The sequence below is a fragment of the Stenotrophomonas sp. FBCC-B152 genome, assembly GCF_059134105.1.
Window position 1 is genome coordinate 4,027,025 of the sequence record NZ_CP101442.1, and the last position, 230,172, is coordinate 4,257,196.

205 protein-coding genes and 2 pseudogenes (2 of these 207 only partly in view) are annotated in these 230,172 nt (G+C 66.0%); 133 read left to right on the plus strand and 74 right to left on the minus strand.

Annotated features, from left to right (window positions below):
- The 20 genes from gyrB to NMB40_RS18355 form a co-directional block, all read left to right on the plus strand.
- Positions 1-2,194, plus strand: partial view of a DNA topoisomerase (ATP-hydrolyzing) subunit B gene (gene gyrB / locus NMB40_RS18260; protein WP_282244018.1) — the 3' portion only. It extends 266 nt beyond the left edge of the window; only the last 2,194 of its 2,460 coding nucleotides appear in the window; its start codon lies beyond the left edge, outside the window; the stop codon is at positions 2,192-2,194.
- A 73-nt stretch (positions 2,195-2,267) separates the two neighbouring features.
- Complete coding sequence (locus tag NMB40_RS18265; protein WP_494359348.1) at positions 2,268-3,107, plus strand: CPBP family intramembrane glutamic endopeptidase; 840 nt, start codon at positions 2,268-2,270, stop codon at positions 3,105-3,107.
- Between the two features lie 68 nt (positions 3,108-3,175).
- Positions 3,176-3,982 carry a M48 family metallopeptidase gene (locus NMB40_RS18270; RefSeq protein ID WP_093535447.1) on the plus strand — a complete coding sequence of 269 codons (807 nt, stop codon included), beginning with the start codon at positions 3,176-3,178 and terminating at the stop codon, positions 3,980-3,982.
- A 132-nt stretch (positions 3,983-4,114) separates the two neighbouring features.
- Positions 4,115-5,320: a tetratricopeptide repeat protein gene (locus tag NMB40_RS18275; RefSeq protein ID WP_282244026.1), complete on the plus strand. Its 1,206-nt coding sequence runs from the start codon at positions 4,115-4,117 to the stop codon at positions 5,318-5,320.
- 145 nt (positions 5,321-5,465) lie between these two features.
- Positions 5,466-6,134 (plus strand): energy transducer TonB, encoded by a 669-nt coding sequence (locus NMB40_RS18280; RefSeq protein WP_448143948.1) that lies wholly within the window; start codon positions 5,466-5,468, stop codon positions 6,132-6,134.
- Between the two features lie 84 nt (positions 6,135-6,218).
- Positions 6,219-6,980 (plus strand): TonB-system energizer ExbB, encoded by a 762-nt coding sequence (gene exbB / locus NMB40_RS18285; protein WP_068848033.1) that lies wholly within the window; start codon positions 6,219-6,221, stop codon positions 6,978-6,980.
- Positions 6,981-7,037: 57 nt separating this feature from the next.
- Positions 7,038-7,463 (plus strand): ExbD/TolR family protein, encoded by a 426-nt coding sequence (locus NMB40_RS18290; RefSeq protein WP_282244029.1) that lies wholly within the window; start codon positions 7,038-7,040, stop codon positions 7,461-7,463.
- A 3-nt stretch (positions 7,464-7,466) separates the two neighbouring features.
- Positions 7,467-7,883, plus strand: coding sequence for an ExbD/TolR family protein (locus tag NMB40_RS18295; protein ID WP_068848037.1), 417 nt, complete (start codon positions 7,467-7,469; stop codon positions 7,881-7,883).
- Between the two features lie 78 nt (positions 7,884-7,961).
- Positions 7,962-9,431: a cardiolipin synthase gene (gene cls / locus NMB40_RS18300; RefSeq protein WP_494359349.1), complete on the plus strand. Its 1,470-nt coding sequence runs from the start codon at positions 7,962-7,964 to the stop codon at positions 9,429-9,431.
- A gap of 63 nt (positions 9,432-9,494) precedes the next feature.
- On the plus strand, positions 9,495-9,779 hold the full coding sequence (locus NMB40_RS18305) for a hypothetical protein (protein WP_320458474.1): 285 nt from the start codon (positions 9,495-9,497) through the stop codon (positions 9,777-9,779).
- Entirely contained in the window at positions 9,776-10,519 is a 744-nt protein-coding gene (locus NMB40_RS18310; RefSeq protein ID WP_494359350.1) for a pyridoxine 5'-phosphate synthase, read from the plus strand. The genes NMB40_RS18305 and NMB40_RS18310 overlap by 4 nt, the downstream gene beginning before the upstream one ends.
- Positions 10,520-10,778: 259 nt before the next feature.
- Positions 10,779-11,870 (plus strand): PA0069 family radical SAM protein, encoded by a 1,092-nt coding sequence (locus NMB40_RS18315; protein ID WP_494359351.1) that lies wholly within the window; start codon positions 10,779-10,781, stop codon positions 11,868-11,870.
- Positions 11,871-12,356: 486 nt separating this feature from the next.
- Positions 12,357-12,728: a DUF6531 domain-containing protein gene (locus NMB40_RS18320; RefSeq protein WP_494359352.1), complete on the plus strand. Its 372-nt coding sequence runs from the start codon at positions 12,357-12,359 to the stop codon at positions 12,726-12,728.
- The gene (locus NMB40_RS18325; RefSeq protein ID WP_494359353.1) at positions 12,725-13,093 is read left to right on the plus strand and encodes a hypothetical protein; all 369 of its coding nucleotides are present in this window, start codon (positions 12,725-12,727) and stop codon (positions 13,091-13,093) included. The genes NMB40_RS18320 and NMB40_RS18325 overlap by 4 nt, the downstream gene beginning before the upstream one ends.
- A 253-nt stretch (positions 13,094-13,346) precedes the next feature.
- Positions 13,347-13,637, plus strand: a complete 291-nt coding sequence (locus tag NMB40_RS18330) for a hypothetical protein (protein WP_494359354.1) — start codon at positions 13,347-13,349, stop codon at positions 13,635-13,637.
- 347 nt (positions 13,638-13,984) lie between these two features.
- Positions 13,985-14,212: a hypothetical protein gene (locus NMB40_RS18335; protein ID WP_494359355.1), complete on the plus strand. Its 228-nt coding sequence runs from the start codon at positions 13,985-13,987 to the stop codon at positions 14,210-14,212.
- 1,579 nt (positions 14,213-15,791) lie between these two features.
- A complete protein-coding gene (locus tag NMB40_RS18340; protein ID WP_494359356.1) occupies positions 15,792-16,076 on the plus strand; it encodes a hypothetical protein in 285 nt (94 codons plus the stop codon).
- A complete protein-coding gene (locus NMB40_RS18345; RefSeq protein ID WP_494359357.1) occupies positions 16,076-16,402 on the plus strand; it encodes a hypothetical protein in 327 nt (108 codons plus the stop codon). The genes NMB40_RS18340 and NMB40_RS18345 overlap by 1 nt, the downstream gene beginning before the upstream one ends.
- A gap of 129 nt (positions 16,403-16,531) precedes the next feature.
- The gene (locus NMB40_RS18350; RefSeq protein ID WP_494359358.1) at positions 16,532-17,587 is read left to right on the plus strand and encodes a hypothetical protein; all 1,056 of its coding nucleotides are present in this window, start codon (positions 16,532-16,534) and stop codon (positions 17,585-17,587) included.
- Positions 17,588-17,790: 203 nt separating this feature from the next.
- Positions 17,791-18,282 (plus strand): hypothetical protein, encoded by a 492-nt coding sequence (locus tag NMB40_RS18355; RefSeq protein ID WP_494359359.1) that lies wholly within the window; start codon positions 17,791-17,793, stop codon positions 18,280-18,282.
- A gap of 184 nt (positions 18,283-18,466) precedes the next feature.
- On the opposite strand, the gene NMB40_RS18360 is transcribed toward NMB40_RS18355, so the two are convergent.
- Complete coding sequence (locus NMB40_RS18360; RefSeq protein ID WP_494359360.1) at positions 18,467-19,474, minus strand: polysaccharide deacetylase family protein; 1,008 nt, start codon at positions 19,472-19,474, stop codon at positions 18,467-18,469.
- Between the two features lie 98 nt (positions 19,475-19,572).
- Here NMB40_RS18360 and NMB40_RS18365 point away from each other — a divergent pair, with 98 nt between their 5' ends.
- A complete protein-coding gene (locus NMB40_RS18365; protein ID WP_494359361.1) occupies positions 19,573-19,977 on the plus strand; it encodes a hypothetical protein in 405 nt (134 codons plus the stop codon).
- 92 nt (positions 19,978-20,069) lie between these two features.
- Positions 20,070-20,336: a hypothetical protein gene (locus NMB40_RS18370; protein ID WP_494359362.1), complete on the plus strand. Its 267-nt coding sequence runs from the start codon at positions 20,070-20,072 to the stop codon at positions 20,334-20,336.
- 1 nt (position 20,337) lies between these two features.
- On the opposite strand, the gene NMB40_RS18375 is transcribed toward NMB40_RS18370, so the two are convergent.
- The 8 genes from NMB40_RS18375 to NMB40_RS18410 all read right to left on the minus strand — a co-directional run bounded on the left by NMB40_RS18375 (position 20,338) and on the right by NMB40_RS18410 (position 29,548).
- Complete coding sequence (locus tag NMB40_RS18375; protein ID WP_494359363.1) at positions 20,338-20,574, minus strand: hypothetical protein; 237 nt, start codon at positions 20,572-20,574, stop codon at positions 20,338-20,340.
- Between the two features lie 65 nt (positions 20,575-20,639).
- Positions 20,640-24,068 (minus strand): response regulator, encoded by a 3,429-nt coding sequence (locus tag NMB40_RS18380; protein ID WP_494359364.1) that lies wholly within the window; start codon positions 24,066-24,068, stop codon positions 20,640-20,642.
- 76 nt (positions 24,069-24,144) lie between these two features.
- Positions 24,145-24,546 (minus strand): GFA family protein, encoded by a 402-nt coding sequence (locus tag NMB40_RS18385; RefSeq protein ID WP_494359365.1) that lies wholly within the window; start codon positions 24,544-24,546, stop codon positions 24,145-24,147.
- Positions 24,547-25,255: 709 nt separating this feature from the next.
- Entirely contained in the window at positions 25,256-25,636 is a 381-nt protein-coding gene (locus NMB40_RS18390; RefSeq protein WP_494359366.1) for a tautomerase family protein, read from the minus strand.
- A 100-nt stretch (positions 25,637-25,736) separates the two neighbouring features.
- The gene (locus tag NMB40_RS18395; RefSeq protein ID WP_494359367.1) at positions 25,737-26,057 is read right to left on the minus strand and encodes a SymE family type I addiction module toxin; all 321 of its coding nucleotides are present in this window, start codon (positions 26,055-26,057) and stop codon (positions 25,737-25,739) included.
- A 320-nt stretch (positions 26,058-26,377) separates the two neighbouring features.
- Complete coding sequence (locus NMB40_RS18400; RefSeq protein WP_494359368.1) at positions 26,378-27,088, minus strand: 2OG-Fe(II) oxygenase; 711 nt, start codon at positions 27,086-27,088, stop codon at positions 26,378-26,380.
- 89 nt (positions 27,089-27,177) lie between these two features.
- Positions 27,178-28,191 carry a class 1 fructose-bisphosphatase gene (locus tag NMB40_RS18405; protein WP_448141537.1) on the minus strand — a complete coding sequence of 338 codons (1,014 nt, stop codon included), beginning with the start codon at positions 28,189-28,191 and terminating at the stop codon, positions 27,178-27,180.
- A gap of 154 nt (positions 28,192-28,345) precedes the next feature.
- A complete protein-coding gene (locus NMB40_RS18410) occupies positions 28,346-29,548 on the minus strand; it encodes an amino acid aminotransferase (RefSeq protein ID WP_494359369.1) in 1,203 nt (400 codons plus the stop codon).
- 144 nt (positions 29,549-29,692) lie between these two features.
- Between NMB40_RS18410 and NMB40_RS18415 the strand changes: the two genes are divergently transcribed.
- On the plus strand, positions 29,693-31,834 hold the full coding sequence (locus NMB40_RS18415) for a TonB-dependent receptor family protein (protein ID WP_494361100.1): 2,142 nt from the start codon (positions 29,693-29,695) through the stop codon (positions 31,832-31,834).
- Between the two features lie 98 nt (positions 31,835-31,932).
- Here NMB40_RS18415 and NMB40_RS18420 read toward each other — a convergent pair whose 3' ends face one another.
- Entirely contained in the window at positions 31,933-32,274 is a 342-nt protein-coding gene (locus NMB40_RS18420) for a hypothetical protein (RefSeq protein WP_494359370.1), read from the minus strand.
- A 154-nt stretch (positions 32,275-32,428) separates the two neighbouring features.
- Here NMB40_RS18420 and NMB40_RS18425 point away from each other — a divergent pair, with 154 nt between their 5' ends.
- The 3 genes from NMB40_RS18425 (at position 32,429) to ligD (ending at position 36,445) form a co-directional block, all read left to right on the plus strand.
- Positions 32,429-32,827 carry a hypothetical protein gene (locus NMB40_RS18425; protein ID WP_068848077.1) on the plus strand — a complete coding sequence of 133 codons (399 nt, stop codon included), beginning with the start codon at positions 32,429-32,431 and terminating at the stop codon, positions 32,825-32,827.
- 99 nt (positions 32,828-32,926) lie between these two features.
- Entirely contained in the window at positions 32,927-33,892 is a 966-nt protein-coding gene (gene ku / locus NMB40_RS18430) for a non-homologous end joining protein Ku (protein ID WP_494359371.1), read from the plus strand.
- A 6-nt stretch (positions 33,893-33,898) separates the two neighbouring features.
- Positions 33,899-36,445 (plus strand): DNA ligase D, encoded by a 2,547-nt coding sequence (ligD, locus tag NMB40_RS18435; RefSeq protein ID WP_494359372.1) that lies wholly within the window; start codon positions 33,899-33,901, stop codon positions 36,443-36,445.
- Between the two features lie 27 nt (positions 36,446-36,472).
- Here ligD and NMB40_RS18440 read toward each other — a convergent pair whose 3' ends face one another.
- The 3 genes from NMB40_RS18440 to NMB40_RS18450 are packed head-to-tail and all read right to left on the minus strand — an operon-like array spanning position 36,473 to position 38,503.
- The gene (locus NMB40_RS18440) at positions 36,473-36,856 is read right to left on the minus strand and encodes a hypothetical protein (protein WP_494359373.1); all 384 of its coding nucleotides are present in this window, start codon (positions 36,854-36,856) and stop codon (positions 36,473-36,475) included.
- Between the two features lie 5 nt (positions 36,857-36,861).
- Complete coding sequence (eda, locus tag NMB40_RS18445) at positions 36,862-37,500, minus strand: bifunctional 4-hydroxy-2-oxoglutarate aldolase/2-dehydro-3-deoxy-phosphogluconate aldolase (protein WP_494359374.1); 639 nt, start codon at positions 37,498-37,500, stop codon at positions 36,862-36,864.
- Entirely contained in the window at positions 37,487-38,503 is a 1,017-nt protein-coding gene (locus NMB40_RS18450; protein WP_494359375.1) for a sugar kinase, read from the minus strand. Before NMB40_RS18450 ends, eda begins: the two co-directional genes overlap by 14 nt.
- A 274-nt stretch (positions 38,504-38,777) precedes the next feature.
- On the opposite strand from NMB40_RS18450, the gene NMB40_RS18455 reads away from it, so the two are divergent.
- Positions 38,778-41,537 (plus strand): TonB-dependent receptor, encoded by a 2,760-nt coding sequence (locus NMB40_RS18455; protein ID WP_494359376.1) that lies wholly within the window; start codon positions 38,778-38,780, stop codon positions 41,535-41,537.
- 218 nt (positions 41,538-41,755) lie between these two features.
- The gene (locus NMB40_RS18460) at positions 41,756-45,505 is read left to right on the plus strand and encodes a LamG-like jellyroll fold domain-containing protein (protein WP_494361101.1); all 3,750 of its coding nucleotides are present in this window, start codon (positions 41,756-41,758) and stop codon (positions 45,503-45,505) included.
- A gap of 4 nt (positions 45,506-45,509) precedes the next feature.
- Here the strand turns inward: NMB40_RS18460 and NMB40_RS18465 are convergent, their stop codons facing one another.
- Complete coding sequence (locus tag NMB40_RS18465) at positions 45,510-46,349, minus strand: PhzF family phenazine biosynthesis protein (protein ID WP_494359377.1); 840 nt, start codon at positions 46,347-46,349, stop codon at positions 45,510-45,512.
- 165 nt (positions 46,350-46,514) lie between these two features.
- Between NMB40_RS18465 and NMB40_RS18470 the strand changes: the two genes are divergently transcribed.
- Positions 46,515-46,877, plus strand: a complete 363-nt coding sequence (locus tag NMB40_RS18470; protein ID WP_494359378.1) for a hypothetical protein — start codon at positions 46,515-46,517, stop codon at positions 46,875-46,877.
- 37 nt (positions 46,878-46,914) lie between these two features.
- Here NMB40_RS18470 and NMB40_RS18475 read toward each other — a convergent pair whose 3' ends face one another.
- The 3 genes from NMB40_RS18475 to NMB40_RS18485 form a co-directional block, all read right to left on the minus strand.
- A complete protein-coding gene (locus tag NMB40_RS18475; protein ID WP_282244103.1) occupies positions 46,915-47,505 on the minus strand; it encodes a cysteine dioxygenase family protein in 591 nt (196 codons plus the stop codon).
- A gap of 161 nt (positions 47,506-47,666) precedes the next feature.
- Positions 47,667-49,289, minus strand: a complete 1,623-nt coding sequence (locus tag NMB40_RS18480; protein WP_494359379.1) for a carboxylesterase/lipase family protein — start codon at positions 49,287-49,289, stop codon at positions 47,667-47,669.
- A complete protein-coding gene (locus tag NMB40_RS18485; RefSeq protein ID WP_494359380.1) occupies positions 49,286-50,263 on the minus strand; it encodes an alpha/beta hydrolase in 978 nt (325 codons plus the stop codon). Before NMB40_RS18485 ends, NMB40_RS18480 begins: the two co-directional genes overlap by 4 nt.
- A 170-nt stretch (positions 50,264-50,433) precedes the next feature.
- Here NMB40_RS18485 and NMB40_RS18490 point away from each other — a divergent pair, with 170 nt between their 5' ends.
- The 10 genes from NMB40_RS18490 (at position 50,434) to NMB40_RS18535 (ending at position 61,282) form a co-directional block, all read left to right on the plus strand.
- Positions 50,434-51,255, plus strand: a complete 822-nt coding sequence (locus NMB40_RS18490) for a 2-keto-4-pentenoate hydratase (protein WP_494359381.1) — start codon at positions 50,434-50,436, stop codon at positions 51,253-51,255.
- 37 nt (positions 51,256-51,292) lie between these two features.
- Positions 51,293-52,297, plus strand: coding sequence for a TRAP transporter substrate-binding protein (locus NMB40_RS18495; protein ID WP_494359382.1), 1,005 nt, complete (start codon positions 51,293-51,295; stop codon positions 52,295-52,297).
- A gap of 11 nt (positions 52,298-52,308) precedes the next feature.
- On the plus strand, positions 52,309-52,842 hold the full coding sequence (locus NMB40_RS18500) for a TRAP transporter small permease (RefSeq protein WP_494359383.1): 534 nt from the start codon (positions 52,309-52,311) through the stop codon (positions 52,840-52,842).
- Between the two features lie 3 nt (positions 52,843-52,845).
- The gene (locus NMB40_RS18505; RefSeq protein WP_494359384.1) at positions 52,846-54,129 is read left to right on the plus strand and encodes a TRAP transporter large permease; all 1,284 of its coding nucleotides are present in this window, start codon (positions 52,846-52,848) and stop codon (positions 54,127-54,129) included.
- A gap of 52 nt (positions 54,130-54,181) precedes the next feature.
- The gene (locus tag NMB40_RS18510; RefSeq protein ID WP_494359385.1) at positions 54,182-55,765 is read left to right on the plus strand and encodes a family 43 glycosylhydrolase; all 1,584 of its coding nucleotides are present in this window, start codon (positions 54,182-54,184) and stop codon (positions 55,763-55,765) included.
- A 41-nt stretch (positions 55,766-55,806) separates the two neighbouring features.
- A complete protein-coding gene (locus NMB40_RS18515) occupies positions 55,807-56,865 on the plus strand; it encodes a LacI family DNA-binding transcriptional regulator (protein WP_093535383.1) in 1,059 nt (352 codons plus the stop codon).
- 215 nt (positions 56,866-57,080) lie between these two features.
- Positions 57,081-57,929, plus strand: a complete 849-nt coding sequence (kduI, locus tag NMB40_RS18520; RefSeq protein ID WP_494359386.1) for a 5-dehydro-4-deoxy-D-glucuronate isomerase — start codon at positions 57,081-57,083, stop codon at positions 57,927-57,929.
- A 33-nt stretch (positions 57,930-57,962) separates the two neighbouring features.
- Positions 57,963-58,718 carry a 2-dehydro-3-deoxy-D-gluconate 5-dehydrogenase KduD gene (gene kduD, locus NMB40_RS18525; RefSeq protein ID WP_282248443.1) on the plus strand — a complete coding sequence of 252 codons (756 nt, stop codon included), beginning with the start codon at positions 57,963-57,965 and terminating at the stop codon, positions 58,716-58,718.
- Positions 58,719-58,804: 86 nt separating this feature from the next.
- Positions 58,805-59,911, plus strand: a complete 1,107-nt coding sequence (locus NMB40_RS18530) for a GDSL-type esterase/lipase family protein (protein WP_494359387.1) — start codon at positions 58,805-58,807, stop codon at positions 59,909-59,911.
- Between the two features lie 168 nt (positions 59,912-60,079).
- Entirely contained in the window at positions 60,080-61,282 is a 1,203-nt protein-coding gene (locus tag NMB40_RS18535; RefSeq protein WP_494359388.1) for a Fic family protein, read from the plus strand.
- A gap of 29 nt (positions 61,283-61,311) precedes the next feature.
- On the opposite strand, the gene phhA is transcribed toward NMB40_RS18535, so the two are convergent.
- Complete coding sequence (gene phhA, locus NMB40_RS18540) at positions 61,312-62,208, minus strand: phenylalanine 4-monooxygenase (RefSeq protein ID WP_494359389.1); 897 nt, start codon at positions 62,206-62,208, stop codon at positions 61,312-61,314.
- Between the two features lie 127 nt (positions 62,209-62,335).
- Between phhA and NMB40_RS18545 the strand changes: the two genes are divergently transcribed.
- Positions 62,336-62,818 (plus strand): Lrp/AsnC family transcriptional regulator, encoded by a 483-nt coding sequence (locus tag NMB40_RS18545; RefSeq protein WP_068848115.1) that lies wholly within the window; start codon positions 62,336-62,338, stop codon positions 62,816-62,818.
- 27 nt (positions 62,819-62,845) lie between these two features.
- On the opposite strand, the gene NMB40_RS18550 is transcribed toward NMB40_RS18545, so the two are convergent.
- Positions 62,846-63,841: a patatin-like phospholipase family protein gene (locus NMB40_RS18550; RefSeq protein ID WP_494359390.1), complete on the minus strand. Its 996-nt coding sequence runs from the start codon at positions 63,839-63,841 to the stop codon at positions 62,846-62,848.
- Between the two features lie 230 nt (positions 63,842-64,071).
- On the minus strand, positions 64,072-65,097 hold the full coding sequence (locus NMB40_RS18555; RefSeq protein ID WP_448141559.1) for a TIGR00266 family protein: 1,026 nt from the start codon (positions 65,095-65,097) through the stop codon (positions 64,072-64,074).
- 241 nt (positions 65,098-65,338) lie between these two features.
- Here NMB40_RS18555 and NMB40_RS18560 point away from each other — a divergent pair, with 241 nt between their 5' ends.
- Positions 65,339-67,606: a TonB-dependent receptor gene (locus NMB40_RS18560; RefSeq protein ID WP_494359391.1), complete on the plus strand. Its 2,268-nt coding sequence runs from the start codon at positions 65,339-65,341 to the stop codon at positions 67,604-67,606.
- Between the two features lie 82 nt (positions 67,607-67,688).
- On the opposite strand, the gene NMB40_RS18565 is transcribed toward NMB40_RS18560, so the two are convergent.
- Positions 67,689-68,534, minus strand: coding sequence for an acid phosphatase (locus NMB40_RS18565; protein ID WP_494359392.1), 846 nt, complete (start codon positions 68,532-68,534; stop codon positions 67,689-67,691).
- Between the two features lie 243 nt (positions 68,535-68,777).
- Here NMB40_RS18565 and NMB40_RS18570 point away from each other — a divergent pair, with 243 nt between their 5' ends.
- Together NMB40_RS18570 and NMB40_RS18575 are read left to right on the plus strand one after the other, a co-directional pair.
- A complete protein-coding gene (locus NMB40_RS18570; protein ID WP_282245808.1) occupies positions 68,778-69,659 on the plus strand; it encodes a lipase family protein in 882 nt (293 codons plus the stop codon).
- Between the two features lie 10 nt (positions 69,660-69,669).
- Positions 69,670-70,878 (plus strand): DUF4785 domain-containing protein, encoded by a 1,209-nt coding sequence (locus NMB40_RS18575; RefSeq protein ID WP_494359393.1) that lies wholly within the window; start codon positions 69,670-69,672, stop codon positions 70,876-70,878.
- A gap of 34 nt (positions 70,879-70,912) precedes the next feature.
- Here the strand turns inward: NMB40_RS18575 and NMB40_RS18580 are convergent, their stop codons facing one another.
- A complete protein-coding gene (locus NMB40_RS18580; protein WP_494359394.1) occupies positions 70,913-71,743 on the minus strand; it encodes an ABC transporter ATP-binding protein in 831 nt (276 codons plus the stop codon).
- Between the two features lie 149 nt (positions 71,744-71,892).
- Here NMB40_RS18580 and NMB40_RS18585 point away from each other — a divergent pair, with 149 nt between their 5' ends.
- The 6 genes from NMB40_RS18585 (at position 71,893) to NMB40_RS18610 (ending at position 79,430) form a co-directional block, all read left to right on the plus strand.
- Positions 71,893-73,095: a DesA family fatty acid desaturase gene (locus NMB40_RS18585; protein WP_282245802.1), complete on the plus strand. Its 1,203-nt coding sequence runs from the start codon at positions 71,893-71,895 to the stop codon at positions 73,093-73,095.
- 3 nt (positions 73,096-73,098) lie between these two features.
- Positions 73,099-73,428, plus strand: coding sequence for an EF-hand domain-containing protein (locus tag NMB40_RS18590; RefSeq protein WP_494359395.1), 330 nt, complete (start codon positions 73,099-73,101; stop codon positions 73,426-73,428).
- A gap of 5 nt (positions 73,429-73,433) precedes the next feature.
- Positions 73,434-74,246 carry a bifunctional DNA-formamidopyrimidine glycosylase/DNA-(apurinic or apyrimidinic site) lyase gene (gene mutM / locus NMB40_RS18595; RefSeq protein ID WP_494359396.1) on the plus strand — a complete coding sequence of 271 codons (813 nt, stop codon included), beginning with the start codon at positions 73,434-73,436 and terminating at the stop codon, positions 74,244-74,246.
- A 65-nt stretch (positions 74,247-74,311) separates the two neighbouring features.
- Positions 74,312-74,878, plus strand: coding sequence for an ECF-type sigma factor (locus tag NMB40_RS18600; protein ID WP_145480584.1), 567 nt, complete (start codon positions 74,312-74,314; stop codon positions 74,876-74,878).
- A 27-nt stretch (positions 74,879-74,905) separates the two neighbouring features.
- Positions 74,906-77,779 carry a protein kinase domain-containing protein gene (locus NMB40_RS18605; protein ID WP_494359397.1) on the plus strand — a complete coding sequence of 958 codons (2,874 nt, stop codon included), beginning with the start codon at positions 74,906-74,908 and terminating at the stop codon, positions 77,777-77,779.
- 49 nt (positions 77,780-77,828) lie between these two features.
- Positions 77,829-79,430 (plus strand): OpgD/OpgG family glucan biosynthesis protein, encoded by a 1,602-nt coding sequence (locus tag NMB40_RS18610; RefSeq protein WP_494361102.1) that lies wholly within the window; start codon positions 77,829-77,831, stop codon positions 79,428-79,430.
- Here the strand turns inward: NMB40_RS18610 and NMB40_RS18615 are convergent, their stop codons facing one another.
- Together NMB40_RS18615 and NMB40_RS18620 are read right to left on the minus strand one after the other, a co-directional pair.
- The gene (locus tag NMB40_RS18615) at positions 79,431-80,051 is read right to left on the minus strand and encodes a thymidine kinase (protein WP_448141567.1); all 621 of its coding nucleotides are present in this window, start codon (positions 80,049-80,051) and stop codon (positions 79,431-79,433) included. It lies immediately after the preceding gene.
- A gap of 21 nt (positions 80,052-80,072) precedes the next feature.
- Entirely contained in the window at positions 80,073-80,822 is a 750-nt protein-coding gene (locus tag NMB40_RS18620; protein WP_494359398.1) for a sel1 repeat family protein, read from the minus strand.
- Between the two features lie 107 nt (positions 80,823-80,929).
- On the opposite strand from NMB40_RS18620, the gene NMB40_RS18625 reads away from it, so the two are divergent.
- The gene (locus NMB40_RS18625; protein WP_494359399.1) at positions 80,930-82,906 is read left to right on the plus strand and encodes a UvrD-helicase domain-containing protein; all 1,977 of its coding nucleotides are present in this window, start codon (positions 80,930-80,932) and stop codon (positions 82,904-82,906) included.
- 47 nt (positions 82,907-82,953) lie between these two features.
- A complete protein-coding gene (locus NMB40_RS18630; protein WP_494359400.1) occupies positions 82,954-83,496 on the plus strand; it encodes a GNAT family N-acetyltransferase in 543 nt (180 codons plus the stop codon).
- Positions 83,497-83,535: 39 nt separating this feature from the next.
- Here NMB40_RS18630 and NMB40_RS18635 read toward each other — a convergent pair whose 3' ends face one another.
- The gene (locus tag NMB40_RS18635) at positions 83,536-84,195 is read right to left on the minus strand and encodes a YceH family protein (protein WP_494359401.1); all 660 of its coding nucleotides are present in this window, start codon (positions 84,193-84,195) and stop codon (positions 83,536-83,538) included.
- Positions 84,196-84,304: 109 nt separating this feature from the next.
- Here NMB40_RS18635 and NMB40_RS18640 point away from each other — a divergent pair, with 109 nt between their 5' ends.
- From NMB40_RS18640 to plsB, 5 genes are all read left to right on the plus strand, one after another.
- Positions 84,305-85,228, plus strand: coding sequence for a 5'-nucleotidase, lipoprotein e(P4) family (locus tag NMB40_RS18640; RefSeq protein ID WP_184126310.1), 924 nt, complete (start codon positions 84,305-84,307; stop codon positions 85,226-85,228).
- The gene (pyrF, locus tag NMB40_RS18645; RefSeq protein ID WP_282245780.1) at positions 85,225-85,944 is read left to right on the plus strand and encodes an orotidine-5'-phosphate decarboxylase; all 720 of its coding nucleotides are present in this window, start codon (positions 85,225-85,227) and stop codon (positions 85,942-85,944) included. Before NMB40_RS18640 ends, pyrF begins: the two co-directional genes overlap by 4 nt.
- Positions 85,945-86,149: 205 nt before the next feature.
- Complete coding sequence (locus tag NMB40_RS18650) at positions 86,150-86,971, plus strand: S1 family peptidase (protein WP_494359402.1); 822 nt, start codon at positions 86,150-86,152, stop codon at positions 86,969-86,971.
- 114 nt (positions 86,972-87,085) lie between these two features.
- Positions 87,086-88,072 carry a hypothetical protein gene (locus tag NMB40_RS18655; RefSeq protein ID WP_494359403.1) on the plus strand — a complete coding sequence of 329 codons (987 nt, stop codon included), beginning with the start codon at positions 87,086-87,088 and terminating at the stop codon, positions 88,070-88,072.
- Positions 88,072-90,747: a glycerol-3-phosphate 1-O-acyltransferase PlsB gene (gene plsB, locus NMB40_RS18660; protein WP_494359404.1), complete on the plus strand. Its 2,676-nt coding sequence runs from the start codon at positions 88,072-88,074 to the stop codon at positions 90,745-90,747. The genes NMB40_RS18655 and plsB overlap by 1 nt, the downstream gene beginning before the upstream one ends.
- A 45-nt stretch (positions 90,748-90,792) precedes the next feature.
- On the opposite strand, the gene NMB40_RS18665 is transcribed toward plsB, so the two are convergent.
- On the minus strand, positions 90,793-90,996 hold the full coding sequence (locus tag NMB40_RS18665; protein ID WP_282245774.1) for a YdcH family protein: 204 nt from the start codon (positions 90,994-90,996) through the stop codon (positions 90,793-90,795).
- A gap of 88 nt (positions 90,997-91,084) precedes the next feature.
- On the opposite strand from NMB40_RS18665, the gene ttcA reads away from it, so the two are divergent.
- From ttcA to NMB40_RS18685, 4 genes are all read left to right on the plus strand, one after another.
- Positions 91,085-91,966, plus strand: a complete 882-nt coding sequence (gene ttcA, locus NMB40_RS18670) for a tRNA 2-thiocytidine(32) synthetase TtcA (protein WP_494359405.1) — start codon at positions 91,085-91,087, stop codon at positions 91,964-91,966.
- Between the two features lie 33 nt (positions 91,967-91,999).
- Complete coding sequence (locus tag NMB40_RS18675; RefSeq protein ID WP_494359406.1) at positions 92,000-92,905, plus strand: recombination-associated protein RdgC; 906 nt, start codon at positions 92,000-92,002, stop codon at positions 92,903-92,905.
- Between the two features lie 81 nt (positions 92,906-92,986).
- Entirely contained in the window at positions 92,987-93,766 is a 780-nt protein-coding gene (locus NMB40_RS18680; RefSeq protein WP_494359407.1) for a M48 family metallopeptidase, read from the plus strand.
- A gap of 148 nt (positions 93,767-93,914) precedes the next feature.
- On the plus strand, positions 93,915-94,517 hold the full coding sequence (locus tag NMB40_RS18685; RefSeq protein WP_494359408.1) for a hypothetical protein: 603 nt from the start codon (positions 93,915-93,917) through the stop codon (positions 94,515-94,517).
- On the opposite strand, the gene NMB40_RS18690 is transcribed toward NMB40_RS18685, so the two are convergent.
- On the minus strand, positions 94,436-95,314 hold the full coding sequence (locus tag NMB40_RS18690; RefSeq protein WP_494359409.1) for a methylglyoxal synthase: 879 nt from the start codon (positions 95,312-95,314) through the stop codon (positions 94,436-94,438). The genes NMB40_RS18685 and NMB40_RS18690 overlap by 82 nt on opposite strands.
- A gap of 134 nt (positions 95,315-95,448) precedes the next feature.
- Between NMB40_RS18690 and NMB40_RS18695 the strand changes: the two genes are divergently transcribed.
- Positions 95,449-95,721: a hypothetical protein gene (locus tag NMB40_RS18695; RefSeq protein ID WP_494359410.1), complete on the plus strand. Its 273-nt coding sequence runs from the start codon at positions 95,449-95,451 to the stop codon at positions 95,719-95,721.
- A gap of 10 nt (positions 95,722-95,731) precedes the next feature.
- Here the strand turns inward: NMB40_RS18695 and NMB40_RS18700 are convergent, their stop codons facing one another.
- The 3 genes from NMB40_RS18700 to NMB40_RS18710 form a co-directional block, all read right to left on the minus strand.
- Positions 95,732-97,177 carry an FAD-dependent oxidoreductase gene (locus NMB40_RS18700; RefSeq protein ID WP_494359411.1) on the minus strand — a complete coding sequence of 482 codons (1,446 nt, stop codon included), beginning with the start codon at positions 97,175-97,177 and terminating at the stop codon, positions 95,732-95,734.
- Between the two features lie 18 nt (positions 97,178-97,195).
- The gene (gene gltB, locus NMB40_RS18705) at positions 97,196-101,650 is read right to left on the minus strand and encodes a glutamate synthase large subunit (RefSeq protein ID WP_494359412.1); all 4,455 of its coding nucleotides are present in this window, start codon (positions 101,648-101,650) and stop codon (positions 97,196-97,198) included.
- A 165-nt stretch (positions 101,651-101,815) separates the two neighbouring features.
- Positions 101,816-102,232, minus strand: a complete 417-nt coding sequence (locus NMB40_RS18710; protein ID WP_448141579.1) for an I78 family peptidase inhibitor — start codon at positions 102,230-102,232, stop codon at positions 101,816-101,818.
- A gap of 134 nt (positions 102,233-102,366) precedes the next feature.
- Here NMB40_RS18710 and NMB40_RS18715 point away from each other — a divergent pair, with 134 nt between their 5' ends.
- Complete coding sequence (locus NMB40_RS18715) at positions 102,367-103,428, plus strand: DNA topoisomerase IB (RefSeq protein WP_494359413.1); 1,062 nt, start codon at positions 102,367-102,369, stop codon at positions 103,426-103,428.
- A 21-nt stretch (positions 103,429-103,449) separates the two neighbouring features.
- Here the strand turns inward: NMB40_RS18715 and NMB40_RS18720 are convergent, their stop codons facing one another.
- Positions 103,450-103,791 (minus strand): hypothetical protein, encoded by a 342-nt coding sequence (locus NMB40_RS18720; RefSeq protein ID WP_193069423.1) that lies wholly within the window; start codon positions 103,789-103,791, stop codon positions 103,450-103,452.
- Positions 103,792-103,966: 175 nt separating this feature from the next.
- Here NMB40_RS18720 and NMB40_RS18725 point away from each other — a divergent pair, with 175 nt between their 5' ends.
- From NMB40_RS18725 to NMB40_RS18735, 3 genes are all read left to right on the plus strand, one after another.
- Positions 103,967-105,073 (plus strand): SDR family oxidoreductase, encoded by a 1,107-nt coding sequence (locus NMB40_RS18725; protein WP_494359414.1) that lies wholly within the window; start codon positions 103,967-103,969, stop codon positions 105,071-105,073.
- A gap of 171 nt (positions 105,074-105,244) precedes the next feature.
- A complete protein-coding gene (locus NMB40_RS18730; RefSeq protein WP_494359415.1) occupies positions 105,245-105,631 on the plus strand; it encodes a BlaI/MecI/CopY family transcriptional regulator in 387 nt (128 codons plus the stop codon).
- A gap of 3 nt (positions 105,632-105,634) precedes the next feature.
- Complete coding sequence (locus NMB40_RS18735) at positions 105,635-107,488, plus strand: M56 family metallopeptidase (RefSeq protein ID WP_494359416.1); 1,854 nt, start codon at positions 105,635-105,637, stop codon at positions 107,486-107,488.
- A 40-nt stretch (positions 107,489-107,528) separates the two neighbouring features.
- Here NMB40_RS18735 and NMB40_RS18740 read toward each other — a convergent pair whose 3' ends face one another.
- The 3 genes from NMB40_RS18740 to NMB40_RS18750 all read right to left on the minus strand — a co-directional run bounded on the left by NMB40_RS18740 (position 107,529) and on the right by NMB40_RS18750 (position 111,447).
- Positions 107,529-107,855, minus strand: a complete 327-nt coding sequence (locus NMB40_RS18740; RefSeq protein WP_494359417.1) for an I78 family peptidase inhibitor — start codon at positions 107,853-107,855, stop codon at positions 107,529-107,531.
- 71 nt (positions 107,856-107,926) lie between these two features.
- A complete protein-coding gene (locus NMB40_RS18745; RefSeq protein WP_494359418.1) occupies positions 107,927-108,970 on the minus strand; it encodes a ribonuclease H-like domain-containing protein in 1,044 nt (347 codons plus the stop codon).
- Positions 108,967-111,447, minus strand: a complete 2,481-nt coding sequence (locus tag NMB40_RS18750) for a DEAD/DEAH box helicase (protein WP_494359419.1) — start codon at positions 111,445-111,447, stop codon at positions 108,967-108,969. The genes NMB40_RS18745 and NMB40_RS18750 overlap by 4 nt, the downstream gene beginning before the upstream one ends.
- Positions 111,448-111,640: 193 nt before the next feature.
- On the opposite strand from NMB40_RS18750, the gene NMB40_RS18755 reads away from it, so the two are divergent.
- The 3 genes from NMB40_RS18755 to NMB40_RS18765 all read left to right on the plus strand — a co-directional run bounded on the left by NMB40_RS18755 (position 111,641) and on the right by NMB40_RS18765 (position 112,918).
- Entirely contained in the window at positions 111,641-112,081 is a 441-nt protein-coding gene (locus NMB40_RS18755; RefSeq protein WP_494359420.1) for a hypothetical protein, read from the plus strand.
- 67 nt (positions 112,082-112,148) lie between these two features.
- Positions 112,149-112,616 carry a ParC-related protein gene (locus NMB40_RS18760; RefSeq protein ID WP_494359421.1) on the plus strand — a complete coding sequence of 156 codons (468 nt, stop codon included), beginning with the start codon at positions 112,149-112,151 and terminating at the stop codon, positions 112,614-112,616.
- On the plus strand, positions 112,613-112,918 hold the full coding sequence (locus tag NMB40_RS18765; protein WP_494359422.1) for a plasmid stabilization protein: 306 nt from the start codon (positions 112,613-112,615) through the stop codon (positions 112,916-112,918). Before NMB40_RS18760 ends, NMB40_RS18765 begins: the two co-directional genes overlap by 4 nt.
- Here NMB40_RS18765 and NMB40_RS18770 read toward each other — a convergent pair.
- The 9 genes from NMB40_RS18770 to NMB40_RS18810 all read right to left on the minus strand — a co-directional run bounded on the left by NMB40_RS18770 (position 112,910) and on the right by NMB40_RS18810 (position 125,360).
- Entirely contained in the window at positions 112,910-114,736 is a 1,827-nt protein-coding gene (locus NMB40_RS18770; RefSeq protein ID WP_494359423.1) for a hypothetical protein, read from the minus strand. The two genes, NMB40_RS18765 and NMB40_RS18770, sit on opposite strands and share 9 nt — an antisense overlap.
- Positions 114,733-116,889 (minus strand): hypothetical protein, encoded by a 2,157-nt coding sequence (locus NMB40_RS18775; protein WP_494359424.1) that lies wholly within the window; start codon positions 116,887-116,889, stop codon positions 114,733-114,735. Before NMB40_RS18775 ends, NMB40_RS18770 begins: the two co-directional genes overlap by 4 nt.
- On the minus strand, positions 116,886-118,007 hold the full coding sequence (locus tag NMB40_RS18780) for a BatA domain-containing protein (RefSeq protein ID WP_494359425.1): 1,122 nt from the start codon (positions 118,005-118,007) through the stop codon (positions 116,886-116,888). The genes NMB40_RS18775 and NMB40_RS18780 overlap by 4 nt, the downstream gene beginning before the upstream one ends.
- Positions 118,004-118,894 (minus strand): DUF58 domain-containing protein, encoded by an 891-nt coding sequence (locus tag NMB40_RS18785; protein ID WP_494359426.1) that lies wholly within the window; start codon positions 118,892-118,894, stop codon positions 118,004-118,006. Before NMB40_RS18785 ends, NMB40_RS18780 begins: the two co-directional genes overlap by 4 nt.
- A gap of 7 nt (positions 118,895-118,901) precedes the next feature.
- Complete coding sequence (locus NMB40_RS18790) at positions 118,902-119,894, minus strand: AAA family ATPase (RefSeq protein ID WP_494359427.1); 993 nt, start codon at positions 119,892-119,894, stop codon at positions 118,902-118,904.
- A 4-nt stretch (positions 119,895-119,898) separates the two neighbouring features.
- Positions 119,899-120,600, minus strand: coding sequence for a DUF4159 domain-containing protein (locus NMB40_RS18795; protein WP_494359428.1), 702 nt, complete (start codon positions 120,598-120,600; stop codon positions 119,899-119,901).
- Between the two features lie 16 nt (positions 120,601-120,616).
- Entirely contained in the window at positions 120,617-121,951 is a 1,335-nt protein-coding gene (locus tag NMB40_RS18800) for a TldD/PmbA family protein (protein WP_494359429.1), read from the minus strand.
- Positions 121,952-121,972: 21 nt separating this feature from the next.
- Positions 121,973-123,607, minus strand: a complete 1,635-nt coding sequence (locus NMB40_RS18805; RefSeq protein WP_494359430.1) for a TldD/PmbA family protein — start codon at positions 123,605-123,607, stop codon at positions 121,973-121,975.
- A gap of 124 nt (positions 123,608-123,731) precedes the next feature.
- On the minus strand, positions 123,732-125,360 hold the full coding sequence (locus tag NMB40_RS18810) for a TldD/PmbA family protein (protein ID WP_494359431.1): 1,629 nt from the start codon (positions 125,358-125,360) through the stop codon (positions 123,732-123,734).
- A gap of 114 nt (positions 125,361-125,474) precedes the next feature.
- Here NMB40_RS18810 and NMB40_RS18815 point away from each other — a divergent pair, with 114 nt between their 5' ends.
- On the plus strand, positions 125,475-126,092 hold the full coding sequence (locus NMB40_RS18815) for a DUF938 domain-containing protein (RefSeq protein WP_494359432.1): 618 nt from the start codon (positions 125,475-125,477) through the stop codon (positions 126,090-126,092).
- Between the two features lie 48 nt (positions 126,093-126,140).
- Here NMB40_RS18815 and NMB40_RS18820 read toward each other — a convergent pair whose 3' ends face one another.
- The 3 genes from NMB40_RS18820 to NMB40_RS18830 form a co-directional block, all read right to left on the minus strand.
- A complete protein-coding gene (locus NMB40_RS18820; RefSeq protein WP_494359433.1) occupies positions 126,141-127,772 on the minus strand; it encodes a phospholipase effector Tle1 domain-containing protein in 1,632 nt (543 codons plus the stop codon).
- A gap of 17 nt (positions 127,773-127,789) precedes the next feature.
- Positions 127,790-128,707: a hypothetical protein gene (locus NMB40_RS18825; protein ID WP_494359434.1), complete on the minus strand. Its 918-nt coding sequence runs from the start codon at positions 128,705-128,707 to the stop codon at positions 127,790-127,792.
- A 96-nt stretch (positions 128,708-128,803) separates the two neighbouring features.
- Positions 128,804-132,502 carry an indolepyruvate ferredoxin oxidoreductase family protein gene (locus tag NMB40_RS18830; protein ID WP_494359435.1) on the minus strand — a complete coding sequence of 1,233 codons (3,699 nt, stop codon included), beginning with the start codon at positions 132,500-132,502 and terminating at the stop codon, positions 128,804-128,806.
- A gap of 160 nt (positions 132,503-132,662) precedes the next feature.
- On the opposite strand from NMB40_RS18830, the gene NMB40_RS18835 reads away from it, so the two are divergent.
- Together NMB40_RS18835 and NMB40_RS18840 are read left to right on the plus strand one after the other, a co-directional pair.
- Positions 132,663-133,301, plus strand: a complete 639-nt coding sequence (locus NMB40_RS18835; RefSeq protein WP_193069425.1) for a tetratricopeptide repeat protein — start codon at positions 132,663-132,665, stop codon at positions 133,299-133,301.
- A gap of 71 nt (positions 133,302-133,372) precedes the next feature.
- Positions 133,373-134,281, plus strand: a complete 909-nt coding sequence (locus tag NMB40_RS18840; RefSeq protein WP_494359436.1) for an AEC family transporter — start codon at positions 133,373-133,375, stop codon at positions 134,279-134,281.
- Here NMB40_RS18840 and NMB40_RS18845 read toward each other — a convergent pair whose 3' ends face one another.
- Complete coding sequence (locus tag NMB40_RS18845) at positions 134,282-135,766, minus strand: AAA family ATPase (protein ID WP_448141604.1); 1,485 nt, start codon at positions 135,764-135,766, stop codon at positions 134,282-134,284.
- A 131-nt stretch (positions 135,767-135,897) separates the two neighbouring features.
- Between NMB40_RS18845 and NMB40_RS18850 the strand changes: the two genes are divergently transcribed.
- From NMB40_RS18850 to NMB40_RS18890, 9 genes are all read left to right on the plus strand, one after another.
- The gene (locus tag NMB40_RS18850) at positions 135,898-136,527 is read left to right on the plus strand and encodes a ParA family protein (protein WP_217538716.1); all 630 of its coding nucleotides are present in this window, start codon (positions 135,898-135,900) and stop codon (positions 136,525-136,527) included.
- 16 nt (positions 136,528-136,543) lie between these two features.
- On the plus strand, positions 136,544-137,014 hold the full coding sequence (locus NMB40_RS18855; RefSeq protein ID WP_494359437.1) for a SixA phosphatase family protein: 471 nt from the start codon (positions 136,544-136,546) through the stop codon (positions 137,012-137,014).
- A 117-nt stretch (positions 137,015-137,131) separates the two neighbouring features.
- Positions 137,132-137,629 (plus strand): YceI family protein, encoded by a 498-nt coding sequence (locus tag NMB40_RS18860; RefSeq protein ID WP_282245754.1) that lies wholly within the window; start codon positions 137,132-137,134, stop codon positions 137,627-137,629.
- The gene (locus tag NMB40_RS18865; protein ID WP_494359438.1) at positions 137,626-139,725 is read left to right on the plus strand and encodes a phospholipase D family protein; all 2,100 of its coding nucleotides are present in this window, start codon (positions 137,626-137,628) and stop codon (positions 139,723-139,725) included. Before NMB40_RS18860 ends, NMB40_RS18865 begins: the two co-directional genes overlap by 4 nt.
- Before the next feature lie 27 nt (positions 139,726-139,752).
- Positions 139,753-140,190 (plus strand): hotdog fold thioesterase, encoded by a 438-nt coding sequence (locus NMB40_RS18870; RefSeq protein WP_494359439.1) that lies wholly within the window; start codon positions 139,753-139,755, stop codon positions 140,188-140,190.
- A 73-nt stretch (positions 140,191-140,263) separates the two neighbouring features.
- A complete protein-coding gene (locus NMB40_RS18875; RefSeq protein ID WP_494359440.1) occupies positions 140,264-141,055 on the plus strand; it encodes a lysophospholipid acyltransferase family protein in 792 nt (263 codons plus the stop codon).
- A gap of 4 nt (positions 141,056-141,059) precedes the next feature.
- On the plus strand, positions 141,060-142,052 hold the full coding sequence (locus tag NMB40_RS18880) for a YheT family hydrolase (protein WP_494359441.1): 993 nt from the start codon (positions 141,060-141,062) through the stop codon (positions 142,050-142,052).
- Positions 142,053-142,116: 64 nt separating this feature from the next.
- Positions 142,117-144,186 (plus strand): tetratricopeptide repeat protein, encoded by a 2,070-nt coding sequence (locus NMB40_RS18885; RefSeq protein WP_494359442.1) that lies wholly within the window; start codon positions 142,117-142,119, stop codon positions 144,184-144,186.
- A 13-nt stretch (positions 144,187-144,199) separates the two neighbouring features.
- Positions 144,200-144,811 carry a YbhB/YbcL family Raf kinase inhibitor-like protein gene (locus tag NMB40_RS18890; RefSeq protein WP_494359443.1) on the plus strand — a complete coding sequence of 204 codons (612 nt, stop codon included), beginning with the start codon at positions 144,200-144,202 and terminating at the stop codon, positions 144,809-144,811.
- Positions 144,812-144,889: 78 nt separating this feature from the next.
- On the opposite strand, the gene NMB40_RS18895 is transcribed toward NMB40_RS18890, so the two are convergent.
- Positions 144,890-145,723 (minus strand): META domain-containing protein, encoded by an 834-nt coding sequence (locus NMB40_RS18895; RefSeq protein WP_494359444.1) that lies wholly within the window; start codon positions 145,721-145,723, stop codon positions 144,890-144,892.
- Between the two features lie 71 nt (positions 145,724-145,794).
- Positions 145,795-146,589, minus strand: coding sequence for an undecaprenyl-diphosphate phosphatase (locus NMB40_RS18900; RefSeq protein ID WP_282247836.1), 795 nt, complete (start codon positions 146,587-146,589; stop codon positions 145,795-145,797).
- A gap of 272 nt (positions 146,590-146,861) precedes the next feature.
- Between NMB40_RS18900 and glnA the strand changes: the two genes are divergently transcribed.
- From glnA to NMB40_RS19040, 28 genes are all read left to right on the plus strand, one after another.
- Positions 146,862-148,271 (plus strand): type I glutamate--ammonia ligase, encoded by a 1,410-nt coding sequence (glnA, locus tag NMB40_RS18905; RefSeq protein WP_068848239.1) that lies wholly within the window; start codon positions 146,862-146,864, stop codon positions 148,269-148,271.
- A 279-nt stretch (positions 148,272-148,550) separates the two neighbouring features.
- Positions 148,551-148,889 carry a P-II family nitrogen regulator gene (locus NMB40_RS18910; protein ID WP_282247837.1) on the plus strand — a complete coding sequence of 113 codons (339 nt, stop codon included), beginning with the start codon at positions 148,551-148,553 and terminating at the stop codon, positions 148,887-148,889.
- Positions 148,890-148,907: 18 nt separating this feature from the next.
- Positions 148,908-150,344: an ammonium transporter gene (locus NMB40_RS18915; RefSeq protein WP_494359445.1), complete on the plus strand. Its 1,437-nt coding sequence runs from the start codon at positions 148,908-148,910 to the stop codon at positions 150,342-150,344.
- Between the two features lie 270 nt (positions 150,345-150,614).
- Complete coding sequence (locus NMB40_RS18920) at positions 150,615-152,339, plus strand: ShlB/FhaC/HecB family hemolysin secretion/activation protein (protein ID WP_494359446.1); 1,725 nt, start codon at positions 150,615-150,617, stop codon at positions 152,337-152,339.
- Positions 152,340-152,409: 70 nt separating this feature from the next.
- Positions 152,410-169,227 carry a hemagglutinin repeat-containing protein gene (locus tag NMB40_RS18925; protein ID WP_494359447.1) on the plus strand — a complete coding sequence of 5,606 codons (16,818 nt, stop codon included), beginning with the start codon at positions 152,410-152,412 and terminating at the stop codon, positions 169,225-169,227.
- A gap of 5 nt (positions 169,228-169,232) precedes the next feature.
- Positions 169,233-169,655 (plus strand): hypothetical protein, encoded by a 423-nt coding sequence (locus tag NMB40_RS18930; RefSeq protein WP_494359448.1) that lies wholly within the window; start codon positions 169,233-169,235, stop codon positions 169,653-169,655.
- A gap of 553 nt (positions 169,656-170,208) precedes the next feature.
- Positions 170,209-170,421 carry a hypothetical protein gene (locus NMB40_RS18935; protein WP_494359449.1) on the plus strand — a complete coding sequence of 71 codons (213 nt, stop codon included), beginning with the start codon at positions 170,209-170,211 and terminating at the stop codon, positions 170,419-170,421.
- A gap of 137 nt (positions 170,422-170,558) precedes the next feature.
- Entirely contained in the window at positions 170,559-170,930 is a 372-nt protein-coding gene (locus tag NMB40_RS18940) for a hypothetical protein (protein WP_494359450.1), read from the plus strand.
- The gene (locus NMB40_RS18945; protein WP_494359451.1) at positions 170,927-171,289 is read left to right on the plus strand and encodes a DUF596 domain-containing protein; all 363 of its coding nucleotides are present in this window, start codon (positions 170,927-170,929) and stop codon (positions 171,287-171,289) included. The genes NMB40_RS18940 and NMB40_RS18945 overlap by 4 nt, the downstream gene beginning before the upstream one ends.
- Positions 171,290-171,480: 191 nt before the next feature.
- The gene (locus NMB40_RS18950; RefSeq protein ID WP_494359452.1) at positions 171,481-171,735 is read left to right on the plus strand and encodes a MafI family immunity protein; all 255 of its coding nucleotides are present in this window, start codon (positions 171,481-171,483) and stop codon (positions 171,733-171,735) included.
- Between the two features lie 281 nt (positions 171,736-172,016).
- Positions 172,017-172,364 (plus strand): immunity 8 family protein, encoded by a 348-nt coding sequence (locus NMB40_RS18955; RefSeq protein ID WP_494359453.1) that lies wholly within the window; start codon positions 172,017-172,019, stop codon positions 172,362-172,364.
- Between the two features lie 122 nt (positions 172,365-172,486).
- Complete coding sequence (locus tag NMB40_RS18960; protein WP_494359454.1) at positions 172,487-172,873, plus strand: hypothetical protein; 387 nt, start codon at positions 172,487-172,489, stop codon at positions 172,871-172,873.
- Between the two features lie 665 nt (positions 172,874-173,538).
- On the plus strand, positions 173,539-173,952 hold the full coding sequence (locus tag NMB40_RS18965; protein ID WP_494359455.1) for a hypothetical protein: 414 nt from the start codon (positions 173,539-173,541) through the stop codon (positions 173,950-173,952).
- A gap of 92 nt (positions 173,953-174,044) precedes the next feature.
- Entirely contained in the window at positions 174,045-174,503 is a 459-nt protein-coding gene (locus tag NMB40_RS18970) for a DUF6911 family protein (RefSeq protein WP_494359456.1), read from the plus strand.
- A 54-nt stretch (positions 174,504-174,557) separates the two neighbouring features.
- Complete coding sequence (locus NMB40_RS18975) at positions 174,558-176,132, plus strand: hemagglutinin repeat-containing protein (protein WP_494359457.1); 1,575 nt, start codon at positions 174,558-174,560, stop codon at positions 176,130-176,132.
- Positions 176,081-176,605 carry a VENN motif pre-toxin domain-containing protein gene (locus NMB40_RS18980; RefSeq protein ID WP_494359458.1) on the plus strand — a complete coding sequence of 175 codons (525 nt, stop codon included), beginning with the start codon at positions 176,081-176,083 and terminating at the stop codon, positions 176,603-176,605. Before NMB40_RS18975 ends, NMB40_RS18980 begins: the two co-directional genes overlap by 52 nt.
- Before the next feature lie 105 nt (positions 176,606-176,710).
- Positions 176,711-177,181 (plus strand): hypothetical protein, encoded by a 471-nt coding sequence (locus tag NMB40_RS18985; RefSeq protein ID WP_494359459.1) that lies wholly within the window; start codon positions 176,711-176,713, stop codon positions 177,179-177,181.
- Positions 177,178-177,627 carry a hypothetical protein gene (locus NMB40_RS18990; RefSeq protein ID WP_494359460.1) on the plus strand — a complete coding sequence of 150 codons (450 nt, stop codon included), beginning with the start codon at positions 177,178-177,180 and terminating at the stop codon, positions 177,625-177,627. Before NMB40_RS18985 ends, NMB40_RS18990 begins: the two co-directional genes overlap by 4 nt.
- Before the next feature lie 273 nt (positions 177,628-177,900).
- Entirely contained in the window at positions 177,901-178,473 is a 573-nt protein-coding gene (locus NMB40_RS18995) for a hypothetical protein (protein ID WP_494359461.1), read from the plus strand.
- Between the two features lie 98 nt (positions 178,474-178,571).
- On the plus strand, positions 178,572-179,018 hold the full coding sequence (locus tag NMB40_RS19000; RefSeq protein ID WP_494359462.1) for a hypothetical protein: 447 nt from the start codon (positions 178,572-178,574) through the stop codon (positions 179,016-179,018).
- 100 nt (positions 179,019-179,118) lie between these two features.
- A complete protein-coding gene (locus NMB40_RS19005) occupies positions 179,119-179,505 on the plus strand; it encodes a hypothetical protein (protein ID WP_494359463.1) in 387 nt (128 codons plus the stop codon).
- A 308-nt stretch (positions 179,506-179,813) separates the two neighbouring features.
- Positions 179,814-180,452 carry a hypothetical protein gene (locus tag NMB40_RS19010; protein ID WP_494359464.1) on the plus strand — a complete coding sequence of 213 codons (639 nt, stop codon included), beginning with the start codon at positions 179,814-179,816 and terminating at the stop codon, positions 180,450-180,452.
- A 30-nt stretch (positions 180,453-180,482) separates the two neighbouring features.
- Positions 180,483-181,259: a hypothetical protein gene (locus tag NMB40_RS19015; protein WP_494359465.1), complete on the plus strand. Its 777-nt coding sequence runs from the start codon at positions 180,483-180,485 to the stop codon at positions 181,257-181,259.
- A gap of 143 nt (positions 181,260-181,402) precedes the next feature.
- Positions 181,403-181,750, plus strand: a complete 348-nt coding sequence (locus NMB40_RS19020) for a hemagglutinin repeat-containing protein (protein WP_494359466.1) — start codon at positions 181,403-181,405, stop codon at positions 181,748-181,750.
- A 694-nt stretch (positions 181,751-182,444) separates the two neighbouring features.
- On the plus strand, positions 182,445-183,200 hold the full coding sequence (locus tag NMB40_RS19025; protein WP_494359467.1) for an N-acetylmuramoyl-L-alanine amidase: 756 nt from the start codon (positions 182,445-182,447) through the stop codon (positions 183,198-183,200).
- Positions 183,201-183,221: 21 nt separating this feature from the next.
- Positions 183,222-184,397, plus strand: coding sequence for a murein transglycosylase A (mltA, locus tag NMB40_RS19030; protein ID WP_494359468.1), 1,176 nt, complete (start codon positions 183,222-183,224; stop codon positions 184,395-184,397).
- 179 nt (positions 184,398-184,576) lie between these two features.
- Complete coding sequence (locus NMB40_RS19035) at positions 184,577-185,512, plus strand: HAD family hydrolase (protein ID WP_494359469.1); 936 nt, start codon at positions 184,577-184,579, stop codon at positions 185,510-185,512.
- Between the two features lie 60 nt (positions 185,513-185,572).
- Entirely contained in the window at positions 185,573-186,586 is a 1,014-nt protein-coding gene (locus tag NMB40_RS19040; protein WP_494359470.1) for a tetratricopeptide repeat protein, read from the plus strand.
- 114 nt (positions 186,587-186,700) lie between these two features.
- On the opposite strand, the gene NMB40_RS19045 is transcribed toward NMB40_RS19040, so the two are convergent.
- Positions 186,701-187,264 carry a fasciclin domain-containing protein gene (locus NMB40_RS19045; protein ID WP_494359471.1) on the minus strand — a complete coding sequence of 188 codons (564 nt, stop codon included), beginning with the start codon at positions 187,262-187,264 and terminating at the stop codon, positions 186,701-186,703.
- A gap of 124 nt (positions 187,265-187,388) precedes the next feature.
- Between NMB40_RS19045 and NMB40_RS19050 the strand changes: the two genes are divergently transcribed.
- From NMB40_RS19050 to NMB40_RS19065, 4 genes are all read left to right on the plus strand, one after another.
- Positions 187,389-188,450, plus strand: a complete 1,062-nt coding sequence (locus NMB40_RS19050) for a two-component system sensor histidine kinase NtrB (protein ID WP_494359472.1) — start codon at positions 187,389-187,391, stop codon at positions 188,448-188,450.
- Positions 188,440-189,888: a nitrogen regulation protein NR(I) gene (gene ntrC, locus NMB40_RS19055; protein WP_494359473.1), complete on the plus strand. Its 1,449-nt coding sequence runs from the start codon at positions 188,440-188,442 to the stop codon at positions 189,886-189,888. Before NMB40_RS19050 ends, ntrC begins: the two co-directional genes overlap by 11 nt.
- Positions 189,889-189,979: 91 nt before the next feature.
- The gene (locus NMB40_RS19060; protein WP_494359474.1) at positions 189,980-190,549 is read left to right on the plus strand and encodes a superoxide dismutase family protein; all 570 of its coding nucleotides are present in this window, start codon (positions 189,980-189,982) and stop codon (positions 190,547-190,549) included.
- Positions 190,550-190,602: 53 nt separating this feature from the next.
- Entirely contained in the window at positions 190,603-191,229 is a 627-nt protein-coding gene (locus NMB40_RS19065; protein WP_282246768.1) for a superoxide dismutase family protein, read from the plus strand.
- Positions 191,230-191,308: 79 nt separating this feature from the next.
- Here NMB40_RS19065 and NMB40_RS19070 read toward each other — a convergent pair whose 3' ends face one another.
- Positions 191,309-192,196: a hypothetical protein gene (locus NMB40_RS19070; protein ID WP_494359475.1), complete on the minus strand. Its 888-nt coding sequence runs from the start codon at positions 192,194-192,196 to the stop codon at positions 191,309-191,311.
- A gap of 92 nt (positions 192,197-192,288) precedes the next feature.
- On the opposite strand from NMB40_RS19070, the gene NMB40_RS19075 reads away from it, so the two are divergent.
- Positions 192,289-193,584: an acetyl-CoA C-acetyltransferase gene (locus tag NMB40_RS19075; protein WP_494359476.1), complete on the plus strand. Its 1,296-nt coding sequence runs from the start codon at positions 192,289-192,291 to the stop codon at positions 193,582-193,584.
- Between the two features lie 63 nt (positions 193,585-193,647).
- On the opposite strand, the gene NMB40_RS19080 is transcribed toward NMB40_RS19075, so the two are convergent.
- The 3 genes from NMB40_RS19080 to NMB40_RS19090 all read right to left on the minus strand — a co-directional run bounded on the left by NMB40_RS19080 (position 193,648) and on the right by NMB40_RS19090 (position 196,800).
- The gene (locus NMB40_RS19080) at positions 193,648-194,940 is read right to left on the minus strand and encodes a heme biosynthesis protein HemY (protein ID WP_494359477.1); all 1,293 of its coding nucleotides are present in this window, start codon (positions 194,938-194,940) and stop codon (positions 193,648-193,650) included.
- A gap of 3 nt (positions 194,941-194,943) precedes the next feature.
- Positions 194,944-195,915 carry a uroporphyrinogen-III C-methyltransferase gene (locus NMB40_RS19085; protein ID WP_494359478.1) on the minus strand — a complete coding sequence of 324 codons (972 nt, stop codon included), beginning with the start codon at positions 195,913-195,915 and terminating at the stop codon, positions 194,944-194,946.
- A gap of 108 nt (positions 195,916-196,023) precedes the next feature.
- Positions 196,024-196,800 carry a uroporphyrinogen-III synthase gene (locus NMB40_RS19090; RefSeq protein ID WP_494359479.1) on the minus strand — a complete coding sequence of 259 codons (777 nt, stop codon included), beginning with the start codon at positions 196,798-196,800 and terminating at the stop codon, positions 196,024-196,026.
- Between the two features lie 43 nt (positions 196,801-196,843).
- Here NMB40_RS19090 and NMB40_RS19095 point away from each other — a divergent pair, with 43 nt between their 5' ends.
- The 5 genes from NMB40_RS19095 to NMB40_RS19115 all read left to right on the plus strand — a co-directional run bounded on the left by NMB40_RS19095 (position 196,844) and on the right by NMB40_RS19115 (position 199,950).
- Positions 196,844-197,314, plus strand: a complete 471-nt coding sequence (locus NMB40_RS19095) for a YiiD C-terminal domain-containing protein (RefSeq protein WP_282246762.1) — start codon at positions 196,844-196,846, stop codon at positions 197,312-197,314.
- Positions 197,315-197,344: 30 nt separating this feature from the next.
- Positions 197,345-197,779: a hypothetical protein gene (locus tag NMB40_RS19100; RefSeq protein WP_494359480.1), complete on the plus strand. Its 435-nt coding sequence runs from the start codon at positions 197,345-197,347 to the stop codon at positions 197,777-197,779.
- Between the two features lie 73 nt (positions 197,780-197,852).
- On the plus strand, positions 197,853-198,290 hold the full coding sequence (locus tag NMB40_RS19105; protein ID WP_282246760.1) for a rhodanese-like domain-containing protein: 438 nt from the start codon (positions 197,853-197,855) through the stop codon (positions 198,288-198,290).
- 104 nt (positions 198,291-198,394) lie between these two features.
- Complete coding sequence (secB, locus tag NMB40_RS19110) at positions 198,395-198,910, plus strand: protein-export chaperone SecB (protein ID WP_282246759.1); 516 nt, start codon at positions 198,395-198,397, stop codon at positions 198,908-198,910.
- 14 nt (positions 198,911-198,924) lie between these two features.
- Positions 198,925-199,950 (plus strand): NAD(P)H-dependent glycerol-3-phosphate dehydrogenase, encoded by a 1,026-nt coding sequence (locus NMB40_RS19115; RefSeq protein WP_282246758.1) that lies wholly within the window; start codon positions 198,925-198,927, stop codon positions 199,948-199,950.
- 189 nt (positions 199,951-200,139) lie between these two features.
- Here the strand turns inward: NMB40_RS19115 and NMB40_RS19120 are convergent, their stop codons facing one another.
- Positions 200,140-200,712: an OmpO family porin gene (locus tag NMB40_RS19120; RefSeq protein ID WP_494359481.1), complete on the minus strand. Its 573-nt coding sequence runs from the start codon at positions 200,710-200,712 to the stop codon at positions 200,140-200,142.
- A gap of 603 nt (positions 200,713-201,315) precedes the next feature.
- Here NMB40_RS19120 and NMB40_RS19125 point away from each other — a divergent pair.
- Together NMB40_RS19125 and NMB40_RS19130 are read left to right on the plus strand one after the other, a co-directional pair.
- Positions 201,316-201,675 carry a hypothetical protein gene (locus NMB40_RS19125; protein WP_494359482.1) on the plus strand — a complete coding sequence of 120 codons (360 nt, stop codon included), beginning with the start codon at positions 201,316-201,318 and terminating at the stop codon, positions 201,673-201,675.
- Between the two features lie 233 nt (positions 201,676-201,908).
- Entirely contained in the window at positions 201,909-202,289 is a 381-nt protein-coding gene (locus NMB40_RS19130; RefSeq protein ID WP_494359483.1) for a hypothetical protein, read from the plus strand.
- Positions 202,290-202,375: 86 nt separating this feature from the next.
- On the opposite strand, the gene NMB40_RS19135 is transcribed toward NMB40_RS19130, so the two are convergent.
- Both NMB40_RS19135 and dmeF read right to left on the minus strand, forming a co-directional pair.
- Complete coding sequence (locus NMB40_RS19135; protein WP_494359484.1) at positions 202,376-202,561, minus strand: DUF1289 domain-containing protein; 186 nt, start codon at positions 202,559-202,561, stop codon at positions 202,376-202,378.
- Positions 202,558-203,532 carry a CDF family Co(II)/Ni(II) efflux transporter DmeF gene (gene dmeF, locus NMB40_RS19140; RefSeq protein WP_494359485.1) on the minus strand — a complete coding sequence of 325 codons (975 nt, stop codon included), beginning with the start codon at positions 203,530-203,532 and terminating at the stop codon, positions 202,558-202,560. Before dmeF ends, NMB40_RS19135 begins: the two co-directional genes overlap by 4 nt.
- A 49-nt stretch (positions 203,533-203,581) precedes the next feature.
- Between dmeF and NMB40_RS19145 the strand changes: the two genes are divergently transcribed.
- The 5 genes and pseudogenes from NMB40_RS19145 to NMB40_RS19165 all read left to right on the plus strand — a co-directional run bounded on the left by NMB40_RS19145 (position 203,582) and on the right by NMB40_RS19165 (position 209,589).
- Complete coding sequence (locus NMB40_RS19145; RefSeq protein ID WP_336442976.1) at positions 203,582-203,854, plus strand: metal/formaldehyde-sensitive transcriptional repressor; 273 nt, start codon at positions 203,582-203,584, stop codon at positions 203,852-203,854.
- A 229-nt stretch (positions 203,855-204,083) separates the two neighbouring features.
- Positions 204,084-205,244 (plus strand): annotated as a pseudogene (locus tag NMB40_RS19150) (IS30 family transposase).
- Between the two features lie 154 nt (positions 205,245-205,398).
- Positions 205,399-206,724, plus strand: a complete 1,326-nt coding sequence (locus NMB40_RS19155) for a chloride channel protein (RefSeq protein WP_494359486.1) — start codon at positions 205,399-205,401, stop codon at positions 206,722-206,724.
- 745 nt (positions 206,725-207,469) lie between these two features.
- Positions 207,470-208,948, plus strand: a complete 1,479-nt coding sequence (locus tag NMB40_RS19160) for a SulP family inorganic anion transporter (protein ID WP_494359487.1) — start codon at positions 207,470-207,472, stop codon at positions 208,946-208,948.
- Between the two features lie 107 nt (positions 208,949-209,055).
- Positions 209,056-209,589: an arsenate reductase ArsC gene (locus tag NMB40_RS19165; protein ID WP_494359488.1), complete on the plus strand. Its 534-nt coding sequence runs from the start codon at positions 209,056-209,058 to the stop codon at positions 209,587-209,589.
- Here NMB40_RS19165 and NMB40_RS19170 read toward each other — a convergent pair.
- From NMB40_RS19170 to NMB40_RS19190, 5 genes are read right to left on the minus strand one after another with little or no spacing between them, the layout of a single operon-like run.
- Positions 209,550-210,635 (minus strand): ArsO family NAD(P)H-dependent flavin-containing monooxygenase, encoded by a 1,086-nt coding sequence (locus NMB40_RS19170; protein WP_494359489.1) that lies wholly within the window; start codon positions 210,633-210,635, stop codon positions 209,550-209,552. The genes NMB40_RS19165 and NMB40_RS19170 overlap by 40 nt on opposite strands.
- Positions 210,636-210,659: 24 nt before the next feature.
- Positions 210,660-211,646, minus strand: coding sequence for a thioredoxin-disulfide reductase (gene trxB, locus NMB40_RS19175; protein ID WP_494359490.1), 987 nt, complete (start codon positions 211,644-211,646; stop codon positions 210,660-210,662).
- Positions 211,647-211,649: 3 nt separating this feature from the next.
- Positions 211,650-212,708 carry an ACR3 family arsenite efflux transporter gene (arsB, locus tag NMB40_RS19180; protein WP_494359491.1) on the minus strand — a complete coding sequence of 353 codons (1,059 nt, stop codon included), beginning with the start codon at positions 212,706-212,708 and terminating at the stop codon, positions 211,650-211,652.
- A 20-nt stretch (positions 212,709-212,728) separates the two neighbouring features.
- The gene (locus tag NMB40_RS19185; RefSeq protein ID WP_494359492.1) at positions 212,729-213,220 is read right to left on the minus strand and encodes an arsenate reductase ArsC; all 492 of its coding nucleotides are present in this window, start codon (positions 213,218-213,220) and stop codon (positions 212,729-212,731) included.
- A 24-nt stretch (positions 213,221-213,244) separates the two neighbouring features.
- Entirely contained in the window at positions 213,245-213,559 is a 315-nt protein-coding gene (locus NMB40_RS19190; RefSeq protein WP_494359493.1) for an ArsR/SmtB family transcription factor, read from the minus strand.
- A gap of 39 nt (positions 213,560-213,598) precedes the next feature.
- Between NMB40_RS19190 and arsH the strand changes: the two genes are divergently transcribed.
- The 3 genes and pseudogenes from arsH (at position 213,599) to chrA (ending at position 216,011) form a co-directional block, all read left to right on the plus strand.
- The gene (gene arsH, locus NMB40_RS19195; RefSeq protein WP_494359494.1) at positions 213,599-214,339 is read left to right on the plus strand and encodes an arsenical resistance protein ArsH; all 741 of its coding nucleotides are present in this window, start codon (positions 213,599-213,601) and stop codon (positions 214,337-214,339) included.
- Positions 214,336-214,754 (plus strand): annotated as a pseudogene (arsC, locus tag NMB40_RS19200) (arsenate reductase (glutaredoxin)). Before arsH ends, arsC begins: the two are co-directional and overlap by 4 nt.
- Positions 214,755-214,808: 54 nt before the next feature.
- Positions 214,809-216,011 carry a chromate efflux transporter gene (gene chrA / locus NMB40_RS19205; protein ID WP_494359495.1) on the plus strand — a complete coding sequence of 401 codons (1,203 nt, stop codon included), beginning with the start codon at positions 214,809-214,811 and terminating at the stop codon, positions 216,009-216,011.
- Here chrA and NMB40_RS19210 read toward each other — a convergent pair whose 3' ends face one another.
- From NMB40_RS19210 to NMB40_RS19230, 5 genes are read right to left on the minus strand one after another with little or no spacing between them, the layout of a single operon-like run.
- Entirely contained in the window at positions 216,012-216,773 is a 762-nt protein-coding gene (locus tag NMB40_RS19210) for a sulfite exporter TauE/SafE family protein (RefSeq protein ID WP_494361103.1), read from the minus strand.
- A gap of 27 nt (positions 216,774-216,800) precedes the next feature.
- The gene (locus NMB40_RS19215; RefSeq protein WP_494359496.1) at positions 216,801-217,238 is read right to left on the minus strand and encodes a protein tyrosine phosphatase family protein; all 438 of its coding nucleotides are present in this window, start codon (positions 217,236-217,238) and stop codon (positions 216,801-216,803) included.
- Positions 217,235-217,666 carry a DUF6691 family protein gene (locus NMB40_RS19220; RefSeq protein WP_494359497.1) on the minus strand — a complete coding sequence of 144 codons (432 nt, stop codon included), beginning with the start codon at positions 217,664-217,666 and terminating at the stop codon, positions 217,235-217,237. Before NMB40_RS19220 ends, NMB40_RS19215 begins: the two co-directional genes overlap by 4 nt.
- Positions 217,663-218,103, minus strand: coding sequence for a YeeE/YedE family protein (locus tag NMB40_RS19225; RefSeq protein WP_494359498.1), 441 nt, complete (start codon positions 218,101-218,103; stop codon positions 217,663-217,665). The genes NMB40_RS19220 and NMB40_RS19225 overlap by 4 nt, the downstream gene beginning before the upstream one ends.
- On the minus strand, positions 218,100-219,011 hold the full coding sequence (locus NMB40_RS19230; RefSeq protein WP_218842083.1) for an MBL fold metallo-hydrolase: 912 nt from the start codon (positions 219,009-219,011) through the stop codon (positions 218,100-218,102). The genes NMB40_RS19225 and NMB40_RS19230 overlap by 4 nt, the downstream gene beginning before the upstream one ends.
- Before the next feature lie 207 nt (positions 219,012-219,218).
- Between NMB40_RS19230 and NMB40_RS19235 the strand changes: the two genes are divergently transcribed.
- On the plus strand, positions 219,219-219,518 hold the full coding sequence (locus NMB40_RS19235) for an ArsR/SmtB family transcription factor (protein ID WP_032967187.1): 300 nt from the start codon (positions 219,219-219,221) through the stop codon (positions 219,516-219,518).
- On the opposite strand, the gene NMB40_RS19240 is transcribed toward NMB40_RS19235, so the two are convergent.
- The 4 genes from NMB40_RS19240 to NMB40_RS19255 form a co-directional block, all read right to left on the minus strand.
- Positions 219,497-220,207, minus strand: coding sequence for a DUF2238 domain-containing protein (locus NMB40_RS19240; protein WP_494359499.1), 711 nt, complete (start codon positions 220,205-220,207; stop codon positions 219,497-219,499). The genes NMB40_RS19235 and NMB40_RS19240 overlap by 22 nt on opposite strands.
- A complete protein-coding gene (locus NMB40_RS19245) occupies positions 220,197-221,036 on the minus strand; it encodes a universal stress protein (protein ID WP_494359500.1) in 840 nt (279 codons plus the stop codon). The genes NMB40_RS19240 and NMB40_RS19245 overlap by 11 nt, the downstream gene beginning before the upstream one ends.
- Positions 221,037-221,056: 20 nt before the next feature.
- Positions 221,057-221,827: a hypothetical protein gene (locus NMB40_RS19250; protein ID WP_494359501.1), complete on the minus strand. Its 771-nt coding sequence runs from the start codon at positions 221,825-221,827 to the stop codon at positions 221,057-221,059.
- 88 nt (positions 221,828-221,915) lie between these two features.
- The gene (locus tag NMB40_RS19255; RefSeq protein WP_494359502.1) at positions 221,916-223,295 is read right to left on the minus strand and encodes an MgtC/SapB family protein; all 1,380 of its coding nucleotides are present in this window, start codon (positions 223,293-223,295) and stop codon (positions 221,916-221,918) included.
- A gap of 51 nt (positions 223,296-223,346) precedes the next feature.
- Between NMB40_RS19255 and NMB40_RS19260 the strand changes: the two genes are divergently transcribed.
- The 3 genes from NMB40_RS19260 (at position 223,347) to NMB40_RS19270 (ending at position 226,477) form a co-directional block, all read left to right on the plus strand.
- Positions 223,347-224,174 carry a universal stress protein gene (locus tag NMB40_RS19260; protein WP_494359503.1) on the plus strand — a complete coding sequence of 276 codons (828 nt, stop codon included), beginning with the start codon at positions 223,347-223,349 and terminating at the stop codon, positions 224,172-224,174.
- Positions 224,175-224,291: 117 nt separating this feature from the next.
- Complete coding sequence (locus NMB40_RS19265; protein WP_494359504.1) at positions 224,292-225,686, plus strand: MBL fold metallo-hydrolase RNA specificity domain-containing protein; 1,395 nt, start codon at positions 224,292-224,294, stop codon at positions 225,684-225,686.
- A 92-nt stretch (positions 225,687-225,778) separates the two neighbouring features.
- A complete protein-coding gene (locus tag NMB40_RS19270; RefSeq protein WP_494359505.1) occupies positions 225,779-226,477 on the plus strand; it encodes a hypothetical protein in 699 nt (232 codons plus the stop codon).
- Between the two features lie 47 nt (positions 226,478-226,524).
- Here the strand turns inward: NMB40_RS19270 and NMB40_RS19275 are convergent, their stop codons facing one another.
- Together NMB40_RS19275 and NMB40_RS19280 are read right to left on the minus strand one after the other, a co-directional pair.
- Positions 226,525-227,118, minus strand: coding sequence for a GNAT family N-acetyltransferase (locus NMB40_RS19275; protein ID WP_494359506.1), 594 nt, complete (start codon positions 227,116-227,118; stop codon positions 226,525-226,527).
- Between the two features lie 63 nt (positions 227,119-227,181).
- On the minus strand, positions 227,182-227,955 hold the full coding sequence (locus tag NMB40_RS19280; RefSeq protein WP_494359507.1) for an SDR family NAD(P)-dependent oxidoreductase: 774 nt from the start codon (positions 227,953-227,955) through the stop codon (positions 227,182-227,184).
- Between the two features lie 200 nt (positions 227,956-228,155).
- On the opposite strand from NMB40_RS19280, the gene NMB40_RS19285 reads away from it, so the two are divergent.
- Positions 228,156-228,875, plus strand: a complete 720-nt coding sequence (locus NMB40_RS19285) for a helix-turn-helix domain-containing protein (protein WP_494359508.1) — start codon at positions 228,156-228,158, stop codon at positions 228,873-228,875.
- A 37-nt stretch (positions 228,876-228,912) separates the two neighbouring features.
- Here NMB40_RS19285 and NMB40_RS19290 read toward each other — a convergent pair whose 3' ends face one another.
- A protein-coding gene (locus NMB40_RS19290) for a PAS domain S-box protein (protein WP_494359509.1) crosses the window boundary here: on the minus strand, positions 228,913-230,172 show its 3' portion. Its footprint extends 720 nt past the window's final position; 1,260 of the gene's 1,980 nt are visible here — the last part of the coding sequence; its start codon lies beyond the right edge, outside the window; the stop codon is at positions 228,913-228,915.

The window sequence follows — 230,172 nt, forward strand, 5'->3', positions numbered from 1 at the left end:
CGGCAAGCACGGGCAGATGAGCCAGAAGCTCGGCCGCGAAGTGTCTGCTGCCGAAGTGGTCATGACCGTGCTGCACGCCGGCGGCAAGTTCGACGACAACAGCTACAAGGTTTCCGGCGGCCTGCACGGCGTCGGCGTCAGCGTGGTCAACGCGCTGTCGCAGAAGCTCACCCTGGACATCTTCCAGAGCGGCTTCCACTTCCACCAGGAATACGCCGATGGCGCGGCCGTCAGCCCGCTGGCCCAGGTGGAAGCCAGCACCAAGCGCGGTACCACCCTGCGCTTCTGGCCGTCGGTGGTCGCGTTCCACGACAACGTCGAGTTCCACTACGAGATCCTGGCGCGCCGCCTGCGCGAACTCTCGTTCCTGAACTCCGGGGTCAAGATCGTCCTGGTGGATGAGCGTGGCGATGGCCGCCGCGACGACTTCCACTACGAAGGCGGCATCCGCAGCTTCGTGGAGCATCTGGCGCAGCTGAAGACCCCGCTGCACCCGAACGTCATCTCGGTCACCGGCGAGTCCAACGGCATCACCGTGGACGTGGCGCTGCAGTGGACCGATTCCTACCAGGAAACGATGTACTGCTTCACCAACAACATCCCGCAGAAGGACGGCGGTACCCACCTTGCCGGCTTCCGCGGCGCGCTGACCCGTGTGCTCAACAACTACATCGAGCAGAACGGCATCGCCAAGCAGGCCAAGATCAACCTGACCGGCGATGACATGCGCGAAGGCATGATCGCCGTGCTCTCGGTGAAGGTGCCCGACCCCAGCTTCTCCAGCCAGACCAAGGAAAAGCTGGTCAGCTCGGATGTGCGCCCGGCCGTGGAAAGCGCGTTCGGCCAGCGCCTGGAAGAGTTCCTGCAGGAAAACCCGAACGAAGCCAAGGCCATCGCCGGCAAGATCGTCGACGCTGCCCGTGCCCGCGAAGCCGCGCGCAAGGCGCGTGACCTGACCCGCCGCAAGGGTGCGCTGGATATCGCCGGCCTGCCCGGCAAGCTGGCCGACTGCCAGGAAAAAGACCCGGCGTTGTCCGAACTGTTCATCGTCGAGGGTGACTCCGCAGGTGGTTCGGCCAAGCAGGGCCGCAACCGCAAGAACCAGGCCGTGCTGCCGCTGCGCGGCAAGATCCTCAACGTGGAACGCGCCCGCTTCGACCGCATGCTCGCCTCCGACCAGGTCGGTACGCTGATCACCGCGCTGGGCACCGGCATCGGCCGCGACGAGTACAACCCGGACAAGCTGCGCTACCACCGCATCATCATCATGACCGACGCCGACGTCGACGGCGCGCACATCCGCACCCTGCTGCTCACCTTCTTCTACCGGCAGATGCCGGAGCTGATCGAGCGTGGCCACGTCTACATCGGCCTGCCGCCGCTGTACAAGATCAAGCAGGGCAAGCAGGAGCTGTACCTGAAGGACGACCCCGCGCTGGATGCCTACCTGGCCAGCAATGCGGTGGAAAATGCCTCGCTGATTCCGGCCGAGAACGAGCCGGCCATCGAAGGCGTCGCCCTGGAAAAGCTGCTGCTGGCCTACGCCTCGGCGCAGGAAGCGATCGGCCGTAATGCCCATCGCTACGACCGCCAGGTGCTTGAAGCCCTGGTCGATTTCACGCCGATGGACCTGGAGCACCTGCGCAAGGCCGGCGCCGACGAAGGCCTGGCCGCACTGGCCAAGCGCCTCAACCAGGGCAGCCTGGGGTCGCCGCGTTTCAGCCTGGAACTGCAGGAGCCCACCGAAGAGCGTCCCGCAGCGCTGCTGGTCACCCGTCGCCACATGGGCGAACAGCTGATCCAGGTGCTGCCGCTGTCGGCCTTCGAAACCGGTGAGCTGCGTGCCCTGCACCAGTCCTCGCTGCTGCTGCACGGGCTGGTGCGTGAGGGTGCCAGGATCGTCCGCGGTGCCAAGTCGTCGGAGATCGGCGGTTTTGCCGATGCCCGCAACTGGCTGCTGGACGAAGCCAAGAAGGGCCGCCAGATCCAGCGCTTCAAGGGCCTGGGCGAAATGAATCCCGAACAGCTGTGGGACACCACCGTGAACCCCGATACGCGCCGGCTGCTGCAGGTGCGCATCGAGGACGCCGTGGCGGCCGACCAGATCTTCAGCACCCTGATGGGTGACGTGGTGGAACCGCGCCGCGATTTCATCGAAGACAACGCGCTGCGGGTCGCAAACCTGGATATCTGACACAATCGGCTCAGGGCCGGCCGGTTGCGACCTGCAACCGGCCTGGCCACCGCCTATTGCTGCCAGGAACCCGATGTCCGCTACCGCTCCGGCGTCCACCACGCCTCCGCTGCCGCCCGCCCTGCCCAAGGCGCCCCAACGGAAACCAGGCTCGCCCGTTGCGGGATTCCTGATCGACCTGGGTATCGGCACCCTGGCCCTGCTCGGCCTCAGCCTGGCCAGCGGCCTGCTCTGGGGCCTCTATCGCGCGGTGGTCGTGGTCCGCGACACCGGCGCACAAGCGGCCGAAGCGCTCGCCCAGCAGGTGGGCCAACCCGGCGCGCTCGCGCAGATCCTGATGGCCGTGTTCGCCACCGGCGGTGCTGCCGTATTCCTGTACTTCCTTCGCCGCCGTGCGGACGCCAACGAGCGCCGCGCCTCGTTCGAGGCTGCCCGCCGCCCATCCACCTGGGGCTGGACCGCGCTGGTTGCCGTGGGCGTGATCATCGGCAGCAACGGCATTGCCTGGCTGGCCCGGCAGGCCGGTATTGAACCGGTACCCACCAACCTGGCCCTGATGGAACAGGCGCTGGCCCGCTTCCCGTGGTTCCTGGCCGTGTTCGCCATCGTGCTGGCCCCGGCCTACGAAGAACTGCTGTTCCGCCGCGTGCTGTTCGGCCGCCTGTGGCAGGCCGGCCGCCCGTGGCTGGGCATGCTGCTCAGCAGCCTGGCATTTGCCCTGGTCCATGAAGTCCCCGGCACCAGCGCGAACGGCCCGTGGGAAATCGCCCAACTGTGGCTGGTCTACGGCGGCATGGGCGCCGCGTTCGCCTGGCTGTACCAGCGCACCGGAACCTTGTGGGCACCGATCGTGGCGCATGCGTTGAACAACGCCATCGCCCTGGCCGCCTTGGTGTTCCTGGGCTTGCACTGACCCGACGGTTTGACAAAACCTTACATTCCGCACGCCACACTGCAGACATGAACACGGGAGTCCCCGCCTTGAAACCCTTGCTGCTCGGACTTGTCATCACCTTGGCGCTCAGCGCCTGCGCCACCACCACCTCGCCCACCGGGCGCAAGCAGATGGTGGGCGGCGTATCGCAGGCCGAGCTGGACCAGCTCGGCGCGCAGGCTTTCGCCGAAACCAAACAGAAGCAGAAGATCAGCAGCGACGGCCGCCAGAACGGCTACGTGCAGTGCGTGGTCAATGCGCTGGTCGCCCAGCTGCCGCCTCAGTACCGTGGCGTACGGTGGGAGACCGCGGTGTTCGTCGATGCCGAGCCGAACGCCTTCGCCCTGCCCGGCGGCAAGGTCGGCGTGAACACCGGCATCTTCACCGTGGCCAAGAACCAGGACCAGCTCGCCGCCGTGATCGGGCATGAGATCGGCCATGTCATCTCGCGCCACCACGAAGAGCGCCTCACCCGCCAGATGGGCGCGCAGACCGGCCTGGCCGTGCTCGGCGCGCTGGCTGGTGCAGCGTATGGCGACGGTGCGGCCAGCACGGTCAACCAGCTTGGCGGCGCCGGCGCCCAGGCGGCGTTCCTGCTGCCCGGTTCGCGCACCCAGGAAAGCGAAGCCGACGTGGTCGGCCAGCGGCTGATGGCCGAGGCGGGTTTCGACCCGGCCCAGGCCGTGAACCTGTGGCAGAACATGATGGCCGCCAGCGGCGGGCGTTCCCCGCAATGGCTGTCCACCCACCCGGACCCGGCCAACCGGATCCGGGAGCTGCAACGGGATGCCCCCGCCCTGACCGGTGTTTTCCAGCAGGCCCAGGCCGCTGGACGGCGCCCGAAGTGCGGGTGATTCGACTAAAGGATGCTGTATTGCAGCATCGGAAACGATTTCTCACGCCATCAGTTTCTGATACGTTTGGCGGCTCAGATTTTTCTGACAGTCCGTTTTGATGCCGCCGCGGCGGTTCGATCGAGGTGAAAGATGATTTTCCGCAACCACAAGCAAGCCGTGCTTTCCGTCCTCATCGCGACCGCCATTGGTGGCGTTGTGGTCACTGACGCCGTCGCCCAGACCCGCACCACTGATCGCAGTGCCGATCGCCGTGGTGGCAAGAAGGACCAGGCCAAGGCCGAAGCGCTGTACCCGCAGGCCACCCGTGCCGAGCCGGACATCAAGGCGTCGCCGAAGCTGGGCAAGCAGCTGCAGAAGATGATCGACAGCTACAACGATCAGAAGTTCCCCGAGACGCTGGCCGCGGCCAATGAAATCCTGGGCAACAGCGCCGCCAATGCGTACGACAAGTCGCTGGCCGCGCAGCTGGCCTCGCAGGCCGCCTACAACACCGACGACAACGCCGCTGCCAAGAAGTACCTGCTGCAGGTGCTGGAATTCAACGGCCTGGACAACAACGGCCACTTCCAGTCGATGCTGATGCTGGGCCAGCTGCAGATCCAGGACGACCAGCTTGCCGAAGGCCTGGCCACCCTGGACAAGTACTTCGCTGAAACCAAGTCGACCAAGCCGGAAGAGCTGATCATCAAGGGCCAGGCCCTGTACCAGCTCGAGCGCTACCAGGAAGCGGTGCCGGTCATCCAGCAGGCCATCGCCGGTGCCACCGAGCCGAAGGACAACTGGAACCAGCTGCTGATGGCGGCCCTGTCCGAGTCCGGCCAGACCGGTGAAGCGGTGAAGCAGGCCGAAGCCCTTGCCGCCAAGAACCCGGCCGACAAGAAGGCCCAGATGAACCTGGCCAGCATGTACCTGCAGGCCGACCAGATGGACAAGGCCGGCGCGGTCATGGACAAGCTCTTCAAGGGCGGCCAGCTGACCGAGGAGCGCGAGTACAAGCAGGCGTACTCGATCTACGCCAACTCGGACAAGAAGGAAGCCGAGGTCATTGCGGTGATCAACGATGGCCTGCAGAAGGGCATCCTGAAGCCGGATTACCAGGTGTACCTGGCCCAGGCCCAGGCGTACTACTACTCGGATCCGCCGCAGGTCGAAAAGGCGATCGAAGCGTGGCAGAAGGCCGCCCCGCTTTCCAAGGACGGTGAAACCTACTTGAACCTGGCACGTGTCTTGCATTCGGAAGGTCGCATTCCGGAGGCCAAGACGGCCGCCCAGCAGGCGCTGGCGAAGGGTGTGAAGAACCAGGCCGATGCCAAGAAAATCATCAACCTGAAGTAAGTAGGAATAACGCCTGAACGCCTGCGTGAGTGATGCGCAGGCGCTCAGGATTGGTATAAGCTTGGAGGTTCCTGCGGTGTCATGCACCGCTGATCATGGGCTATCTGTCCCCAGGTACCCGGCCCCACTAATGAGCTCTTGGCGCATGACGGAACAACTAGTCGTTCACAGGTACGAACAACGCGATGACACCGGCCTCAGCTGGCCGCGCATCGTGGGTATCGCCTTTGTAATCGCATTGCATCTCGCCGCCCTGATGCTGCTCCTTATTCCCGCCGTGGCCCCCAAGGCCATCACGGAGAAGGAACGCAACATCATGGTGACCCTGGTCGACGCTCCGCCGCCGCCCCCACCGCCGCCGCCGCCGCCGCCGCCGACTGAAACGCCGCCGCCGCCGGTCAAGAACCTGTCGCCGCCCAAGCCCTCGCCGGTGCCGCCGCCGCCGCAGGCGCCGGTGATCGACGTGCCGGAACCGCGTCCGAACGACATCGTCACGCCGCCGAGTCCGCCGAGCCCGCCGCAGCCGCCGAGTTCCATCGAGGCCAGCGTCGATATCTCGTCCAAGGCCATGAATCCCCCGCGTTACCCGCCGGCTGCATTCCGCGCAGGTATCCAGGGTGAAGTGATCCTGATCATTGATGTCGATGCCAACGGCAACGTCACCAATGTGTCGGTCGAAAAGTCCAGCCGTAACCGCGATCTGGACCGTGCCGCGATGGAAGCCGCCCGTAAATGGCGCTTCAACGCTGCCGAATCGGGCGGGAAGAAAGCTGCAGGTCGCGTCCGCGTCCCGGTCAACTTTGCGCTGAATTGATGGTCCGGGTGGCCTGCCGGCCACCCACCCGTCACTTGAACCTAGCTACAACATTCATCACCACACACAACAAAGGTAAGCGTCATGCTGCAGGAACTCTTCATCGCCGCTGCTGCCGGGGGCAACCCGTCGAATGCCCTCTCGCAGATGGGCTTCGAGCATCTGATCCACGAAATGACCTCCAAGCCGGGTGACTTCGCCGTCTCCTGGGTCGTGCTTCTGACCCTGGTGATCATGTCGGCCATGTCCTGGTACTGGACCGTCATCAACATCTTCCGTGCTACCCGCCTGAAGAGCGCTGCTGACAAGGTCGTGAGCCTGTTCTGGGATACCCCGAACGCACAGGACGCCATCCGCGCCATGGAAGAACAGCCGGCTTCCGAGCCGTTCTCCAAGATCGCCCTGGACGCAGCCCAGGCTGCTGCCCACCACCAGCGTGCCGAAGGTGGCGCCACCGGTGGCCTGGGTGAAAACCTGAGCCGTTCGGAGTTCGTCGACCGCGCCCTGCGTCAGGCCGTGACCCGCGAAAGCAACAACCTGCAGTCGGGCATGACCCTGCTGGCCACCGTCGGTGCAACCGCTCCGTTCGTCGGTCTGCTCGGCACCGTGTGGGGCATCTACGGCGCGCTGATCAAGATCGGTGCAACCGGTTCGGCCTCCATCGACGCCGTTGCCGGCCCGGTGGGTGAAGCCCTGATCATGACCGCCATCGGTCTGTTCGTGGCAATCCCGGCCGTGTTCGCCTTCAACTTCTTCAGCAAGATCAACAGCGCCACGATCAGCAAGTTCGATACGTTCGCTCACGACCTGCACGACTTCTTCGCCACCGGTTCGCGCGTCCGCTAATTGCGACGCGCTGTACCCAGCGAGAACGTAGTCAACACGATCTAGACGGAGCCCGTTATGGCTTTCAGTAGTGGTAACAGCGGCGGCCCCATGGCCGACATCAACGTTACGCCCCTCGTGGACGTGATGCTGGTGCTGCTGATCATCTTCATCATCACGGCGCCCCTGATGTCCCATAAGGTCAAGGTCGACCTGCCCGAGGCAAACCTGGTGCAGAACCCTGACGATGCGGCTGATCGTAAGGGCCCCATCACCCTGGCGGTGAAGGAAGACGGCTCGATTTACTGGAACGACGAAGAAATCGACAAGCAGACTCTCGAGTCCCGCCTGGCGACCGCCGCCCAGCAGACCCCCCAGCCCCCGCTCAATCTGCGTGGTGACCGCACCACCAAGATGCGCGTCATCAACGAGATGACGAAGATCGCGCAGGAGCAGGGCATGCTCGACGTTGGCTTCGTGGCCACCAAAGAGAAGGGGCAGTAAGCCATGGCATTCAGTTCTGGTGGTGGCAAGGGCCCAATGGCCGACATCAACGTTACGCCCCTCGTGGACGTGATGCTGGTGCTGTTGATCATCTTCATCGTTACCGCGCCGATCATGACGTACCCGATCGCCGTGGACCTGCCGCAGCGCGTGCTCAACCCACCGCCGCAGCTGGTCGAACCGCCGCCGCCGATCGAGCTGCGGATCGACGCCAGCAACCAGGTGTTCTGGAACAACAGCCCGGTTGCAACGGCTGAGCTCCAGCAGCGTATGGAACAGGAAGTGCAGCGTGACCCGACCAACCAGCCCGAGCTGCGCATCGACGCCAGCCCGGACTCCGAGTACGACGTGATGGCCAAGGTTCTGGCCGCCGCGAAGAACGCGCAGATGAAGAAGATCGGGTTCCAGCAGCAACAGTAAGACGCAACATCAAGTCATGACGCGACTGGAAAGCGCCCCTGGAAACAGGGGCGCTTTTTTTTTAGCTATGATCCGCGCATGCTTGCCACCTACCCCGCGCTTGCCGAATGGCTCCACTGGCTGGATGCCGTTCCGCACCTGCGCCCGCTGCTCATTGCCGCCTACGTGCTCTACCTGCTGTGGCTGAGCGGCTGGATCATGCTGCAGAAGCGCGAACCGGTGGCCACCCTCAGCTGGATCCTGTCGCTGGCCGCACTGCCCTACCTGGGCCTGTTCGTGTACTACCTGCTGGGCCCGCAGAAAGTGAAGCGGCAGCGCCTGCGCCGTGGCCGCGCGCGTTCCGGCATGGAGCACTACAACAGCGTGTGTCCGCCGGATGCGGACTGCACCGAACTGGCCAAGATCGCCCAGGCCACCACCGGGCTGGCGCCCAGTTCGGCCACCGAAGTGGAGTGGCTGGTGGATGGCGCGCAGACCTATGCCGCGCTGTTGAAGGCCGTGGCCCAGGCACGCGACCACCTGCACGTGGAGTACTACATCTTCAATCCCGACCATGCGGGCACCGCGCTGCGCGATGCGCTGGTCGAGCGAGCCCGCGCCGGCGTGCGCGTGCGCCTGCTGCTGGATGCGGTGGGATCCTCCAGCATCCGCAACGCCTTCCTCAAGCCATTGCGTGAAGCCGGTGCCGAAGTCGCGTGGTTCCATCCGCGCCAGCTGCTCAAGCCGTTCAAGCGGCCGTGGATGAACATGCGCACCCACCGCAAGCTGGTGGTGATCGACGGCCGCATCGCCTTTACCGGTGGCATCAACATCACCGATGAAGAAGACGAAAGCCGCCGGCGCGATGCTTACCGCGACCTGCACATGCGCCTGGCCGGGCACGTCGTGCGCAGCCTGCAGCTGGTGTTCGTCGAAGACTGGATCTACGCCACCGGCGAGCCCCGGGAACGCTTCAACATCGCCCAGCTGTGGCCCAACGACATGCCCGGCCGCCAGGACGGCACGATCAACACGCAGGTGCTGGTCTCGGGCCCGGATTCCTCGTGGGAAACCATCCACCGGCTGCAGGTCGCCGCTATCCATGAGGCGCGCAAGCGCGTGTGGCTGGTCACGCCCTACTTCGTGCCCGGCGAAGCCGCACGCATGGCCCTGACTTCCGCGGCGCTCGGCGGCCTGGACGTGCGCCTGCTGGTGCCGAAGATGAGCGACTCCTGGTTCGTCACCCAGGCCGCGCGTTCGTACTTCGACGAACTGCTGCAGGCCGGGGTCAAGATCTACGAGTACGGTCCGCGCATGCTGCACACCAAGGCGTTCATCGCCGACCACGACGTGTGCATCGCCGGCAGCGCCAACTTCGACCACCGCAGCTTCCGGCTCAATTTCGAGCTCTCCATGATGATCAGCGACGAAGCGTGCGTGGCCGAACTGGAGAAGATCCTGGTGGCCGAATTCGCCGCCGCCAGCCCGGTGCGGGACGACCGCCGCCGCTCGCTGTGGCTGCACCGCGTGCCCGAGGCGTTCGCCCGCCTGGCCTCCCCGTTGCTGTAGCGGCCACGTGGAACCGGCCCCCGCCCCGGCGCTACACTGCGCAGGTCAACGGGGAGAATGACAATGTATTGGCTGTTCCTGCTGCTGTCGCTGGGCTGTTTCACCTTCGCCATCAAGACACCGTCCACCGGCCTGATGATGCTGTGGCTGGCCGGCGCACTGGTGTTCCTGCTGGCCTGGATCCGCGGCCGCTACCTGGCCAGCTTCGGCGGCAGCCAGCGCGATACCGCCGGCCCGCACGACATCTACAACGCGATCGACCCCGCCGAGCTGCGCCGGCTGCGTGAGCAGGCCCAGGCCCGCCGCGAAGCCGACCGCGACCCGAACGACCTTCCACCGAGCCTATGACCCACCTCAGCGTCAACGTGAACAAGATCGCCGTCCTGCGCAATTCGCGCGGCGGCCAGGACCCTGATGTACTGCAGGCCGCCACCGCCTGCCTGGACGCCGGCGCCCACGGCATCACCGTGCACCCGCGCCCCGACCGCCGGCATATCCATGCCGAGGACGTGCTCGCCCTCTCGGCGCTGACCACCGCGCGCGGCGTGGAATTCAACATCGAAGGCAACCCGTTCGCCCCGCCGCGCCCGGGCTACCCCGGCCTGCTGCCGCTGTGCGCGCAGACCCGCCCGGCCCAGGCCACCCTGGTGCCCGACAGCGACGGCCAGCTCACCTCCGACCACGGCTTCGATTTCAGCCGCGACGCCGAGCGCCTGCACCCGTTGATCGCGGAACTGAAGCGCTACGGCTGCCGCGTCAGCCTGTTCGTGGACGCCGGCAACCCCGACCTGGCCCAGGCGGCCGCGATCGGTGCCGACCGCATCGAGCTCTACACCGGCCCCTACGCCGAGGCGCACGCCGCAGGCGACGCCACCGTCATGCTGGCGCTGTTCGCCGACGCCGCCCGCCGTGCCCAGGCCGCCGGCCTGGGCGTCAATGCCGGCCACGACCTTTCCCAGGGAAACCTCCGCGATTTCCTGCAAACGGTGCCTAACGTCCTCGAAGTCTCCATCGGCCATGCCCTCATCAGCGAAGCCCTGTATGCCGGGCTGGACGCAACGGTAAAGGGCTACCTCGCCCTTCTTTGAGCGCGCTGTTCCGCGCACCTGCGTAGATCCGGGCCCTGCCCGGATGCTCCTGGCGTGCAACCAAAGGTCCCATAGCACCTGTGGATAACCTTGGGGATCAAACCACAACGATTCAGCCCAAACCCAACGCGGACGCGGATTCCGCTTCCCTCCGGCCCTGTGGTTAGTAATACTACTAACCCATGCGCAACGCTCCACCCGTCCCTGCGCTCCACACAACGTCTCAACCCCTGAGACGTCCCGCCGGTAGCCTCTGAAGATGGGTATCGCAATCAAAGGCCGTGGTTCCACCACGCATCTCGCCGGGCGTTTCGAAGTAACGGTCAGCGAAGCCATGGACGACGGCTGGGAACCGGAAACCAGCGAAGAATTCGCCGCCCCGCGCCTGCGTACCGAAGTGCGCGCCGAAACCGCGCGCAGCATCATCAGCCGCAACAAATCGCCCGACGTGGGCTTCAGCCAATCGGTGAATCCCTACCGCGGCTGCGAGCACGGCTGCTCGTACTGTTTCGCGCGCCCCTCGCACGCCTTTCTCAACCTGTCCCCGGGCCTGGACTTCGAAACCAAGCTGTTCGCCAAGACCAATGCCCCGCAGCTGCTGCGCAAGGAACTGTCGCGGCCTGCCTACACCCCGCAACCGATCGCCCTGGGCATCAACACCGACGCCTACCAGCCGATCGAACGCAAACTCAAACTCACCCGCCAGCTGATCGAAGTGATGCTGGACACCCAGCACCCGTTCTCGCTCATCACCAAGAACGCCCTGGTAGAGCGCGACATCGACCTGCTCGCGCCGCTGGCGGAGAAGAACCTGGTCAGCGTGCACTTCTCGGTGACCTCGCTGGACCCGCATCTGTCGGCGCGCCTTGAGCCGCGCGCATCGGCGCCACATGCGCGCCTGCGCGCCATGCGTCGCCTGCACGACGCCGGCATTCCGGTGGGCGTGATAGTGGCCCCGGTGATTCCCTGGATCAACGATGCGGAACTGGAAGCAGTGCTCGAAGCATCACGCGATGCCGGCGCCAGTACCGCCGGCTACGTGCTGCTGCGCCTTCCGCTGGAAGTGGCGCCGCTGTTCCGCGACTGGCTCGATACGCATCACCCCGACCGCGCCGCACACGTGATGAGCACCATCAACCAGCTGCGTGGCGGCAAGGATTACAACAGCGAGTTCGGCACCCGGATGCGCGGTGAAGGCGTCTACGCCGATTTGCTTTCCAGCCGCTTCAAGCTCGCCCGCAAGCGCCTTGGCTTCGATGCGAAGAACAGCCATTGGCCGAAGCTCGATTGCACGAAGTTCGTGCGGCCGCTGCCGCCGCGCGAGGATTCGCCGCAGGGGCAGCTGTTCTGAAGCGACTGTTGGCCGACAGGCTCCGTCGTTCGGCTCATCGCGTCACACACCTGGCAGCCCTTTCGCGCAGATCTGCGCATCGCGTGTCGTGAACTGCACACTAGGAATTGTCTGATTCCGCGACAACTGCAGTGACGGTCAAATCTCGACTGCGATGCGCGTCGCTGATTGGCTGCTCGATTCTCCACGGTTCCGAATGGTGCGTTCGCGCCTCCGTTTGCAGGTGATAGGTTCCGCCAGCGCCTGATCCGAGGCGAGCCGAACCGCTCATCGCAAAGGAGTCGAGCATGAAGCTCGCGTCTGTGCAGTCGTCCGCTCTATCAGCCTCACTGGCTGCAACAGCCATGCTATGGAGCGCTGAATCCCAAGCGCTCCGGCCAGGCGGGCCCTATCACCTGGACGATCCGATACCCAGCAATCTCGACACCGTCCACGTTACCGCGACACGGCCACCGCCCCCCCGACTACGATCCGTTCTCCAATCCGGTGAACCACCGCGGTGGACGATCGCCATACGGCCGCTATGGCTCGCTCCGCAGCAACACGGCAAAAGAGCAGGAAACCGACGACCGCAACGAAGACTGCGGCGAGAACGCAGGCAATCCCGTCGTCCTCTACACCGGCAACAAAGTCGAGCATGAACTGGACTTCAGCAGCCATGGCGAGATGGGCCCGCACCTGCAGCGCACCTACAACCACCACTGGAGCGCTGCCGGCGTCTTCGGCCATCACTGGCTGAGCAACCTGGATTACTCACTGGCGTTTTCCGCCGGTGACGCAGTGGCGTGGGCGCAGCGGCCTGATGGAAATGATAAGAACGAACGCCTTCTAAACTCTAAGGTTCCAAGTCTGCGATGAAAGTGAACAAGTTCAAAGCTGCGCTGTTCATCGCAGCGCCAGTCATTGCCAGCGGTGGATGTGCCAGAAGTGACGCGCCAAAAGTTGACGAAGACTATGCAGCGCTGGAGAGGGAAGAGCGCCCGGTATGTGCGCCACCCTCGGTGCCGGAGCTGCGTGCGTGGGGAAAGACCGGCATGTCGTCTGGGTGCTACATACAGCATGGAAGATTCTTGGTCGCCGAGGGCGGAACCATTCGTTTCATCAGTGAGTACGACCGCGGAAGTAGGGCGGGGCACTGGAAATGGTTCGACAGCTCAGGGAGGGTCTACAAGGAGAAAGACTACTCTATAGAACACGACACACCGGAGAAGGAAGCGCAATGAGAAGTCATCAATACCACTTCATCAAAGCTCGTTAAGGGGCATCCGCGAGCTGCAAAGCAGTCGCCACCATTCCAGAACAAGACGCAGCTATGAAAGATGAGATCCAGCGGATTGCGACAAATCCAGGGCAGTACACTTTCACTGGAAACAACTGTGTGAACTTCGTCAGGAGAGTGCTTCGAGAGGCGGGAATAGAATCTCCATCAACCATCAAGCCAAGCGAGTTCTTGGAGCATCTAGATCGAGTGACCCCATGAGGAGCGCGGCAAAATATGCTGTCTTAGGGTTCATGGCAGGCTGCGCAGTATCTATTCTTATCGCGCTTCTGCGGCTTGCGATTCTGCCGATGCTGGGGCAGCAGGCAGGATCCGCCCTTGGAGATGAAATCACGTCGGTACTTTGGCCAAGCTCGCTATTGCTGATGGTGGCGTCGGATTGGAGTCCCGAGTCGGTCCTGATCCTGTTCTCTGCCATCGCCATCAACGGACTGATGTACTCCATTGTATTTCTGTTGATACGTGCCGTCTGCAAGCTTCTCAGATGAGCGTAAGCCTAGCAATCAAAGTCGGATGCGCATGGCACACAAGGTGAAGCGAGCTGGCGGGAAGCCACCAAGAGCGCATGTCGAACAGTTGACGACTTCGCGTATCAGGACATGACCTACCCAGGCGTATTCCGCGCTCTGTGGAAGATGATAGAGAAGCGCGACGACGCAGGAGGCAATAGACGCGAGGATCCATGCCAATAGTCAACGCAATGACTTTCTGTTGCCCTGCCTGCAGTGCCCAGGGGCAGCATTTTCTATCACTGACATGCCTCGACCAAGTCGCTAAGACCAAATGCAAGAAGTGTGGATCGTCAATAAAATCGAGAATAACGTCTGGCAAGCACATGGTACTGATCATCTACGACCAAGCATTTGTAGTCGTACTTGGCCTGCCGCTCATAGCTGCGCTGATCAGTGAAACCTGGTGTCTAGCTACAGTATGCATTGCAGCGTTCATGATTCTTGCCGTGCCGCCTGCACTGGTACTTCATGCAAGAAGCCCAGAGCTGGAAGCAGACAAGCGTATCGCTGAGAGCAGAAGAAGTTACGGGCGAAAGAATGACCATCTATAAGGGCATGCATGAATCGCCAATCGTCGCGAACCAGGGCGGCAGTGACGCTATTCGCCCGCCTGTTCTTCTACTTCTGGCAAAAACCATGCACAAACGACCATCTGGATTCAGAGGTTGGCATCAGCGGGCGTTCGCGTGCAGGTGGTTGCGACTCGTCTACTGGGGAGGGGTGATCTCCTTTGCACTCCTCCCGATCGGATTCGCAGTGGAGCTGGTTGGGAAGCTCGTGCACGGAGTGTCTCTCGGAGAGGAGGACGCCATCGGATCCGCATTCGCTCTATTCGGAATCATATCGGCAACGTACACGTATCGTGAGTTCCTAATGGAGCGCGCCAGGAGCAAGAAGTAGCGAAAAGACACGACGAGGATCGTCGCGCGTTGGGGCTATGAACGAGTGCATTGGCAAGTTGGTGCCGAGTGCATCAGCTCAATGGGCCGTCAGCCCGCTGATCGGTATCGATGATTTCCCTAATGAGCTGTCAGGGTGAAAAAAGCAATGAATACGTGGCTGAGGACATACAACTGGTTGGCTGGACTTGCATTCCTTGCCATCTCAATGCGGGTGGTGCATGTCGTAATTACCACCTTGACCAAGGGAGAGTCGCTTGATGGCTACCACTGGGCAATGTGCTTCTTCGCAGTCCTATCGTTCTATGTAAGCTACATGCATATCCGAGCAGTAATCAGAGCATCAAGGAACGGTAGTCGATAGCCCTTACAAGCGCCGCGCCTTCAGACTAGCAGGCGTGGTGCGATCTCCAGCATCGATGCGGTATGCGAATTCATGCGAGAACGATCAAAGATCATAGTTGGACATTGCACGTTCTTCGTTGTCTACATAGGTGGGCTGGTAACGTTCTGGAGCTTGCCAGGATTGATATCGGAAGCGTCGCCCGTGTTCGCCATAGTTTGGCTTTTCGCCACCTCCAAAGGATTGAAGTGGTTCTTCGTCCGAATCGGATGGACGACAAATGAGAGGGAGAAGTAGCTTTAGGACAGGCAGTGCCCACAGGAGTGGATTGAGGGAATCGACCGCCAAACAAGGTGATGCGCGAAATAAGTGAACCAGTTCTGGCGGGGGCTCACACTTACCCTTCTGGTCGTCGAATGCCTGGCCGGGCTTAAGTAGTTACATCAAGCCAGAGATTAATAATGATGTCGGAGCGTGGAAGAAGGCTTCTCGTAAACTGCGTTTTCATGCTGGTTAGCTTGGGCGGAATCACAGGCATCTGGAACCTCCCAAGCCCCCTATCGGACTTCTCAATCCTGCTAGGAATAGGGTGGGTGTACCTTACATCCAGATCCATGAGGTGGCTCGTCATCAGAACTGGATGGTCCACAAAGGAGAGAGAGGGATAGTTTCAGGAAGTGAACATCGTTGCAGCGTTGCATTGGGAAAGATGACAGTTGAAGCTGATCATCTTCGGAGCAGCTCGACCCGCGCGCTGGGCATGTTGGCCTTTGCGCTGACGGTTGCGAGAAGGGATGGCGTTCGCGGACATGATTGACGATACCTTGGCTTACACTTCGGCGATCTGCAGACGGCCATCTGGAGCTGGGAACAAGGAGTTGTCCGGCAATGAAGCACAGAACACGCCTCTGGGTCGGTTTCCTCCTCGCGTGGATCGCGCTGCCATGGGTGCTCGACCTTGGCAATGACCTGATCACGTTCGCCTTGCACCAGCTCTACTACTGGCCCTTTGCATACTGGCTGGGCGAGCCATTCTTCATGCCCGACAGTGAAGTAGGCTTCTTCGTGCAGCCTTCTGGCAGGGCAATGGTAGCGTGCATCTATCTGGTGCTTGCTGGCGCCGCCCTCATGCTGCGCCGTCGCAGGCGCAAGCGATTTCAACGGAGCGCGTGATGGACATCGAGAGCTACCTCGCACTCATGCACTTCCACCCCAGGTGGAAAGAGTACGGCCTGGTGCCAGAAGATCATCTGCGGTTGCTGATGGAGACCTACGAACCTGGCATGGAGAATGCCTCCGAACACGACCGCAACGGCGTCTTCCACTGGTGGTTGAAGCAGTCTCCATCGAAGGATGTGCTGGTGAAGCTGGTCGAGCTCACCTACCTGGATGCTGACCAGCTGATGGCCGACGACGTCAGAAGACATATCACCACGAGTGAGCGCTTTGACAGTGAGGTAGCGCGGGCCATCACCCACGGCGCCGTCAGAGAGCGTTGAGCTGATAGCTCCCTGGCGCCCGCCCGCGCATGCAGGAAGTGAAGACGCAGGTCTCACCGATTTCACCTGCCTTCGCGCAGCCTCTGGGTGCCAGCTGCACATGCAGCATCCAGACGGAGCGCAGTACCGATGAACACCCGCGTTGATTACCCCGATCGAGGCGCCCTCGGGCCCGACATCGCCGTTGTGACTGAAACTTCCGTCATCGAACCTGCGCCCGAAAGCGCGGTGTCCTGGGGCGCGATCCTGGCAGGTGCCGTCGCCGCCGCCGCGCTGTCGCTCGTCCTGCTGATCCTCGGCGTTGGCCTTGGCCTGTCCTCGGTATCGCCGTGGGCATTTGATGGCGTCTCCAAGGAAACCTTCGGCTGGGGCAGCATCGTCTGGCTAACCTTCACCGCGCTGGCCGCCTCCGGCCTCGGCGGGTACCTGGCCGGCCGCCTGCGCACCAAGTGGACCCGCCTGCACGGCGACGAAACCTACTTCCGCGATACCGCCCATGGCTTCGTCTCCTGGGCTGTCGCTACCCTCCTCACCGCAGGCCTGCTGACCTCGGCCATTGGCGGCGTGCTCGGCACGGGCGTCAAAGCTGTCGGCGCAACCGCAGGCGCTGCAGCGTCCACCGCCGGGGTTGCTGCCGCAGGCGCCGGCACCGCCGTCGCAGGTTCGGACCAGGGCGATCTGAACTACTGGGTGGACTCGCTGTTCCGCAATGGCAGCATGCCGGCACCCATGCCCGGCCAGGCGCCGGCCGATCCTGCCGCACCGGTCGATCCGTCGGCGATGGTTCCGGGCGTCGGCCCTGCCAACGCTGCGCCGCCGCGACCGCTGCCCCCGCAGGGGCCGCGCCCGGGCGGCGACCGCCGTGAAGTGCGCGCGGAGGTGAACCGCATCATCGTCACCAGCCTGCAGTCCGATGGCCTCAACCCGGCAGACAAGCAGTACCTGGCGCAGGTGATCGCCCGCGAGACCGGCATGAGTCAGGCGGAGGCAGAAGCGCGTGTCACCGAGACCCAGACCCGCATGCGTGCCGCGCTGGAAGACGCAAAGAACAAGGCCAAGGAAGTAGCCGACGACGCCCGCAAGGCCACGGCCTACGCGGCGCTGTGGCTGTTCATCACGCTGCTGATCGGTGCCTTCTTCGCCAGCCTCAGCGCCACGTGGGGCGGCCGTCGCCGCGACCTGTAACTTCCCAATCGAACAAGGAGACTTCCCATGAAGACCCTGCTGCTATGGGCACTCGGCGTACCGATCCCGCTGTTGATCCTCTACGCGATCTTCTTCTGAGCATCGCAACCCTGTAGACCATCAGGCCGCCACTGGGCGGCCTGATGCGTTGCGCAGTAAACTTGCTCTGGAAGTAGAACCCCACAGCGCAAACGGAATGCCTCATGACCATTACCCAAGGGAAGCCGCATCAGCGCGGCGCAACCACCAAGATTCTCATCACGCTGCTTGTTGGCGTCTTGTTCGCCCCAGCAGCGCAGGCGATCGACGCTACGCAATGGCAGGCCGTAGCACCCGCCATCCAGGCAGCTGTTGAATGCCGCGCCAAGCCGGATACGACCGCCGCCGCCTGGAAAGCCCTGCCTCGTGACGAATCCGGCGGCATTGAGGCCATCAAGCCACCTGCGCCTTTCACGGTGTTCGGTCTGCCGGTGCAGGAAGTGTCCATCTTCATCGACCCGGACGGCGAGCTGGGTGAGAGCTACACCGCGACCCTCGGTACCAACGCGGTTGCGGTGCGCAAAGCTGCAAAACTCAGCACGGCGGGTGGACGCACGACCACGATGGGTGAGCTCATGCTCAGCGACGGCGGAGCGCCGCAGCTGACCTGCACGGTTGCGGGCACGTACGATGAAAGCGACTATCAGGAAAACTGATCGATCAGCTGGCTTCAACTAAACAAGGAAGTTCAATGACAACCACCAAGTCAGTGAAGACGATTCTCGCGGTGCTGATAGCCCTGTTCGGAATGTTCGTCCTGGGGTATCAGGTAGGGAAGCACCTCGCCAAGGCCGAAAATGCATCCGAGTCGGCTAGGACCTCGCCGTTGAGCCAAGCCGACTACTCGCCATCCCGCCCGGCTAGCTTCATCACCCAGCCAGGCACCGTGGGTTCGCCCGCGTAGAACGCCTTCGGCATCTTCTCGGCCATCGCCCAGCGCTGGATCCAGCTCATGCCACTGCCGCCGTTGTAACCGTCGGCGTGCTGGTAGGCAGGATCCTGCGCCGCTGCTTCCAGCGAGATGAAGCGGTAGCCGCGCCGACGGGTGGCGGCTACCAGCTCGCCCACGGAATCGGCATTGAGCGCGTTGGCATGCATCAGCCAGACCTGTGCCGGCACCCGGCCGAGTAGTTCCTGCGACTTCTGTTCGTAGTAGTCCAGCTTGTTGAGCATGTACGGCACGTAGCCACGACGCAGCTGCTGCATCAGGGCGTCCCGCTTGGCGGGGTCGGTCTCGGTATCGCGCACGTGGTCGTACGCAAAGGCCCAGATCCATTCGCTGTTATCGATTGTGACCGGGGCGATCTCATAGCCGTGCTGCTTCAGGAATGCGGCAAGTTCCGCGCGCGCCTCCGGTGACTGCCCGGCATGCAGGTACGGGTGCCGGAACCAGCGTGGGACCTGCCCGGTTTCGGCCAGCAGCGGGCGCAGGGTGGCTTCACCGCGCAGGATGTCCTGCTCGTAGGCCTCCAGCGGCATCGCATGCAGGTCGACATGCCCGAAGGTGTGGTTGCCCAGCTCGAACCCGGCATCACGCCAGTCGCGCAGCATCTGCACGCGCGTGGGTTGCACCTGGCCGCCGACCTCAAGCTTGGCTTCGTTGACGAAGCCCACCACCGGGACGTTGGCCCGCTTCAGCGCGGCAAGCAATCTGGCGTGTTGGGCGGCGAGATCCGGCTCGGCACGTTCACCCAGCCGCTGCCACGGAAGATCGTCGATGGTCAGCGCGATGCGCCGATCCGGCTCAGCCGCATGGGCGATACCCGAAATGCACGCGAGCGCCAGAACGACACACCAAGCCCATCCACTTCGCACCCGCAGCTCCCATCGTAATAGCCGGGCCAGCATAGCGCCGTCTCCGGTCACCCTCAAACGCTGGGCCCAGGTAGCCACTACCTGTTGTGCCCGCGCCGGCGGTATGGTGGCGAGAACTTCCGGAGCTACCCATGAAGACTCCAGGCAAACCAACCTCCCAGACGCAGAATTCGGAATCGGGGACGCCCTCGGCGTTGTTCGTCGCATTGCGCGATCTGCTGCTGGCCCACAAGGATGCGCTGGCGGTCGTGCACGATACCGACACCCACTTCTACGCCAACTGCAGGAACGCTGACAGCAAGGGCAAGGCGCAGTTCTTCGGAGCGGTGAAAGTCTCTGCCAGAAAGCATGCCTTCCACTTCATGCCGGTCTACGACTTTCCCGAGCTGGTGCTGGGCCTCAGCCCTGCCCTGAAGAAGCACATGCAGGGGAAATCATGCTTCAACTTTGACGTCATGGATCCCAACCTGCTGCAGGAGCTCGAGCAGCTGATTGAACACGGCGTTTCCCGTTACAAGAAAGCTGGCAAGCTCTGAGGGAACGGCCAGATCCGCGCAGGCCGTCAATGGGTAGCGGGCCAAGGCGCTTGTCGCAGTATTTGAGAGGCGGAATGGTAAGACTCTCACGCATGCTCCCGCCCGACTTCCGATGGATCAAACCCGCCGCCACCGCCTACGACGAGACGGTGATCGCCCATGGCGATACCTGGGTGGTCCACATCTATCAACCCGAGCGAGGCAGGCAATGGGTGGCCATGCTTGATGCGCATCGCGAGCCGGAAGGACGGCGGCATCGCCGTTGTACCGCCTTTGCGAGCGGGAAAACCGGCGCCGAGCTATGGGTGCAGCGGGAGCAGGCGCGGCTTCGCTTGGAGGTCCAGCAGCGCCTGGGATGACTCAGCTGCCATCACCACGGGTCCGCCGTGCTTTTGCGCGGCGGAACCACAACCACCCAACAACACCTACCAAGGCGGCGGCGATCAGGTACGGGCCGAAGGTTCCAATAAACCAGCCCACGTACCAGCCCAGCTTGTAACCCGCGCTATAGCCTGCTTCGTGGGAAGCGGTATCGGCCGCTGCAGCCAATGGAGCAAATACCGAGAGCATGCTCAAACGTTGAAATGCCTTTTTCATGAAGCTCCTTTGTTGTTCACGTTGATCAGCCACAGCTTACACGGTGCTGCGCTTCCCTCTCCGGCTCACGCCATCAGCCACACCCGGATCAGCGACACCAGCTTGTCCACGTCCAGTGGCTTGGCTACGTAGTCGTTTGCACCGGCCTGGATGCATTGCTGCTGGTCATCCGGCATCGCCTTCGCGGTGAGGGCGATGATCGGCAGCTTGCCGAAGCGCCCGTCCTGGCGGATCTCGCGGGTGGCGGTGAGGCCATCCTTGATCGGCATCATGATGTCCATCAGTACCAGTTCGATGGGCGACGGGCCGTCGACGGCGGCGGTCAGCGCATCGATGGCTTCCTGGCCGTTGCGCGCGATGCTCACCTTGCAGCCGTGCGGCTCCAGCACGTTCATCAGCGCATAGATGTTGCGCACGTCATCTTCGACGATCAGCACGCGGCGGCCTTCCAGTGCCGTGTCGCGGTGCTGCGCCGTACGGATCATGCCCTGCTGTGATTCGGGCAGGTCGCTCACCACCTTGTGCAGGAACAGCGTGAGCTCATCGAGCAGGCGTTCGGGTGAGCGCGCGCCCTTGATGATGATCGAACTCGAGTACCGCCCCAGCCGCACTTCTTCGGCCGGCGACAGCACCCGGCCGGTGTAGACGATGATCGGCGGCAGCGCGTGCGGACTCTGCTCGCTGAGCAGCTCCAGAAGCTCGAAGCCGGAGGCATCGGGCAGGGTCAGGTCCAGCACCATGCAGTCGAACGTGTTCTGCGCCAACGCCTGCAGGCACTCCGACGCCGAACGCGCACCGATGGTTTCCACATCGGCCAACGCCAGCAGCTGGCGCACCGCGTCCAGCTGCACATCGTCATCTTCCACCACCAGCACCAGGCGCGGCCGCTGCGAGAGGCGGCGCTCCAGCGAAAGCAGCACGTTGCCCAGCTCCTCGCGGGTGGCCGGCTTGCCGAGATAGCCCACCGCACCCAGCGCCAGCGCCTTGCGTGAATGGTCCGTCGCCGACACCACGTGGATGGGAATGTGCCGTGTGCGGATATCGTGCTTGAGCACGTCCAGCACTGACAGGCCGGATTGGTCGGGCAGGCCGATGTCCAGCACGATGGCGTGCGGAAGCTCGGTGCGCGCGGCGGCCAGGGCCTCCGCCGCCGTCTGCGCCACCTGTGCACGGAAGCCCATCTCCACCGCCAGGTCGCTGACGATCTGGCCGAAGGCAGGGTCATCCTCGATGATCAGGATCAGGCCGCGGCCGTTGCTGCTGGCCTTGTTGCCTGGGGCGGCCACGGGGCGCGCTTCCAGCGCCATGGTCACACCACCCACTGCGAATGCCGCGCGTGCAGGCACCATGGCCGACAGCGCTTCAGGCGCTGCAGGGCGCTCGGTGGTTGCCAGTCGTGTGGCTACCACCAACCGGAAGCAGCTGCCCTTGCCAGGCTCGCTTTCCACCGTGATGTCGCCGCCCAGCAGGCGTGCAAGCTCCTGGGAAATGGACAGCCCCAGGCCGGTGCCGCCATAGCGCCGGCTGATCGAACCATCGGCCTGCTGGAAGGCATCGAAGATGCGCGCCTGCTGCTCCGGCGCAATGCCGATGCCGCTGTCGGTCACCGCAAACGCCACCTTGCCGTTGCCGGCCGACGAAACCGACACCGTCACCCCGCCCGTTTCGGTGAACTTCAACGCGTTCGACAGCAGGTTCTTCAGGATCTGCTCGATACGCTGGCGATCAGACTCGATCACCACCGGGCAATCGCCCGTCATCGACACGTCCAGCGTCAGGCCCTTCTCGCTGGCCACCGGGCCAAGCAGCGCCGAGATATCGGTCAGCAGCTTCTCCACGCCGAAGCGTTCGGCGTGCACCTCGATGTGCCCGGCTTCGATCTTGGACAGGTCCAGGATCTCGTTGATGAGGTTGAGCAGGTCGGTGCCGGAAGAGTGGATGGTGCGCGCGAACTTCACCTGCTCCGCGCTCAGGTTGCCGTCGCGGTTGTCGCCCAGCAGCTTGGAAAGAATGAGCGCAGAGTTGAGCGGCGTGCGCAGCTCGTGCGACATGTTGGCCAGGAACTCGGACTTGTACTGGCTCGCGCGCTGCACCTTGTCCGCCTCGGCCACGATGGCCGCGTTGGCCCGCGCGAGCTTGTCGCGCTCGTTCTCCAACTGCTGCGACTGGTCGAACAGCTGGTTGTTGGTCTGCTCCAGCTCGGCCTGCTGCTCTTCCAGCTCGTGCTGGGAGCCGCGCAGTGCCCGGCTCTGCTCCTCCAGTTCCTCGTTGGAGACGCGAAGTTCCTCGCTCTGCACCTGCAGCGCTTCGGTCTGCCGCTGGGTCTGTGCCAACAGCTCGGAGAGCCTGGCCCGGTAGGCTGCCGAGCGCAGCGCCACCGCCATGTCGCCGGAGGCCAGCTGGAGAAGCTCCACCACCTCGGCCGGCACCGCACCGAAGAAGCCCAGTTCGATTACCCCGCTCACCTCACCCTCGTGGATGCTGGGAGCGATCACCAAGTGGCGCGGCTGCGCCTGCCCCAGCCCGGAGCCGACCGTGAAGTAGCCCGGCGGTACATCCGACACCACCAGCACGCGCTTCTCGTCCACCGCGCGGCCGAGCAGGCTGCCGCTGTCGCGCAGCTGGTCGGTGCCGTCCGGGGCGGAAGCGGTGCCCACCGCGCCGATCTGCCGGAAGCCGTTGTCCTCCGGCACGAACAGCATGCCGGCCTGTGCGCCGGTGAAGCCCGCCAGGAAGCCCAGGCTGGCACGCGCCAGCGAACCGCTGTCCAGGTCGCCGCCGGTGGCCGTGGTGAGCTCCAGCCGGCCGCGCTGCAGCCAGGCATCGCGCTCGCGGGCGCGGGTATGGCGGCGCAGCAGGATGGCGATGAAGATCGTCAGCACGATGCCCAGCACCGCACTGGCAGCGCCCGAGCTCAGCGCGGTGTTGTAGGCCGATTCCATCTCCGCCAGGCGGCGGGCGCGCTTGTCCAGCTCGATGGCGCCCATCGAGGCCAGGCGCGCGCGAATGTCATCCATGGCCGCCTTGCCGCGGTTGGAACCGACCACCGCCAAGGTGGGCTCCAGTCCTTGGGTGCGGCGCACTTCGATGGTTTCATGCAGTTCGTCCAGCTTGTCCTGGACCCGTCGTGCCAGCAGCTTGAGACGGTCCACCTGGGCCGGGTCATCGGCCAAGGACTTCTCCACGGTCTCCAGCCGGGTGCTGGCCACACCCAAGGCCGTTCGATAGGGCTCCAGGTAGCTGTCGTCGCCAGTGAGCAGATAGCCGCGCTGGCCGGTTTCGGCATCCTGCACCGCAGAGAGCACATCGCCCAAGGCGGTCATTGTCTCCTGGGAGCGGATCACCAGGGCGTTGCCCTCGCGGATGGTGCGTATGTTCTTGCCGGCCAGGAACCCGCTGCCGAGGAAGAACAGCATGACCGCCAGCAGCGGCCAAAGCGTGCGGAAGCCGGTTCCGGCCTGGGTGGCAACGCTGGGTTTGGGCGTGGTGGGCATGGGTTGGCAGATGGGTGGGTGCAACCCATCAGATTATCACGGAGGCAGGTTGCGGGCCGGCCTGCCCCACCACCCGTCAGCTTGTACTGTCGGCCGGATGGTGAACTCCATCCTCCACGGGAACGTAGGGTATGGCGAAGGGGTTGATGCCTTCCAGACACCCGACGTTGAACCCGTACTGATGAGGATTCGAGCGGCGTTGGTGATGGGTGTAGATGCCGCAGATGCCGCAGAAGTAGTGCTTGGCCGTGTGCGTGTTGAACTCGTAGAGCTTGAGGTGTTCTTCACCCTTTACCAAACGAAGCCCGGACAGGAGCACCGAAGCCACAACTGCTCCCTTGCGACGGCAGATCGAACAGTCGCACCGCCGTGGGCTCTCGATGCCGTTGGGAAGATCAAGCTCCAGCTCCACGGCGCCGCAGTGGCACGTGGCGCGGTGCTTGGGTTGGATGGGGACGCCGCCGACTTCCTTCAGCATGTGCAGTTCTCCTTCGCTCTAACCAAATCCAATCTGGTGTGCGGACCGCATCCACGTTGCATCCACCGGGCCATTGAACCCGACCACGGCATCCACGCCGCAACACGGGCAGAGCGCAGTCTGGTCCTGATCGTCGCCATCGCACCACGCTTCGACGGCGCTGGGCGGAAACTCCGAAAAGCAGTAGTAGCAAGCGGCTACATCGCTCGCCAGCAACTGCTTGCGGTGCATGGATGACTCGCAGGTTCTTCCCACTATCCCACCCCCGGTGCCAGTCTCTAGACCAGATAGGGTTGAGCGCGCTGAGAAAGTGTCAGTGGCAATGGATCGCCGCTCTCCACGAAATCAACCATTTGGCCCACAGGCCATGCCTACTTCCGGCAGCGGTGGGGTCAAATCACTTTGCCTGTAGACCCTGTGGCTCTTGGGCCAGCTCGAACGTGCCTTGGTCAACAATTGCACGAGCCTCATCCGTCGATATGACATGAGTATACCGTTCAAGCTCCTCCCACAATGCGCCGCACGATTGGCATTGGTGCAGATGCGTGTGGAGCTCGACGCTGCATCCCAAGTACAGGAGCGACTGTCGGGACGCTGATTCCCATGCCCATCGACACGAAGGACAGCCTTGCTGCTCCCATGGCGAACTGCCAAAGCTCATGCACAGCTTCCTGAAAACAGCATCATCCCAACCTCTGGATAGCGCGCGTCACATCGCATACTGCGCCAGTCCATTCCCGAACGACCAGTTCTCACGCTTCACCTCCACCAGATTGATGAAGACGTCCTCAAGGCGAATGCCCACTGCCTCGTGCAGGCCATGGGCGATGGCGCTGTAGAAGTCCTTCTTCTGCTCCAGGGTGCGGCCTTCGTTCCAGGTGACCTGGATGCAGATGAAGTCATCGGTACGCGTAATGCCCAGGTAGCCAGGATCGTAGATGAGTCCGTCCGGTTCGTGCTCCTGGATGATCTGGAAGCGATCATCCTTCGGCACGCCGACGCTGAGCATGGCGTCGTACACCACCTGGCCAACCTGCTGCCGGTAGGCGGCGGTCTTGCCTTTGCGGAGGTCAATGCGGGCCAGGGGCATGGCGGACTCCTCACGGATCTGTGTGCCTGGCAATGGAAGCACATGGGCGGGTGCGGTGCCAGTACATGGCGCTGCGTGGGGGCCCGCCCAGCCTCGGTCCTCAGCGGTCCTTCACTTGCGCGCGCCACGTGATGGGCTTGTCTGCCGCAGTGCCTTGGCCTTTGTCCTGGCCGTCGTTCCACAGCGGCCTGACGGTGATCTGGCCGTGGACCACTTCAATCCTGATATGGACACCCACTTCAAAGCCAAACCTGCGCAGCCAGGTGCCGCGCAGCATGACAAATGGGATGGCGCCAAAGTGGTCGCGGTCCCGCTCGGAGATCTGCGGCACGGCACGTACGTTGTTGATCTGGCTGTACTGCATCCACCGCTCGCGCGGGACGCGTTGGTCTTCAGTCGGCTGGGCCGGGTCGCTCTTCATGGTTTGCCTCCAAACGGGGAATGGCCCTCGCCGGTCAGGGCGAGGGCGTCGGGAGGTCAAAAACCGTGCATAACCAGACGGCGGGCGTATTCCCCTGTGAAGGGTCTTGTATTAACCACCCTCCCGACATGGGGCATCCACTATTTTCGGTTATGCGGAGTTTTTGAGCTCCGGCACCCACCATGAAGACGTCGGCTGCGGAACACAAAACGATTGTTTCTGTTGAATTTTCGATTTCAGTAGGCTCAGCCTACTGATTGACGCGTCCAGCCCGTTGCAGCATTCCGAATGGCGCTTCCGTGTGAACCAGCCCACAGAACTCACCCACCCCCGTACAACTTCTCCGCGCTCTGGAACAGGATCCAGCTTGTCGCAATGAACTTGTCCCCCCCCTGCGGGCGGTTGCCTCGGTGGGTGTGGGTGAAGGCGGTAGGCGCGATCAACAGGCTCCCGGTACGCGGCGCCACCTTCCGGTCCTGGAACAGGAACTCGGTCTCCCCCGCCTCGAACTCGTCGTTGAGGTACAGCGTCCACAGCAGGTGCCTGTGCAGGGTTTCCCCGGCCGGGTCGCGCGGGTACAGCTCGCAGTGCCAATAGGGGTATCCACCCTCGCCTGCCGCATACCACTGCAGGTTGATGGCGCCCGGGCGCAGGCACGTACGGGCCAGTCCGGACAGCGCGTTGTCGTCCATGCCGGGAAAATCTTCGGCTTTCAGGCGGCGCGTGGTGCCATCGTTGTCTTGGACCTGCAACATGAGCGGGGAGATCAGCGCCTGTGGATAACGGCGTAGATAACTCAAAACACCGCTGAATACTGCCTGTTGCAGCTGTATTTCGACCTGGCGCCACTCCGGGCGCCCACTTATGCGCAGATCCTTGCTGTGCTTGAGTTCCGGGAACACACCGCTGCCTACTTCGCCGGGTTGGAGCTGGGCGCTGGCGCGCATTTGCGCCTGAATTGCGGCACAGGTCTCAATCGGGATGGCGTTGTGGATTACTTCAATGAAGTCGGGCGGGGTTTCGGCCTGCATGGGGTCATCCGTGGGCGTTTGAGCCCGATGTTGACCTGTGTTGGTGCAGGTGTCACCCCGTTGCCACATGCAACGGGGTGATGTGACCGTCAGCCCTGGGCGTCGTGCTCGCGGTGGTAACGGGTGGCTTCGGCTACCTCGTTGCGCGAGCCGAGGAACACCGGCACGCGCTGGTGCAGGTGGTCGGGCTGGATGTCCAGGATGCGCTCGCGGCCGGTGGTGGCGGCGCCGCCGGCCTGTTCCACCAGCAGGCCCATGGGGTTGGCTTCGTACATCAGGCGCAGCTTGCCGGCCTTGCTGGGGTCCTTCTTGTCCCACGGGTAGATGAAGATGCCGCCGCGGGTAAGGATGCGGTGCACGTCGGCCACCATGCTGGCGATCCAGCGCATGTTGAAGTTCTTGCCGCGCGCGCCTTCCTTGCCGGCCAGCAGGTCCTGCACGTAGCCCTGCATCGGGGCTTCCCAATGGCGCTGGTTGGACATGTTGATGGCAAATTCCTGGGTGTCTTCGGGAATCGTCATGCCGCGCTGGGTGAGCACGAACTCGCCGGTTTCACGGTCCAGGGTGAACGAATGGGTGCCGTGGCCGGTGGTGAGCACCATCTGCGTGCTGGGGCCGTAGATGCAGTAACCCGCCGCGATCTGGGCGGTGCCCGGCTGCAGGAAGCTCTCGTCGGTGGGCTGTTCGGTGCCCGCCGGGCTGCGCAGCACCGAGAAGATGGTGCCGACCGAGACGTTCACGTCGATGTTGGAGCTGCCATCGAGGGGATCGAACAGCAGCAGGAAGTCGCCGCGCGGGTAGGTATCCGGCACGGGCTGGCAGTGGTCCATTTCCTCGGAGGCGCAGGCGGCGAGGTGGCCGCCCCAGGCATTGGCTTCGAGCAGGATCTCGTTGCTGATCACGTCGAGCTTCTTCTGCGCTTCGCCCTGGACGTTGCCGGTGCCGGCGTCGCCGAGCACACCGCCCAGCGCGCCCTTGCTGACCGCGATGGAGATGTTGGTGCAGGCGCGGCCCACCACTGCGATGAGCTGGCGCAGGTCGGCGTTGATGCGGCCTGCGTGCTGCTCTTCAATCAGGTACCGGGTAAGCGACGTACGGGACATGGAATGGCTGCCAAAGACATTTCGGGGGCCGTATTGTGGCCCGTTCGGCAGGGCATTACGAGGCAACCGGACACGTAACCGGTTTCAACCTGCAGGCACGAAAAGAAAAACGGCCGCACGTGGCGGCCGTTGTTCATTTCATCGTTGCAGTGGCTCAGCCCTTGGCGACGGTCGACACAGCCTTGGCCACGTACTCCAGGTTGCCCTGGTTCAGCGCGGCCACGCAGATGCGGCCGGTGCCGACGGCGTAGATGCCGTACTCGTCGCGCAGGCGGTCCACCTGCGCACGGCTCAGGCCGGAGTACGAGAACATGCCGGCCTGGTCGTTGATGAAGGCGAACTCCGGTGCCCCGGCGGCCACCAGCTTGTCCACCAGGCCGTGGCGCAGGGCGTGGATGCGCTCGCGCATCTCGGTCAGCTCCTGCTCCCACAGCTGGCGCAGCTCGGGGCTGGTCAGCACGCCGGCCACCAGGGCCGCGCCGTGGGTGGAGGGGCTGGAGTAGATGGTGCGGATGATGCGCTTGACCTGCGACTGCACGGCCTTGGCGGCGTTCGCATCCGGGGCCACCACCGACAACGCGCCCACGCGCTCGCCATACAGCGAGAACGACTTGGAGTACGAGTTGGCGACCACGAAGCTGTCGATGCCGGCCTCGGCGATGATGCGCACGGCGGCGCCATCTTCGTCGATGCCCTTGTCGAAGCCCTGGTAGGCCATGTCGATGAACGGGAACAGCTGGCGTTCCTTCAGCAGCTCGGCCACCTGCTTCCACTGGGCCACGGTGAGGTCGGCGCCGGTGGGGTTGTGGCAGCAGGCGTGCAGCAGCACGACGGTGCCCGGCTGCAGCTTGTCCAGGTCAGCCAGCATGCCGGCGAAATCCACGCCGTGGGTGGTCGGGTCGAAGTAGGCGTATTCGACCACTTCAAAGCCGGCGGCGCCGAACACCGCGCGGTGGTTTTCCCAGCTCGGGTTGCTGATGGCGATGGTGGCGTGCGGCAGCAGGCGGTGCAGCAGGTCCGCGCCAACGCGCAGGGCACCGCTGCCACCGATGGTCTGCGAGGTGGCCACGCGGCCGGCGGCCAGCAGCGGCGACTCTTTGCCGAAGACCAGTTCGCGGGTGGCCTGGGTGTAGGCAGGCAGGCCGACGATCGGCAGGTAGCCGCGCGGTTTGGCTTCGGCAGCCAGCTGCTGCTCGATCTGCTTCACGGCGCGAAGCAGCGGAATGCGGCCGCTTTCGTCGTAATAGATGCCCACGCCCAGGTTGACCTTGGTGGGGCGGCTGTCGGCGTTGTACGCCTCGGTCAGGCCCAGGATCGGGTCGCCCGGGACCAGTTCCACATTTGCAAAGAAGGACACGGCGGTACTCATTCGGATGACGGATGGGGGAGGTTGGCGCGAAACTACCTCATCGTAACAAAGCCTTGGCATGGGCGCGGCGCCTCCCGTCACGACCGGCACCGTACCCTGTCGTGCGGTGCCCTTTTCTCCGGAGAACCCCCTCTGCGCACGTTCCGTTTTTCCCCGCTGGCCATCGGCTGTGCGCTGCTTTCGGCCACTGCCCTGCCGAACCCGGCACAGGCCCAGGCCGCCCCCGTTTCCCCTGCTCCGATCAAGCGGCTGCCCACCGTTCAGGTGCAGGCCGCACGCGGCCAGCAGGTGGCCGATGTGGACCTGCCGGCCTCACTCAGCACGGTGTGGCTGGATGACGACGCCAACGGCACCCTGGCCCAGATTGCTGACGCATTGAGTGGGGTGCCCGGCGTGGTCGCGCGTGACCGCCAGAACCTGGCCCAGGACACCCAGCTCAGCATCCGCGGCTTCGGCGCGCGTTCCACCTTCGGGGTGCGTGGGGTGCGGGTGCTGGTGGACGGAGTGCCGGCCACCATGCCCGACGGGCAGGGCCAGCTTTCCCACGCGAGCCTGCTCTCGGCCCAGCGCGTGGAGGTGCTGCGCGGGCCGTTCTCGGCGCTGTACGGCAACTCGTCCGGCGGGGTGGTGCAGGTCTGGAGCGCCGACGGCCAGGCCGGCGATCCCTGGCGGCTGCGGGTGGCCGGCGGCAGCGACGGCACGCTCAGTGCCGGGGCGCAGCTGCGCGGCGAGCAGGGGCCCGTGCGTTACAACGTGGCGGCCAACCACTTCCGCACCGATGGCTGGCGCGAGCACAGCGCGGCGCGCCGCGAATCGGTGAACGCGCGGCTGGGCACCGACGTGGGCGGCGGCCAGCTGGACCTGGTGCTGAACTACTTCGATTCGCCAGACGCGCAGGACCCGCTGGGCCTCACCCGCGAGCAGGTGCGGCAGGACCCGCGCCAGGCCACGGCAGTGGCTACCCAGTACAACACCCGCAAATCGGTGCGCCAGGCGCAGGCCGGGCTGGTGTTCACCCGCACCGAGGGCGCCCAGACCTGGCGCGCGATGGGCTATGCCGGGCAGCGCAGCGTGGAGCAGTTCCTGGCCATTCCGCCGGGGCCGCAGGCCAACCCGCTGCATGCCGGCGGCGTGATCGACCTGGACGGCGGCTACGGCGGGCTGGACCTGCGCTGGGCCTGGCAGGGCGACTGGGCCGGGCGGCCGCTGGAAGTGGTGATCGGCGCCAATGCCGACCAACAGCAGCAGGATCGGCGCGGTTTCGAGAATTTCGTGGGCGATACGCTGGGCGTGCGCGGCGCGCTGCGGCGCGACCAGAGCGACCGGGTGCGCAACGTGGACCAGTTCGCGCAGGCGTTCTGGCAGTGGGCGCCGCGCTGGTCGCTGCTGTTGGGGGCGCGCCACAGCGAGGTGCGGTTCCGCTCCAACGACCACTACATCACCGCGCGCAACCCGGATGACAGCGGGTCGCGCGATTACTCGGCCACCACGCCGGTGGCCGGGGTGGTGTTCCACGCCAGTGATGCCTGGCGGGTGTACGCCTCGGCGGGGCGCGGGTTTGAAACCCCTACCTTCAACGAGCTGGGTTACCGGTCCGACGGGGCGGCCGGGTTGGCGCTGAACCTGTCGGCCGCGCGCAGCCGGAACCTGGAGCTGGGCGGCAAGTGGCGTGGCGCGGGTGGCGCGGCCTTCGATGCGGCGGTGTTCCGCGCCGATACCGATGACGAGCTGGCCGTGGCCAGCAACACCAACGGGCGCAGTACCTACCGCAACATCGGCAGGACCCGCCGTCAGGGCGTGGAAGCCAGCCTGCAGGTGCCGATCACCACCGAACTGGAGGCCAGCCTGGCCTACACCTACGTGGAAGCCACGGTGCGCGAGCCGTACCTCGTGTGCGCGGGTACCGGCTGCGCCGTCCCCAACACGGTGGTGGCGGCAGGCTCACGGCTGCCGGGCGTGCCGGAGCAGCAATGGTTCGGGCGGCTGCAGTACCAGCCCGGGGCGTGGCAGTGGGCCGGGGAGGTGGTGGCTTCGAGCGATACGGTGGTGAACGACCTCGCCACCGACCAGGCGCCGGGCTATGCCCTGTTCAACCTGGAAGCGGCCCGCAAGTGGACCACCGCACAGGGCGCGTTGCGGGTGTTTGCGCGGGTGGACAACGTGCTGGACCAGCGTTACATCGGCTCGGTGATCGTCAACGACGGCAACCAGCGCTTCTTCGAGCCGGGGCCGGACCGGCGCTACAGCGTGGGCGTGCAGTGGCAGTGGCAATGATTGGGGCGGCGCACGACCAACGGTCGTGCGCTACCTGGTAGGTCACGACCGTTGGTCGTGGCGGGCGCGGTGCATGACCGCCCGCGCACCGGGCCCATTCACTTCGGAATTTTGGCCGGCACAAATGGCGATGTCGGGTCACTGGCGGGGAAGGTCTCTTCCAGCGCTTCGTCCTGGTTGTCGCTCTCGTGCGCCTTGCGCGCGGCGCGATGGTGCTCGTGCTCTTCCCCGCCCGGGTGCGGCGCGGCGGCGGGATCCTTGCGGTCGCGGGAGGGATGTACCTCGCTGGCGTGGACCGGGTCGATGCCGGTGCGCATGTGCTCGGGCGCTTCGGAGGGCGACATGCCGGCGCCCCGGTCTTCTTCGTTCTGCAGGTCGTGCTTGGCGCGCTGCTCGCCCGGCACCGGGGCGGTGGCTTCGCGCAGGGGATCGCGTTGCATGGTGGTGGTCTCCGTGGAGGGGTGGCTGGACTGTACGCACCCCCGAGGGGAGGCCGACGTGAAGCGCAGCGCGCCGATCTCAACGGATCTGTCACGGCTGGATAACGGCGCCGGGGCTATTCCTGCCAACCCCCACCCCTGCCGGAGACGTGCCATGCCCCGCCTGGATCGCCGTACCGCACCCGCGCTGTTCAATGCCTACCTGCAGCCGGACCGGAACGCGCGCCGCGGCCGTCGTCCGCGCGCCGAAGAGCCGGAGGCCGTGGCGCAGGATTACCTGCAGTACATGCGCAGCGATTACGAACGCCGCCGCAGTCAGGGAAGGCGAAGCTGGAAGGATCTGTACCCGGCGTACGCCTTCGCGCTGACCACCCACTACGCCGACTGGCCGCGTGGCAGCGACGACGACACCGACGGCGAACTGGCCGAGCACTGGGAACAGATGCGTGGCCAATCGCGGCTGGGCTGGCAGCAGGCCCGGGCCATTGTCGAAGACGCCTGGATGGCGCTGGACCACATGCCGGCCGCCGCGGTCCACGGCCAGCTGCAGTAAACCCCGCGCGCGTGCAGCCGGCCTTTACGGGCCGGACACGGGCGTTTCACGCCCTGCGCGGTACAGCTGGCCTCCCGTTTGCACTGGAGTGGCGCCGCCATGGCCCGACCGATCTGGACTGGAACCCTGTCATTCGGGCTGCTGAACGTGCCGGTGTCGCTGATGTCGGGCGAGCGCAAGACCGACCTCAGTTTCCGCATGCTCGATTCGCGCGACCGCAAGCCGATCCGCTTCGAGCGGGTCAACGCCGATACCGGCGAAGAAGTGCCGTGGAAGGACATCGTCAAGGCCTACGAGTACGACAAGGGCAGTTATGTCGTGCTGGATGAGGCCGATATCAAATCGGCCGCGCCGGAAAGCCACGAGACGGTGGAAGTGGAAAGCTTCGTCGATGCCAGCCAGATCGACCCGCGCTACTTCGAAAAGCCCTACCTGCTGGTACCGGGCAAAAAGGCCGAGAAGGGCTACGTGCTGCTGCGCGAAACCCTGCGCAGTACCGGCAAGGTGGGCATTGCGCGCGTGGTGGTACGCACGCGCGAATACCTGTGCGCGGTAATGCCGCACGAACATGCGCTGGTGCTGTTGATCCTGCGTTACCCGCAGGAGCTGGTGGACCCGGAAGAACACAAGCTGCCCACCGGCTCGCTGTCCGACTATCGGATCAGCAGCAAGGAAACGGCGATGGCCGAGCAGCTGATCGAGTCCATGTCCGGCGAGTGGAAGCCGGATGACTACCACGATGAATTCCGCGAACGCCTGCAGGCGGTGCTGACCAAGCGCATCAAGCAGAAGGGCGGCACCACCACGGTGGAAGACGAACCGGCCGCGCCGCATGACGCCACTACCAACGTGGTGGACTTCATGTCGCTGCTGCAGAAGAGCCTGGATGCGAAGAAGCGAACGCCGGCCAAGAAGACGGCGGTGTCGAAGGTGGTGAAGAAGGCTGCGCCTGCGAAGAAGGCGGCCCCGGCCAAGAAGGCGACCAAGGCAACCAAGACCGCCAGCAAAACCACCAAGGCGACGAAGAAGGCTGCCAAGAGCGCGCCGACGCGCAAGGCCGGGTGAGCGGCCATGTCGTTGCAGGAGTACCGGCGCAAGCGCCGCTTCGGTGAGACACCCGAACCCGACGACGAGCGCCGGAGCGCAGTCGCACGCCGACCCATCTTCGTGGTGCAGCTGCATCACGCCAGTGCGCGACACTACGATTTCCGGCTGGAAGCCGATGGCGTGCTGAAGAGCTGGGCGGTGCCGAAGGGACCCTCGCTGCGCGTAGGTGAGAAGCGGCTGGCGGTGGAAGTAGAGGACCACCCGCTGTCCTACGCCACGTTCGAGGGCGACATCCCCGAAGGCCACTACGGCGCCGGCCATGTGGATGTGTACGACCACGGCACCTGGGCGTGCGATGGCGACCCGCTGGAGGCGATCGCCGCCGGGAAAGTGGACTTCGTTCTGCATGGGAGCAGGCTCAAGGGCGGCTGGAAGCTGGTGCGCACCAACATGAAGGGGAAGCAGCATCAGTGGCTGCTGATCAAGCGTGATGACGAAGAAGCGTGCGATTCCGATGCGGATGCGCTGCTGGAGGAAGTCGTGCCCCCCAAGCGAACATCGACGAAGACCGTAAAGAAAACCACGTCCACCACGATCAAAAAGACCAGCTCGACCAGGACGTCCAGGACGACCAAGCGCGTGGCGCGCCGCAATGCCGACGCGCGCTGGGCAAAGCGCGCGCTGTCGCTGGAGCATGCCCGCGACAAGCCTTACCCCCACGACTTCAAACCCCAGCTCACGGACCACCGCGACAGTGCACCCGACGGCGAGGCCTGGCTGCACGAGATCAAATGGGATGGTTACCGCCTGCTTGCTGATGTCCGCGATGGCGTGGTGGCGCTGCGCTCGCGCAATGGCCTGAACTGGACCGACGACTTCCCCGAAGTCGTGCAGGCCATCGAAGCGCTGCCGGTCACCGACCTGCGCCTGGATGGCGAGCTGGTGGTGTTGGACGCGCAGGGCCGCAGCGATTTCACCGGCCTGCAGAAAGTCATCGACGGCACCGCCAAACAGCCGTTGCGCTACGTGGTGTTCGACATGCCCGGCGTGGCCGGTGTCGATATCAGCCGTGCGCCGCTGCTGGGGCGCAAGTCACTGCTGAAGGAACTGCTGGGTGATACGCCTGGCACGCTGGCATACAGCGACCACGTGCTCGATCACGGCCCGGCGGTGTTCGAAGCCAGCGGCAAGGCGGGCTTCGAAGGCATCATCAGCAAGCGGGTGCATGCGCCTTACGTCAACGCGCGCTCGCCCAGCTGGGTGAAGGTGAAGCACGAGAACACCGATGAGTTCCTGGTGGTGGGCTACACCGACCCCAAGGGCTCACGCAGCGGCTTCGGCTCGCTGCTGATGGCCACTCCGGATAAGGGAGGCCTACGTTACGTGGGTCGGGTGGGGACCGGCTTCGATGATGCCAAGCTGGCTGCGATGCACCGCCAGCTGAAGGCATTGGATACCGACAAGGCCGCCGTTGAACTGCCCCCGCACGTGCCGTTCAAGGCGAGCAGCGTGCATTGGGTCAAACCCACGCTGGTGGCGGAGGTCGCGTTCCGTGGCTGGGCCAAGGAAGGGTTGCTGCGCCAGGCCAGCTTCAAGCGCCTGCGCGGGGACAAGACGGCCAACGACCTGGGCGCGGCGGCCAGTGCGGTACCTGCCAAGGCAGCGAAGGCGACGAAGGCACCTGCAAAGGCGAAAGCGTCCGCTCAGGAAGCCGACGGCGTGAACATCTCCCACCCCGAACGCGTGGTGTTCGCCAAGGCCAGACTCACCAAGGGTGATGTCGCCGACTACTACCGCCAGATGGCGCGCTGGATCCTGCCCGAGGTCGCCCGACGGCCGCTGTCACTGCTGCGCTGCCCCGATGGCGTCGATAAACAGTGCTTCTTCCAGAAGCACCACGGCACCGGGTTGGGCGACGCGGTGGAAGCCATCCCGCTGGAGCAGAAGAGCGGCCGCGAGGACTACCTCTACATCGAAGACGCCGAAGGCCTGCTGCAGCTGGTGCAGATGAACACCCTGGAGCTGCACCCATGGGGTGCCAGCGTGGACGACCCCGAGCATCCGGACCGGCTGGTGTTCGACCTGGATCCCGGTGAGGGCGTGACCTGGGCGGCAATCAAAGCCGCAGCACGCGATGTGCGCGACCGCCTGCAGGAGATCGGGCTGGAAAGCTTCGTGCGCCTGTCCGGTGGCAAGGGCCTGCACGTGGTGGTGCCGCTGAAGCCGAAGGCGGATTGGGCGCAGGCGAAGGACTTCTGCGAGTCGTTCGCCCAGGCGATGGCCGAGCACGCACCCGACCGCTACGTCGCCACCATGAGCAAGGCCAAGCGCAACGGCGTCATCTTCATTGATTGGCTGCGCAATGCGCGCGGCGCCACAAGCGTGTGTTCGTGGTCGCTGCGTGCCAGGCCATCAGCCGGCGTGGCAGTGCCGCTGCGCTGGGAAGAGCTGGGGCGTGTAACCGCCGCCGACGCATTTTCCCTGCCCAAAGCGTTGCAGCGCGCCCAAAAGTTGAAACAGGATCCATGGGCGGGCATCGACCAGATCAAGCAGACGCTGCCAACCTCGTAGCGACACGCCATGCGTGTCAGCGGGGCCTCACCGAGGCCGATACCGCGCCCCCAACCACACCCCTGCCGCCTGCACCGGCAACGACACCAACAACGTCACCACGAACCAGAACGGGTAATCGCTGCCCAGATCCCACGCGGCATACACCGACGCGGCGGCAATCAATACCCACACCACCCCGCCATGTACGTACGGCCACATCGGCGCATAGCGAGCAGCGAACGCCGTAGCGGCAACGCCACCCATGATCGTCCAGCCCAGGTCCCACGCCAGCCGCACCTCGCCCTCGCCCAACCCCAGCCAGGGCGCGATCCATCCGCCGGCACCGCTCACCATGCCCAGCACGAACAGCGCCACGACGACGCAGAGCACCGAGAGCACGACGGTCTTGGTGGTGGACAGTGCGGACATCGAACTCACCCCACCAGCGCCGCCGAAGCCCGGGCCAGTTCCTCGATCCCCGCCCAATCACGCGCCTGCAGCAGCGCCCGAGTGGTCAACCACGAACCGCCCACGCACAGCACATTGGGCAGGTGCAGGAAATCGCGCGCGGTCTGCGCGCTGATCCCGCCGGTCGGGCAGAACCGCACATCGCCGAACGGGCCGTTCCACGCCGACAGCATCGCCGTGCCACCGGCCTGCACGGCCGGGAAGAACTTGAACGTATCCAGCCCGTGCTCCAGCCCCAGCATCAGCTCGGAAGACGTAGCCACGCCCGGCAGGAACGGCAGATCGGTATCGCGCGCGGCGGCGTACAAGCGTTCGGTTGCACCGGGTGCCACCGCGAAGCGCCCCCCCACGGCCTTCACCCGTTCCATCTGCGCGGCGGTCAGCACGGTGCCCGCACCCACCACTGCATCCGGCACGGCTTCCACCATCGCCTGGATCGCGTCCATCGCAATGGCGGTGCGCAGGGTCACCTCGATCACCGGCAGCCCGCCGTTGAACAGCGCCTGGGCGACGTGCACCGCCTCGTCCACGCTTTCAGGGGTGTACACCGGAATCACCGGGGCCAGTTTCAGGACTGCGCGTACGCGCGGATCAGCGCCGGACATCGAATCGCTCCTCGCCCGTCAGGGCCAGTACGTCAGCTTCACTGACGGGGTTGAAATCACCGGGGATGGAATGCTTCAGGCTGGCCGCGGCCAGGCCGAAACGCACGATCTGCTCCGGTTCGAAGCCCTGCATCATGCCATGCAGGATGCCGGCGGCGAATGCATCGCCGCCGCCGATGCGGTCGACGATGCCGATCATCTCGCGGATAGGCGCCACCGCGCGGGTGCCATCGCGGCCCAACAGCATCGCCCCCAGCCGGTGGTGATCCACGCTGACCGGTGCCCGCTGCGTGCAGGCCATCCACTGCAGGCGCGGGAAGGCGGCGAAGGCCTGCGCGGCGGCGGCGTCGACGCGGTCGGCCAGCTCCGGCTGCTCGAACTGCCCGCCCAGCACCACGCCGATATCGCGGTAGTCGGCGAAGGCCACGGTGGCGCAGCCGAACAGCTCGCGCAGGATGCGCGGTGCATCCCCTTCCCAGCGCGCCCACAGCGAGGGGCGGAAGTTGCCATCGAAGGAGACCTTGACCCCGCGCTCGCACGCCGCGCGCGCCGCCGCCAGGGTGGCCTCGGCCATCGCCGGGTTCAGCGCCGGGCTCACCCCGGACAGGTGCAGCCACTGCGCGCCGCGCAGCAGCGCATCCCAGTCATAGTCGGCCGCCGTGCCCTGCGCGAATGCCGAGTCCACGCGGTCGTAGACCACTTCGCTGGCGCGCTGCACTGCCCCGGTGGTGAGGAAGTACAGTCCCATGCGGCCGGGGCGGGTCTGCACAGCGGAGGTGTCCACCCCATGCTTGCGCAGTTCCCCGGCTACGAACTGGCCCAGCGGGTTGGCTGGCAGCGTGCTGACCATCTGCACCGTGTGCCCGAAGTGGGCCAGCGACACGCCCACGTTGGCCTCCGCGCCGCCAGCATGCACCGCCAGCTGCGGCGTCTGCAGCAGCAGCTCACGGCCCGGCGCGCTCATGCGCAGCAACAACTCCCCGAAACAGACAACACGACTCATGGCGATGGATCCCTTCGTGGTGGGCATGACCTGCGGGTCAGGGCCCGGACAGTAATGGCTAGCGGTGTCATTCTAGCGGTGCGGCGGCCTTCGTCCACCCGCCCGGTTTGTCGGAACCTATGTCCCGCAAGCGTCTGCGGGACATTGAAAGTCTGTTGCGGTGCAAGATGCCCGATCCCCAACGGACTGTTAACGTCCGCCCTGACCAGCGGTGTCATTGCACTGACATGTCGCCGGATAGCTGTTTCATGTAGCACCTTGGGAGAGGGAAAACATGCAATATCGAAACATCCATAAAAAGACACCGGTTACCTTGCTCGCCCTGTCCATCGGCCTGGCGCTGAGCGGTACCACCCTGGCGCAGGATCCGGCCCCGACCGCGGCCACCGACCTGGATACCGTCACCGTCACCGGCTACCGCGCCAGCGTCGAGAAGGCGCTGGACATCAAGCGCAGCGAATCGGGCGTGGTCGACGCCATCGTTGCCGAGGATATCGGCAAGTTCCCCGACCTGAACCTGGCCGAGTCGCTGCAGCGCGTGCCCGGCGTGGTCATCACCCGCGAAGCCGGCGAAGGCCGCAACATCTCGGTGCGCGGCCTGGGCCCGGATTTCACCCGCGTGCGCATCAACGGGATGGAAGCGCTGACCACGGTGGGCGCCGGCGACCAGAGCGGCGGCACCAATCGCGGCCGTGGCTTCGACTTCAACGTGTTCGCCTCGGACCTGTTCTCGCAGCTGATCGTGCGCAAGACCGCATCGGCCGACGTGGAAGAAGGTTCGCTGGGCGCCACGGTCGACCTGCGCACCGCGCGTCCGTTCGACTACGACGGCTACACCTTCGCCGCCAGCGGCCAGGCCAGCTACAACGCCATGGCCCAGAAGGCCGACCCGCGCCTGGCCGCACTGATCTCCAACACCTGGGCCGACGGCACCTTCGGCGGCCTGTTGTCGGTGGCCTACTCCGAGCGCCAGGCGCTGGAAGAAGGCTCCAACACCGGCCGCTGGGCCAACGGCCCGAGCAACGGCAACTTCAGCGCGTCTTCGCCGTTCACCGCCGCGCGTTCGGCCAACGTCTACCACCCGCGCTTTCCGCGCTACGTGCAGATGGAACACGAACAGAAGCGCCTGGGCGTGACCGGCACCCTGCAGTGGAAGCCCACCGACGCCACTGAAATCTCGCTGGACGCCCTGTATTCGAAGATCGACGCCGAGCGCGACGAGCACTACATCGAAGCCATTTCCTTCAGCCGCGGCACCAGCAGCACCCCGCGCCTGGTTGGCAAGCCGAACATGATCGTCAAGGACGGGGTGATCGAGAACAATGCGCTGGTCTACGGTGAATTCGACAACGTCGATATCCGCACCGAAAACCGCCACGACGAGTGGAGCACCGAGTTCAAGCAGATCGCCCTGAACGGCCAGCACCGTTTCGGTGATGACTTCACCTTGTCCGGCAAGGTCGGCATCTCGCGCTCCAAGCACGAGAACCCGATCCAGACCACCATCATCATGGACAAGTACGATGTCGATGGTTACAGCTACGATTACCGGGGCAACAGCCGGTTCCCCAAGCTGAACTACGGCATCGACCCGACCAACCCGGCCGGCTGGGAACTGGCGGAAATCCGCCTGCGTCCGCAGTACGTGGACAATGACTTCGACACCGGCCAGGTCGATTTCAACTGGAACATCAGCCCCGGTTTCCGCCTGAAGGGCGGCATCCTGGCCAAGAACTACACCTTCAGCACCGTGGAACTGCGCCGCGCCAGCGAACTGGCCGTGCCCAACTTCCCCAACGGCACCAAGATCGTGCCGGTGGACATGACCCAGCAGGCCGGCCTGAAGGGCATCACCGGTACGCCTGACCAGTGGGTGGTGCCGAACCTGGACGCCATTGCCGACCAGTTCGACATCTACAGCAACTCCGGCATCTTCGCCGTCGCCCCGCGCGCCAACAACGTGCGCAGCGTGGATGAAGAAGACCGCGGCGGCTACCTGATGGGCGAGTTCTCCACCGACCTGGGCAGCATTCCGTTCTCCGGCAACTTCGGCGTGCGCTATGTAAAGACCAAGCAGAGCTCCACGGGTCTTTCCACGCTGGCCACCGGTACGGTATCCACCACGGTGGACCGCAGCTACGACGACACCCTGCCCTCGTTCAACGTGGTGGCCGAAGTGGCGCCGGACTTCCTGATCCGCCTGGGTGCGGCCAAGGTGATGAGCCGCCCGGGCCTGGGCAGCCTGACCCCGGGTGCCACGGTGGCCGTGGCCGGCGGTGCACGCACCATCTCCAGCGGCAACCCGAACCTGGACCCGATCCGCGCCACCAACGTGGACCTGGGCTTCGAGTGGTACTTCAGCGAAGGTGCCATGGCCGGTATCGGCCTGTTCTACAAGGACATCGAAAGCTTCGTGCAGACCACCCGCGAAGTGGCGCCGTACAGCGCCAGCGGGCTGCCTGCGGAGCTGCTGATCGGTACCGGTGCCTCGCCGGCTGATGACTTCACCTACACCAAGCCGGTCAATACCCCCGGTGGCGAGCTGCACGGTCTGGAAGCGAACTACACCCAGCCCTTCACCTTCCTGCCGGGCAACTGGTCCAACCTGGGCATCCAGTTGAACTACACCTGGGTGGAATCGCAGATCCAGTACATCAACTCCAGCGGCCAGCCGGTGATGAAGGCCGACCTGACCGGCCTGTCCAAGTCGAGCTGGAACGCCACGCTGTTCTACGAAGGCAAGGTGTTCTCCGGCCGTGTGTCGGCCACCAACCGCGACGATTACCTGACCCAGGTGCCCGGCACCGAAGCAGGCTTCAACGTGGACGGTACCCACGGCATGACCGGCACCACTTTCATCGATGCCTCGATCCGCTACGCGATCAGCGACAAGCTGGAGCTGAGCCTGGAAGGCATGAACCTGACCAACGAAGCCAGCGACGAGTGGGTGTACTCGCCGGCCACCGGTCGCCTGCCGCTGCAGTACACCGAAACCGGCCGGCAGTTCATGCTGGGCGCGCGCTACAAGTTCTGATCCATCGCAACCGGCAGCGGCGTGGGCAACCACGCCGCTGCTGCGGCGCAAGATGCCGCACCGCGTCCCCTTTGCTAGTTTCTGACGGCCTTGCGTTGGCATTGCGGCCGTGGCGTCTCGCTGTGGAAAGGAAAGGTCACATGCTGCTTTGTGTTGAGGGTGGAATTCCGCGGGCCGGGCAACGGCCGGCGCTACCGAAGGCGATTGCGCTGGCGCTGATGTTGATGGCCGGTGCTTCGTCCGCACAGGCTGCACCGCAGCTGCTGTTCCATGTATCGGCCGACAAGGGCTTTACCGCCGACACCGCGCACGGCGATGCCATCCCGAACTTCCAGGACAAGGTCAAGCGCGTGCCCGATGGCGCGCACGGTGCGGCCATCCAGTGGGAAGACGATGGCGTGCTGTCCTGGAACGCCCCCGGCAACATCCAGGCCCAGCGCGGTACCCTCGGTTTTTACTGGCGCCCCCGTTACGCGGTGGGTGAAGCGCCGTTCGTGATCTTCCGGGTCGGCTATGCCGATCACAGCAGCTGGGACATGGCCTGGCTGCGCATCGACTGGAACGGCCACGGCTTCGATGCCTTCGTCACCGATGCCAACCTGGCGCGCACCCGCGTGTCGTTCAAGCTCGACCAGACTCCCTCGCCCCAGCAGTGGCAGCACATCGCCTTCGGCTGGGATGAGAACCACGGCGTGCGCCTGTACGTGGACGGCAAGGAGGTCGCCCGCCAGGAGACCACCGCTGACTACGATGCCGCCCTGGACCAGCTCGGCCTCGCCGGCCGTGTGATGGCGCCCTACCAGGTACAGAGCCGCTACAACTTCCTGCGCGGCAGCGATGTCGACGAGATCCGGGTGTACGACCAGCTGCTGGATCCCGCCGGCATGGCCGCCTTGGCCGCCAACAAAGCCCCGACCACTGCCGTCGCCGATACCTCCGCGATGCGCGCCTGGAACCACCGCTTCGGCTGGGACAGCGCCGCGCCGCCCGCGTTGGCCAGCCCGACCACCGGCATCCGCAAGATCGAGTTCGCCGACAGCAAAGACCACAAACAGTGGATGTGGAAGGCCACCGACGGCATCGCCGAGACCACCTGGCCCGGCGTGTACAACCGTTCGCGCCTGCCCGGCCGCAATGATTACTTCCAGCTGCCGGACTGGAACACCTACGTGGAAGGCGGCCAGCAGCTCGACCTGACCCTGCCGGCGGGCGAGACCGTCAACCGCATCGAAGTGCGCGGTGCGGCGTTCGGCTCGCTCAGCCACAGCAACGGCGACGGTGCTGCAACGACCCTGCTGCAGCGCCCGCAGGGCGTGGTGCGCAGCGTGGACGACATCCCGGCGCAGACCGGTGGCGTGCTGCACTTCCGCAACACCGCGCAGGAAACCCCCATCCAGGAGATCTGGGCTTACCAGGTCAGCGATGCGGCCGAGCCGGAAGGCACGGTCAAGCAGCGCTACCGGGTGGACAGCCAGGCGCTGCCCGATTACCTCAACATCACTACGCTGCGCGAGTACATCGATGGCCGCTACCCGGCCGCCGAGCGCAGCACGGTGATGGCGCTGCCCAAGGGCGCGGGCTCGCGCCGCCGCGGCGCGGATACGCTGCCGGCCGACCCGCTGCCGATCGTGCACGTGCTGGTACCCTCCGGCGTGGGTGATGCGCCCGCCGCGCAGCCGCTGATCCGCAGCTGGGCGCACAGCTGGGAAAACATGTACGACGGGCTGGATGGCGTGGCCATCGACCTGCCGGCGCTGAACCTGCCAGCCGCGCGCGATGGACTGATTCCGCTCAACATCCGCATCAAGGACCCGATCTGGCCGGCGCGCGACATGATCGATGTGTCGGTGTCGGTGAGGCCGAATGAGAAGCGCACGCTGTGGCTGGACCTGCGCGACCGCATCCTCACCGCCGACAGCCTGTGGATCAGCATCGCCTCGGGTGCGCCGGGCTTCAACGCGGCCTCGCTGGATGGCGCGGAGATCCGCATGGTGTACAAGGCGCGTGCGGAAGCGAAGAAAGAACACGTGGCCGACCGCTTCAACCAGGCCCGCGACAACTGGGGCTTCCTGGTCGAAGAGCACACCACCTCCAAGCGCCAGCGCCTGTATGCGCGCGTGTACGCGGATCTGACCGACCTGCTGCGCGTCGACCCGGACCACGAGCTGGGCCGGCTGTACTGGAACTACATCAGCTACAACAGCCAGGGGAAACCGCCGTTCACCCAGCCCGAAGCGCCCAAGGGCGTGCCGCTCTGGGCCTTCCGCCAGACCGAAGACCTGAAGTACGTGCGCCGCTTCGTGGACTGGTGGATCGACAACCGCCAGATCGCCTACGGCGACTTTGGCGGCGGCATTTCCGACGATACCGACCTGACCCAGCAGTGGCCGGGGCTGGCGCTGATGGGCGTGGAGCCGGACCGGCTCAACAGCTCGCTCACCGCGCTGTCCGACGCGGTGTACCGCAACGGCATGTTCTCCAACGGGCTGAGCACCATCGAAACCGATGAGCTGCACGCCTACGAGGAAGGCATCAACGCCAACAGCGCCATGCTCTACCTCAACTGGGGCGACCCGCTCACGGTGGAGCGCCTGATGGAGACGGTGAAGGCGTTCGATGAGCGCATCATCCTGCCCAACCCGCAGGGCCACCTGCTGTTCTCCAGCAACTGGTTCGGCGGCAACAAGGTCTACCGCGAGCCGAACTGGCAGTGGCAGAAGCCGTATTCGTTCCCGGCGCTGCACCCGGCGTTCCTGATGGGCCAGTACAACGCCGACCCGACCGGCCGCAAGCTGGTCACCGGGCTGGCCGACAGCTACCTGGCCCACGCCTACACCGACGACAAGGGCCGCTGGGCGCTGCCCAACGAGATCAACTGGGCCACGGGCAAGGTGCGTGGCGGCGAGCTCAACAACGGCTCGGGCGGTGGCGATGTGATGCACACGTTCTGGGCGGCATGGCGCTGGACCGGCGACGACAAGTACCTGAAGGCGCTGGACTACCGCGTGGAGCGTGGCGGCCCCGGTGCGCTGGCCAACCTGGGCGAGAACTACGTGGAGGTGCTGGGCAAGGCGGCGGCGTGGAATCCGACGCTGGTGGCCGATGCCGATGCAGGCAACACCGGCTTCTCCAGCCTGATGGCGTGGCAGGCCACCGGAGACAAGAAGTACCTGGAAGCGCTGCACGCCGATGGCATCCAGGCCAAGGCGCAGCGCGAGTACATGAACACCGAAGGCCATTGGTGGTCGGACCGGGTGGAAGCACCGAGCGAGTTCCTGCAGCGGGCGCGGCTGGGCGGGATCGCGCTCAAGCGCAACCAGAGCTGGCCGGGGCATACGGTGAGCTGGCGCTTCGCCCAGCCCGATGCGGCCGAACAGGTGGCGCTGCTGGTGCATGCGCCGTCCACGGAGCGCTTCAAGGTGATTGCGTACAACACCGGCAAGCGCGCGGTGGATGCGCAGATGAGCACGTGGAACGTCACTGCCGGGACCTGGCGGATGACCAGCGGGGTCGACCGGGACGGGGATGACCGGATCGATGGCAAGGCAGACGTACGCGAGGTAACGCTGGAGCGCAGTGCATCCGTGCCACTGCGGTTCGCGCCCGGGCAGGCGCAGGTGGTGGAGTTCGAGCTGATCCAGCCGGGCACGCCGGTGGAGCAGCGGCCGGACCTGGGAGTGGGCCGCGGCGATGTGCGCGTGGATGGCCGCCAGGTGCACGTGACCGTGCACAGCCTGGGGCATGTGGGCACGCCGTTGGGGACGGCGGTGCTCGAGGATGCGGGCGGGCGCGAGCTGGCGCGGATCGAGATTCCAGCGATGGCAGCGCCCACCGACCTGATGCCGAAGACCACCACGGTTGGATTGCCGCTGCCTGCGGGTAGCCGCAGCGGGTTGAAGGTGCGGGTGATGTTGGCCGATGGCAGCGCCGAAGTGACCCAGCTCAACAACGTGGTGGCGGTCGAGTAACCGCCTACAACGTCACCGAGCCCCCAATACACGTCACGCACGCACCCCCCATCCACAGCGCATCCCCCACCCGCTCTACCTGCACGCGTCCGGCGCGGCCCAGCACCGTGCCCTGGCTGATCACATACCGGTCCGGCGCGGCGCCCTCGCGCAACAACCACCGCGCGATCCCCGCATTGAGGCTGCCGGTCACCGGATCCTCCGGCGCGGCCTCGCCGGCAATGAACGCGCGCGATTCAAACTGCGCGTCCACCGCGTCGCCCTCACCACACGCCGCGAACACGCCCACCATCAACCCATCCAACGCGGCGTAGTCCGGCCGCACCGCCAACACGGCCGCGCGGCTGCGCAACCGCAACGCCAACCACGGCGGCCCGTTGTCCACCCACTGCGCATCCACCAGGTCACCCACGGCCACCCCCAATCCCGCGCGCACCCGCTCGCGCAACGCCGGGTCCAGCGGCCCCTCCCGCCGCAACGGCGGCGCCTCGAACGCCAACCCGGCCGCATCGCGGCGGATCCGCACCAACCCGATGCCGCACTCCTGCACGATTTCCCCGCCACGCGGCACGCCGCCAGTGGCCAGCCACGCATGGCAGCTGCCCAACGTGGGATGCCCGGCGAACGGCAGCTCGCCCAGCGTGGTGAAGATCCGCACGCGGTAATCGGCACGCGGGTCGCTCGGCTTCGATACGAACGTGGTCTCGCTCAGGTTGGTCCAGCGCGCAAAGGCGGCCATGCGTGCATCGCTCATCCCATCGGCATCAAGCACCACGGCCAGCGGATTGCCTAGAAGCGGATCGGTGCTGAAGACGTTGACCTGGAGGAAGGGGCGGGAAGTCACGGGCTGCGGTTCCTTGGCGGGATGTGGCGACATGCAGGCATCTTGGCGGTGAACCCCGCATCAAATCTAGGAGCATCTTCAACGCACCACCCCAATGGCCGCAGATAGCATCGAGTCGTCATCGCCCCGCCGATGCATAGCGCCTTACTTCTTGGGGATACACCTATGAACACCAGCCTTGCCGCCATCGAGGAGGCGGTGCGGACCGAGGCACGTCCGCGCCCACAGCCCGAGGTTTCCGGGGTATCGCACGGTTGGCGGGTGCGGGAGTACCAGGACGGCGGTGTGGACCACGTTGAAGTGCGCGATGGCACCGGGCGCGTCCAGCTGGTCATTGCGTATGCGGCCGGCGTGTTCTGGGCATTGCACGTAGGCTTTCCCACGGCGCGGGTGTCGTTGCCGAACTGGCAGTTGAAGCTTCCCGAAAACGCCAGGTCCACAACGGTCTACGCCGGCACCAGCTTCTCCTTGACCCGTTTCAGCAAAGGCGACGAGGCCGTCTGGTGCATCCAACCCAGCGGCGCCTGACAACGCCCCATCGCCCCCTGCCACGCAGGGCGTGGCGCTACGCGGCGTCGGTTTCCATTTCCTTCATGCGGCGCTCGTACCAGCCGTCGTGGCCGGGTTCGAAGATCGCGCTGCGGGTCATTTCGCCCTGGTAGACGTGCACCGAGATGGCGAGCCGTTCGTCGCTGGTGTTGCGGATGGTGTGGTATTCGTGCGGCGGAATCAGGCTGCCCGCGCTGCCGCAGTCGCCGATCACCGACGGTTCGGGCTGGAAGCGGAAGCGTTCGCCACGGCGTTCCAGAAGCCGGTACTGGGTGACTTCCAGCTGCCCCAGCCACACCCCTTCCACGCACCACAGGCCGCTGTGGTCATGCAGCGGCGTGCCCTGCCCCGGCGCCCAGCTCATCGCCACGATGCTGTAGCCGTACGCCGGGCTGCGGTACAGCTCGCGGCGGGCGTAGTGGTCGCTGATCGGGCGGTGCACGCAGGCCGGCAGCTGGATGCGGCTGTCGGCAATGGCCTCGCAGAGCGCACCGCGCAGCGTTCTGGCGATCTGCTGTGGATCGTCATGCTGCACGGCGTGATCGATGGCGGCTATCAATCGATCGCGGCCATGGAACGGCGGAAAGGGATCGCAATGGTCCTGCATGCCCCCAGTCTAGGCGATGGAGGTTAAGGACATGTTTGATCTGAATCACGGCTGATGACCGCTTTTTGGCCGAAAATCTATTGGATTTCGTTGTTTGGTTGGTGCTGCCTATCGTTGATTGGAGCGGGGCCGGCTGTGCGTGGGACACGCGTGGCGTGTCGCTACATCGTGCCTCGCTGTACGAACGGGACTTGCTGGTAGAGGCGTCGTTCGCCGCCGCGTGGGTCGTCAGCGAGCTGTGGCGGGGTGTTGAACAGCATGGTCTGGCGGCGATCAAGCCCGTAGGGCTCCCACTGGGGCAGTCCCGGGTGCTGCGGGTTGCCGGTGCGGGCGAAGGCGATCAGGGCATCGCTCATCGATGCCGCCATGCGCTGTGCGCTGTCGCTTTCACCTGTGCGCGAACCCTCCGCACGGATGTTGTCGAACACCAGCGGGATATCCAGCGTGTGGAAGGCGCCCAGCCTGCCGCCGTCCAGCGGTGAGCCCCAATCGAGCTGGTAGGCCCAGGTAGGCGCGCCCTGCCGCGCCCGTGCTTCCAGCTCCTCCACCGCCCCGCGCCAGGAGCGGCCGGCGGTGGTGGCGGCAAAGAACACATCGGAGGGCGTGTAGTGCGGATACAGGCGCCGATATTCGGCGATCACCGCCGATGGCAGCAGATCGACGAACTGCTCCTTCTCCAGCTTCGCCGGCAACGTTTCCCAGGTCAGCGCGAAGTTGGCCGGGTCGTGGCCCAGGAACGCGCGCGTTTCGTCGTGGGTGTTGCCGATCACCATCGGGATCCCCGCGGACTGCCCGGGCGCCTGCGGCCAGAACGGGTGTACCGGCAGCGCGCCGCCATCGACCACCGGCCCGACATACAGGCTGGTGTTCTCCACCCGCGACGGATCGCGCGCGCGGGTGGCCGCCAGCAGCGCTGGCACCGGCAGCGCCAGCAAGGCCTGGATATCCCGTGCGCCCACCGCCTGCATCGCGATCTGCGCGCGCTGGGTGGCCGCGCGCGGGCCGGCCGCGGTGACCTGCTGGCCGCTCATGGTCCACGCGCGCTGGAACAGGCCGCGTGCGGCGGGCATGGCCATCAGCGTGGCGATCTTGGCGCCGCCGCCGGACTGGCCGAACACGGTGATGTTGTCGGCATCGCCGCCGAACGCGTGCGCATGTTCGCGCACCCACTGCAGCGCCTGGACCAGATCGAGCTGGCCCACGTTGCCCGAATCGGCGAAGCGGGCATCGCCCAGCTGCGCCAGGTACAGGTAGCCGAACACGTTGAGCCGGTGGTTGACGGTGACCACCACCACATCGCCACGGCGGCACAGCGCGCTGCCGTCGTACTGCGGGTCGCTGCCGGAGCCGTTGTTGTAGGCGCCGCCGTGGATGTAGAACAGAATGGGGCGGCGTGCGCCATCGCGCAGTGCCGGGGTCCATACGTTGAGGAACAGGCAGTCCTCGCTGCCGGGGCCGTCGCTGCCGCCCTGCGGTGCGGACGCGCCGTAGGCGAGGGCGTCGCGCACGCCGCGCCAGGGCACTTCAGGCAGCGCCGGCTGGAAACGGCGGGGGGCGGTGTCCGCGCCATAGGGCACGCCAAGGAAACGATGCACGCCCTGCTCATACCGGCCACGCAGGCGGCCGCCGCGCACGTTGGCCAGCGAATCGGTCGGGGCGGTGCGGCTGGACGCGCTTGCCAGCGACGACACCAGCGGCAACGTTCCGGCGGCCAGCAACATCGCGTAACGCGCGCTGTCGCGCAGGAAGCGGCGGCGCTGCAGGTCGGCAGGCGTGAGGGTCATGGCGCCTTCTCCACGTTCTGTGCCTGCATCCAGCGCAGCGCCAGGTTGGGCCACTGGGTGGCCAGCGCATCGGACGGCAGGCGTACGCCGAAGCCGTGCCCGCCGTGCGCGAACAGGTGCATTTCGCTGGGCACGCCCGCCGCCAGCAGTGCCTGGTAATACAGCAGGCTGTTGTGCACGGACACCACGTCGTCGTCCTGCGCGTGGACCAGGAAGGTCGGCGGGGTCTGCGCGCTGACCTGCGCCTGCATCGAATACTGCTGCTCCAGCGCGGGCGTGGGGTGTGCGCCCAACAGCCGGGTGCGCGAGCCGCTGTGCGCGTGGCGGCCCATGTCGATTACCGGGTACAGCAGCAGGGCGAAATCCGGGCGCGCGCTGAGCGCATCGGTGGCATCGCCGATGCCCGGCAGCGCCGTGGCGTAGCCGTTGCCCAGCCGCGCGGCGACGTGGCCGCCGGCGGAAAAGCCGATCACGCCGATCCGCGTTGGATCCAGCTGCCACGCCGCCGCGTCCGCGCGGATCACACGCATCGCACGCTGTGCATCGGCCAGTGCGGCCTGGCGGTCCTCGCGCCCGGCCGGTAGCCGGTAGCGCAGGACGAACAGGGTCACCCCGCCCTGCTCCACGAAGGCCGGCACCAGCGCAGTGCCCTCTTTGTCGAGCACGATGCGCTGGTAGCCGCCCCCGGGAATGACCAGCAGGGCGGTGCCGTTGGGCTTGGCCGGACGGTAGGCGACCAAGTAGGGCGCGCTGACGTTGTCGATGTAGCGGTCCGGCAGCGCCGCGTCGGTGCTGCGCTCGATCACGTTGGGCACCGGGGCGCGCTTGGGCTCGCCCGGCACCCTGCCGGCGGGCCAGAGTTCGATGCGGGTGGGCGTGCCGGGCGCGGGTTCGGTCTGTGGCACCGGCCGTTCTCCAGCCTGGGCCGGAGGCGGGAAAACAGCGGCCAGCAGGCAGCCGGCCAGCAGGGACATCAACACAGCACAACGCATCCGCGGCAGTCCTCTCAGGGGTGGGCAAACGGTAGCGTGCCGGGCCTGTGCAGTTTCTGACGCGGTGCACATTGCCAATGACACCGGTTTACCATATACAGCTCATCCAAGTGCTGTCGATGGGCAGTGCAACAAATCACCGGGAGACCCGCTTGAGCAACGATCAAGGCAAACAGGACCTGCCAGAACAAGGGTTGGGCGACATCGCCCACGCGTTCGTCACGGCCCGCCAGCAGGGCCGTTCACTGCCGGATTTCCCCGGAACCATCCCGGAAGACCTAGTTACCGCCTACCAGGTGCAGGACCAGGCCATCGCGCTCTGGGACGACCAGGTGGTGGGCTGGAAGGTCGGCTACATCGCCGCCGAGCGCCGCGACGTTTCCGGCGACGACCGCCTGCTGGGCCCGATCTTCTCTCAGCGGCTCTGGAATGCTACCGGTGGAACAGTGGACATTCCGGTGTTCGTCGGCGGCTTCGGCGCGGTCGAAGCGGAGTACGTGATCCAGCTCCAGCAGGACGCCCCGGCCGACAAGCTGCACTGGACCGCCGAAGAGGCTGAAGCCCTGCCCGCCAAGCTGTTCATCGGCGTGGAAGTGGCCAGCAGCCCGCTGGCCACGATCAACAAGCTCGGCCCGCGCGTGGTGGTGTCGGACTTCGGCAACAACAACGGCCTGGTGCTGGGCCCGGAAATCGCGGACTGGACCCGGCTGGACGATGCCGACCTGCGCGCCGAAACCCGCATCGAAGGCGAAGTGGTGGGCACCGGTGGCGCCACCCTGCTGCCGGGCGGCCTGCGCACCGCGTATGCCTTCGCACTGGCCCGTTCGGCCCAGCGTGGGCGCCCGCTGAAGGCCGGCGATCTGATCGCCAGTGGCAATGCCACCGGTATCCATGACATCGCCGTAGGCCAACAGGCACTGATCCGTTTCGCCGGTTACGGCGACATTACCTGCAGGGCCATCGCCGCCGGGTAACCGTGCGGCCATGGCGAGTACGCTTGGGAGGGCGCAGATGATTACTCGCAGAAGTTTCCTTGCCACCAGTCTGGGCGCGCTCAGCGTGCCCGTGCTGTCGGCATGCTCGCGGTCCGGCAGCACCGGACCGGACGGTGCGCGGCTGCTGACCGCCACCGATGTGCACGTGGCCGACTACCCCACCGTGACCGCGGTGAAGTGGATCGGCCAGCAGCTGGAAGCCAAAACCGGCGGCCGACTGAAGCTGCGCCAGTACCACTCCGGCCAGCTGGGCCGTGAATCCGAAGCGATCGACATGGCCCGCTTCGGCGCCATCGACATCACCCGCGTGTACTCGGGCGCGCTCAACAACGCGTTCCCGCTGACCCAGGCGCTGTGCCTGCCCTACGTGTTCGAATCGGTGGCGCACATGCGCCGCGCGCTCGACGGCGGCGTCGCCGACACGGTGCTGCGAGGCTTTGAAAGCCGCGACCTGGTGGGCCTGGCGATCTACGATTCCGGCGCGCGCTGCTTCTACAACACCAAGCATCCGATCGTGGAACCCAAGGACCTGCACGGCCTGAAGCTGCGTGTGGCCTCGTCGGACATCTTCATCCAGCTGATGCGCCTGCTGGGCGCCAACCCGACCCCGATGTCGCTGGGCGACACGTTCTCGGGCATGGAAACGCACATGATCGACGGTGCGGAAAACAACATGCGCAGCTTCCACTCCAGCCGCCATTTCGAGGCAGCGCGCTACTGGTCGCAGAGCGACCATTCGTATGCACCGGACGTGCTGCTGATGTCGCGCCGCAGCTTTGAAACGCTCAGCCCGGAAGACCGCCAGCTGCTGCTGCAGACCGCGCGCGAATCGGTGGGTGTGATGCGCCAGCAGTGGGATGCGTCGGAGAGCACCGCCCGCAAGGCCGTGGCCGACTTTGGCATCCAGTTCAACGAGGTCGACATGCCGGCCTTCCGCAAGGCCGCCGACCCGTTGCTGCAGCAGCACCTGCAGCAGCCGGAGCTGGCCGCACTCACCCGTCGCATCCGCGACTTCGCCTGAGGCCCGCCGCGATGTCCGACACGACTTCTGAAACCCTCGTCGACCTGCGCACGCTGCCGCAACGCGCGCTGGATCGCATTGCCGACGTTGCCATCTACATCGCCGTGGTCGCCCTGCTCGGGCTGGTGGTGGTGCAGGGCTGGCAGGTGTTTGCCCGCTACGTCATCAACGATTCGCCCAGCTGGACCGAACCGGTGACGCTGCTGCTGCTGGCCACGGCGATGAGCCTGGGCGCGGCCACCGGCGTGCACACCCGCCGTCACTTCGGCTTCTTCCTGCTGGCCGCGCACATGGGCCCCACTCTGCGCCGCGCGGTGGATGTATTCGCGTCGCTGGTGGTAGCGGTGCTGGGCGTGGTTATTGCCTGGTGGGCCGCGGTGCTGCTGCTCGATGGGCTGGATATCAAGACCGCCGGCGCCAACCTGCCGCAGAGCATCAACTACCTGCCGCTCTCCATCGGCGGTGCGTTGATGGCGATCTTTGCAGTGAACCAGATGGTGCAGGCCGCGCGACCGGCGCTGACCGACGCAGAAGGAGACCGCTGAATCATGGGTATTACGATCCTCTTCACCGTGTTCGCGGTGCTGCTGTTGTTGGGGGTGCCGGTGGCCTACGCGCTGGCGGCGGCCGCGCTGGCCGCGCTGTGGTACCTGGACCTACCGACGCTGGTGCTGGTGCAGCAGATCTCGGCCGGTACCGGTTCGGCCTCGCTGATCGCCATTCCGTTGTTCATCTTCGCTGGCGAAATCATGATGCGCGGCGGCATCTCCGAACGGCTCATCGCGCTGGCCTCGTCGCTGGTGGGGCGCATGCGGGGTGGCCTGGGCCAGGTGTCGATCCTGTCCTCGCTGTTCTTCGGCGGTGTGTCCGGTTCGGCGATTGCCGACGTATCGGCGGTCGGCGGCACGATGATTCCGCAGATGGTCAAGCGCGGTTACGACCGCGATTTCGCCGTGAACGTGAGCATCACCGCCGCGCTGGTGGCGCTGCTGGTGCCGCCCTCGCACAACCTGATCCTGTTCTCGGCCGCGGCCGGTGGTGGCCTGTCCATTGCCGACCTGTTCGCGGCGGGCATCGTGCCGGCGCTGTTGATGACGCTGGCACTGATGATCACCGGCTACGTGGTGGCACGCCGCCGTGGTTACGGGGTGGAAGTGTTCCCGGGCTGGCGCGCGGTGCTGCTGCGCATGGTGTCCGCCCTGCCCGGCCTGGGCCTGGTGGCGTTGATCTTCATCGGTATCCGCGCCGGCATCTTCACTGCGGTGGAGAGCGCGGCCATTGCCGTGGTCTACGCGCTGCTGGTGACCACGGTGCTGTACCGCCAGCTCAACTGGCGAGAGTTCCTGGGCACGGTGACCCATGCCGCGCGCAGCACCGGCGTGATCCTGTTCGTGATCGCCACCGCCGCCGTGTTCGGCTGGCTGCTGGCGTTCCTGCAGGTGCCGGCTGCGGCGGTGGACTTCCTGCAGTCGTTCGCGCACAGCCAGTTCATGGTGCTGCTGATGATCGTGGTGATGTTGCTGCTGCTGGGCACCTTCATGGACCTGGCACCGATGATCCTGATCTGCACGCCGATCTTCCTGCCAGTGGCCAAAGCCTACGGGATCGATCCGATCCACTTCGGGCTGGTGCTGGTGCTGACCGGTGGCCTGGGCCTGGTGACCCCGCCGGTGGGCTCGGTGCTGTTCATCGGCACGGCGATCGGCAAGATCAGCGTGGGCGAAAGCATGCGGTCGATCTGGCCGTTCTGGTTCGCGGCGCTGGGCGTGCTGCTGATCGTGACGTTCTTCCCACAGCTGTCGCTGTGGCTGCCGGCGCTGCTGCGCGCCTGACCGCGCGGCGGCTGCGTGCCGCCGTCGCTGATGTGGACAAGGGAGACACCGCATGCACCTGAAGACCCTGCTGGCCGGGCTGGCCACCGCTGGCCTGCTGCTGGCCAGCACCCTGCACGCCGCTGATGCGGCTGCGCCCACCTGGAAGCGCGGCATCGAGAACCAGCGCCAGGCCGACCTGGGCAACGGCACCTTCCTCAACCCGGTGTTCGCCGGCGACCGCCCGGATCCGTCGGTGCTGAAGGATGGCGACGACTACTACCTCACCCTGTCCTCGTTCGATGCCTACCCCGGCCTGCCGATCTGGCACTCGCGCGACCTGGTGAACTGGCAGCCGCTGGGCCATGCGATCACGAAGAACGTGGGGGCGATCTGGGCGCCGGACATCGTCAAGCACGACGGCCGCTACTTCATCTATTTCCCGGCGCGCACCGGCGAGACCCGCAGCAACTTCGTGGTGTGGTCGGACAACATCCGCGGACCGTGGAGCGAGCCGATCGACATCGGCCTGGGTGGCTACATCGACCCGGGCCATGCGGTGGGCGAGGACGGCAAGCGCTACCTGTTCCTCAGCGGAGGTGCCTACGTGCAGCTGGCCGACGATGGCCTGAGCGTGGTCGGCAAGCCCAAGCACGTCTACGACGGCTGGAAGTATCCGGAAAGCTGGGACGTGGAGGCCTATGCGCAGGAAGGCCCGAAGATCAACTTCCACAACGGCTGGTACTACATGACCACCGCCGTGGGCGGCACCGCCGGCCCGCCGACCGGGCACATGGTGATCACCGCCCGCTCGCGCTCGATCCACGGGCCGTGGGTGAACGCACCGAACAACCCGATCACCCGCACGAAGTCCGCCAGCGAACCGTGGTGGTCGCGTGGCCATGCCACCGTGGTGGAAGGCACCGACGGGCGCTGGTGGATGATCTACCACGGTTACGAGAACGGCTATTGGACGCTGGGCCGCCAGGCACTGCTGGAGCCGATCGAGTGGACCGACGATGGCTGGTTCGTGGCCAAGGGCGGCGACCTTGGCCAGCCGCTGGCCAAACCGTCCGGCGAGTCGGTCGGCCCGCACGGCATGGCGCTGTCGGACGACTTCACCGGCAAGACCTTGGGCGCGCAGTGGTCGTTCTTCAACCCGGCCCAGGACGAATACAAGCGGCTGGGCTTCGGTGCCGACGGGCTGACCGTGCAGGGCAAGGGCGACACCCCGAAGGACAGCTCGCCGCTGACCGCCATCGCCGGCGACCAGGCCTACCAGTTCGAGGTCGAAATGGACATCGCGCCCGGCGCGGTGGGCGGTGCCCTGCTCTTCTACAGCGACCGGCTGTACGTGGGCGTGGGCAGCAATGGCGAGAAGTTCATCATGCACCGCTACGGCGAAGAGCGCCCCACCCGGCTGGCCCCCAGTGCCAAAGGCGGCAAGCTGTGGCTGCGGGTGACCAACAACCGCCACATCGTGACCATCCATTCCAGCACTGACGGCAAAACCTGGCAGAAGTACCCGGTTCAGATGGAAGTCTCCGGCTACCATCACAATGTGGCCGGGAAGTTCCTCGCCCTGAAGCCGGCCCTGTACGCTGCCGGCGACGGCAAGGTGACCTTCCGCCAGTTCCGCTACCGCGCCCTCGATTGAGGGCGCCGGTAGACTCCTTCGACCTCTCATGGTTTGAACACATGTCACTGCGCAGCAAGACCGACCCGTCACCGCACGGGTTGACCAAGGGCAAGGCCGCCACGATCAATGACATCGCGCGGCTGTCGGGTGTATCCAAGAAAACGGTTTCTCGGATCATCAACAACTCGCCACTGGTGCGCAAGGACACCCGTGAGAAGGTGGAAACGCTGATGCGCGAGGTGGGCTACACGCCCGACCCGCTGGCGCGCGGGCTGGCCTTCCGGCGCTCCTTCCTGATCGGCATGGTCTACGACAACCCCACCGCGCAGTACATCGTGGACATGCAGTACGGCGCGCTGGACGCGCTGCGTGGCTCCAGCTTCGAACTGGTGGTGCACCCGTGCGATTCGCGCAGCCCCGGTTACATCGAAGGCGTGCGCCGCTTCGTGCAGCAGCAGAAGCTGCACGGGGTGATCCTGGTGCCGCGTGCCTCCGAAGACCAGGCGCTGGTGGACATGCTCGACGAGATCGGCTGCCGCTTCACCCGCATCGCCGCGCTGCCGCTGGATGACACCTCGCAGATGGTGGTGACCCACGACCGCGACGGCGCCGCCGAAGCGGCCGATTACCTGCTGTCGCTGGGCCACCGCGATATCGCGCTGGTCACCGGCCCCAGCGCCTACCGTTCGGCGCACGAGCGCACCGCCGGTTTCATCGATGCCCTCGCCCAGCGCGGGATCGAGCTGCCGCCCGGGCGCATCGTGGAGGCCGGCTACACCTTCGAATCCGGTGTGGCTGCCGCCGAGAAGCTGCTGCTGGGCAAGCAGCGCCCGACCGCGATCTTCACCGGTAACGATGAAATGGCCGCCGGCATCTACAAGGTGGCGCTGCGCGCGGGCATCAACATTCCGCGCCAGCTGTCCATCATCGGCTACGACGACAGCCCGCTGGCCTCACGCCTGTGGCCGTCGCTGACCTCGGTGCGCCGCCACACCCGCGACACCGGCCGCACCGCCGCGGCCATGCTGGTCCAGCCCGACGGCCAGGCCGCGCTGCAGATTGCCAGCGTGCGCCCGCACCTGATCGTGCGCGATTCCTGCCAGCCGCCTGAAGATTGATCGAACGATGCCGGTCACGACCAACGGTCGTGACCTACCGGCAAGCCAGTCCACCCGGCCGGCCCATGATCTGATTTCACCCGGTAGGCCACGACCGTTGGTCGTGACTTCCCACCGATCCCGCAATGCAAAATGACACCGGTTTCCTCCTTGGCTAGAATGGGGGAAATCGCGCCGGGGCCGCCCCGTCGGCCCACCCCTGCTCTGGAGACGCCATGTACTGCAAGACCCATTACGCCACCCATCCCGACGCCATCAAGGGCGCCAGCAACGACGACCTGCGCGAGCTGTACCTGCTCGACGGCCTGTTCAATGCCGACGCGGTGACCCTGAAGTACACCCACTACGAGCGCTTCGTGCTCGGCGGTGCGGCCCCGGTGAAGGGCCCGGTGGCGCTGCCGAAGCAGACCGAACCGGCCTCGGCCGCCGGCCATGCGTTCCTCGAGCGCCGCGAGCTGGGCGTGATCAACGTCGGCGCCGGCAGCGGCACCGTCACCGTCGATGGCACCGTGTACACGCTCGGCCCGAAGGATGGCCTGTACGTGGCCATGGGCAGCGAAGAGGTGGTGTTCGCCTCCGATGACGCCGCCACCCCGGCGCAGTTCTACCTGGCCTCGACCCCGGCGCATGCGCGCTTCGAGACCAAGCAGCTGTCGATCAAGGACGCCGTGGCGCTGGAGCGCGGCGCGCTGGAAACCAGCAACGAGCGCACCATCTACCAGTACATCGTGCCGGCCACCTGCCAGTCCTCGCAGCTGCTGCTGGGCCTGACCGTGCTGAAGCCGGGCAGCGTCTGGAACACCATGCCGCCGCACCTGCACGACCGCCGCAGCGAGGTCTATTTCTACTTCGACCTGGGCCAGAACGACCGCGTGTACCACTTCATGGGCGAGCCGGACGCGCAGCGCCACATCGTGATCCAGAACAACGAAGCGGTGGTGTCCCCGCCGTGGTCGATCCACATGGGTGCCGGCACCAGCAACTACGCCTTCATCTGGGCGATGGGCGGCGAAAACCTGGATTACACCGACATGCACGTGCTGGACATCTGCCAGCTCAAGTAACCCACACCGCATTGGATAAGGACCGTAACCGCAATGGCTAATCCGTTCAGTCTGGAAGGCAAGGTCGCCCTCGTCACCGGTGGCAACACCGGCCTGGGGCAGGGCATCGCCGTGGCGCTGGCCCAGGCCGGCGCTGACGTGGCCGTGGCCGGCATCGCGCCGCCCACCGACACCATCGCCAAGATCACCTCGCTGGGCCGCCGCTGCCTGGCGGTGGAAGCAAACTTGATCAGCATCGAGCCGGTGGAGCGGGTGATCCGCGAAACCATCGAAGGGCTCGGTGGCCTGGATATCCTGGTCAACAACGCCGGCCTGATCCGCCGCGCCGATGCGGTGGACTTCAGCGAGCAGGACTGGGACGACGTAATGAATGTCAACATCAAGTCCGCGTTCTTCATCTCGCAGGCGGCCGGCCGTCATTTCATCGCGCAGGGCCGCGGCAAGATCATCAACATCGCCTCGATGCTGTCCTTCCAGGGCGGGATCCGGGTGCCGTCGTACACCGCCAGCAAGAGCGGCATCGCCGGCATCACCCGCCTGTTGGCCAATGAGTGGGCCAACAAGGGCATCAACGTCAACGCGATCGCCCCGGGGTACATGGCCACCGACAACACCGCCGCGCTGCGCGCCGACGAGGACCGCAACAAGTCCATCCTCGACCGCATCCCGGCCGGCCGCTGGGGCACTCCGGAAGACCTCGCCGGTACGGCCGTTTTCCTGGCGTCGAGCGCGTCGGATTACGTGAACGGATCGGTCATACCGGTCGACGGTGGGTGGCTGGCGAGGTGATGCATGGGTATCGACCAACGGTCGATACCTGCCGCAACTGTCAAACGGTAGCGCCGGCCGTTGGCCGGCCCTCCTGGAGCCCGAACATGCACCGCTTCCTGCTCCCGATTCTTCTGTTGTTCGCGGCCGGCGCCGCGCACGCGGCGCCGCACCGCATCTTCATCGCCGGCGATTCCACCGCCGCCGATTACGGCCCCGAACGCGCGCCGCTGATGGGCTGGGGCCAGGCCCTGCCGAGCTACCTGAACCCCGCCGTCTGGCAGGTCCGCAACCACGCCAAGGCCGGCCGCAGCGCCCGCAGCTTCATCGAGGAAAAGCGCCTCGACGCCATCGCCGCCGAGCTCCAGCCGGGCGACGTGCTGCTGATCCAGTTCGGCCACAACGATGCCAAGTTCGAAGACCCCACGCGCTACGACGACCCGGACACCGCCTACCCGCAGTACCTGATGCGCTATGTGCAGCTGGCCCGCGACAAGCGCGCCACGCCGGTGTTGATCACCCCGGTGGCGCGGCTGCTGTATGACTTCGGTTCGCTGCTGGACACGCACGGGCTATACACCCAGGCGGTGAAGCAGCTGGCCGCGCGCGAACAGGTGGCGCTCATCGACCTCAACGCCAGCTCCACCCGCTGGATCCGCGCGCTGGGCGAGCAGGGCGCCAAGCCCTACTTCATGTTCGTACCCGAACAGAACAAGGCGGACGGCACCCACTTCAGCACCGCCGGCGCCACCGCCGTGGCCTGCCTGGTGCTGCGCGACTGGGTGGCGTTGACGCCCGGGCTGAAACCGGCCTTGAAGCGCGACATCGATTGCGACGTAAGCCAGCCGGCAGGGCAGGGCAGCGACCCGGCCAGGCCCTCGCGCGTGGTCCACGAGCGCGATATCGGCATTTCCCAGCCGGGCCCGCATGGCGGCGCCGGGCCGACCACCGCCTACCCGTTCTTCGCCGACGACAAGGACCTGCCGTTCGTGCTGCGCAAGCGCGTGCTGCACAAGGGCGCGGGCATCGGCCTGCACCCGCAGCACAAGGACGAGATCTATTACATCGTCAGCGGACAGGGCAGCTACGTGCTGGATGGCAAGCAGTACGACGTGGCGGCCGGCGACGCCCTGCTGACCCGGGTGGGCAGCCTGCATGCGCTGCAGCAGCGCGGGGAGCAGGATCTGGTGGTGCTGCTGGCGTATCCGCGGTGAGAGCGCAGCCGGGCAGGGCCCGGCTCTACCGACGTTAATCTTCAAAAGCTTCTTAGTCTTTTGAAATTTAGTCAGGTAAACTTCAAAAGACACTGATGTTTTTGAAGGATGGCGCGCTAAACTTCAAAAGCGTACAGTGCTTTTGAAGTTTAGGCCTCGGAGGGTTCCATGCGACGGGAAGACATAGCGGCCCCGCTGCGCCAGTACCTGGTGCCCGTCGAAGGCCGGCCGAATCTGGTGGCCATGACAGCCCCGCCCACCCCGCGCAGGCTGCCTCCAGGGCAGTCGGGCAACCGCCAGCTGTTCGTCGACGCCAACGCGGGCCTGGCGCGGCTGGAACAGGCCATGCGGCAATGGCCGACCCCTGACCTGGTCACCCGTACCCTGGCGCGACGCGAAGCCGTGCAGAGCTCCCAGATCGAAGGGACCCAGACCGACCTGGACCAGCTGCTGGTGTACGAAGCTACCCTTGGCCTCGACGGCCTGCCCGCCGACGTGTTGGTCACCAAGCGCTACGTGCAGGCGTTGCAGGGCGGCCTGGAAGCGGTGAGGGAGCGGGGTAGATCCGCCATCGGCCTTGCGCTGGTCAACCACCTGCACGCAGTGCTCATGCAGGACACACCGGAGGACTTTCCAAAGGGCAGTTATCGGCAGGAACAGGCCGTCATCGGACCATTGGGAGGACGTCCTGAAGACGCACGCTTCGTTCCTTCGCCGCCGGATCGGATCGGCGAGGCGATGCAGGAACTGGAACGCCAGATGCTGCAGTACCAGGCGGCGGAAGACGAACAGTTCGAACTGAACATCCTTGCCCAGCTCGCCATCGCGCACGCTCAGTTCGAAACCATCCACCCTTACCAGGATGGCAATGGACGCACCGGTCGGCTGCTGATGCCGCTGATACTGGCGGGAGAAGGGTATCCACCGCTATACCTGTCCGGCGCATTACTCCGCAGCAAGGACAGCTACTACGACGCGCTCAACCAGGTGCAGATCAAAGGCAACTGGGTACCGTGGATGGACATGGTCTCCAGGGCCGTGGTGGAGTCGGCCAACGATGCGATCGCCATAGCCGAGGACATGCAATCGCTCGTAGCGGAGTGGTCGGAGAAGGTAAGCCGCTATCGCGGTGATTCCGTTGCGCGTCGACTTCCGGCGCTGCTGGTGGGCCATCCGGTGGTCACGGCGTCACAGGTTGCTTCGCTGCTGGAGGTGTCTGACCGGTCAGCGCTTACCGGCATCTATGCGCTGGAGGAAGCCGGCATCCTGTCGAAGGGCAGCGAGAAGAAGTGGGGCAGGACTTACCACGCCCACGCCGTGCTCAGGCGACTCAACCAGCCACCGTTGCGCGTGGCCCAGCGACCTCGCTGAAAGCAGCCGGGCAGGGCCCGGCGCTACGGTCAAACGTCGCCGCCTTCCGCCCAGCCTTCGCCGGTGCCCTTCTGGAACACGCGGTCGCCGTCCTGCACGTCGCCGGCCGGCAGGTGCTCCTGCGTTTCCAGCGCGGCGTAGATCGGGGTGAAGTCCGGCGCGGTCGCTTCCATCAACTGCTCGTAGCTGTCGATGACGAAGTAGGTTTTCTGGAAGGTGTCGATGCGGTAGCGGGTGCGCATGATGCGCTCCAGCTCGAACCCGATCCGGTTCGGCGCGGCCGATTCGAGCGAGTACAGGGATTCACCCTTGGACGAAACGATGCCCGCGCCGTAGATGCGCAGCCCTTCGGGCGTGTTGATCAGGCCGAATTCCACCGTGTACCAGTACAGGCGGGTGAGGTGCTGCAGCGCTTCGGGGCCGATCGCGTGCGCCTTGACCCCGCCGCGGCCGTAGGCGGCCATGTAATCGGCGAACACCGGGTTCATCAGCAGCGGCACGTGCCCGAACAGGTCATGGAACATGTCCGGTTCGGCGATGTAGTCGATCTGGTCCGGGCGCCGGATCCACCAGGTGACCGGGAAACGGCGGTTGGCCAGGTGGTCGAAGAAATCCAGTTCCGGCAGCAGGCCTTCCACGCCGACCAGGGTCCAGCCGGTGGCGGCGCCCAGCACTTCGTTGAGCTGGTCGAAGCGCGGAATCATGTGCGCGTTCATGCCCATCTCGTCCTGCGCCTGCAGGAACTCCTTGCTGGCGCGGCCCACCAGCAGCTCACGCTGGCGCTGGTACAGGGTGCTCCAGGTGGCGTGGTCGTCGGCGGTGTAGCTTTCCCACGGCTGTTCCACCACGGCGGTGGTGTACACCGGCACGTAGCCCTTGTCGGTCTGCTGGTGTTCGACGCGGCGGGGGGCGGTGGCGGTTTCCATCGAGGTGGGCTCCTGGGAAGTGACCCCTTGATGCTAGGGCAGGGCGCGCGCAAGAGGATTGCAAAGTTGCACGGATCTGCCGATCTGGCGCAATATCGTTGCGTCCAATCAATGTTGCGGAGCAGCAATGTCCGGAGATGCCCAGTTCGACCGCACGGATCTGCGTCTTCTGGCGGAGATCCAGCAACATGGTCGCGCCACCAACGCCGAACTGGCGGCGCGGGTGAACCTGTCCCCGTCAGCCTGCCTGCGGCGGGTACAGCGGCTGGAGAGCGAGGGTGTCATCGCTGGTTACGGCGCGCGGCTGGAACCGCGCCGGATCGGGCTGGGGCTGCAGGCCTTCGTGCGCGTGCAGCTGGAAAAGCACGACCAGCACGCCATCGGCGTGTTCGCCGACAGCGTGGTGGACTGGGATGAAGTGGTGGCCTGCCATGCGCTGACCGGCGACATGGATTACCTGCTGCACATCTACGTGCGCGACCTGGAGCATTTCTCCAGCTTCCTGCTGGACAAGCTGCTCAATGCCGCCGGCGTGGCCGACGTGAATTCCAGTTTCGTGCTGCGCACGGTGAAGGACTTCAGGGCGTTGCCATTGTCGCAACTCGAATAGGCGACGGCAGCCACGCAGGGCGTGGCTCTACGCGCACTTCTCTTTTCGGCCCATCAGTTTTCCCACGCGCGAGGGCTCGTCGCACTTCGGCGGCGGCGGTGGCGGGGCCAGTGCCGCGGCGCGGGCCTTCTGCAGCTGCTGGATCTTGGCGCGGATCTGCGGCATCGCGGCCATGGCGGCCTTTTCGCCTTCCAGGATGGCGTAGCCGCGCTGGCTGAAATCGGCCGCGCCGATGTCCAGCACCTTGGGGCGGATGATGATGTCCGCGCGCGCCAGCTCCTGCTCGCCCAGGCGCTGGCCCATGATCGAGATGGACTGGTTGACGATGCCCAGCATGCCGGTCGGCGATTTACCGCTGGCCTTGCTGGAAATATCCACGGCGATGACGAAGTCCGCGCCCAGCTGGCGCGCGGCATCCACCGGCACCGGGCTGACCACGCCACCGTCGACGAACAGGTTGCTGCCGATCTTCACCGGTTCGAACACGCCCGGGATGCTGCTGGAGGCACGCACGGCTTGGCCGACGTTGCCACGCACGAATACCGCGCGGTCGCCGGTATCCAGGTTGGTTGCCACAGCGGCGAACGGCTTCTTCAGCTTTTCGGCGGGCTTGTTGTTGACCTGCGCATTGACGTAATCCTGCAGCTTCTGGCCCTGCACCAAGCCGCCGGAGAACAGGCGCACGTCGCGGATGCTGGCTTCATCCAGGGCCACGGCCTTGGACTGCATCTCGAACGCATCCATGCCACTGGCATACAGCGCGCCGACCACGCTGCCGGCGCTGGTGCCGGACACCACCACAGGCTCGAAGCCATTGGCTTCCAGCATCTTGATCACGCCGATATGCGCGAAGCCCTTGGCCGCACCGCCGCCGAGCGCGATGCCGATCTTCACCGGCTTGGCCGGCACCACCGTGGCGGCTACCGGCGGCGGGGTCGGGCGAACAGCTTCACCGCCGCAGCCAGCCAGCAGGCCGAGCAGGGCAACGGACAGCGTGAGACGGGTGCGGCGGAAGGCGGTCATGGGCGTGGCGAAATGTGAATGGGCGATAGCATACCGGTAGTGCCGGCCCATGGCCGGCAGCCACGCAATGCACGGTTATGCGAGGTTGCCAGCCATGGGCCGGCGCTACCAAAAGAGAAGGCCCGCACTTGCGGGGCCCTCCCAGATGCCTTTCGGCCAACGTCTGCAGCCTACGGGCTGCCAAACGACCCCTCAATGATTGAAGCCGGCGTGGAATGTCGCTGTGGGCCTCAGAACCGGTTGTCGCCATCCAGGATCCGCCCCAGCCCACCCAGCACCGAGCCTTCGCCGCGGCTCTGCCCGCCGCCCTGCGGTGCGGCCATCCACATGCGGCCGGCCAGGCGCGAGAACGGCAGCGATTGCAGCCACACCTTGCCCGGGCCGGTCAGGGTGGCCAGGAATACGCCTTCGCCACCGAACACCATGCTCTTGATGCCAGCCACGCGGCGCACGTCCATGTCCACGCTGGCGTGGAAGGCGACCACGCACCCGGTGTCCACGTCCAGCCGTTCGCCCGCCGCCAGCTCACGTTCCACCACGCAGCCACCGGCATGCACGAAGACCCAGCCGTCGCCTTCCAGCTTCTGCATGATGAAGCCCTCGCCGCCGAACAGGCCGGTCATGATCTTCTGCTGGAAATGCACGCCGATCTGCACGCCGCGCGCGCCGGCCAGGAAGCTGTCCTTCTGGCAGATCAGGCGGCCGCCGTGCTGGTCCAGCTTCATCGGCAGCACCGTGCCGGGATAGGGCGCGGCGAAGGCGACCTTGGCCTTGCCGTGGCCGGTATGGGTGTACAGCGTGGCGAACAGGCTTTCGCCGGTCAGTACGCGCTTGCCGGCCGACATCAGCTTGTCCATGAAGCCGCCGCCCTGGCCGCTGTGCGAGCCATCGCCGAACACGGTGTCCATCTGCACCGACGCATCCTTGAACATCAGCGCGCCGGCCTCGGCGATGGCGCTTTCGCCAGGGTCCAGCTCGATTTCCACGAACTGCATCTCATGGCCGACGATGCGGAAATCGATGTCGTCGGCACGCTGGCTGCGGCCTCCCGCGCCCGGCATCGGCGGCGGGGTAGCGACAGGCGCGGTGGCGCCGGCCTGCAGTTCCGGCACGTCGGCAATGGCCATCCAGCCGCTCATGCCCTCGCACCACACCAGCGCACGCGGATTGGCGCGGGCGTACTGGCGGGCGGCGTCGTCGCCGAGGGGGCCAACGCGGTCGGCCTGGCCGGAGGAATGGAAGTACCACTGGGTCATCGCGCACCTGTGTGTGATGCCGGGCATCGGCCTGGCTGAAGGCGTTCATCCTGCCAGAAGGCAGGGTCGCCGGGCACCGGCCACCAGTACCGGATTCGTCAACCGGCGGCGGCGGGTTGCCTTCACATCTGGGGGCGCGGATCTTGGTAATGAAAGATCCGTATTTGCGACGCTGTTGTTGTACTGCAACAATTGTCTGGTAGCGCCGGTCCACCACCCTTCCCAACACAGCCTAATCGCCATGTTCCCGAACCGCACTGCCCACGGCCGTACTCCGTCCGTGCATCCCCTCGTTGTCGCTCTTGCCGCCCTGCTGCCATTGACGGCCGCAGCCCAGGACGCCCCCGCCACCAAGGATCCGGTTGCACTGGACACCCTGCAGGTCACGGCCCAGCGCCGCGTCGAAAACGCCAAGGACGTGCCGGTCTCGATCTCGGCCATCCAGGGCGAAAAGCTCGACGTGCTCGGTTCGGCCGGCGACGACATCCGCTTCCTGTCGGCCCGCGTGCCGAGCCTGAACATCGAATCGTCCTACGGCCGTGCCTTCCCGCGCTTCTACATCCGCGGCCTGGGCAACACCGATTTCGATCTCAATGCCTCGCAGCCGGTGTCGCTGGTGTATGACGATGTGGTGCAGGAGAGCCCGCTGCTGAAGGGCTTCCCGCTGTTCGACCTGGCCGGCGTGGAAGTACTGCGCGGCCCGCAGGGCACGCTGTTCGGGCGCAACACGCCGGCCGGCGTGGTGAAGTTCGATTCGGCCCGTCCGTCGCAGGATGCCGATGGTTACGTCAAGGTCTCCTACGGCACCTATGACACCTGGAACACCCAGGCCGCCTACGGTGGCCCGCTGACCGACCGCTGGTCCGCGCGCGTGTCGGCGCTGTACCAGCGCCGCGACAACTACGTGGACAACACCCGCCCGAACGCACCGGCCGAAGGCTTTGAAGGCTACGACGAAGCCGCGGGCCGCGTGCAGTTCCTGTACGAAGGCGACGAGTTCGAGGCGCTGTTCAACCTGCACAAGCGCAAGCTCAACGGCACCGCGCGCCTGTTCCGCGCCAACATCATCCAGCCGGGCAGCAATGCGCTGGTGGAAAACTTCGACCGCGACAAGGTCTCCAACGACGGCGAGAACTTCTCCGAGCTGGAAACCTGGGGCGGCAGCGCACGCCTGCAGTGGAACCTGGGCGGCGTGACGCTGCACTCGATCACCGGCTATGAAACCGCCGAATCGCTCAACCATGGCGATATCGACGGCGGCTACGGCGCCAGCTTCCTGGGCGCGGGCAACTACGGCCCGGGCTTCATTCCGTTCCCGTCCGAATCGGCCGACGGCCTGCCGCACCACCGCCAGTGGACCCAGGAATTCCGCGTGGAATCCAACGAATGGGGCCGCTTCGACTGGCAGGCGGGCGTGTTCTACTTCGATGAAGACGTCACCATCGACAGCTTCAACTACGACTCGCTGACCCCGGGCAACCCGCAGACCGGCCATGCCGTGCAGAGCCAGCGCAACAAGGCGTGGGCGGCATTCGCCTCCGGCGATTTCGACGTCACCGACAATTTCAAGCTGCGCGGCGGCGTGCGCTACACGCAGGACAAGAAGGACTTCACCGCCAGCGTGCTGCAGGCGGTGCCGGGCGGTACCCCGGTCAGTGGCCCGTACCTGGCCAACACCGATGTCGACGATGTCAGCTGGGACCTGAGCGGTGTGTACCAGGTCACCGACAACTTCAACGCGTATGCACGCGTGGCCAAGGGCTTCCGCGCCCCGTCCATCCAGGGCCGCCTGGCCTTTGGTGGCGTGTCGCAGGCCGATTCGGAGAAGGTGATTTCGTATGAGATCGGCGTCAAGGCCGACCTGTTCGACCGCCGCGCGCGCCTGGGCTTCAACATCTTCCGCTACAACGTGGATGGCCAGCAGTTGATCGCAGTGGGCGGCAGCAACAATACCGCCACCCTGCTCAACGCGGACAAGACCATCGGCCAGGGCGCGGAGCTGGACTTCGAAGCCTACCTGACCGACCACGTGCTGCTGACCCTGGGCAGCAGCTACAACGACACCGAGATCAAGGACCGCGACCTGGCGGTGGCGATCTGCGGTGGCGGCTGCACCATCACCGACCCGACCACGGTGATCAACGGTGGCACCTACGCGCTGGTCAACGGCAACCCGTTGCCGCAGGCGCCGAAGTGGATCCACAACATGACGCTGCGCGCTGGCTTCCCGATCACCGATGCCAGCGAGCTCTACGTCTACACCGACTGGGCCTACCGCAGCGCGGTGAACTTCTTCCTGTACGAGTCGCCGGAATTCCGCAGCCGCTCGTCGCTGGAAGGCGGCCTGCGCCTGGGTTACAACTGGGATTACGGCCAGTACGACGTGGCCGTGTTCGGTCGCAACCTGACCAACCAGACCCGCGTGGTGGGTGCCATCGACTTCAACAACCTGACCGGCTTCCTCAACGAGCCGCGTACGTTTGGCGTGGAGTTCACCGCGAAGTTCTGATGTCGCGGATGATGGCTTGAATCGAAAACGGCGCGGAGAGATCCGCGCCGTTTTTGTGTGTGGTGAAACCGTACCGCGAAACTCAGAGCGCGCTGGCGGGTCGGATCTTCAGCACGGTCTCTTCCGCCGCGCAGTTACGGCTGACACTCGCGCCGGTCTTTCTCGCTGCCGCGATTTCCTTGCGTGCGGCCAGCAGGTCGCGGTTGAAGGCGGCGTTGTCGTGCAGCCTGGCCACGGCTGCCGCGCCCATGAAGCGTCCTTCCAGGATGTCGCTCTGCCAGTGCACGTTGCACACCAGCCGGCTCTCGCCGTAGTTGCGGCCGCGGGCCTGGATGGCGTCGGCGCGCTCGGGGACGATCTCCGACAGGATCAGCGCCCATGCCCAGCCGATCGAGGTGTGGCCGGACGGGTAGGAGCCGTTCTTGCGCAGGCCCTCCTCATCCTCCGGCGTGCAGGTGGGTTCGCCATTGACCTTGAACGGGCGCGCGCGCTGGTAGTGGTGCTTGGCGGCCCGGGTGGCGGCGCTGGCATCGATGCGGCTGCGCTCCAGCAGGCGGTACAGCGCGGGGGTCTTCTGCGCGTCCACGTCCAGCCCGATCGCGCAGGCGAACTGGTTCGCGCCTTCCGGGAAGCCCAGCTCGGCATCGCGGTGGGCCTGGGCGAATCGCGGGGTGTCGCGCAGCGCGCGCGCCTCCCGGCTGACCTGCTCGTCCAGCGCGAAGCCGGCCGAGCCCGCCGCCGGCGGGGCCGGCACCAGCGCCAGGCTGTCCGGCACCGCGTCCGCCGCCAGGTAGCCCACCGCCTTGGTGACCACCGAGGCTTCCACCGGGGTGGTCGGCGCGGCCACCGTGGTACAGCCGGCCAGGGCCGCGATCAGGGCGGTGGCCAGCAGGGGGCGCAGGAAGGGGGCGGAAGCGGCAACGTGCATCGGCAGGTCTCAAAAGCGTGAAGCCCGCATGATCGCAGCTTCCCGGGCGCCTGCCAGCGGCCACTGGTCATGCCGCCAGACCCGGCATGGCGCAGTGCAGCGCGGCGTTGGGAGTCGTTTCAAATGATAGGAACCCTCTACTGGTTCACGGAAACCGATTCGCATGCGGAATAGCTTCTGTCGGCAATCAGGGGGATCACCGGTAGGGCGGGGCGTGCCCCGCCGAGCAAAGGGAGTCACAGGATGCAAAGCACTGCAGTGGGGAAGGGCGTGGGCCTGGCCCTGGGAATGATGCTGGCGTGTGCCAGCGCGCACGCCGCCGACGTGGTGGGCGTGGCGTTCGTACACGGCACCGGCAAGCAGACCGATGCGCGCGCCGATTACTGGCAGCCGGGCATCATCGACACCGTTCGCCAAGGCCTGCCCAACAGCGCCAATTACACCGTGGTGAACTGCGATTTCGAGCAGTACATGTGGAAGCCGGAAGCAGCCGGCTGCCTGGCTGGCCAGCTAACCACGTTCATCAACACGCGTGGCATCACCAAGCTGGTGGTGATCACCCATTCCAACGGCGGCAACGTGGTGCGCTGGATCCTGTCCAATCCCACCTACGACAGCCGCTACCCCAAGCTCATCCAGACCATCAGCAAGGTCACCGCGCTGGCGCCGTCGTCGGCCGGCACGCCGCTGGCTGATGCGGTGCTCAACGGCAACGCCTTCGAAGCCTCGGTCGGTTGGCTGCTGGGTTACCAGAACGATGCGGTGCGCATGCAGCAGGTGGGCTGGATGGCCACCTACAACGCGCAGAACCTGTACGGCACCGCCGGCCGCCCGGCGCTGCCCAGACCGTTCCGCGCGGTGGTGGGCTCGGATGTGGAATCGGCGGTGTGGGACAGCAACAGCTACTGCGGTGGCTATGCGCAGAACGTGGGGCTGGAGCTCACCCAGAACTGGCTCAACAGCTGTTCCGATGGCTTCCTGGAATGCAGCAGCCAGAAGGCGGCGGGCAGCGTGCTGTTCACCGACAAGGCGCGCACCAACGGCGCCGAACCGCTCAGCCACAACCAGAGCCGCCGCGAATGCTTCGGCCTGGGCGCGATCCTGCGCAACGACCTGACCCTCTGAGGAGCACGCCATGACGTCACGATTGATGCTTGCCATGGCCGTAGCCTCGGCGCTGTTCGCGCTGCCGCTGCACGCCGCCCAACCGCTGCAGGCCGCGCGCGGCACCGACCAGGTGGCCCCGCGCGTGGAACGCGCGCCGATGCCCGATGCCACGGTGGAACGCGCCCCCGTGCGCTTTGCCTGGGCATTGGCCCCGACCCAGCCGCTGAGCGCACCGGCCCCGTTCGTCGCACTGAGCCGCAGCTACTGGGACACCGTGGATGCGGCCACGCTGCAGCGCGGCCTTGCGCTGCCGCTGACCGCGCCGGATGCGGTGATCCAGGTCAGCCCGGTGCAGGGCGCCCGCGCGCTGGAGGTGGAGCAGCTGCAGGTTCGCGACCCCTCCGGTGCCATGGCGCTGGACAAGGTGGTGGATGCCCAGCAGCTGCGCGCTGCCGGCATGGGCGTGGGCGAGGGCAGCGCGATGGCGCGCACCGGCGCCAGCACCGCGGTGGGGACCTATCGCCTGCAGGCGCCGCAGGCCCAGGGCCGTTACGTGGTGCAGGTGCTGGAGCCCAACAGCCCGATCGCGCTGACCCTGCAGGCCGACCGCCGGCAGGTGCTGGCCGGCGGCAGCGTGGTGCTGAACGCACGCCTGCAGCACGACGGCGGCAACGCGGCGCTGGCGGCCGGGCGTTCGGTGGCGCGCACGCTGCCGGCGGGCGGCGAAGCGCTGCTGGTGGCACCGGACGGCCGCAGCTGGCCGGTGCCGCTGGTGGCCGGCAAGGACGGCCTGCGTGCGCAGGTGAACATTCCCGAGGATGTGGGGCAGGCACAGGGGCTGTGGGAACTGCAGGCCTTCGTCACCGCGCAGGGCGTGCAGCGGGATGCCAAGGTGGCGTTCGCGGTGGCCCGGCCGACGGCGCGCTTCAGTGGCCAGGTCGAGGTGGATGCCGCCCGGCGCCAGGTGCGGCTGCCGCTGCAGATCGGCGCGCCGGGTCGTTATGAGGCACGCGGCACGCTGCACGCCACCGGGCCCGACGGAAAGCTGCACCCTGTGGCACAGGCGCACAGCGCGGCGTGGTTCGATGCGGCCGGTGCCGGCGAACTGCTGCTGGCCTTCGATACCGTGGCGCTGCCGGGTGGCTACAGCGCCCCGTTCGAACTGCGTGACCTGCAGTTGCAGGACCAGGGCCGGATGGCCCCGATCGAAAGCCGCGCGGTCGCGGTGCGGTTCTGAAACACGCCGGGGGCGGCCGCGCCGCCCCCGGTTGTCACCCTGCGAACGCGGTCAGGCGACCGTCATGCTCGATTACCTGGATCGGCCCGCCGAATACCTCTGACAACGGCCCATCCCGCAGCAAATGCGCGCGCGTGCCATCGGCCGCGATCCGGCCGCCACGCAGCAGCACCACGCGTTCGATTTCCGGAATCACCTCTTCGATGTGGTGGGTCACCAGCACCAGCGTGATGCCCTGCGCGGCCAGCGTGCGCATGGTGGCGATCAGGTGCTGGCGCGCCACCAGGTCCAGCCCGGTGGAGGGCTCGTCCAGCAGCAGCGCCTGCGGCCGGTTCACCAGCGCCCTGGCAATCAGCACGCGCCGGGTTTCACCGGCGGAAAGTTCGGCATAACCCCGGTGCAGCAGCGGCAGCGCGCCGGTCAGCGCCAGCGTCTCGCGCACCCGAGCGCGCATGTCGTCGGTGACCTCGCGGAACGCGGGCACCACGAAGCTGGCGAAGAAGCCCGACAGCACCGCTTCCTCCACGGTCAGCCCGGGCATGTCGGCCAGGTTGCTGCTCAGGTCGCCGGTGACGATGCCCAGCTGCGAGCGCAGCCGGTCCACCTGCCAGCGGTTCTGCCCCAGCACGCGGACCGCGACAGTGCCGTCGGCATGCGCCAGCGGGTACAGCTCACGGGTGATGAGCTTGATGAAGGAGGATTTGCCGCAGCCGTTGGGGCCCAGCAGCGCGGTGTGCTGGCCCTGGGCGATGCGCAGGCTCAGGTCATGCAGCACGCGGACCTGCCCACGGATGACGCAGGCGCGGTCGAGTTCGATCAGGGGGGCGGCGGCGGCAACGGCCGGCGGTGGGGTGGCAACGGTCATGAATGCGGGGGCAATGCTCACGAAGGGGGAAAACAACTGAATGACTGCGCAAAAATCGCATCAGACGGATGAAGTTTGCAACGTCTGGCCCCATCATGGCCCTACCTGTACCCGTTTCCCTGCTGGCCATCACGGCCCGGAGTCCTGCGATGCTCGATACCCTCATCAACTTCCTGACCGGCGGTGTAGTCGGCCTCGGCTGGTGGGGCATGGGCCTGGTGCTGCTGGTGTTCACCCAGCTGACCATCTTTGCCGTCACGCTCTACCTGCATCGCAGCCAGGCGCACCGCGGCGTGGATTTCCACCCGGTCATCGCGCACTTCTTCCGCTTCTGGACCTGGCTCACCACCTCCATGATCACCAAGGAGTGGGTGGCCATCCACCGCAAGCATCACGCCAAGGTGGAAACCGAGGAAGACCCGCACAGCCCGGTGACCAAGGGTATCGGTACGGTGTTCTGGCGCGGCGTGGAGCTGTACCGCGAAGCCCGTGGCATGCGCGCGGACATCGAGCAGTACGGCCGTGGCGCCCCGGAAGACTGGATCGAGCGCCACCTGTACACCCCGCACGCCAACCTGGGCCCGGTGGCCCTGTTCGCGGTGAACCTGCTGCTTTTCGGCCTGCCCGGCGTTGCCCTGTGGGCGATCCAGATGGCGTGGATTCCGTTCTGGGCCGCCGGCGTGGTCAACGGCCTGGGCCACTGGTGGGGCTACCGCAACTTCGAATCGGCCGATACCTCCACCAACCTCACCCCGTGGGCGTTCTGGATCGGCGGCGAAGAGCTGCACAACAACCACCATGCCTTCCCCAGCTCGGCGCGCTTCTCGATGCGCCGCTGGGAGTTCGATATCGGCTGGGCGGCGATCCGTGGCCTGCAGGCCGTGGGCCTGGCCAAGGTGCTGCGCGTGGCGCCCAGCATGGACGTGCGCCCGAACATCGCCGTGCCCGATGCCGAAACCCTGAAGGCGCTGCTCTCGCACCGCTTCCAGGCCATGACCGATTACCAGCGCAATGTGTTCGTGCCGGCGCTGCGCGAAGAAGCCGCGTTTGCCGGCGCCAAGCTGCGCAAGCTGTTGCCGCGCCGCATGCGCCGGGGCCTGGTCAACGATGGCCGCTGGCTCAAGCCCGATTGCCGCGCCGAGCTCAGCAGCTGGGTCGAACAGCGCCCGCGCATCCGCGTGCTGGTTGAACACCGCGCGCGCCTGGCCGCCCTGCTGGAAGCCCGTGGCAACGATGCCGCCGAACGCCTGAAGCTGCTCCAGGCCTGGTGCCATGAAGCCGAGGCCAGCGGCATCGCCGCGCTGCAGAACTACGCCGCGCGCCTGAAAGGCTACGCGCTGACGGCGCACTGACCAGTGCGGCGTTTTTCCTGCGCGTCCCTGCTGCTGCTTGCCGCCTCCGCGCAGGCCCAGGTCACCGATACCGGCAGCTACCTGCAGCGCATGGATACCGACGGTGACGGCAAGGTCAGCGTCGAGGAATACGTGCAGTGGATGATGTACGCCTTCGACCGCATGGACCGCAACGCCGACGGCGTGCTCAGCGCCGATGAACTGCCCGGCGGCAAGGGCAAGCCGATCACCCGCGAACAACAGCGGCAGACGATCATCGAACGCTTCCACAAGCAGGACGCCAACGGCGACGGCTTCCTGAGCGCGAAGGAATTGTCCGCCCCACCGCGATAACCCCCATGCCCGAACTTCCCGAAGTAGAAACCACCCGCCGCGGCCTGGCCCCGCACCTGGAAGGCCGCCGCGTGCATGGCGTGATCCTGCGCCGGCCGGACCTGCGTTGGCCGATTCCCGACGAAATCAGCGCGCTGCTGCCCGGCCAGGCGATTGAAGGCGTGCGCCGCCGCGCCAAATACCTGCTGCTGGATACCGCCATCGGCAGCGCGGTACTGCACCTGGGCATGTCCGGCAGCCTCCGTGTACTACCGGGGGACACCCCGGTCCGCGCGCACGACCATGTCGATATCAGCCTGGACAACGGCCGCCTGCTGCGCTTCAACGACCCGCGCCGGTTCGGCAGCCTGCTCTGGCAGCCGGCCGGGGACACCCACCCGCTGCTGGCCGGGCTGGGCCCGGAGCCGCTGGACGATACGTTCGACGGCGACTACCTGTTCCAGCGCAGCCGTGGCCGCAGCGCCTCGGTGAAGACCTTCCTGATGGACCAGGCCATCGTGGTCGGGGTGGGCAACATCTACGCCGCTGAAAGCCTGTTCATGGCCGGCATCAATCCCCTGCGCGAGGCCGGGAAGATCTCGCGCGAACGCTACCAGCGGCTGGCCACGGCAGTGAAACAGATCCTGGGCCACGCCATCACCCGCGGCGGCACCACCCTGCGTGATTTCATCAATCCGGACGGCGCCCCGGGCTATTTCGAGCAGGACCTGCTGGTCTACGGGCGTGAAGGCGAGCCCTGCCGGCAGTGCGGCCGGGCCCTGCGCCACGCCACCATCGGCCAGCGTGCCAGCGTCTGGTGCGGTCACTGCCAGCGCTGAACTGTCCTACGCATCTGCAGGAAGCGGCGCTATAGTCGGGCAAACGTCACCGGCGGGGGTGTGCGATGGACGAAAGCCCGGATATCACCGTATGGCTCGATTCGGCCCGCGCGGGCGACCGCGCCTCGCTGGACCGGGTGCTGACCCTGCTCTACCAGGAACTGCACAGCATGGCCCGGCGCCAGCTGGCCGGGCAGCAGGGCCGCACGCTGGATGCCACTTCCCTGGTCCATGAGTCCTACCTCAAGCTGCTGGGCGCACGCGGCGCGGCGCGGTTCGAGGACCGCGCGCACTTCTTTGCCTACGCCGCCTCGGCCATGCGCAGCGTGGTGGTGGATTACGCGCGCAACCGCCTGGCGCGCAAGCGCGGCGGCGATCTGAAGCGCGTGGCGGAAATACCCGAGAACAGCAGCAGCGGCGTGCGCCTGGATGAGGACCTGCTGGCGCTGGACGTGGCGCTGGCGCGGCTGCAGGCCGTGGACAACCACCTGGCCAAGGTCGTGGAACTGCGCTACTTCGCGGGGTTGTCCGAGCAGGAAATCGCCGACCTGTGCCAGCGCTCTGAGCGCAGCATCCGGCGCGACTGGCAGAAGGCACGGATGTTCCTGCTGGCGTCGGTCCGCGAGGACTGAGCGCAGCGGTAGTCAGGGGAAAGGACGATGGACGCAGTGCGCTGGCGGCAGCTGTCCACGCTGCTGGATCAGTTGCTGGAAATGCCGCACGCCCAGCGCAGCGCGCGCCTGGCGCAGCTGCGTGCGGCCGATGCCACCCTGGCCGACGACCTGGAGCGGTTGCTGGAGCACGAGCAGGAGAGCCAGGAATTCCTGGCCCAGCCGCTGTGGACCGCCGCACCCGAAGACAGCCGCGCCGGTACCCATATCGGCCCGTACCGGTTGCTGCGGCAGCTGGGCGAAGGCGGCATGGGCGAAGTCTGGCTGGCCGAGCGCGCCGATGGGCTGTACCAGCGCCAGGTGGCGCTGAAGCTGCTGCGCAGCGGCTACGCCGACCCCGGCCTGCGCCAGCGCTTCAGCCGCGAACGCGAGATCCTGGCGCGGCTGCAGCACCCGCACCTGGCGCAGCTGCTCGATGCAGGCGTGGACCTGCAGGGCCAGCCGTACCTGGCGCTGGCGTACGTGGAAGGCGAGCCGATCACCGATTACTGCCAGCGCCTGGAACTGCCGCTGGAGCGCCGCCTGCAGCTGATGCTGCAGGTATGCGCGGTGGTCAGCCACGCACACGCGAACCTGATCGTGCACCGCGACCTGAAGCCCTCCAACATCCTGGTCACCGCCAACGGTGAGGTGAAGCTGCTCGATTTCGGCATCGCCAAACTGCTCGACGATGAGCAGGCGCGCACCAACGCCGCGCACCCGCCCACCGAAGCGCGCGCCTTCACCCTGCACTACGCCGCGCCCGAACAGGTCCGCGGCGAACCGGTGACCACGTTGACCGACGTGTATTCGCTGGGCGTGGTGCTGTTCGAGGTGATCACCGGGCGCAAGCCGTACCGCCTGCGCCGGCACAGCGATGCCGAATGGGAACGCTCGATCCTGGAAGTGGATGCCCCACGCGCCTCCAGCGTGCTGCTGCGCGGGGATATCACCGATGCAGCCGCCACCCCGGCTGCGCGGCGGCTGGCCCGGCGCCTGCGCGGTGACCTGGACACGATCCTGCTCAAGGCACTGCAGAAGGAACCGGCGCAACGCTACGCCTCGGTGGAAGCGCTGGCGCAGGACCTGCAGCGCTTCCTGGAAGGCCGGCCCATCCACGCGCGCCCGCAGCGTTCGCTGTACCGCCTGCGCAAGTACCTGGGCCGGCACCGCTGGGGCGTGGCGCTGGCTGCGGTGGCGATCCTTGCGCTGGCGATATTGGCGGCGCTGGCGGTGTGGCAGATGCAGCAGGCGCGGCGTGAGATCGCGCGCGCGCAGGCCATGCAGGATTTCACCATCGGCCTGTTCGACCGCGCCGCCAGCGTGCGCCACGGCAGCTTCGATGTGCGCCAGCTGCTGGCCACCGGGCAGCAGCGCGGCGAGGCGGAGCTGGCCGACCAGCCGCTGCCGCTGGCCGACCTGGAAGGGGTGATCGGCCGCCTGCGGATCGGCATGGGCGATTACGCGCTGGCGCTGGAAACCCTGGACCGGCAGCGCGCGCTGCTGGAGCAGGTCAAGCAGGTGCCGCCCGGGCTGCAGCTGGAAGCGGTCACCCAGCGCGGCCGCGCGCTGCGCATGCTGGGCCGCTCGCGCGAATGCGTGGCGCACATGACGCCGATGCAGGCGCTGGCCGCCGAACAACGCCAGGCATTGCCGTCGGTGGTGGCCGAGTTCCATGCCCAGCTGGGCCGCTGCCAGCAGCTGCTGGGCTACCGCGATGAGGCGCGCGAAGGGTTCGAGCGTGCGCTGGCACTGCGCCGCGACATCACCCACGACGCCACCGGCATGGCCGAAAGCCTGTCCGACCTGGCCGCGCTGGAGAATGACGATGGCAATGCGCAGGCCGCGCTGGCCGGTTACCGGCAGGCCCTGCAGCTGCTGCAGGCCCGCACCACCGACCGCCACCCGCAGCTGGTCACGCTGCGCGGCCACCTGGGCGAAATGATGGCCGCGCAGGGCGACCTGGACGGTGCCGACCGCAGCCTGCGCGCGGCATGGACCGACGCGGTCAGCCTGTACGGCAATGACCATCCCGAAACGCTGACCATCCGCCGCCTGCGCGCGACCCTGGCGCTGCAGCGCGGTGACCTCGCCGAAGCCGAGGCCGCCCTGCAGCAGGTGCACCGGCTCACCCGCCAGGCGCTGGGCGAGCAGCACCGCGACACCGGGCAGACCTGGCATGCGCTCGGCCGCTCGGCGCTGGAACGCGGCGACACCGCGGCGGCGGTGGAGGCGTTCGGCCGCGCGGTGGCCATCTGGCGCCAGCCGGACTGCATCGGGCTGCTGCCGCAGGGCCTGTACGACTACGGCAACGCGCTGGCCGAAGTGGGCCGCTGGCAGGATGCGCTGGCCGCGTTCCACGAAGGCCGCCAGTGGCAGGCCGCGCAGCGCGGCGACGACGACCCGGAGGTACAGCGTGGCGACCGCCGCATGGCCGAGATCATCGGCGAGCATGTCGACCCCTGGCAGGCTGGCGAGCGTTTGACGAAATTGATGCGGCAGTCCGCGCGCGGAGGGCCGGAGGCCCGGCTGCAGCTGCAGGCGGTGCAGCTGGCGTGGGGGCGCAACCTGATCCGCATGGACCAGCCGGTGGAGGCCCAGCGCGCGCTGCAGCCGCTGACCGAGGGCGAGGCGATGGATCCGCGCAGCATCCACCTGCGCTGGCTGGCACGGACCGCGCTGGCCCAGTTGGACTGCGCGCAGGCGCCGGCACGTGGGCGCGAGGCGCTGGTGCGGCTGCAGGCCGAAGTACGCGCGCAGCGTCCCGAGGGGGGACGCATCCCACGGCAGATCGAGCAGGCGCTGCAGGCCTGTGGCAGCAAGGCCCTGCAGGCGCGCACCGGCCAGCCTGAACGCAGGCCCGGCGCCACGGCGGCGAATTAACGTTCGCGTGCCTATGATGGCCGACCCTTTCCTGCCCATCGCTGCCTGCATGCAACGACGCGACTTCATCCGCAACGCCTCCCTGGCCTTGGCCGCCATCGGTTTTCCCGCGCTGCCGGCCTGTGCCGCGCAGGGCAGCCAGGTAGGCCTGCGCCGGCTGGGCCAGCCGCAGCCGTTCGACTTCGCCACCCTCAAGGGCCAGGCGCGTGCGCTGTCCGAGGCCGCCTACAAGAGCCACCGGCGCACCCTGCCGGGTCCGCTGGAGGCGCTGGACTGGGACCAGTACCAGTCGATCCGCTACCGCCAGGACCACGCGCTGTGGGCCGACCAGCCCGGCCGCTTCCAGGCCAAGTTCTTCCACCTGGGCCTGTACTTCCATTCGCCGGTGCGCATGTTCGACGTCGTCGACGGCAAGGCGCAGGAACTGGCCTATGACCCGGCCGCGTTCGATTACGGCAAGAGCGGCCTGAAGAACGGCCACCTGCCGGCCGACCTGGGGTTTGCCGGGTTCCGGCTCAACACCCGCGCCGACACCGACCGCGATTTCGCTGCCTTCCTGGGTGCCAGCTACTTCCGCGCGGTGGGCAAGGAAGGCCAGTACGGCCAGTCCGCCCGCGGCCTGGCGATCGATACCGGCATGGACCGCCCGGAGGAATTCCCCGATTTCATCGCCTATTTCCTGGAACAGCCGGCCGCCGACTCCAACACCCTGGTGGTGTACGCGCTGCTGGATTCCCCCAGCGTGGCCGGTGCCTACCGCTTTGCCATCACCAACGGCGATGTGCTGCTGATGGACGTGGACGTGGCGCTGTACCCGCGCAAGACCATCGAACGGCTCGGCATCGCGCCCTGCACCAGCATGTACCAGGTGGGCGAGAACGACCGCCGCATGGCCTGGGACTGGCGCCCGGAGATCCACGACACCGACGGCCTGTCGATGTGGAACGGCGCGGGCGAATGGATCTGGCGCCCGCTGTCCAACCCGCGCCAGCTGCGCTTCAACATGTTCGTGGACAACAACCCGAAGGGCTTTGGCCTGCTGCAGCGCGACCGCAGCTTCGACCATTACCAGGACGACGGCGTGTTCTACGAGAAGCGGCCGTGCCTGTGGGTGGAGCCGAAGGGGCAATGGGGAAGGGGCTCGGTGCAGCTGGTGGAAATTCCCACCGTGGACGAGACCTTCGACAACATCGTGGCGTTCTGGAACCCCGAAGCCAAGCCGCAGCCGGGCCAGGAAATGCTGCTGGGCTACCGCCTGTACTGGGGCGCCGAGCCGCCGGCACGACCGCCGCTGGCGCAGGCCGTGGCCACCCGCACCGGCCTGGGCGGGGTGATCGGCAAGAAGCGCGAGTATTTCTCGTGGCGTTTCGCCGTGGACTTCCAGGGCGGCGAACTGGCCGCGCTGATCGACAAGGGCGACGTGGAAGCGGTGGTGCAGGCCAGCCGCGGCCGCACCGAGATCGTTTCGGCGCGCCCGCTGCGCGAGATCAAGGGCTACCGCGCCATGTTCGACCTGGTGCCGCCCGATGACAGCACCGACCAGATCGACATCCGCCTGTACCTGCGCAGCGGCGGCAAAACGCTGACCGAAACCTGGTTGTATCAATACTCGCCGCCGCCGCCCGGGGCGCCGGAACGCACGCTGTATTGATCAGATCGGCAGGGTGGCCTGCATCGGCTCGATCCGGCCCTCGCCGCGCGTGATCTTCTTGAACTCCGCGCGGCTGACCGAGACGTAGCGTTCGTTGCCGCCGATCTCCACCTGCGGGCCGTCCTGCACCGCGTGGCCGTGTTCGTCCACGCGCACGGTCATGGTGGCCTTCTTGCCGCTGTGGCAGATGGTCTTGATCTCCTGCATCTCGTCGGCCCAGGCCAGCAGGTACTGGCTGCCCTCGAACAGCTCGCCGCGGAAATCGGTTCGCAGGCCGTAGCAGAGCACCGGAATGCGCAGCTGGTCGACCACTTCGCTCAGCTGCCAGACCTGGCTGCGGCTCAGGAACTGGGCCTCGTCCACCAGCACGCAGCCCAACGGCCCATGGCCGGCGATGTCGGCGCGGATCAGCTGTTCCAGGTCGGTATCCCGGTCGAAGGCGATGCCGTCGGCCTTCAGGCCGATCCGCGACGCCACCACGCCGCGCCCGGCGCGGTCGTCCAGGCGCGGGGTGAGGATGGCCACGCGCATGCCGCGCTCGCGGTAGTTGTGCGCCGACTGCAGCAGCGTGGTGGTCTTGCCGGCGTTCATCGCCGAATAATAGAAATAGAGCTTGGCCATCGGCCAATTCTAGACGGCGCGCTACTTCCCGTCGCCCTCGCCGCCATGGACGGTTTCCGGCAGCCCCACGTCGACCTGCTGCTGGCGCAGCGGGGCCATCCAGTAGGTATCGTGCAGGCACCAGTACAGCTCGGGCTTCCAGTACTCCGGGTCGTAGTAGTCCGCGCCGGACTGGACTTCGCCCGCCGTGGCGCCGGTGCGCTGTTCCACCTGCAGGCCGCTGTGCACGTGCCCGACCCGGCTGCCGGTGATCTTGGACAGCCTTCCGCGCATGGCGCTTTCCAGCCGCGGCTTGGCGACCTCGTCGCCGTACTGGGCGAACACGTCCTGCCGGCGCTGCAGTGCCCGCTCGCGCTGCCCCGCGTCCAGCTCGGCCCACCAGGCGTCGCGCAGGCGCACGAAGTCGTGATAGCCGCGCTCGGCGGCCAGGTCCATCCATGCATAGGCCAGCTCCGGGTCGGCCGCCACGCCATTGCCCTCGCGGTACATGATCGCCACCCGCAGCTGCGAGTACTTGTCGGCGTACTCGGCGGCCTTGCGGAACCGCGACAACGCGCGTGGCAGGTTGCCCTTGTCGATCTCCTTCAGCGCAAAACGGCGCCAGCGCAGATCCGGATGGCCATCCAGGAAGCCATCGGTCATCAGCGAGGCGGGAATGGTCCGGGGGGCCTGTCGCGCGCAGGCAGGGGCGCTTGCGCCAGCCACCCCGGTGGCCAGCCAGAGCGCCGCCCCGACCGCGCTGCCGGCCATCCAATGCATGAATCCATTCATGTGACTGCTCCGTTCCGATCGCTCTCTGGATATCCCACCGCCCGGCGCAGGTCAAGCCAGGTCCGGTGGGCTGCTGCCCGTTACAATGCGGCACCCACGGAGAAGGCATGCACGGTCTCAACCCCCCCCAGAGCGCGGCAGTGCTGCACTGCGAAGGTCCCCTGCTGGTACTGGCCGGTGCGGGCAGCGGCAAGACGCGGGTGATCGTGGAAAAGATCGCCCAGCTGATCAGCACCCGCCGTTACCCGGCCAAGCGCATCGCGGCGATCACCTTCACCAACAAATCCGCCAAGGAAATGCGTGAGCGCGTGGCCAAGCGCCTGCACGGCGGCGACGCCGAAGACGTCACCATCTGCACCTTCCACGCGCTGGGCCTGAAGTTCCTGCAGATCGAGCATGCCGCGGTGGGCCTCAAGCGCGGCTTCTCGATCTTCGACGCCGACGATTCCACCTCGCAGGTGAAAGACCTGATGTACGGCGCCAAGCCGGACGACATCGAGGACGTGAAGAACCTGATCTCGCGTGCGAAGAACGCCGGCCTGTCGCCCGAACAGGCGATGGCCGAAGCGCGCAGCAACCGCGAGAAGGAAGCGGCCAGCGTCTACGAGCGCTACCAGCTGCGCCTGACCGCGTTCAACGCGGTGGATTTCGACGACCTGATCCGGCTGCCGGTGCAGGTGCTGGAAGAAAACCCGGAGATCGCGCTGGCCTGGCGCGAACGCATCGGCTACCTGCTGGTCGACGAATGCCAGGACACCAACGATGCGCAGTACCGGCTGCTCAAGCAGCTGGCCGGCACCGCCGGCAACTTCACCTGCGTGGGCGACGATGACCAGTCCATCTACGCCTGGCGCGGTGCCAACCCGGAAAACCTCCAGCAGATGGCGCGCGATTACCCGGCGCTGGAAATCATCAAGCTGGAGCAGAACTACCGCTGCTCCAACCGCGTGCTGCGCGCGGCCAACGCGCTGATCGCCAACAACCCGCACGAACACCTGAAGAAGCTGTGGAGCGACCAGGCCGACGGCGAACGCATCCGCGTGTGGGAATGCCGCAACAGCGAACACGAGGCGGAGAAGGTCGCGGCCGAGATCTCCTACCTGGCCACCTCCAAGAAGATTCCGTGGAGCGATTTCTGCATCCTGTTCCGCGGCAACTTCCAGTCGCGGCCGCTGGAAAAAGCGCTGCAGCTGGTGCGCGCGCCGTACCACATCACCGGCGGCACCGCGTTCCTGGAACGCCAGGAAGTGAAGGACACGCTGTCGTGGCTGCGCCTGCTGGTGAACCCCGATGACGATACGGCGTTCATGCGCGCGGTGCAGGCGCCAAAGCGCGAAGTGGGCGCCGGCACGCTGGCCAAGCTGGCCGAGCTGGCCTCGGACAAGGAGCTGCCGATGGCGCATGCGGCCGAGGCGATCGGCGCGCTGGCGCAGCTGCCGCCGCGTGCGGCCAACGGCCTGAGCCGCTTCACCGACATCCTGCGCGACCTGCGCGCGGAAATGCCCAAGCTCAGCTCGGGCGACCTGGTGCGCAAGCTGGTCAAGGACTCCGGGCTGGTATCCGAACTGCGCGGCGCCTGCAAGGAAGAGTCGGTGTACCAGCGCCGCATCGGCAACCTCGAAGAGCTGGCACAGTGGTTCGAGGGCGGTCCGCGTGGTGCCACCACCGCCGACCTGGCCGCGCAGCTGGCGCTGCTGTCGCGCAACGACAAGGACGACGGCGGCAACCAGGTGCGCATGATGACCCTGCACGCGTCCAAGGGCCTGGAGTTCCCCTATGTGTTCATCGTCGGCTGCGAGGATGGCGTGCTGCCGCACCAGGTGAGCCTGGACGAAGGCAACCTGCAGGAAGAGCGCCGGCTGCTGTACGTGGGGATCACCCGGGCCAAGGTGCAGCTGTGGATGAGCCACAGCAAGCTCACCCGCAAGTTCGGCGAGCATGTGCGGCTCAAGCCCAGCCGCTTCTTCGACGAGATCCCGGCCGAGGAAATGCAGCGCGACGGCGCCGACCCGGTGGCCGATGCAGCGCGCAAGAAGGAACGCGCCAGCGCGGGGCTGGCGGCGATCGAAGCGTTGTTTGATTGAGGCGATCGGCCGCACAATCCGGTCATTGCCCTGTGACCGGAAGCCGCATGTCCGCCCTGATCCAGACCGACCGCCTGCACCTGCGCCTGATCGATCCCGACCATGACGCGGCCGACATGCTGGCCCTGCTCAACGAACCCGGTTTCATCCGCCACATCGCCGACCGCGGCGTGCGCACGCTGGCGCAGGCGCGCGATTACACCGCCGAACGCGTGCTGGGCAGTTACACGCTCAACGGGTTCGGCATGTACGCCATCATCCGCCGCAGCGACGGCGCGTGGCTGGGCAACGCCGGGCTGGTGCGCCGCGATGGCCTGCCCGCGCCGGATGTGGGCTACGCGCTGCGGGCGCAGTACGAGGGCCACGGCTACGCGTTCGAGGCCGCGCGCGGGGTGATGCATTACGCGCGCGACGTGCTCGGCTACCCGGACCTGTACGGCATCGTTGCCCCCGAGAACCTGCGTTCGGCCGCGCTGCTGCGCAAGCTGGGCATGGAAGACCGCGGCGATGTGCGCCTGCCGGCGCCACGCGATGAAGAAGTGCTGCTGCTGTTCGCCACGCCCGGCGCCCCAGCCGTAACCGGGGCATGACCACCTGACGTGCGTAGAGCCACGCCCTGCGTGGCTGCGTCACCCGCCCAGCTGAGCGCGCAGTTCCGCCAGTTGTTCCTGCAACGCGGCCACCGTCGTCTCCAGCTCCTGCACGCGCGCTTCCAGACCGGCATTGCTGCCGCCGGCCGAGGGCGCGGCCTTGTACTGCTCCGCCAACGCCTGCACATCCACCGGGCCGGCCAGCAGGTGCATGTACCGGTCTTCGCGCTGGCCGCCGGCGCGCGGCAGCAACACCGCCAGGCCGCGCTGGATCATGCGCTCGACGTGGTGGCGCAGCTCGTCGGCATCCTGGAACTGGAACAGGCGCTCGCTGCGGGTGAGCAGCTCGTTCACGGTCTGCGGGCCGCGCAGCAGCAGCAGGCCCAGGATGGCGAGCTGCTGGCGGGTCAGGTCCAGCGCGCTGCCGGCGCGGTGCTCGTAGCGCTCGGCACGCGAGGAGAACTGCTGGCGGGCCAGGCCCAGGGTTTCCAGCTGGCGCAGGGCATGGTGCACATCGCCGGCCGACAGCTGCAGCACCGGCTCGCGCGCGGTCTTCTGGTTGGCGGCCACCTGGGTGGCATTGACCGTGAGCGGGTAGGCGTCCGGGGTGGTCGCTTCCTTCTCGATCAGGCAGCCCAGGGCGCGGGCCTGGGCCGCGTTGAGCACGGGCAGGGCAGGGGTCTGGGTGTCGTCGGTCATCTCGCGCTCCGAGTGTTTCTGGGGCGTGCAGCATAGCCGAGCCCCGCGGACGGCATGAACCGCAGCGGCCAAGCCGGTAAACTGGCGCCACTCAGTACTGGTGATTCCCATGCGTCGTACCGCTGTTTCCCTGTCCGTGCTTGCCTGTGCCGTGATGGCGCTGGGTGCGTGCAAGCGCACCGAAACCCCCGCCGAAGCCGCTGCCCCGGCCCCTGCTGCCGCCGCTGCCGCGCCTGCCGCGAAGGGCGATGCCGCCGTGGCCGCCAACGACAACCTCAATGCCGTGCTGTGGATGCAGCGTTCGCAGGAATACCGGGCGATCACCGAGCAGACCTACCGCGCCGCCGCCGACCACCTGGACAAGGCGCTGAAGGAAGCCAACTGGGATGCGCTGGTGCCCGAAGAGCGCGGCAACGCCGCCAAGGGCCTGAAGCCGGCCGTGGTGCTGGACGTGGACGAAACCGTGCTGGACAACTCGCCCTACCAGGCCCGCCTGGTCCGCGATGGCGGCGAGTACGACGAACTGAGCTGGGACCAGTGGGTGGCCGAAAAGAAGGCCAAGGCCATTCCGGGCGTGGTCGATTTCGCCAAGGCCGCCAACGCCAAGGGCGTGACCCTGCTGTACATCTCCAACCGCGCCGTGCACCTGAAGGAGGCCACCCTGGCCAACCTGCGTGCCGAAGGCCTGCCGGTGGCCGATGACAGCGTGTTCCTGGGCCTGGGCACGGTGGTGAAGGACTGCGAGCAGGCCGGCAGCGAGAAGAACTGCCGCCGCCGCCTGGCCGGGCAGAACTACCGCGTGCTGATGCAGTTCGGCGACCAGCTGGGCGACTTCGTGGAAGTCACTGCCAACACCAACGACGGCCGTGACGCGCTGCTGCAGCAGTACCACGACTGGTTCGGCGAGCGCTGGTGGATGCTGCCCAACCCGACCTACGGCGGCTTCGAGCCGGCCCAGTTCAACAACGACTACAGCCAGTCGCGCCAGGCCCGCCACGACGCCAAGCGCGCCGCGCTGGATTACGCGCCGTGAGCCGCGCCCCGCTGCCGCTGCGCGATGACGAACGGCTGATCTTCGCGCTCGACGTGCCGGGCCGCGAGGACGCGCTGGCCTGGGTGGACCGGCTGGGCGATGCGGTGTCGTTCTACAAGATCGGCATGGAGCTGCTGGCGTCGGGCGAGTACTTCGAGGTGCTCGATGCGCTGGCTGCGCGCGACAAGCGCGTGTTCGTGGACCTGAAATTCTTCGACATCCCGGCCACCGCCGCGGCGGTGATCCGCCGGCTGTCGCAGTGGCCGGTGAGCTACGCCACCATCCACGGTTGGCACCCGGCCATGATGGAGGCCTGCGCGGCCGCCAACAGCAGCGACATGCGCCTGCTGGCGGTGACCGTGCTGACCTCGATGGGGCGCGATGACCTGCGGGGCATGGGCATCGACCGAGAGCCGGTGGACGTGGTGGTCGAGCGCGCGCTGGCCGCCCAGGCCGCCGGCATCGACGGGGTGATCGCCTCGGGCCAGGAAGCCGGCCCGATCCGCGCCGCCACCGGCGCCGGGTTCTCGATCGTGTGCCCGGGCATCCGCCCCGGCGGCCCGGTCGGCGATGACCAGAAGCGCACCGTGGGCGTGGCGCAGGCCTTCGCCGACGGCGCCGACGCCATCGTGGTCGGTCGCCCGATCCGGCTGGCGGCCGACCCGCGCGCGGCCGCGCTGGCGATCCAGGACGAGATCCGCAGCGCCCGGCGCTGAGTGATGTAAGGGTTCCACGCACCGGGATGGAACTGCATCCCGGTACCAGGTAGCGCCTGTTCGCAGAAATGGATCCATCAATCGTTGGCCCCGCTGAAACGCGACCGGCCACGCAGTTGCCCCGTCTTCTTTGCCGTCGAATCGACCTGGCACACGCCCCGGCGCTGTGCCCGTCGTTTCCACTTTTCCGCAAAGGAGTTGCTGCATGCGTACCTGTTCCCGGCCGGCCTGGATGTCCGGCCTGATCCTCGCTGCTGTTTCCGTTCCCGCGCTGGCCCAGTCCGGGCCGGACAACCTGCCCCACATCATCGGCGGGGTCGACGCCGAACCCGGCCAGTACCCGTTCATGGCCAGCCTGCAGCGGCTGGGCCGCGGCGATTCGGACCACGCCCGGCACGGCTGCGGTGCCACCCTGATCTCGCCCTCCTGGGTGCTCACCGCCGCCCACTGTGTCGACGGGCTGCTGCCGGCGCAGCTGGCGGTCGTGGTCGGCCAGACCACGCTGAAGACCACGCCGCGCCGCCGCGCCTCCAACGTCAAGGCGATCCACGTGCACCCGGCCTACGACGAAGGCAACCTGCTCAACGACGTGGCGCTGATCCAGCTCAAACGGGCGGTGCCCAAGGCCGAGCCGGCCGAGCTGCTGCTGGGCCGGGACAGCGCCTACCTGAAGCCCGGGCGCGCCTTCACGGTGATCGGCTGGGGCGTGACCGACTTCCCCGGGGAGGAGCAGCTGCCGACCACCCTGCAGACGGTGCAGACCCCGTTCGTGACCTTCGCCGCGTGCCAGCAGGCCTACCCGGACCTGCAGGCCGGCGCGGTGATCTGCGCCGGCGCCGAGGGCATCGACAGCTGCAGCGGCGACTCCGGCGGGCCGTTGATGGTCCGCCGCAAGGGGGCCTGGACGGTGCTGGGCACGGTCAGCTGGGGCGAGGGCTGTGCGCTGCCGGATCGCCCCGGGGTGTATGCGCGGTTGTCGCAGGGCTATGTGCGTGACTTCATCCAGGCCACCTGGATGCGTGACTGATATCCAGTAGAAACAGTGGGTTGCGCCCATCCTGCCGGCCCGGCGGGCAGGATGGGTTGCCGCTGCGGGGGCGCAGGCCGCAAGATGCGGACCGGTCCGGGGAAGTCCGAATTCATGTCCATGCCGTTGATGACAGGGCGCTACCGACCCTGGGTGATGTCGCTGTCGCTGTGCGGGCTGCTGCTGGTGGGGGCGTGCAAGCGCGACACGATCGACCCGGATGCACCGGCCGCCGAGCCGGTGGCCGCATTGCAGCAGATCGCCCGCCACCTGGCCGACAACGACCTGGTGGGCTACGCCCGCGCGTCGGTGCCGCCGGCCCAGTACACCCGCCTGCAGGCGGCCTGGAGCGCGGGCCACAGCCGCTGGCCGCTGACCGACCTGCCGCTGGATGGCCAGCTGCTGCCGATGCTGGCGGCGCTGTCCGCGCCGGATGCGCCCAAGCGCCTGCAGCGCTCCTTCGATACCCAGATCGCCGGCCAGGCCACCGGGGTGCGCCAGGCCGCCCATTCGATGGGGCTGTTCGGCGTGCAGTACCTGCGCAACCAGACTGACTACAGCGAGGCCGAGCGCGCCCACTACAGCCAGGTGGTGGATGTGCTGAGCCGCTGGGCCGCCGCCGCGCCACTGACCGACAAGCAGCGCGCCAGGACCACCATCACCCTGTTGACCGCCACCGCACGCAACGCGGGCCTGTCCACCGACGCCGAGCTGCAGGCGGCCGGCATGGAGGGCAGCCTGCGCCGGCTGGGGCCGTTCGCCAAGGCGCTGAAGACCGCGCTGGCCAGTTACGGGCTGTCGCTGGACGCGGCGATGACCGAGCTGCGCGGCGAACTGGTGTCGCAGGAGGGCGACGCCGCCCTGCTGCGGATCCAGTACCCGCTGGCCGGCGAACAGATTGAAGCCCAGGTACGCATGACCCGCCGCGAGGGCCACTGGTACCTGGCGCGCACCCTGGAAGAGACCGACGCACTGCTCAAGGCGGCCGACGAAGCGGCGGCCGCCGTGGCCGCGCAAGCTGAACATGACGCGCAGCTGGCCGCCGACGCAGAGGCCGCCGCGCAGGTCAAGGACGGTGCTTCTGCACCGGCTAAGCCATAATGAAGCCGATGCCGAACCAGAATCCCCTGCCTTTCCCCGGCGAAGAGCCGCCCAAGACGCCGGACGCCCCGTCCGCGTCGCCCGATACCGTGCCCGGCGCAGATGGCCCGAGCGCGGGTGCAACCGACCCGGCGGCGATCGTGCCCAGCCCGGTCAGCGCGGCAGCGCGCACTTCGTTCGGGCGCCGCCCGTGGTGGGCCCGCCTGCTGGGCCGCCTGGTCGAACCGTGGCTGTCACTGAAGATCGAACCCGAACACCCCGGCCAGTACGACGACGGCCGCCCGGTGGTCTACGTGCTGGAAGACTACGGCCTGTCCAACGCGCTGATCCTGGACAAGGCCTGCCGTGAAGCCGGCCTGCCCTCGCCGCTGGTGCCCATTGCCGGCGACCCGACCGGGCGCAGGCGGGCGTACCTGGCGCTGTCGCGGCGGAGCAGCAGCAACTCGCTGATTCCCGAACAGCGCGGCGCCAAGACCCATTCCGATTCGCTGGCCAAGGTGCTGCAGGCCCACCGCGCACGCGGCGAGCTGGACGTGAACCTGGTGCCGGTGTCGATCTTCGTCGGCCGCGCGCCGGACAAGCAGAGCGGCTGGTTCGCGGTGCTGTTCTCGGAAAACTGGGCGCTGGTGGGCCGCTTCCGCCGCCTGCTGGCGGTACTGCTCAACGGCCGCAGCACCATCGTGCGGTTCGCCCCGCCGATCTCGCTGCGCGCCACCGTGGACGAGGGGCTGGACCCCGAGCGCACGGTGCGCAAGCTGCAGCGCGTGCTGCGCACCCACTTCCGCCGCATCCGCGAATCGGTGATCGGGCCGGACCTGTCCACCCGCCGCCTGCTGGTGGACAAGGTGCTGGAGGCCGACACCGTCCGCGATGCCATCGCCTCGCAGGCCAAGCGTGACAACACCAAGCCGGCCGATGCCTGGAAGAAGGCGCACGCCTACGCCTGGGAAATCGCCGCGGACTATTCCAGCCCGGTGGTGCGTTCGGCCAGCTTCATGCTCAGCCACGTGTGGAACCGCATCTACGCCGGCGTGCTGGTGCACCACCTGGACAAGTTCAAGGCCGCCGCGCCGGGCCATGAAGTGGTCTACGTGCCCAGCCACCGCAGCCACATGGATTACCTGCTGCTGTCCTACCTGCTGTACGACCGTGGCATCGTGCCGCCGCACATCGTGGCCGGCATCAACCTGAACCTGCCGGTGGTGGGCACGCTGCTGCGCAAGGGCGGTGCGTTCTTCATCCGCCGCTCGATCCGCGGCAACGCGCTGTATTCGGCGGTGCTGAGCGAGTACGTGGCGCAGCTGGTGGCCGGTGGCTATTCGATCGAGTACTTCGTCGAAGGCGGCCGTTCGCGTACCGGGCGCCTGCTGCAGCCCAAGGGCGGCATGATCTCGATGACGCTGCGCGCGTTCCTGCGCCAGCCGCGCAAGCCGGTGCTGTTCCAGCCGGTGTACATCGGCTATGAAAAGCTGATGGAAGGCGGCAGCTACCTGGACGAACTGTCCGGGCGGCCGAAGGAAAAGGAATCGATCTGGCAGCTGCTGTGGTCGATCCCCAAGGTGCTCAAGCAGAACTATGGCCAGGTGGTGGTGAACTTCGGCGAGCCGATCGCGCTCAACGACGTGCTGGCCCGCCAGGCACCGGAGTGGGACGGCGCGCCGGTAGGCGAGGATGAGAAGCCGTCGTGGCTGTCGGGCACCGTGGACCACCTGGCCGAACGCATCCAGGTGCACATCAACGGCGCGGCCGACGTGAACCCGATCAACCTGCTGGCGCTGGCGCTGCTGTCCACGCCCAAGCATGCGATGGGCGAAGCGGACCTGATCGCGCAGATCGAGCTGTGCAAGACCCTGCTGGTGGAAATGCCGTATTCGGACCGGGTCACGGTCACCCCGCATTCGCCGGAGCGGATCATCGCGCACGCCGAGGAAATCAACGTGCTGACCCGGGTCAAGCACCCGCTGGGCGATGTGCTCAGCGTCAGTGGCGATACCGCGGTGCTGCTCAGCTACTTCCGCAACAACGTCATCCACCTGTTCACCGCCTCGTCGTGGGTGGCGTGCTGCTTCCAGAACAACCGCCGCATGAGCCGCACCGGCCTGGTGCAGCTGGGCCGCACCGTGTACCCGTTCCTGCAGGCCGAGCTGTTCCTGCCGTGGACCGAGGACGAGTTCGCCCAGCGCATCGAGCAGACCATCGCGGTGTTCGTGCGCGAGGGCCTGCTGCAGAACGTCAACGACGACGACGGCGGCATCCTGGCACGCAACACCGGGCAGACCGACGAAGTGTTCCGCCTGCGTGCGATCGGCCATTCGCTGCAGCAGGCGTTCGAGCGGTACTACATCGCCATTTCGGTGCTGGTGAAGAACGGCCCGGGCACGCTGGGCGCGGCCGAACTGGAAAGCCTGTGCCAGCAGGCCGCGCAGCGCCTGAGCCTGCTCTACGCCCCGGCCGCGCCGGAGTTCTTCGACCGCACCCTGTTCCGGGGCTTCATCCAGAAGATGCGCGAGCTGCGCCTGGTGTGGCCGGACGAGAACAGCAAGCTGCTGTTCGACGAGCGCCTGGACATGTGGGCCAAGGATGCCAAGTTCATCCTGGGCCGCGAGCTGCGCCACACCATCGAGCGGGTGAGCCCCGAAGCCGCGAAACCAGAGGAACCGGTGGCCGCGGATTGAGGTGGGTGCGGGAATGGGTAGGTGCCGACCGTTGGTCGGCACGCGTCACGCCGGCTCGTCCGGAATCAACATGTCTTCCAGCTTCGCGATGCGGTCCTTGAGCTGCAGCTTGCGCCGCTTCAGGCGCTTGGCCTCGAGCTCATCCTCGCCATTGGCGGCCATGCGCTGGATCTCTTCATCCAGCACGCGATGCTCCTGCCGGAGTTCGGCAAGCAGGTCGCTGATCTGTTCGGGCGTCAGGGTATCCACAGCGGTCGAGCATACACACCCGGGATGACGCCCGGGAGTGAACGCAGTCACTTCCGCGACCCGGTGAGGGCCGGTGCGAGCCGGTAGAATGGCCCGGATGCCTGCCGTCCTGCCCCTGCCCGATCCGCTCCCCCGCGCCCCGCGCACGGACGCGGCCGCGCAGGACAAACTGGCGCGCAGGTTGCGCCGCCAGGTGGGCCAGGCGATCGCCGACTTCGGCATGATCGAGGAGGGTGACCGCATCATGGTCTGCCTGTCCGGCGGCAAGGACAGCTACACCCTGCTGGACGTGCTGCTGCAGCTGCAGAAGAAGGCCCCGGTGAGCTTCGAACTGGTGGCGGTGAACCTGGACCAGAAACAGCCGGGCTTCCCCGAACACGTGCTTCCCGGGTACCTGGCCTCGATCGGCGTGGCCTACCAGATCATCGAACAGGACACCTATTCGGTGGTCAGCCGGGTGATTCCGGAAGGCCGCACGATGTGCTCGCTGTGTTCGCGGCTGCGTCGCGGTGCGCTGTACCGGCACGCGGCGGAGAACGGCTTCAGCAAGATCGCACTCGGCCACCACCGCGACGACAGCGTGGCCACGTTCTTCCTCAACCTGTTCCACCACGCCAAGCTCTCGGCAATGCCGCCCAAGCTGCGCAGCGATGATGGCCAGCATGTGGTGATCCGCCCGCTGGCCTATGTCAGCGAGCGCGACATCGAACAGCATGCGCAGGCACGCGGCTTCCCGATCATTCCGTGCACGCTGTGCGGCAGCCAGGACAACCTGCAGCGCCGCCAGGTGGCGCAGATGCTTCAGCAGTGGGAGGATCAACACCCCGGGCGGATCGACCAGATCGCGCGCGCGCTGGGCAACATCCACCCCTCGCAGCTGGCCGACCCCGCCCTGTTCGATTTCATGGCGTTGGGCCGCACCGCGGTCGCGCCCAGCCCGCCGTCGGCCTGGACCGATGGCACCCCCTGACCTTCCCTTTCACGCCTTCAACTTCGGATCTCCATGTTCTTTCGCAACCTGACGCTGTTCCGCTTCCCGACCGCCACTGATTTCTCCGAAGTCGACACCCTGCTGCCGCAGGTGCTGCTCAAGCCGGTGGGCCCGCTCGAAATGAATTCGCGTGGCTTCATCTCCCCGTTCGGCCGTGAGGAAAAGGCCGTGTTCTCGCACCGCGTCGGCGACGCGCTGTGGCTGACCGTGGGCGGCGAGGACAAGATCCTGCCGGGCGCGGTGGTCAACGACCTGCTGGCCCGCAAGCTGGAGGAAATCGAGGAGAAGGAAGGGCGCAAGCCGGGCGGCCGCGAGCGCAAGCGCCTGAAGGACGACCTGCTGCACGAACTGATGCCGCGTGCATTCGTGAAGAGCTCGCGCACCGACGCGCTGATCGACCTGACCCACGGCTACGTGGCGGTGGACTGCTCGAGCAGCAAGAAGGGCGAGAACATGATGTCCGACATCCGCGGCCTGCTGGGCAGCTTCCCGGCGATGCCGCTGAACGCCGAAGTGGCGCCGCGCTCGATCCTGACCGGCTGGATCGCCGGCGAGGAGCTGCCGACCGGGCTCAGCCTGGGCGAAGAGTGCGAGATGAAGGACCCGGCCGAAGGCGGCGCGGTGGTCAAGTGCCAGCACCAGGAACTGCGCTGCGACGAGATCGACAAGCACCTGGACGCCGGCAAGCAGGTGACCAAGCTGGCCCTGGTGTTCGAGGACAACCTGTCCTTCGTGCTGGGCGACGACCTGATCGTGCGCAAGCTGAAGTTCCTGGACGGCGCCCTGGACCAGCTTGAGCACGCCGACGAAGACGGTCGCCGCGCCGAGCTGGACGCCCGTTTCGTCCTGCAGAGCGGCGAAGTGCGCCGCCTGTTCCTGCTGCTGGAACAGGCCTTCAAGCTCAGCAAGGCCGACTGAGGCACCGGGCGGGGCCTTGCCCCGCCCCCCCTTTACACCCCGCAGTCATATCCCGCGCACCACGGGCGCTATGCTGTACCCATGCCCGGATTCCTCCGCCGCCTGATCTCCCCGGCCGTTGCCCCCACGTTGCAGCGCGATACCGTGCGCCTGCGCCTGGAGGATGCCGAGATCGACGTGCTGCGCGTGCGCGATCCGCGCGCGCGCCGGATCAAACTCAGCGTGGATGAGCGTGGCGTGCGGCTGACCCTGCCGCCGCGTGCCAGCCTGGTGATGGGTGAGCGCTTCCTTGAGCAGCACCGCGGTTGGCTGTCCACGCAGCTGCGCAATTACCAGGCACAGAACCTGCCGCCGCCGCTGGTGATCGGTGAGCCCGGCGTGCTGCCGCTGCGTGGCGAACTGCTGCCACTGCGGTGGGAAACCGGGCGCTACGCGCGCCTGGAGCTGGACGACGATGGCGTGTGCATGCACCTGCCGGCACGCGGTACCGATGCCACGGTGAAGCGCGCGCTGCGCGAATTCTACGAAGCACAGACCCGCGCCGATGTCGGCCAGTGGCTGCCGCGCTACCTGCCCAGCCTGCCGCGCGCGCCTGCCCGGTTGCGGCTGAAGGTGATGTCCTCGCAATGGGGCTCGCTGGCCCCGGATGGCAGCATGGCGCTGGACCTGGCGCTGGTGCTGGGGCGGCCGTCGGCGTTCGAGTACGTGCTGGTGCATGAGCTCTGCCATCTGATCCAGGCCAATCATTCGCCTGCGTTCTGGGAGGAAGTGGAACAGCGCTTCCCGGCCTGGCGTGAGGAGCGGGATTACTTCCAGCTGGAAGGGCGGCGGCTTAAAGCGATGTTGCGGCAGCTGCTTTAAACACGCTTCGGTGGGGTTTGCCACGCAGGGCGTGGCACTACGCATACGGTCGAACCGCGCCGGGCGTGTCCACATTCGACTTTGTTGCATGGGATCGCTGCCTGGCGCGCGGGAATCTGGCGGCTGCTGCCGCCACCGGGAATGCCCCATGTCGACGATGGCCTCGGTTGCCTTCGATGTGCTTACCAATGTGCTTGCTGCGGCCGTGCTGGGCACGGCGGCGATGCTGCGTGCGCGCGTGCCGGATGTGTCCGGGGTGTGGACGCTGACGCGCTATGGGCAAGGGCCCGAGCGCCGCGCCGAGGCCGTGTACCTGGTGATGCTGTCGCAGAACGGGGTGCGCGTGGAAGGCGTGGCCGAGTGCGTGCAGTGCCGCGTTGGGAACGGTCCACTACGGTCGCTGCCCGGCCGCGAACGGCCACGGGTGGAGGTCAGCGGCGGGCTGTATGGCAGCGTGTTCCACCGCAAGCGCTTCCGACTGCTGTTCCGTGAACGCGCACGGCGCCAGGGCAGCATCGCCACGCACGGAATGGACCGCCGTGAAAGCGACGACCACTGGCGCGGCAGCTACATCCTCAGTGCCGGCGGCCGCAGTGGCGACAGTGCGTGGCGACGGGGGCAGGGGGTGCATGATTTTGCCGTGGCCAACGATGCGTACCCATCAACCGATCAGGTCGATGCCCGTGCGCGCAGCGTGGCCGCCTGCGCCCAGCGTGCGGCCACGCGCGGGGCGGTGATGCACACCGCCTGATCGGTCACGGTGGTGACCGCGCGCTCCAGCAGCTGGATGTCGGCTTCGTGCTGGCGCGCCACGTGCGGGTCTTCGAAGAAGATCGCGCGCTGGCAGCGGCCTTCCAGCACCTGGTCGGCGATCTGCGCATCGCCGCCCATCGGGCCGCTCTGGTAGCGGGTCACCCATTCCTGTTCCTTGGGCCAGCCCCGGCTCCAGGCCAGCTCATTCAGGCGCTGGCCGGTGGTGCCGGTACCCACGCGGCTGCGGAAGCGCGAGAGCAGATCGAAGTGTTCGTCGGCGAAGGCCAGCATGGCCGGCTTCATCGCATCGTGCGCGATCAGCGCCAGCGTGTGCCGATCGAACGCGTGCAGGTCATCGGCGCCGGGATCGGCGGCCAGGCCGGCGTGCATGCGTTCCACTTCGATCCAGTCGCGAGCGGTCGCCACGGTGGAGATGAAGGGCTTGCCGTGGATCACGCACTGGCGCTTGAGCGCGGTGGCTTCGGGGAACACCGAGGACGGGTCGACCGGGTCCATCAGGTAGATCGCCCCGTCCAGCGTGCGCTCGGGCGTGCCCATGCCCACCACCTCGGCGACCAGCTTCATCAGGCCACCCTCGCGGCCGTTCGGGTAGCGGCGCAGGGGGGCGAAATCGGGCAGGAAGCCCAGCCGCTGGATGGCGTCATAGGTGCGGCCGACCGCATGCAGCTCCACGCCCAGCTCGCGCAGCCCGGTATCGCTGGCGCGCAGCCAGCGGAACAACGCGGCGTGCTTGTCGTGGTGGTGCAGCCGATTGGCGGCCAGGCCGATGCGCATGGGAATCATCCGGGAAAGTGGGGCATCCGCGACATTACCAGCCCTTCACGACAATTCGTAAAAGTTGCATAGCCGCCTACCGGGGCCATAACCGACATTGACCGCCATCAGCCCGTCAATCAGGACAGTCCCCCATGCCCCTCTCCGCTACCCGCACCGCACCGTCGGTGCAGACGCTGGCCCACGACCGCGGCGCCCGCATCCGTACGCTGGGCCGCCTGCTGCGCCATGCCGCCCACGGCGATGCCGATGTGCTGCTGGTCGGGCTGGCGCGCATGCTGGATGCGCATATCGAATGCGACCACGCCGACGATGCCGGCAACGCCCGCATCCGCGACCAGCTGGATGAGATCCAGCTGTTTCTGGCGCTGGAGATCGAACGCGCCGGGGTGCGGGCGGCCGCCTGACGGCCCGGCGTTACGCGGTGATCAGCTCCACGATCGCCGCCGCCGCATCGCGGCCTTCGGCCACGGCGGTCACCACCAGGTCCGCACCGCGCACCGCGTCGCCACCGGCGAACAGGCGCGGGTGGGCGGTCTGGAACGGCAGGCGGCCGTTGCCACCGGCCAGGATGCGGCCGTTGTTGCCCGCTTCCACGCCCTGCGCCGTCAGCCATTCCGGTGCGGTCGGCGAGAAGCCGAAGGCGATGATCACCACGTCCGCTTCCAGCAGCGATTCGCTGCCCTCGATCGGCACCGCGTTGCGCCGGCCCTGTGCATCGGGCTCGCCCAGGTGGGTTTCCACCACGGTCACGCCGATCGCTTCGTCATCGGCACCGGCCTCGATCGACAGCGGCTGGCGGTTGAACAGGAAGCGCACGCCTTCTTCGCGGGCGTTGGCCACTTCGCGCGCCGAGCCCGGCATGCTGGCTTCATCGCGGCGGTAGGCGCAGGTCACCCGCGCCGCCCCCAGCCGCACCGCGCTGCGCACGCAGTCCATGCCGGTATCGCCGCCGCCCAGCACCACCACGCGCTTGCCTTCCAGGTCGGGCAGGGCCAGGGTGTCTTCCCAGCCGGCAATCGGCCGGCCGTGGGCATCGCTGCCGCTGACAATGCGGCTGTTCTGCACCAGGAACGGCAGCGCCGGCAGCACGTTCTTCAGGTCCTGCCCGGGCAGCCCGCCATCGGTATAGCGGTAGGCACCGGTGCCGACGAACACCGCGTCGTAGTCGGCCAGCAGCGTGTCCAGGGTCACGTCGCGGCCGATCTCCACGCCCAGCCGGAACTGCACGCCCATGCCTTCCAGCACGTTGCGGCGGCGGCTGATCACCGACTTGTCCAGCTTGAAGCTGGGAATCCCGAACTGCAGCAGTCCGCCAATCTGTTCGTAGCGGTCGTACACCACCGCCTGCACGCCGGCATGCGCCAGCCGGTCGGCACAGGCCAGCCCGGCCGGGCCGGCGCCGATCACCGCCACCCGCTTGCCGGTGCTTTCCACCGCCGCCATGTCCGGCCGCCAGCCGGTGGCCAGCGCGGTATCGACGATGTACTTCTCCACCGCGCCGATGGTGACCGCGCCGAACTCTTCCAGCGTGCAGCTGCCTTCGCACAGGCGGTCCTGCGGGCACACCCGGCCGCACACTTCCGGCAGCGGGTTGGTGGAATGGCACAGCGTAGCCGCCTCGTGGATGCGGTTTTCCTGCACCAGCTGCAGCCACTGCGGAATGGCGTTGTGCACCGGGCACTTCCAGCTGCAGTAGGGGTTGCCGCAGTCCAGGCAGCGACCGGCCTGACACTGGGCATCTTCCTTGCCGAATTTGCCGTACAGCTCACCCCAGTCGCCGGAGGTGCGCAGCTCCACCGGAATGCGCTGCGGCATGGTCCGGGGCAGGTCGAGGAACTGGAAGGCGTGCTTGCGGCTCATGTATGGGAATCCAGGAAATCAGGCGGCGCGGCGCAGCGATTCGGTCAGCGATTCAATGCTGGCGGCCTTGGGTTTGACCAGCCAGAACTTGCCCACGTAATCGCGGAACTCGTCCAGGATCTGCTGGGCCCAGATGCTGCCGGTGAGCTCGCGGTGGCGGCTGATCAGCGTGTGCAGGTGCTGGCGGTGGTTCTCGAAGCCTTCGGCCGAAATGCGGTGGATGTCGATCAGTTCGTGGTTGTAGCGGTCCACGAAGTCGCGGTCGATATCCAGCACGTAGGCCAGGCCGCCGGTGAAGCCGGCACCGAAGTTCAGCCCCACCTTGCCCAGCACCAGCACGATGCCATCGGTCATGTATTCGCAGCAGTGGTCGCCGGCGCCTTCGATGACCGCCAGCGCGCCGGAGTTGCGCACGCCGAAGCGTTCGCCCGCGCGCCCGGCGGCGAACAGCTCACCGCCGGTGGCGCCGTACAGGCAGGTGTTGCCGATGATGGCGGTGTTGCGCGCTTCGAAGCGTGCGCCGCGCGGCGGGCGAACCACCAGGCGGCCGCCGGCCATGCCCTTGCCCACGTAATCGTTGGCTTCGCCTTCCACTTCCAGCTGCAGGCCGCCCACGTTGAACGCGCCGAAGCTCTGCCCGGCGGTGCCCCGGAAGCGCAGCGTCAGCGGCGCATCGCTCATGCCCTGGTTGCCGTGCGCGCGCGCGATGGCGCCGGACAGGCGGGTGCCGATGGAGCGGTCGGTGTTGTGGATCAGGAAGCGGTGTTCGCCGCCCAGCTTGCCGGCGATGGCCGGGGCCAGCAGGCCATCCATCTGCGTGGCCAGGCTGTCCGGCGATTCGTACAGGCGCTGCGCGGCGCAGTGGCTGCCGCCGTACTGGGCCGGGTTGAGCAGGCGCGACAGGTCGACCTTGACCCCCGGGCGCGGGGCGACCTCCAGCTGCTGCAGCAGGTCGGTGCGGCCCACGATCTCGTCCAGCGAGCGCACGCCCAGGTAGGACAGCCAACCGCGCACTTCCTCGGCCAGCAGCCGGAAGAAGTTCTCCACGCGCTCGGGCAGGCCGGTGAAGTACTGCGCGCGCAGGCGCTCGTCCTGGGTGGCCACGCCGGTGGCGCAGTTGTTGAGGTGGCAGATGCGCAGGTACTTGCAGCCCAGCACGATCATCGGCGCGGTGCCGAAGCCGAAACTGTCCGCCCCCAGCAGCGCGGCCTTGATCACGTCCAGGCCGGTCTTCAGGCCGCCGTCGGTCTGCAGCAGGGTGCGCCCGCGCAGGTCGTTGGCCACCAGCGCCTGGTGCGATTCGGCCACGCCCAGTTCCCACGGCACGCCGGCGTAGCGGATCGAGCTGACCGGGCTGGCACCGGTGCCGCCATCATGGCCGGACACGGTGATCAGGTCCGCACCGGCCTTGACCACGCCGGCGGCGATGGTGCCCACGCCGGCATGCGAGACCAGCTTCACCGACACCAGCGCATCGGGGTTGACCTGCTTGAGGTCGTAGATCAGCTGGGCCAGGTCTTCGATCGAATAGATGTCGTGGTGCGGCGGCGGCGAGATCAGGCCGATGCCCGGCTTGGCATAGCGCAGCCGCGCGATCAGTTCGTTGACCTTGTGCCCGGGCAGCTGCCCGCCTTCGCCGGGCTTGGCACCCTGGGCGACCTTGATCTGCAGCACTTCGGCATTGACCAGGTATTCGGCGGTGACGCCGAACCTGCCCGAGGCCACCTGCTTGATCTTGCTGCGCTTGTTGGTGCCGTAGCGCACCGGGTCTTCGCCACCCTCACCGGAATTGCTGCGCCCACCCAGCTTGTTCATGGCGATGGCCAGCGCTTCATGCGCTTCGGGCGACAACGCACCCAGGCTGATCGCGGCGGTGTCGAAGCGGCGGAACAGGTCTTCGGCCGGCGCCACTTCCTCCAGCGGGGTCGGCGTGGGGGCCGCCTTGAGCTGCAGCAGGTCGCGCAGCGCCGACACCGGCCGGCCATGCACGGCTTCGCAGTAGCGCTGCCAATCGGCGGCATCACCACTGCGCGCGGCGCGCTGCAGGGTCATGACCACGTCGGGGTTGTACATGTGGTATTCGCCGCCGTGCACGTACTTGAGCACGCCGCCCACTTCCGGGCGCAGCAGGTCGTTCCAGGCGCGCACGGTGAGCTCGCGGGCCTCGTCGTCCAACCGTGCGAAGCCAACGCCGGCCACGCGCGACGGCGTTTCCGGGAAGCACAGGTCGACCACTTCATCGTCCAGCCCGACGATTTCGAACAGCTGCGCGCCGCGGTAACTGGCCACGGTACAGATGCCCATCTTGGAGATGATCTTGGACAGGCCCTTGTAGATGCCCTTGCGGTAGCTGCGGCCGATCTGCGACTGCTCGCCGCCCTTCTTCAGCTGCAGGATGCCGCGCCGGCCCAGATCGAACAGGGTCTGGTAGGCCAGGTACGGGTACACCGCGGTGGCACCGAAACCGAGCAGGCAGGCCATGTGGTGCGGGTCGCGCGCGGTGCCGGTTTCCAGGATCAGGTTGACGTCGCAGCGCAGCCCGGCGTTGGACAGGTGGTGGTGCACCGCACTGGTGGCCAGCAGCGCATGCACCATCGGCCGGTCGGCCACCGGGTAGCGGTCGCTGAGCAGCAGCATCACGATGCCTTCGCGCGCGGCCGCTTCGGCTTCGGCGCAGATGCGCTCGATGCCGGCCTTCAGCCCTTCGTCCAGGCTGTAGGAGAGGTCGATGAGCCGGTTGCGGTCCACGTATTGCGGCATCTTGATCAGCTGGCGCAGCTTGCGCTGGCTGAGCACCGGCGAATTGAGGATGACGTGGTTCACCGTCTCCGCGCCGGCATGGAAGATGTTGGTTTCCTTGCCGAGCTGGGTAGTGAGCGACATCACGCAGTCTTCCCGCAACGGATCGATCGGCGGGTTGGTGACCTGCGCGAACGCCTGGCGGAAGTAATCGTAGAGCGGCCGGCTCTGCTGGCTGAGCACCGCCATCGGGGTGTCATCGCCCATCGAGCCGGTGGCTTCCTGCTCGGTCTCGGCCAGTGGGCGCAGGATCTGCTCCACTTCCTCGGTGCTGAGCTGGAACAGCTTGTGGTAGCTGCGCAGGGTGCGTTCGTCGAACGGCTCTTCCACCAGCGATGGGTCGATCAGCTCGGTCTGCAGGTAGGTCACGCCCTGCTGCAGCCACTGCTTGTACGGCGCGCGGCCGCGGTTGATGCGGTCGATGGCATCCGAATCGAGCAGGTCGCCGCGCTTGAGGTCGATGGCCATCATCTCGCCCGGGCCCAGCTTGCCCTTGCGCACCACGCGCTCGGCCGGCACTTCCCACACGCCCGCTTCGGAGGCCACCAGGAAGTGGCGGTCGGAGGTGAGCATCCAGCGCGCCGGGCGCAGCCCGTTGCGGTCCAGGGTGCAGGCGGCATAGCGGCCATCGCAGGCCACGATGCCGGCCGGGCCATCCCACGGTTCGCTGTTGAGGCCGTAGAACTCGTAGAACGCGGCCAGGTCGGCGTCCTTGAACTCCAGCGACTGGGTCGCCGGCGGCACCAGGATGCGCAGCGCCTGGATCAGCTCCATGCCGGCACTGACCATCAGCTCCAGCATGTTGTCCAGGCTCTGCGAATCCGAGCCGTGCATGGAGATCACCGGATCGAACTCGCCGATGTCGAAGCGCGGGGTCTTCCACACCTTGCTGCGCGCCTGCGCCCAGCGCCGGTTGCCTTCGATGGTGTTGATCTCGCCGTTGTGGGCGAGCATCCGGAACGGGTGCGCCAGCGGCCAGCGTGGCAGCGTATTGGTGGAAAAACGCTGGTGGAACACGATGGCGCTGGAGGCCAGGTCGTTGCGCTGCAGGTCCGGGTAGAACCGGCTCAGCTTGTCCGGCAGCACCATGCCCTTGTAGCTGATCGCGTTGGGGCTGAGCGTGGTGACGTAGTAATCGGCGTGCTCGCGCAGCTGCTGTTCGCTGCGGCGGCGGGCCAGGAACAGCGCCAGGGTGAAGGCGGCCTCGTCCTGGCCGTGGCCGGCATCGACGAACACCTGCTCGATGTGGGGCAGGGTGTCGCGGGCCAGCTGGCCGCACACGCTGGGATCGGTCGGCACCACGCGCCAGCCAAGCGGCTGGCAGCCGGCGTCGCTCAGTTGCTGTTCAAGGGTGTCGCGGCAGGCCTGGGCGGCAGCGGCGTCGTGCGGCAGGAACACCACGCCGGCCGCATGCAGCTTGCCGAGGGTGATGCCGGCTTCGGCGGCCAGCGCCTGCAGGAAGGCTTCCGGGCGGCGCAGCAACAGGCCGCAGCCGTCACCGGTGACACCGTCGGCGGCAACACCGCCGCGGTGGGTCATGCGCGACAGCGCGGCAATCGCGGTGTCGACCAGCAGCCGTGACGGCTGGTCATCCAGTTGCGCCACCATGCCGAAACCACAGGCATCGCGTTCGTCTTGTGGGTCGTAAAGCCCTTGGCGGTTGCGGGGGGCCATCTCTGCCTCAATGTCGGGTGAGCGGCGACACTCGTCCCCGCTCAATCCGTTGAGCGCATCTGGAGGCACCGGATGCTTCGACTAGATCACAGTTGCTGCAACGCCGCAATACACGGTTGCACGCGCAACCAAACCCCTCGAAAACCCGCGTCCGGTGCGCCCAATTCAGCCGCAGCGCAGGCCGCTGACCACGCCCTTTTCATCGACTTCGATGTTCAGCCGCTCGCCGACGAACTCCATCGTGGTCATGTCGTCGGGCTTGAGCACGCGCAGCTCGCGCGCGCTGGCATCCTGCTGCGCCTGCGCCCCGATGGCGTCGCTGTAGGGCTGGCCGACCAGGCTCTGTACCTGGTTGGCGTCGCAGTTGCCGACCGGCGGTGCCTCGGTGGCCTTGCCGGTGGTGTCGGCCGGGGCGGCGGCGACTTCTTCGGCGGCCTTCTGCGCGTGGGTACCCGCTGCTTCCTGTTCGTCCATCGGCGGGGCCTTGCAGGCGCCCAGCAACAGCAGGGTGGGGACCAGGGCCGCGGCCATGATCGTGGGACCAAACGGACGCCGCAGGCGGCGGAAGGACAAGGACGACATCGAGACTCCAGAGTTCCAGGCGGTAAACCATGGAGCATATCGCCAAGGGCGGGCGTGAGGTGTTTGTGTTGCGTTATTGACGCGGCGCCGTCGCCACGCCCACCACACTGCAGGCCCCCACCTTGCCTGCCGCCATGCCCGCACGCCTTGCCACCCCCGAAGCCACCGCCGCCCGCGATGCCGGCCTGCGCTATGTCAGCGATGAACAGCCGGGCCTGGCGCGGCGCCGCGCCGGCAAGGGCTTCAGCTACCGCGATGCCGACGGCCACGCCGTGCGCGATGCCGCCACCCTGGCCCGGATCCGCGCGCTGGCCATTCCACCGGCCTACACCGACGTGTGGATCTGCGCCTCGCCCAATGGCCACCTGCAGGCCACCGGTCGCGATGCGCGCCGGCGCAAGCAGTACCGCTACCACCCGGACTGGGCGCGGGTGCGTGGCGACGGCAAGTTCGACCGGGTGATCGCCTTCGGCCAGGCGCTGCCGGCGCTGCGCCGGCGGCTGCGCCGCGACCTCAAGCTGCCCGGGTTCCCGCAGGACAAGGTGCTGGCGATCGTGGTCGCGCTGCTGGCCGAAACCCTGGTGCGGGTGGGCAACCCGGAGTACGCCCGCGACAACCGCTCCTACGGCCTCACCACGCTGCGCAACCGCCACCTGGAACTGGTCAAGGGCGGGCGCGCGCGCATGCGCTTCCGCGGCAAGTCCGGCCAGCAGCAGGAAGTGGATATCGACGACAAGCGCCTGGTGGGCCTGATCAAGGGCTGCCAGCAGCTGCCCGGGCAGGCCCTGTTCCAGTACCGCGACGACGACGGCACCCTGCAGCCGGTGGACTCGGGCCAGGTCAACGCCTACCTGCGCGATGCGATGGGCGCCGATTTCAGCGCCAAGGATTTCCGCACCTGGGGCGGCACCGTGGCCGCGCTGCGCCAGTTCGCGGCTACCGCGCTGCCCGAGGCGCCAAGCGAGCGGGCGCTGGCCGCGCTGCAGAGGGAGGTGGTGTGCGAAGTGGCCACGCTGCTGGGCAACACGCCGGCGGTGTGCCGCAAGGCCTACATCGATCCCAGCGTGTTCGACGGCTGGCGCGATGGCACCCTGGCCAAGCTGGCGGGGCTGCGGGGCGAGCGCCAGTGGGAGCAGGCCACGCTGAAATTCCTGCGTTCGGCGCGGCGCGCGGTGAAAGGCAAGGCCGCGCGCTGAGGCGCGGCCACGCCGTGGCGATCAGCCGCAGTAGATGGCGGTGATGTTGTTGGTGCGGCCCTTCTCGATGGTGAGGCGGTCGCCGCCGCTTTCCGCGCCGGGGCTGGGGTTGGCCGCGCCACTGGCGGTGGCACCGCTCTCGGTGCGTTGGCCGCGCAGCACCACCACCTGCAGGCTGTCACTGTCCACGCGGGCGCGTTCCACCGTGGCCGCCGATGCGGCCAGGCCGACCGCGCCGCGCACCTTGTCCACGTGGCACTGGCCGGAAATGACGCCATCGATGGGCTGCACCTGCGCCATCGGCGTGCTGCTGCAGGCGGTAAGGGCGGTCAGTGCGGCAACGGCAAGCAGGGGACGAAACATGGGGCTACTCCAGCGGGATTCTGGTGCCCACGATGCCGCCGCACGCGTATGCGGCGGATGAAGCCCTGCACGGCACGCCCACATGGCATTCACCGTATGCGACTGCCGGCGCCGACACACTGCCCTTGCCTCGCCCTCCACCCGCATCGAGGCAAACGCAACGAAGGAGTTCAGCATGGCCACGGCCAAAAAGACCCGTAAGCGCACCCACACCGCTGCCGCACCCGCCGCCGAAGCGAAGCCTGCCCGCGCGCGCGCCCCGGTGGTCAAGACCGCCACCCGCAAGGCCGCCGCCACCGATCCGCGCGCCGCGCGCGTGGCCGCCCGCCAGCGCCGCCTGCAGGACCAGGAAAAGGCCAAGGACGCGCGTGCCGCGGCAAAGAAGAAAGCCGCCAAAAAGGCGACGAAGAAGGCGACCCAGGCCGGCACCCGCAAGCAGCCTGAAACCATGCCCGCCCAGCACATCGCCAAGCCGGGCAACGAACACGAACTGCAGCTGGCACCGCGTTTCCTGGCGCCCGACTACGTGGGCAGCGGCAAGCTGCAGGGCAGGCGCGCCATCATCACCGGCGCCGACTCCGGCATCGGCCGCGCGGTCGCGGTGCTGTTCGCGCGCGAAGGCGCCGACGTGGCGGTACTGCACCTGGACGAAGCCGACGATGCCGAGGTCACCCGCCAGCATGTGGAAGCCGAAGGTACCCGCTGCGTGGTGATCGCCGGGGACGTGCGCGATCCGAAGTTCTGCAACAAGGCCGTCAAGCAGGTGGCCAAGGCGTTCGGCGGCATCGACATCCTGGTCAACAATGCCGCCTTCCAGCTGCACTGCGAACGCCTGGAAGACCTGGAAGACGAACACCTGCAGGAAACCCTGCAGACCAACATCGGCGGCTACATCCAGATGGCACGCGCGGTACTGCCACACCTGCAGGAAGGCGACTGCATCATCAACACCGGTTCGGAAACCGGCCTGTTCGGCAGCAAGGCGCTGGTCGACTATTCGTCCACCAAGGGCGCCATCCACGCCTTTACCAAGGCGCTGGCCAGCCAGCTGCTGCCGCGTGGCATCCGCGTCAACGCCGTGGCCCCCGGCCCGGTGTGGACCCCGCTCAACCCGGCCGACAAGCAGGCGCCGGATGTAGCTGAGTTCGGCAGGGACAGCGACATGGGCCGGCCGGCCCAGCCCGAGGAACTGTCGCCGGCGTATGTGTTCCTGGCCTCGCCGGTCACCGCCAGCTACATCAGCGGCGTGATCCTGCCGGTCATGGGTGGACCGCGCGGGTAACACCAGGGGGTCACGACCAACGGTCGTGACCTACCCCGAAACACGCAGCCGGTAGGTCACGACCGTTGGTCGTGACCGCCTTCGACCGTTCGTCGGCGCGCGCCGTCCGGCACTTGACGACACTTGTAGTCACGGGCATGGTGGCGACACGTGTAGTCAACGGAGTGTGCCATGCGCGGCAAGACCATCGGGGACCAGGAGCTGGCCCTGCTGCAGTACATAGCGGAACAGGACGACGCCAGCGTCGGCGAAGTGGCGGCCGGCTTCGGCGAGGCCCGCGGGTTGGCGCGTTCGACGGTGCTGACCATGATGGAACGCCTGCGCGGCAAGGCCTACCTGCAGCGCCGACAGGTCGAGGGCGTGTACCGCTACTCGGCCACCGGCGAGCAGGACAGCGTGGTGCAGGGCGCGGTGGCCAGCTTCGTGGAGAAGACGCTGCAGGGCTCGGTGTCGCCCTTCGTGGCCTTCATGTCGCACAAGGCCGAGGTCAGCGACAGCGAACTGGCCGAACTCGAAGCGCTGGTCGCACAGCTGCAATCACGCAAGCGGGAGGGCTGAGCCATGGACACCCTGATGATGGAACTGCTGACCCGCCTTGCCTGGACCAGCGTGCAGAGCGCGCTGCTGGTGGCGCTGGTGTGGGGCGTGTGCCGGCTGCTGCCCCGGCTGCCGGCGGCCACGCGCTGCCGCCTGTGGTGGCTGGTGGCCCTGCAGGCCGTGCTGGGCCTGGTATGGAGCAGCCCGCTGGAACTGGCGGTGCTGCCGGCCCCGGGCATCGACAACACCCCATTCGTTGCCCAGACGATGATGCAGGCGCCCACGACACTGGCGCCGATGGCCGTGGATACCATGACCGCCGCTGCGACCGGTGCTTCGCTGTCGTGGCAGAGCGTGCTGTTCGCGTTGTGGGCGGCCGGCGTACTGCTGATGGGCGCACACAGCCTGCGCGCCTACCGGCAGAGCCGCGCGCTGGTGCGCAATGCGGTGCCCTGCACCGACGCCGGCCTGCAGCAGGCGCTGCAGTTGGCCGCCGAGGCGCATGGGCTTGCCCGCGCGCCGCAGCTGAAGCTGTCCGCACAGATCCGTTCGCCGCAGCTGATCGGCCCGTGGAACCCGGTGCTGCTGCTGCCCGCGCGTGAACTGCCGGCGATGGCCGCCGATGACCTGGACATGGCACTCACCCATGAGCTGGTGCACCTGCAGCGCCGCGACCTGTGGTTGGGGCTGCTGCCTGCGCTGGCGCAGCACCTGCTGTTCTTCCACCCGCTGCTGCACGTGGCCGTACGCGAATACGCGCTGGCCCGGGAAGAGGCGTGCGACAGCGCGGTGGTGGCCGGGCACGGGCATTGCCGCCACGACTACGGCCGCCTGCTGGTGCAGCTGGGCGTGGCCCCGCGGCCGGCGGTAGGCGTGGCCAGCGCCTCGCCCAACTTCCGCAGCCTCAAGCGCCGGCTGCTCACCCTGCAGCAGACCGGCAGCTTCCCGCGCGTGGCCTCGATGGCGATCACCGCCCTGTTCGTGGTGATCGGCGTGGCGCCGATGCGCCTGGTGGCCGCAGTACCGCCGCCGCCGCCGGCGCCGCCAGTGCTCACGGCGCCCGCTGCCCCCGCTGCCCCCGCCGTTCCGGCCGCACCGGCTGCACCGCCGGCCGTCGCGGCCCCGGCAGCGCCTGCGGTGCCGAAGCCTGCGTCGGCACCGCGCCCGGTCACTGCACCGCTTCCCCCGGCGGCCCCGGCCGCGCCCGCACCGCCGCCGCACCCGGATAGCGTGAGCAACAGCACCAGTACCACCACCATCACCCATGGCCGTCTGGACCTCTCGCACCAGCCGCGCCAGGCGTTCGTGCTGATGGGCGGCGGCGACAACTTCGTCGACGCCTCGATGGCCGACCTCAAGCAGGCTCAGCGTGACGTGCAGGGTCACGACCCGGCGCTGTGGGTGCGCGTCGGCAACGAGCGGTACCTGGTGCGTGACCCGGCGCTGCTGCAGTCGCTGTCCAAGGCCCAGCAGCAGGTGGCCAAACTGGGCGAGCAGCAGGGCGCGCTGGGCGAACGCATGGGCGCACTGGGCGAGCAGCAGGGTGAGCTGGGCGAGCGCATTGCCGAGGTGGCGATGCGCGCCAGCCGCGATGCGATGGAGTCGATGGACGCAGCGGAAATGGCCAACAATGCCGCGCGCACCACGAAGGGCGATGCAGCGCTGGCCGAACGCGCCGCGCAGCGCGCCAAGGCGGACGCGGCGGCGGCAGTGGACCACCGCCGTATTGCCGAGATTGCCCGGCAGCAGGCCGAGCTGGCTCGCCAGCAGTCAGGCCTGGCGCAGCAGCAGAGCATCGCCTCGGCCCAGATTGCCCGCGACGTGCGCAAGGCGTTCGACAAGGCACTGGCCGATGGCACCGTGCAGCGCCTGAGGTAACGGTAATGCCCGGGCGTATGCCCGGGCACCCCGTCGCGGGTCAGTTACAGCCGATGCGTTCGATCTTGTTGTCTGCATCCACGTTGATCGTCAACCGATCTTCGCGGAAGTCCATGGTGACGGCCATGCCCGGTTTCACCACGCGCGCGTTCTTCGCGCCGCTCTTGGCTACCGCCTGTTTGACCGTCGCTTCGTTCGCGACTTTTCCAGTGAACTGTTCTAGAACGTCGGGATTGCACTTCATGGTGCCTCCATCAGCGACATGCGGCACCGGATCGACCACGGCCGGATCGGTGCTGCTCTTGGGCGGGGTGCTGCACGCGGTCAGCGGCAGGGCACAAGCAAGCAACAGCAGGGACATACGCATGGCCAGTCTCCGTGAGCGGGTAAGTGCGGCCAGCTTGCACCGCCCCGGCTGCACGGGGTGTCAACGCCCGCTCAGCCGCGGACGGGGCCGCCTTCCAGTGCCAGTGTTTCGCGCTCGCGGCGTTCTTCGGCCACCAGCCGCAGCATCAGCAGCGACAGGGTGACCACGTCCTGGTGGTTGTGTTCGGCCACCCGGCGCAGGTTCACCGCGCTGCCACCGCGCAGGTAGTTCAGCCACGCCGCCGGCGCTTCTGAGCCGGGCAGGTCGTCTTCGCGCACGATCTGCAGCAGCTGGCGCTCGATCGTGGCCAGCCGGCAGTTCTCCCAGGTACCGCGGTAGCGGCGGCGGGTGGGGAACAGCAGGTCCACATGGTCCAGCGGGGTGATCGGGCAGCGCTGGCGGGCCAGCCGGTAGCGGGTCTTCAACAGCGGCGCGTCGTAGCAGCGGCCGTTGTAGCTGGAAAACACCGTGGAGGGCTGCACCCAGCGCGCGAACTCGGCCAGCATCGCGGTTTCGGCCGCCATGGTGGTCATCAGCAGCTGGCGGATGCGCAGGCCGTCGCCGCGCGCGGCATCGCGGTGCCAATCGGCCGCGCCGATCATGAAGGCACGGGTGCCGGTGCCGCCGGCCAGGCCGGTGGTTTCGGTGTCGAAGAACATCAGGTCCTGCGGCTGCACCTGCTCCCCGTCGCGCTTGGCGAAGGCCAGCGACAGCGGCTGGGTCGGAATGGGCTGGGCCAGGAACGATTCGATCAGGAACAACCCGGGTGCGATTTCCTCGCCGGGCACATGGCGGTCCTGCGCATTCGCGCGCGGGCGCGCCGCGGCCGTACCGCGATCACGCAGGCCCAGCAGCCGGTGCAGGCCGCCGACGTCCGGCCTGCGCAGCGGTGCCGGGGCAGGCGTCGCCGCAGTCACGCCGGTTGGCTTGTGGCGGATCTCCTGCTCCACCCAGGCGAACACCGAATCCGGCGCAGGTCGGCGTGCCTGCGCATCGTTGGCCGCCACCGGCACAGCGGGCGCGGGCGCGGCAGCGGGTTCGGCCGCCGCCGGGCGCGGCGTGGCATCACCGGCCTGGCGCCGCAGCAGGCGCAGCTTGTCCAGGCTCAGGCTCAAAACGGCACCACATCAACGTCGTGCTGTGCGTGCGCATTGGCATCCGACAGCGCCTGTTCGTCGAACAACGCCAGCACCTTCAAGGCCAGCGCCTTGGGCGTGGTGGCATCGTCTTCCTGGCCGGCCAGCACCGGGCCCACGCAGGCCGGGCAACCGGCCTTGCAGTCGCAGCGCTGCACCAGTTCCTGCGCGCGCTGCAGCAGCTCGGCCTGGCGCAGCCACAGCGGCTCGCTCAGCCCCACGCCGCCGGGGAAGTTGTCATACAGGTACACCGTGGGCACGAACTGCTGCTGCAGCTCGATGGCGCTGGCATCGAACTCGGCGCCGCGCAGCTGGCCACGGCCGCTCTGGTCGGCCACCGCGAACCACGCACCATCGCCATTGCCCACCGCCTTCTGCAGGTCGCGCGCATCGGCCATCACCGCCACCGTGGCGACGATGTGCAGCGCGTAGGCGGCGCCGAGGAAGCCGTCCAGCGCCTCCTGTTTGGACTCGAACGCGGTCAGCAGCAGCCCCTGCGGCAGCTGCCACCACACCGCCGTGGTGTGCAGCTCCTGGTCGGGCAGGTTGACCGGCCCATAGCCGATGTTTTCGTGGGTGTAGTAGCGGATCTTCTTGTACCCGGCCACGCGCCGCACCACGTGCACTTCGCCGTGGTGCGAATCGCCCTGGCCGGCCATGCAGCCGTCGAAACGGTCCAACACCTTGAGCTTGGTGAAGTCGATGCTGTCGGTGTAGTAGTCCACGTGGGTGCGGGTGACGTAGGCCTTTCGGCCTTCCCAGTCCAGCCGCTCCACCTGGTACGGGGTGGACTGCACCATGTGGATGGCGCCTTCGTACAGGGTCAGCGCGGCGGCGGAGTAATCCACCTCGGCGATGATCTGCTGCTTGCCGTCGCTGCGGTCGACCACCACGAAGTTGCCGTCGGCCACCGAACGCAGGCTCACCGCATTGGCCGGGTAGCTGTCGGCGATCCATTCCCAGCGGTCGCCCTCACGGTGCACCACCTCGGTTTCGGCCAGCGCTTCCAGGAACACCAGCGGATCGATCGGCCCGAACGGGTCGCCGGCCAGGAACGGCAGCTCGAAGGCGGCGCAGCGGATGTGGTCGAACAGGATCAGCGGCTGGTCCGGAGCGGTACGCGCGTGTTCGGGCGAGGCCTCGGCGAAGAAGTCCGGGTGCCGCACCACGTACTGGTCCAGCGGCTGCGAGCTGGCCACCAGCACGCCCAGCGCGGGCTGCTGGCGGCGGCCCGCGCGGCCGAAGCGCTGCCAGGTGGCGGCCACGCTGCCGGGGTAGCCGTTGAGCACCACTACGTCCAGGCTGCCGATATCCACGCCCAGCTCCAGCGCCGAGGTGCTGACGATGCCGTCGATGTTGCCGGCGCGCATGGCGCGTTCGGTCTCGCGGCGCTCGGTGGGCAGGTAGCCGCCGCGATAGGCGCGGATGCGTGGGGGCTTGCGCGGATCGTGGTCGAAGATGTCCTTGAGGTACTTGGTGAGCACTTCGACCATCAACCGGCTCTGCGCGAAGATCAGCGTCTTCAGCCCGGATTTGATCGCGATGCGGGCAATGCGGTTGCTCTGCGAGCGCGCCGAGGCACGCAGGCCCAGGTCGGCGTTGACCACCGGGGGGTTCCACAGCAGCACGTGCTTGGGCCCGGTTGGCGCGCCGGATTCGGTGATGGCGGTGACCGGCGCCTCGATCAGCGCTTCGGCATGCGCCTGCGGGTTGCCGATGGTGGCCGAGCACAGGATGAACTGCGGGGACACGCCGTAGAAGGCGCAGATCCGCTTGAGCCGACGCAGCACGTTGGTGACATGGCTGCCGAACACGCCGCGGTAGGTGTGCACCTCATCGATCACCACATAGCGCAGGTTCTCGAAGAACTGCGCCCACTTGGTGTGATGCGGCAGGATGGCCTGGTGCAGCATGTCCGGGTTGGACACCACGATGTCGCCATGCAGGCGGATCGCCTGGCGCGCATCGCCGGGTGTGTCGCCGTCGAAGGTGAAGGCCTTCACCCCCAGGTCGCCGGCGCGGTTGAGCTCCAGCAGCTCGGCCACCTGGTCCTGGGCCAACGCCTTGGTCGGGAACAGGTACAACGCCTTGGCCTTGCCCTGCATGGCGGCGCTGACCACCGGCAGGGTGTAGCACAGCGACTTGCCGCTGGCGGTGGGGGTGACGATGGCCACGTGCTCGCCCCGCTGGGTGGCGTCCCACGCTTCGGCCTGGTGGCTGTACAGCTGCTCGATGCCCCGCGCCTTCAGCGCGGCGGTCAGCGCGGCCGGCACATCGGCCGGGATCGGCGCGTAGCGGCCTTCGCGGCCCGGGATCGTGAAGCTGCCGGTGATGCGGTCGGCATAGCGCTGCTGCAGCCGCGCGGTGAGCAGCGCACCGTTGCGCGAGGGCAGCCCGTCGGTGGTCGCGAGGCGGCGCTCGGCGTCCTCGGTGCGCTTGGCAAGTTCGTAGGCCATGGGAAACAACGGTCTGCAAAGGACGCCATGGAAGCACAAACGCGTCTCAGCGGTTGAGACATCGCCGGCCGGGCGGGTGAATGATTCAGCGCTTGCGTGGCTGTCGCGAACGGGCAACGAAATCTGAAGGTCGTCTCCGTATGCTGCGCGCTGGACGCTGCACACAGGACCAGACGTGGCATTACGCACAGGGATGGCAACAACGACAATGATCGCCGGGCTGCTGCTGGCGAACGGGGCACGGGCCCAGCAGGAGCCCGGCGAACCCGCCGACAGCGCGGACTCCCGCGTCACCACGCTGGGCGAAGTGCGTGCGCTCAAGCCCGAAGACGACGTGCCGGTGGACCTGTACCGCTTCAAATCCCCGGTGCAGCCCGAGCCGAACGCGTTCAACCGCGCCTGGCACGAACCCCCCTCGCTGGAGGAGGTGGGCATGCGCGGCGGCTATTTGATGATGGGCATCAACTACGGCATCGCAAAGACCGCGCAGGGCCTGCATACGCTGACCCGCGCCCCGGACCCCATCCAGTCGGCCATCGCGCGCCCGCCGCCGGGGCTGGATGCGGCCCAGCAGCGCCGCGCGCTGAAATTCTGTGAGGTGGAGGCGGAGTGCGGGGCGGCGTCGGCAGACTGAGCAGCTTCAGATTATTCTCGAACAATGGTTGTACAATTCCCAAATAATCATTAAATGGGAGGCCGGCATGCTGAAGACAGTACAACTCGCCACCGCGCGTGAACTTGCCGCTGCCGGCAGCGTTTTCGACACCCTGTTGGTGGGACAGGCTGGCGGATATGCCGTCATGTTCAAGCTCGGAACTGGAGAACGTGCGCTGGCTACCAAGGCGGGGGCCACGCGTCTGTTTGCCGGACTTGATGCCGCCGTACGAGTGCTTCGCAGAGAGCTGGGCATCAATCGGTACCAGGTAGACGCGAGCGGCTTTTCCGAGCGCGAGGAACCGCGTCGGCGACCAGATCGGACTGCAGCGCTGAAGCAAAGCCATGAGGACGCAGCCTATGCCGAGTTTCTGCGCGAAGGCGCGGCAAAGGCGCTGGCTGACAGCCGGGCGCCGCTTTCAAGCGCGGAGGCGAAGGCGCACATGAACGACATCAAAGCCAGGCATCTGGCCCAGCTGGATGAAATGATGAGGCGGAAGGACCGGAAAAGGTGAGCGTACTGTGGACGCCTGCGGCACTGGAGGATCGCCAGCGACTTCTTGATGCAGCATTTGTCCGCGCGATGGAGCACGAAGATCCTGTGATCTACCGCGCCGCATTGGAAGCGGACGCCAACATGGAGCAGGAAGCTGATGCCTTGGACGGCGTGGCAACCTGGCGACAAGGGCCTCTAGAGGGGACACGCCTCTACGTATGCAGAAGCACCCGCCATCTTCTCGTATACACGCGCGAAGGAAACGACGTGCGGATCATCTCGTTGGCGCCGGCTGCTTCCGACTGGAAGCGTTCAACCTGAGGCGGGCCGTCGACGCCGCTCGAGCCACCACAGCAGGGCGGCGACAGCGATGAAGGCGAGCAGCCAGGGCCAGCGGGGGCCGGGAACCTTGCCCGGCGTTCCGCTCGTGGCCCCGTTCGTTTCAGCCAGGCGGTCGGCGGTGGCCGTACGCAGCTGCTGGCGGTACAGCGGTTGCGCGCTGGCCGGGTCGAATACGTAGAACGCCTGCACGGTGTCGCCGTGTTGGAGCTGGTGCCAACCGGGCTGCTGCGGCCAGTAGGCGGCGCACTGCTGGCTGCCACTGGCCGGATCGACCTGCAGGGCGACCGCGTGGCCTTCGGCATCGCGGACACGCGTGCCGGGCGGTACCTCGCACACGGTCATGCGCTCGCCCGACCATGGAGTGGCCGACTGCAGGCGAACGGCAGGCGCGCCCGGCAGCGCACGTGCCACCTTGGCCAGCACGCCCGACCACAGCTCTGCATAGCGGTCGTCGCGGCCGGAGAGGACCAGCCGGTAGCTGTCGGTCACCGGGAGCAGGGCAATGCGGCCGCGACCGACGCTGCGCCAGCCGCCGACAGCATTGCCCTTCGCGTCGACCAGCAACGCATCCGCACCGGTCACCCCCGCATCAAACCGCTCCAGCGCGGGCGGCGCGGCGCCGTGCGATGCAGCGTCGGCTTCGTCTGTCCATGCGGTGCTGTCGGTGGACGGCCGTTGCGGGCCGCGCCGTGCCTGCAGCAGCGCCGCTTCCGGATCGGCCGGCAGCTGCAGCGGTGTTGCACGGGTGCCGCCGCTCACCGGCATGCCCCAGTTGCGCAATGCCTGGCGGGTGGCATCGTTGAGCGGACCGCTGCTGCGTACCACCACGCCCAGGCCATCGCGCAGTGCCTGCTGCACCAGCGTGCGTTGCGCCGCGCCCAGTGCCGCCAGGCTGCGTTCGTCCAGCACCAGCACGTCGGTGGCGGCCAGGCGGGCCGTGCTCAGGGAAACCGGCGCATCGCCCAGCATGACGCCGCCACCGGCGCTGGCCTGGGCCTGCACGGCCAGGCCGGTATCGGTGGCCCAGCGGCGCAGGTACTTCAGTTCCGGGCCGGGTGCGCCGGCAAGGATCAGCACGCGCGGTGGGGTTGCCGCCACGGTCTGCAGCGGCACCGGAAGGCTGTCCACGGCGTGCTGCTGGGCATCGAGCAGGCGCAGGGTGAATTCGCTGCGGCCGGCGGCACGTGCGCTGCCGTGCAGGCGCACGTTGCCCTGCGCGTCCAGCGGCGCGCGGTCGACCACCACGCCGGCCGGGTCGAGCAGTTCGGCGCGCGCGCCGTCGACACCGCCGGCACGTGCGGCTACCTCGAACAGCGCGCCGGGCGCGGTGACCGCCGGCGGCTGAAGATCCAGCCAGCCGCGGGGCGCGGCAGGAGATTGCAGCGTTGCACGCAGCGGCAGTTCGGTATCGCGATCACGCGCGGACAGTCCATCACCGACCAGCAGCACCGCGGTGCTGCCCGGATGCTGGCGCAGCGCGGTGGCCAGGTCGGGGGCGCGCATGGCGTCTGCACTGGGCGTTGCTTCCGGCAGCGCGATGACGGTTGCGCCGGCGGGTACGGTGCCTGCGGATGCGGCGTTGGCGGTCAGCACGGTCAGTTGGCCCGCTTCCACGCTGCGCTGTGGGGGTACGAGGGTGAAGTAGAGCAACAGGGCGGACAGGGCCTGCAACGCGAGCAATGCGGTGCGTCTGGGGGAAGGCAGCCACGCAGGGCGTGGCTCTACGCGGAGGATGCGTACGCTGCCTGCGAGGGTGATCAGGGCCAAGGCAATCGCGATCCATACGGCCATGCTCATCGCGTTCCCTCCAGGGCATCCAGGTAGCGCTGCGCCATCGGGTCCGGTGCGCTGCGGCGTTCCAGCTGCGGCAACGGGCGCAGCAACGCGCGCCACAGCTGTGCGCGCAATGTGGTGCGGCAGGGTGCGCAGTCCGGCGCCAGGCGCAGTTCCTCAACCGCCGCTGCGAGGCTCAGCGGATCGGACAGCCGCGATTGATGGCGCCCCAACCACTGGCTCAGCGCGTCGAGGTCCGGTGTGCTGCGGGTGTCGGCCAACTGTTGCCAGACCGCCACGATGGCGGGATCAGGTGCGTCCACGGGGGGGATGGTGGAGGCGCGGCTGCCGAGATCGGCGCGGTCGCCGGTCATGCGGCGGCTTTCGTCGATCGGCGGCAGCTCGGGCCCGACCCGGGCGAGATAGATGCGCTCGGCCTGCTGCACCTGCTTGATGAAACCCAGCGCCTTGTACGCGAACGGCAGTGCGCGCTCGGGGCGGCCCTGGCGCAGTTCGCCTTCCGACGACCACATCTGGTCCAGTGCCGCCTTCAGGATCGCGCGGGTCTGCGGATCCAGCAGGGTCGCCGCTTCGGCATGGTCGTGGGTGTGGCCGTATTCGGAGAGCACGTCGGTGGCGGCGCCGAATACCGGGGCGCCGTCGGCTCTAGCTGCGCCGTGATCATGATCGTCGTGGCCGCCCTGCGCACTGGCGGTGTCGTGCGCGTGATCGTCATCGTGCTCTGCAGCCGGTGCATCGCTGGTGGGCAGGCTGTCGCTGGTCGGCGGTGGCTTGGCACCGCCTTCGCTTTCCTCGCCCAGGAACTGCCCATAACGCAGGCGCAGGATGCGCTGGTCCACGCCGATCGCGTCGGAACGCTTCACGAACTCGTCGGCCGGCAGCTGGCGGCGCAGTTTGATCAGTGCTTCGGCGTCGATGATGATCTGGCGCTGGCTGCGGAAGTACGCCGGCAACGTCTTCTTGACCATGCCTTCAAGGTCCGTGCCCAGCACATGTTCTTCGCTGGGCAGGCGCAGGATCAGGCTGGTGCTTTGCGCCGTCTGTGCGGTGGGGGTGCGGTTGTCGCGCACCTGCAGCTGTGCGATCACATCATTGCCCGGCCCCGCGCCGAGTGTGGCCAGGTCCAGCGTGCGCGCGAAGCGGCGCTGGGTGGCCGGGCCTGTGCCGGCCAGCGCGATGCGCTGCTCGCGGAAGGTGATGTTCTCCCCGCTGCCCTGGGCCAGGGTCAGGTGCAGTTCGGCGTTGGCCGCCACGCCGAAGTCGTCGCTGGCCTCGAACTGCAGGGTCCATTGGCGCTGGCCGGGCGTGGCCAGGACCAGGGTGCGGTCCGGCGCGATCACGCGCACGCTGGGCGGTCGGTCGGGCACCACATCCAGGCGGTACAGCCGCGGCGTGGTCAGCGCCGGCTCGGTCACGATGCGGTACAGCGTGGGCTGGGCCGCCTTCCACTGCGCCACCCACGCCTCGCCATCGCGGCGCAGCGCGATGCGGGTGCCGTCGTGCAGCTGCAGTGCGGCCAGCGTGGGCTGTGCGCTGAAGCGCAGCGACCAGTCCAGCGCGCTGCCCTGCACGACCTTGGCATCAAGCGCGGTCTGGGTGCGCAGGGCCTGGCCGGTGTAGGCCGGTGCCTGGATCTGCAGCCGGGACGACTGCAGGCTGGGCGGCTGTGCAGCGCTGGCGGCAGGCGTGGCACGGCCGGGAAGGTTCGACAGCGGCGTGCCCGGCGCTGGCCAGCCTACGGCGAGCACGGCCGCCAGCATCCCGCCACACCACGCCACGGCCAGCCAGCGCTTCGGCCAGGCCGCGCGCAGGTCCGGCGGCGCGGCCTGCAGCGCGGCGGTGATGCGCGCGTGCTGGCGTTGCTGCAGGGGATTGAGTGCGGCGGTATCGGCGAACAACAGGTCGGCGCTGTCCTGCGCGATGGCATGCGTGTCCAGCTGGCGTATCAGCCAGTGCCGGTCCAGCCGTCGCGCGCGCCAGGTGGCGGTACCCGCGACGACCAGCAGGGTTGCCAGAAGCACGATGGAGCCGAGGTTGATCCCCGCCACCCGCGCCGCGATGGCGGTGAGGGCCAGCGCCAGCGGAACCAGCAGCAATGCGGTGATCCACCACCGCCGGCGACGCGCGCGCTGCCATGCCTGGTGAACGCGGTTCATGCGCCCGCCCCGCGTCGCGGTGCCGTGGCCATCCAGCGCTCCAGGGCGAACAGCAGCACGATCAGCACCAGCAGCCATGCCGCCAGATCACGCGGCTGTGCCAGCGGCGGGCTGGCACCGGTCAGCGGCGCCTGCACGGCCGCAGGTGCCAGTTGCGGCGGCGGCAACGGATGTAGCTGCTCCAGCAGGCGGCGCGGGAAGGACGGTTCACGCAGGATCTGCAGTGCATCGGCTGACAGCGCGGCCGTGAAGCGCAGCACCTGTCCGCGACCGAGGGCATGGCGCATGACTGCCGCCTTGCCGCCGGCGTCCTGCAGCACCGTCGTACCCGTACCGGTGGCGGCCTTGGTCGACACAGCCAACACGCTGCCGCCGGCCTGCACCCAGGCCTGCCAGGCGGCCGGCAGGGGCGCATCGGCCAGCCACACGCCGACCTGACCTTGTTCGGGCACGGCATCCGTGGCGAGCGCGGCCGACAGCGGCTGCCCGCTCCACGCGCGCTGCAGGGCATCGAGCACACGCAGCGCCGACGGCTCCTGATCCGTGCCACTGACGCGCAGCTGCGGCGCGTTGTCCGGCACCGTCGCGCCCACCGGCATGGCAACCGGACGCCAGTTCACCGCACGCGACAACCGTGGCCGCTCGCCGTCCAGCCCGCGCATCGGATCGGGGACGTACACCGTTAATGCCGTGCCCTTCGGCAGGGTTTGATCCAGCTCGCGCAGCAGACTGGAAAGCGCCAGCCGGCCTGCCGGTGCCGCGTCCTGCAGCGGCGGGAACCCCGGCGCCAGCCAGCGACCCTCGCTGCCTGCAGGCAGCGTCGGCGGGCTCAGTCCTGGCGCCACCACCACCCACGGCGGTGTCTGTACCGGTGCGCCATGCAGCAGCGGCCGGGCCAACAATACGGCGAGCGCGGCAAGCAGCAGCAGGCGCACCAGCAGCAGCGGCCACTCGTCGAAACGGATTCGCTGGCGCGGGCGGGCCTTCGCGCGCAGCCAGCGCAGCGCGGCGAACTCCAGCGGCGCGTAGTGATGGCGGCGCGCGAGATGGATCAGCAAGGGCACCAGCAGCGAGGCCAGCGCCAGCAGCCCCAGCGGAAACAGCAGCGACAGGCTCATCGCGCGCTCCCGGCCAGCCGCCGCAGCGGCGCATCCAGCGGCTGGTCGGTATGGGTCACCACGTGGGCAACGCCACCGCGCAGCAGCCGCGCCTGCAGCACGCGCTGTGCCTCGGCGAAGCGGCCCAGGTACGCGTCGCGGATAGCACGGCCATCACCCAGCAGTTCTTCACCGGTTTCCGGGTCGCGGAAGCGGTGGCCGTCCTGGAACGGAAAATCGCGCTCCTCGGCGGTCAGGATCTGCAGCTGCACCACGTCGCGGCGGGCGGCGGCCAGCCGTTCCAGCAACACGGTGCCGGCCTCGTCGAAGCCATCGCCCAGCGCCACCAGCATGTCGTTGGCCTGTACCCGCTCCCAGACCGGGCGCAGGGCGTCCGCGGCGGGCCACGCGCCACGGGCACGCAGGCGGTGCAGCAGCAGGTGGATGCGGTCCCGCTGGCGCGCGCCACTACCGGCCGGCACCAGCTGCACGCCGTCGCCATTGATGGCGACCAGCCCGAAGCGGTCGCCCTGCTGCAGCGCCAGTTCCACGATGCAGGCCGCAGTGGCACAGGCATGGTCCAGCCGAGACACCGCGGGGCGTGCACGGTCGGCCTGCCCGGCCGATGCGGTGGCATCGACCAGGATCCAGATCGTGACCGGGCTTTCGCGCTCGGACTCGCGCACGAAGAAGCGGTCCGAGCGCGCGTACAGCTTCCAGTCGATCTGGCGCAGTTCGTCGCCGGGCTCGTAGGCACGGTACTGCGCGAACTCCAACCCGGCGCCGCGGCTGCGGCTGGCATGCTGGCCGATGCCCTGTGCGCCGGCCGCACGCCGCGGCAACAGCCGCAGCGCCTTGAGGCGGCTGCGGACATCGGCGGGAATGGCGATCGGGGCGTGCGGGCTCACGGAAGGCTCAGCTCGGGAAGGGCACGGCCTGCAGCAACGCGGCGATCACATCGTCGGCGCCCTTCTGCTCGGCTTCGGCGGCGAACGAGAGCAGCAGGCGGTGGCGCATCACCGGTACGATCAACGCCTGCACGTCATCGCGGGTGGCCGCGAAACGGCCCTGCAGCAACGCGCGCGCCTTGGCCGCCAGCACCAGCGACTGCCCGGCACGCGGGCCGGCGCCCCACTTGATCCAATGATTGACCGCCTCGGGTGCGCCCGCGCCGGGTCGGCTGGCACGCACCAGGCGGGTGATCCAGCTCAGCACATCATCACTGACATGCACCTGGCGCACGGCGGCCTGCAGGGCCAGTACATCCTCGGCGTGCATCACCTTGGGAACGGCGCCACTGCTGCTGCCGGTGGTCTGCACCAGGATGTCGCGCTCTTCCTTCTCGGTGGGGTAATCCACCCGCACGTGCAGCAGGAACCGGTCCAGCTGGGCTTCCGGCAGCGGGTAGGTACCGGCCTGTTCGATCGGGTTCTGCGTGGCCAGCACGAAGAACGGTGCCGGCAGCGCATAGGTGGTGCCGGCGTAGCTGACAGTACGCTCCTGCATGGCTTCCAGCAGCGCCGCCTGGGTCTTGGGCGGGGTGCGGTTGAGTTCGTCGGCCAGCAGCAGGTGGGTGAAGATCGGCCCTTGCTGGAAGCGGAAATGGCGATGGCCGGTGCCGTGGTCTTCTTCCAGCAGTTCGGTGCCCAGGATGTCGCTGGGCATCAGGTCCGGGGTGAACTGCACGCGCCGGAACTGCAGCTCCAGCGCCTGCCCCAGCGAACGCACCAGCAGGGTCTTGCCCAGCCCCGGCGCGCCTTCCAGCAGCACATGGCCACCGGCAAGCAGGCCGATCAGCAGCTGTTCCACCACATCATGCTGGCCCACCACGGCCTTGCCCAGCGCATCGCGCAGGGGCTGCAGTTTGGCCAGGAGAGAATCGATAGGGCTGTCAGTTTGCATGGTCATGCTCTCAATTATTCAACGCGTACATCACGATGTTCACCGCAAACCGGGTGTTGTCTTCGGCCAGGAACCGTTTGTTGCGCCAGTCGTAATCCCACTCGCAGCCGTAATCCTTGTTGCTGTAAAGCACGCCCAGCCGGCCATCGACCTCGATGCCCTTGAGGTAATCGTGCACAAGGTCATCGCCCCAGCCATTGAGCTCGAAGCCGGTGGCCGGCGGCCCGTCCGGGAACTTGAAGAAACTGCGATACAGCGCATGCGTGTTGGGCAGCTTCTTCAGTGCGGCCGGCCCGAACAGCTTGGCCATCTGTGCTTCGAACGACTTGGCGAACAGCCCATCGATATCGTGGTTGCAGTCATCCACGAACACGAACCCGCCGTTGCGCACATAGCGCACGAAGTTCTGCCGCTCGGCGGCATTGAACTCCACCAGCTTGTGCCCGGCCAGGTAGCAGAACGGGGCTTCCAGCATGCGCGGGTCGGACAGCGCGACCACATGTTCGGTCGGGTCCACCCGCAGCGTGGTGTAGTCGATCAGCGAGGTGATCACGTTGGACGGCATGCGCGCGTCCACGTCCCAGTCGCCGGAATCGTACTTGAGGCGGGTGAACCAGAAGTCGTAGCGCCCGGCCTGCGCGCGGGCGAACGAGGGCAGGGCCGCCAGGGCGGCCCCGCCAAGCATCAACCGCAGGAACTGCGCGCGGTTCATTGCCGCACGCGCGCCATCAGACCGCGTCGGACAGCGAGGTGAAGGTGAAATCGCGCAGCTTCATCGGCGGGATCATCATCACGAAGCTGGACTCGTCACCGGCCACGCGCACCGGCTTGCCCAGCTCTTCGATGTTGTTGAGCATGATCACCGGCGATTCGTTGAAGCGGAAGTTCTTCACCGGGTACTTGATCTGGCCGTTCTCGATGTAGAAGGTGCCGTCACGGGTCAGGCCGGTGAGCAGCACGGTCTGCGGATCAACCATGCGGATGTACCAGGTACGGGTGACCAGGATGCCCTTCTGGGTGCCACGGACCAGCTCGGCGGTGCTCTTGTCGCCGCCGCTCATCAGCAGGTTGCCCGGGGTGGCGTTGGCGGTCTTGCCCTGCTTCTGCGCCCAGAAGCGCGAGTAATCCAGGTTGGCGACCTTGCCGTTCTCGATGATGGCCAGCTTGCTGCGCGGCAGGCCCTGCTGGTCCCACGGCAGCACCGGAGCCTCGGGGTGCCACGGGTCGGCGTACATGTTCACGCGCGGGTCGTAGACCTGCTCGCCCAGCTTGTTGCCACCGCCCTTCCTGGACAGGAAGCTGCGGCCTTCATCGGCCGAGCGCGCATCGAAGAAGTTCATCATGAAGCTGATCAGGCCGGCAGCGGCGGCCGGTTCCAGGATCACGGTGTACTTGCCCGGCTCCAGCGCCTTGGCTTCGGACGATTCGGTGGCCTTGCGCATGGCGATGCGCACGTCCTGGTCGGCCTTGAAATCAGCGGCGTCCTTCAGGTTGCGGCCCACCCAGCCCGAACCGCGGCCGTCTTCGGTGCGCACGGTGCAGGTGTAGTCGAAGTTGGTGCTGCGCTGGTAACCGAAGTTCCCGTTGCTGTTGGCGGTGGCGTAGAAGCCCTGGCCGTCTTCCAGGAAGCCGGCGGCGATCAGGCCGTTGCCGCGGCAGGGCGCGATCGAATCGGCGGCGACCTTGGCGCGGAACGCCGGGTCGATGGCGGCGGTGGATTCGCTGAAGGTCGGGCTGGCGGTGTAGGCCTGCTTGCCGATGGCCGGCAGGAACTCCGGGTTCTCCGGGGCCAGGCGGGCCAGGTCTTCGGCGCGGCGGACCACGCGTTCCAGCGCGGCGTCGTCGAACTCGTTGATCGAGGCGGTGCCCACGCGCTTGCCGAAGGCAACGGTGACGGCCAGTTCGGTGTTGTCGACGATGCCGCTGGTGGAAACGTTGTTGAGCGCGAAACGGATGTTGCCGTTGATCGAGCCGGCCAGCACCGCGGTGGTCTCATCGGCCTTGGACAGCGCGATGACCTTGTCGAGGATGGCCTTGGCCTGGGCTTCGGTGAAGATACTCATGGAATAAGGGCTCCTGACCGGTCAGCCGAGGCTGCGCGCGGTGTTGATGACGTTGATGCCGTTGAAGCGCGCGGTGGACGAACCGTGCGAGACCGCCGAGACCTGGCCCGGCTGGCCCTTGCCGTCGAAGAACGAACCGCCCAGGCGGTAGTCGCGTTCGTCGGCCACGGCGCTGCAGGCGTTCCAGAACTCCGGCGTGCGGATCTGGTAGGCCACGTCTTCGAGCATGCGGGTGATCTGGCCGTTCTTGATTTCATAGAACAGCTGGCCGCCGAACTGCGCGTTGTAGCGCTGCTGGTCGATGGAGAACGAACCGTCGCCGATGATGTAGATGCCGTTCTCGACGTCCTTGACCAGGTCGCTCACGCTCAGCGGGGTCTTGCCCGGCGCCATCGACACGTTGGCCATGCGCTGGAACTGCACGCTGGACCAGGAATCGGCATAGCAGCAGCCGTCCGATTCGGTCTTGCCCAGGATGTGGGCCTGGTCGCGGATGGTCTGGTAATCCACCAGCTTGCCGTTGCTGATCAGGTCCCAGCGCTTGGTCTTGACGCCTTCATCGTCGTAGGCCACCGCACCGAGGCTGCCCGGCTGGGTCTTGTCGGCGAAGATGTTGACCAGGTCGCTGCCGTACTGGAAGTGCTGTTCGCGCTTGTCCAGGGTGGCGAAGCTGGTGCCGGCGTAGTTGGCCTCGTAGCCCAGCACGCGGTCCAGTTCCAGCGGATGGCCGACCGATTCGTGGATGGTCAGCCAGGTGTGCGAGGGGTCCAGCACCAGGTCGTACTTGCCCGGCTTGACCGACGGCGCCTTCAGCTTTTCCTGCGCCTGCTTGGCCGCCGCGATGGCGTCTTCCTTCATGTCGTAGGACGCGCCGTAGTTGACCACGCCGTTCGGCGTGAGCACCTTGCCGCTCGCGGCACCATCCAGGTACTCGTAGCCCATGCCCATCGGCGCGGACAGGCCTTCGCGGGTGCGGAACTTGCCGCTGGCCTTGTCGATGGCGGTGACCGTCATCGGCGCCCAGATGCGGTGCACGTCCTGGTCGATGTAGGAGCCATCGGTGGAGGCGAAGTACTTCTGCTCGTTGACCAGGAACAGCATCGAATTGACGAAGCTGGCGCCGGCGCCCATCGCGGCGGCGTTGACGTCCAGCAGCAGCTCGACCTTTTCCTTGATCGGCACGTCCATCGCGTTCTTGCGGATCGGCGTCTTCCAGCTCACCTCGCCCACGCCGGGCGTGGCGGCCAGCTGCACCTTGGCGGTCTGCACCCCGGCGTTGGCCTTGGCGATGGCCACCGCCTGCTGCGCGGCACGCGCCACGTCGGTCGGGTTGAGCTGGTTGGTGGCGGCGAAGCCCCACGCACCGTTGACGATCACGCGGATGCCCACACCGGTGGATTCGGTGTTCACCACGTTCTGCACCTTGTCTTCGCGGGTGATCACGAACTGGCGCAGGTAGCGGCCGATACGCACGTCGGAATAGGTGGCGCCGGCCTGGCGGGCGGCGGCCAGCGCGGCATCGGCCAGGCGCTTCTTCAGCGCCGGGTCCAGGGTGCTGTGCAGCTGCTCGGCGGCGATCACCTTGCCGAAGAACGCCGGCACGATCAGGCCGCCAGCAGTAAGCCCGGTCAGGGCGAGGAAGTCACGTCTTTGCAAGGCAGCTCTCCACGTCGGTGTGGGGGTGGCAGGAACAAGGCGGGATCACGGGTACAGCGGTGCTTCGATTCTTGCGGGCGCGGCGGTCCAACGGTAGTGACGTTTGGCACGGTGGCCGGGCGGCTCAGCCCAGGCTGCGTGCGGTGTTGATGATGTTGATGCCGTCGAAGCGCGTGGTCGCCGAGCCGTGCGACACCGCCGAAACCTGGCCGGGCTGGCCCTTGCCATCGAAGAACGACCCGCCGAAGCGGAAATCGCGCTCGTCGCAGATCGCGCTGCAGGCGTTCCAGAACTCCGGCGTGCGGATCTGGTACGCCGCGTCTTCGACCATGCCGGCGATCTGCCCGTTCTTGATCTGGTAATGCAGCTGCCCGCCGAACTGCGCGTTGAAGCGCTGCTGGTCGATGGAATACGAGCCGCGGCCGTGGATATAGATGCCGTTCTCCACGTCCTTGATCATGTCGGCCACGCTCAGCGGCGTCTTGCCCGGGGCCAGCGACACGTTGGCCATGCGCTGGAACTGCACGCTGGACCAGGAATCGGCGTAGCTGCAGCCGTGCGATTCGGTTTCGCCCAGCAGGTGCACTTCATCGCGGGTGGCCTGGTAGTTGACCAGGATGCCGTCCTTGACCAGGTCCCAGCGCTTGGTCTTGACCCCTTCGTCGTCGTAGCCCACCGCGCCCAGGCTGCCCGGGGCGGTCTTGTCGGCGAAGAAGTTGACCCGCTCGCTGCCCCAGCGGTAGCCGGCGTCGCGCTTGTCCAGCGTGGCGAAGCTGGTACCGGCGTAGTTGGCCTCGTAGCCGAGCACGCGGTCCAGCTCCAGCGGGTGGCCGACGTTCTCGTGGATGGTCAGGAACAGGTTGGAGGGGTCCAGCACCAGGTCGTACTTGCCCGGCTTGACCGAGGGTGCCTTGAGCTTCTCGCGGGCGTGGCGGGCGGCGGCGATGGCATCTTCGACCGGGTCGTAGGAGTCACGATAGGCGGTGATGCCGCCCGGCAGCTGGATCTTGCCGCTGGCCTGGCCATCGAGGAACTCGTAGCCCATGCCCATCGGCGAGGAAAGCCCGGCGCGGGTGCGGAACTTGCCGGTGCTTTTGTCGATGGCGGTGGCGGTGAACGGCAGCCAGATCCGGTGCACGTCCTGGTCGATGAAGGAGCCATCGCTGGAGGCGAAGTACTTCCGCTCATTGACCAGGAACAGAGTGGAGTTGATGAAGTCGGCGCCGGCGTTGATCGCGGCCGCATTCAGGCTGAGCAGCAGGTCGACCTTCTCCTGGATCGGCACCGCCATGGCGTTCTTGCGGATCGGCGTCTTCCAGCTCACATCGCCCACCCCGGTCACCGGGGCCAGCTGGACCGACCGGGTCTGGATGGTGGCGTTGGCGCGGGCAATGGCAGCGGCCTGCTCCACCGCAGCCAGGATTGCGGCCGGGGTCTGCTGGTGGGTGGCGGCAAAGCCCCACGCGCCGTTGACGATGACCCGGATGCCGATCCCGGAGGATTCGCTGTTGGTGACATTCTGCACCCGCGCTTCGCGGGTGATCACTGCCTGGTTGAGGTAGCGGCCGATGCGCACGTCGCAGTAGCTGGCCCCGGCCCGTTTGGCCGCGGCGAGGGCGGCTTCGGCCAGCGCCTTGTTGCGGACCACGTTGCCGGGCTCAAGCAGCTGCTCGGCGGCAATCAGGCGGGAGTGCGGCAACATCAGGCCGGCGAGGCCCATTCCAGACAGCGTCAGAAACTCACGGCGTTGCACAGCTTGCGATTCCCCGGGGTCGGTCAAGCCTTCGACTTTCGGTGGCCGCCGCCAGTGGCACAAGTGACTCCGGTCATGGTTGGATGTGCGCTGTCATCACTTTTTTGCATGGTTATGAGCAAACAACGCTGGTCCGAGGCCTGTGAGCGCAACCGCGACCCGATCCTGGCCGTGCTGCGCCACCATCTGCAGGACCGCCACCGTGTGCTGGAGATCGGCAGTGGCACCGGCCAGCATGCCGAATACTTCGCCGCCCAGCTGCCGCACCTGCAGTGGCAGGCCAGCGATCATCCGGACTACCTGCCGGGCATCGCCGAGCGCCTGGCCGAAGCAGGCCTGCCCAACGCACCGGCGCCATGGCCGCTGCAGGCGGTGCTTGCGCCGGTACCGGGCCTGGCCCCGATGCCGGAGGCGCCGCTGGGGTTCGATGCCGTGTTCAGCGCCAACACCCTGCACATCATGAGCTGGCCGCACGTGCAGGCATTCTTCGCCGGGCTGCCGGCGGTGATGGCCGACGCTGCGCTGCTGTGCGTGTATGGGCCATTCAATTACAACGGCAACTACAGCAGCGACAGCAACCGGCAGTTCGACGGGTGGCTGAAGGCGCGGGATCCGGAATCGGGGATCCGGGATGCAGAGGCGGTGGATGCGCTGGCCGCGGCCCAAGGCTTGATGTTGGTTGACGATGTGGCGATGCCGGCCAACAACCGCTTACGCATCTGGCGGCGGTAACAGGTAGGGCGGCCCGTCGCGGACACGCGTGGCGTGTCCCTACGCCGGTTACCGCGCGAACCCACCCAGCGCAGGCTCCAGGGCCTGCTGCGGGGCGGCGTGCTGCAACTGGAACGCCTGCTGCTGCTCGATCTCACTGGCGGCAGCCTCCCGCTTCTGGTCCGACACCGCTACCGGCGTCTGTTTGGCCAGTTCGATATCAAACGGCACCCGCTGCTGGTCATGCGGTCCGCTGCCATGCTGGACAAGGAAGGCGTAGCCCTTCGATCCAAACACAACCTCATCGACGCGGGAGATCTCGCTCCCCTGCAGCGGTCCGCTGATGCTGCCGGGATACAGCGCCTGGCGCGTTTCCCGGTTGTCCATCGCGCAGGCCAGCGCCGAGTGGCAGAACTGTTCCCGTTCCAGCCCGTTCGTGAAGCTGACCTGCCCCTTGTCCTCGGCTGCCTGCACGCCTTCCCGGATGCGGGCCAGCGTCGGGTTGTCCACGTGCGCGGGGACGTCCAGCGTCGTCCGCTGATCGCGCTGCGCGGCCAGCTCTACCAGGGCCTGCAGCTGCGCTTGCTCTACCGGATCGGGCTGGATGGAGCGGTGTTCGAACTGCGCCGCCAGCGCCTGGTCAATCGGCTCGGAGTCGTTGCACGGGTCGACGATCTTGCAGTTGGCCAGTGCCTCACGCAGATTGCGCTGGCCATCGCCGTCGACCTTCAACCCGTACAGCGCAGTCGCGCCGCCGGCCTGGTACAGCGTCATCGTATCCAGGTCCATCGGCACGGCGCGCTTCTCGAACAGCGGCTCGTCGCGCAAGGTGTTGAGATAGTCGATGGCGGCGTTGCCGGTCAGGATCTCCAGGCCTGCATCGCGGTTCCCGCCGCCCACGTTGGAGTGGCCACCGGGCGCGGCTACGTTGATGGCACGTCCATCCGGCGTCATCCCGGGATCGTTGATGGCCTGGTGCGGAAACAGCTCGCGCTGCTCATGGGCCGCCATGATGGCCACGCGCGAGATCACGCTCGGTGGCAGGCGGGCGTCGAAGTTGGCGGGCATGTTGGTCGCCACCGGATCCAGCAGCAGGGTGGCCTGTGCGGTCTGGCCTGGCGGCACCAGCGGTGGTAATGGGCTGATGACGCTGATGTTGCCGTTCTTGTCATGGCCAAACCCAAGGGATGTTTCAGGAACGATGCCGTACTCATCAATCAACCGGAGCAGGCCGGCCGTCTGCACCGCGCCGCGACTGTAGCCGATGCCAACGACACGGATTTCTGCTTCGGGGTTGGCATCCTTCCAGGTACTCACCTGCTCGGCGAGCTCTCGGTAAGAGCGTGTTATTCCATCTTCCCAAGAGCGCGCAAGCATGCCGTCAACGGCACGGCTCACGGCGTTGTGTTGGGTGCCGATGCCCGCAGCATAGTGCGTACCGATCCGACTCTGTGGATCCTTAGAGAGCTCAAATGCCTGGCCATACAACTCGCCTACAGTCGTGCTCGGGCCGAGCTTGGGGTTCCTGGCGTCTTGACCTGTTCCATCCAGAAATGCGAAGAACACATACTCGTTCGCAGCGTCGCCGCGCTGAAGCATCGGCACCGACATTTGTTGTAGCTGGTGGCGCACATCGAGCTCCATCCGCAGGTCATCTGCGCTAACGGGTCGACCGCCCGCGTTGGAACCAATCTTGCCCATGGCAATGCTCCCTTTGCTCAATAGGTATAAGTTTTCACCAGCACAAGATCGCGGCGCGAAGTGCTGTAGCGATTTCCAGGATCCTGAAGATGCTTCGTTGGAATCGAGGCCTTCATGTACACGCGAATGGTGCGGTCATTGACCTCCAGCAGGATGGAAGGAACACTTTCGTTCTTTCCATTGGGGAGATCAGCGGCTTCTTCACGCGGGACGAAGTGGTGAACCAGTTCGTCTTTGAAGATGGCCCCGATATCAACCTCGGCTTCGTGCAATGTTCCGTCCTTCGACCTCCAGGTAACCTTTGCTGGCGAAACGAAGTTGGGGACAGCTCCGTAGCTCCCGTTCCATCCCTTGAGGTAATCGTCACCGTACGACGCAGAAGACTTGGTCGGCTTGTCGCGGCCAAAGGCGAAGCCGTCATAAACAACCTGGCATTCGAGCGTGTCGTAGCAGCGCGGCTCGAAGCTATGCTTCTCAAACCGCAGCGGCCAATCCACCGGCTTGTAGTTCATCTTCGCCGCGATGGCAGGATCACCTTCGGGCACCAACTCACCGCTGGTCAGTACCGGCGTCTCAGGATAGGTATAGCGGACGGAAGACACCGGCACGTTCTCCTGCATCTGTGTGGCCGTGGGCGTGGCCGCCCCGGGCGTGGCGCAGGCGGCCAGCGCCAGGCTGGCGACGGCGGCAACCTGCATCGGTAACTTCGGCATCGCACTTTCCTCATCATCGCGCCCAGTGGGCATCGGTGTTTCCGGCAACCGCGGAAGCGGCCTGCGCTTGGGCAGGATCGGTAAACCACCCGGTGGCAGTGCCCCGAGTGCTTCAATTGTCCGTGTGTTGATGATCGCCACGTCACGCAGCAGCTGGGCGTCGTGGAAGGGGTCCTGAACCTTCAGTACCCGGGGCCCGCGCAGTTTCCTGTCGTCGTCCATCGCCCGCCTCCGATCGTCCCTGTCGTCGCCCGATCATAGACCAGCAGGGAGCCGGTGACCCCGAAGGCTGTCGCAATCAGCCTTCGGGGCGTTGCGTTATGCCACCTGCACGATATGCAGCGCCTTCGGGTTGCGCCACTGCGCCAGCAGCACCGCTTCACGGGCCTTGGCCTTGTGCAGGTGCGCTTCCTTTACATGCCCGTAGCCGCGGATGTGCTCGGGAATGCTGGCAATTTCCACTGCCAGTGCCACCCGGTCATCGCTCAACCCGTCCAGCAGCAACGCCACGGTCTGTTCGTAATCGGCAATCAGCTGGCGCTCGCCACGGCGTTCCCCGGTGCGGCCGAAGATGTCGAACGTGCCACCGCGCAGGAATTTCAGCTTGGCCAGCAGGCCGAAGGCCTTGAGCATCCACGGCCCGTATTCCTGCTTGATCAGGCGGCCCTGTTCGTCCTTCTTCGCGAACAGCGGCGGGGCCAGGTGGAAGCGCACCTGGAAATCGCCCTCGAACTGCTGCTGCAGGCGGCGCTGGAATTCGCCGCTGGTGTACAGGCGCGCCACTTCGTATTCGTCCTTGTAGGCCATGAGCTTGAAGTAGTAACGGGCCACGGTCTCGGTCAACGCGGTGCTACCGGCCTTGTCCCATTCCGCCGTGCGCACGCGGTCGACCAGCGCGCGGTAGCGCGCGGCATAGGCCGCGTCCTGGTACTCGGTGAGGAAGCGCACGCGGCGTTCCACCAGCTCGTCCAGCGAACGCGACAGGCGCTCGTCATCCAGCGGCAGGAATGCCACGTCGCTGCCACCGCCGTGCCCGGGCAGGCCGCGCAGTTCGCGCTCGTCGCCGGTTTCGCGCGGTGCTGCGGTGGCGCCCCATTCATTGCCTTCCCATTCGCCCGGCGGCAGGTCGTGCAGCGGGCCCGGGGTGCGTTCGGCATCGGTATGGCCGTTGCGGACCAGACCGGCGGCCTGTTGCACCGCCTGCGGATCCACGGCGGCCAGCCGGCCCCACGCGAACGCCTGCTGGTTCATCGCCACCGCCGCGCCATTGAGTTCGACCGCGCGCATCAGCGCCTCGAACGAGATCGGCACCAGCCCCTGCTGCCAGGCGTAGCCCAGGATGAACAGGTTGGAGGCAATCGCATCGCCGAGCAGCGCGGTGGCCAGCTGGGTGGCATCGAGCAGCAGCGGCTCGCGGCCGCCCAGCGCCACGCGGATGCCGGCAATGATGTCGGCCGCCGGGAACTGCATGTCCGGGCGGGTGGTGAAGGTGCCCGGCATGGCTTCATAGGTGTTGAGCACCACCTGCGAGCGCTCGGCGCGCACCTTCGACAGTGCCCAGTAATCGTTGACCACCACCATGTCGCAGCCCACCACCAGGTCGGCTTCGCCCGCGGCGATGCGTACTGCATGGATGTCTTCGGGGCGCTTGGCGATGCGGATATGGGTGGTGACCGCGCCGCCCTTCTGGGCCAGACCGGTCTGGTCGAGCACGCTGGCACCCTTGCCTTCCAGGTGCCCGGCCATGCCCAGCAGCGCGCCGATGGTCACCACGCCGGTGCCACCGACGCCGGTGATCAGGATGTTCCATGGTTGCTCGAGCGTGCTGCGGAAGGTCGGCGCGGGCAGGTTGTCGAGCAGGCTGCTGCGCTCGCTGCGCGAGCCCTTGCGCAGCGTGCCGCCGTGCACGGTGACGAAGCTGGGGCAGAAACCGGTGGTGCAGGAATAGTCCTTGTTGCAGTTGGACTGGTCGATATCGCGCTTGCGCCCGAACTCGGTTTCCTTCGGCAGCACCGACACGCAGAAGCTCTTCTGGCCGCAGTCGCCGCAGCCTTCGCAGACCAGCGAATTGACCACCACGCGCTTGGGCGGGTCGACCAGCTTGCCGCGCTTGCGGCGGCGGCGCTTTTCCGTGGCGCAGGTCTGTTCGTAGATCAGGATGCTGGTGCCCTTCACTTCGCGCAGCTGCTTCTGCACCGCATCCAGTTCGGCGCGGTCGTGGAACTCTACGCCCTCGGGGAACAGCTCGCGCTTGTTCCACTTGCCGATCTCATCGCTCACCAGCATGATCGTCTGCACGCCTTCGGCGCGCATCTGGTGGGCGATCTGCGGCACGGTCAGGGTGCCGTCCACCGGCTGGCCGCCGGTCATCGCCACCGCATCGTTGTAGAGGATCTTGTAGGTGATGTTGACCCCGGCGGCGATGGCCTGGCGGATCGCCAGCGAGCCGCTGTGGAAATAGGTGCCATCGCCCAGGTTCTGGAACACGTGTTCGGTGTCGGTGAACGCGGCTTGGCCGGCCCAGGTCACGCCTTCGCCGCCCATGTGGGTGAAGGTGTCGGTGCTGCGGTCCATCCAGGTGACCATGTAATGGCAACCGATGCCGCCCAGCGCGCGCGAGCCTTCCGGCACGCGGGTGGAGGTGTTGTGCGGGCAGCCGGAGCAGTAATGCGGCACGCGCGGGAAGCTGGCGCGCGGCAGCGCCAGTTCGGCTTCCTTGGCATCCATCCAGCGCAGGCGCTGTTCGATGGAGTCATTGGTGAAGAAGCGCTGGATGCGGCGGCCGATCACGCCGGCAATGGTGGCCGGGGTCAGTTCATTGGTGGACGGCAGGATCCACGCGCCCTGCTCGTCGTACTTGCCCACGATTGACGGGCGCGGGCCGGCGCTGGCCGGCCAGTTGTAGAACTGTTCCTTCATCTGGCGCTCGATGAAGGCCCGCTTCTCCTCCACCACCACGATGTCTTCCAGCCCCTGGGCGAAGCGCGCGATGCCTTCCGGCTCCAGCGGCCAGGTCATGCCGACCTTGTACACGCGGATGCCGATGTCGGCGCAGGCGCGCTCGTCCAGGCCCAGGTACTCCAGCGCCTGCAGCACGTCCAGGTAGCTCTTGCCGGTGGTGACGATGCCCAGCCGCGCACGCGGCGAATCCATCACCACCCGGTCGATGCCATTGGCCCGCGCGAACGCCTGGGCAGCCTTGACCGCATAGCGGTGCAGGCGCATTTCCTGGTCCAGCGGCGGGTCCGGCCAGCGGATGTTGAGCCCGCCGGCGGGCATCTCGAAGTCTTCCGGCAGCACGATCCGGCGCGCGAACGGGTCCACCTGCACCGACGCGGACGATTCCACCGTTTCAGCGATGGTCTTGAAGCCGATCCAGCGCCCGGTGTACCGGCTCATGGCCCAGCCAAGCAGACCCATGTCCAGGATGTCCTGCACGCCGGCCGGGTTGAGCACCGGCATCATCGCGCTGACGAATTCATCTTCGCTGCCGTGCGGCAGGGTGGAGCTGCGGCAGGCGTGGTCGTCGGCGGCCAGCGCCAGCACGCCGCCGTGCACGGAGGTGCCGGCGGCGTTGGCATGCTTGAACACATCGCCGCAGCGGTCCACGCCCGGGCCCTTGCCGTACCACATGCCGTACACGCCCTGGACCTTGGCCCCGGGGAACAGGTTGGTCTGCTGGGTGCCCCAGACCATGGTCGCGCCCAGGTCCTCGTTGAGGCCGGGGGTGAACTTCACCTTCGCCGCCTCCAGGTGCTGGCGGGCGCGCCACAGTTCCAGGTCGAAGCCGCCCAGCGGGCTGCCACGGTAGCCGCTGATGAAGCCTGCGGTGTCCAGCCCGGCGGCCTGGTCGCGCAGCCGCTGCATCAGCGGCAGGCGTACCAGCGCCTGCACCCCGCTCAGGTAAATGCGGCCATCGGTACGGGTGTACTTGTGGTCCAGCGTGTAGCTGTCGTCCAGCGGCCCGGCAGGCAGGTTGGCGGACGAAGGCGAGGTGAGTTCGGCGGTACTGGTCATGGCTGGCCCGTGCTGACGGCTGGCACGGCCACCGCGAGGGCGGCCGGAAAGGGCGGAATTGTATCAGCCGGGCATTTTCTGGCCTCCGGGACTCGCACCGCAGGCGAGCTGCGGTTAGGATCGGGGAGGGAGGTTGTTGTGACAACCTGGGGGAGTTTGTATGGCAGTGGCAAGAAAGATGCTGACCGGCATGGTGCTGGCGGCGGGGATGACAGTGTTCGGGGCGGCAGCGCAATCGTTGCCGGCATTGCAGGAGTTCTACTTCGACGACGACGTGGCTGCGGTCACGCCCGTGGTCGTGCCGGCCGACAGCAACGATGTCGTCGACCAGCTGATGAAACAACGCGAACGTGGCCGCAAGGCGCTGGAAGCCACCGTGCAGCTGGCCAGCGTGGCCTATGCACAGGGCCGCCCGGAGCTGGGTCGCGAGCTGTATGCCGATGCGGAAAAGAATGCACCGGGCACCTCGGTGCCGGGCCGCATGGTGCGCTGGAACCATGGCTGGGACCTGTTCCGCCAAGGTGATGCCGAGGCGGCCCTCGTGCAGTGGCACAGCGCCCAGCAGGGCCTGCGCGGCAACGCATCGTGGGTGCCGCAGACTTACGCGCTGGCGTTGTGGACGCTGGGTCGCAAGGACGAAGCGGTGCAGTGGTATGCCGCCGCCGTGCGCACCGAACCGCAGCGCTGGACCACCAGCGACGGCTACGCGCAGGCACTGCCGGGCTGGCGCGACAGCGAACGCGCCACCCTGGCCCAGGTGCAGCAGGCCTGGGCGGCGCAGCCGCCGGCCTGGCCGTAACACCGGCAGTCCACGCCGGCTTCGACCATGGTCGGGGCCGGCGCTGCGGCAACTTCCGCTAGGCTGGGCCGATGGCCTTTGATGCGTTTGCCCTGATCCTGACCATGCTCGGCCTGGGCATGCTGTTCGCACGCCTGCGCGCGTTGCCCGACAACAGCGCCGAAGTGCTCAACCGCGTGGTGCTGCTGGTATGCCTGCCGGCGGCGGTGCTCACCTATGTGCCGCGCCTGCAGCTGGATACCAGCCTGGTTGGGCTGATGGCCACGCCGTGGCTGCTGATGCTGGCCACCGTGGCACTGGTCAGCCTGGCCACGCGCCTGTTCGGGTTCGCGCGCGATGTGCATGCCGTGCTGCTGATCTGCGTGGCGCTGGCCAATTCCAGCTTCATCGGCTACCCGATGGTGCGCGCGCTGCTGGGCGACCACGCGTTGCCGTATGCGGTGGTGTTCGACCAGTTCGGCACGTTCGTGCTGCTGTCCACGTTCGGGTTGTACGTGATCGCCCGCTACAGCGGCGATGCGCCGCCCACCGCGCGCCAGGTGCTGGGTCGCATCGCCGGGTTCCCGCCGTTGTGGGCGCTGCTGTTCGCGCTGACGCTGATGCCGGTGCAGCCGCCCACCTGGATCGCCACCGGGCTGAAGCAGCTGGCCGATGCGATGCTGCCGCTGGTGATGCTGGCGGTGGGGCTGTCGATCCGCCTGCGGTTGTCGCGCGATGAACTTGCGCCGCTGGGCATCGGGCTGGTGCTGAAGCTGGTGCTGATGCCGGCGCTGGCACTGCCGATCGCCTGGGCGTTCGGCCTGCAGGGCGCGATGCTGCAGGTGAACGTGCTGGAATCGGCGATGCCGACCATGATCACCGCCGCCGCGCTGGCCATCTCACACCGGCTGGCGCCGCGGTTGGCCGCGGCGCTGGTGGGGTACGGCATCCTGCTGTCGCTGCTTACCCTGCCGGCGTGGGTGTGGGTGTTGAACCGGTGATCATTCGTCCGCGCTGACGGTACGCCCGCGTGCCCAGTCGCGCAGGCCGTTGACCTGCTCGGCCATCAGCACCGACAACGGGCGGCTGCCGCGGATCTCGGTCATCAGCAGCTCGGTGTCCAGCGCACGCTCTTCGGCATGCGCCGCGTACAGCCCGGCCACCACGGCCTGTTCGATTTCCGCCCCCGAGAAACCATCGCTGGCCGCCGCCAGCGCCGGCAGCGCGAAGTCGTCGGCGTTGAGCGTGCGCCGGCCCAGGTGCAGGCGCAGCAGCTCCACCCGGGTATTGGCATCGGGCAGGTCGACGAAGAAGATCTCGTCGAAGCGGCCCTTGCGCAGCAGCTCCGGCGGCAGCTCATGCACCTGGTTGGCGGTGGCCACGATGAACACCTGGCTCTTGCGCTCGGCCAGCCAGGTGAGCAGGTGGCCCAGCACGCGGCGGGATACGCCGCCGTCCTCGCCACCACTGGCCAGGCCCTTCTCGATCTCGTCGATCCACAGCACGCACGGCGCCAGCTGCTCGGCCGAGGCCAGCGCCTCGCGCAGGTTCTTCTCGGTCTCGCCGTGGAACTTGTCGTACAGGCTGCCGAAGTCCAGCCGCAGCAGCGGCACCCCGAAGCCGGCGGCGGTGGCCTTGGCCAGCATCGACTTGCCGCAGCCCTGCACGCCCAGCAGCAGCATGCCCTTGGGCGGATCCAGCCCGGCCGGGCCCTGGCCGCCCAGGAACACCGGGCGGCGCTGGTTGACCCAGCGCTTGAGCCGGTTGGCCCCGGCCACGTCGGCGAAGCGGGTGGTGTCGTATTCGTAATGCAGGTGCCCGGCGCGGTTGAGCAGCTCGAACTTCAGCTTGGCCAGCTGTGGCAGGTCGTCCTGGCTGATCGCGCCGTCGGCGAAGATCAGCTGGCGGGCGATCCGCCGTGCATCCACCAGGCTCAGCCCACGCAGGTTGTGCAGGATCTTCTTGACCGCATCGTTGTCCACTTCAACCCGGCGGCCACCGTTCTCGCGTGCATAGGCGGCCACTTCCTCGCGCAGCATCTTGAGCAGCGCGTTGGGGTCGGGCAGGCGCGGGTTGAAGCGGGTGGCCAGCGCCTCCAGCTCGGCCGGCAGCTCCACCTTGGCGCCGATCAGCACCAGCACGTGGGCCTCGCAGTGGCGGCGCTGGATCAGGTCGCGCAGCGCGCGCTGGTGGCTGGCATAGCCCAGGTAGGGATGGAAATCGAGCAGCAGGTAGATGCCGCGCTGGTCAGCCTGGCGGATCATCTGCAGGGCCGAGCTGGCATCGGGCGGGCCAACCGCGTCGTCCTCGCGGTCCATGTCGATCCGGCGCAGCCCTTCGGTGATGGACCAGCGGTGCAGGGCCCGCCAGACATGCATCAGGGTCTGCCGGAACAGCTCCACCACACGACCCTCGTCCTGGGTCTCGATCACGATCAGCGGGGTATTGGCGCGGATCAACGCGCTGAGGTCCTGTAACTCGCTCATGCCGGCTTGCAGTCCATTGGATCGCGCACGATAGCAAAGCAGCGCGGGATGCAGGAGGTTCAGCCGCGCGACTATCTCCATCACGGAGGGCGGTGTACGCTCGGGTCACGTTCCCCGGAAGCGAGGCTGGCATGAAGACGATCCTGGTAGCCGGTTCCAAGGGTGGGGTGGGTAAATCCACCATTGCCACCCACCTGGCGGCACAGGCCGCCTTGGCCGGCAAACGGACCGTACTGGCCGACGCCGACCCCCAAGGCTCCAGCACCCGCTGGGCCGAACGCCGTGCCGGGCTGGAAAGCGCGGTGCTGCCCATCGATGCCAGCGGCAAGCACCCGCTCAAGCACGTGCCCGACGATACCGAGGTCCTGGTCATCGACGCCCCCGCCGGGGCCCGCGCCGGTGAGCTGGACGCCTTCCTGGACGTGGCCGACGCCGTGGTGGTGCCGGTGCTGCCCTCGGCGCTGGACATCGAAGCCATCGTCGGCTTCCTGAATACCCTGTCCAAGGTACCGCGCGTGCACAAGCGCAAGCTGCCGGTGGGGCTGGTGCTCAACCGCACCAAACCGTGGACCCAGACCTCCCGCCAGGCCGAGCAGATGCTGGAGGAGTGGCCGTACCCGGTGGTTGCCAAGCTGCGCGATACCCAGGGTTACGTGGTCATGACCGGCCTGGGCCGCAGCCTGTTCGATTACCGCTCCGCGCAGGTGCGCGAGCACCAGAGTGACTGGGAGCCACTGTTGAAGTGGTTGAAGATTGCCTGAGCCAGAAGAGAGCCTTATGCGAGAACTGATCCTGCTGCGCCACGCCCATGCCGAACCTGCGGGTAACGGCCAGGCCGACCTTGACCGGCCGCTGTCGTCGGTTGGCTTGGCCGAAGCCGAAGCCGCCGGCAAATGGCTGAAAGAAAACAAGCTGCTGCCCGACTGCGTGCTGTGTTCACCGGCGCGGCGTACCCGCGAAACGCTGGAAGCCGTGCTGGGCATCACCGGGTATGCCGAACAGAAGCTGGAAGACGGCGTGTATGAGGCGACCCCCGGTGCACTTTTCGGCCTGGTAAGTGACCGTGCCGATGTGGAACGGCTGTTGGTGGTGGGCCACAACCCGGGGCTGGAGCAGTTCGTTCCGTTCCTGACCGATGGAACCAGCAGCGACTACCGTGGCATGCCGCCCGGCGGTATCGCGGTCCTTACTTTCGAGGGTGCCATCGAACCCGGTGCGGCCAAGCTGACCCAGTTCTGGTGGCCGTAAGCCGTGACAGCAGTAAAAACCCTTTTGTGCTGTCTGCTCGGGCTGGCGGCGGGGGTGGCGCGTGCCGAACCCCCGGTGCCGGCCCTGCCCCCGGCCCAGGCCGCACCCAAGCAGGTGATGGAGCTGGATACGGCGCGCTCGCGCCTGGGCTTCGAGATCCGCACCCGCCTGGGCCAGCGCATCGAAGGGGTGTTCCCGCGCTTTGAAGGCCGTATCGACGTGCTGTCCGATGGCCGCCACCAGGTCCATCTGCGCATGTTCACCGGCTACGTCGAGATCCCCGGCAAGGACCGCTACACCGGCTGGATGCGCGGCGAGGAGTTCTTCGACGCCGGGCGCTACCCGGTGGTGGAGTTCGATTCGGTGCCCTACGACCCGCAGCTGGTCGAAAAGGGCGGCGGCATCCATGGCCGCTTGATCCTGCGCGGGGTGTCCCACCCGGAGACCCTGCAGGTCGAACCGGCGTCCTGCCCCCGGGCCGGGTATGATTGCGACGTGGTCAGCCGCGGTACCGTCCAGCGTGGCCGGTATGGAATGGACAGCTGGCAGCTAGCCCTGAGTGATCGAGTGACCTTCGTCCTGCGTGCGCGTCTCAACGAGGCGCTGAAACCGTGAATCCCCTGTTGCGGGTGGTAGTGCTGGCAATTCTGTTGCTGGGCAGCGGCTGTGCGTCGCTGTCCAACGCGCAGCGCGAGCGCGCGGCCGGCATTGCGGCACAGGCGCGTTCGCATACTGTTGATTGCGACAAGCCCGACCGCTGCGCACTCGATTCGCCGCTGCGCGCCCTCGGCGGGCAGGCTTTCAGTGAATCCACCGAAGCGGCCCCGCGCCATTACGCCACCATCCTGGACGAAGGCGAGACCGCGCTGGTGGCGCGCATCAACCTGATCCGCAGCGCCACCCGCAGCATCGACCTGCAGACCTACATCTTCGACAAGGACGACAGCGCCCGGCTGGTACTGGACGAACTGCTGGCCGCCGCCCGGCGCGGGGTGAAGGTGCGGGTGCTGATCGACCAGCTCTCGGCGATCTCCGACCTGGAGATCCTGGCCGCGCTGGCCAGCAGCCACCAGAATTTCGAGCTCCGCGTCTACAACCCGACCTTCGGCAAGGCGCGGCTGAACTACGCCGATTACGCCGGCAGCGTGATCTGCTGCTTCCGCCGCTTCAACCAGCGCATGCACAACAAGCTGCTGGTGATCGACGATGCGCTGGGCGTGGTGGGCGGGCGCAACTACCAGGACGACTATTACGACTGGGACAGCGAATACAACTTCCGCGACCGCGACGTACTGCTGGCCGGGCCCGAAGCGCGCGGCATGGCCGCCAACTTCGATGCGTTCTGGCACGCCCAGCGCAGCGTGCCGGCCGAGCGCCTGAACGACGTGGGCAATACCCTGCTCAAGCAGGGCGCCCCGGCCATGCCGCCGGCCGACTACCGCCGCCCGGCGCGGGTGGAGCAGGTGATCGATGAAGCGGTCGACCCGGCCTACATCCAGCGCATGTTCGTGGATACCGCGCTGCCGGTGCGCTCGGTGCGCTACGTGGCCGACCTGCCGCGCAAGCACCGCCGCGAGCGCGCCAGCCAGCCGGCCAACGGCCAGCACGTCACCGAGCCGCAGCTGGATTCGCTGATCGCCGGCGCGCAGACCGAAGTGCTGCTGCAGACCCCGTACCTGGTGCTGTCCAAGCCGGCGCGCAAGTTGTTCGAAGCACTGCGCAAGCGCGAACAGCCGCCGCGCATCGTGGTCTCCACCAACAGCCTGGCCGCCACCGACAACCCGATCGTCTACGCGCTGTCCTACAAGTACAAGCGCCGCAACCTGCGCGAGCTGGGCTTCAACATCTACGAATTCAAGCCGTTCCCGCTGGATGCGCCGGTCGACTACCGCAACCTGGTGCCGGCCCCGCTGGGCACCGCGCCCAGCAGCGACAGCGGGCGCAGCAGCCTGCTGGGTGGCAGCGCGGCCGGCAGCAACGCGCGCAGCAGCGGCAGCAACCGGCGCAGCGCGGACACCACGGGCGCCACCGAACAGCCCGTCGCGCAGGAACAGGATGACGCCGGCACCGTGCCTGCCGGCGACGACGCCGGCGACCGCCCCCAGCCCACCCCCGGCCCCGCCGCGCGCCGCCGTACCGACGGCAGCGTGGTGGAACGCCGCGTGCTGCGTGCCGAAACCCGGCCCTCGTTCCTGGGCACCAAGGCGGTGAACAAGCCGCTGCCGGTGACCCGCAGCGGCGCGCGCATGGGCCTGCACGCCAAATCGCTGGTGGTGGACCGCCGCATCGGCGTGATCGGCACCCACAACTTCGACCCGCGCAGCGAGAACTACAACACCGAAGGCGCGGTGATCATCGATGACCCGGCCTTCGCCGAAGCGCTGGCGCAGAGCATCCTGCGCGACATCCACCCCAAGAACTCCTGGGTGGTGGCGCCGCGCACCAAGCCGCCGGTGCTGTCGGGCCTGAACTACAGCGTTGGCAAGGCCTCCGAGGCACTGCCCGTGCTCGATTTCTGGCCGTGGCGCTACGCCACCGATTACGAGTTCCAGCCCGGCCCGAACTGCCCGGAGCCGCTTCGCCGCCAAGACCCGGACTTCCACAGCTGCTACACCGCCGTGGGCGACTTCCCCGAGGTCAACGTCGGCCCGAAGTGGCTGCTGGTGCGCATGCTCACCGCGTTCGGCGCCGGCCTGGTGCCCATCCTGTAATTCCTTGTCGTTCCACGGAGGCGCTGCATGTCCCAGGTATTCCGCGAGCCGGTCTCGATCGAGTCGCTCAACGCGCTCAGCCGCAACACCCTGATCGAACACCTCGGCATCGTCTTTACCGCCGCCGGTGACGACTGGGTCCAGGCCACCATGCCGGTCGACGCGCGTACCCGCCAGCCCTACGGCATCCTGCACGGCGGCGCCTCGGTGGTGCTGGCCGAAACCCTGGGCAGCAGCGCCGGCAACCTGTGCGTGGATACCCGCGAACAGGTCTGCGTGGGCCTGGAGATCAACGCCAACCACATCCGCGCCCAGCGCGGTGGCACCGTCACCGGTACCGCGCGCGCCGTGCACGTGGGCCGCAGCACCCACGTGTGGGACATCCGCATCGAAGACGAGGCCGGCAAGCTGGTCTGCACCTCGCGGCTGACCCTGGCCGTGGTCCCGGCGGTCCGCCCGGGCTGAGCCCGGCTTGACCTGCTGTGGCGGATGGCCCGCCACGCTGGCAGACCCCGCAGCGCTCGGGTATCGTTCGCGGATGACTTCCCCCCCTTCGGCCTCGCGTGGCGGCGTGGCGCGTGTGTGCCGTTACCTGTACCGCGTTCCCCTGCTGCTGGTCCACCTGCTGCTTTTCCTGCCGCTCCTCCTGATCGGCATGCTGCCGCCGTGGGGCAACCTGCGCGTGGGCGGGCGTACGCTCGAGCACCTGCTGGTCAATGCCTGGTCGGGCGGGCTGATGTGGATCTTCGGCTTCCGCCTGCGCCGCATCGGCACGCCGTTGCCCGGCGCGGTGCTGTTCGTGGCCAACCATGTCAGCTGGGTGGACATCTCCATGCTGCACAGCCAGCGCATGATGGGCTTCGTGGCCAAGCGCGAAATCGCCGGCTGGCCGGTGGTGGGCTGGCTGGCCGCACGCGGGCAGACCATCTTCCACCAGCGCGGCAGCACCGAATCGCTGGGCGGGGTGATGCAGCTGATGGTCGAGCGCCTGCAGCAAGGCAAGGCGGTGGGCGTGTTCCCGGAAGGGCGCACCCGTGGTGGCCATGAAGTGGGCCCGTTCCATGCCCGCATCTTCCAGGCCGCAGTGGAAACCCAGGTACCGGTACAGCCGGTGGCGCTGCGCTACGGCGTGCGCGGCGACGCGCAGACCGTGGTCGCGTTCGGCGAGCGCGAAAGCTTCTTCGCCAACTTCCTGCGCCTGCTGGGGGAACCGGCACGGCGGGCCGAGGTGCATTTCCTCGCGCCCATTGGCACCCATGACCTGGAAGGCCGTCGCCGCATCGCGGAAACCTCGCGTACGCGCATCGTGGCGGCCATGAACGCCGAATAGCGCGATGCTGACCGCTGCCGACTACTGTCCGCCGCGTTGGCTGCGCAACCCGCACCTGCAGTCGATGCTCAGCTCCAGCCGCATGCGCATGCAGCGCGGCCTGGTGCTGCTGGCCGCCACCGGCGCGGTGACCGAAGAGCTGATCCTGGACGGCGGCGAAGGCGTGCGCCTGCAGGGCTGGCACAGCCGTATCGAGGGCCGTGAACCGGTCGGCATGGCGCTGCTGCTGCATGGCTGGGAAGGCAGTTCCGAATCCAGCTACATGCGCATGACCGCCGCGCGCATGCTCGAGGCCGGCTATGACGTGGTGCGGCTGAACTTCCGCGACCACGGCAACACCCACCACCTCAACCCCGGCATCTTCCACTCCAACCGCATCGACGAAGTGGTGCAGGCCGCCGGCGACATCGCCCGGCGCTGGCCGCAGCTGCCGCTGGTGGCCGCCGGCTACTCGCTGGGCGGCAACTTCGTGCTGCGCCTGGCGCTGCGCGCGCCCTCGGCCGGGGTCCCGCTGCGCCGGGTGGCCTCGGTCTGCCCGGTGCTGGACCCGGCGATCACCATGGAAAGCATCGAGAACGGCCCGGCGATGTACGACTGGTACTTCCGCCGCAAGTGGGCCGGCTCGCTGCGCCGCAAGCGTGACCTGTTCCCCGAGCTGAGCGACTGGGACGACCGCGTGCTGAAGCTGGACATCCGCGCGCTGACCGCCTGGCTGGTGGAACACCACACCGAATTCGGCACCCTGCAGGCCTACTTCGACGGCTATTCCATCGCCGGCGACCGCCTGGCCGGGCTGGAAGTCCCGGCCGACATCCTGATGGCCCAGGACGACCCGGTCATTCCCTACGCCACCTTCAACGGCTGGCGGCTGCCGGCCCATGCCCGGCTGGAAATCGCCCCGTGGGGCGGCCACTGCGGCTTCCTGGAAAACTGGCGCGGCGATGGCTTCTCCGAACGCTGGGTAGCCCAGCGGCTGAGCCTGGAAGCGCTGCGCTGAGGCCCGGCCCGGCGCGCCGGCGCCGGTGTTCTACAATCGGGGTTTGACCCCAAGCCGGACCGTCATGCAAGACACTATTCTCCAAGCCCTGCGCCGCAACGCAGTGGAAGAAGCCGCGCAGCTGGCGCGCGAATGGATCCAGGCCGAGCCGGAGCAGCCGCAGGCGCACCGCTGGCTGGCCCTGGCACTGCAGCAGCAGGGCCAGTACGACGGCGCCCTGGACAGCCTGCAGCGCGGGCTGGAACTGGCCCCGGACAACGCCGAACTGCACCTGCAGCATGCCGGCCTGCTGCTGGCGCTGCGCCAGTTCGACGCCGCCAACAGCGCGCTGGACCGCACCGCCGAGCTCAACCCCAACGAACTGTCGGCCTACCTGATGCAGGCCCACCTGGCGTTGTCGCGCAACGACGTGGACGAGGCCGAGCGGATCACCCGCACGGCCGCGCGCGTGGAGGAGGACAACGCGGAAGTGGTGGCGCTGCAGGGCATGATCGCGCTGCGCCGCAATGATGCCGACCGCGCGCTGGCGCTGCTCTCGGCCGCCAGCCAGGCGCTGCCCAACGACGCACGCATCCTGTACGCGCTGGGCTTTGCCTACCTGGGCAAGGACCTGCTGGCGTTTGCCGAGCAGGCCTTCCGCCGCGTGCTGGAGATCAACCCGGGTATCACCTCGCTGCACGGCCTGCTGGTGCAGCTGGCCCTGCGCCAGGGCAATACCGAAAACGCCGCCGCCATCGTGGGCCAGGTGCTGGCCCAGCCCGAGACCGACACCCCCGCGATGCGCCGCCTGGCCGGCGAGCTGGCCCTGCAGTCGAGCCAGCCGCTGCAGGCGCTGGAACACCTGCTGCCGGTGCTGGAACAGTGGCCGGCCGACCGCCAGACCCTGCAGCTGCTGTTGATGGCCTGGCAGCGCCTGGGCCGCGAGCAGCAGGCCCGCGACACCCTAGATGCCGCGCTGGAAACGCACCCGCAGGAACACAACCTGTGGATGGCCCGCCTGGCCATTGAAGTGGTCGGCAGTGCCGAGGCCGCCGCCGTGGCCGATCGCTGGATCGCGGCCGTGCCGGGCCACCTGCCGGCGCTGGAAGCGCGCCTGCGCCTGCACGACATGGCCGGCGATGCCGCCGCCGCCGAAGCGGTGGCGCGCCAGATCATCGCCATTGAACCCGGCCGGGCCAGCGGCGAAACCCGCCTGGTGGATGCCCTGCTGGCGCGCGACCCGGCTGCCGCGGTCGCCCACGTGCAGGCGCTGGTCGACGCCCAGCCCGAAGCCGACCGCGGTGCGCTGCGTGCGTGGCTGGGCAGCGTGCAGGACCGCGCCGGCCAGTTTGATGCGGCCCTGTCGACCTGGGCCGACCTGCATGCCTCCGAATCCTCGCAGCGCCTGCCGTTGCCGCCGCAGGCCAAGGCGCCGCTGACCTGGCCGGAGTCCGGCAGCATTCCCGACACGATCAGCGCGCGCCCGATGTTCGTCTGGGGCGCGCCGGGCTCGGGCGTGGAGCGGGTCATCGCGGCCATCGCCGCCGGCAGCAAGGTGCTGCGCGGCGACCGTTTCGGTCCCAACCCGCCCAACGATGGCTTCCAGAGCTACCACACGCTGCAGGACCTCTCCACCGGCAAGCTGGCGCCGGAACAGCTGGTCGAGCAGTGGCGCGCGCAGCTGCCCGAGCGCGGCCTGGCCGACGCCAACGTCATCGACTGGCTGCTGTGGTGGGACAACGCGTTGCTGTGGTCGCTGCGTCCGCAGCTGCCGGAAGGCCGCCTGCTGCTGGTGCTGCGCGACCCGCGCGACATGCTGCTGCAGTGGCTGGCACATGGCGCGCCGACGCCGTTCGCGGTGAACTCGGTGAACGAAGCGGCCGAATGGCTGACCCGTTCGCTGACCCAGATCGCCACGCTGCACGAGCAGGACCTGTACCCGCACGCCCTCGTGCGCGTCGATGACATCGGCAACAACCCCGAGGCCATGGCCGCCCAGCTGGGCAGCCTGTTCGGCGTGCAGCTGCCGCCGGCGCGGACGCTGGGCCCGGCACGCCTGCCGGCCGGTCACTGGCGCCACTACCGCGAGGCGCTGGGGTCCGCGTTCGCCCAGCTCACCCCGGTCGCGGTGCGGCTTGGCTACCCGGAAGCGTAAGGAGAACGTTGCAATGAAACTGACCAGTTCCGCCCTGCGCAACGGCGCACCGATCCCCGCCACGTTCGCCGCGGGCGATGCCAACGGCTTCGCCGCCAACCGCAATCCGCCGCTGGCGTGGAGCGACGTGCCCGAGGGCACCCGCTCCTTCGCCCTGCTGTGCATCGACCCGGACGTGCCGACCGTGCCCGACACGGTCGGCCGCCACGACCGCAGCGTACCCGCCGACCAGCCGCGTGCCGACTTCACCCACTGGGCGATGGCCGACATTCCGGCCGACCTGCGCGGGATCGAAGAAGCCAGCTGCAGCGATGGCTTCACCGCCAAGGGCAAGCCGCAGCCGGCCGGCCCGGCCGGTGCGCGCCAGGGCCTGAACGATTTCACCGGCTGGTTCGCCGGCAACCCGGACATGGCCGGCCAGTACCTGGGCTACGACGGCCCGTACCCGCCGTTCAACGACGAGCGCGTGCACCGTTACTTCTTCCGCCTGTTCGCGCTGGACGTGGCCACGCTCGAACTGCCCACGCCGTTCACCGCCGCCGACGTGCACAAGGCCATGCACGGCCACGTGCTGGCCGAAGCCGCGTTGCACGGCACCTACACGCTCAACCCGGCGTTGGCGTAAAAAAAAGCCGCCCGATCAATCATCGGGCGGCACAGTGCATCGGTAGCGCCAGCCGTTGGCCGGCCCACGCCATGCCGGTCACTTCTCGATCGCGGACTCGACAACCATATCCAGCACATACGCCTTCGACGACGCATCGGCCGGCGGGTTGGCCACGTTGAAGCGCTTCACCCGCAGCACGTTGCGCGTGCCCGCTTCGTGGGTATAGCCCTCGATCACGTCGTAGAAGTTCTCGAACGCGCCCGGCGTACCCTGCTTGAGCCCCTTGTCGTCGAAGTGGATCTCACGGGTCTGCAGGCACTGTTTGTCGCGGATCATCGGGTGCGGGCACGGCTTGGTCTGCGCGGCCACCTCGATGAAGATCGTCTCGCCCGGGCCGCCGAAGCGGGTTTCGGCGGTCGGCTGCGGGCTGAACACCAGCACGTCACCGCTGGCGGTGCGCAGGGTCAACTGGCCTTCGCCGCCCAGTTCGGTCTTCAGCGCGCCTTCCAGCCGCGAGCCCACCGCCTGGTCCAGCGCCATCAGCGCCTTGTCGGTGCAGGCCATCATGGTCGAGGCCATCGGCGAAACGGTCAGCGTGCCGTCGGCCAGGGTGTAGCCCCCGCCCATGCGGTTGCAGGTATTGCTCACGGCCAGGCGTCCATCGACGAAGTCCAGCGTGACCGGCTTGTCGGCGCGCGCGAACAGCGCATCGATGCGCTTGCCGGCGCTGTCGGTGGCGCTGTCGAGCACCCAGTGGTTGCCCTGCAGGCGCTGCACGTCCAGCTGCGCGGCGGCCTTCTGGTCGGCCGCAGCGGTCGGGGCCGGGGCCAGCTCGTCGCGGCCGGTGCCGGGGGCCTGGCTGGAGGGGTTGCTGCACGCGGCCATCAGGGCCAGCGGCAGGATCAGCATCAGGTTGCGGGTGGTTTTCATGGACATCTCCTTGGGAATCCGGGGAATAACGTGGGAGCACCCCGGGTGGGGTTGCGGCGGCGCGGCGCTGTTCAGTTACCAGCAGGCAGGAACAGCAGCAGGCCCGCGCCGAGTGCGATCCGGTAGAACGCAAACGCCGTGAAGCGGTGGGCCTTGATGTAGCCCAGCAGCCACTTCACTACGACGAAGCCGGTGATGACAGCGGCAACGAAGGCCACGCCCACGTCGGTCCAGTTCTCGGTGGCCAGCTTGCCGTCCTTGGCAAGTTCCAGGAACGCGTAGCCACTGGCAGCGAACATGGTGGGAATGCCCACCAGGAACACGAATTCAGTGGCGGCCGCACGCCGGCTCAGGCCGAACAGCATGGCGATGAAGATTGCCGCCGCCGACCGCGAGGTGCCCGGGAACACGCCCGCCACCACCTGCGCCAGGCCGACCAGCACCGCCACCTTCCAGGTCACCTCGTCGCGGTCGGGCAGGCGCGCGGTGCGCGCTTCCACCAGGATCATCCAGATGCCGCCGATGATCAGCGCCCACGCCACCGGGGTCACCGTCTCGGGAAGCTCCCAGCCGGCCAGCCGCACCGGCAGGCCCACGATCGCCGTAACCAGGAACGCGGTGCCCAGCTTGAGCACGTAATCGCGGTTGGCGCGCTCGTGCAGGCCGGTGGCCAGCGTCCACAGCCGCTGGCGGAACACCAGGGTGATGGCCAGGATCGCGCCGGCCTGGATGATGATGTTGAAGAAGTCCGAGCGTGCGCCCAGCCAGTGCTGGGCGATCAGCAGGTGGCCGGTGCTGGAAATCGGCAGGAATTCGGTAAGGCCTTCAAGGATGCCCAACAGCAGGGCGGAGAACAGATCGGACATCGGCGGGCAGTGGCTCGAAGGTAGCGCCGGGCCATGCCCGGCTGAATCGGTGGGTACAACCGGGACGTTGCCGGCTGCGCGTCTGGCAAATCATAAAACAACAACAGCCGCACCAAATGTGTGCACGGTGCGGCCATTGCACCGCAATGGTGCGCCGCGTTCAGCGTCCATCCGGGTGCACGCCGTGTGAAATCAACCACTTGTGCGCTGCAAAAAGTTGGCACGGGGTTTGCTCTATCCACACAGGCAATCACCCATCTGAGGTTTCACCGATGTCCGTGGAAAACGTTGAGAAGCTGATCAAGGACAACCAGATCGAGTTCATCGACCTGCGTTTTGTCGACATGCGCGGTGTGGAACAGCACGTCACCTTCCCGGTCAGCATCGTGGAACCGTCGCTGTTCGAAGAAGGCAAGATGTTCGACGGCAGCTCCATCGCCGGCTGGAAGGGCATCAATGAGTCCGACATGGTCCTGCTGCCGGACCCGGCAAGCGCTTACGTCGACCCGTTCTACCAGCACCCGACCCTGGTGATCAGCTGCGACATCCTCGACCCGGCCACCATGCAGCCGTACGGCCGCTGCCCGCGCGGCATCGCCAAGCGCGCCGAGGCCTACCTGAAGTCCTCCGGCATTGCCGAACAGGCCTTCTTCGGCCCGGAGCCGGAGTTCTTCATCTTCGACTCCGTCCAGTTCGCCAACGACATGGGCAACACCTTCTTCAAGATCTCCTCCGAAGAAGCCGCCTGGAGCACCGGCGACAAGTTCGACGGCGCCAACAGCGGTTACCGTCCGGCCGTCAAGGGCGGCTACTTCCCGGTGCCGCCGACCGATTCGCTGCACGACCTGCGCGCTGAAATGTGCAAGACGCTGGAACAGGTCGGCATCGAAGTCGAAGTGCAGCACCACGAAGTGGCCACCGCCGGCCAGTGCGAAATCGGCACCAAGTTCAGCACCCTGGTGCAGAAGGCCGACGAACTGCTGCGCATGAAGCACGTCATCAAGAACGTCGCCCACCGCAACGGCAAGACCGCCACCTTCATGCCCAAGCCGATCGTCGGCGACAACGGCAGCGGCATGCACGTGCACCAGTCGCTGTCCAAGGGCGGCACCAACCTGTTCTCCGGTGATGGCTACGGCGGCCTGAGCCAGATGGCGCTGTGGTACATCGGCGGCATCTTCAAGCACGCCAAGGCCATCAACGCCTTCGCCAACTCGGGCACCAACAGCTACAAGCGCCTAGTGCCGGGCTTCGAAGCCCCGGTCATGCTGGCCTACTCGGCCCGCAACCGTTCGGCCTCGTGCCGCATTCCGTGGGTGTCCAACCCGAAGGCGCGCCGCATTGAAATGCGCTTCCCCGATCCGATCCAGTCCGGCTACCTGACCTTCACCGTGCTGATGATGGCCGGCCTGGACGGCATCAAGAACCAGATCGACCCGGGCGCACCGAGCGACAAGGACCTGTACGACCTGCCGCCGGAAGAAGAGAAGCTGATTCCGCAGGTGTGCTCCAGCCTGGACCAGGCCCTGGAAGCGCTGGACAAGGACCGCGAGTTCCTCAAGGCCGGCGGCGTGATGACCGACGACTTCATCGATGGCTACATCGCGCTGAAGATGCAGGAAGTGACCCGCTTCCGCGCCGCCACGCACCCGCTCGAATACCAGATGTACTACGCCAACTGAGCAACAGGTGGCGATGCCGAAGGACTTCCCTCCCACCTTCGTCATCGCCACCGCTTCACCGAAGCGCTGTGGCTGGGGAGCCGCACCGCATCTGCTTCATGCAACACCAGGGGCAAGAGAGACCGGACGCGCAGCATGGGCCCTTCCTCCCTCCCGCGTCACCGGCGTGGTCCATGCAACGTTCGGCGCAACAACCGGTGGCCATGTGCAAGTGGCCGCCGGTTGACCTGACATCGGCCTGCACTGCAGGCCGGTTCCATCCACCATCGGGACATGCGCATGAAACTGATCTCCGCCATCATCCGGCCGTTCAAGCTCGACGAGGTCCGCGAGGCCCTCTCCGATGCGGGCGTGTCGGGCATCACCGTGACTGAAGTAAAAGGCTTCGGTCGCCAGAAGGGCCACACCGAGTTGTATCGCGGCGCCGAATACGTCGTGGATTTCCTGCCCAAGATCAAGATCGAAACCGTGGTCACCGACGAACGCCTGGACGCGGTGGTTGAAGCGATCCAGAACGCGGCCGGTACCGGCAAGATCGGCGACGGCAAGATCTTCGTCACCGCCGTTGAACAGGTCATCCGCATCCGCACCGGCGAATTCGGCGCGGACGCGCTCTAACCCCACTCGGAGCCCACAATGAAGACTTCCTTGTTCACCGGGTGGCAAGCCCGGTTCCACGCCGTGTGCCTGCTGATGCTGTTCAGCGCACTCGCCGTCGGCGCGTTCTCCGGTACCGCACACGCCCAGGCCCAGGTCAGCCCGGCACCGTCGGAAACGGTGGCCGTTGAACCGCTGCCCACCGCAGAAGCCGCCACGCCGGCCGCCACCGTTGCCGAAGCAGAGGCCGCGCCCACCTACGACCGTGGCGATGTGGCGTGGATGCTCACCTCCACCCTGCTGGTGCTGTTGATGGTGGTGCCGGGCCTTGCGCTGTTCTACGGCGGCCTGGTCCGCTCCAAGAACGTACTTTCCGTGCTCAGCCAGATCCTGGTGGTGTTCTCGCTGGTGCTGATGCTGTGGGTGGCCTACGGCTACAGCGCGGTGTTCAGCGAAGGCAACCAGTTCTTCGGCTCGTTCACCCAGTTCGCCTTCCTCAAGGGCTTCACCCCGGATTCGGTCGGCAACACCCCGATCAAGGGCCTGCCCGATTACCTGTTCGTCGCCTTCCAGTCCACCTTCGCCGGCATCACCACCGCGCTGATCGTCGGTGCGTTCGCCGAACGCATCAAGTTCAAGGCGGTGCTGCTGTTCTCGGCGCTGTGGTTCACCCTGAGCTACATCCCGATAGCCCACATCGTGTGGGGCGGCGGTTACCTGGGCGCGATGGGCGCGATCGACTTCGCCGGTGGCACGGTGGTGCACATCAACGCGGGCGTGGCCGGCCTGGTCGCCGCGTACTTCGTCGGCAAGCGCATCGGCTACGGCCAGACCGCCCTGAAGCCGCACAACGTGCCGTTCACCTACATCGGCGCGATGCTGCTGTGGGTGGGCTGGTTCGGCTTCAACGCCGGTTCCGCCGCCGCCGCCGATACCGTGGCCTCGCTGGCCTTCATCAACACCATCCTCGCCACCGCCGCTGCGGTGCTGGGCTGGACCCTGGTGGAAGCGGTCAGCAAGGGCAAGCCGTCCGCGCTGGGTGCTGCCTCCGGTGCCGTTGCCGGCCTGGTCGGCATCACCCCGGCCTGCGGCACCGTCGGCCCGTTGGGTGCGATCGTGATCGGCCTGGTCACCGGTGTGGTCTGCGTGTGGGGCGTCACCGGTCTCAAGCGCCTGCTCAAGGTCGATGACACCGCCGACGTGTTCGGCGTGCATGGCGTGGGCGGCATCGTCGGCGCGCTGCTCACCGGTGTGTTCAGCGCGCAGTCGCTGGGCGGCACCAAGGCCGACCTCGATATCGGCCACCAGGTGTGGGTGCAGCTGGTCAGTGTCGGCTTCACCATCGTCTGGTGCGCCGTCGTCACCGTGGCGATCCTGCTGGTGGTGCGCCTGGTGTTCGGCCTGCGCGTGACCGAGGAAGCCGAGCGCACCGGCCTGGATGTCACCTCGCATGGCGAGTCCGCGTACGAGGTCTGATCGAGTTCACGTTTTTTTCGGGGCTTTACTCTTGCTGTAGACGACGTTGCACATTGACGTCACTGCCGGCGGCCTTCGGACCGCCGGCTTTTTTATGTCAGCAGCCCACCCGGGCGAAGTCTCACTTTCACCGGCAGTGAGTACTTTTCCTACTATCGAAAGAGAAATTCCGGAGCTGTTTCGAACTGCGCTATTCGTTTAAAGTTCCGCGCCCGCAGGCCGTTCTCTGGTCGGTAGGCCCGGATTTTTCTGCCAAGGAAGCGTGTGAAGGTGAGACAGGGACGTATCGAACGCAGCCGTGGGCTGCGCTGGCGGCTGGCTGTGGCTGTGGCCATTGCCTGCCTGCCTGCCGCGGTGGGGGCACAGGTGGCCGGGCCGTCGGACCAGGAACTGCTGCGCCAGCAGGAACGTGAGCGTGTACTGCGCGAGCAGCAGGAAACCACGCCCGACGTGCGCCTGCAGGCAGCACCGGAAGAAGCGGTGGGCCGCCTGCCCGCCGACGAATCGCCGTGCTTCACCATCCACCATATCGCGCTGGAAGGTGACCTTGCCGACCGCTTCCAGTGGGCGCTGAAGGCCGCCGACCCGCGCCGCGACCGCGCCACCGGCCGCTGCCTCGGCACCGCCGGCGTGGACATCGTGATGAAGCGCGTGCAGAACGCGATCATCGCGCGCGGCTACGTCACCACGCGCATCCTGGCCGCTCCGCAGGACCTGAAGACCGGCACCCTGACCCTGACCGTGGTGCCCGGGCGCATCCACGCGGTCCGTTTCGCCAGCGACGAAGGTCGCACGCCAGCACTGTGGAATGCGCTGTCGGTGGGTCCCGGCGACCTGCTCAACCTCCGCGACATCGAACAGGCCCTGGAGAACCTGCAGCGCGTGCCAACGGCCAGCGTCGACATCCAGATCGCCCCGCCGCAGGACACCACGCAGGCGCGCCCCGGCGAAAGCGACCTGGTCATCAGCTGGGCCCAGCGCGCCCCGGTGCGTGTCAGCGTGACCCTGGACGATGCTGGCAGCCAGTCCACCGGCAAGCTGCAGGCTGGCGCCACGCTGTCGTTGGACAACCTGGCCGGGCTCAGCGACCTGTTCTACATCAACGCGGGCAAGTCGGTGTTCAATGGCAGTGAGCGCGGCACCGACAGCTGGGCCGCCCACTACAGCGTGCCCATGGGCTGGTGGCTGCTGGGCGCCAACGCCAGCGAGTACGACTACCAGCAGACCGTGGCCGGCGCCTACGAGACCTACGAATACAGCGGCTCCAGCCGCAACGCCGAACTGCGCCTGACCCGCATGCTGTTCCGCAACGCGCACGCGAAGACCAGCATGTATGGGCGCGGCTGGTACCGCGATTCCAACAACTACATCGACGACACCGAGATCCTGGTCCAGCGCCGGCGCATGGGCGGTTGGGAGCTGGGGCTGGCCCATCGCCACTTCCTCGGCAAGGCCACGCTGGATGCGAACCTGGCCTACCGCCGTGGCACCGGCGCGTTCGATGCGCTGCACGCCCCGGAAGAAGGCTTCGGCGAAGGCACCGCGCGCGGCAAGGTGGTCACCGCCGACGCGCAGCTCACCGTGCCCATGCAGTGGGGCAGGCAGGCGCTGCGCTACACCGGCAGCTGGCGCGCGCAGTGGAACCGTTCGCGGCTGGTGCCGCAGGACCGCTTCTCCATTGGCGGGCGCTACACCGTGCGTGGTTTCGATGGCGAAGTGTCGCTCACCGGCGAACGCGGCTGGCTGCTGCGCAACGAGCTGGCGTTCGCGCTGGGCGGCGGAGTTGAAAGCTACGTCGCCGTCGACCACGGCCAGGTCAGTGGCCCCTCCACCGAATGGCTGCTGGGCGACCGCCTCACCGGCATGGCGCTGGGCCTGCGCGGTGGCAGCCGCCACCTGCAATGGGAAGGTTTCATCGGCAGCCCGTTGAAGAAGCCCGATGGCTTCCAGACCGCGTACACCACCTTTGGCATGAACCTCGGCGTGTCGTTCTGACGCCAGCTGCACGGCCGCGCGCGCCCGTCCGGCGCGCGCACCCCACACCGCATTGAAAGGAAGCAACGCCGTGAATCGAGTCTACCGTCTGGTCTTCAACCGCACGCTGGGTGTCATGCAGGTCGCCTCCGAGCTGGTCACGGCACCGCGCGGGGGCTGCGATGCACGCGGCGGCAACACGATGGCCACGCTGCGGCCGGTCAGCTTCGCGTTGTGGCTGGCACTGGGCTGGGTAGGCGTGGTGCAGCCGCTGTCGGCGCAGCAGTCGCCCAACGCCGGGCGCATCATCGCCGACCCGAACGCACCGGCCGACCAGCGGCCCACCGTGGTCGGCTCGGCCAACGGCACCCCGCAGGTCAACATCAGCACGCCCAGCGCAGCGGGTGTCTCGCGCAACCAGTACCAGCAGTTCGATGTCGGCGCCCAGGGCGCGATCCTCAACAACTCCCGCGTCGATACCCAGACCCAGATCGGCGGCTGGGTACAGGCCAACCCGTGGCTGGCCACCGGCACCGCGCGCGTCATCCTCAACGAGGTCAACGGCAGCAACCCCAGCCAGCTCAACGGCTACATCGAAGTGGCAGGCGCCCGCGCGCAGGTGGTCATCGCCAACCCGGCCGGCATCCAGGTCGATGGCGCCGGCTTCCTCAACGCCAGCCGGGTCACCCTGACCACCGGCACGCCGATCGTCAGCAACGGCGCGCTGGAAGGCTACCGCGTTGCCGGGGGCGCCATCCGCATCGCCGGTGCGGGCCTGGATGCCAGTCGCACCGACTACACCGACATCATCACCCGCTCGCTGCAGGTCAATGCCGGCATCTGGGCCAACCAGCTGCAGGCGAGCCTGGGCAACAACGTGGTCAGCGCCGACCACACCGCAGTGACAAAGCAGGGCGGTGACAGTGGCACCCCGGCCTTCGCGCTCGACGTTGGCGCACTCGGTGGCATGTACGCCAACCGCATCTGGCTGGTCGGCAACGAACAGGGCGTGGGCATGCGCAACGCCGGCAGGATCGGCGCGCAGGCCGGCGAGCTGGTGGTCACCGCAGACGGGCGCCTGGAAAACACTGGCGCGCTGCATGCCCAGCAGGACACCCGGATCAACGCCGCCGGCGGCGTGGCCAATGCCGGCACGCTCAGCGCCGAGCGCGAACTGCGTGTGGATACCCCCGCCGATATCGACAACAGCGGCGGCACGCTCAACGCACGCCGGCTCGAACTCAATGCCGATGCGCTGCGCAACCGCGCCGGCAGCATCGAACAGGTCGGCGCGCAGGCGCTGCAGTTGAAGGGCACCGATGTAAGCAACTTGCAGGGCCGGATCGGCACGGTGGCCAACACCGCGCCGGGCGAAGGCAGCGCTGGCGGAAACACCGGCGGCACGCAGCAGCCGGGAACCGGCACCACGCCCGGCACCGGCACGCCCACCCCGGGGCAGGGCGGCAGCACCCCCACGCCGGTGCCCAGCGCACCGCTGGCCGCAGGCGTACTCAACATTACCCGCACGCTGGACAACGACGGCGGCGCCATCGATGCCACCGGCGTGCTGCAGTTGGCAGCCAGCAACAGCCTGGACAACAGTGGCGGCACGCTCGGCGTGGACACCCTGAAGGTGCAGGGCCAGACGCTGCGCAACGTGGGTGGCACGCTGGACGTGCAGGGCGCCACCAGCGCCCGCGTGAACATCCTGGACAACAGCGGCGGCCGCCTCACGCTGGCCCAGGGCGCGGAGCTGCATGCGCAGACCCTGCTCAACCGTGGCGGCTCCTTGGCGCACGGTGGCACCGCCGCCAACGCATGGTCCGTCGGCAGGCTCGACAACACCGATGGCAGCATTGCCAGCAACGCGGCCAGCTTCGGCCTGGGGATCGGCACCCTGGTCAACACGCGTGGCAGCATCAGCCATGCCGGCAGCAGCGGCCTGCGCGTGCGCGCCGACCGCCTGGATGGCCTGGACGGCGCGATCGCCACCGCCGGTGACCTCGTCCTGCAACTGGGCACCGCCGATCACCGCGGCGCAGACCTCATTGCCAACCAGATCAGCCTGACCGCCGCATCGTTCGACAACCGCGGCGGCAACGTCCTCGCCACCGGCCAGCAGGCCAGCACCCTCACGGTGCAGGGTACGCTCGACAACAGCGACGGCGGCACCCTGGCCAGCAACGGCAACCTGCAGATCAGCGCGGCACTGCTGGGCAATGCTGCCGGCACCGTGCAGCAGGCAGGCACCGGCAGCCTGCGCATCGACGCCGCCAACGTGCAGGGGCAGGGCGGCAGCGTGCTCAGCAATGGCAGCCTGCTGCTGCAGGGCACCACCACCAACCTGCGCGACGGCACCACGGCCGCGCAACGGATCGACATCCGTACCGGCGACCTGGTCACCGCCGGCGGCTCGCTCACCTCGGCCAGCACCGATGTGCTGCATCTGCAGGTCGGCCGCACCCTCGACAACACCGGCGGCCTGCTCGGCAGCAACGGCGCGCTGGCCATCGACAGCACCACCCTGGTCAACAACGGCGGCAAGCTGATCGCCGCCGGTACCGACGCCAGTACCCTGCGCGCCGCAGGCCTGCTGCAGAACAAGGGCGGCACGCTGTCCAGCAATGGTGACCTGCACATTGATGCCAATGGCCTGCTCAACGCGGGCGGCAGCATCGACCACGCCGGCAGCGGCACGCTGCAGATTTCCGCCGGCACCGTGCAGGGCGGCGAAGGCAGCATCGCCAGCAACGGCCTGCTGCAGCTGCGGGCGCAGGCGCTGGACCTGCACAAGGGCAGCACCCGTGGCCAACAAGTGGACATCCGCGCCGGCGCGCTGGACAACAGCGGCGGCAGCCTGCTGTCGTTGGGCACGCAGGACATGCAGCTGCGCGTCAGCGGCAGCCTGGCCAATGATGGTGGCACGATCAGCGCCAACGGCGCACAGCGGATCAACGCGGGTGCGCTGAGCAACCGCAGTGGCGCGCTGAACTCGGCCGGCACCGCCGACAGCCTCATCACCGTTGCCGGCACCTTTGACAACAGCAAGGGCAGCCTGGCCAGCAACGCAGCGGCCCTGCAGCTGCAGGCCGGCGCCCTGGTCAATGCCGGCGGCGCGGTCAGCCATGCCGGCACCGGTGGGCTGTCGATCGATACCGGCCGCATGGACGGTCAAGACGGCCGCATCGGTACCGCCGGCACCGCCACGCTCAACGCGGGCGTGGTCGACCACCGCGGCGCCTCACTGGCGGCCGCGCAGCTCGATCTCACCGCACAATCGCTCGACAACCGCGGCGGCAGCATCGTCGCCACTGGAACGGGGGCCAACACGCTGCAGGTCACCGATACGCTGGATAACGGCGACGGCGGTACGCTGGCCAGCAACGGTGATCTGGCCATTACCGCGCAGACCCTGGGCAACGCCGGTGGCACGATCCAGCAGGCTGGCAACGGCACGCTCGCCATCGATGTAGACACCCTGGCCGGCAAGGCCGGCACCGTGCTCAGCAACGGTGCCCTGGTGCTGCAGGGCGACACCCTGGACCTCAGCAACGGCACCACCTCCGCGCAGCAGATCCAGATCGACAGCGAGCGTCTGATCACCGTCGGCGGCCAGCTCAGCGCGCTGGGCAACGGCGTGCTGCAGGTGCAGGCGCGTACCCAGCTGGACAACAGCGGCGGCACCTTCGGCAGCAACGGCGCGCTCAACATCGTCGCCGGCAGCCTCATCAATGACCATGGCAAGCTGATCGCCGCCGGCGAAGCGACCTCGCAGATCCGGGTGGCCAACTCACTGGACAACCGCAGCGGGGCGATTTCCGGCAACGGCAGCCTGCACATCGACGCCGCGCTGCTGCGCAACGCCGGCGGCACCCTGGTGGCCAGCGACACCCTGCAGCTGCAGGGCGAAGAACTCGACCTGCGCGATGGTGCAGCGGGCGCCACCACCATCACCCTGCAGGCCGGCAGCCTGGACAACAGCGGCGGCACGCTGAGCGCCACCGGCAGCAGCGACATGCTGCTGAACGTGCGCGACCGCTTGGGCAACGACGGCGGTACCATCGCCGCCAACGGCGCCCAGCGCATCGACGCGGGCACGCTGTCCAACCGCGATGGCACGCTGAGCTCGGCCGGCAACGCCAACAGCCACGTCACCGTCGGCGGCGAACTGGACAACAGCAAGGGTGTGATCGCCAGCAATGCCGCCGCGCTGGCAGTGAGCGCCGGCCACCTGGTCAACGTCGAAGGCACCCTCAACCACGCCGGTGCCCAGGGCCTGACGCTGACCACCGGCCAGCTCGATGGCCGCGAGGGCACCCTGGTCACCGCTGGCGACCTCACGCTGACTGCAACGGCGGTGGACCACCGGGGTGCAACCTTGCAGGCCGCCCAGATCGGGCTTGACGCGCAGTCCCTCGACAACCGCGGTGGCAAGCTGGTGGCTACCGGTACGGGCGCCAACCGCCTTACCGTTGCCGACGGGCTGGACAACGGCGACGAGGGCGTCGTCGCCACCAATGGCGACCTCGTCATCAACGCAGCGGTGTTCGGCAATGCCAATGGCACCGTGCAGCAGGCCGGCACGGGCCTGCTCGATATCACGGCGGGTACCCTCAATGGCGCCGGCGGCACGCTGGTCAGCAACGGCAGCCTTGCCGTGCGGGGCGACACCATCGATCTGCGCGATGGCACCACCTCCGCCCAGCGCATCCGCATCGACGCCGATAGCCTGACCACCGCCGGCGGTACGCTCACTGCCACCAGCAGCGATGCCCTCGTGCTGCATGCGCGCGGCGAACTGGACAACACCGGCGGCAACATCGCCGGCAATGGCGCGCTGGACCTGCGCGCCGGCACGCTGCGCAACACCGCCGGTACCGTGCAGGCCGCCGGCACCGCCGCCAGCCAGCTCAGCATCGACCAGGCGCTGCACAACCGGGACGGCAAAATCCTGACCACCGGCGACCTCACGCTTGCCGCGGCCACGGTAGACAACCAGGGCGGCACCCTGCACAGCGCTGCAGACCTGCGCGTGGGCGTGGACGGCCTGCTGGACAACAGCAACGCCGGCCTGATCGCCAGTGGTGGTGATGCCAGCCTGAGCGCAGACACGCTGGACAACCGCAGCGGCAGCATCGAACAGGCCGGCGAGGGCCAGCTGCAGATCGACGTGCAGGCCCTGCAGGGTGCGGGTGGCCGCATCGTGAGCAACGGCGCATTGACCCTGGAAGGCGACGCGCTGGACATCAGCGGCGGCACCACGGCCGCACGCGATGTCCACGTCACCGCCGGCAGCCTCAACAACGCCGGCGGCACGCTCAGCGCCACCGGCGAGCAGGCCATGGTGGTGCAGGTGCGCGATACGCTCGGCAACGATGGCGGCACCATCGCCGCCAATGGCGCACAGCAGCTCAGCGCCGGTACGCTCTCCAACGTCGGCGGCACGCTCAGCTCGGCTGGCAGCGCCGACACCCGCATCGAGGTTGCCGGCCAGTTCGACAACAGCCGCGGCACCGTGGCCAGCAATGCCAACGCCCTGCAGTTGCAGGCCGGCAGCCTGGTCAATGCAGCCGGCCGCATCAGCCACGCAGGGCAGGGCGGGCTGACCCTGCAGACCGGCAGCCTGCAGGGCCAGCAGGGCACCATCGCCACTGCCGGGGCGTTGACCCTGACTGCAGACCAGGTCGACCATCGCGGCGCCACGCTCAGTGCCAGCCAGCTGGACATCGTGGCGGCCGGTCTCGACAACCGGGGCGGCACCGTGGTCGCCACCGGCACCGGCGCCAACACGCTCACCTTGCTCGGCAGTCTGGATAACGGCGACGGCGGCACCCTGGCCAGCAACGGCGACCTGCAGATCAACGCCTCCACCTTCGGAAATGCCGGCGGCACCGTGCAGCAGGCCGGTACCGGCACGCTGGCGATCGACGCAGCTGTCCTCAATGGCCAGGACGGCACGCTGGTCAGCAATGGCGCGCTGGAGCTGCGTGGCGAGACCACCGACCTGCGCGATGGCACCACCTCTGCGCAGCGCATCCGCATCGACACCGGCAACCTGACTACGGCCGGCGGCAACCTTGTCGCCACCGGCAGCGGCCCGCTTGCACTCAACGTGCGCAACCAGCTGGACAACTCCGGCGGCACCGTGGCCAGCAACGGCACGCTGGAGCTGCACGCGTCCAACGTCATCAACAACCAGGGCACGCTCCAGGCAGCCGGCACCGGCAGCAACCAGCTGCAGGTCGGCCAGACACTGGAAAACCGCGGCGGGCGCATCCTCGCCAGCGGCGCCACCGTCATCACCGCGACCACCGTGGACAACCGCGGCGGCAGCGTGCAGAGCGGCGGCGCGCTGACCGTGGGCGTGGACGGCGTGCTGGACAACAGCGGCCAGGGCGCCATCGCCAGCGCCGACGATGCGCAGCTGCGCGCCACAACGCTCGACAACCAGGCCGGCAGCATCGAACACGCCGGCGACGGCACGCTCGACATCGACGTAACCGCACTGAAAGGTGCGGGCGGCCGCATCGTCGGCAACGGCGCGCTGCTGTTGCAGGGCGACACACTCGACCTCACCGGTGCCACCACTGGTGCCCGCCAGGTAACGGTAGCGGCCGGCAGCCTCGACAACAGCCGCGGCACCCTCACCGCCACCGGCGAGCAGGCAATGACCCTGCAGGTGGCCGGGGTGCTGGGCAACAACGGCGGCACCATTGCCGCCAACGGCGCGCAGCAGATCAGCGCGGGCGCGCTGTCCAATGTCGGCGGCACCCTGAGCGCCGCAGGAACCGGCGCCACCCGCATCGATGTGCAGGGCACGTTCGACAACAGCCGTGGCACCGTCGCCAGCAATGGCAACCAGCTGCACATCGAGGCCGCGCGGCTGGTCAACGAGGCCGGTACCGTCAGCCACGGCGGCACCGAATCGCTGACCGTGCAGGCCGGTCAGCTGGACGGCGCGCAGGGCACCCTGGTCAGTGCCGGCGGGCTCGTGCTGGAAGCCGGCGCGGTGGACCACCGCGGTGCCACCCTCAACGCCACGCAGTTCAGCATCGACGCAACGAGCTTCAACAATCAGGGCGGCATCGTGCTGGCCACCGGCGACCAGGCCAGCCACCTGCAGGTGGCCGGCACCCTCGACAACGGTAACGGCGGCACGCTGGCGAGCAACGGCGCACTGAGCATCGGCGCTGCCGTGCTCGGCAACGCCGGCGGCACCGTGCAGCAGGCGGGCAGCGGCGCACTGGCGATCACCGCGCACACCCTTAATGGCCAGGGCGGCAAGCTGCTCAGCAACGGCAGCCTGCAGCTGGTGGGCGAAACGACGGATCTGCGCAATGGCACCACGGCCGCGCAGCAGATCAACATCCAGACCGGCACCCTGACCACGGCCGGCGGCACGCTTACCGCAACCGGCACCGGCGTGCTGGCCCTGGACGTGCGCGGCCGGCTGGACAACACCGCAGGCACCGTGGCCGGCAACGGCACGCTGGACCTGCGCGCCGCGCAACTGCTCAACAACCAGGGCACGGTCCAGGCCGCAGGGAGTGGCAGCAACCAGCTGGCCATCACCGGCGCGCTGGAAAACCGCGCAGGCCGCATTCTCACCAGCGGTGCCGCCACCGTTACTGCCGCCAGCGTGGACAACCGCGCCGGCATCCTGCACAGCGACGGCAGCTCACCGTTGGCCGTCACCGTCGATGGCCTGCTCGACAACAGCGCGCAGGGCGTGATCTCGGCCGGCGGCGCTGCCGTGGTCAACGCGCAATCGCTCGACAACACCGCCGGTACGCTCGCTGCCGGTGGCGCGCTCCAGCTCGATACCGCCGCGCAGCTAAGCAACGCTGCTGGCCTGATCCAGGCGGGTACCGCCCTGCAGCTCAACGCCAACGGGATGGACAACCAGGCCGGCCGGGTCATTGCCGGCAGCGTGGACCTCAACACGCGTGGCCTGGCGCTCGACAACCGCGCCGGCACCGTGGCCAGCCTGACCGGTGGCACCCAACTACGCACCGGCATGCTGGACAACACGGGTGGCCTGCTGCAGTCCGCGGGCAACCTGCGTATCGATACCGCCGGCCAGGCACTGGTCAACGCCTATTCCAACGGCAACGGCATCAACAGCGGTGGCACGCTGGAGATCCTGAGCGGCAGCATCGACAACCGCGCCGGCGCCCTGTTCGGTGCCGGCCCCATCAGCATCAACACCGGCTCCGTCGACAACAGCGGCGGCTCACTGCAAGGGGCAACCGACCTGACCCTGCGCGCGCAGTCGTTGAACAATGTCGGCGGTGCGATCAGCGTGGGCCGTAATGCGGACATCCACCTGCCCGGCGTACTCGACAACCGCAGCGGTCTGGTTGCCGCCGGTGGCACGCTGACCCTGCAGGCGGCCAGTGTCGACAACCGCAACACCCTCAGCGCACCCAACGGCCCCGCCCTCGGCCTGCAGGGCAAGCACGTGCAGCTCACCACCGGCAGCCTGGACAACCAGCAGGGCCAGGTACTTGGCGACAGCCTGGTGCTGCAGGTCAGCGGCCTGCTCAACAACACCGGCGGCCAAGTGTCCGCCTCGGATACCGCCGACATCCGCGCCGACGCCATCGCCAATGCCGGCGGTTCGCTGGTGGCCGGCAACAACCAGATCATCCGCACGCGCGAAATCACCGGCGACGGCAAGCTGCTCTCGCAGGGCGACATGACCCTGGAACTGGGCCAGAGCCACACCAACACCGGCGAGCTCGCCGCCAACGGCACGCTGACCCTGTCCATCCAGGGCAACCTGGACAACCTGGGCAAGCTGCAGGGCGCCGGGGTCAACATCAGCGCCGGCAACATCCATAACGCCGCCACCGGCGAGATCAGCAGCGTAGGCCTGACCCGGCTGGTGGCCAATGGCGAGCTGGTCAACCGCGGCCTGCTGGACGGGCGTACCACCCATATTGATGCCGGCACGCTCACCAACATCGGCAGCGGCCGCATCTACGGCGACCGCATCGCCATCAACGCCGGCACGCTCAACAACGCAGCGGAGAACGTCGGCGGCGCGCAGCGCTCGGCCACCATCGCCGCACGCCAGCGCCTGGACCTTGGCGTGGGCGTGCTGACCAACAGCGGCCAGAGCCTGATCTTCAGCGATGGCGATGCCTTCATCGGTGGTGGCTTGAACGGCCTGGATGCCGGCGGCACCGCGCAGCGCGTCGACAACATCAGCTCCACGATTGAAATTGCCGGCAACCTGGGCATCAACGCGCTGGCGGTGAACAACATCCGCGAAAACGTGGTGATCCAGCAGCAGACCACCGTGCATGACACCGTGCGGCTGAACCAGCCGGGCTGGTTCAAGAACGAGAAGAACACCGGCAGCCTGCGCGAAACCTCCAATTTCCAGCCGTACGAGGTGTACTACCTCAACCCGGACGACATCCTGGAGGACTCGGGCTACATCACGCCCGATGGCCAGCAGATCCGCAGGGCTGTGGTCAAGATGACCGCCAATACCAGTGCGTACTACTACGCGCGCGGCGGGCTGTACGGCGCGCGCGCCGAACGCGCGCGCCTGGACGTGCAGGACGGCACTGTGGTCATCTACTACGTGCTCCGCGACGACAACCGAAACAATCCGGACCAGCTCGGGGCCGGTGCCGAGGATCCGTTCCGCGATCTTTCCAAGAGCCAGCCGGGCAGCCCTGCCCTGCACTACGAATCGGACACCCTGGCCTACAGCAACGACTACGGCACCTGTACCACTACCTGTGTGCAGCTGATCACGTATCCGGACTACGACAATCCGGAGGCGATGCTGATCAACATGCAGCGCCACCCGGAAAACCTCAGTGGCAACGAAAAATACCGCGAGGCCACCCGCACCACGGTGGAAGACGTCGTGGTGTCGGCCGGTGCCGATGCGGTGATCAACGCCGGCGGCAACATGCGCATCACCACCAACGCGCTGCGCAACGAGTACGCCAGCATCGCGGCCGGTGGCGACCTGCGCATAGAGGACCTGAACGGTCAGCTGTCCTCGGCGACCAACACCGCTGCAAAGCTCTATCGCACGCATACCTTCAGCAACCGCTCGGTCACCTACGGCGGGCCCGGCACCAACTGGAACGCGGCGCCGATCTCGGAACTGATCGGGGTGCTCGGCGCCGGCATCACCGCCGGCGGCAAGCTCAGTATCGATGTAGGCAACCTGCGCAACGAGAACACCGGCCGCGATGCACCCAACGTGCGCGACGGCGACAGCATGGCCAACCTCAACACCGGCGGCCCGGGCAGCAGCTCGGTCGGTCCCGGTGCGGGCAGCGTGCAGGGCCCGGGGCACAGCAGCGGACAGGGCGCCAGCACTGTTACCGCCCAAGCGCCCAGCGCAGCCTCGGCCGCGCAGGGCCAGAACGGCAACGCGGTCAACGGGCCGGGGCAGGCCGGCGGCCAGCGGGCCGACGCTACCCACGCACAGGGGCCGTCTGCCGCTGGCAGCGCGCAGGGCTCGACCGGCAACGGGCTGAGCGGCGCCGAGCGTGCGAACGGCCAGCTGGCCGATGCGGCGGGCGGCCAAGGACCGGGCCAGGTCGGCTCGGCCGGGCCGGGCAACGGTGCCGTTCAGGGCATCAGCGCCGCTCTGGCGGGCCAAGCCACCGCATCCGGCTTGGCGGCCGCGCAGACCGGCAACCACGCCGGCACTGGCGCCAACGCCGCGCTGGACCGCAAGCAGGCCGTGGCCGCCGCCGGCAATGACCCGCACCTGGTGGTGACCACCGCACCGAATGCCAGCGCCCCCAGCGCCAGCCTGTTCAATGTCGATGCCAACCGGGGCAGCTACCTGGTCGAAACCGATCCCAAGTTCGCCAACTACCGTAGCTGGCTCAGTTCGGACTACCTGCTGCAGCGCGCCGGCTACGAACCCTCGCAGACCCAGAAGCGGCTGGGCGATGGCTTCTACGAACAGAAGCTGGTGCGCGAACAGATCGGCGAGCTCACCGGCCGCCGCTTCCTCGATGGCTATGCCAGCGATGAAGACCAGTACCGCGCGCTGCTCGAAGCCGGCGCCACGGTGGCCGGCGCATGGGGCCTGCGCCCCGGCGTAGCCCTCACCGCCGAGCAGATGGCACGGCTCACCAGCGACATCGTGTGGCTGGTCGAACAGGACGTGACCCTGGCCGACGGCTCGGTGGCGCGCGCGTTGGTGCCGCAGGTGTACCTGCGGGTGATGCCGGGCGACCTGGACAGCAACGGCGCGCTGCTGGCCGGTGCCGACGTGGACATCAAGCTGCGCGGCGACCTGGTCAGCAACGGCGCCATCGCCGGCCGCCAGCTGGTCAGCATCGACGCCGGCAACATCCGCAATGTGGGGGGTGGGCAGATCAGCGGCCAGCAGGTCGGCCTGAGCGCCATCGGCGACATCGACATCATCGGCAGCACCGTGACCGCCACCGATGCCATCGCCCTGAAGGCAGGCGGCAACATCACCGTGGCCTCCACCACCCGCGAATGGCGCGATGACGGCGACCTGCTGGTGCAGCAGACCACCACGCTGGACCGCGTGGCCGGCCTGTACGTGACCAACAAGGACGGCGCCGGCGTGCTCAGCGTCAACGCAGGCGGCAATGTGGAGCTGCGCGCCGCGCAGCTGGCCAACGCCGGTACCGACGGCCTCACCGCCATCGTCGCCGGCGGCGACCTCAACCTGACCGCCGTGACCGAAAAGAGCGCCGTTGCGCTCACCCACGACGCGCGCAACTTCACCAGCCAGAGCCAGCTCACCAACATCGGCACCGCCATCACCGGTGCAGGCGATGTGGTGCTGCAGGCCGGCAACGACCTGAACCTGGCCGCGGCCAAGGTCTCGGCCGCCAACGCGCTGGTGGCGCAGGCAGGGCGCGACATCAACAGCGTTGCCGTGGTCGATTCGCAGGCCTTCGACAGCAGTGCCAAGAGCAAAAACCATTCGCGTGAAGTCAGCGCCGCCGATGCCTACGTGCCGGGCAACCAGCTCAGCGGCGGCGAAGGCGTCGCCCTGCAGGCCGGGCGGGACCTCACCCTGCAGGCCACCACGGTGGACAGCAGCGACGGCGGCGTGATCCTGTCCGCCGGCCGCGACGTGGCCCTGACCACCGCGCAGGAGACTCACGAACTGGTGGTGGACGAGACCACCCGCAAGAAGAAGACGCTCTCCAGCACCACCACCACCACCCACGACCAGAGCTCGGCCAGCTACGCCATCGGCACCAGCGTGGGCGGCAAGACCGTGGACATCGTGGCCGGCAACAACGTGGGCATCAGCGGTTCCACCGTGCTGGCCGACAACGACCTGCGCATTGCCGCCGCCAACAACGTCACCATCGAATCGGCGCAGGACACCTTCAGCGAGGCGCACAGCTTCAGCCAGAAGAAGTCCGGCATCACCGGCGGCCTGGCCAATGGCGTCGCCTCGGTGGGCTACAGCAGCGCCCGCAGCAACACCGAAAGCGCCAGCCAGTCCACCACCCAGGTGGGCTCGGCAGTGGGTTCAATGAACGGCAACGTGCAGGTCAGCGCAGGCAACCAGCTCACCATCGCCGCTTCCGATGTGGCCGCCGGGCAGGACCTGACCTTGGTCGGCAAGGACATCAACCTCATCGCCCGCCAGGATACGCAGGACACGCAGAGCGGCGAATCCAGCAAGTCCAGCGGCTTCTCGATGGGCATCACCTACGATCCCACCAAGGCTTACCGCAGTGCCCGCGATTCCACCACCGACGGCATGGCCGACAGTGGCTCCATCATGGGCGACATCACCCGCAATGCCGAAGGCACCGCTTCCGGCGTGCGCGCGGCCACCACCTCCACCGTGATCACCGGGGGCAGCCAGCGTTCCAGCGGCAACCAGTCCCACGCCACAAGTGACGCACGCGTGTCCCAGCTGAGTGCGGGCGGCGACCTTACGCTGATTGCCAATGGCGGCTCGATCACCAGCCAGGGCGCGCAGATGTCGGCCGAGGGCGACGCGCTGTTGCTGGCGACGAAGAACATCGTGTTCGACGTGGCCCACAACACCGAATCCAGCACCAGCCAGAGCAGTGGCAAGGGCTGGGGCTTCGCCAACAACACCAGCGGCCTGCCGTTCGGCACCAACAACTCGCGCAGCGAAGGAAGCGGACAGAGCGACACCATCACCGGCACCCAGCTCTCCGCTGGCGGTGGGGTGCGCATGGCCACCACCGAAGGCGACATCACCCTGACCGCGGCCAACATCGCGGCCGAGAAGGATGCGACCATCCGCGCCGCCGGCAACCTGACCCTGCAAAGCGGCCAGGACACGGTGAGCAACGCCAACACCGCCGACAGCAAGGCCATCGGCACGGTGCAGATCTCCGACACGGAGAAATTCGCCGGCTGGCACCGCCAGCAGCACGACGACGACAGCGGCATGGTCTCGCAGGTGGCCAGCACCGTGGGCAGCCTGGGCGGCAACGTGAACCTGGGCGCGGGCGGCAAGTACACCCAGATCGCCAGCAACGTGGTGGCCGCGCAGGATGTGAACATCACTGCGGCGGAGATCGAACTACTCACTGCCAACGAGACCGGCTACAACTCGCAGAGCGACAAGGACCTGAAGATCGGCGTGTTCGCGCGGATCAAGTCGCCCTTCATTGACCTGATCAACAACGTGGATTCGGCGCGTCAGTCCGATGGGCGGCTGCAGGCGATGCAGGGCATGGCGGCCGGTGCCAATGCGTACCAAGCCGGTAGTGCCATTGTCAGCGCCACCAAGGGTGCCGGCAGCGGTGCGCTGTTCAGCGCCGAAGCCGGCATCGGCTTCAAGTCCTCCAGCAGCAGTGCCGATGGCAGCAGCACCGTATCGCGCGGGTCCACCATCCAGGGCGGTGGCAACGTCAACCTGACCAGCACCAGCGGCGACATCCACGTGGTGCAGGGCAACCTCAACGCCGGCAACACGCTGGCGCTGGATTCGGCCGGAGACATCCTGCTGGAAGCAGGCAAGGCGCACCTTCAGGACAAGAGCAAGAGCAACAACGCGGGCGCCGAAGTGGGCGTGGGCGTATCAGTCGGCGCGCAGACCGGCGTGTACGTGTATGCCGAAGCCAGCGTGGGCAGCAGCAAGTCCAACTCCGACAGCAGCACCTGGCAGAACACCACGCTCACCGGCCAGAACATCTCGCTGAAGGCAGAAGGTGACACCACCCTGCGTGGTGCCACCGCAACCGCAGACCGCATCGACGTGAAGACCGGCGGCACGCTCACCATCGAATCGCTGCAGGATGTTGCCGAGAGCATGTCCAAGGACAGCCAGGTGGGCGGGCGCGTGCAGGTGTCGGTCGGCACCGCCTGGGATGCCAGCGGCTATGCCAGTGCGGGCAAAGCCAACGGCAGCTACAAGGGCGTTGGCCAGCAGTCCGGGCTGTTCGCGGGCGATGGCGGTTACCACGTCGACGCCGGACACGTGAACCTGGTGGGCGGCGCCATTGCCAGCACCAATGCCGCCAACAGCGAGCTGACCGCCCAGAGCTTGACCTTCACCGACCTCAAGAACGAGATGGACTACCGCGCCAGCTCGGCAAGCATCAGCGGTGGGTTTGGAAACAAGGGCACCGGCGAAGGCGCCGACAAGAATGCCGCCGGTCAGTTGAAGGACATCGGCACCAACGTGGCCGGTGGCAAGTTTGGCAGCGCGGACGGCACCAACTTCAGTGGTGGCGTGCCGATGACCAGCAGCGGCAGCGACAGCTCCACGACCTACGCAACCCTGACCGAGGGCAACATCACCATCGGTGGAAGGAAGGTCACGGCTGCAGAGCTGGGCGTCAATACGGATGCCAGCAAGGCGCACGAGGCGATCAACGCGCTGCCCGACCTGCAGAAGCTGATGCAGGAGCAGCAGGCGATGTCGTCGGCTGCCGGCACCGTCGTGGCGACCAGCAAGCAGATTGCGGGGGACGTCTTTGCATACAAGAGCAAGACGGCGCAGCAGGAGTTCGAGAAGAGCCTTGCAAGCCGTGACCCTGAGGAATGGGCCAGGTACGACGCGCTAGACCAGAAGGGCAAAGACGCCTATCTGACTAAGCACAGTACCGCCTACTACGATGCCAAAGACTGGGGAACAGGCGGTAAATACAGCCGCGCCATTGATGCTGTGACCACGGCCATCGTAGGTGGCGTAGCGGGCCAGGCTGGGACCCAAGTGGCAGCGAATGCACTGGCACCTTACGCAGCAAACTTCATTGGGACCCAGTTTGACCCGAACCATGGAAGCAACCCGGATGCGACACTGCAGCTGATCTCCCACGCGGTGCTAGGTGCACTACTCGCTGAAGCCAACGGCAGCTCGGCAGGTAACGGTGCAGTTGCTGCGGTTGGTGGTGAGTTGGCGGCCAAGTACCTCACTGACATCCTCTCCAGCGGGAACCCTGAAAAGCTGGACGAGCAGCAGAAGCAAGCGATTCTCGCGTTGTCCCAAGCGATCGGCGCGCTGGCGGGTGGCATGGGGTCAGAAGGTCTTGCGGGCGCTGCCTTGGGGGCCAACCTTGCGCAAAACGCTGTCAAGAACAACTACCTCAGTCATCCTGAGCGCATGGAGTACCTTGATGCGTTGCTGAGCTGCTCTGAAACCGGCACGAACTGTGACCTTCGGGACAGCTACGAAGCACTCTCGGCAGAGAGAGACAAGGCGCTGATCATGGCGTGCCAGGTTGCGGGTTCCACATTGTGCACGGAGCAGCGCTCACTCCTTCAAGATGCTTATGGCTCACACACGTGGTCGGCGTATGGCACCGAGTATCAGGATTGGCTCGACAAGAACGGAGATCGCCTCATTGCGGCCAGCGAGAAAACTGGCAGCGGCTTCGATCTCGCTGTTGTCAGTCTTCATGCATCGACGGAAGACGTCCAACTGAAGCTCTACTGCTCGTTGGTAGGAGAGTGTGGGTCGAATACGTCGACACTACTTCGAGCCGCCGGCTACAACGCAGAGGCCGAATGGCTCGACAAGAAGAACTTCGTTGTAGGCGCAGCTGGCTTCGCAGAAGGTTTCTGGGATCGCGGGATCGATTCCGTCAAGGGGCTTGCAAGCCTCTCCCCGATTGGCCAGTTGATGAACATGGGGAACACGTTCGCTGATGGTCAGAAGGCTTGGGCTGACGTTAGTGCGAATGGCTACTGGGCGACCGTGGGTACACGTGGCGGCGCTGCGCTCGATAGCCTCTCGAAGTCGATCAACGCTTACATGGAGGAGTCCGCCGCCGCTGCTTACTACTTCTCTGGCGGACGGAACAACTGGAGCTTTACCAACCTTGAAGGTGTGGCGCAGTTCTCGGGCAAGCTTACGTTTGACGTGGGATCCCTGGTCGTCGGCCCGGAGACGCTTCTGCTGAAAGAGGGGGCGGCGCTTTCAAAGGCGGAGGCTGCCCTCGCCCGCGAAAGGTTGCTGGATCCAAAGCCAAGCCTTCTCAACCCGCAGAACGCCTTTGAGACCATAGACAACTTCCGACGGCTCAAGGGCGGAATGTCTGAGCTTGGAGACTCAATTCCCATGATCGGTGATGGCATGGGTACCGTCGCAGTAGTGGAGGTCAACGGAAACAAGGTCTTCGGCGTGAACTCCTCCGCGCTTGTAAATGATGTCGACAAGAACTTAGGACGAAAATGGCGCGATCTGATCGGGTTCACTCGTGGCCAGGATCAGGTAGTCTTCCATGCGGAAGCTCACTCATTGATGAGGGCCTTTGAAAAGTCCTCTGGGCAGCTTCCCTCCGAACTGACGATGTATGTGGACAGAAAGACCTGCGGCAACTGCCGTGAGTACCTTCCACAAATGATGCATGAAATGAAGGTTGATACGCTTCACATCGTTATGAAGGATGGCAATACAATTACGTTGAACTCCCGCATGCGTCCCCCTAGTGAGTAAGGCAGATGTCAGAATTCAATTGCATATTTCTTGGTCGTGAAGTGGATCGGTCCCCCGAGCTTTCCCGGTACGCGGAAAGCTTCCTGAACTATTCCGCCGCGGAGTGGAACAGGGGCGGCGGAGACTGCGTCTTTAGCTACATAGAAGATGGACTTTCACTTGCAGTCCTCGTAGTTCTGCATGACGGAAAGGGTCGAATGTCTGTTCGATACGATCTTGCTAGGGCGAGGAAGGCCTACTACTCCATGGGAAGCAAGGATGAGATGAACAAAATTGTGGATGTTGGTGACGACCAGTTCGTTCCTCTTGGCTCCTTGGTGTCACCCCTGACCGCATGGCATGCGGTAGAGGACTTCTTTGTAAAGCCTCTAGAGATGCCCGGCAGACTCCACTGGATGAATGCCGAAGAGATTGTTTGGCCCGAGTAGGAGCCTCTTCAAGGGTGTCGAAATTTGCAAAGTGAAAGATCCAATCATCAATGTCGGTTGGGTACGAGCTCACATGCCGATGGGCCAGGTCGGCGTACGGAACCGAGTATCAGGATTGGCTCGACAAGAACGGAGACCGCCTGACTGCCGCGAGCGAGAAGACTGGCAGCGGTTTCGATCTCGCTCTGGTCAGCCTTCATGCATCAGCCGAGGACGTGCAGCTCAAAATGTACTGTTCACTGGTCGGCGAGTGCGGGTCGAACACTTCCAGCCTCCTGAGAGAGGCCGGATACAACGAAGAAGCTGACTGGCTCGACAAGAAGAACTTCGTCGTGGGCGCTGCTGGGTACGTGGAAGGCATCTGGGACCGCGGTGTGGAGAACATCAAAGGAATCGCAGGCCTGTCTCCGGTCGCCCAGTTGCTGAACCTCGGCGCACGTCGTCGGATGGGAAGAAGGCGTGGGCCGACGTCAGCGCAAATGGCTATTGGGCTACCGTCGGTACACGTACGGGTGCTCCGCTGGATGGCCTCTCGAAGTCCATCAATGCGTACATGGAAGAATCGGCCGCTGCCGCATACTACTTCTCCGGCGGGCGGAACAAATGTAGCTTCACCAACCTTGAAGGTGTGGTGCAGTTCTCGGGAAAGCTGACCTTTGATGTGGGGTCGCTGGTCGTCGGGCCGGAAACACTCCTGCTGAAGAGCGGTGCACAGTCGGCTAAGGTAGAGGCGATCGTAGCCCGAGAGAGGCTGCTGACGGTCTAGCCGAACCCCGCATCCGCGCTGAAGCTGGAACCTGACGGATCTCTGCCATAGCACTTGCAACCTGACAACATCCGAGGCGACGGGATGATCCAGCATCCTGCAGCACCGATAGATCTTGTTGCGAGTCTGATCGGCGCATGGGTGAACTGCTGAAGCAGTACGCAGATAAGAGTGTGCAACCTTCTGACTTCAGATTGACGATAGATGGGAAGTATCTGAAGGCGGATCCTGCCGTGAGTAAAGGTGCGCCGGTGTTCGTCGGGGCATCGGATGCAATGATCGAAAGGTACTTCATGCAACTCGGTGGTACAGACGTCATGCGGACTCCAAAGAGCGCAATGATTGGCGATCAGCAATCTGATATTTATACGATCACTCGCGCCGACGGAGTGAAGATTAATCTTCGAAGTGGGTCCAGTTCTGCGGCCACGACGGGCGCAAGATGGACAATTGATATCATTAAGCCGCCGGGACTGAATGCTAGACTGATCGAGGTAAAGTTCAAATGAGTAGCTACATTCTGTCGGACGGTGAGCTTACTGAGTTCACGGCGCAGGTCGAAATGTGTGGCGTCAACGCGATCTGGTACAAGGCCTATGAGTTCCGGCCGGAAGTAGGATACGAGGATGGGAAGAGGATGTTCTTCATCGTCCTGAGATTGATCCTGGAGGAGGGGCGTGCAAAGTTGCAGGCCGCGGGCCAATTACTCGCCACCCCAATTCCAGAGCAGCTTGATGAGTTTTCGCAGGCTTGGCCGCCAGAGGATGACTGGGATGACGACATGTTCTGGATCACCAAGAGTGGCGTAGGCTGGACTCCGAGCGGCTTGGTCTGGAAGGTGGCAGACGGGAGCGATTTTTGGACTTGAACGCACCCATGCTGATGAATGGATAACCCGTAGCGATCCTCAGATCGGATTGATCCGCCGTCAGCAGTGGTAGTTGATGAATCCCAAGAACTTGGGCAATGCGAACCTCCAAATGACCCAAAGCGAGCATGAGCTCAAGTTCTGCCCTCTCACCTGCGCAGGTCCAGGCAAACAAGTACAGTGAGACCTAAGTGTACGAATACAGAATTCTGGCGATCGCTGACAAGCTCCTTGGCTGGATGGACCTGGTTCTCATCGATGGCGCATTGGATTTCTTGGAGCACAACGAAGCAAGGGGCGGATTCGAGATGCTCTGCGACAACATATGCGAGGTTGATGTGGCGTTGACGGAAGCGGAGTACATGGAGATGGTCTCACTTGGATATGACTTCGGTCTCGACTTGCATGGGGCGCGCTTCAAATGCATTGATGGATTGCGGACTTAGCCAGCAGCGCGTCGCGAAGAGACAGCTATGCGTCCTCCAAAGCCGCCGTGGGAAGCCACAAGTCCAGCACCGACAGCAGCATTGCAGCTTCTACTGTGCGCTCCTGCTTGCAGTATGGGTGTTCAAGCCCCAGCTCGAACTCATCTATCGAACGCCCGCTTACACTTCGCAGCCACTACGGGTAAGCAGGCAAACTTCGAAAGGTACAGCGTAGATCCGGCATCAGGCGATCGCACAAGATTGAGTAACGGGCACCTCAACATTACTGACTAGGAAAATGCGTGAAAGCCGTTCTTCGTAGTATTTCAAGCGACACTTTCGATATTCAAACCTGGACTCCAGATGACACTGGATTCTTCAAGGTAGATCTCTTGCTGAAGATCGGCGCAGAGGGTTCTGCCGGGGCAGACAACTTCGACGTGACGGTGTGCAGCCCCGCCTGGTTGGAGAATTCGTCATGGCGTCCTCGCTGGGGTCGAGGATTATTGATAGTTGGGGAGTACGATCTCAGCGCAATCAAGAAGGAAATTGTGGCGCACGTCGCCGCTTGTCAAGGCGAAACCTGGTCGGACATTGCACATAAGCTGTCCCGCACTTTGCTGTGGGAGTTTGACGACTACATTCAGTAGATATTCGTCTTTGAGAAGATGCGGGGTGGTCGCCACCGCATGTGTACGGTTGATGCCAGGGCCGCGCATCTGTTCAGCGCCATGAAGGCGAACGTGCTCAAGGGGAAACCGTGAGTCTAACAATGTGCATTGACATCGAGCAGGGCGCGAGCATGGAAGGCGTTGCCTGTTCCTTGAAGACCTTGGACGTTCAGCTGGATGCTGAGGGGGCGTCAGTCTCGGGATTCTTTCAGCGTTCGCACTGTCAGTTTGGGTTCGAGTACGACTCTTCTCCTCTGCACCTCTTGGCTGAATCGGTACAGGTAGACTGGCGCGTCGGACTGAGAGGTTCGTTTCACTACAGGGCAGATAATTTGCACGGCAGCTGGGCGGACATAGTGGCGTTCATCCAGCGCTATGCTGCGTCTCAGCCGTTCGAGTTCGTGGTGTCATTTCAGCTCGAGACAGCTTACGTGGTGAGAGACGTTGCAGGTCTACGGATTGTCAGTCTATCGAACGAGGCGGGATGACGAAGGTCGTGCAAGCCAGCACCAAGTGATGACCAACCCTTGGCTATGGCTGACTTGCTTCTGCGGCTACCGCTGCCAATCTGGTCGGCTTGCCAATCCAAGGAATCCAAAATAGGTGATATCAGATGGAGAATTCATTGGACAGAACTCGGCTGAAACAGCATGCGGAGAGGGTTCAAGAGCTCATTAGTTCAGCGGCGCCACTTGATCGTGACGCGGAGTACTTCAAGGCGAATGAATTTCTACAGACGGCCCTTTGCGACGCATGCCGAGGGCTTGTAGAGGTGCCGAGAGGTGATGATGGTCTTGAGAGATGGATGTTGGAACACTCTGACAGGGAAAATGCTGGCTTGCTCGATTCCCTGGCTCGTTTCTTGCTCCTCCTGCGTGGTTTGAGTCTCCACGCCGACGCTGCGGATCCAACTACGTCTTTGTGAGCGATTCTGGAGCTTGGCAAGGCGCACCTGCAGGATGTTGCGAGTGCGTATGGTTGGCAAGAGGATGCCGAGCACGCTAGCGAAGGAGCGGAAGCCTGATGATCGCGATGCAGGAGATGCAGGCAGAAAGTGGATCGAATGATGGAAGACCTGGCCGAGGCCAGCGGAAGCGAGGCTTGGTAAGCTGTCTGGATGGCGCGAAGCCAACACGGCAACGTCAGGAAAGTCATGATCAACATTCTAGAGCTCTCAATTTCGGCTGACATCGACCTCGATACATTGCGGGACGGTCTCGCACGCTCTCTTGGTGCGGATGATGATCGAGTGATCGATGATGAGGACTACTGGCTGCGCCCGTTGGCAGAAAGGGACGAGTTGGTTGGATTCTACGTCGCGCGCTCCACCAGCAAATATCCTGTCCTCCTGACTGCTCACTGCGCCGCGGACGTCTATGGCGAAGCACTAGGCCTCGTAGCGACCAAGATGTCCGCAGCTCTCGGAGTCAGTGTGGCAGTTGGGGACTTCGTCCATGACGTGGAGCTTGCCACCGGTCGATTCGTTGTTTACTCGCCCGACGGAAGCGCGCGTCTCGGCTACGAATCTCCCGACGAGGATGGTTTTGATATTCGGTTCTTCGACTGATGCTCAGGCTAGCGCTGTTGAAAGGCCGCAGTCGCCATTGATGCGAAACGCGGCCTCGTATCACTGTGAACTCAAGGAAGGCATTGAACCGAATGATTGACGACGTAGATGAGATCACAGTAGTAGTGGAATTATGTGCTTTCGAAAAGTCCGCAGGCGCTGGCGCTACTGTGACTGAGAGGCCGGTGTGGAGTCGCGTTGATTCCGAAGTAAATCGAGTTTTTGAGAATGGTGGATTCGTAGACCTGCGCGTCATTGCACCAGCCACTGGACTGGTTAAGGAACTTACGATGAAGTCGATCGGTGGGAAGTGCAGACTTGTTGCACTGACGCGATCAGCGGATCCTAAGTTTGATTTGCTTGAATGGTGGGAGCCAGAGGAGCGGCCCTTCATGGGTACGGAAAAGTTCGGTGATGATGAATGGGACGCGCGGACAGTAACCTCAGACGTTTCGCATGCGTTGAGATTGTTTCAAGAGTTGTTCCGGCATGGTGATATTTCTATCGAATTGAACGGATTTCGATCGCGATGGGATAGGAAGCCTCGGTAACGTTGGCAGCTGATTGGGCAGCTGATAAGTAAGTTCACCAGCTGCGACATCCACGTGGTGCAGGGCAACCTCAGCGCCGGCAACACGCTGGCGCTGGATTCGGCCGGCGACATCCTGCTGGAAGCAGGCAAGGCGCACCTCCAGGACAAGAGCAAGAGCAACAACGCAGGCGCCGAAGTGGGCGTGGGCGTATCGGTTGGCGCGCAGACCGGCGTGTACGTGTATGCCGAAGCCAGTGTGGGCAGCAGCAAGTCCAACTCCGACAGCAGCACCTGGCAGAACACCACCCTCACCGGCCAGAACATCTCGCTGAAGGCAGAAGGTGACACCACCCTGCGCGGTGCAACCGCAACGGCCGACCGCATCGACGTCAAGACCGGCGGCACGCTCACCATCGAATCGCTGCAGGACATTGCCGAGAGCATGTCCAAGGACAGCCAGGTGGGTGGCCGCGTGCAGGTCTCGCTCGGCACCGCGTGGGATGCCAGCGGCTATGCCAGCGCCAGCAAGGCCAACGGCAGCTACAAGGGCGTGGGGCAGCAGTCCGGCCTGTTCGCCGGAGACGGCGGCTACCACGTAGACGCCGGGCACGTGAACCTGGTGGGTGGCGCCATTGCCAGCACCAATGCGGCCAACAGCGAGCTGACCGCACAGACGCTCACCTTCACCGATCTCAAGAACGAGATGGACTACCGGGCGAGCTCGGCCAGCATCAGTGGTGGGTTCGGAGCGGAGGGGGAGAAGCCCACCGACGCGAGCGGCAATCCGATCGCTCGCCCGAACGCTGCCGGTCAGTTCAAGGACATCGGCAGCAACGTAGCGAACGGCAAGTACGGCCAGGCAGACGGCAGCAACTTCAGTGGTGGCGTGCCGATGACCACCAGTGGCAGCGACAGCTCCACGACCTACGCGACGCTGACCGAAGGCAACATCACCATCGGTGGCAAGAAGGTCACGGCCGCCGAGCTGGGCGTGAACACCGACGCCAGCAAGGCCCATGAGGCGATCAACTCGCTGTCGGACCTGCAGAAGTTGATGCAGGAGCAGCAGGCGATGTCGTCTGCCGCAGGTACTGTGGTGTCTACCAGCAAGCAGATTGCAGGGGACGTGGCGGCCGCCAAAACCAACGCGGCAAGGAACGCGTATCTCGAGTCGCTCGACAGCGACAAGGCCAGGGCTGAGTTCCTGGCGAAGTCGCCGGATGCGCAGGGTGAAGTACTGTCCACGCCCGACGACTACCAGGATGCGCAGAAGTGGGCGACCGGCGGCGCGTACAGCCGCGCGCTGGATGCGGTGACCACCGCCACCGTCGGCAGCGTCGCCGGGCAAGGCGGTGGCCAAGTGGCGGCCAACGCGCTTGCACCCTACGCAGCGCAGCGCATTTCATCGGAAGCCAGTTCGATCCGAACCATGGTGATAACCCGGACGCCACGCTGCAGCTCATCTCCCACGCGGTGCTTGGAGCCCTGCTGGCCGAAGCCAACGGAGGCGCCGCCGGCAACGGCGCAGTTGCGGCGGCAGGTGGTGAGCTGGCTGCCAAGTACCTTACCTCGGCACTCTACGGTGATAATCCCGCGATGCTTGATGAGCAACAGAAACAGACAATCGAAGCTTTGTCACAGGCGGTAGGTGTCCTGGCAGGTAGATTGGGTGGAAATGGACTGAGTGGAGGTGCACTCGGCGCGAACATCGCAAGCAACGCGGTAAAGAACAATTTCCTGAGCAACCGAGACGTGGAGGTCCTCAGTGCAAAGCTGCAGCAGTGCGATGCAGGTGACGACGCATGCCGCACTGCCGTAGTTCGAGAAGCAGAGAGTCGCAGCGCTACAAACAACGCCAGGCTGCTCTCGTGCGACACCCAAGAGTGCGTGAACGCATTGATTCCGGAGATCTTTGGCGGAGCACGCGCGTTCGGTGACATCTATGACGCTGATAGAGCAAAAAGTAACGTAGACAAACTTGCATTTGGAGCGATCTCGGATGTCGAGACCTACGCGTTGTTGCTGGCCGCAAACATGTCTGCTGGATTGCCAAACTACTTGAGCGGAAGCGTTGGGAAAGATGCACTGGTTGACGCGGTAAAGGCCCTGAGCTACACGTAGGGCGTTCCAGGGACGTTCTTCCAGAAAGCGTTCAACGGATATGAGTGGGCCGCGGGGAGCACAAAGCAGCCGCATGAGTACGAGACTACATCGATTGCTTGTGCAATGAGCTATGCAAGTTCCTGTGGTAACGTGGTCCAGCAGTTCGATGCTCTTCGGAGATTTGCAGGCCCGGGTGCCGATGGAAAGGGGCTGGCGGGGAATGGGGTAGTCAGCTACCTGTCCATCATGACTTTCTCGCTGGGCTATGTAACTCACTTGATCGATCCAAGTACCAGCAGTCTCATCAATATCACCGTGCCGGGCGCACATGCGCTCGATCCTGGCTTTGTAATTCGTCAAATTGTTCCTGATGGGCACGAAGGATTTTCCGTGTCGACGAGAGGTTGGGGGACAGGCAGCAGTCCGCTCAGTAATTCCAATTCATGGGCGGATGACTTTGTCTGGGCCCCAAATACGCGCGACATTGGTGAGCAAGTAAGCGAGTTCCAGTGGCCGTGGAGTGAGTTTCCCTCAAAGCAGAAGTGCATGAGTACTCGTGATTCTCAAGGAAAGCTTGTCGAGGTATGCCAGTGAACCAGCGTGTTACGTTATCGAAGATCGTGGCCGTTGCACTCAGCGCCGGCATTACCGGGGCGCTCCTGATCGGCGTACCGTTCAGCGTCACGGCGGGAACGGCACTTGAGACCGTCTACTTTTCCTCAATCATCGGTATTGTGGCGGCCGTGTTCGGCGTGATCCTTGGCTTCCCCGCCATCCTAGCTGCCGATGCGTTCTTTCCACACGCGAAGCTTCGCCACGTAGCGCTGGGTGCCGTATGTGCAGTGCTTGCCTGGCTTGTTGTCGAGGGTGCCTTTGCGCGTGGCGCTTGGAACAACATCTGGGCGAGCAGTAGTTTCTGGCTGAATTGGGCGCCAAAGAGAGTGGCGTCTTTCGTCGTTATTGGTCTGGTGGCGGGAGTCCTTTACATGCTCATCTGGCCCCGCTTGCTTCGTGCGCCTACGAGGCGCGAACAGAAATGAGGGCCTGATGAACCTCTACTGCGCACGCGATCACAGGCGAGCCTGCCGCAGGTTTGCTTGTCCGAATGGCTGAGACCAACATGGTTGCTCTGGTAGGAGATGTTGAATGGTCGGAGCTTCTTTGCGCCCCTAGAATTCTTGGACTTCTTCCAGCGTAGTACGAGCGCTAGGGCACATCCAAATCATGTATCAACCACTATGGCTCCTCTCCGGAAGAGGTGTTTGCCGATTTCGTAGAAGTAGATCTGGCCGCAGCCACGAGAGAGCGCATGAATGAGTGACGCCTATGACCGATACATTGAAGAGCTATCGAATCGGCTTGCTCCTTTAGGGCGGGACGCCGCAGTGGCTGTAGTGCTCTCTGCATGCGAGCGGATGTTCTTCGTGCTTTCTCGACCGGATACTCGCGACCCGTGTGATCAGTCCAGCCTGAAAGCTCTGTTGGACGCTATGTGGGAGAAGAAGCCTGTAGAAGGCACGCAGTTCTTGGTCCCGGAAGAATTCGAGATTGAGTCGCTATCTGATGAGCTGGTACTCATGGCCACGGATTCAATCCTGATGACAAGGGAAGCTCTACAAGGCCGCGCTGTCCAGCCGGAGAGCATATTGAAGATCGCAGTCGAGCTGGCAAACGCGGTCGACGCCGCCCAAAACCCGGAGGGGACGAGCGACGCAGGATCTTTGGATGCATTTCTTAGGGAGCCTGCCTCATGCGCTTACATCGAGGCCGCGCGGCAGTTTGAGGATCTTGCAGATATCGCAGCGCCAGGCCCCCGTGCCAATGCATGGGCAAACCTCAGGGCGAGAGCCACCCGTCAGGACATCACTTGTGGGCTGCCGCTGTAGAGAGGTGGATTCCTGCTCCGAGGGGCACGGATGTTCAAGCCGCTAAGGTAGAAGCCGAAGGAAGCGACGAGGGTGTCTTCGAGAACGGGTGAAGAAAGATGAGGTTGGAAAAGGTGTCTGTGGATCTGATGACCCGATTGAGGCGGGCCAGCCCTTCGCAAAGAAAGGCTGCCGCACTAGCCGCGTGTGTCTATGCAGTCGAGTACGCGCAGGTGCACGATCGTGTCGTTCTCTCCGTTCTCTCCGTTCTCTCCGTTCTCGGCGAACTGAATTCAGGTCGCTACGTTTCAGCTCCTGAGATTGAGAGGGTGAAAATTCTCACAGAACAAGCCGACGAGGAGTACCTCGACCTCCATGACGCCAGTGACTCATCGGAAGACAACGGTTACCTCGCGGCATTCAGCAGGGCTCGAGCCTTGTCGGCACTGCTGTTCGCCCTCGAGGAGGAGTCGCTGCATTCGTCGTCTGAGGCGATTTGCGAGGCAATTTCAGCCGTCGACAACTCGCATGCAATTGCTGCACGCGTTGTGTCCTCATTGTCCTGATTGCATCTCGGTTGGTTCTGTTCGAGGCTGATGCCAGGGCTGCGCAGATGATAATTGACGTGGAGGCGAACATGCTCAAGGGGAAGTCGTGAGTCTCACAATGTGCATTGAGATCGAGCAGGGTGCGAGCATGGAGAGTATTGCCTGTTCCTTGAAAGCCTTGGATGTCCGGCTGGATGCTGAGGGCGCGTCAGTCTCGGGATTCTTTCAGAGTTCGCACTGTCAGTTTGGGTTCGAGTACGACTGTTCTCCTCAGCACCTCTTGGCTGAATCGGTGCGGGCAGATTGGCGCGTCGGGCTGAGAGGTTCGTTCCACTACAGGACCGATAATCTGCACAGCAGCTGGGCGGACATAGTGGCGTTCATTCAGATCTACGCCGCTTCGCAGCCGTTCGCGTTCGTAGTGTCATTTCAGTTCGAGACCCTTTACGCGGTGAGGGACATCGCAGGTCTACGGATCGTCGGGACATCAGGCGAAACCAGATGACGAAGATCGAACAAGCCGAGACCAAGCTCCCAAGTGCCGAGATGGACAACACTTGCCCAAGCCAGAACTGTCTCTCCCCCAACAGGTCGGTAACATCGTGTGCGATGGGGCCCACAGCACGGAATCCAGCACCAGACAGAGCAGCGGCAAGGGCTGGGGCTTTGCCGACAACACCAGCTTCCCGCCGTTCGGTACCGACAACTCGCGCAGCCTGACAACAGCAGCGGTGGAGGTTGAGAGTGCTACCATCATGGCCATAACTGGAAAGAGAGTCGCGCAGTTCAAGTTCCCCGCTCGAGGCGCTATAGATGCTATCGACTAAGATTGGCGAAATGAAGGTGGAGCTCGCCAGGTTCATGCGGGAGACGTTGCAGTTGGTTGCCCTTGACGACTATCCCGCGCAGGTATTCCTCATGGAAAGCGGGGACGCTGGAGTTGACTGGCAAGTCGCAGTAGATGCTCTTTACAGATGCGTCGAATCAGACCTGGTCAAGCTGTATCCATGCGGTGACGGTATGGGGCAGCTATCCCGTGTTGAATACTTTGAGCGGATGTCGAGATCTGATCCGGACGCCAATGGGACGGATAACTGGGAGTCCACTAAATTCTGGGTCGGAACGTATGTTGTTGGCACGGCCAAGTGCGTTGAGCTGCTTGCAGCTCACGGCCTGCTGAACCAGGAGGTCGCATCGATTCTGGCGAAGGGGCTTCGCCAACAGGCTGCCGTATCTCCAGAGATGTATCCGAACCGCAGTTTCGCAGGCGCGAGTGATGCAATCTCGTATGCGAATCTGCTTGAGAGGTGCGTGGAAGTCGCTGTCAAGGTGTCGTCTGACCAGCAGGAGTCAGCGCGCGCAGATGGTTTTTCCCGCGCTCTACAGAGAATTTTTGAAGATTGCGGAGTTCCGGTCGGAGATGGTCCCATCTTCCAAGTTTCTAGTATTTGAATTTCGTATTGACTGTGCTTTGAGTAGGCAATGATCTTCAATCCAGTCCGTCTAAGAGACAATGGCTTCTCTGAAGAGATGATCCATTACTTCATGGCCACTTCCTATGACGCAAGCCGTCCTATGGGTAACGTCGCCATCGCGAAGATTGAGAACTGCATCTTCGGAGTCCTGTTGGGTCGTTATGAGTCGGTAGAACCGATGTTGCCCCGGGCCGTTGGCTGGATCGATCAGGCAATATCGATTCAAGAGAGCTTTGGCAAGAATCTGCATTTCTATCGAAGCAGGCTACACCACGCTCGCGGCGTTGCGTCCTGGCTGCTCGATGGCGTTCCTCGCGAGGGGGACTGGGATGGTGCTCGCGTTTCGGCCGAAGCTGCCTGGCGCCTCGGTGACCGCGTGTGGACCCGTCATGAGATTGTCAGCGGTGGCGGCTTGGATGACTACATGGCCTACTCCTGGCTGGCAGGGCCGGATCATTGGGAGGCCGGTATGGAGATGTACGAGCATTGGATGGGTGACCAATCGAAATTCTCTATTTCGGGCAACCTGTCTCCGAAGAAGTTCGTTTATGCTCTCCTGCTAGATGCAACCGCTCGTCAACCCAGCTCCCAAGAGAAACTTTTCGCAGCTGGGAGGAGGATGCTGCGCGAGAACCTACAGGAAAATTGGCTGGGGGGCGGGCAAGGAATCCGTGCAGCGACGTGGCTGCAAATCGTGTACGGCGTGCGGGAGCCTGGTCTGACGCCTTCTGAGACCCTTCTTCGCGCTTATGATGATATGCCTGATGTCACGTCACCATTTTAATTGGTCAGGTCTTTGATATTGCTGAGTATGCAAAGCCCTAGATAGAAAGTACCTCTTCTAGAAGGGGGCCTTAGTGTGCGCTGGCCACCACCGAAGGCGAGTTCGCCGGCCGGCACCGCCAGCAGCACGACGACGACAGCGGCATGGTCTCGCAGGTGGCCAGCACCGTGGGCAGCCTAGGCGGCAACGTGAACCTGGGTGCCGGCGGCAAGTACACCCAGGTCGCCAGCAACGTGGTGGCCGCGCAGGACGTGAACATCACGGCGGCAGAGATCGAACTGCTCACCGCCAACGAGACCGGCTACAACTCGCAGAGCGACAAGGACCTGGAGATCGGCGTGTTCGCGCGGATCAAGTCGCCGTTCATCGACCTGATCAACAACGTGGATTCGGCCGCAGGACCCCGTCCTAGCTCGTTTAGGGTCGAGTACCCTGTAGTTGGGTCTAGGCCTGCGATAAGAAATTTCAACAACTTCCCTGGTGGAACGTGATGCGCAGCGATGACGATGTCTATCTTGATGTTTCATCCATTCTCACTGGAATTTCTCCGCCTAGCGCCGATAGGCTAACGATGCGAGCTAGGTTGGCGCCTGAGTCTGATGTGTGCGATTTTGAAGTAGACGTTATCCGAAAGGACGGTGGGGTGGAATGGTTGAGTCCTGACGGAAAAAGCCTAGAGAGTCTGATGAAGCTGATTGTTGAGCTCCGCAATTGGTACGTTTCTAACGGCTTGACGAATGGCCGGCTGCCTTGGAATGCCTGCGAGTTCTCTCTTGATGTCGCGTCCCAGCGGCTATCGGTTGGGTTCCTATACGAGTGACTTCCCAACGGTGGCAGCGTCGACCCGGGAGCAGGGGCACTTGGAACCTTGAACAATTCGTCCGATCGTATTTCCGTTCAGTTCTCTTACGATTGATTCAGGACATCAGTGATGGCCGCAGGATGGCAAGAAGGTTGGGGCCCTTCTACACCGCGCTCGGTCCGCTGCTGGGCAAGCTGATGCCTGCCGCAAACGCAAAGCGCTGCACGGTAGTGCTCGATGGGGTTGAAGTTCTCAGCAAGGGGTTCAAGCTGTAGGCAGGGCTTGGGACGGAGCATTCGCAGTACGCAGCCGCAGCCACAGCGTGTTGGGCCATCTCCCCTGCACCCCGCGCACCCGGCCGCCGAATCAAGCACAATCGGGTAATGCGCCGATTCCGCCTCTCGCTCGTGCTGCTCACCACCCTACTGCTCGCATCCTGCGCCAGCACCGATGTGCGCAGCCCGTTGGCCATCTGGGTGCCTTCGCCGAACCACAACGCGCGCAACCCGGTCATCATCGTGTTGCACCACACCGACCAGGACAACGTGCAGCAGAGCCTGTACACCCTGCGTACCGCCAACAGCGGCGGCAAGGTCAGTGCGCATTACCTGGTGGGGTCCGACGGAAATATCTACCAGCTTGTGGCTGACAACCGGCGTGCCTGGCACGCCGGCGGCGGCCGCTGGGGCACCATCACCGATCTCAACTCCGCGTCGATCGGCATCGAGATCGACAACGATGGCAGCAGTCCGTTTGCCGCCGACCAGATCGCCGCGCTGATCCGCCTGCTGGACGATCTGTGCACGCGCCTGAACATCCCGCGCAGCCAGATCATCGCCCACGCCGACCTGGCACCGGCCCGGAAGCAGGACCCCAGCCGCTACTTCCCGTGGCAGCAGCTGGCCGAGGCGGGTTTCGGGGTGTGGCCGCGCGCCGATGATGGCCCGGCGCCGGAAGGCTTCGACCCGTGGCTGGCGCTGGAGGCCTTCGGCTACCCGCTGGACGACCGTGCCGCCGCAGCCGGCGCCTTCCACCGCCGTTTCCGTGGCCGCGACGACCTGCCGGGCACCCTCGACGCCGAAGACGCCCGCATCCTGCATTCGCTGCTTCAGCAACGCCTACCTACAATCAACCGCTGACACCGCCCAGAACGAGCATCCATGAAGGCCAAGCGCATCACCGCCGCACTCAAGCACCCTGCCTTGACCCTCCTTGGCCCGTCCCTGCTCACCGCCTGCAGCGTCAGCGCCCCCAAGCCTGATGCACCGCCGTCTACCAGTCCCGCCACTTACGCCAAGGCCGACTGGAAAGCACTCCCCGCCGTCAGCGACAGCGACCTGCAGGCCGGCTTTGGCGCCTGGCGCAGCGCCTGCCCACGCCTGAAGACCGATGCCACCTGGGCGTCCACCTGCGCGGCCGCCGCGAACGTTGCAATCAACCCAACGGCCATCCACCAGTTCCTGCAGGACCACCTGGAGGTCTACTCGCTGCGTGCTGGCGGCCACCGCGCCGACGGCCTGATCACCGGCTATTACGAGCCGGTGTACAGCGGCAGCCTCACTCGGACCACCAAGACGCCGGTACCGGTCTACGGCGTACCGACCGACATGGTCAGCGTGCAGCTTGATGAGCTCTACCCCGAACTCAAGGGCAAGCGCCTGCGCGGCCGCGTGGAGGGCCGCGTGCTCCGCCCCTACGACGACGCGGCGAAGATTTCCGCCAAGGGCGTCAACGCGCCCGTGCTGGCCTGGCTGTCCAACCCGATGGACCTGCAGTTCCTGCAGATCCAGGGCTCGGGCCGCATCCGCCTGGACGACGGCCGCCAACTGCGCATTGCCTACGCCGACCAGAACGGCCACCCCTACCGGCCGATCGGCCGCTGGCTGGTGGCGCAGGGCGAGCTGAAGAAGGAAGACGTCACCATGGACGCCATCCGCGCCTGGGCCGACGCCCACCCGCAGCGCGTGACCGAGCTGCTGGCCAGCAACCCCAGCTATGTGTTCTTCACCAAGGGGCCGGACGGCGACGAAGGCCCGCGTGGTTCCTTGAACGTGCCGCTCACCGCCGGCTACAGCGTCGCGGTGGACCGCACCGTGGTGCCGCTGGGCAGCCTGCTGTGGCTGTCCACCACGCGCCCGGACGGTAGCCCGGTAGTGCGCCCGGTGGCCGCGCAGGACACCGGCGGTGCCATCGCCGGCGAAGTCCGCGCCGATCTGTACTGGGGCACCGGCGATGCCGCCGGCAAGCTGGCCGGGGACATGAAGCAGAAGGGCAACCTATGGCTGCTGTGGCCAAAGGGCGCCGCATTGCCGGCGGCGACGTCTACAGACAATTGATGCTGCGCAAACGCTCGTAGAGCCACGCCCTGCGTGGCTGCACTTCGCTCCGGCACCGCGAAGCCACGCAGGGCGTGGCTCTACGGTCAGTACAACTACTGCACCACACACAGTGATTCTGCGCAGGCCCCCCGCCACCCCCGGGCTAGCATTTCCGCTCATGCTGCGGAGACCGGACCATGCACGAAGGGCTGCTCAAAAGTTGGAACCACGGCGCCACCCGCCAGGCCATCATCTCCTTCGTTGCGCGGGTCACGCTGGAAGGCGGCCCGGACTACGTCGCGCCCGCAGCCCGCATCGCGGTCTTCGACAACGATGGCTGCCTGTGGTGCGAAAAGCCCATGCCCATCCAGGCCGACTTTCTGCTGCGCCGCATCGCCGAGCAGGCCGAGGCCGATCCCTCCCTGCGCGACAAACAGCCGTGGAAGGCCGTGCACGGCCGGGACCAGGCCTGGCTGGGCGATGTCATCACCAAGCACTACGAAGGCGATGACACCCAGCTCAAGCAGATGGCCGCAGGCCTGCTGTCAGCCTACGTGGATGATGAAGTCGGTGAATTCGCGAAGAAGGCCGAACACTTCCTGCGCACCGAGCACAACCCGGTACTGAAGCGGCCCTACCTCAAGACCGCCTACGCGCCGATGCGCGAGCTGCTGCACTATCTGGAAGCCAACCAGTTCACCAATTACATCGTCTCCGGTGGCGGGCGCGATTTCATGCGGCCCATCACCCACGAGCTGTACGGCATTCCGCCCGAGCGCGTGGTGGGTACCACGGTCCTGCTGGAATACCGGGAAGAGAACGGCATCGGCAAGGTGGTCCACACCTCCAAACTGGAGGTATTCGATGACGGCCCCAACAAGGTGGTGCGGATCTGGAGCAGGATCGGCGGCCGCCCGATCTTCGCGGCCGGAAACTCCAACGGCGACATCCAGATGCTGCAGTTCGCCACGCAGGGCGATGGGCCGTCGCTGGCACTGCTGGTCACCCATGATGATGACGTGCGTGACATCGCCTATACCTCCGGCGCCCAGAAGTCCGTGGCGCTGGCGAAGGAGCGCGGCTGGCCGCTGGTCAGCGTCCGGGATGACTGGGCCAAGGTCTTCGTGGATTAGCAGCGGACCCGATATCATCCCCACCAGAACATCTGGAGATGATGACGAGTGAGAAAGTCCATGGAAGGCGTGATTCGACCCCTTGGCCGCGTAGTGTTGTTCATCGGTATGGCTATGTTCGCCTGCAGCGCCCATGCGCTCGGCGATGTCGAGGCAGCCTTGCTGAAACGCGTGCAGACCGCTGCGAAAGCCGGGGATGCGAAAGCGGAATACCAGCTGGCCAATCTGTATCTCAGCGGTGCAGGTGTCCGCAAAGATGCGGCGAAGGCCGCCGCCTGGTATCGCAAGGCGGCTGACCAGGGCTACGGCCCTGCCCAATCCGAACTGGGTGCGCTCTACCTGCGTGGAATCGGCGTGCCCAAGGACGAGGCCCAGGCCGTCGTCTGGGTGCGCAAGGCAGCGGAGCAGGGCGAAGTGATTGCACAGTCCGATCTGGGCATGCTGTATCTCAATGGACAGGGCGTGGAACAAGACAACGCCCAGGCGCTGGTCTGGCTGCGCAAGGCGGCCGAGCAGGGCTCTCCCGCCGGGCAGCACAACCTTGCCAGCCTGTATCAGCGGGGCGGCGCAGGTCTCGCCAAAGACGATGATGAAGCCAAGCGGTGGTACGGCAAGGCAGCGCTGCAGGACAGATCCCAACTCGGCGTCAGTCAGTCCCGCATGGCGCTCTGCCTGTATCGCGGCGAATACGAGGTGTGGTGCAGCGAGGCCCAAAGCCCGGGAGCCTTTGGCCCCGTGGAAGATCTGGTAGCGGCCGCAGAGCGCGGCGACATCCAGGCGCAGACGCGGCTCGGCGACATCTACGGCAAAGGCATCGGGGTGCAGAAGGACGAGGCCCAGTCGTTCAACTGGTACCGCAAGGCGGCCACCGCAGGGTACGCGCCCGCACAGACGCGGCTGGGATACCTCTATTCCACTGGGGTCGGCGTCGCCAAGGACGAAGACGCGAGCATCGCCTGGTACTGCGAGGCTGCCGCGCAGGGATACCGCGGCGCGCTCACCAATCTCGAAATCATGCGCATCTACGGATCGTTCAACCCGGATGAGTGTCCAGCTCGGCGCGCACTACGGTAACAGCCGTAGTGCCACGCCCTGCGTGGCTTCGCGGTTCCGAACGAAGAGCAGCCACGCAGGGCGTGGCTCTACGACAGACGGACATCCCGCTGGATGTCCGTCAAGTTCGTAACGTTACTTCGGCATCAGGACGCTATCAACGACATGGATCACGCCGTTGGACTGCTTCACGTCCGCAATCGAGACGCCTGCTTTCCCGCCCTTCGCATCCACCACCCACAGCTTGCCCTCGTGCAGCTTGATGGTCAGCGGCTCGCCCTGCACGGTCTTCAGGGTGGTCATGCCGTTGTGCATCTTTGCGTCGGCGAGCAGCTGCGTCGAGGTATAGGTACCCGGCACCACGTGGTAGGTGAGCAGCTTGGTCAGGTCTGCCTTGTGCTCGGGCTTGAGCAGGGTCTCGACCGTGCCGGCGGGCAGCTTCTCAAAGGCAGCGTTGGTGGGCGCAAAGACGGTGAAGGGCCCCTTGCCGTTGAGCGTATCGACCAGGCCGGCAGCCTTTACGGCCGCGACCAGGGTGGTGTGGTCCTTGGAGTTGACGGCGTTCTCGACAATGGTTTTGTTCGGGTACATGGCTGCACCCCCGACCATGACGGTGTCGGCGGCGTAGCTGAACGAAGCGCTGGTAAACAGCACGGTGAAACCGGCAATGGCGGTGATGCGTTGAGCAATGGCGCGCATGGTGTGTCTCCGGGATTCTTCGGTCCTCGGATTGAGGACATGGAAGGTACGTCGCCGCTCGCCGAATAGATGCAGCGCCGTGCAGGAGGGGCAACAGACCCCCGTTTTGCACTACATTGGTGCAATGACCGCCGCTCCACCGTCCCCGTCCCTTGAAGTCCTTGGCACCCCGGTCGCCTGGGCCGACGCCGAAGGCCGCGTCGCCGGCTGCAACCCGGCCTTTGCGCGCTGGCTGGGGGTGAGCGTGCGGCGCCTGCTGGGCCAGCCGCTGGCCTCGCTGGAGGTGCAGGGCGAGGCGCTGGCCCATTTCCTGGCACGCGGCGAACGCGACACCCTGCGGCTGCACCGGCTCGCTCTTGCACTGCCCGGGGAGGCCCCGCGCTTCGCCGAGGGCTGGCTGAGCCGGCATGAGGAAGATGGCTGGCTGCTGGAAGCGCACCCGGTGGATGAATTCCCTGGCCTCGATCCGACCCAGGCCCTGCCCAGCGCCTTGAGTGCCGCCCTCAAAGGCCTGGCCCACGAGCTGCGCAACCCGCTGGCCGGCCTGAAGGGCGCGGCCCAGCTGCTGGCCCGGCGCAGTGCGCAGCGCGACCCGGAAGAGCGCGAGCTGATCGAGCTGATCGGCTCGGAAATCGAACGCCTGAACGGCCTGCTGGAACAGCTGCTGTCCCCAGCCCCGGCCGCGCCACACGCGCCTCTCAACATCCACGCCTCGCTGGAGCGCGTGCTGCGCCTGGCCGAAAGCGAAGGCGGCTGGGCGGTGCGGCTGCAGCGCGATTACGACCCCAGCATTCCCGAATTCGAGGGCGACGCCGACCGCCTCACCCAGGCGGTGTGGAACCTGGTGCGCAATGCGATCCAGGCCGGGGCCGGTACCGTCACCCTGCGCACCCGGGTGGAGCATGGCGTGCGCATCGGCGACCAGCTGCAGCCGATGGCGCTGCGCCTGGAAATCGCCGATGACGGCCGTGGCGTGCCCGAGACGCTGGCCGAACACCTGTTCCTGCCGCTGGTCAGCGGCCGCGCCGAAGGCACCGGGCTGGGCCTGGCGCTGGCCCAGCAGGTGGCGCGCGAACACCGCGGCACGCTGACCTACCGCTCGCGCCCGGGCCATACCGTATTCACCGTGCAGCTGCCGATCGGGCAGGGCACCCCCGCTGCCGAGGAGACCGCGCATGGCGGATGACAGCCAAACCACCGCCCAGCGTGTCTGGGTGGTGGATGACGACCGCGCGGTGCGTTTCGTGCTGTGCACCGCGCTGCGCGATGCCGGCTATGCAGTGGAAGGCTTCGATGGCGCGGCGGCGGCGCTGGACATGCTGGCCAGCCAACCCCCGCCGGACCTGCTGTTCACCGATGTGCGCATGCCCGGCGATGATGGGCTGGTGCTGCTGGACAAGCTCAAGGCCGCGCACCCGCAACTGCCGGTGATCGTGATGTCGGCCTATACCGATGTGGCCAGCACCGCCGGTGCGTTCCGCGGCGGCGCGCAGGAATTCCTGTCCAAGCCGTTCGACCTGGACGATGCCGTGGCGCTGGCCCAGCGCGTGCTGCCCGAACCGGACACCACCCTCGTCGAGCCCAGCCCCCCGTTGGTGGAGCCCGCGCCCGACCAGCGCCCGCAACTGGTCGGCGACACCCCGGCCATGCGCGCGTTGTTCCGCGCCATCGGCCGCCTCGCGCAGGCGCCGCTGTCGGTGCTGATCAACGGCGAGACCGGCACCGGCAAGGAACTGGTGGCGCACGCGCTGCACCACGAATCGCCGCGCGTGCAGGGCCCGTTCGTGGCGCTCAACACCGCCGCCATTCCCTCCGAACTGCTGGAAAGCGAGCTGTTCGGCCATGAGGCCGGCGCATTCACCGGGGCGCAGCGCCGCCATGTGGGCCGCTTCGAGCAGGCCAATGGCGGCACGCTGTTCCTGGATGAAATCGGCGACATGCCGCTGCCGTTGCAGACCCGCCTGCTGCGCGTGCTGGCCGAAGGCGAGTTCTTCCGCGTCGGCGGCCGCGAGCTGATCCGGGTGGATGTGCGCGTGATCGCCGCTACCCACCAGGACCTGGAAACGCTGGTGGCGCAGGGGCGGTTCCGTGCCGACCTGCTGCACCGGCTGGACGTGGTGCGGCTGCGCCTGCCGCCGCTGCGCGAGCGCCGCGATGACGTCGCGCAGCTGGCCGATACCTTCCTGGCCGCCGCCGCGCGCAAGCTGGATACGCCGCCCAAGCGGCTCACCGCCGCCGCCCTGCAGGCACTGCGCGAGCACGACTGGCCCGGCAACGTGCGCGAGCTGGAAAACGTGTGCTGGCGCATGGCCGCGCTTGCCGCCTCGGACACCATCGGCGTGGCCGACGTGGACAGCGCGCTGCATCGCGGCGCCGGTCCGCGCACGCGCGTGCATGGCGACCCCAGCCAGTGGGAGTCCATGCTGTCGGCGTGGGCGCGCCAGCGCCTGGCCGAAGGCGCCGAAGGGCTGCATGCGCAGGTGCGCGACCGGGTGGACCAGGCGCTGCTGGAAGCGGCGCTGCAGATCACCCACGGCCGCCGTGCCGAAGCCGCCGCGCGCCTGGGCATGGGCCGCAACACCCTGACCCGCAAACTCGGCGCGGGGCGCCGGCGCGGCGGATGAATCCCTGTTCATGGCATGTAAGCACCGCGTCGCGGTGCCTTTCATGGTCCGTGGACGACCCTGACGTTAGTTTGCAGACAAGGAGTTTCCGATGCGCCGTTCCCAACTCGCCCTGCTGATGCCGACACTGCTGGTGCTGGCCGCCTGCGGTACCGCGCCCGAGCAGCGCAGCGCGCCGGTGCCGGCCGTACCGGTGGTGAGCACCGCCAAGCTGGCCGAAGCCAACCTGGCGCCGGCCTCGGCCAGCATTGTCAGCGGCCGTCTGGCGCTGGTGCCCGATGCGCAAGGCGTGCACATCACCGGCACCATCGGCGGCCTGCAGCCGATGCAGACCGCCGCGTTCCACGTGCATGAGCGCGGCGACTGCAGTGCCGTTGACGCCAGCAGTGCAGGTCCGCATTTCAATCCGGCCAACCAGCCGCATGGCCGCAACGGCGCTGGTGCGCATCACGCCGGCGACATGGACAACCTGCGCGCGGACGCGCAGGGCCGGGTCGCCGTCGATGTGCGCCTGCCAGCGGTTACCCTCGGCGGCGGTGCAGCCACCGATATCGTCGGCCGCGCGCTGGTGGTGCATGCCAACGCGGACGATTACCGCAGCCAGCCGGCCGGCAACGCCGGCGCCCGTATCGCCTGCGGCGTCATCAAGGTCACGCGCTGAACGCGCTGGCCGCCGACGTCGCTTTTCCACTCGTTACCCGCAAGGAGATCCACATGCGTCTGATCCATACCTCGCTGTTTGCCGCCATCGCCGCCATCGGCCTGACCGCCTGCAACAAGCCGGCCGATGCGCCGGCCGATGCCGCCACCGCCACCCCGCCGATCGCCGAAACCGCGCGCACCACCGAAGCGCCGCCGGCCATGACCAGCGAAGCCCACGCCAACCACACCGCCGTGGCCGACCTTGCGCCGACCCAGGGCAATGACGTCAAGGGCAACGTGACCTTCAGCGTCGTCGACGGCAAGGTCCACGTGAAGGGCCAGGTCAGCGGGCTGAAGCCGAACAGCGAACACGGCTTCCACATCCATGAGAAGGGCGACTGCAGCGCGCCGAACGGCGACAGCGCCGGCGGCCACTTCAACCCGGCCAAGGAAGACCACGGCAACGTGGCCACCACCCCGCACCACGGTGGCGACATTCCGAACATCAAGGCCGATGCGGAAGGCAACGCCGTGGTGGATGCCGACGTGTCGACCAACGTCAACATCGGCGAAGGCAATGATTTCGACATCATCGGCCGCGGCCTGATCGTGCATGCCGACCCGGATGACTACAAGACCCAGCCGACCGGCAATGCCGGTGCACGCCTGGCGTGTGCGGTGATCAAAGCCGCACCCTGATCGTCGTTCAGCCACGCAGGGCGTGGCTCTACACGGCAGGTCTGCAGAACGAAAAACGCCGGCATCGCCGGCGTTTTTCTTAGCGGGTCAACACTTCCCGCGCATCCTGCCCGGCTTCGCAATGCACGAACAGCACCGGCAGCCCGTGCGCTTCCAGCACGGCGGCCATCTGCCGCTGGCGCATCAGGTACTGCTCGTAGATGCCCTGCAGGCGGTCGCAGTTGCCGGTGTCGTGGTTGTAGTAGTTGCACCAGCCGGCCGGATCGAACAGTGCCATACGCACTTCGCCGTCAGCGTATCGAAGCAGCGGTTCCGGCGCGGCATCCAGCCACTGCTCGGAATGCGGCGCCATCAGCGCCGTTTCAATCAGCGGCCACAACGCGGCCAGGCCCTGGTTGTCGTACTGCATCGACATCATCGCGGCCAGATCGTTCACCGTGAAATACCGGGCGTGCTCGATCTGCGCACCAAAGGCGTTCTGCGCCTGCAGGGCGGTATCGGCCTGGGCCATGCCCTGGGCCAGCAGCACCTCTTCCAGCGCTTCGGCCACTTCAGCGGTCTGCGCCACGTCGGTGCCGGTCAGCAGGAACGGCACCACGCGCAGGCCGCCGCCGGTGAGGCTGGCATCGGCCTGGAACGGCAGCGGCACTTCGCCGTCGGCACCGGCGCCGAATGCCAGCAGGCGCGGGCCTTCGTTGCGGCCGGGCGCGCGCATCTGCAGTTCTTCCAGGCGGCGGTGGATCGGCCAGCCGGGGCGCAGGACTTCGGCGGGGTCGAAATGGGCGCCGGCGAACACGAAATCGAGTCCGCTCACGCCGGGCACCAGCTTGGCCAGGTCGCGGCCAACGCGGTCGGCCAGTTCGCCCGCCTGCGCGGATGTCAGGGCCGCGTGGCGGGGGGCGTCTCCTCCGGCCAGTTCCAATGCCAGTACGCCAAGGGCATTCATGCCGGGGTCGGGTTTGCTCATGGGTTCACAGTTGGCCCATCACAGGGCGGCAGCTACACTTGGCCCCATTATGCCTGCTCCTTCGTGCAGGCCATGTTGCAGACACCCCTCCCATGCCAGGTATCTCCATGCCCAACGCTCGTCCCGTCGCCATTCTCGGTGGCGTCCGCATTCCGTTCTGCCGCCAGAACACCGCCTATTCGGACGTTGGCAACCTGGGCATGTCGGTACGTACGCTTGGCGCGCTGGTGGAACGGTTCGGCCTGCACGGGCAGCAGCTGGGCGAAGTGGCGATGGGTGCGGTGATCAAGCATTCCAGCGACTGGAACCTGGGCCGCGAAGCCACGCTGTCTTCGGGCCTGTCCCCGCTCACCCCGGGCATCACCATGCAGCGCGCCTGCGGCACCTCGCTGGACACCATCATCGCGGTGGCCAACAAGATCGCGCTGGGCCAGATCGAATCGGGCATCGGCGGCGGTTCGGACACCACCTCCGACGTGCCGATCGTGTACGGCAAGAAGCTGCGCGCGCGCCTGCTGGCCGCCAACCGGGCCAAGAGCACCGGCGACAAGATCAAGGCGATCGTGCGCGGCTTCAAGCTGGGCGAACTGAAGCCGGAGTTCCCGGGCGTGGCCGAACCGCGCACCGGCAAGAGCATGGGCGACCACTGCGAAGACATGGCCAAGGAGTGGAACATCTCCCGCGACTCGCAGGACGAGTGGGCGGTGTCCTCGCACAAGAAGTTGGCCGCCGCCTACGAGCGCGGTTTCTTCAACGACCTGATCGCCCCGTTCCGCGGCGTGGAGCGCGACAACATCCTGCGCGCGGATACCTCGCTGGAAAAGCTGGCCACGCTCAAGCCGGCCTTCGACAAGGTGTCCGGCCGTGGCACGCTGACCGCCGCCAACTCCACCCCGCTCACCGATGGCGCCTCGGCGGTGCTGCTGGCCAGCGAGGAATGGGCGCGCGCGCACGGCCACGAGCCGTTGGCCTACCTGCGCGATTCGCAGGTGGCCGCCGTGGATTTCGTGCACGGCGAAGGCCTGCTGATGGCGCCGACCATCGCGGTGCCGGAAATGCTCAAGCGCAATGGCCTGACCCTGCAGGATTTCGACATCTACGAAATCCATGAAGCCTTCGCCGCCCAGGTGCTGTGCACGCTGCGCGCGTGGGAAAGCGAAGATTACTGCCGCAACCGCCTGGGCCTGGATGCGCCGCTGGGCAGGATCGACCCGGCCAAGATCAACCCGCTGGGCTCGTCGCTGGCCACCGGCCACCCGTTCGCGGCGACCGGTGCACGCGTGATCGCCACGGCGGCCAAGCAGCTGGCCGAACGCGGCGGTGGCCGCGCGCTGGTGTCGATCTGCACCGCCGGCGGCATGGGCGTTGTGGCGATCGTCGAACGCTGAGCCGTTCGCATCGCGCAATAAAAAAGGCCGCCCGGTTGGGCGGCCTTTTTGTTACGAACGGCGTCAGCGAAGCGGGTTGCCGAATTCATCGCGCGCTGGCAGGGGTTCACTCATCAGCGACTGTTCCTCGACGGTGGCGCGTTCGGGGACTACGGCAGCCAAGGGGGCGACGGGGCGGGCGAGCACCACGCTGTCTTCGCCGCGCTGCTGGCGCAGGGCGTTGGTGTAGCACTGGGCGGCAAGCGCGGGCTCGCCGCGTGCGGTGAATACCTCGCCCAGCGCTTCCCAAGCGGTCGGGCCGGCACCGGCGGCGATGGCGCGGTGCAGGTAATCCTCGGCCTGTACGTGCTCGCCCTGGCGCGCGGCGATGCGGCCCAGCGCCAGCAGCAGGGCCGGGCTGGACGGCTGCTGGCCCAGCCAGCGCTGCAGGTTGGCCTGGCGGGTGGCCAGCTTTTCCACCGGCATCTGGCCGTACAGCGTCACCAGCGATTCGTCCCAGCGGGTATCCAGCGCCTGTTCCAGGTTGACCAGGGCCGGTTCATCCCAATCCAGCGCCACGGCGCGCAGCGCGTAGGCCGACACCACATCGGGGTCGCTGCGCAGGGCCTTCGGGGTGGCTTCCCACTGCGCGGCCAGCGCATTCACATCGCCCGCTTCCAGCAGCGACTGCGCGGCCAGGCGTACTTCCAGTTCGGCCACGGCCTCGTCGGGCAGCACCTTCTGCTTGCGCAGCGCGCCCAGCTGGCCGTAGGCCTCGTGCGCGCGGTCGGCACGTGCCAGTGCTTCGGTGCGCAGCCACAGGCCGCGCGGCGGCAGCGGCTGGATGCCCGGGGCATCCAGCGCGTTGATCGCATCCACCGGGCGCTCCTGCTGCAGCAGGCGTTCGGCCTGCATCAGCGCGTAGGCTGTGGCATCGGAGGTGGACAGGCGCTGCAGGTACTGGTCCACCGCGGCCTGGTCTCCGCGCGCTTCGGCGCTGCGGATGGCGGTCACGTAGGCCACCGCGCTCACTTCCTCGTCTTCGGCGGCGGTGCCCAGCAGCTTTTCAGCGCGCTGCCAGTGGCCGTACTCGTGCGCCTGCAGGCCTTCGATCAGGCGGGCGCGGCCCTGCTTGCGGCGGTAGCGGCCCCAGGCGCGGAACGGCGACGCCACCAGGCTCCACAGCAGCCACAGCACCAACAGGCCCACCAGCACCATCAGTGCAACCTGCGGCACGGTGGAGCGGTAATCGTTGCCGCCGGCGCGGTAGATCACCTCGCCGTACTGGCGCAGCGATTCGGTGCCCAGCCATTGCGCGGCCACCACGCCCAGCACCACGGCCAGCAACAGCACCACCACGGATTGAATCGGCTTCATGTATCAACTCCCATCGCGCATGGCGCGCAGTTGCTGCAGGGTGCTGCCCAGTTCGGGCAGCGGCGGGCGTAGCACTTGGGTGCGCAACTGCTGCAGTTCACCACGACGCTCGCGCAGGCCGGGTGAATCCGGCCACAGGCGCGGCATCCACAGCGCCACCCGGTCCAGTGCCTGTTCGAAACCGGCCTGGTCGCCGCGTTCAACCGCCGCACGGGCCAGGGTCAGTTCCAGCTGCAGCGAATCCCACGCGGCGGTGCGCTCGGCGCGGGTGAGCGGGCCCTGCACGGCAGTGGGGGTGATGGTCACGAACGGGGCCAGCATCTGGTGCCACCACGGTGGCGCGGCGGTGGCTGCTGCCGGGGCGATCTGTTCGGGCAGCGCCAGCAGCGACTGCGAGAAGTTGCCAAGGCGCTGGTTGATGCCGGCGCGCACGCCCGGGCCGAGTGCATCGACCGCATTGCGTTCCTGCATCAGCGCCTGGCGCAGGTTGAGGAATTCGGTGCCCTGGATCTCTTCCAGCGCAATGGCCGCCAGCGCGTACAGGCGCTTGGCGCCCTCCACGTCATCGGCGAACGCCAGCCGCTGGCCGGCCTGGCTGAGCAGCAGTTCGGCCTCTTCCAGCTGCAGCGCCTGGGCGTTGTGGCGGGTGCTATCGGCCAGTCGCGCCAGGTTCTCTTCCAGCAGTGCGTTGCGCTGGCTCAGGCCCAGCATTTCATCGCGCAGCACCCGGTTGGTGGCGGCCGCATCCTGCACCCGCTGCGAGGTGGAGCGCTGGTCGCGGCGCAGCGCTTCCACGCTGCCGGCCAGGCCCTGCACCAGCACCGCGGCATCGGCCTCGCGCTGCGCGACACGCGCCTGCTGCGCCTGCCACTGGGTCCAGCCCCAGGCCGCGCCACCGGCCACCACCGCAAGCGCGGCAAGCGGCAGGATCCAGCGCAGCGGTCGGTGGGGCGGGGGCGGAACCATGTCGTTCATGCAGGCATCCTTGTCGATCGCGCCGGTGCATTCACGAGCTGGCGATCGATGAGGTGCACAGCATCGCTCGCCGCCCGCAGGCCCTGCAAGGCCGCAAGCGACCCCTGTTCAGGAAGATGCCGCAGTGGTGATTGCCGCGTGTGCGGCCTGCGCCAGCTGTCCCGGCAGCGGGCCGGCGGCAAGGCTGACCCGCGCGAATCCGGCGTCCGTTGCCAGCGCCACCAGCCGCTCGCTGGCGGCCACCACGTGTGCCTGGCGCAGCCGCGCCAGCAGGTCTGCAGGCAGCTGTTCGCCCAGCAGCGCCAGCGCCTCGGCACTGCTCAGCGCCAGCACCCACGGCCCGGGCTGGTGGCGCAGCCGCTGCAGTTGCCGGGGCGGCAGCCGCAGCGTTCTGCGCTGATAGACATCCACCCGCTCCAGCGTGGCGCCGCGTTCCTGCAGCGTGGTGGCGATGATGCCCCGCCCGCCGGGGGCGGTGACCAGCGCCGCGCGCAGCCCCAGCAGCTGGGCGAGCGCCGGCAGGTCGAGCAGGCCCTCGCTGTCCATCCGCGTGGGCGCCAGCACGTCGGCGGCGCCATGCCCGCGCAGCGCAGCGGCGGTACCGGCGCCCACCGCCAGCCAGGTGCCGGCATGCGGGGCATCCAGCGGCTGCAGTCGCGCGGCGGCATGCACGGCGGCCGGGCTGCTGAATACCACGCGGTCGGCGCCCAGCGCATAGGCCAGGGCCGCGCGGGTGGCCGCGTCGTGGCGCGCCACCAGGGCCCAGGGCGACACGCCGATCACCTGCGCGCCCAGCGGCTCGGCCGCGCGCCGCAGCGCTGCGTGCTGGCCGCGCGGGCGCAGCGACAGCAGGGTCCAATCCGGCACATGTGCGTGGCTGTTCATTGCGGGCATTATGCGAGGCCTTCGTTGCAACGTCGCCGTACTGATGTCTGAACATGATTCCCTCGCCGCGCACCTGGCCGCGCTGCAGCAGGTGCTGGAGCGCATGCCGCCGGTCGCGGCCATGCAGATCCGCGTGGATGCCTATGCCGATGGCGTGCTGGGCCTGCGCGCGCCACTGGCCGCCAACGTCAATGACAAGGGCAATGCCTTCGGCGGCAGCCTGTCCTCGGCGCTGACCCTGTCCGGCTGGGCGCTGGTCACCCTGCGCCTGCGCCTGGCGGGCTTCGATGCCGATGTCTACGTGGCCGACAGCCACGTGCGCTACCTGGCCCCGGTCTATGAGGACCTGCTGGCCCAGGCGCACGCGGCCGACGATGCCGACTGGGACACCTTCCTGGCCACCTTCGCCCAGCGCGGCAAGGCCCGCATCGAGGTGGTGGCCCGCCAGCCCGGCGAGGCCGGCAAGCCGGCAGCTGAACTGACCGGACGTTTCGTTGCCTTCGCAAGGCGGTAGGATGGGCGCCTTGCCGATTGGGGAATTCGCATGCGTCGCCTTATTCAGATCCTGCTGCTGGCCTTGCTGGCCCTGACCTCCGTGTCGGCGTTCGCCGGCGAACAGAAGACCACCAAGAAGCAGCGCAAGCAGCTGGAAGAAACCCAGGTCAAGTACGACTCGACCATGCGCTGGGGCACCGTGGACGACATGCTGCCCTACCTGGATCCGGCCTACGCCAAGGAACACCCGCTGACCGACCTGGAGGTTCGCCGGTTCGAACAGGTGAAGATCTCCAGCTACCGCGCCGGCGACAACGTGCCGCTGCCCGACGGCCGGGTCGGCCGCAATGCCGAGGTCCGGGTGATCAACCTCAACACCCAGTCCGAGCGCACCGTGCGGGTCAAGGAAATCTGGCGCTGGGATGCCGAGGGCAAGCGCTGGCTGCAGGCCAGTGGGCTGCCGGACCTGTGGCAGGAATCCTGAGCTGGCCCAGGGCTGGACGCCGGTTCGCCCGCATGTGCGACAATCGGCGCCCGCTAATCGACCCGTGATCTAAGTGAATTACGAAGAGTTGCTGGCCTTTGCCGGCCGAAACCCGATGTTGTCGATGGCCTTCGTGGGCCTGACCGTCGCCATCCTCGTCACCGAGGTACGCCGCCTGCTGCGCGGCTACAAGTCGATCAAGCCGGCCGAGCTGACGCAGCTGATCAATGCTGGCGGCGCGGTCGTGGTCGACCTGTCGGCGGGCACCGATTTCGAGAAGGGCCATATTGCCGGCAGCCGCAACGTGCAGCCCGCCCAGTTCGGGCCGGAGCACAAGCTGGTGGCCAACGCCAAGCAGAGCCCGGTGGTGCTGGTGTGCCGTACCGGCACCGCCTCTGAAACCGCCGCCAAGGCGTTGAAGAAGGCCGGCTTCGAGCAGGTGCACGTGCTCGACGGCGGCCTGCCGGCCTGGCAGCAGGCCGAGTTGCCGCTGGTCAAGGGCCGCAACTGATTTTGCCCGGATTGCGCGGCACGCCTTGTGCGCGCCGCCACGCGCCCCCATCGCAGGGCATGTAACAATCCGTTTTTACTGCATTCATTCTGGAGCAACAGGAAATGTCCGAAGAGAACACCAACGGCGCCATCGCGCCGGCCGACGCCGCCACCGGCCCCGCGTTCACCGTCGAGAAGATCTACGTCAAGGACGTTTCCTTCGAATCGCCCAACGCCCCGGCCGTGTTCAACGAAGCCGTGCAGCCGGAGCTGCAGCTCAACCTGAACCAGCGCGTGCAGCGCCTGGGTGAGAGCGCCTTCGAAGTGGTGCTGGCCGTGACTCTGACCTGCAAGGCCGGCGACAAGACAGCCTACGTGGCCGAAGTGCAGCAGGCCGGCGTGTTCGGCCTGGTCGGCCTGGACCCGCAGTCGATCGACGTGCTGCTGGGCACCCAGTGCCCGAACATCCTGTTCCCGTACGTGCGTTCGCTGGTGAGCGACCTGATCCAGGCCGGCGGCTTCCCGCCGTTCTTCCTGCAGCCGATCAACTTCGAAGGCCTGTACGCCGAAACCCTGCGCCAGCGCCAGGAACAGGGCGAAACCTCGCTCGCCGATTCCGAGCCGGCCGGCAACGCCTGATCGGCGCTGCAGCAATGAGCAACAACGCAGACAAGATCGCCGTTCTCGGCGCCGGCTCCTGGGGCACCGCCCTGGCCAGCCTGCTTGCACGGCACGGTTGCCAGACCGTGCTGTGGGGCCGCGATGCGGCGATGGTGGACGCCATCGACCAGCGCCACGAGAACACCCGCTACCTGCCGGGTATTCCGTTGCCGGAGTCGCTGCGCGCCACCACGGACCTGGCTGCGGCCGTCAAGGACGCCACATGGATCCTGGTGGTGGTGCCCTCGCACGCGTTCGGTGAAACCGTGCGCGCGCTGGCGCCGCTGCGCCCGGCGGGTGCCGGCGTGGCCTGGGCAACCAAGGGTTTCGAACCCGGTTCGGGGCGTTTCCTGCACGAAGTGGCGCGCGAGGTCCTCGGACCGGATGTGCCGCTGGCGGTGGTGACCGGCCCGTCGTTCGCCAAGGAAGTCACGCTGGGCCTGCCCACCGCGATTACCGTGCACGGCGACGATGCCGGGTTCGCCCAGCAGGTGGCCGAAGCCATGCATGGCCCGGCGTTCCGCGCCTATACCGGCGATGACATGGTGGGTGCCGAACTCGGCGGCGCCATGAAGAACGTGCTGGCCGTCGCCACGGGTGTGGCCGATGGCATGCAGCTGGGCCTCAACGCCCGTGCCGGCCTGATCACCCGCGGCCTCAACGAGATGCTGCGCCTGGCCGCTGCGATCGGCGCCAAGCCGGAAACCCTCATGGGCCTGGCTGGCCTGGGTGACCTGGTGCTGACCTGCACCGGCGATCTCTCGCGTAACCGCCGCCTCGGGTTGGCGCTGGGACGTGGCCAGAGCCTGCAGGACGCCGTGCGCGAAATCGGCCAGGTGGTGGAATCGGTGCAGACCGCCGACGAAGTCATGCGCCAGGCACGCCGCCACGGCATCGACCTGCCGATCTCCGATCGGGTCCGTGCCGTGCTGCACGGCGAACAGACCCCGGAAGAGGGCCTGCGCGCGCTGCTGGCCCGGGAACAGAAACCGGAATATCCGGACACGCTGTTCAAATGATCAGGAAAAACCCCGGCACTGCCGGGGTTTTTTTTGCCCTGAAACGCAAGAACCCAGCGTGCGCTGGGTTCCTGCGTGGCACCCCGACGAGGTGGGGCCAGATAAGTGAAGCCCGGCCTACTAAGCCGGGCTTCATGGCGTGAGGGAGAGAGATCACGCCATCCAACAACGTACCGTGCAGCTATCGCCTTACCAGGTGAAGCGCGGGCCGACGAACCATTCGCGGTCGCCACCCTTGGCCAGCTTCACTTCGCCGCTCACGCCCCAGTTCTGGGTGAACTTGGCCTGCGCGCCCACGCGGCCGTAGAACTCGCCGTCCGGGTTGATGCCGTGCTTCTTGCTGAAATCTTCGTAGCCGGCCAGCGCGTAACCTTCGATCATCGGGGTGAACGCGGTGCGCACGCCCACTTCGGTGGAGTAGCCGTTGAAGTCCAGGCCGTGCTTCGGATCGAACTTCTGGTACGCGACGCGCGCCACCAGATCGGTGGTCGGGGCGATGGTGTAGTTGTAGCCGACGCCTGCGCGCCACTGGTCAACATCAGCGTTGCCGCGGTTGAGATCCTGCGAGGTGTAATCGCCAAAGATGTGGAAGTTCGGCGCCACGGCAACCGAGCCCTTCACAGCCCAGCCGTCGGCATAGCCGCCCTGGGCATCGGTGTTCACATAGCCGCCTTCCGCGTAGTTGTACGACAGGCCATCAGCAGCAGAAGCGGCGAACGGCAGGGCAGCAATCAGGCCCAAGGCAAGCAGGGAGGTCTTCATCATCGGGAACACACCTTTTTATTATTTGGTTTCGCCGACCGTCCCCTCTTGGGGGAGGGGAGAGAGAAGGACGGTCGACAGGTGTGAATTATCCGTTAGTCGCTCTAATCAACCCTGAATATTGAACTGACCGGTACATGAATGAAGCGCGTGTTCAGGGAACTCCAACGTACGACGATAGACGGAAGAGCAAAGTTGTGACGCCATCGCAAACCATAGTTGTAGCGAGTCGTTAGCTCCTTGCTACAACTATGGTTTACGTCTGCCGGACAGCCATGTCCCAGTAATTCGAGGAAGCTACTCAACCTGAGTGAGTCACCCAGGCCCCGCAGACTGCCCCCCGCGGCGACCGATTTGCTAGCCAAGGTGCAATAGTTCGTGCAGGTTGCACGAACTATTGGACCAAAGGCCTGTACAAACTATTGGATCAATCCCTAGACCGCACCGAGCGGTGCCATGCGTCATCGCAGCCGCGCTCTAAGCAGAGGCGTGGGCCAATGCAAGCTCGCGACGCGTACACTAAACGTACCAGGAACAGGTTGATCCCCGTCTGGACGGTGGGCCTGTAACACGCAGTTCTCGGAGTCACTGTTCGGAGCGCCTGTGAACGCTGAAGACGATTTGCTCGATCCTGCAATCCGACGCTGGCTTATTTCGGAGGCAACGCCCCGCGTCTGGGCTGCAGCATTCGCTACGAATGTGGACGGGGGCGCAGAGTCGGCACTTCGTGCTGCTAACAGAGCTGCCGCCCTCGTGGAGCAGATCAAGCATGCACCGCCGAAGCCACTCGAATCCATCGCTGCTCAGTCAGGCCTTTCAATCGACGCACGTGATTTCAGAGGGTGGTATCGCGTCTGCGATGCCTTAAGAAATGGGAAGGATCCTGACTATCTCCCGCCAAGCGAAGAAGAGATCGAAGGTGCTTACCAAGCCTATACGCGGGGTATGGCCGACTTCTACTAAGTCGGCTCAGTCAGAGTGCCCGAACGCGGCTGACGGCTAGCTTCTCCTATGCACCCTCACCGCAAATCCTGGGGTTTGCATCAGCGTGAAGCATGATGTGCGCCCAGAGATGGAGGGCCTAGGGGTATGCTTTTGGCCGAAGGCGCACGCGTTGGCGCCAGACGACGCGACTAGGATTGTTAAAGCCCGCTTCCGACCCAAAGCGGACACTAGCAATGGGAACTTGTGGACTTATGGATACTCTCGTCGTAAAGGCGATCCAACGTTATGGGGATTCGGCTGAGGTCACATTGGACAGTGGCAAGGGCGAGATCGTCGTCTTCAGCCATCCGTGCGACCTTTCGGTCGGGCAAGTCGTGCCGAACCTCTTGCACGGCATGACTGAACATGTGGCAGCCGCACACCTTTCGGATTGGCCGGAAAGCCTGAAGTCCGAGCGCTCAATCGAGCGTCTTGACCGGATTGAGGGCTTCGCCTATCGAGGATGTGGCCAAGTCGCGGATCACGCGGCCGGGCTAGTCGAGGTTCTAGGGTTTGTGCTTGAACTTGGCGATCTGCCGTGCAAAGGCTTTGTGGAATTCGAGTGCATGCGACTCGACGTCCCGGATGCTTGACTGTTCGAACGTCCGCTTCTGGCCGAAAGCGGACATTGAACCGCACTGAAGATTGCGACCTTCCGGCGAACCGACACAGTCATCATCTAATTGGTTACCGGGGCTGCCACTGCGCCAAGCATGCGCATACGCGCTGGAAGCTCGCGCTCTATCGCCGTGCGGCGAGAGGGCGTCAAACTCTTCCAGGAGCGAATCTCCTCGAGTGAGCGGCCGCATCCTTCGCAGGGAGCACGTGCAGTGAAGGAGCAACGCTTGGCGCATGGGGTGATCATGCTTCCAACCTGACTTCGATCGTGACATGGACCAGCTCTTCATGAATGCTGAGCGCATTTCTGAAATAGTCGGCAGAGACCGGTGACTTCGTCACCAGCGCGAGAATGCAGGCGTAGTGATTGCGGCCCACACGCCAGACGTGAATGTCCTCGATCTGTCCGGGGATCTGCGAATCGGCAATGACCTCCCGTACCTCATCGACAACGCCTGCGTCCATTTCCGCGTCCAGCAGCACCTTGCCAGAGTCTCGCAGCAGGCCGATCGCCCACACGGTGACAAGCACCGCGCCGGCAATACCCATGACCGGATCCAACCACGAAGCACCCCAGAGCTTGCCGCCAAATAGCGCGACGATGGCCAGCACAGAGGTGGCTGCGTCGGCCATGACATGGATGTAGGCAGAACGAAGGTTCAGGTCATGCGCATGGCCGCCATGGTCATGACCGTGGCCGCGGTGTTCAACATGACCGTGCCCGTGCCCGTGCCCGTGATCATGTCCATGATCGTGGTTTTCCCGCAGCAGCCAGGCGCAGATCAGGTTCACGCACAGACCGACGAAGGCGATAATGATGGCCTGGTTGTAGTGGATATCGGTTGGCGCCAGAAGGCGGTTGACTGATTCGAACGCCATGATTGCAGCCACGCCCAGCAGCAGTATCGCGCTGGTGTAGCCGCCGAGCACCTCTACCTTCCACGTGCCAAAGGCAAAGCGCGGGTTGCTCGCATGCTTGCGTGCGAATGCATAGGCAAACGCCGAGAGGCCCAAAGCCAACGCATGTGAGCTCATGTGCCAGCCATCGGCCAGCACGGCCATTGAGTTGTACCACCAGCCCCCGATGATCTCTACGACCATCATGACGGCCGTGAGCCAGAAAGCGCGGCGGGTGTTCAGTTCCGCAAGCGGGTCCCCGGTTCCGAACTGATGGGTGTGGGCCCGGGCGGAGTGGGCTACGCTGGTCACTTCATTCATAGGGGAGGGGGGTATGTGAGAGTACCCCGGCAGGGTATACTAGTTCCTCATGTCGCACATCCAAGCCAATCCAAAAAAGCTTCTTACCCGAGTCCGCCGCATCGGTGGGCAGGTCGCTGCGCTGGAGCAGAGTCTGGTGAACGGTGTTGAGTGCGTAGACGTGCTGACCCAGATCGCCGCCGCCCGGGGAGCCATGCACGGATTGATGCTTGAGGTGCTGAACGACCACCTTCGTGCGCACATCGCCGATGAACCGGATCAAGCTGCGCGTACCGCCGAGATCGAGGCGGTGACCCAGCTGATGAAGACCTACTTCAAGTAGGCAACCAATCCTATCCGGCTCCAAACTGGCCCAGGTTCATCCGTCCCTGACTTTGCCGTAGCCCACGAGAGCGCTACTGGTCGCGGTCGAGCTATCGGACTGGTGCCTTTGATGATGCGTAGCCGTTTCGGACTCGGCTTGTATGCCAGTGATGTCTGCTTTTGGCCTTGGATTCAACCGGTCGACGCAACACACTGAAGACTGCTTACCGGCAGCAGGAGTGTTGCAGATGGAGCGCAGGCCTAGGATCTACTACAGCGACGCCCAGAAGGCTCTGATGTGGGAGCGATGGCGACGAGGCGAATCGCTGCACCAGATTGCAGCTCTGTTTGACCGTCACCATAGCTCGGTTCGCGCGGTCCTGTCCGAGTCCGGAGGCATCCAGCCAGCCCCGCGCCGCCGAGCAGAGCGCGTATTAAGTTTGGCTGAGCGTGAAGAAATTTCCCGGGGTGTGGCTGTCGGGAAGTCCATGCGTGCAATTGCGAGTTCGCTCGGCCGGGCCCCGTCGACCATAAGTCGTGAGCTGCATCGCAATGATGGGCGTAGTGGCTATCGAGCAAATTTGGCCGATCAGCGTGCGTGGCAGCGTGCGCGGCGCCCCAAGCTCTGTAAGCTTGGCTTGCATCGAACGCTTGCAATGAGAGTGGCAGCCAAGCTGAAGCAGCAATGGTCACCACAGCAGGTGGCCGTTTGGTTGAAACGCACCAATCCTGAAGATGCGAGCCGCCAGGTGTCTCACGAGACAATCTACCGAACGCTCTACATTCAGTCCCGAGGAGCCCTGAAGCAGTAGCTTTTGGCGCACCTACGGCGAACTCGTGCCATGCGCCGCTCACGGCATCACACACAGAAAACAGCTGACCACGGCAGGATCAAGGACGCGATCTCCATCAGTGAGCGTCCGCCTTCGGTTGAGGACCGGGCAGTACCTGGCCACTGGGAGGGCGACCTGCTATTTGGTGACCGCGATAGCCAGATTGCGACGCTGGTGGAGCGCAAAACCCGTTACGTCATGCTGGTCAAAGTCGACGGAAAGGACTCTGAGACCGTGGTGAATGCGCTGATCAAAAGTGCCCGCCGCCTCCCTCGGGAGTTGTACCAATCCCTGACTTGGGATCGCGGCAAAGAGATGGCGGCGCATCGCCGCTTTACGCTGGCCACCGACATCCAAGTCTACTTCTGCGACCCTCACCATCCCTGGCAGCGCGGCACCAATGAGAACACCAACGGACTACTGCGACAGTACTTCCCTAAAGGCGTCAGCCTTGCCAATGTCTCTCAAGCTCGGCTTGATGCAGTCGCCCGCCAACTGAACGAGCGGCCCCGCAAGACGCTAGACTACGAAACACCAGTCGAGCGTTACCGACGAACCGTTGCGTTGATCGGTTGAATCCAATGCCGAAAGCGGACCTTGGGAGGGGCAAGGCCGAGCGAAGTTTATCGGGCGAAGGGGAAGACGTCCGGTCCTTGCCGGCCACATCAGGCAAGGTCACCCGCCAAGCAACCGGCTTTCCGTCCCCGGCGACGGTGGCCATACTAAGATCATGACCTATATCCGCCGAATCCAGACGCACCTAGCCGGCCAGTTGCGGAGCGAGGCATGGCGGCGCCGTGCCGCCCTCTGGACGGGCGCGGTGGTAGTTGCGCTCGTCGCGATCCTTTTCGCCAAGGCCAGCGATGCGGCATTTGCGCTGTTTCGACGCGCCATCGAGCACTCGCCCTGGTGGGCGCTGCTGCTCACGCCGGGAATTTTCGCCCTGCTTGCGTGGCTGACCAGCGGGGTGCTTCGTCCCACCCGGGGCAGTGGCATTCCCCAGGTGATCGCGGCGCTGGACAAGCCCGATGAAGCGTTCCGGAAAACCAACCTTTCACCGGCGGTCTCGGCAGGCAAGCTGCTCCTGACCTCGCTGTCGCTGCTGGGAGGTGCATCGGTAGGTCGCGAGGGGCCAACGGTGCATGTGGGCGCCAGCCTGATGTACCTGTTTGGCCGCTGGTTCGGTTTCAAGGACCCGCGGGAGCTGTCGCACTTCCTGTTGGCGGGCGGTGCGGCCGGTATCGCGGCGGCCTTCAACACGCCGCTGGCCGGGATCGTGTTCGCCATTGAAGAGCTCAGCGGGCGCTTCGAGCATCGCTTCTCGGGAACGCTGTTGACGGCGGTCATCGTCGGCGGCGTGGTGTCGCTCGGCCTTCTGGGGAACTACACCTACTTCGGCCATGTGACAGCAGGCCTGCCGTTGGGGCAGGGGTGGTTGGCCATCCTGCTGTGCGGGGTGGTGGCTGGTCTGCTGGGTGGGGTATTTGCCCGGATGGTGCTGGCGAGCGCTGCAGGGCGCCCGCGATGGCTGGGCAACGTGCGGCAGCGGCATCCGGTGTTGCTGGCAGCTGGCTGCGGGCTGGTGGTGATTGCGCTGGCGGCGTTGTGCGGCGATGGGGCCTTTGGCACCGGCTATGAGCAAGCGCGCAGTCTTGTGCAGGGCCAGCCGACGGTTGGGCATGAGTTTGGGCTGATGAAGCTGCTGGCGAACCTGGCCTCTTATGTGGCCGGCATTCCCGGCGGGCTGTTCTCGCCGGCACTGGCCGTCGGTGCCGGTCTGGGCCACAACCTGGCCGTGCTGATGCCCGGCGTGGACCCGCGTGCGTTCGTGCTGCTGGGCATGTGCGCATACCTTACCGGTGTCACCCAAGCGCCATTGACCTCGGCGGTCATTTCGCTTGAACTAACCGACAGTGGCGACCTGCTGCTACCCATCCTGGCAACGGTACTGATCGCCCGCGGGATGTCCGGGCTGGTGTGCCGGACACCGATCTACAAGGGACTGGCGGAGCAGTTGCTGTCGCCGGGGCTGCAACAGTCGAGCAGCAAAACGTAACCATTTTTCGCTGCCGGGATCTCCCCTATTGAACTGCCGGGAGGTTGTACACGATTGCTGCGCGTCTGAATGCCAATTTGGGCTATACGCCGCCGGTCCTTGATACAGCCAGCAGCACCACCTGAGGCGACAGTGTCTACTTCTGGCCGAAAGCGTCTCCTAGGCTTGAATTGCGCAATTAGCCATTGATTCCCGCAGCCCGACCGAGGAACCGCTCGACCAATTACTCAGCCAGCCCTGGGCCGGAAAGGGCCGCGATTCCACACCTCATTGCTTGGTTAAGAAGACTGTTTCGAACATCTCGGGAGCACAAGGGAAGCGTTCCTCATCAGGACGACTCACCCGCTTCATCCCGTGTGCCGCTCAGGTTAGCCAGGACAAGCCAATGCGGGTTCGACGAATGACGAGCACAAATAGCCTGAAGCGACTTCGGGTGAGCTGAGGGAATGTCACGGAGAATGGGAGGTCAGTTCATCTTATTGACTCGCTCCGATTGTCGCTCTTGACCTCCAAATGACCTATTGGCTTGGGAGGGTAGCTTTGCGAGTGCAGCGAGGCGACAGCGATGCCGGATTTCCCCTCAGGCGCTATGCCGGTCTACAATAGACCGTCAAATACCTAACGGATCGGCCGGCGATGACTCCACCCTGACGCTTGATTGAAGAAGCGATCCAGACACTTGGGTCTGGAAGGGTGCCTGTTTCTTTCGTTTGGCGCGCACGACTGTGCGCGGAGATCATTTGATATGTCTGCAATTTATCCCCTGCGCCAGCAATGGCTCGGCAATATCCGTGGTGACCTGCTGTCGGGCATCGTCGTTGCGCTGGCCCTGATTCCCGAGGCAATTGCGTTTTCCATCATCGCCGGCGTCGACCCAAAGGTGGGTTTGTATGCCTCGTTCTGCATCGCCGTCATCACCGCCATCGCCGGTGGCCGTCCTGGCATGATCTCGGCTGCGACCGGCGCCATGGCGCTGGTGATGGTCACGCTGGTGCGCGAGCACGGCATCCAGTATTTGTTTGCCGCCACCATCCTGGCCGGGGTGCTGCAGATGCTGGCCGGCGCGCTGCGGTTGGGCTCACTGATGCGCTTTGTGTCGCGCTCGGTGGTGACCGGTTTCGTGAACGCGCTGGCGATTCTCATTTTCATGGCGCAGCTTCCCGAGCTCATCGGTATGCCGTGGATGGTGTATGCGATCTGTGCTGTGGGTCTGGCAATCATCTACTTGCTGCCGCTGCTGACCAAAGCCGTTCCTTCGGCATTGGTGGCGATGGTGGTTCTCACGGCCGCCTCCATGTACTTTGGCTTTCAGGTGCGCACCGTCGGCGACATGGGTGCGCTGCCTGACAGCCTGCCGTCGTTCCTGATTCCGGATGTGCCATTTACCTGGGAAACACTCCAGATCCTGCTGCCGGTTTCGGCGACTCTGGCGGTCGTTGGCTTGTTGGAATCGCTGATGACCGCACAGATCGTCGAGGACATGACCGATACCCCCAGTCAGAAGAATCGCGAATGTGCGGGCCAAGGCTTGGCTAACACCGTAACGGGCTTCTTCGGGGGCATGGCGGGCTGTGCAATGATCGGCCAGTCAGTGATCAACATCACGTCCGGTGGCCGGGGCCGCCTCTCGTGCCTGGTGGCCGGCGTGGTTTTGCTCCTTCTGGTTGTTTATGGGTCAAACCTGGTGAGTCAGATTCCAATGGCCGCACTGGTAGCGGTGATGATCATGGTCAGCATCGGCACCTTCAGCTGGCGCTCGCTGCGCGAGTTGGCCATTCATCCCAAGAGCTCTTCGGTCGTGATGATTGGCACGGTCGTCGTGACCGTGGCTACCCACGACCTCGCCAAAGGCGTATTGACAGGCGTGATCCTGTCGGCGGTGTTCTTCACCCGCAAGGTCGGCAAGATGCTGATCATCGACGACACCCAGGTGGACACCGACTCGCGCGTCTACGTTGTGAAGGGGCAGGTGTTCTTTGCGTCTGCCGGACAGTTCGTGAGCAGCTTCAACTATCTGGATGTCCCCAAGGACGTCATCATCGATCTGAAGGACGCCCACTTCTGGGACCTGACCGCCGTTGATGCGCTCGACCGGGTAGTGATGAAGCTGCGCGAGCACGGCGCGACCGTTGAGGTGTTCGGTCTCAACGATGCCAGTGAGACCTTGGTCGACCGCCTGGGAAAGCACCGGACGCCAGGCGCCGCGCTGTCGTCGGGTCGTTGAATGAGCGAAGCGGGCACCGAGGGGTGCCCGCTTCCTTTCCGGTAGTCATCGAATTGACATATGGCAAGGCAATAATTCGATTATTCTAGATAAGTGGTTGCGATGATATGCGTACCCTGAATGTTCTGTTCCTCTGCACAGGCAACTCGGCGCGCAGCATTCTTGCCGAAGCACTGGCCAACCATTTAGGGCGCGAACGTATCCGCGCTTACAGTGCCGGCAGTCATCCCAAGGGTGTAGTTCACCCAGTGGCCCTGCAGGTGCTCTCGGAGATTGGCTTCGACGTTGCCGGACTGTCGAGCAAGCCGTGGGAGGCATTCGCGGGTCCGGAAGCACCGCAGATGGATCTCATCGTGACCGTGTGCGATCGCGCCGCGGGTGAAGCGTGTCCCGTGTGGCCAGGTCACCCGGTTACGGCCCACTGGGGTATCCCCGACCCGGCCGCAGTGCAGGGCAGCGCTGAGCAGGTCCACAAGGCGTTCCTGAGCACGCTTCACCAGCTCCAGCACCGTCTCGGATTGCTGTTGGCGCTCAAGCCTGAAGCGCTGGACCGCATGGCCCTGCAATCGCAGGTGCGGGCGCTGGGCAATGGCGCCGAGGCTCAGGGGCCAGATGGCAGCGGAGAAACAGCCCCGACGTAGTCGCTGATTTGCCTTACTGCCTCGCGCGCGTATCGGGTCACCCCGATCAGCGTGGCCGACGCTGCGCCATTCCAGTCGCCATAGCCAAGCAGCCAGACCGATGGCTCTGCGACTGAACGAACCTGGGTGTCATCCACGTCGATCTGACCCCGGGCGTTGACCATGCCCAGTCCTTCCAGGTGCGACAACGCCGGCCGGAAGCCGGTGCACCAGATCACCGCGTCCAAGTTGCGTTCGCTGCCATCTGCCCACTGCATGCCGGTGGCGGTGAAACGGACGGGTGGCGACATGGAGACCAGTACACCGCGGCGCCGTGCGTCCACCACCGGCGGCACCATGACGATGTCGCCAAAACCACCCTGCGGAGGATCCGGTTCGCGTCCTTCCTGCTGAGCCCTCCACTTCTCGGTTGCGCGTGCGAACAGAACGCGCCCGTCGACATCGTCGGCCAGGAAGATGGGCTCCCGTTGCGTGATCCAGGTGGTCTCGGCTACCTTGGATACCTCGGCCAGAATCTGCGCGCCTGAGTTGCCGCTGCCGATGACGGCCACGCGCATTCCGGCGAAGGGTTCGGGATGACTGTAGTGGGCCGAGTGCAGCTGCACGCCGCCGAAAGCGTCCAGACCTTCATATTCGGGCGTGTGGGGATGCCGCCACGTACCCGTGGCGCTGATAACTGCACGTGTCTGCCACTGCCGGCCGTCATCTGCTTCCACCCGTAGCCGGCTCCCCGAGCGGCTGATGCGTTTCACCTGCACGGGACGGATGACAGGCAGCGCATATTTATGCTCGTAGCGCGCGAGGTAGTCGAGCACTTCCGCCTGCGACGGGTACGGTTCCCGGGTGGCAGGCATCGGCCAACCGGGAATCGAGCTCCAGCCCGCCGGCGAGAACAGATGCAGGGATTTCCACGCATGCTGCCACGCCCCGCCAGGTGACGTTTCGGCATCAAGAAGCACATAGGACAGCCCGCTGCGACGCAGGAAATAGCCAGCCGAAAGACCCGCCTGACCACCTCCGATCACCACTACATCGACGTTGTCCATCTGGACTTCCTCACACCGCTGCACTCAGGCGGCGTTCTTGTGCTGCTGTTGATCGGAGATCTTAAGTGCATCCAGATAGCGCTCCGCGTCCAGTGCGGCCATGCAGCCGAATCCGGCCGAGGTGATCGCCTGGCGGTAGTGCTGGTCGGCCACATCGCCGGCAGCGAACACGCCTTCCACCGAGGTCTGGGTGGCATTGCCGCCCAGACCAGAGCGGATATCCAGGTAGCCGTTGTTCATGACCAGCTGGCCGTCGAACAGGCTGGTGTTGGGGTGATGGCCGATCGCCACGAAGAAGCCATGGGCCTCGATGTCGCGGATGCTGCCGTCCAGGGTGGACTTCACGCGCACGCCGGTCACGCCGGCCTCGTTGCCCAGCACTTCCTCGACCTGGTGGTGCCACACGGTCTCGATCTTGCCGGCTTCGACCCTGGCGAACAGCTTGTCCTGCATGATCTTTTCCGCCTTGAGGGTGTCACGGCGGTGGACCAGGTAGACCTTGCGGGCGATGTTGGACAGGTACAGCGCCTCTTCCACGGCGGTGTTGCCGCCGCCGACCACGACCACGTCCTGGTCCCGGTAGAAGAAGCCATCGCAGGTGGCGCAGGCCGACACGCCGCGGCCCTTGAAGGCTTCCTCGGAGGGGATGCCCAGGTACTTGGCGGTGGCGCCGGTAGCGATGATCAGCGCGTCGCAGGTGTACTCGGCGCTGTCGCCGATCAGCCGGAACGGGCGCTGGGACAGGTCGGCGGTGTGGATGTGGTCGAAGATCACCTCAGTCTCGAAGCGTTCGGCGTGGGCCTGCATGCGGCTCATCAGGTCCGGGCCCATCAGCCCATGCGCGTCGCCGGGCCAGTTGTCCACCTCGGTGGTGGTCATCAGCTGGCCACCCTGCTGCAGGCCGGTGATCACCACCGGCTTGAGGTTGGCACGGGCGGCGTAGACCGCGGCGGTCCAGCCGGCCGGGCCGGAGCCGAGGATCAGCAGCGGAATGTGTCGGGTGGTGTTCATGGCTCAGTGGCTCCGTGCATCGGCAGGAAAGTAGCGCTTGCCCAGCCGCAAGGCGACGTGGACCAGCAGGATCAGTACCGGCACTTCCACCAGCGGGCCGATGACGGCGGCGAAGGCGACCGGCGAGGCCAGGCCGAAGGCCGCGATGGCTACCGCGATGGCCAGTTCGAAGTTGTTGCCTGCCGCGGTGAACGCGATCGCGGTGGTGCGCGGATAATCCTTGGCGATCAGCTTGCCCATCAAGAAGCTGATGACGAACTGGATGATGAAGTACAGCGTCAGCGGGATCGCGATGCGTACCGCGTCCATCGGAATCCGCAGCACGTCGCCGCCCTTCAGGCTGAACATCGCTACGATGGTGAACAGCAGCGCAGCCAGGGTGATCGGGCTGATGGCGGGCAGGAACTTCTCTTCATACCATTGCACGCCCTTGCGCGCCTTCAGCCATCGGCTGGTGAGGAAGCCGGCCAGGAACGGGATGCCAAGGTAAATCAGAACAGCCTCGGCGATGGTCCAGAAACTGACATCGATCACGCTGCCCTGCAGACCGAACACCGGCGGCAGCCAGGACAGGAAAAACCACGCGTAGACGCTGAAAAGTGCGATCTGGAAGATCGAGTTGAAGGCCACCAGTCCCGCAACATACTGTGCGTCACCGCGGGCGAGCTGGTTCCACACCAGCACCATCGCGATGCAGCGGGCCAGCCCGATCAGAATCAGGCCGGTCATGTACTCGGGATAGTCGCGCAGGAACAGCACGGCCAGGCCGAACATCAGGAATGGACCGACGATCCAGTTCTGCAGCAACGAGAGCATCAGCACCCGCTTGTCGGCGAAGACCCGCGGCAGTTCCTCGTATTTCACCTTGGCCAGTGGCGGGTACATCATCAGGATCAGGCCGATCGCGATCGGTATGTTGGTCGACCCTATGGAGAGGCTGTTCAACGCGCTGGGCACACCCTCGAACAACGCGCCCAGGCCGACGCCGAGCGCCATGGCGGCGAAGATCCAGAACGTGAGATACCGGTCCAGGAAGGACAGGCGGGAGGTATCAGTGGTCATGTGGATTTCCGGAAGGACGGTCAGTTGATCTGTGCGATCGGATCGAGCCGGGCCTTGAGGGCCTCGCTGTCATCCCAGACGCTGTCGGAGATATCCAGGAAGGCCTTCAAGCGCGCCTTGATGATCTGGTGCGCGCGATCGAAGGCGTCGGCCTTCTGTTCGTCCGAGCCTTCAACGCCGGCCGGATCGAACAGGCCCCAGTGCACCCGTACAAAGTCGCCGAACACTACCGGGCATGCCTCGGCCGCCGCGCTGTCGCAGACGGTGACGATCAGATCCATCGGCGCGGCATCCGCTTCGGCGAACTCGTCCCACGACTTGCTGCGAAGGCCCTCCACCGGGAACCCCTCGCGCTGCAACTGAGCAATGGCAAACGAGTTGACCCGACCGGCTGGCTGGCTGCCTGCACTGAAGGACTGATAGCGTCCTTCGCCCCACATTTTCAGGGTCGATTCGGCCAACACGCTGCGCGCGGAATTGCCGGTACAAAGGAACAGAACACGACGGGTCATTTTGGCGATCTCTGGGGTAAGGAGTCAGCAGCCTGCGGGGCGTTCACAGGCCTGTTCGTCGGCACAGCAATTTTCAGTGAGGTAGGCAACCAGTTCGTTCATCACCACGAACTCGGCCCGGTAGCAGATGGTCCGGCCACGTTGCTCGGCGCTGATCAGTCCAGCGGCCAGCAGTTCCTTCAGGTGGAAGGAGAGTGTGGCGCCAGGCAAGGAGAGCGCCTGGGCAATGTCACCGGCCAACTTGCCGACACTGCCAGCCTGAACCAGAAGGCGGAAGATCGACAGGCGGGTGGCGTGGCCCAGTGCAGCAAGAGCGTGGGCTGCGTTGTTATGTTCCATGATTCTAGAATAGTGGAATCGAAACCGCAGGACAACCCCGTGCAGCAGATCCCCAACGTGGTCCCAGGTGCCCTGGATATCCCGACGGCCGCCAAGCTCAACGACCCTGCCGCGCAGCGGCATCGCCCGCGCATCCTGATCCTTTACGGGTCGCTGCGCCCGCAATCGTTCAGCCGCAAGCTGGCGCTGGAAGCGCAGCGGCTGCTGGAACAGCTCGGGGCGGAAACCCGCCTGTTCGACCCACATGAGCTGCCGATGCTTGACTCGGTGCCGGCCACCCACCCCAAGGTGCAGGAGCTGCGCCAGGCCTCGCTGTGGTCGGAAGGACACGTATGGATCAGCCCGGAACGCCACGGCACCCTTACTGCGGTATTCAAAAACCAGATCGACTGGCTGCCACTGGAAGAGGGCAGCGTGCGACCCACCCAAGGCCGCACGCTGGCAGTGATGCAGGTCTGCGGCGGCTCGCAATCGTTCAACGTGGTCAACGCGCTGCGCGTGCTCGGCCGATGGATGCGGATGGTGACGATCCCCAACCAGTCGTCGGTCGCCAAAGCGTGGCAGGAGTTCGACGACGAAGGTCGAATGAAGCCTTCGGCGTATTACGATCGCGTGGTGGACGTGATGGAGGAACTGGTCAAGTTCACCCTGCTGGTGCGCGGGCGCAGTGACTACCTGGTCGACCGCTACAGCGAGCGCAAGGGCGCCGTTGAAGCGGCGGCGCTGGCGGCCGCTGCAGGCGTGGTCGAGACCATTTTGAATCAGGAGGAAAGTGCGTGAACGCTGTCATCTACCACAATCCCAAGTGCGGCACCTCGCGCAACACACTCGCGCTGATCCGCTTCGCCGGGATCGAACCGGAAGTGATCGACTACCTGGCCCACCCGCCCAGCCGCGCGCGCCTGGTCGACCTCATCACGGCGGCTGGGTTGAGCGTGCGTGATGCCATCCGGCAGAAGGGCACGCCGTATGACGAGCTGGCACTGGGCGATGCTGCACTAGCGACGACGCGCTGCTTGATGCGATGCTGACGCACCCGATACTCATCAATCGTCCTTTCGTACAAACCGATAGGGGTACCCGTCTGTGTCGGCCATCAGAAGTGGTGCTGGACATCCTGCCGCCGCTGCCCGGACCGTTCCGAAAGGAAGATGGAGAGTGGGTGACCGGGCATACCGGAAGCTCGACGCCGTGATCCCATTGCTTGGCTGGGCTCGCTGCCGTTGAGAACCACACGAGGTCATGCCCTATGTCGCCGCTCGATCCCGCAACAACCGAAAGCGCGTGGCGCGTCTTCCTGGTGTTCCTGCGACTGGGACTGACGTCGTTCGGCGGCCCGATTGCCCACCTGAGCTATTTCCGCCACGAGTTCGTCGAGCGTCGCCGTTGGCTGACGGACCGTAGCTATTCCGATCTGGTGGCCCTGTGCCAACTACTTCCGGGCCCGGCCAGCAGCCAGGTTGGAATGGCGCTTGGCCTGCGTCGAGCCGGCTGGCCTGGTCTGGTGGCCGCCTGGGCAGGCTTTACCCTGCCCTCGGCCGTGCTGATGATCCTGTTTGCCTTGGGCGTTGCCGGATACCAGGGCATCGTTGAATCCGGCTGGCTGCATGGCCTGAAGATCGTGGCAGTTGCCGTGGTGGCCCAAGCGGTATGGGGAATGGCCCGGTCCCTGTGCCCGGACCGTCTGCGCGCAGGGATGGCATTTGTTGCCGCTGTGTTGACCTTGGCCATGCCCTCGGTCGTCGGCCAGATCGTGGTGATCATCTTCAGCGGACTGCTCGGTCGCTGGATGCTGAAGATCGAACCAGTTTCCGGCCAATCAGACGGCGGCTATCCCGTCTCGCGAAGAACCGGCACGGTGGCACTGGTGCTACTGGTGCTGCCACTTGTTCTGCTGCCGGTGTGGGCCGCGGCGAGCAGATCCCCCTTGGCCATGCTGTTGGAGGGGGTCTACCGCGCCGGCGCCCTGGTCTTTGGCGGCGGCCACGTCGTGCTGCCACTGCTGCAGACCGCGGTTGTCCAGAGCGGCACCGTGAGCACGGCAGATCTGCTCGCCGGGTACGGTGCGGCGCAGGCGGTGCCGGGCCCTCTTTTCACATTCGCAGCGTACCTGGGGGCCATGGCCGCGGGTCCGTTGAGTGGCTGGGCAGGAGGTCTTACGCTGTTGGCGGTCATTTTCATGCCTGCCGTTCTCGTGCTCGTAGGAGTGCTGCCCTTCTGGGAGTCGCTGCGCCACCGCAAGGATCTGCAGGCTTCAATTGCAGGCGTCAACGCCGGGGTCGTCGGGATCCTGCTGGCAGCGTTGTACGACCCGGTGTGGACGAGTGCGATCCATGACCGATGGGATGTCACGATGGCGCTGGTTGCGTTCGGGCTACTGGTCGTCGCGCGTGCACCGCCGATCGTGGTGGTGTTGCTGGCTGCCATGGCGGGTTGGGCGATGGCGCGGTAGTCAGGGCATCTGCCAGAGCATATAAGCCGCCGTCATGAAAATAAGTAGCGCGAATGCAACATTCAACACTCCACGGTGCTCTGCCAACGCTGCTGATGCGCGCGCTCCGGCGATTCCGCCCGCACTTCCAGCAACGACGAATGCGGCAGCAAGTGGCCAGTTGACCAGCCCGGATTGAGCATAGTTGATGGCAGTCGTCAGACCGAAAGCGGAGACAGCTACGAGGGAGCTGCCTATTGCGGCCAGCATCGGCATGCCCGTGGCGGCCATCAGCCCAGGGACAACCAGGAAGCCGCCGCCAATACCGAAGAATCCGGAGAGTGCCCCGGAGAACGCCCCTAATCCGAGCAGTGCCGGCGTGTTCCCTTTGCTGAGGCGGACGCTTGCATCACCTTCCGCATTGCGTTTGCGCAGCATAAGAATGCCTATCACGACCATCAGCAGGGCAAACATGAACAATAGTCGCTGCCCATCCACGGCCTTACCTAAGCTGGAGCCCAGATAGGCGCCAGCGATGCCTGCCAACGCGAAGACCGACGCGCACGGCCATCTCACGTTTCCCCGGCGGGCATGAACGAAAAGGTTGGAAAGTGCATTGGCAGCAACCGCCAATGCACTGGTACCGATGGCGACGTGTGGACTGTCGATGCCCACCAGGTAAAGCATGAGCGGGACAGCCAGAATAGAGCCGCCTCCGCCGACCAGCCCGAGTACGAAGCCCACCAGAATGCCGGAGAGTCCACCCAGCGCGAGCTGCAACAGGGAAAGGGTTTCCATGTCGGTTGGCCGTTAGGCAGCGGAAGAGGGGGCGCCTCGCAGGCGCGAAGCAAGAGAGGACAGGTCGTAACCAGCCTCACCGGCAATGGACAGCACCTGTTCGGGCGTAGCGCCGCCGTTACGAACCTGGGATAGGGCCCATAGCGACGTCGAGCGGGTGCCGGTCCTGCAGTAAGCGACGATGGGTGCAGGCAGTTGTTCCAGCAGCACGCCAAACTGCTGCACATGCCCATCGGTGATGCCGCCAGGCACGACGGGCAGATAGGCAAAGCCCAGGCCCGCCCTGGAGCAGGCCGCCTGCAGTGCAAGGTGATCGGGCTGGTCCGGCTGCTCGCCGTCGGGTCTATTACAGATGACACTCGAGATGCCCGCCTTTTTCAAGGCAGGTATGTCGGTGGGAACCAGTTGGTCGGTCACATGCAAGCTCGGTGCAAGTGAGTGCAGTTTCATGGCGTATTCTCTGTTGAGCGGGGACGGTGGAGGAGCCAGTGGAGGAGCATGCCGACGACCATGGCGGCCGCGAAAACGAGTGCAAAGGGTTGACCCGTTGGCAACAGTGCAATGGCCGGGCCCGGGCATACGCCTGCCAGTCCCCACCCAACGCCAAACACTGCCGCGCCAATAACCAGGTTCCGGTCGATCTGACGCTGATTGGGAATGTGCAGCGCCGCAGCGAACACAGGAGCATTGCGTGCGCGGGCCCATCGATAGGCGATCGCTGACGGAATCAGCGCCCCGGCCATGACAAGTGCCAGCGATGGATCCCACTTGCCTGCGACGTCAAAAAAGGCGAGTACGCGCGCGGGATTGGCCATGTCCGAGACGACCAGGCCCAGGCCAAACAAGGCGCCACACAGAACTGCCGCCAGCCGGATCATGTTCCGCCTCCGATCATCATGCGGACAACCGCCACGGTCGCCATGCCCATGAGCATGAAAACGCCCGTGGCAACTATGGAGCGTGGTGACAGCCTGGCCAGGCCGCAAACGCCGTGACCGCTCGTGCAGCCAGATCCGAGGCGGGTTCCAAAGCCGACCAGCAGCCCGGCCAACACCAACAACGGCGTAGCGGAGCTTGAAAGCGACGGCAGCGAAATGGGATTGACAGCGAGCGCCAGCCCGGACGCCACCAGCAGCCCTGCCAGGAACAGGGCCGACAAGGAGCGGTCGCCAGCGGACGACAGGCCAAGAGTGTTGGCAAGCAAGCCGGAGACGCCGGCGATGCGACCGGTCAGTAGCAGAAATCCACCCGCTGCCGTACCGATCATCAGGCCGCCGATGACGGGCCAGTACCAAGCCAAAGAGGGGAGGGTCATAGCAGGTCCACCGGCAGTTTGAGGTAGCGCACCCCGTTGTCATCCGGGTCGGGCAGATGGCCCGCGCGCATGTTGACCTGCACTGAGGGCAGGATCAGGCGCGGCATGGGGAGCGTCGCGTCGCGGCTCTCACGCATCTCCACGAACATGTCCTCCGTCACGCCTTGATGCACATGGATATTCGCGGTTCGTTCCGCGCCTATGGTGGTTTCCCATGCGAACCGATCCCGGCCCGTGGCCTTGTAGTCGTGGCAGAGGAACACCCGGGCGTCATCCGGCAGGGCCAGTAGACGTTGGATGGAGCGATAGAGCTGGCGGGCCGAGCCACCGGGGAAGTCGCAGCGGGCCGTGCCGTAGTCCGGCATGAACAGAGTGTCGCCCGGAAAGACCGCATCCCCGATGACGTACGCCATGCACGCAGGGGTGTGGCCTGGCACGTGCAAGGCAGTTGCCTGGAGATTCCCAACGGTGAACTCCGCGCCATCGGCAAACAGATGGTCGAATTGGCTCCCGTCGCGCTTGAACTCCTTGCCAGCGTTGAACACCTTGCCGAAGGTGTCCTGCACGCCGGTGATGTGCTCGCCAATGGCAAGCGTTCCGCCGACCTGCCGCTGCAACCACGGTGCAGCGGAAAGGTGATCGGCGTGGGCATGCGTTTCCAGCAGCCACTGAACCTGCAGCCCTTCGTCATGAATGTACTGGACCAGCGCCGCGGCGGAGTCGGTCGAGGTGCGTCCAGAGGGCATATCGAAATCAAGAACGCTGTCGATGATGGCGCACGCCGAAGACCGGGGGTCGCGTACCACGTGGCTGGCCGTAAAGGTGGCGGGGTCGAAGAACGTCTTCACGCAAGGCGAAGGCGTGCGGCCACCTCGCGCTTCACGCACGATGTCTTGAGCTCTCTCCAATGAAGAATCGACGACGACAGGCCTGTTCACGACTCGCTCCCGGTGGTTGGATGATGGATATTAATACATACTTACGTAAACTATGTACCTGTCATCTCGTGTCCTTTGTCCGGTTCAGCTGGCGTGCGGATTAACAGGTACGCTCTAGCTCTCCTTTCTGGTGCCCCGCTCTTGACCAACCGCCTCACCGCCAACAACCTGGCCGACATGAAGGAACGGGCGCCTGAAGTGGCCGAGTTGCTGCGCTTCATGGCCACGCCGTCGCGTCTGCTTTTGCTTTGTCAGCTGTCCCAAGGGGAGTCGACCGTCGGTGCCCTCGAGGAGGCCACCGGCATCCGACAGCCGGCCCTTTCCCAGCAGCTCGCCGAACTGCGTCAACGGCATTTGGTGACGACCCGGCGAGAGTCACGTTCAGTCTTCTATCGCATCAACGATAGCCGCGTTGAGGCGATGCTGGTTGCCATGCACAGGATCTTCTGCGTGGATCAGTCCGACGACCGGGAGTGAGCAGACGTGGCGTGCCGTACGCTGGCACCCACCGCGCTGATGATCGCTCCAGCCGACGCCAACAGCACATCCTTGTGCGCATCCCACACGTCGCCCTGGATGCCGAGATAAGCCATTCCAAGGTCCTGGTCGACTACCAGAACCGCGCCCCATTCGATCAGTTCATAGGCAGCGGACGTGGCGACGATGAACTGAGTGGCAATCAGGGTCAGCGTCAGCTCGCTGGCCACAGCACGCCTTGCGTAGAGCTCTCTCGCCGCGGGAAAGACCAATACGCCGTAGGCGAGGTGAACGAGTCTGTCGAAATGGTTGCGATCCCAGCCGAACAGGTCGGTGATCCTGTAGCCCGCCAGTTTCTGCGCCCAAGCGTCGTAAGGGACTTCCGAGTACGTAAAATGAGCGCCCACAGCATGCAGGCACAGAAAAAGCAGAAGCGAGACATTGGTTGCGGGCCGGAACGCGCGCTTCCACTGCTGGAAGACAACGTAGGGAATGGCGATGAATACCAGCAGATTCTCCAGCAACCAGTCGCGCCGGTGGTAGGGTTCGACTGCGGCAAGCAGCCAGCACCCTATGTAGATTCCCAGGCAGAACAGCGCGAAGCGCCGGGAGTCCGACTGCGTGCCCCCCAATCTGCCTTTCGCCGTTGCCGAGGCACGATCCTGGCGTTGGGGGTACTCAATGGGCATAAAGGACCGGAATGGTCGCCCCCTGCAATAGCTCCATCGTCATCCCTCCGATGGTCCGCTCGCGCAGGCGGGAGTGTCCGTATCCGCCAACCACGATCAACGTCGCCTTGGTCGCGCGGGCGTGATCGAGCAGGACCTCGCTGGAACGGCGGTGTCTGGCAAGCAGCCGGGTGGCCGATGCGGCGATGCCCCAGCTCCGGAGGTGTTCAATGAGGGAAGCTGTGACAGTGCCAGCAGCACCCTCCATCTCGTCCGAATGGCTGCATATCTCCACCAGAAGGACAGTCTGCACCTGCTGTAGCAATGGGATCGCGCTGTGCAGGGCGCGGCATGCGTTGGGGGTGTCTTTCCAACCCACAATCGCACACAAGTGGTCGCTTGCCCGCCAATGCGGCGGCACCACCACGACGGGCCTTCCCGCGTCAAAAAGCAGCGCATTGAACAGGGCCACGCCCGCTGGGTCGGCCTTAGCGAATCCTGACCAGCCCCCGACAATGGCCAGATCCGCAGAGAAGGCCAGTCGAGCGGCGAGCTCTGCAGGAGATTCAATGCCCGCTTCGTGCACTTCTACGGAAACACCAGGGTGCTCTGCGATTCTGGCCCTGATCCTTGAGGCTCTTTCCGAGGCCTCCCGCCGACATGCGTCCTGGGCAGCCAGGAACGATGCGCGGGGCGTCGGATCAGCAGTCCCGATCGCCGGCGGAGGCAGGTCGACCGTTTCGATGATGCGCACCCGCGCGTCCTGCGACCTGCCGATCTCGACGGCGAAGCGGATGGCCGCGTCATCTGCTGATGAGTCTGACAAAGGCACAAGAATATCCTTCAACATGGCTCTGGCATCCGGGTGCGTCAACGTGACAGGAACAGGGGAGTGAGGGTGCGCTCGAAGAGCTCCCTCGTCGTTCCCCCCAGCAGCCATTCGCGCGCGCGCGAATGGCCATAGGCGCCGCAGACGAGTAGATCCGCCTGACTATCGAATGCGTGGCCCAGCAGCGCTTCAGCCACGCTCCTCCCATCTGACGACACGGGAGTAAATGTCGCTTCTCGCCCCTGCCGCACCAGACTGTTGACGAACGTCTGAGCATGTTCATTGACCCGGTCACTTCCGTCCACGGTGGTAACCACAAGGGCACACGCGAAATCCAAGCTCAGGAAATCATGTGCCGCGCGAGCGGATTCGGGGGTTGCACTCCAGCCGATGACGGCCCGCTTGAAGATTCCGTCGAAACGGGTTCTCCCTGGCAATGCCAGGATGGGGCGTCCGGATCGGCTCACCAGTGAAGAGAACTGAGCATGTTGCAGCCTGCGCTCGGCGTGGTCATGTCCGGCGCACGCCATTATCACCTGGTCGAAACCCTGTGCGCGCAGCGCAATCGCGTCCACAGGACGTTCCGCGCGCGCGTCCTCGATCTGGATGTCATGAGGAACGCTCCACTTCGCTACCCGGCGCAAGAGCGTGGCGACTCTGGGCGGGACTTCGGTGCGTGCAACGTCGGGCAACGGAGATTCCACTGGCTGCACCAGCGTGACGTGCCCGCCACGGGCGCCGACAAGCGCTGCTGCCAGCTGCATGGCAGAAGCATCAGCGGGCGTATCCGTCAAAGGGACAAGAATATCCATCTTGGCTGTTGCACACAGAGGCCGGCGTTGCCCCGCATTCTCCGCCAGTCCTGCGCGGAGATATTGACGTGGGTCAAGGTGTTGACGATCACCCGCTACGCCCGGCGGCCACAGCGAACGTTCCGACGGTCAGGCTGGTCCCGATCAACAACGGAGCAGAGAAGCGCCATCCGCCTCTTGCCGCGGCAATCAAGCATTTCAGTAATGAGTTGGTCGCAAGTGCGATGGTGATCGCCTGTATCGCGATACCGTTGCTGATCTGCTCCGCACCCACCATCTGGGCGGCAGAGGCGGTGGCGGCGTGTACGTCGGCAATGCCGGAGATACCCAGAGTCCAGGGCAGGCTCTCGTCACCCAGCCAGTCTCGCAGCAGACTTGCTGCCAGAAGCAGAATGACGATCAGCCCAACAAAAACCAGGATCGCCAACGGTTTGAATGGCCGCACGATGGCCAGCCCGGACACTGCTGAGGTACTGAGCAAGGACCGCCATCCGAATGCCAATGCTGTCGCCATGGCCACGATTGCCGAGCAGACCAGCGGGACCATGCTGTAGGCGAGCAATGCAGGTGCGAGCGTGCCCATTACCAGGCCCAACTGCAGAATCATGGCCACGTTGGAAAGCAAGGCCGCTCCTGCGAAGGCAGGCGCCAGCCGGGGCGACGAGCGCGCGCCGTCCGCCATTGCGGCGATGGTGGCGGTACTGGAGACGAACCCACCGGCGAAGCCGGTCAAGGCCAGGGCCGACCTGGGCCCCAGATGGCGCAGCGCCAGGTGCGCTCCGACGCTGACTGCCATCAGCGCCACGATGAGGGTGCCGAGCCTACTCGGGTTGATGACTTCCCAAGGGTCGACGGTGCGGTCTGGAAGCAAGGGAAGCATCAGAAAGCCAGCAGCCAGCACCGTTGCAATGTCCCGAAGGTCCCGGCTGGAAACCTTCGCATTCACCTTCCGTATCAGGGCAGGCCCCCCAACCAGTATCACCAGGATGGCACTGCCGGCGAGGATCGCCGTTGCAGGTGCACTTACCGCAATGGCGCCGACCAGATACAGGGCAGGCAGCACAATCAGACTGGCGGCGGCTGTCTGGGAGTGTCGTGGGCGAGGGCAGACAACCAGGCCCAGCAACACCGCGCCAGCTACCAGAGCCGCGGGTCCCAGCAGCGCTCCCAAGCCGCCTGAGATCGCGACCAGCGCAAGCACAACACTGCCGCCAAAGCGCGTGTGGCCCGCCGCCATCCTCCCGCCTGCCCGCTGCCAGACCAGTCCAACAACGGCGCCCACGACAGCGGCGGTAATCAGCCCCGCGGCGGGGCCCGCCGGATCCTGGACGATGCTCAGCATGTCTGGTTGCCCACTGGAATCGGTCAAAGGCGATTCTGCTCCGGCATTTGTGCAGAACGAAGCCCGGGATGACTTGACCCAGGTCAACGATCCAGCGGGATTTTGATTGACTTCGATCAAGTTCATTCGTCGCGCAGGGTTCAAACTACCGGCTCTTTCACCCCGGGGAGAGCGAGCATGTACTGCGACATTCTGTTGCCCTTCGTCTTGGGCCGCCTGCACGAGCAGGCGCTGGGTCTCGCCACGGCGCTTTCGCGTGAGCAGGGGAGCCGCCTGGTAGCACTGGCTGGGGCCAGTGTGGTTGTGCCGGTCGCGACGGGGTGGATGTACTACCCAGCCGTCTACACCGCTCTTCACGAGCCGGCCAAGGAAACGGTCAGGGTGCTTGCCACCACGCTGGAGGAGCGGCTGGCAGGCGCAGGCGTGGATTGGCTCGTGTGTGCGAATGAGAGGGTGTGGGAGGGGCCGGTGGACCAGGTGATGCCTCAGGCAGGATGCGTTGACCTGACCATCCTGGGGTTGCATCGCGATGACCCGGGCATTGAGGACACGCTTGTCTCCTCGTTGCTGGTGGAATCGGGGGTGCCGTTGCTGCTTGTCCCGCCGGGCGCCCGCGACGCGGTGCCGCGTCATGTTGTGATTGCATGGAAAAGCACCAGGGAAGCCATTCGCGCGGTGCATGATGCCTTGCCCTTGTTGATCGCTGCACAGCACGTGCACCTGTTGTATATCGATGCCGATCCCGACGAACCCAGCAGGGAGGATGACGCGAGTCTGCGCGTGGTGACTCATCTACAGCGCCACGGCGTCGCAGCCTCGCCTGTGCACCGCGGCTATGAGGAAGGCGGGGCAGGACCGGCCATACTGAACTTCGTGAAGGAGAGCGGCGCCGATTGCATTGTCGCCGGTGGCTACGGCAGATCCCGTGCCTCGGAATTCCTGTTTGGCGGCGTTACCCGCACACTGATCCGGCACAGCCCGATACCAGTATTTCTCGCCCACTGAGACCAGCGTGAAGCCCGCTGTCAACCCAGTTCTCCCGTACCGGGCATCGACTGCCGAGCAACTCCGGGCTAAGTCGCCGCAAGGCTGATGCAACGCCCTCCCAGGTGATCCATGTACATGAACGATCAGCCTCACAATGCGACCCGTCTTGGCGTCGCATTCCTGGGCGGGACGGATACCGTCACCGGCTCACGCTACGTGGTAGAGGCCGGCGGCGCCCGCGTCATGGTGGATTGCGGGCTCTTCCAAGGATACAAAACGCTGCGATTGCGGAACTGGCTACCGTTTCCCGTGGATCCCGCTTCCATTGATGCGGTGGTGCTCACCCACGCGCACCTGGATCACAGCGGATATCTGCCACGTCTGATCAGGCAGGGATTTCACGGGCCAGTGTGGTGCACACCGGCCACCCGGGATCTATGCGGAATTCTTCTCCCCGACGCCGCGCACCTGCTGGAGGAGGAGGCGCGCCACGCCAATCAGCGCGGCAGCTCGAAACACCATCCGGCCGAGCCGCTCTACACCGTGGGCGATGCGCAACGGTGCCTTGACCTGATGCGGGTCGTCGACTTTTCCGATGCCTTTGACCCGGTGCCTGGCATAACGGCTACGTTTCACACGCAGGGACACATTCTTGGCGCCGCATCGGTATCGCTGGTCCATCGGGGCAGGCGCATCACGTTCAGTGGTGATGTCGGCCGTTCGAACGATGCGGTGATGCGCGCTCCCTCGTCGCTGCCAGCATCGGATTGGGTTGTAGTGGAGTCAACATATGGCAATCGGCACCATCCGACGGCGCTCTTGACGGACCTGCTTGTCGAGCCGATCCGGCGGACGCTCGGGCGCGGTGGGGTGGTGATGATTCCGGCGTTCGCGGTGGGTCGCGCCCAGCTGCTGCTACACGTGATCGCCACCCTGCAGGCGGAAGGGCGGATCCCGCGCGCCCCGATCTACTTGAACAGCCCCATGGCCAAGGACGTCACCTTGCTCTATGGCAAATACAGAAGCGAACATCTGCTCGATGACGCCGCACTGGAGCGGTTGCACGCGGCAACCCGGTTCGTCAATAGCATCGAGGAATCCAAGTCCCTCAACCTTCGGCAAGGCCCTATGATCATCGTCGCGGGTAGTGGAATGCTGACCGGGGGACGCATTCTTCATCATCTCATCGCCTTCGGCCCGGATTGTCGCAACATGATCCTTTTGCCAGGCTTCCAGGCAGGGGGAACGCGCGGGGCGGCATTGGTGCGCGGTGACAAGTTACTGCGAATCTATGGTCAGGACGTGCCGATACGTGCCGAGGTGGTACAGGTGGAAGCAGCTTCTGCCCACGCCGACGCCGATGAACTTCTAAGCTGGCTGCGCACGGCACAGACGACTCCGCGGCAAGTTTTCATCACACACGGAGAGCCAGACGCTGCCGACGCTCTGAGGTTAGCCATTGAGCGGCAGCTGCATTGGTCTGCATGCATCCCCGAGTACTTACAGCACATTGATCTCGACCCGGGCTGAGTAAGGTCCGGCATGGCTGCAGACGCCGTAGGTCGTTGGCACCCGTCGGCATGGGCGGAGAGAGCGAATCTTCTGAAAAACGGGATACTTTCGTGACACACCTTGTCTTCCGCGATTGGGTTGAAGCAGCTCTCGGGCTCGCAGACGCGTTGAGTGCGTACAAGCGAACCCGGGCATCGCTACTTGCTGTTTCGTGTACCGTGCTGCCCGTGGGACGCCTCATCGCAGATTCGCTTGGGGCGCAGCTTAGGCTCGCGGTAATAGCTGACGTGCGTGTATCTGCATCATTCCATGTCGCGGCCGCCGGCCGACGGGCGAGGGCGGAAGGGTCACCGTCGTTGGACGGCCCAGAAGCCAACGCCTTCGAAGCAGGTCACGAGTATGTGCAGCAATCGCTCCTGGCCCAGGCTCAGGCGTATCGCGGTCGCTGCGGAATCTGCTCATCTGCCGGAATCGAGCAGCGAACGATCATTGTGCTCGATGACGGCTCAGCGACAGCCTCCACCACTGAAGCTGCCTTGAGAATGGCCCGCATGTATGGTCCGGCGCTGTTGGTGTATGCGGCACCGGTCACCACCAAAGCTACCCTGGCACGAGCGTCGGGGCTGGCCGATGTGTGCATCTATCTGGCCACGACGGACTCGGTCAATGCGGTAGCCGCACACTTTCTGGAGTACCCAGCAGTCACTGACCGACAGGCGCTGCATGCGTTGTTCCCCAAGCCGATGCGATGGGGGGATGGTGACGGGACGTGCGCGGGCTGTCTTTCGTTCGGAACGGGAGCGCTGTGATCGCGTGAGCACGGCAGAAGGCGCACACGATGTTGCCTTTCGCGATCTCATGTACTGGAATCGAGGAGCAACTCGTGAATCACCTGGCAATGGTCTTCGTCATCGATATGGCTGCTGAAGCCAAGATGCTTGGCCAGATCCCGCATATGTGTGTTCTGGGCGTCATCAATCGAGTACATCCGTTTGATTCCTCGCGACTTGGCGATGGCAATCAGGTGGTTCATGAGAATCACGCCCAATCCACGTCCCTGCCATTCGTCGGCGACCGTCACTGCGCACTCGCAGGCATCCCCGGAGGCATTGGTGCTGTAACGGCTCACTCCGATCAATTGCTCACAGGACTCGTCAGAAACGACCGCAGCAAAGGCGACCTGGTGAGTGTGGTCCAGTACCGTCAACTGCGTCAGCAACTGTTCGCTGGGCGACCGAATCTGGCCCAGGAACCGGAAGCGGCGGGCCTGTGGCGACAAGCCCTCAATGAACGCGCGCTCCATATCCCTGTCCGCCGCTGTGACGGGTCGAATCAATACCTTCGTACGGTCGCGCAGCACCTCTATCCAGCGTGGAAAGAGCTCGGGAGATAGGGGGGATGAGAGGTCTGGAGTGTTCATGGCAGCCGAGGCGAATGGGGACGCTTGCATGCTAGGCCCCCTCCGGAGCCAGCGAATTGACGCAGATCAACGTACGTGGTGTTACGTGCAACCTCAGCGCGCCGTGTAGCCACCGTCGATCACCAGGGACGAGCCCGTGACGAACCGGGATTCCTCCGATGCAAGGTAGACCACTCCCCAAGCAATATCGTCCGGCGTACCGACATGGCCCAACGGGTGCAGTTGATCCAGCGCGTGTCTACCGGCAACCAGATCAGCGGTACCGCTGTCTCGCAAGTGCTGCTCGACAAGCGGAGTCCAGATGAAGCCAGGGTGCACCGAATTGACCCGAATGCCGTCGCTCGCATAGATCAACGCGTCGGTCTTGCTCATCAGCGTGACCGCGCCCTTGGATGCGTGGTAGGCGGGAAGGTCCGCTGCGCCCACCAAGCCATAGATGGAAGAAAGATTGATGATGCTGCCGGCATGGTTCCTGCGCATGTGGGGCAGGGAATGCTTGGTGCAGAAGAAGACGCCTTTGACATTCACTGCCTGGACCTGGTCCCAATCGGCCTCGCTGAGCTCCTGGGTCGGACGGTTGGCGCCAGCGATTCCGGCATTGTTGACGATGACATCCAGACGCCCAAACCGATCCACGACGGCGTCGATGGCATCGTGCACACTGGTTTCCTGACGAACGTCGACGTGCCAGTAGATCGCGGCAGAGCCAGTGCCAGCCAGCTGATTGACCAATGCGTTGCCTTCTCCGTCATGTATGTCGAACAGGGCTACCGCGGCGCCTTCTTCGGCCATGCGAACTGCGCATGCGCGGCCAATGCCAACCGACGCCCCTGTGATTATGCAGACCTTTCCTTTTAATCGATTCATCTAAAGCGTCCTCTTTAGGCCGGAGGTGCGCACAGCACCGCCCATACCTATCTTCATTTGGCGGCGTACCGGAAGAGGGCATGTTGACCTGCATCAAGAGAAGCGGTTCTTTACAGATCTTTACAAAACAGTTCTCCACCGCCATTCGCCAGGCACCCGCCCGTGCCTAGATTAGGTATGGGTCAGATTGAGGATCGGATATGTGGGACACTCCCAGTCACGTCACGTTTGAAACGGCGGGTGTGGAACCCATGCTCGGCCTTCAAGGCAGCGGCGCCGCCGGTGTTGGCGGGAGCTTGGAGCACCTGCTGCAGGGTATGCCCCTGGTCCGACGCCGCGTTCGCAGGAAGCAGCACGTCATCCGCGCAGGCCAGCCATTTCGTGGATTGTTCCTGGTGCGGTCGGGCATCTTCAAAAGTGCTCTCATCAGTGAAGATGGCCGAGAACGTGTGACGGCGTTCCCGATGCGCGGCGAACTGCTCGGTCAGGAAGCACTGGACCTGGCTGTGTATCCATGTGACGTGATCGCGCTGGATGACGGCGAGGTGTGGGATCTGCAGCCCTTCCTTCTGCGTCAGTGCCTTCCTGAATTCGAGGCGCGCTTGACCGGGATACTTGCCTCGGAGATAAGAAGGGATTGGCAATGGATGCTCGCCCTCGGCAGCCTGAATGCCGAGCAGCGGTTGACATCGTTCCTGCTTGACTATTCCACGCGCCTGGCCGAGCGCGGTTTCAGCGCGACACAGATGCTGCTCAGCATGACGCGTGCCGACATCGGCAGTTTTCTTGCCATGCAGATCGAGACAGTCGTCCGCGCGTTGCACAGGTTGCAGGATCAAGGCCTCATCGAGGTCAGTCGTTCGCATATACGCATCGTCGATCTGCCGCGCCTGCGTGCGCAGTCAACAACGCTGAACTGATCTCTTGAGGCGCCCATGTCGGGTGCGAAGAGCGCTGTCAAGCGATCAGTTGCTGGACCGCGAGCAAGAGATCCTCGCGCCGATACGGTTTGCGTAGCAAGGTGCCGCAGTGCCCGAGGTCGGGAGTGGCATCGGGCGCGTCATCGTGGCCAGTGGTCAGGAGCACCGCCAAGCCGGGCAGCTGCTCGCGCAAGGTGGATGCCAGCGAATGGCCGTTCATCGCGCCTCCCAGCATGACGTCGCTGAAGACCAAGGCCGTATCCGGATGCATCTTTGCGATCGCAAGTGCCTCGACCGCGTCGCATGCTTCCAAAGTGACATAGCCCGCCGCTTGGAGAAACGATACGGCAACCCGTCGCACGCCGGGATCGTCTTCCACCACCAGAATGGTCTGCCGCGCGCCCTCCACACGATGTCGCGGGGGCAGCACGCGCTCTGGCAGGGACGTGGCGACCGGGAGGTACATGCTTACCGTTGTGCCTCGGCCGTGGACGGTGTCAATGTGCAACATGCCTCGGCTCTGCCTCGTGAAGCCATATACCATGCTCAGGCCAAGGCCGCTCCCCTGACCCATCGACTTGGTGGTGAAGAAGGGCTCGACTGCACGTCGAGCGGTACTGGCGGACATGCCCATGCCGCGGTCCGCGATCCGGATGACAATGTAGTGCCCTGCCTGCAGCTCCTCCATCTCCTGCGGTCTGACCCATTGCTCGCCAACGGAGAGCAGGATTTCGCCGTTTCCCGGAAGGGCATCGCGTGCATTCAACACCAAGTTGACTAACGCTGTCTCAAGCTGGCAGGGATCCACATGCGCTGGTGGGAGGCCACGGTGGCATTCGATCGTCAACGAGAATGACTCGCCCAGGATTCGTTGCAGCATGGTGCCCAGATCGTGGACCAGCTGGTGAAGCTTGACCGATTGGGGAGCCAGGGGTTGGCGTCTTGCAAAGGCAAGCAGCTTGGAGGTGAGAGATGCTCCGCGCGCCACTGAGTGGAGGGCGCCTGCGATCAGATCGCGCGCGCTTTGGTGAGCGGCGTACTCGTCATCAAGAAGCTGCAGGCTGCCGGAGATGATGGTCAACAAGTTGTTGAAATCGTGCGCGATACCGCCGGTCAACTGGCCGAGCGCATCCAGGCGTTGCGCGTGGGCGAGTTGCTCCGCCGTTCTGCGGCGCTGCATTATCGCCGCAACCAGGACTGCGACGCCCTGTATCAGATGAAGGATGTCGTGCTGGATCGGTCGCGTATCTGTGGAAAGTACCATCAGAATCCCTGTCGGCTGGTCGCGGTCACGGAG

Coding starts and splice junctions, on each gene's coding strand:
- NMB40_RS18265 (WP_494359348.1), top strand. CDS start 2,268: ATGTCCGCTACCGCTCCGGCGTCCACCACGCCTCCGCTGCCGCCCGCC.
- NMB40_RS18275 (WP_282244026.1), top strand. CDS start 4,115: ATGATTTTCCGCAACCACAAGCAAGCCGTGCTTTCCGTCCTCATCGCG.
- NMB40_RS18280 (WP_448143948.1), top strand. CDS start 5,466: ATGACGGAACAACTAGTCGTTCACAGGTACGAACAACGCGATGACACC.
- exbB (WP_068848033.1), top strand. CDS start 6,219: ATGCTGCAGGAACTCTTCATCGCCGCTGCTGCCGGGGGCAACCCGTCG.
- NMB40_RS18290 (WP_282244029.1), top strand. CDS start 7,038: ATGGCTTTCAGTAGTGGTAACAGCGGCGGCCCCATGGCCGACATCAAC.
- NMB40_RS18295 (WP_068848037.1), top strand. CDS start 7,467: ATGGCATTCAGTTCTGGTGGTGGCAAGGGCCCAATGGCCGACATCAAC.
- cls (WP_494359349.1), top strand. CDS start 7,962: ATGCTTGCCACCTACCCCGCGCTTGCCGAATGGCTCCACTGGCTGGAT.
- NMB40_RS18305 (WP_320458474.1), top strand. CDS start 9,495: ATGTATTGGCTGTTCCTGCTGCTGTCGCTGGGCTGTTTCACCTTCGCC.
- NMB40_RS18310 (WP_494359350.1), top strand. CDS start 9,776: ATGACCCACCTCAGCGTCAACGTGAACAAGATCGCCGTCCTGCGCAAT.
- NMB40_RS18315 (WP_494359351.1), top strand. CDS start 10,779: ATGGGTATCGCAATCAAAGGCCGTGGTTCCACCACGCATCTCGCCGGG.
- NMB40_RS18325 (WP_494359353.1), top strand. CDS start 12,725: ATGAAAGTGAACAAGTTCAAAGCTGCGCTGTTCATCGCAGCGCCAGTC.
- NMB40_RS18330 (WP_494359354.1), top strand. CDS start 13,347: ATGAGGAGCGCGGCAAAATATGCTGTCTTAGGGTTCATGGCAGGCTGC.
- NMB40_RS18335 (WP_494359355.1), top strand. CDS start 13,985: ATGGTACTGATCATCTACGACCAAGCATTTGTAGTCGTACTTGGCCTG.
- NMB40_RS18340 (WP_494359356.1), top strand. CDS start 15,792: ATGAAGCACAGAACACGCCTCTGGGTCGGTTTCCTCCTCGCGTGGATC.
- NMB40_RS18345 (WP_494359357.1), top strand. CDS start 16,076: ATGGACATCGAGAGCTACCTCGCACTCATGCACTTCCACCCCAGGTGG.
- NMB40_RS18350 (WP_494359358.1), top strand. CDS start 16,532: ATGAACACCCGCGTTGATTACCCCGATCGAGGCGCCCTCGGGCCCGAC.
- NMB40_RS18355 (WP_494359359.1), top strand. CDS start 17,791: ATGACCATTACCCAAGGGAAGCCGCATCAGCGCGGCGCAACCACCAAG.
- NMB40_RS18360 (WP_494359360.1), bottom strand. CDS start 19,474: ATGCTGGCCCGGCTATTACGATGGGAGCTGCGGGTGCGAAGTGGATGG.
- NMB40_RS18365 (WP_494359361.1), top strand. CDS start 19,573: ATGAAGACTCCAGGCAAACCAACCTCCCAGACGCAGAATTCGGAATCG.
- NMB40_RS18370 (WP_494359362.1), top strand. CDS start 20,070: ATGCTCCCGCCCGACTTCCGATGGATCAAACCCGCCGCCACCGCCTAC.
- NMB40_RS18375 (WP_494359363.1), bottom strand. CDS start 20,574: ATGAAAAAGGCATTTCAACGTTTGAGCATGCTCTCGGTATTTGCTCCA.
- NMB40_RS18380 (WP_494359364.1), bottom strand. CDS start 24,068: ATGCCCACCACGCCCAAACCCAGCGTTGCCACCCAGGCCGGAACCGGC.
- NMB40_RS18385 (WP_494359365.1), bottom strand. CDS start 24,546: ATGCTGAAGGAAGTCGGCGGCGTCCCCATCCAACCCAAGCACCGCGCC.
- NMB40_RS18390 (WP_494359366.1), bottom strand. CDS start 25,636: ATGCCCCTGGCCCGCATTGACCTCCGCAAAGGCAAGACCGCCGCCTAC.
- NMB40_RS18395 (WP_494359367.1), bottom strand. CDS start 26,057: ATGAAGAGCGACCCGGCCCAGCCGACTGAAGACCAACGCGTCCCGCGC.
- NMB40_RS18400 (WP_494359368.1), bottom strand. CDS start 27,088: ATGCAGGCCGAAACCCCGCCCGACTTCATTGAAGTAATCCACAACGCC.
- NMB40_RS18405 (WP_448141537.1), bottom strand. CDS start 28,191: ATGTCCCGTACGTCGCTTACCCGGTACCTGATTGAAGAGCAGCACGCA.
- NMB40_RS18420 (WP_494359370.1), bottom strand. CDS start 32,274: ATGCAACGCGATCCCCTGCGCGAAGCCACCGCCCCGGTGCCGGGCGAG.
- NMB40_RS18425 (WP_068848077.1), top strand. CDS start 32,429: ATGCCCCGCCTGGATCGCCGTACCGCACCCGCGCTGTTCAATGCCTAC.
- ku (WP_494359371.1), top strand. CDS start 32,927: ATGGCCCGACCGATCTGGACTGGAACCCTGTCATTCGGGCTGCTGAAC.
- ligD (WP_494359372.1), top strand. CDS start 33,899: ATGTCGTTGCAGGAGTACCGGCGCAAGCGCCGCTTCGGTGAGACACCC.
- NMB40_RS18440 (WP_494359373.1), bottom strand. CDS start 36,856: ATGTCCGCACTGTCCACCACCAAGACCGTCGTGCTCTCGGTGCTCTGC.
- eda (WP_494359374.1), bottom strand. CDS start 37,500: ATGTCCGGCGCTGATCCGCGCGTACGCGCAGTCCTGAAACTGGCCCCG.
- NMB40_RS18450 (WP_494359375.1), bottom strand. CDS start 38,503: ATGAGTCGTGTTGTCTGTTTCGGGGAGTTGTTGCTGCGCATGAGCGCG.
- NMB40_RS18455 (WP_494359376.1), top strand. CDS start 38,778: ATGCAATATCGAAACATCCATAAAAAGACACCGGTTACCTTGCTCGCC.
- NMB40_RS18460 (WP_494361101.1), top strand. CDS start 41,756: ATGTTGATGGCCGGTGCTTCGTCCGCACAGGCTGCACCGCAGCTGCTG.
- NMB40_RS18470 (WP_494359378.1), top strand. CDS start 46,515: ATGAACACCAGCCTTGCCGCCATCGAGGAGGCGGTGCGGACCGAGGCA.
- NMB40_RS18475 (WP_282244103.1), bottom strand. CDS start 47,505: ATGCAGGACCATTGCGATCCCTTTCCGCCGTTCCATGGCCGCGATCGA.
- NMB40_RS18480 (WP_494359379.1), bottom strand. CDS start 49,289: ATGACCCTCACGCCTGCCGACCTGCAGCGCCGCCGCTTCCTGCGCGAC.
- NMB40_RS18485 (WP_494359380.1), bottom strand. CDS start 50,263: ATGTCCCTGCTGGCCGGCTGCCTGCTGGCCGCTGTTTTCCCGCCTCCG.
- NMB40_RS18495 (WP_494359382.1), top strand. CDS start 51,293: ATGATTACTCGCAGAAGTTTCCTTGCCACCAGTCTGGGCGCGCTCAGC.
- NMB40_RS18500 (WP_494359383.1), top strand. CDS start 52,309: ATGTCCGACACGACTTCTGAAACCCTCGTCGACCTGCGCACGCTGCCG.
- NMB40_RS18505 (WP_494359384.1), top strand. CDS start 52,846: ATGGGTATTACGATCCTCTTCACCGTGTTCGCGGTGCTGCTGTTGTTG.
- NMB40_RS18510 (WP_494359385.1), top strand. CDS start 54,182: ATGCACCTGAAGACCCTGCTGGCCGGGCTGGCCACCGCTGGCCTGCTG.
- NMB40_RS18515 (WP_093535383.1), top strand. CDS start 55,807: ATGTCACTGCGCAGCAAGACCGACCCGTCACCGCACGGGTTGACCAAG.
- kduI (WP_494359386.1), top strand. CDS start 57,081: ATGTACTGCAAGACCCATTACGCCACCCATCCCGACGCCATCAAGGGC.
- kduD (WP_282248443.1), top strand. CDS start 57,963: ATGGCTAATCCGTTCAGTCTGGAAGGCAAGGTCGCCCTCGTCACCGGT.
- NMB40_RS18530 (WP_494359387.1), top strand. CDS start 58,805: ATGCACCGCTTCCTGCTCCCGATTCTTCTGTTGTTCGCGGCCGGCGCC.
- NMB40_RS18535 (WP_494359388.1), top strand. CDS start 60,080: ATGCGACGGGAAGACATAGCGGCCCCGCTGCGCCAGTACCTGGTGCCC.
- phhA (WP_494359389.1), bottom strand. CDS start 62,208: ATGGAAACCGCCACCGCCCCCCGCCGCGTCGAACACCAGCAGACCGAC.
- NMB40_RS18545 (WP_068848115.1), top strand. CDS start 62,336: ATGTCCGGAGATGCCCAGTTCGACCGCACGGATCTGCGTCTTCTGGCG.
- NMB40_RS18550 (WP_494359390.1), bottom strand. CDS start 63,841: ATGACCGCCTTCCGCCGCACCCGTCTCACGCTGTCCGTTGCCCTGCTC.
- NMB40_RS18555 (WP_448141559.1), bottom strand. CDS start 65,097: ATGACCCAGTGGTACTTCCATTCCTCCGGCCAGGCCGACCGCGTTGGC.
- NMB40_RS18560 (WP_494359391.1), top strand. CDS start 65,339: ATGTTCCCGAACCGCACTGCCCACGGCCGTACTCCGTCCGTGCATCCC.
- NMB40_RS18565 (WP_494359392.1), bottom strand. CDS start 68,534: ATGCACGTTGCCGCTTCCGCCCCCTTCCTGCGCCCCCTGCTGGCCACC.
- NMB40_RS18570 (WP_282245808.1), top strand. CDS start 68,778: ATGCAAAGCACTGCAGTGGGGAAGGGCGTGGGCCTGGCCCTGGGAATG.
- NMB40_RS18575 (WP_494359393.1), top strand. CDS start 69,670: ATGACGTCACGATTGATGCTTGCCATGGCCGTAGCCTCGGCGCTGTTC.
- NMB40_RS18580 (WP_494359394.1), bottom strand. CDS start 71,743: ATGACCGTTGCCACCCCACCGCCGGCCGTTGCCGCCGCCGCCCCCCTG.
- NMB40_RS18585 (WP_282245802.1), top strand. CDS start 71,893: ATGCTCGATACCCTCATCAACTTCCTGACCGGCGGTGTAGTCGGCCTC.
- mutM (WP_494359396.1), top strand. CDS start 73,434: ATGCCCGAACTTCCCGAAGTAGAAACCACCCGCCGCGGCCTGGCCCCG.
- NMB40_RS18600 (WP_145480584.1), top strand. CDS start 74,312: ATGGACGAAAGCCCGGATATCACCGTATGGCTCGATTCGGCCCGCGCG.
- NMB40_RS18605 (WP_494359397.1), top strand. CDS start 74,906: ATGGACGCAGTGCGCTGGCGGCAGCTGTCCACGCTGCTGGATCAGTTG.
- NMB40_RS18610 (WP_494361102.1), top strand. CDS start 77,829: ATGCAACGACGCGACTTCATCCGCAACGCCTCCCTGGCCTTGGCCGCC.
- NMB40_RS18615 (WP_448141567.1), bottom strand. CDS start 80,051: ATGGCCAAGCTCTATTTCTATTATTCGGCGATGAACGCCGGCAAGACC.
- NMB40_RS18620 (WP_494359398.1), bottom strand. CDS start 80,822: ATGAATGGATTCATGCATTGGATGGCCGGCAGCGCGGTCGGGGCGGCG.
- NMB40_RS18625 (WP_494359399.1), top strand. CDS start 80,930: ATGCACGGTCTCAACCCCCCCCAGAGCGCGGCAGTGCTGCACTGCGAA.
- NMB40_RS18630 (WP_494359400.1), top strand. CDS start 82,954: ATGTCCGCCCTGATCCAGACCGACCGCCTGCACCTGCGCCTGATCGAT.
- NMB40_RS18635 (WP_494359401.1), bottom strand. CDS start 84,195: ATGACCGACGACACCCAGACCCCTGCCCTGCCCGTGCTCAACGCGGCC.
- NMB40_RS18640 (WP_184126310.1), top strand. CDS start 84,305: ATGCGTCGTACCGCTGTTTCCCTGTCCGTGCTTGCCTGTGCCGTGATG.
- NMB40_RS18650 (WP_494359402.1), top strand. CDS start 86,150: ATGCGTACCTGTTCCCGGCCGGCCTGGATGTCCGGCCTGATCCTCGCT.
- NMB40_RS18655 (WP_494359403.1), top strand. CDS start 87,086: ATGTCCATGCCGTTGATGACAGGGCGCTACCGACCCTGGGTGATGTCG.
- plsB (WP_494359404.1), top strand. CDS start 88,072: ATGAAGCCGATGCCGAACCAGAATCCCCTGCCTTTCCCCGGCGAAGAG.
- ttcA (WP_494359405.1), top strand. CDS start 91,085: ATGGCCCGGATGCCTGCCGTCCTGCCCCTGCCCGATCCGCTCCCCCGC.
- NMB40_RS18675 (WP_494359406.1), top strand. CDS start 92,000: ATGTTCTTTCGCAACCTGACGCTGTTCCGCTTCCCGACCGCCACTGAT.
- NMB40_RS18680 (WP_494359407.1), top strand. CDS start 92,987: ATGCCCGGATTCCTCCGCCGCCTGATCTCCCCGGCCGTTGCCCCCACG.
- NMB40_RS18685 (WP_494359408.1), top strand. CDS start 93,915: ATGTCGACGATGGCCTCGGTTGCCTTCGATGTGCTTACCAATGTGCTT.
- NMB40_RS18690 (WP_494359409.1), bottom strand. CDS start 95,314: ATGCGCATCGGCCTGGCCGCCAATCGGCTGCACCACCACGACAAGCAC.
- NMB40_RS18695 (WP_494359410.1), top strand. CDS start 95,449: ATGCCCCTCTCCGCTACCCGCACCGCACCGTCGGTGCAGACGCTGGCC.
- NMB40_RS18700 (WP_494359411.1), bottom strand. CDS start 97,177: ATGAGCCGCAAGCACGCCTTCCAGTTCCTCGACCTGCCCCGGACCATG.
- gltB (WP_494359412.1), bottom strand. CDS start 101,650: ATGGCCCCCCGCAACCGCCAAGGGCTTTACGACCCACAAGACGAACGC.
- NMB40_RS18710 (WP_448141579.1), bottom strand. CDS start 102,232: ATGTCGTCCTTGTCCTTCCGCCGCCTGCGGCGTCCGTTTGGTCCCACG.
- NMB40_RS18715 (WP_494359413.1), top strand. CDS start 102,367: ATGCCCGCACGCCTTGCCACCCCCGAAGCCACCGCCGCCCGCGATGCC.
- NMB40_RS18720 (WP_193069423.1), bottom strand. CDS start 103,791: ATGTTTCGTCCCCTGCTTGCCGTTGCCGCACTGACCGCCCTTACCGCC.
- NMB40_RS18725 (WP_494359414.1), top strand. CDS start 103,967: ATGGCCACGGCCAAAAAGACCCGTAAGCGCACCCACACCGCTGCCGCA.
- NMB40_RS18730 (WP_494359415.1), top strand. CDS start 105,245: ATGCGCGGCAAGACCATCGGGGACCAGGAGCTGGCCCTGCTGCAGTAC.
- NMB40_RS18735 (WP_494359416.1), top strand. CDS start 105,635: ATGGACACCCTGATGATGGAACTGCTGACCCGCCTTGCCTGGACCAGC.
- NMB40_RS18740 (WP_494359417.1), bottom strand. CDS start 107,855: ATGCGTATGTCCCTGCTGTTGCTTGCTTGTGCCCTGCCGCTGACCGCG.
- NMB40_RS18750 (WP_494359419.1), bottom strand. CDS start 111,447: ATGGCCTACGAACTTGCCAAGCGCACCGAGGACGCCGAGCGCCGCCTC.
- NMB40_RS18755 (WP_494359420.1), top strand. CDS start 111,641: ATGGCAACAACGACAATGATCGCCGGGCTGCTGCTGGCGAACGGGGCA.
- NMB40_RS18760 (WP_494359421.1), top strand. CDS start 112,149: ATGCTGAAGACAGTACAACTCGCCACCGCGCGTGAACTTGCCGCTGCC.
- NMB40_RS18770 (WP_494359423.1), bottom strand. CDS start 114,736: ATGAGCATGGCCGTATGGATCGCGATTGCCTTGGCCCTGATCACCCTC.
- NMB40_RS18775 (WP_494359424.1), bottom strand. CDS start 116,889: ATGAACCGCGTTCACCAGGCATGGCAGCGCGCGCGTCGCCGGCGGTGG.
- NMB40_RS18780 (WP_494359425.1), bottom strand. CDS start 118,007: ATGAGCCTGTCGCTGCTGTTTCCGCTGGGGCTGCTGGCGCTGGCCTCG.
- NMB40_RS18790 (WP_494359427.1), bottom strand. CDS start 119,894: ATGACCATGCAAACTGACAGCCCTATCGATTCTCTCCTGGCCAAACTG.
- NMB40_RS18795 (WP_494359428.1), bottom strand. CDS start 120,600: ATGAACCGCGCGCAGTTCCTGCGGTTGATGCTTGGCGGGGCCGCCCTG.
- NMB40_RS18800 (WP_494359429.1), bottom strand. CDS start 121,951: ATGAGTATCTTCACCGAAGCCCAGGCCAAGGCCATCCTCGACAAGGTC.
- NMB40_RS18815 (WP_494359432.1), top strand. CDS start 125,475: ATGAGCAAACAACGCTGGTCCGAGGCCTGTGAGCGCAACCGCGACCCG.
- NMB40_RS18820 (WP_494359433.1), bottom strand. CDS start 127,772: ATGGGCAAGATTGGTTCCAACGCGGGCGGTCGACCCGTTAGCGCAGAT.
- NMB40_RS18825 (WP_494359434.1), bottom strand. CDS start 128,707: ATGGACGACGACAGGAAACTGCGCGGGCCCCGGGTACTGAAGGTTCAG.
- NMB40_RS18830 (WP_494359435.1), bottom strand. CDS start 132,502: ATGACCAGTACCGCCGAACTCACCTCGCCTTCGTCCGCCAACCTGCCT.
- NMB40_RS18835 (WP_193069425.1), top strand. CDS start 132,663: ATGGCAGTGGCAAGAAAGATGCTGACCGGCATGGTGCTGGCGGCGGGG.
- NMB40_RS18840 (WP_494359436.1), top strand. CDS start 133,373: ATGGCCTTTGATGCGTTTGCCCTGATCCTGACCATGCTCGGCCTGGGC.
- NMB40_RS18845 (WP_448141604.1), bottom strand. CDS start 135,766: ATGAGCGAGTTACAGGACCTCAGCGCGTTGATCCGCGCCAATACCCCG.
- NMB40_RS18850 (WP_217538716.1), top strand. CDS start 135,898: ATGAAGACGATCCTGGTAGCCGGTTCCAAGGGTGGGGTGGGTAAATCC.
- NMB40_RS18855 (WP_494359437.1), top strand. CDS start 136,544: ATGCGAGAACTGATCCTGCTGCGCCACGCCCATGCCGAACCTGCGGGT.
- NMB40_RS18860 (WP_282245754.1), top strand. CDS start 137,132: ATGGAGCTGGATACGGCGCGCTCGCGCCTGGGCTTCGAGATCCGCACC.
- NMB40_RS18870 (WP_494359439.1), top strand. CDS start 139,753: ATGTCCCAGGTATTCCGCGAGCCGGTCTCGATCGAGTCGCTCAACGCG.
- NMB40_RS18875 (WP_494359440.1), top strand. CDS start 140,264: ATGACTTCCCCCCCTTCGGCCTCGCGTGGCGGCGTGGCGCGTGTGTGC.
- NMB40_RS18880 (WP_494359441.1), top strand. CDS start 141,060: ATGCTGACCGCTGCCGACTACTGTCCGCCGCGTTGGCTGCGCAACCCG.
- NMB40_RS18885 (WP_494359442.1), top strand. CDS start 142,117: ATGCAAGACACTATTCTCCAAGCCCTGCGCCGCAACGCAGTGGAAGAA.
- NMB40_RS18890 (WP_494359443.1), top strand. CDS start 144,200: ATGAAACTGACCAGTTCCGCCCTGCGCAACGGCGCACCGATCCCCGCC.
- NMB40_RS18895 (WP_494359444.1), bottom strand. CDS start 145,723: ATGAAAACCACCCGCAACCTGATGCTGATCCTGCCGCTGGCCCTGATG.
- NMB40_RS18900 (WP_282247836.1), bottom strand. CDS start 146,589: ATGTCCGATCTGTTCTCCGCCCTGCTGTTGGGCATCCTTGAAGGCCTT.
- glnA (WP_068848239.1), top strand. CDS start 146,862: ATGTCCGTGGAAAACGTTGAGAAGCTGATCAAGGACAACCAGATCGAG.
- NMB40_RS18910 (WP_282247837.1), top strand. CDS start 148,551: ATGAAACTGATCTCCGCCATCATCCGGCCGTTCAAGCTCGACGAGGTC.
- NMB40_RS18915 (WP_494359445.1), top strand. CDS start 148,908: ATGAAGACTTCCTTGTTCACCGGGTGGCAAGCCCGGTTCCACGCCGTG.
- NMB40_RS18930 (WP_494359448.1), top strand. CDS start 169,233: ATGTCAGAATTCAATTGCATATTTCTTGGTCGTGAAGTGGATCGGTCC.
- NMB40_RS18935 (WP_494359449.1), top strand. CDS start 170,209: ATGGAAGAATCGGCCGCTGCCGCATACTACTTCTCCGGCGGGCGGAAC.
- NMB40_RS18940 (WP_494359450.1), top strand. CDS start 170,559: ATGGGTGAACTGCTGAAGCAGTACGCAGATAAGAGTGTGCAACCTTCT.
- NMB40_RS18945 (WP_494359451.1), top strand. CDS start 170,927: ATGAGTAGCTACATTCTGTCGGACGGTGAGCTTACTGAGTTCACGGCG.
- NMB40_RS18960 (WP_494359454.1), top strand. CDS start 172,487: ATGTGCATTGACATCGAGCAGGGCGCGAGCATGGAAGGCGTTGCCTGT.
- NMB40_RS18965 (WP_494359455.1), top strand. CDS start 173,539: ATGATCAACATTCTAGAGCTCTCAATTTCGGCTGACATCGACCTCGAT.
- NMB40_RS18970 (WP_494359456.1), top strand. CDS start 174,045: ATGATTGACGACGTAGATGAGATCACAGTAGTAGTGGAATTATGTGCT.
- NMB40_RS18980 (WP_494359458.1), top strand. CDS start 176,081: ATGCTTGATGAGCAACAGAAACAGACAATCGAAGCTTTGTCACAGGCG.
- NMB40_RS18985 (WP_494359459.1), top strand. CDS start 176,711: ATGAGCTATGCAAGTTCCTGTGGTAACGTGGTCCAGCAGTTCGATGCT.
- NMB40_RS18995 (WP_494359461.1), top strand. CDS start 177,901: ATGAGTGACGCCTATGACCGATACATTGAAGAGCTATCGAATCGGCTT.
- NMB40_RS19000 (WP_494359462.1), top strand. CDS start 178,572: ATGAGGTTGGAAAAGGTGTCTGTGGATCTGATGACCCGATTGAGGCGG.
- NMB40_RS19005 (WP_494359463.1), top strand. CDS start 179,119: ATGTGCATTGAGATCGAGCAGGGTGCGAGCATGGAGAGTATTGCCTGT.
- NMB40_RS19010 (WP_494359464.1), top strand. CDS start 179,814: ATGCTATCGACTAAGATTGGCGAAATGAAGGTGGAGCTCGCCAGGTTC.
- NMB40_RS19015 (WP_494359465.1), top strand. CDS start 180,483: ATGATCTTCAATCCAGTCCGTCTAAGAGACAATGGCTTCTCTGAAGAG.
- NMB40_RS19020 (WP_494359466.1), top strand. CDS start 181,403: ATGGTCTCGCAGGTGGCCAGCACCGTGGGCAGCCTAGGCGGCAACGTG.
- NMB40_RS19025 (WP_494359467.1), top strand. CDS start 182,445: ATGCGCCGATTCCGCCTCTCGCTCGTGCTGCTCACCACCCTACTGCTC.
- mltA (WP_494359468.1), top strand. CDS start 183,222: ATGAAGGCCAAGCGCATCACCGCCGCACTCAAGCACCCTGCCTTGACC.
- NMB40_RS19035 (WP_494359469.1), top strand. CDS start 184,577: ATGCACGAAGGGCTGCTCAAAAGTTGGAACCACGGCGCCACCCGCCAG.
- NMB40_RS19040 (WP_494359470.1), top strand. CDS start 185,573: ATGGAAGGCGTGATTCGACCCCTTGGCCGCGTAGTGTTGTTCATCGGT.
- NMB40_RS19045 (WP_494359471.1), bottom strand. CDS start 187,264: ATGCGCGCCATTGCTCAACGCATCACCGCCATTGCCGGTTTCACCGTG.
- NMB40_RS19050 (WP_494359472.1), top strand. CDS start 187,389: ATGACCGCCGCTCCACCGTCCCCGTCCCTTGAAGTCCTTGGCACCCCG.
- ntrC (WP_494359473.1), top strand. CDS start 188,440: ATGGCGGATGACAGCCAAACCACCGCCCAGCGTGTCTGGGTGGTGGAT.
- NMB40_RS19060 (WP_494359474.1), top strand. CDS start 189,980: ATGCGCCGTTCCCAACTCGCCCTGCTGATGCCGACACTGCTGGTGCTG.
- NMB40_RS19065 (WP_282246768.1), top strand. CDS start 190,603: ATGCGTCTGATCCATACCTCGCTGTTTGCCGCCATCGCCGCCATCGGC.
- NMB40_RS19070 (WP_494359475.1), bottom strand. CDS start 192,196: ATGAGCAAACCCGACCCCGGCATGAATGCCCTTGGCGTACTGGCATTG.
- NMB40_RS19075 (WP_494359476.1), top strand. CDS start 192,289: ATGCCAGGTATCTCCATGCCCAACGCTCGTCCCGTCGCCATTCTCGGT.
- NMB40_RS19080 (WP_494359477.1), bottom strand. CDS start 194,940: ATGAAGCCGATTCAATCCGTGGTGGTGCTGTTGCTGGCCGTGGTGCTG.
- NMB40_RS19085 (WP_494359478.1), bottom strand. CDS start 195,915: ATGAACGACATGGTTCCGCCCCCGCCCCACCGACCGCTGCGCTGGATC.
- NMB40_RS19090 (WP_494359479.1), bottom strand. CDS start 196,800: ATGAACAGCCACGCACATGTGCCGGATTGGACCCTGCTGTCGCTGCGC.
- NMB40_RS19095 (WP_282246762.1), top strand. CDS start 196,844: ATGTCTGAACATGATTCCCTCGCCGCGCACCTGGCCGCGCTGCAGCAG.
- NMB40_RS19100 (WP_494359480.1), top strand. CDS start 197,345: ATGCGTCGCCTTATTCAGATCCTGCTGCTGGCCTTGCTGGCCCTGACC.
- secB (WP_282246759.1), top strand. CDS start 198,395: ATGTCCGAAGAGAACACCAACGGCGCCATCGCGCCGGCCGACGCCGCC.
- NMB40_RS19115 (WP_282246758.1), top strand. CDS start 198,925: ATGAGCAACAACGCAGACAAGATCGCCGTTCTCGGCGCCGGCTCCTGG.
- NMB40_RS19120 (WP_494359481.1), bottom strand. CDS start 200,712: ATGAAGACCTCCCTGCTTGCCTTGGGCCTGATTGCTGCCCTGCCGTTC.
- NMB40_RS19130 (WP_494359483.1), top strand. CDS start 201,909: ATGGATACTCTCGTCGTAAAGGCGATCCAACGTTATGGGGATTCGGCT.
- NMB40_RS19135 (WP_494359484.1), bottom strand. CDS start 202,561: ATGATCACCCCATGCGCCAAGCGTTGCTCCTTCACTGCACGTGCTCCC.
- dmeF (WP_494359485.1), bottom strand. CDS start 203,532: ATGAATGAAGTGACCAGCGTAGCCCACTCCGCCCGGGCCCACACCCAT.
- NMB40_RS19145 (WP_336442976.1), top strand. CDS start 203,582: ATGTCGCACATCCAAGCCAATCCAAAAAAGCTTCTTACCCGAGTCCGC.
- NMB40_RS19155 (WP_494359486.1), top strand. CDS start 205,399: ATGACCTATATCCGCCGAATCCAGACGCACCTAGCCGGCCAGTTGCGG.
- NMB40_RS19160 (WP_494359487.1), top strand. CDS start 207,470: ATGTCTGCAATTTATCCCCTGCGCCAGCAATGGCTCGGCAATATCCGT.
- NMB40_RS19165 (WP_494359488.1), top strand. CDS start 209,056: ATGCGTACCCTGAATGTTCTGTTCCTCTGCACAGGCAACTCGGCGCGC.
- NMB40_RS19170 (WP_494359489.1), bottom strand. CDS start 210,635: ATGGACAACGTCGATGTAGTGGTGATCGGAGGTGGTCAGGCGGGTCTT.
- trxB (WP_494359490.1), bottom strand. CDS start 211,646: ATGAACACCACCCGACACATTCCGCTGCTGATCCTCGGCTCCGGCCCG.
- arsB (WP_494359491.1), bottom strand. CDS start 212,708: ATGACCACTGATACCTCCCGCCTGTCCTTCCTGGACCGGTATCTCACG.
- NMB40_RS19185 (WP_494359492.1), bottom strand. CDS start 213,220: ATGACCCGTCGTGTTCTGTTCCTTTGTACCGGCAATTCCGCGCGCAGC.
- NMB40_RS19190 (WP_494359493.1), bottom strand. CDS start 213,559: ATGGAACATAACAACGCAGCCCACGCTCTTGCTGCACTGGGCCACGCC.
- chrA (WP_494359495.1), top strand. CDS start 214,809: ATGTCGCCGCTCGATCCCGCAACAACCGAAAGCGCGTGGCGCGTCTTC.
- NMB40_RS19215 (WP_494359496.1), bottom strand. CDS start 217,238: ATGAAACTGCACTCACTTGCACCGAGCTTGCATGTGACCGACCAACTG.
- NMB40_RS19220 (WP_494359497.1), bottom strand. CDS start 217,666: ATGATCCGGCTGGCGGCAGTTCTGTGTGGCGCCTTGTTTGGCCTGGGC.
- NMB40_RS19225 (WP_494359498.1), bottom strand. CDS start 218,103: ATGACCCTCCCCTCTTTGGCTTGGTACTGGCCCGTCATCGGCGGCCTG.
- NMB40_RS19235 (WP_032967187.1), top strand. CDS start 219,219: ATGAAGGAACGGGCGCCTGAAGTGGCCGAGTTGCTGCGCTTCATGGCC.
- NMB40_RS19240 (WP_494359499.1), bottom strand. CDS start 220,207: ATGCCCATTGAGTACCCCCAACGCCAGGATCGTGCCTCGGCAACGGCG.
- NMB40_RS19245 (WP_494359500.1), bottom strand. CDS start 221,036: ATGTTGAAGGATATTCTTGTGCCTTTGTCAGACTCATCAGCAGATGAC.
- NMB40_RS19250 (WP_494359501.1), bottom strand. CDS start 221,827: ATGGATATTCTTGTCCCTTTGACGGATACGCCCGCTGATGCTTCTGCC.
- NMB40_RS19255 (WP_494359502.1), bottom strand. CDS start 223,295: ATGAACTTGATCGAAGTCAATCAAAATCCCGCTGGATCGTTGACCTGG.
- NMB40_RS19260 (WP_494359503.1), top strand. CDS start 223,347: ATGTACTGCGACATTCTGTTGCCCTTCGTCTTGGGCCGCCTGCACGAG.
- NMB40_RS19265 (WP_494359504.1), top strand. CDS start 224,292: ATGAACGATCAGCCTCACAATGCGACCCGTCTTGGCGTCGCATTCCTG.
- NMB40_RS19275 (WP_494359506.1), bottom strand. CDS start 227,118: ATGCAAGCGTCCCCATTCGCCTCGGCTGCCATGAACACTCCAGACCTC.
- NMB40_RS19280 (WP_494359507.1), bottom strand. CDS start 227,955: ATGAATCGATTAAAAGGAAAGGTCTGCATAATCACAGGGGCGTCGGTT.
- NMB40_RS19285 (WP_494359508.1), top strand. CDS start 228,156: ATGTGGGACACTCCCAGTCACGTCACGTTTGAAACGGCGGGTGTGGAA.